General features: G+C 46.6%; 190 protein-coding genes, 6 tRNA genes, 6 rRNA genes, 2 other RNA genes, 2 pseudogenes and 1 other annotated feature (1 of these 207 running past the window's edge). Of the genes and pseudogenes, 120 read left to right on the top strand and 86 right to left on the bottom strand.

Annotated features, from left to right (window positions below):
- From mltC to mutY, 3 genes are all read right to left on the bottom strand, one after another.
- Positions 1–1,009: the 5' portion of a membrane-bound lytic murein transglycosylase MltC gene (gene mltC / locus QWZ05_RS11000; protein WP_264877690.1), read on the bottom strand. 131 nt of this gene lie to the left of the window's left edge; only the first 1,009 of its 1,140 coding nucleotides appear in the window; the start codon lies at positions 1,007–1,009; its stop codon lies off the left edge, out of view.
- 71 nt (positions 1,010–1,080) lie between these two features.
- Positions 1,081–1,353, bottom strand: coding sequence for an oxidative damage protection protein (locus QWZ05_RS10995; RefSeq protein WP_264877691.1), 273 nt, complete (start codon positions 1,351–1,353; stop codon positions 1,081–1,083).
- Complete coding sequence (mutY, locus tag QWZ05_RS10990; protein WP_264877692.1) at positions 1,350–2,417, bottom strand: A/G-specific adenine glycosylase; 1,068 nt, start codon at positions 2,415–2,417, stop codon at positions 1,350–1,352. Before mutY ends, QWZ05_RS10995 begins: the two co-directional genes overlap by 4 nt.
- Before the next feature lie 195 nt (positions 2,418–2,612).
- Between mutY and trmB the strand changes: the two genes are divergently transcribed.
- The 3 genes from trmB to glsB all read left to right on the top strand — a co-directional run bounded on the left by trmB (position 2,613) and on the right by glsB (position 5,359).
- On the top strand, positions 2,613–3,332 hold the full coding sequence (trmB, locus tag QWZ05_RS10985) for a tRNA (guanosine(46)-N7)-methyltransferase TrmB (protein WP_264877693.1): 720 nt from the start codon (positions 2,613–2,615) through the stop codon (positions 3,330–3,332).
- A gap of 11 nt (positions 3,333–3,343) precedes the next feature.
- The gene (locus QWZ05_RS10980; RefSeq protein WP_290298396.1) at positions 3,344–4,372 is read left to right on the top strand and encodes a TRM11 family SAM-dependent methyltransferase; all 1,029 of its coding nucleotides are present in this window, start codon (positions 3,344–3,346) and stop codon (positions 4,370–4,372) included.
- A gap of 66 nt (positions 4,373–4,438) precedes the next feature.
- Positions 4,439–5,359, top strand: a complete 921-nt coding sequence (gene glsB / locus QWZ05_RS10975) for a glutaminase B (protein WP_264877696.1) — start codon at positions 4,439–4,441, stop codon at positions 5,357–5,359.
- A gap of 198 nt (positions 5,360–5,557) precedes the next feature.
- On the opposite strand, the gene hemW is transcribed toward glsB, so the two are convergent.
- Genes hemW through QWZ05_RS10940 form a run of 7 tightly spaced genes read right to left on the bottom strand, consistent with a single transcriptional unit; the run spans position 5,558 to position 10,264 of the window.
- Positions 5,558–6,730 carry a radical SAM family heme chaperone HemW gene (gene hemW / locus QWZ05_RS10970; protein ID WP_290298393.1) on the bottom strand — a complete coding sequence of 391 codons (1,173 nt, stop codon included), beginning with the start codon at positions 6,728–6,730 and terminating at the stop codon, positions 5,558–5,560.
- 7 nt (positions 6,731–6,737) lie between these two features.
- Complete coding sequence (locus QWZ05_RS10965; protein WP_264877698.1) at positions 6,738–7,328, bottom strand: XTP/dITP diphosphatase; 591 nt, start codon at positions 7,326–7,328, stop codon at positions 6,738–6,740.
- Between the two features lie 12 nt (positions 7,329–7,340).
- Positions 7,341–7,772 (bottom strand): DUF4426 domain-containing protein, encoded by a 432-nt coding sequence (locus QWZ05_RS10960; RefSeq protein ID WP_264877699.1) that lies wholly within the window; start codon positions 7,770–7,772, stop codon positions 7,341–7,343.
- 50 nt (positions 7,773–7,822) lie between these two features.
- Entirely contained in the window at positions 7,823–8,113 is a 291-nt protein-coding gene (yggU, locus tag QWZ05_RS10955) for a DUF167 family protein YggU (protein WP_264877700.1), read from the bottom strand.
- Entirely contained in the window at positions 8,113–8,670 is a 558-nt protein-coding gene (locus QWZ05_RS10950; RefSeq protein WP_264877701.1) for a YggT family protein, read from the bottom strand. Before QWZ05_RS10950 ends, yggU begins: the two co-directional genes overlap by 1 nt.
- Before the next feature lie 56 nt (positions 8,671–8,726).
- A complete protein-coding gene (gene proC, locus QWZ05_RS10945) occupies positions 8,727–9,545 on the bottom strand; it encodes a pyrroline-5-carboxylate reductase (protein ID WP_264877702.1) in 819 nt (272 codons plus the stop codon).
- Positions 9,546–9,553: 8 nt separating this feature from the next.
- Positions 9,554–10,264, bottom strand: a complete 711-nt coding sequence (locus QWZ05_RS10940) for a YggS family pyridoxal phosphate-dependent enzyme (protein ID WP_264877703.1) — start codon at positions 10,262–10,264, stop codon at positions 9,554–9,556.
- A 24-nt stretch (positions 10,265–10,288) separates the two neighbouring features.
- Here QWZ05_RS10940 and QWZ05_RS10935 point away from each other — a divergent pair, with 24 nt between their 5' ends.
- Together QWZ05_RS10935 and QWZ05_RS10930 are read left to right on the top strand one after the other, a co-directional pair.
- On the top strand, positions 10,289–11,329 hold the full coding sequence (locus QWZ05_RS10935) for a type IV pilus twitching motility protein PilT (RefSeq protein ID WP_264877704.1): 1,041 nt from the start codon (positions 10,289–10,291) through the stop codon (positions 11,327–11,329).
- A 24-nt stretch (positions 11,330–11,353) separates the two neighbouring features.
- Complete coding sequence (locus QWZ05_RS10930) at positions 11,354–12,460, top strand: PilT/PilU family type 4a pilus ATPase (protein ID WP_264878212.1); 1,107 nt, start codon at positions 11,354–11,356, stop codon at positions 12,458–12,460.
- 64 nt (positions 12,461–12,524) lie between these two features.
- Here the strand turns inward: QWZ05_RS10930 and ruvX are convergent, their stop codons facing one another.
- The 7 genes from ruvX to metK all read right to left on the bottom strand — a co-directional run bounded on the left by ruvX (position 12,525) and on the right by metK (position 18,340).
- Entirely contained in the window at positions 12,525–12,947 is a 423-nt protein-coding gene (ruvX, locus tag QWZ05_RS10925; protein WP_264877705.1) for a Holliday junction resolvase RuvX, read from the bottom strand.
- A gap of 30 nt (positions 12,948–12,977) precedes the next feature.
- A complete protein-coding gene (locus QWZ05_RS10920) occupies positions 12,978–13,541 on the bottom strand; it encodes a YqgE/AlgH family protein (RefSeq protein ID WP_264877706.1) in 564 nt (187 codons plus the stop codon).
- A gap of 57 nt (positions 13,542–13,598) precedes the next feature.
- Complete coding sequence (gene gshB / locus QWZ05_RS10915) at positions 13,599–14,546, bottom strand: glutathione synthase (protein WP_264877707.1); 948 nt, start codon at positions 14,544–14,546, stop codon at positions 13,599–13,601.
- A gap of 12 nt (positions 14,547–14,558) precedes the next feature.
- Positions 14,559–15,290 (bottom strand): 16S rRNA (uracil(1498)-N(3))-methyltransferase, encoded by a 732-nt coding sequence (gene rsmE / locus QWZ05_RS10910; RefSeq protein WP_264877708.1) that lies wholly within the window; start codon positions 15,288–15,290, stop codon positions 14,559–14,561.
- A 133-nt stretch (positions 15,291–15,423) separates the two neighbouring features.
- Entirely contained in the window at positions 15,424–15,924 is a 501-nt protein-coding gene (locus QWZ05_RS10905) for a SprT family zinc-dependent metalloprotease (RefSeq protein ID WP_264877709.1), read from the bottom strand.
- Between the two features lie 66 nt (positions 15,925–15,990).
- Positions 15,991–16,785 (bottom strand): DUF2189 domain-containing protein, encoded by a 795-nt coding sequence (locus QWZ05_RS10900; protein ID WP_290298385.1) that lies wholly within the window; start codon positions 16,783–16,785, stop codon positions 15,991–15,993.
- 400 nt (positions 16,786–17,185) lie between these two features.
- A complete protein-coding gene (gene metK / locus QWZ05_RS10895; protein WP_164647300.1) occupies positions 17,186–18,340 on the bottom strand; it encodes a methionine adenosyltransferase in 1,155 nt (384 codons plus the stop codon).
- A gap of 308 nt (positions 18,341–18,648) precedes the next feature.
- On the opposite strand from metK, the gene tkt reads away from it, so the two are divergent.
- Positions 18,649–20,661, top strand: a complete 2,013-nt coding sequence (gene tkt / locus QWZ05_RS10890; RefSeq protein ID WP_264877711.1) for a transketolase — start codon at positions 18,649–18,651, stop codon at positions 20,659–20,661.
- Between the two features lie 132 nt (positions 20,662–20,793).
- The gene (locus tag QWZ05_RS10885; RefSeq protein ID WP_264877712.1) at positions 20,794–21,564 is read left to right on the top strand and encodes a glycosyl hydrolase 2 galactose-binding domain-containing protein; all 771 of its coding nucleotides are present in this window, start codon (positions 20,794–20,796) and stop codon (positions 21,562–21,564) included.
- 6 nt (positions 21,565–21,570) lie between these two features.
- Here QWZ05_RS10885 and QWZ05_RS10880 read toward each other — a convergent pair whose 3' ends face one another.
- From QWZ05_RS10880 to argR, 5 genes are all read right to left on the bottom strand, one after another.
- On the bottom strand, positions 21,571–21,942 hold the full coding sequence (locus QWZ05_RS10880) for a DUF2061 domain-containing protein (protein WP_264877713.1): 372 nt from the start codon (positions 21,940–21,942) through the stop codon (positions 21,571–21,573).
- Positions 21,943–22,069: 127 nt separating this feature from the next.
- Positions 22,070–22,507, bottom strand: a complete 438-nt coding sequence (locus QWZ05_RS10875; protein ID WP_264877715.1) for a universal stress protein — start codon at positions 22,505–22,507, stop codon at positions 22,070–22,072.
- Between the two features lie 50 nt (positions 22,508–22,557).
- Positions 22,558–25,137: a TRAP transporter permease gene (locus tag QWZ05_RS10870; RefSeq protein ID WP_290298380.1), complete on the bottom strand. Its 2,580-nt coding sequence runs from the start codon at positions 25,135–25,137 to the stop codon at positions 22,558–22,560.
- Between the two features lie 261 nt (positions 25,138–25,398).
- Complete coding sequence (locus QWZ05_RS10865) at positions 25,399–26,367, bottom strand: TAXI family TRAP transporter solute-binding subunit (RefSeq protein ID WP_290298378.1); 969 nt, start codon at positions 26,365–26,367, stop codon at positions 25,399–25,401.
- Between the two features lie 377 nt (positions 26,368–26,744).
- Positions 26,745–27,215: a transcriptional regulator ArgR gene (argR, locus tag QWZ05_RS10860; protein WP_264877718.1), complete on the bottom strand. Its 471-nt coding sequence runs from the start codon at positions 27,213–27,215 to the stop codon at positions 26,745–26,747.
- 312 nt (positions 27,216–27,527) lie between these two features.
- Here argR and mdh point away from each other — a divergent pair, with 312 nt between their 5' ends.
- Complete coding sequence (gene mdh, locus QWZ05_RS10855; RefSeq protein WP_264877719.1) at positions 27,528–28,463, top strand: malate dehydrogenase; 936 nt, start codon at positions 27,528–27,530, stop codon at positions 28,461–28,463.
- Between the two features lie 177 nt (positions 28,464–28,640).
- Positions 28,641–28,832: a hypothetical protein gene (locus tag QWZ05_RS10850; RefSeq protein WP_264877720.1), complete on the top strand. Its 192-nt coding sequence runs from the start codon at positions 28,641–28,643 to the stop codon at positions 28,830–28,832.
- 136 nt (positions 28,833–28,968) lie between these two features.
- Here the strand turns inward: QWZ05_RS10850 and ispB are convergent, their stop codons facing one another.
- The gene (gene ispB, locus QWZ05_RS10845; RefSeq protein WP_264877722.1) at positions 28,969–29,940 is read right to left on the bottom strand and encodes an octaprenyl diphosphate synthase; all 972 of its coding nucleotides are present in this window, start codon (positions 29,938–29,940) and stop codon (positions 28,969–28,971) included.
- Between the two features lie 271 nt (positions 29,941–30,211).
- Between ispB and rplU the strand changes: the two genes are divergently transcribed.
- From rplU to folA, 6 genes are all read left to right on the top strand, one after another.
- On the top strand, positions 30,212–30,523 hold the full coding sequence (rplU, locus tag QWZ05_RS10840; RefSeq protein ID WP_047046372.1) for a 50S ribosomal protein L21: 312 nt from the start codon (positions 30,212–30,214) through the stop codon (positions 30,521–30,523).
- Positions 30,524–30,542: 19 nt separating this feature from the next.
- Positions 30,543–30,800, top strand: a complete 258-nt coding sequence (gene rpmA / locus QWZ05_RS10835; RefSeq protein ID WP_005383095.1) for a 50S ribosomal protein L27 — start codon at positions 30,543–30,545, stop codon at positions 30,798–30,800.
- 316 nt (positions 30,801–31,116) lie between these two features.
- On the top strand, positions 31,117–32,289 hold the full coding sequence (cgtA, locus tag QWZ05_RS10830) for an Obg family GTPase CgtA (protein ID WP_264877763.1): 1,173 nt from the start codon (positions 31,117–31,119) through the stop codon (positions 32,287–32,289).
- A 137-nt stretch (positions 32,290–32,426) separates the two neighbouring features.
- Positions 32,427–33,197, top strand: coding sequence for a threonine/serine exporter family protein (locus QWZ05_RS10825; RefSeq protein WP_264877764.1), 771 nt, complete (start codon positions 32,427–32,429; stop codon positions 33,195–33,197).
- On the top strand, positions 33,194–33,661 hold the full coding sequence (locus QWZ05_RS10820) for a threonine/serine exporter family protein (protein ID WP_390216849.1): 468 nt from the start codon (positions 33,194–33,196) through the stop codon (positions 33,659–33,661). Before QWZ05_RS10825 ends, QWZ05_RS10820 begins: the two co-directional genes overlap by 4 nt.
- 50 nt (positions 33,662–33,711) lie before the next feature.
- Positions 33,712–34,197: a type 3 dihydrofolate reductase gene (gene folA / locus QWZ05_RS10815; protein ID WP_290298370.1), complete on the top strand. Its 486-nt coding sequence runs from the start codon at positions 33,712–33,714 to the stop codon at positions 34,195–34,197.
- 58 nt (positions 34,198–34,255) lie between these two features.
- Here the strand turns inward: folA and QWZ05_RS10810 are convergent, their stop codons facing one another.
- From QWZ05_RS10810 to lptD, 7 genes are all read right to left on the bottom strand, one after another.
- Complete coding sequence (locus QWZ05_RS10810) at positions 34,256–34,561, bottom strand: hypothetical protein (RefSeq protein WP_264877767.1); 306 nt, start codon at positions 34,559–34,561, stop codon at positions 34,256–34,258.
- A 136-nt stretch (positions 34,562–34,697) separates the two neighbouring features.
- Positions 34,698–35,513, bottom strand: coding sequence for a symmetrical bis(5'-nucleosyl)-tetraphosphatase (locus tag QWZ05_RS10805; protein WP_290298367.1), 816 nt, complete (start codon positions 35,511–35,513; stop codon positions 34,698–34,700).
- Positions 35,514–35,521: 8 nt separating this feature from the next.
- Positions 35,522–35,902 (bottom strand): Co2+/Mg2+ efflux facilitator ApaG/CorD, encoded by a 381-nt coding sequence (gene apaG, locus QWZ05_RS10800; RefSeq protein WP_290298365.1) that lies wholly within the window; start codon positions 35,900–35,902, stop codon positions 35,522–35,524.
- A gap of 53 nt (positions 35,903–35,955) precedes the next feature.
- A complete protein-coding gene (gene rsmA, locus QWZ05_RS10795) occupies positions 35,956–36,759 on the bottom strand; it encodes a 16S rRNA (adenine(1518)-N(6)/adenine(1519)-N(6))-dimethyltransferase RsmA (protein WP_264877770.1) in 804 nt (267 codons plus the stop codon).
- The gene (pdxA, locus tag QWZ05_RS10790; protein WP_264878213.1) at positions 36,756–37,745 is read right to left on the bottom strand and encodes a 4-hydroxythreonine-4-phosphate dehydrogenase PdxA; all 990 of its coding nucleotides are present in this window, start codon (positions 37,743–37,745) and stop codon (positions 36,756–36,758) included. Before pdxA ends, rsmA begins: the two co-directional genes overlap by 4 nt.
- Positions 37,735–39,030 (bottom strand): peptidylprolyl isomerase SurA, encoded by a 1,296-nt coding sequence (gene surA, locus QWZ05_RS10785; protein ID WP_290298363.1) that lies wholly within the window; start codon positions 39,028–39,030, stop codon positions 37,735–37,737. Before surA ends, pdxA begins: the two co-directional genes overlap by 11 nt.
- 45 nt (positions 39,031–39,075) lie before the next feature.
- Positions 39,076–41,418, bottom strand: coding sequence for an LPS assembly protein LptD (gene lptD, locus QWZ05_RS10780; RefSeq protein WP_290298360.1), 2,343 nt, complete (start codon positions 41,416–41,418; stop codon positions 39,076–39,078).
- A 145-nt stretch (positions 41,419–41,563) separates the two neighbouring features.
- Between lptD and djlA the strand changes: the two genes are divergently transcribed.
- A complete protein-coding gene (djlA, locus tag QWZ05_RS10775; protein WP_290298357.1) occupies positions 41,564–42,427 on the top strand; it encodes a co-chaperone DjlA in 864 nt (287 codons plus the stop codon).
- 75 nt (positions 42,428–42,502) lie between these two features.
- Here djlA and QWZ05_RS10770 read toward each other — a convergent pair whose 3' ends face one another.
- From QWZ05_RS10770 to QWZ05_RS10750, 5 genes are all read right to left on the bottom strand, one after another.
- Positions 42,503–42,892, bottom strand: coding sequence for a RidA family protein (locus QWZ05_RS10770; protein ID WP_264877774.1), 390 nt, complete (start codon positions 42,890–42,892; stop codon positions 42,503–42,505).
- Between the two features lie 118 nt (positions 42,893–43,010).
- Positions 43,011–43,472, bottom strand: a complete 462-nt coding sequence (gene pyrI, locus QWZ05_RS10765; RefSeq protein ID WP_264877775.1) for an aspartate carbamoyltransferase regulatory subunit — start codon at positions 43,470–43,472, stop codon at positions 43,011–43,013.
- Between the two features lie 12 nt (positions 43,473–43,484).
- Complete coding sequence (pyrB, locus tag QWZ05_RS10760) at positions 43,485–44,414, bottom strand: aspartate carbamoyltransferase (protein ID WP_264877776.1); 930 nt, start codon at positions 44,412–44,414, stop codon at positions 43,485–43,487.
- Positions 44,415–44,625: 211 nt separating this feature from the next.
- Positions 44,626–45,018 (bottom strand): GlcG/HbpS family heme-binding protein, encoded by a 393-nt coding sequence (locus tag QWZ05_RS10755; protein ID WP_264877777.1) that lies wholly within the window; start codon positions 45,016–45,018, stop codon positions 44,626–44,628.
- Positions 45,019–45,039: 21 nt separating this feature from the next.
- A complete protein-coding gene (locus tag QWZ05_RS10750) occupies positions 45,040–45,996 on the bottom strand; it encodes an aldo/keto reductase (RefSeq protein WP_264877778.1) in 957 nt (318 codons plus the stop codon).
- A 103-nt stretch (positions 45,997–46,099) separates the two neighbouring features.
- Between QWZ05_RS10750 and QWZ05_RS10745 the strand changes: the two genes are divergently transcribed.
- On the top strand, positions 46,100–46,984 hold the full coding sequence (locus QWZ05_RS10745; RefSeq protein ID WP_264877779.1) for a LysR family transcriptional regulator: 885 nt from the start codon (positions 46,100–46,102) through the stop codon (positions 46,982–46,984).
- Positions 46,985–47,011: 27 nt separating this feature from the next.
- Here the strand turns inward: QWZ05_RS10745 and QWZ05_RS10740 are convergent, their stop codons facing one another.
- Together QWZ05_RS10740 and QWZ05_RS10735 are read right to left on the bottom strand one after the other, a co-directional pair.
- On the bottom strand, positions 47,012–48,016 hold the full coding sequence (locus QWZ05_RS10740) for an ornithine carbamoyltransferase (RefSeq protein ID WP_290298352.1): 1,005 nt from the start codon (positions 48,014–48,016) through the stop codon (positions 47,012–47,014).
- 125 nt (positions 48,017–48,141) lie between these two features.
- Positions 48,142–49,518 carry a PhoH family protein gene (locus tag QWZ05_RS10735; RefSeq protein ID WP_264877781.1) on the bottom strand — a complete coding sequence of 459 codons (1,377 nt, stop codon included), beginning with the start codon at positions 49,516–49,518 and terminating at the stop codon, positions 48,142–48,144.
- 396 nt (positions 49,519–49,914) lie between these two features.
- Here QWZ05_RS10735 and rapA point away from each other — a divergent pair, with 396 nt between their 5' ends.
- Complete coding sequence (gene rapA / locus QWZ05_RS10730; RefSeq protein ID WP_264877782.1) at positions 49,915–52,824, top strand: RNA polymerase-associated protein RapA; 2,910 nt, start codon at positions 49,915–49,917, stop codon at positions 52,822–52,824.
- An 82-nt stretch (positions 52,825–52,906) separates the two neighbouring features.
- On the opposite strand, the gene QWZ05_RS10725 is transcribed toward rapA, so the two are convergent.
- Positions 52,907–54,178, bottom strand: a complete 1,272-nt coding sequence (locus tag QWZ05_RS10725) for an NRAMP family divalent metal transporter (protein WP_290298350.1) — start codon at positions 54,176–54,178, stop codon at positions 52,907–52,909.
- Positions 54,179–54,345: 167 nt separating this feature from the next.
- Here QWZ05_RS10725 and rluA point away from each other — a divergent pair, with 167 nt between their 5' ends.
- Complete coding sequence (rluA, locus tag QWZ05_RS10720; RefSeq protein ID WP_290298348.1) at positions 54,346–55,083, top strand: bifunctional tRNA pseudouridine(32) synthase/23S rRNA pseudouridine(746) synthase RluA; 738 nt, start codon at positions 54,346–54,348, stop codon at positions 55,081–55,083.
- Between the two features lie 39 nt (positions 55,084–55,122).
- Positions 55,123–56,085, top strand: coding sequence for a D-2-hydroxyacid dehydrogenase (locus tag QWZ05_RS10715; RefSeq protein WP_290298346.1), 963 nt, complete (start codon positions 55,123–55,125; stop codon positions 56,083–56,085).
- Between the two features lie 52 nt (positions 56,086–56,137).
- Here the strand turns inward: QWZ05_RS10715 and QWZ05_RS10710 are convergent, their stop codons facing one another.
- Complete coding sequence (locus tag QWZ05_RS10710; RefSeq protein WP_264877786.1) at positions 56,138–56,614, bottom strand: RDD family protein; 477 nt, start codon at positions 56,612–56,614, stop codon at positions 56,138–56,140.
- 190 nt (positions 56,615–56,804) lie between these two features.
- On the opposite strand from QWZ05_RS10710, the gene QWZ05_RS10705 reads away from it, so the two are divergent.
- The 8 genes from QWZ05_RS10705 (at position 56,805) to rrf (QWZ05_RS10670) (ending at position 63,181) form a co-directional block, all read left to right on the top strand.
- Positions 56,805–56,889: transfer RNA gene (locus QWZ05_RS10705), tRNA-Leu, on the top strand.
- Positions 56,890–57,332: 443 nt separating this feature from the next.
- A 16S ribosomal RNA gene (locus QWZ05_RS10700) occupies positions 57,333–58,885 on the top strand.
- 182 nt (positions 58,886–59,067) lie between these two features.
- Positions 59,068–59,144, top strand: a tRNA-Ile gene (locus QWZ05_RS10695).
- 122 nt (positions 59,145–59,266) lie between these two features.
- A tRNA-Ala gene (locus QWZ05_RS10690) sits at positions 59,267–59,342 on the top strand.
- Positions 59,343–59,704: 362 nt separating this feature from the next.
- Positions 59,705–62,592, top strand: a 23S ribosomal RNA gene (locus QWZ05_RS10685).
- A gap of 128 nt (positions 62,593–62,720) precedes the next feature.
- Positions 62,721–62,837, top strand: a 5S ribosomal RNA gene (rrf, locus tag QWZ05_RS10680).
- A 96-nt stretch (positions 62,838–62,933) separates the two neighbouring features.
- Positions 62,934–63,009: transfer RNA gene (locus QWZ05_RS10675), tRNA-Thr, on the top strand.
- 55 nt (positions 63,010–63,064) lie between these two features.
- Positions 63,065–63,181: ribosomal RNA gene (rrf, locus tag QWZ05_RS10670) — 5S ribosomal RNA — on the top strand.
- Together the 16S, 23S and 5S rRNA genes with 4 tRNA genes alongside form the textbook arrangement of a ribosomal RNA operon.
- 54 nt (positions 63,182–63,235) lie before the next feature.
- Here rrf (QWZ05_RS10670) and QWZ05_RS10665 read toward each other — a convergent pair.
- From QWZ05_RS10665 to leuA, 5 genes are all read right to left on the bottom strand, one after another.
- On the bottom strand, positions 63,236–64,018 hold the full coding sequence (locus tag QWZ05_RS10665; protein ID WP_290298343.1) for a DUF547 domain-containing protein: 783 nt from the start codon (positions 64,016–64,018) through the stop codon (positions 63,236–63,238).
- Between the two features lie 117 nt (positions 64,019–64,135).
- On the bottom strand, positions 64,136–64,738 hold the full coding sequence (gene leuD / locus QWZ05_RS10660; RefSeq protein ID WP_290298341.1) for a 3-isopropylmalate dehydratase small subunit: 603 nt from the start codon (positions 64,736–64,738) through the stop codon (positions 64,136–64,138).
- An 11-nt stretch (positions 64,739–64,749) separates the two neighbouring features.
- A complete protein-coding gene (leuC, locus tag QWZ05_RS10655; RefSeq protein WP_264874707.1) occupies positions 64,750–66,150 on the bottom strand; it encodes a 3-isopropylmalate dehydratase large subunit in 1,401 nt (466 codons plus the stop codon).
- Positions 66,151–66,230: 80 nt separating this feature from the next.
- Positions 66,231–67,322: a 3-isopropylmalate dehydrogenase gene (gene leuB / locus QWZ05_RS10650; protein ID WP_290298338.1), complete on the bottom strand. Its 1,092-nt coding sequence runs from the start codon at positions 67,320–67,322 to the stop codon at positions 66,231–66,233.
- Positions 67,323–67,389: 67 nt separating this feature from the next.
- Positions 67,390–68,937, bottom strand: coding sequence for a 2-isopropylmalate synthase (leuA, locus tag QWZ05_RS10645; protein WP_264874709.1), 1,548 nt, complete (start codon positions 68,935–68,937; stop codon positions 67,390–67,392).
- Between the two features lie 437 nt (positions 68,938–69,374).
- Here leuA and QWZ05_RS10640 point away from each other — a divergent pair, with 437 nt between their 5' ends.
- The 9 genes from QWZ05_RS10640 to ilvN all read left to right on the top strand — a co-directional run bounded on the left by QWZ05_RS10640 (position 69,375) and on the right by ilvN (position 82,303).
- Positions 69,375–70,049, top strand: a complete 675-nt coding sequence (locus tag QWZ05_RS10640) for a TetR/AcrR family transcriptional regulator (RefSeq protein ID WP_264874710.1) — start codon at positions 69,375–69,377, stop codon at positions 70,047–70,049.
- The gene (locus QWZ05_RS10635) at positions 70,039–71,346 is read left to right on the top strand and encodes an efflux RND transporter periplasmic adaptor subunit (RefSeq protein ID WP_290298334.1); all 1,308 of its coding nucleotides are present in this window, start codon (positions 70,039–70,041) and stop codon (positions 71,344–71,346) included. Before QWZ05_RS10640 ends, QWZ05_RS10635 begins: the two co-directional genes overlap by 11 nt.
- Entirely contained in the window at positions 71,343–74,450 is a 3,108-nt protein-coding gene (locus tag QWZ05_RS10630; protein WP_290298331.1) for an efflux RND transporter permease subunit, read from the top strand. Before QWZ05_RS10635 ends, QWZ05_RS10630 begins: the two co-directional genes overlap by 4 nt.
- A gap of 142 nt (positions 74,451–74,592) precedes the next feature.
- Positions 74,593–75,120: a phosphatase PAP2 family protein gene (locus QWZ05_RS10625; protein ID WP_264874713.1), complete on the top strand. Its 528-nt coding sequence runs from the start codon at positions 74,593–74,595 to the stop codon at positions 75,118–75,120.
- A gap of 3 nt (positions 75,121–75,123) precedes the next feature.
- Complete coding sequence (locus tag QWZ05_RS10620; protein ID WP_290298328.1) at positions 75,124–76,167, top strand: MJ1255/VC2487 family glycosyltransferase; 1,044 nt, start codon at positions 75,124–75,126, stop codon at positions 76,165–76,167.
- Between the two features lie 363 nt (positions 76,168–76,530).
- Positions 76,531–77,490, top strand: coding sequence for a transcriptional regulator LeuO (leuO, locus tag QWZ05_RS10615; protein ID WP_264874715.1), 960 nt, complete (start codon positions 76,531–76,533; stop codon positions 77,488–77,490).
- Positions 77,491–77,755: 265 nt separating this feature from the next.
- The gene (locus QWZ05_RS10610; protein WP_290298326.1) at positions 77,756–79,558 is read left to right on the top strand and encodes an AMP-dependent synthetase/ligase; all 1,803 of its coding nucleotides are present in this window, start codon (positions 77,756–77,758) and stop codon (positions 79,556–79,558) included.
- 487 nt (positions 79,559–80,045) lie between these two features.
- Positions 80,046–81,806: an acetolactate synthase 3 large subunit gene (locus QWZ05_RS10605; RefSeq protein WP_264874718.1), complete on the top strand. Its 1,761-nt coding sequence runs from the start codon at positions 80,046–80,048 to the stop codon at positions 81,804–81,806.
- A gap of 2 nt (positions 81,807–81,808) precedes the next feature.
- The gene (ilvN, locus tag QWZ05_RS10600) at positions 81,809–82,303 is read left to right on the top strand and encodes an acetolactate synthase small subunit (protein ID WP_264874719.1); all 495 of its coding nucleotides are present in this window, start codon (positions 81,809–81,811) and stop codon (positions 82,301–82,303) included.
- Between the two features lie 86 nt (positions 82,304–82,389).
- Here ilvN and serA read toward each other — a convergent pair whose 3' ends face one another.
- The 5 genes from serA to QWZ05_RS10575 all read right to left on the bottom strand — a co-directional run bounded on the left by serA (position 82,390) and on the right by QWZ05_RS10575 (position 85,760).
- Entirely contained in the window at positions 82,390–83,619 is a 1,230-nt protein-coding gene (gene serA, locus QWZ05_RS10595) for a phosphoglycerate dehydrogenase (RefSeq protein WP_264875454.1), read from the bottom strand.
- 260 nt (positions 83,620–83,879) lie between these two features.
- Complete coding sequence (gene rpiA, locus QWZ05_RS10590; protein ID WP_264874720.1) at positions 83,880–84,536, bottom strand: ribose-5-phosphate isomerase RpiA; 657 nt, start codon at positions 84,534–84,536, stop codon at positions 83,880–83,882.
- A gap of 69 nt (positions 84,537–84,605) precedes the next feature.
- Positions 84,606–85,196, bottom strand: coding sequence for a 5-formyltetrahydrofolate cyclo-ligase (locus QWZ05_RS10585; RefSeq protein WP_290298323.1), 591 nt, complete (start codon positions 85,194–85,196; stop codon positions 84,606–84,608).
- A 33-nt stretch (positions 85,197–85,229) separates the two neighbouring features.
- Positions 85,230–85,413: non-coding RNA, 6S RNA (gene ssrS, locus QWZ05_RS10580), on the bottom strand.
- Between the two features lie 29 nt (positions 85,414–85,442).
- On the bottom strand, positions 85,443–85,760 hold the full coding sequence (locus tag QWZ05_RS10575; RefSeq protein ID WP_264874722.1) for a cell division protein ZapA: 318 nt from the start codon (positions 85,758–85,760) through the stop codon (positions 85,443–85,445).
- A 250-nt stretch (positions 85,761–86,010) separates the two neighbouring features.
- Here QWZ05_RS10575 and QWZ05_RS10570 point away from each other — a divergent pair, with 250 nt between their 5' ends.
- The 3 genes from QWZ05_RS10570 to QWZ05_RS10560 are packed head-to-tail and all read left to right on the top strand — an operon-like array spanning position 86,011 to position 89,035.
- The gene (locus QWZ05_RS10570; RefSeq protein ID WP_264874723.1) at positions 86,011–86,586 is read left to right on the top strand and encodes a YecA/YgfB family protein; all 576 of its coding nucleotides are present in this window, start codon (positions 86,011–86,013) and stop codon (positions 86,584–86,586) included.
- Between the two features lie 24 nt (positions 86,587–86,610).
- Positions 86,611–87,789, top strand: coding sequence for a 2-octaprenyl-6-methoxyphenyl hydroxylase (gene ubiH / locus QWZ05_RS10565; protein ID WP_290298320.1), 1,179 nt, complete (start codon positions 86,611–86,613; stop codon positions 87,787–87,789).
- Between the two features lie 13 nt (positions 87,790–87,802).
- Entirely contained in the window at positions 87,803–89,035 is a 1,233-nt protein-coding gene (locus QWZ05_RS10560; RefSeq protein WP_290298317.1) for an FAD-dependent 2-octaprenylphenol hydroxylase, read from the top strand.
- A 47-nt stretch (positions 89,036–89,082) separates the two neighbouring features.
- On the opposite strand, the gene QWZ05_RS10555 is transcribed toward QWZ05_RS10560, so the two are convergent.
- The 3 genes from QWZ05_RS10555 to ygfZ all read right to left on the bottom strand — a co-directional run bounded on the left by QWZ05_RS10555 (position 89,083) and on the right by ygfZ (position 91,410).
- The gene (locus tag QWZ05_RS10555) at positions 89,083–89,286 is read right to left on the bottom strand and encodes a DUF1107 domain-containing protein (protein WP_264874726.1); all 204 of its coding nucleotides are present in this window, start codon (positions 89,284–89,286) and stop codon (positions 89,083–89,085) included.
- Positions 89,287–89,957: 671 nt separating this feature from the next.
- On the bottom strand, positions 89,958–90,431 hold the full coding sequence (locus QWZ05_RS10550) for an aminoacyl-tRNA deacylase (RefSeq protein ID WP_264875455.1): 474 nt from the start codon (positions 90,429–90,431) through the stop codon (positions 89,958–89,960).
- Positions 90,421–91,410: a tRNA-modifying protein YgfZ gene (gene ygfZ / locus QWZ05_RS10545; RefSeq protein ID WP_290298315.1), complete on the bottom strand. Its 990-nt coding sequence runs from the start codon at positions 91,408–91,410 to the stop codon at positions 90,421–90,423. Before ygfZ ends, QWZ05_RS10550 begins: the two co-directional genes overlap by 11 nt.
- 178 nt (positions 91,411–91,588) lie before the next feature.
- On the opposite strand from ygfZ, the gene QWZ05_RS10540 reads away from it, so the two are divergent.
- Entirely contained in the window at positions 91,589–91,849 is a 261-nt protein-coding gene (locus QWZ05_RS10540) for an FAD assembly factor SdhE (RefSeq protein ID WP_264874728.1), read from the top strand.
- Between the two features lie 403 nt (positions 91,850–92,252).
- On the opposite strand, the gene nadB is transcribed toward QWZ05_RS10540, so the two are convergent.
- On the bottom strand, positions 92,253–93,863 hold the full coding sequence (gene nadB, locus QWZ05_RS10535; RefSeq protein ID WP_264874729.1) for an L-aspartate oxidase: 1,611 nt from the start codon (positions 93,861–93,863) through the stop codon (positions 92,253–92,255).
- A gap of 377 nt (positions 93,864–94,240) precedes the next feature.
- Between nadB and rpoE the strand changes: the two genes are divergently transcribed.
- From rpoE to acpS, 11 genes are all read left to right on the top strand, one after another.
- Positions 94,241–94,819: an RNA polymerase sigma factor RpoE gene (gene rpoE, locus QWZ05_RS10530; RefSeq protein ID WP_264874730.1), complete on the top strand. Its 579-nt coding sequence runs from the start codon at positions 94,241–94,243 to the stop codon at positions 94,817–94,819.
- A 47-nt stretch (positions 94,820–94,866) separates the two neighbouring features.
- Positions 94,867–95,478 carry an RseA family anti-sigma factor gene (locus tag QWZ05_RS10525; protein WP_264874731.1) on the top strand — a complete coding sequence of 204 codons (612 nt, stop codon included), beginning with the start codon at positions 94,867–94,869 and terminating at the stop codon, positions 95,476–95,478.
- Positions 95,475–96,437 carry a sigma-E factor regulatory protein RseB gene (gene rseB / locus QWZ05_RS10520; protein WP_264874732.1) on the top strand — a complete coding sequence of 321 codons (963 nt, stop codon included), beginning with the start codon at positions 95,475–95,477 and terminating at the stop codon, positions 96,435–96,437. The genes QWZ05_RS10525 and rseB overlap by 4 nt, the downstream gene beginning before the upstream one ends.
- Complete coding sequence (locus QWZ05_RS10515) at positions 96,434–96,910, top strand: SoxR reducing system RseC family protein (RefSeq protein WP_264874733.1); 477 nt, start codon at positions 96,434–96,436, stop codon at positions 96,908–96,910. Before rseB ends, QWZ05_RS10515 begins: the two co-directional genes overlap by 4 nt.
- A 113-nt stretch (positions 96,911–97,023) precedes the next feature.
- The gene (gene lepA / locus QWZ05_RS10510; RefSeq protein ID WP_264874734.1) at positions 97,024–98,817 is read left to right on the top strand and encodes a translation elongation factor 4; all 1,794 of its coding nucleotides are present in this window, start codon (positions 97,024–97,026) and stop codon (positions 98,815–98,817) included.
- A 97-nt stretch (positions 98,818–98,914) separates the two neighbouring features.
- Positions 98,915–99,811, top strand: a complete 897-nt coding sequence (gene lepB, locus QWZ05_RS10505) for a signal peptidase I (RefSeq protein WP_264874735.1) — start codon at positions 98,915–98,917, stop codon at positions 99,809–99,811.
- 31 nt (positions 99,812–99,842) lie between these two features.
- Positions 99,843–100,520 (top strand): ribonuclease III, encoded by a 678-nt coding sequence (gene rnc / locus QWZ05_RS10500; protein WP_264874736.1) that lies wholly within the window; start codon positions 99,843–99,845, stop codon positions 100,518–100,520.
- Positions 100,513–101,487 carry a GTPase Era gene (gene era, locus QWZ05_RS10495; protein WP_264874737.1) on the top strand — a complete coding sequence of 325 codons (975 nt, stop codon included), beginning with the start codon at positions 100,513–100,515 and terminating at the stop codon, positions 101,485–101,487. Before rnc ends, era begins: the two co-directional genes overlap by 8 nt.
- Positions 101,488–101,578: 91 nt before the next feature.
- The gene (recO, locus tag QWZ05_RS10490) at positions 101,579–102,301 is read left to right on the top strand and encodes a DNA repair protein RecO (RefSeq protein ID WP_290298310.1); all 723 of its coding nucleotides are present in this window, start codon (positions 101,579–101,581) and stop codon (positions 102,299–102,301) included.
- Positions 102,298–103,035: a pyridoxine 5'-phosphate synthase gene (pdxJ, locus tag QWZ05_RS10485; protein ID WP_264874739.1), complete on the top strand. Its 738-nt coding sequence runs from the start codon at positions 102,298–102,300 to the stop codon at positions 103,033–103,035. The genes recO and pdxJ overlap by 4 nt, the downstream gene beginning before the upstream one ends.
- 13 nt (positions 103,036–103,048) lie before the next feature.
- Positions 103,049–103,426: a holo-ACP synthase gene (acpS, locus tag QWZ05_RS10480; protein WP_290298308.1), complete on the top strand. Its 378-nt coding sequence runs from the start codon at positions 103,049–103,051 to the stop codon at positions 103,424–103,426.
- 85 nt (positions 103,427–103,511) lie between these two features.
- Here the strand turns inward: acpS and barA are convergent, their stop codons facing one another.
- Positions 103,512–106,301 (bottom strand): two-component sensor histidine kinase BarA, encoded by a 2,790-nt coding sequence (gene barA, locus QWZ05_RS10475; protein ID WP_290298306.1) that lies wholly within the window; start codon positions 106,299–106,301, stop codon positions 103,512–103,514.
- 184 nt (positions 106,302–106,485) lie between these two features.
- On the opposite strand from barA, the gene rlmD reads away from it, so the two are divergent.
- The 6 genes from rlmD (at position 106,486) to QWZ05_RS10445 (ending at position 116,899) form a co-directional block, all read left to right on the top strand.
- Positions 106,486–107,802, top strand: coding sequence for a 23S rRNA (uracil(1939)-C(5))-methyltransferase RlmD (gene rlmD, locus QWZ05_RS10470; protein WP_264874742.1), 1,317 nt, complete (start codon positions 106,486–106,488; stop codon positions 107,800–107,802).
- Positions 107,803–107,851: 49 nt separating this feature from the next.
- Positions 107,852–110,071, top strand: coding sequence for a GTP diphosphokinase (relA, locus tag QWZ05_RS10465; RefSeq protein WP_290298303.1), 2,220 nt, complete (start codon positions 107,852–107,854; stop codon positions 110,069–110,071).
- An 83-nt stretch (positions 110,072–110,154) separates the two neighbouring features.
- On the top strand, positions 110,155–110,952 hold the full coding sequence (gene mazG / locus QWZ05_RS10460; protein ID WP_290298301.1) for a nucleoside triphosphate pyrophosphohydrolase: 798 nt from the start codon (positions 110,155–110,157) through the stop codon (positions 110,950–110,952).
- A 172-nt stretch (positions 110,953–111,124) separates the two neighbouring features.
- Positions 111,125–112,765 (top strand): CTP synthase, encoded by a 1,641-nt coding sequence (gene pyrG / locus QWZ05_RS10455; protein ID WP_264874745.1) that lies wholly within the window; start codon positions 111,125–111,127, stop codon positions 112,763–112,765.
- A gap of 79 nt (positions 112,766–112,844) precedes the next feature.
- Positions 112,845–114,146, top strand: coding sequence for a phosphopyruvate hydratase (eno, locus tag QWZ05_RS10450; RefSeq protein WP_264874746.1), 1,302 nt, complete (start codon positions 112,845–112,847; stop codon positions 114,144–114,146).
- A gap of 1,379 nt (positions 114,147–115,525) precedes the next feature.
- On the top strand, positions 115,526–116,899 hold the full coding sequence (locus QWZ05_RS10445) for an L-cystine transporter (protein ID WP_290298298.1): 1,374 nt from the start codon (positions 115,526–115,528) through the stop codon (positions 116,897–116,899).
- Positions 116,900–116,934: 35 nt separating this feature from the next.
- Here the strand turns inward: QWZ05_RS10445 and QWZ05_RS10440 are convergent, their stop codons facing one another.
- Complete coding sequence (locus tag QWZ05_RS10440; RefSeq protein ID WP_264874748.1) at positions 116,935–118,158, bottom strand: multifunctional CCA addition/repair protein; 1,224 nt, start codon at positions 118,156–118,158, stop codon at positions 116,935–116,937.
- An 89-nt stretch (positions 118,159–118,247) separates the two neighbouring features.
- On the opposite strand from QWZ05_RS10440, the gene QWZ05_RS10435 reads away from it, so the two are divergent.
- Both QWZ05_RS10435 and QWZ05_RS10430 read left to right on the top strand, forming a co-directional pair.
- A complete protein-coding gene (locus QWZ05_RS10435; protein WP_290298295.1) occupies positions 118,248–119,855 on the top strand; it encodes an ExeA family protein in 1,608 nt (535 codons plus the stop codon).
- Positions 119,856–120,665 carry a general secretion pathway protein GspB gene (locus tag QWZ05_RS10430; protein WP_290298294.1) on the top strand — a complete coding sequence of 270 codons (810 nt, stop codon included), beginning with the start codon at positions 119,856–119,858 and terminating at the stop codon, positions 120,663–120,665.
- 141 nt (positions 120,666–120,806) lie between these two features.
- Here the strand turns inward: QWZ05_RS10430 and QWZ05_RS10425 are convergent, their stop codons facing one another.
- The 3 genes from QWZ05_RS10425 to QWZ05_RS10415 all read right to left on the bottom strand — a co-directional run bounded on the left by QWZ05_RS10425 (position 120,807) and on the right by QWZ05_RS10415 (position 123,707).
- On the bottom strand, positions 120,807–121,418 hold the full coding sequence (locus QWZ05_RS10425) for a TIGR04211 family SH3 domain-containing protein (RefSeq protein ID WP_264874751.1): 612 nt from the start codon (positions 121,416–121,418) through the stop codon (positions 120,807–120,809).
- 227 nt (positions 121,419–121,645) lie between these two features.
- Positions 121,646–122,905 (bottom strand): inorganic phosphate transporter, encoded by a 1,260-nt coding sequence (locus QWZ05_RS10420; RefSeq protein ID WP_264874752.1) that lies wholly within the window; start codon positions 122,903–122,905, stop codon positions 121,646–121,648.
- A gap of 121 nt (positions 122,906–123,026) precedes the next feature.
- Positions 123,027–123,707, bottom strand: coding sequence for a TIGR00153 family protein (locus tag QWZ05_RS10415; protein WP_290298293.1), 681 nt, complete (start codon positions 123,705–123,707; stop codon positions 123,027–123,029).
- A 206-nt stretch (positions 123,708–123,913) separates the two neighbouring features.
- Between QWZ05_RS10415 and QWZ05_RS10410 the strand changes: the two genes are divergently transcribed.
- The 4 genes from QWZ05_RS10410 to hldE all read left to right on the top strand — a co-directional run bounded on the left by QWZ05_RS10410 (position 123,914) and on the right by hldE (position 131,566).
- Positions 123,914–125,431 (top strand): CYTH and CHAD domain-containing protein, encoded by a 1,518-nt coding sequence (locus QWZ05_RS10410; RefSeq protein WP_264874754.1) that lies wholly within the window; start codon positions 123,914–123,916, stop codon positions 125,429–125,431.
- A 371-nt stretch (positions 125,432–125,802) separates the two neighbouring features.
- Positions 125,803–127,059 (top strand): methyl-accepting chemotaxis protein, encoded by a 1,257-nt coding sequence (locus QWZ05_RS10405; RefSeq protein ID WP_290298292.1) that lies wholly within the window; start codon positions 125,803–125,805, stop codon positions 127,057–127,059.
- A gap of 113 nt (positions 127,060–127,172) precedes the next feature.
- A complete protein-coding gene (gene glnE / locus QWZ05_RS10400) occupies positions 127,173–130,040 on the top strand; it encodes a bifunctional [glutamate--ammonia ligase]-adenylyl-L-tyrosine phosphorylase/[glutamate--ammonia-ligase] adenylyltransferase (RefSeq protein ID WP_290298291.1) in 2,868 nt (955 codons plus the stop codon).
- Between the two features lie 95 nt (positions 130,041–130,135).
- Positions 130,136–131,566: a bifunctional D-glycero-beta-D-manno-heptose-7-phosphate kinase/D-glycero-beta-D-manno-heptose 1-phosphate adenylyltransferase HldE gene (hldE, locus tag QWZ05_RS10395; RefSeq protein WP_264874757.1), complete on the top strand. Its 1,431-nt coding sequence runs from the start codon at positions 130,136–130,138 to the stop codon at positions 131,564–131,566.
- A 76-nt stretch (positions 131,567–131,642) separates the two neighbouring features.
- On the opposite strand, the gene tolC is transcribed toward hldE, so the two are convergent.
- Positions 131,643–132,953 (bottom strand): outer membrane channel protein TolC, encoded by a 1,311-nt coding sequence (gene tolC / locus QWZ05_RS10390; RefSeq protein WP_290298290.1) that lies wholly within the window; start codon positions 132,951–132,953, stop codon positions 131,643–131,645.
- A gap of 286 nt (positions 132,954–133,239) precedes the next feature.
- On the opposite strand from tolC, the gene nudF reads away from it, so the two are divergent.
- The 6 genes and pseudogenes from nudF (at position 133,240) to parC (ending at position 140,081) form a co-directional block, all read left to right on the top strand.
- Positions 133,240–133,848 (top strand): ADP-ribose diphosphatase, encoded by a 609-nt coding sequence (gene nudF, locus QWZ05_RS10385; RefSeq protein ID WP_373875497.1) that lies wholly within the window; start codon positions 133,240–133,242, stop codon positions 133,846–133,848.
- Positions 133,836–134,273: a DUF1249 family protein gene (locus QWZ05_RS10380; protein WP_264874759.1), complete on the top strand. Its 438-nt coding sequence runs from the start codon at positions 133,836–133,838 to the stop codon at positions 134,271–134,273. Before nudF ends, QWZ05_RS10380 begins: the two co-directional genes overlap by 13 nt.
- Before the next feature lie 25 nt (positions 134,274–134,298).
- A pseudogene (cpdA, locus tag QWZ05_RS10375) lies at positions 134,299–135,104 on the top strand (3',5'-cyclic-AMP phosphodiesterase).
- Positions 135,104–135,691: an esterase YqiA gene (yqiA, locus tag QWZ05_RS10370; protein WP_264874761.1), complete on the top strand. Its 588-nt coding sequence runs from the start codon at positions 135,104–135,106 to the stop codon at positions 135,689–135,691. Before cpdA ends, yqiA begins: the two are co-directional and overlap by 1 nt.
- Before the next feature lie 226 nt (positions 135,692–135,917).
- Complete coding sequence (gene parE / locus QWZ05_RS10365; protein WP_264874762.1) at positions 135,918–137,798, top strand: DNA topoisomerase IV subunit B; 1,881 nt, start codon at positions 135,918–135,920, stop codon at positions 137,796–137,798.
- Between the two features lie 3 nt (positions 137,799–137,801).
- Positions 137,802–140,081 (top strand): DNA topoisomerase IV subunit A, encoded by a 2,280-nt coding sequence (parC, locus tag QWZ05_RS10360; protein ID WP_264874763.1) that lies wholly within the window; start codon positions 137,802–137,804, stop codon positions 140,079–140,081.
- Positions 140,082–140,160: 79 nt separating this feature from the next.
- On the opposite strand, the gene degS is transcribed toward parC, so the two are convergent.
- The 3 genes from degS to zapG form a co-directional block, all read right to left on the bottom strand.
- Positions 140,161–141,237 carry an outer membrane-stress sensor serine endopeptidase DegS gene (degS, locus tag QWZ05_RS10355; RefSeq protein ID WP_264875457.1) on the bottom strand — a complete coding sequence of 359 codons (1,077 nt, stop codon included), beginning with the start codon at positions 141,235–141,237 and terminating at the stop codon, positions 140,161–140,163.
- A 156-nt stretch (positions 141,238–141,393) separates the two neighbouring features.
- Positions 141,394–142,761, bottom strand: a complete 1,368-nt coding sequence (locus tag QWZ05_RS10350; RefSeq protein WP_290298289.1) for a DegQ family serine endoprotease — start codon at positions 142,759–142,761, stop codon at positions 141,394–141,396.
- Between the two features lie 138 nt (positions 142,762–142,899).
- Complete coding sequence (gene zapG / locus QWZ05_RS10345; protein ID WP_264874766.1) at positions 142,900–143,373, bottom strand: Z-ring associated protein ZapG; 474 nt, start codon at positions 143,371–143,373, stop codon at positions 142,900–142,902.
- 120 nt (positions 143,374–143,493) lie between these two features.
- On the opposite strand from zapG, the gene zapE reads away from it, so the two are divergent.
- The 8 genes from zapE (at position 143,494) to sspB (ending at position 149,871) form a co-directional block, all read left to right on the top strand.
- Entirely contained in the window at positions 143,494–144,618 is a 1,125-nt protein-coding gene (gene zapE / locus QWZ05_RS10340; RefSeq protein WP_264874767.1) for a cell division protein ZapE, read from the top strand.
- A 256-nt stretch (positions 144,619–144,874) separates the two neighbouring features.
- Positions 144,875–145,303 (top strand): 50S ribosomal protein L13, encoded by a 429-nt coding sequence (rplM, locus tag QWZ05_RS10335; protein ID WP_164647397.1) that lies wholly within the window; start codon positions 144,875–144,877, stop codon positions 145,301–145,303.
- Positions 145,304–145,318: 15 nt separating this feature from the next.
- Positions 145,319–145,711: a 30S ribosomal protein S9 gene (rpsI, locus tag QWZ05_RS10330; protein WP_264874768.1), complete on the top strand. Its 393-nt coding sequence runs from the start codon at positions 145,319–145,321 to the stop codon at positions 145,709–145,711.
- A gap of 311 nt (positions 145,712–146,022) precedes the next feature.
- The gene (gene petA / locus QWZ05_RS10325; RefSeq protein WP_264874769.1) at positions 146,023–146,616 is read left to right on the top strand and encodes a ubiquinol-cytochrome c reductase iron-sulfur subunit; all 594 of its coding nucleotides are present in this window, start codon (positions 146,023–146,025) and stop codon (positions 146,614–146,616) included.
- The gene (locus tag QWZ05_RS10320) at positions 146,616–147,881 is read left to right on the top strand and encodes a cytochrome b (RefSeq protein WP_264874770.1); all 1,266 of its coding nucleotides are present in this window, start codon (positions 146,616–146,618) and stop codon (positions 147,879–147,881) included. Before petA ends, QWZ05_RS10320 begins: the two co-directional genes overlap by 1 nt.
- A complete protein-coding gene (locus tag QWZ05_RS10315) occupies positions 147,878–148,615 on the top strand; it encodes a cytochrome c1 (RefSeq protein WP_264874771.1) in 738 nt (245 codons plus the stop codon). The genes QWZ05_RS10320 and QWZ05_RS10315 overlap by 4 nt, the downstream gene beginning before the upstream one ends.
- Positions 148,616–148,720: 105 nt before the next feature.
- A complete protein-coding gene (gene sspA, locus QWZ05_RS10310) occupies positions 148,721–149,356 on the top strand; it encodes a stringent starvation protein SspA (RefSeq protein ID WP_264874772.1) in 636 nt (211 codons plus the stop codon).
- An 11-nt stretch (positions 149,357–149,367) separates the two neighbouring features.
- Positions 149,368–149,871 (top strand): ClpXP protease specificity-enhancing factor, encoded by a 504-nt coding sequence (sspB, locus tag QWZ05_RS10305; protein ID WP_264874773.1) that lies wholly within the window; start codon positions 149,368–149,370, stop codon positions 149,869–149,871.
- A gap of 79 nt (positions 149,872–149,950) precedes the next feature.
- On the opposite strand, the gene QWZ05_RS10300 is transcribed toward sspB, so the two are convergent.
- Genes QWZ05_RS10300 through QWZ05_RS10285 form a run of 4 tightly spaced genes read right to left on the bottom strand, consistent with a single transcriptional unit; the run spans position 149,951 to position 153,335 of the window.
- Complete coding sequence (locus QWZ05_RS10300) at positions 149,951–150,520, bottom strand: BON domain-containing protein (protein WP_290298287.1); 570 nt, start codon at positions 150,518–150,520, stop codon at positions 149,951–149,953.
- Between the two features lie 3 nt (positions 150,521–150,523).
- Entirely contained in the window at positions 150,524–151,114 is a 591-nt protein-coding gene (locus QWZ05_RS10295; protein ID WP_264874775.1) for a phosphoheptose isomerase, read from the bottom strand.
- Between the two features lie 9 nt (positions 151,115–151,123).
- A complete protein-coding gene (locus QWZ05_RS10290; protein WP_264874776.1) occupies positions 151,124–151,537 on the bottom strand; it encodes a YraN family protein in 414 nt (137 codons plus the stop codon).
- Entirely contained in the window at positions 151,524–153,335 is a 1,812-nt protein-coding gene (locus QWZ05_RS10285) for a penicillin-binding protein activator (RefSeq protein WP_264874777.1), read from the bottom strand. The genes QWZ05_RS10290 and QWZ05_RS10285 overlap by 14 nt, the downstream gene beginning before the upstream one ends.
- Before the next feature lie 182 nt (positions 153,336–153,517).
- Between QWZ05_RS10285 and rsmI the strand changes: the two genes are divergently transcribed.
- The 21 genes and pseudogenes from rsmI to carB all read left to right on the top strand — a co-directional run bounded on the left by rsmI (position 153,518) and on the right by carB (position 181,160).
- Positions 153,518–154,384 carry a 16S rRNA (cytidine(1402)-2'-O)-methyltransferase gene (gene rsmI / locus QWZ05_RS10280; RefSeq protein WP_290298284.1) on the top strand — a complete coding sequence of 289 codons (867 nt, stop codon included), beginning with the start codon at positions 153,518–153,520 and terminating at the stop codon, positions 154,382–154,384.
- Positions 154,385–154,448: 64 nt separating this feature from the next.
- An RNA gene (gene rnpB / locus QWZ05_RS10275) (RNase P RNA component class A) lies at positions 154,449–154,878 on the top strand.
- Between the two features lie 206 nt (positions 154,879–155,084).
- Positions 155,085–156,035 carry a 16S rRNA (cytosine(1402)-N(4))-methyltransferase RsmH gene (rsmH, locus tag QWZ05_RS10270; RefSeq protein ID WP_264874779.1) on the top strand — a complete coding sequence of 317 codons (951 nt, stop codon included), beginning with the start codon at positions 155,085–155,087 and terminating at the stop codon, positions 156,033–156,035.
- A 12-nt stretch (positions 156,036–156,047) separates the two neighbouring features.
- Positions 156,048–156,365, top strand: a complete 318-nt coding sequence (gene ftsL / locus QWZ05_RS10265; RefSeq protein WP_264874780.1) for a cell division protein FtsL — start codon at positions 156,048–156,050, stop codon at positions 156,363–156,365.
- Positions 156,362–158,101, top strand: coding sequence for a penicillin-binding transpeptidase domain-containing protein (locus tag QWZ05_RS10260; protein ID WP_264874781.1), 1,740 nt, complete (start codon positions 156,362–156,364; stop codon positions 158,099–158,101). Before ftsL ends, QWZ05_RS10260 begins: the two co-directional genes overlap by 4 nt.
- 12 nt (positions 158,102–158,113) lie before the next feature.
- On the top strand, positions 158,114–159,604 hold the full coding sequence (gene murE, locus QWZ05_RS10255; protein WP_264874782.1) for a UDP-N-acetylmuramoyl-L-alanyl-D-glutamate--2,6-diaminopimelate ligase: 1,491 nt from the start codon (positions 158,114–158,116) through the stop codon (positions 159,602–159,604).
- Entirely contained in the window at positions 159,601–160,971 is a 1,371-nt protein-coding gene (gene murF / locus QWZ05_RS10250; RefSeq protein WP_290298280.1) for a UDP-N-acetylmuramoyl-tripeptide--D-alanyl-D-alanine ligase, read from the top strand. The genes murE and murF overlap by 4 nt, the downstream gene beginning before the upstream one ends.
- A pseudogene (gene mraY / locus QWZ05_RS10245) lies at positions 160,968–162,049 on the top strand (phospho-N-acetylmuramoyl-pentapeptide-transferase). Before murF ends, mraY begins: the two are co-directional and overlap by 4 nt.
- Positions 162,049–163,368 carry a UDP-N-acetylmuramoyl-L-alanine--D-glutamate ligase gene (murD, locus tag QWZ05_RS10240; RefSeq protein WP_290298278.1) on the top strand — a complete coding sequence of 440 codons (1,320 nt, stop codon included), beginning with the start codon at positions 162,049–162,051 and terminating at the stop codon, positions 163,366–163,368. The pseudogene mraY and the gene murD overlap by 1 nt, the downstream one beginning before the upstream one ends.
- A gap of 17 nt (positions 163,369–163,385) precedes the next feature.
- Entirely contained in the window at positions 163,386–164,585 is a 1,200-nt protein-coding gene (gene ftsW / locus QWZ05_RS10235) for a cell division protein FtsW (protein WP_264874786.1), read from the top strand.
- Positions 164,572–165,645 carry an undecaprenyldiphospho-muramoylpentapeptide beta-N-acetylglucosaminyltransferase gene (gene murG / locus QWZ05_RS10230; RefSeq protein WP_264874787.1) on the top strand — a complete coding sequence of 358 codons (1,074 nt, stop codon included), beginning with the start codon at positions 164,572–164,574 and terminating at the stop codon, positions 165,643–165,645. Before ftsW ends, murG begins: the two co-directional genes overlap by 14 nt.
- Positions 165,646–167,109, top strand: a complete 1,464-nt coding sequence (murC, locus tag QWZ05_RS10225; RefSeq protein ID WP_264874788.1) for a UDP-N-acetylmuramate--L-alanine ligase — start codon at positions 165,646–165,648, stop codon at positions 167,107–167,109.
- Between the two features lie 161 nt (positions 167,110–167,270).
- The gene (locus tag QWZ05_RS10220) at positions 167,271–168,032 is read left to right on the top strand and encodes a cell division protein FtsQ/DivIB (protein WP_264875458.1); all 762 of its coding nucleotides are present in this window, start codon (positions 167,271–167,273) and stop codon (positions 168,030–168,032) included.
- Positions 168,025–169,287, top strand: a complete 1,263-nt coding sequence (gene ftsA / locus QWZ05_RS10215; protein WP_264874789.1) for a cell division protein FtsA — start codon at positions 168,025–168,027, stop codon at positions 169,285–169,287. The genes QWZ05_RS10220 and ftsA overlap by 8 nt, the downstream gene beginning before the upstream one ends.
- Positions 169,288–169,319: 32 nt before the next feature.
- A complete protein-coding gene (gene ftsZ, locus QWZ05_RS10210; protein ID WP_264874790.1) occupies positions 169,320–170,567 on the top strand; it encodes a cell division protein FtsZ in 1,248 nt (415 codons plus the stop codon).
- A 121-nt stretch (positions 170,568–170,688) separates the two neighbouring features.
- Positions 170,689–171,606 carry a UDP-3-O-acyl-N-acetylglucosamine deacetylase gene (lpxC, locus tag QWZ05_RS10205; RefSeq protein ID WP_264874791.1) on the top strand — a complete coding sequence of 306 codons (918 nt, stop codon included), beginning with the start codon at positions 170,689–170,691 and terminating at the stop codon, positions 171,604–171,606.
- Positions 171,607–172,080: 474 nt separating this feature from the next.
- Entirely contained in the window at positions 172,081–174,810 is a 2,730-nt protein-coding gene (gene secA / locus QWZ05_RS10200) for a preprotein translocase subunit SecA (protein WP_290298274.1), read from the top strand.
- A 64-nt stretch (positions 174,811–174,874) separates the two neighbouring features.
- Entirely contained in the window at positions 174,875–175,282 is a 408-nt protein-coding gene (gene mutT, locus QWZ05_RS10195; protein ID WP_264874793.1) for an 8-oxo-dGTP diphosphatase MutT, read from the top strand.
- A 207-nt stretch (positions 175,283–175,489) separates the two neighbouring features.
- Positions 175,490–176,299 carry a 4-hydroxy-tetrahydrodipicolinate reductase gene (gene dapB / locus QWZ05_RS10190; protein ID WP_264874794.1) on the top strand — a complete coding sequence of 270 codons (810 nt, stop codon included), beginning with the start codon at positions 175,490–175,492 and terminating at the stop codon, positions 176,297–176,299.
- A 480-nt stretch (positions 176,300–176,779) separates the two neighbouring features.
- Positions 176,780–177,919 carry a glutamine-hydrolyzing carbamoyl-phosphate synthase small subunit gene (gene carA / locus QWZ05_RS10185; protein ID WP_264874795.1) on the top strand — a complete coding sequence of 380 codons (1,140 nt, stop codon included), beginning with the start codon at positions 176,780–176,782 and terminating at the stop codon, positions 177,917–177,919.
- A gap of 16 nt (positions 177,920–177,935) precedes the next feature.
- On the top strand, positions 177,936–181,160 hold the full coding sequence (carB, locus tag QWZ05_RS10180; RefSeq protein ID WP_264874796.1) for a carbamoyl-phosphate synthase large subunit: 3,225 nt from the start codon (positions 177,936–177,938) through the stop codon (positions 181,158–181,160).
- Between the two features lie 70 nt (positions 181,161–181,230).
- On the opposite strand, the gene QWZ05_RS10175 is transcribed toward carB, so the two are convergent.
- From QWZ05_RS10175 to QWZ05_RS10165, 3 genes are all read right to left on the bottom strand, one after another.
- The gene (locus tag QWZ05_RS10175) at positions 181,231–182,229 is read right to left on the bottom strand and encodes an NADP-dependent oxidoreductase (protein WP_264874797.1); all 999 of its coding nucleotides are present in this window, start codon (positions 182,227–182,229) and stop codon (positions 181,231–181,233) included.
- 141 nt (positions 182,230–182,370) lie between these two features.
- Positions 182,371–183,519 carry a Na/Pi symporter gene (locus QWZ05_RS10170; protein ID WP_290298271.1) on the bottom strand — a complete coding sequence of 383 codons (1,149 nt, stop codon included), beginning with the start codon at positions 183,517–183,519 and terminating at the stop codon, positions 182,371–182,373.
- A gap of 402 nt (positions 183,520–183,921) precedes the next feature.
- On the bottom strand, positions 183,922–185,067 hold the full coding sequence (locus QWZ05_RS10165; protein ID WP_264875459.1) for a Na/Pi symporter: 1,146 nt from the start codon (positions 185,065–185,067) through the stop codon (positions 183,922–183,924).
- Positions 185,068–185,540: 473 nt separating this feature from the next.
- Between QWZ05_RS10165 and nhaR the strand changes: the two genes are divergently transcribed.
- Together nhaR and QWZ05_RS10155 are read left to right on the top strand one after the other, a co-directional pair.
- Positions 185,541–186,431 (top strand): transcriptional activator NhaR, encoded by an 891-nt coding sequence (gene nhaR, locus QWZ05_RS10160; protein WP_264874799.1) that lies wholly within the window; start codon positions 185,541–185,543, stop codon positions 186,429–186,431.
- Between the two features lie 12 nt (positions 186,432–186,443).
- Positions 186,444–186,743 (top strand): ArsR/SmtB family transcription factor, encoded by a 300-nt coding sequence (locus QWZ05_RS10155; RefSeq protein WP_264874800.1) that lies wholly within the window; start codon positions 186,444–186,446, stop codon positions 186,741–186,743.
- 104 nt (positions 186,744–186,847) lie between these two features.
- Here the strand turns inward: QWZ05_RS10155 and rpsT are convergent, their stop codons facing one another.
- Positions 186,848–187,108, bottom strand: a complete 261-nt coding sequence (gene rpsT / locus QWZ05_RS10150; protein ID WP_164647432.1) for a 30S ribosomal protein S20 — start codon at positions 187,106–187,108, stop codon at positions 186,848–186,850.
- Between the two features lie 260 nt (positions 187,109–187,368).
- Between rpsT and murJ the strand changes: the two genes are divergently transcribed.
- The 6 genes from murJ to ispH all read left to right on the top strand — a co-directional run bounded on the left by murJ (position 187,369) and on the right by ispH (position 194,940).
- Positions 187,369–188,931, top strand: a complete 1,563-nt coding sequence (gene murJ, locus QWZ05_RS10145) for a murein biosynthesis integral membrane protein MurJ (protein ID WP_264874801.1) — start codon at positions 187,369–187,371, stop codon at positions 188,929–188,931.
- Between the two features lie 78 nt (positions 188,932–189,009).
- Entirely contained in the window at positions 189,010–189,951 is a 942-nt protein-coding gene (ribF, locus tag QWZ05_RS10140; protein ID WP_264874802.1) for a bifunctional riboflavin kinase/FAD synthetase, read from the top strand.
- Positions 189,952–190,006: 55 nt separating this feature from the next.
- Positions 190,007–192,835, top strand: a complete 2,829-nt coding sequence (gene ileS / locus QWZ05_RS10135) for an isoleucine--tRNA ligase (protein ID WP_264874803.1) — start codon at positions 190,007–190,009, stop codon at positions 192,833–192,835.
- Positions 192,836–192,899: 64 nt separating this feature from the next.
- Positions 192,900–193,406, top strand: a complete 507-nt coding sequence (lspA, locus tag QWZ05_RS10130) for a signal peptidase II (RefSeq protein ID WP_264874804.1) — start codon at positions 192,900–192,902, stop codon at positions 193,404–193,406.
- A gap of 115 nt (positions 193,407–193,521) precedes the next feature.
- Entirely contained in the window at positions 193,522–193,953 is a 432-nt protein-coding gene (gene fkpB, locus QWZ05_RS10125; RefSeq protein WP_264874805.1) for an FKBP-type peptidyl-prolyl cis-trans isomerase, read from the top strand.
- Between the two features lie 24 nt (positions 193,954–193,977).
- Complete coding sequence (gene ispH / locus QWZ05_RS10120; RefSeq protein WP_264874806.1) at positions 193,978–194,940, top strand: 4-hydroxy-3-methylbut-2-enyl diphosphate reductase; 963 nt, start codon at positions 193,978–193,980, stop codon at positions 194,938–194,940.
- 52 nt (positions 194,941–194,992) lie between these two features.
- Here ispH and QWZ05_RS10115 read toward each other — a convergent pair whose 3' ends face one another.
- Together QWZ05_RS10115 and QWZ05_RS10110 are read right to left on the bottom strand one after the other, a co-directional pair.
- Entirely contained in the window at positions 194,993–195,469 is a 477-nt protein-coding gene (locus QWZ05_RS10115) for an arsenate reductase/protein-tyrosine-phosphatase family protein (RefSeq protein WP_264874807.1), read from the bottom strand.
- 129 nt (positions 195,470–195,598) lie between these two features.
- Positions 195,599–197,083 carry a carbon starvation CstA family protein gene (locus tag QWZ05_RS10110; protein WP_290298269.1) on the bottom strand — a complete coding sequence of 495 codons (1,485 nt, stop codon included), beginning with the start codon at positions 197,081–197,083 and terminating at the stop codon, positions 195,599–195,601.
- Between the two features lie 233 nt (positions 197,084–197,316).
- Between QWZ05_RS10110 and QWZ05_RS10105 the strand changes: the two genes are divergently transcribed.
- Positions 197,317–197,658 (top strand): DUF2799 domain-containing protein, encoded by a 342-nt coding sequence (locus QWZ05_RS10105; protein ID WP_290298267.1) that lies wholly within the window; start codon positions 197,317–197,319, stop codon positions 197,656–197,658.
- A gap of 123 nt (positions 197,659–197,781) precedes the next feature.
- On the opposite strand, the gene murQ is transcribed toward QWZ05_RS10105, so the two are convergent.
- Entirely contained in the window at positions 197,782–198,699 is a 918-nt protein-coding gene (gene murQ / locus QWZ05_RS10100) for an N-acetylmuramic acid 6-phosphate etherase (RefSeq protein WP_290298265.1), read from the bottom strand.
- Positions 198,696–199,817 (bottom strand): anhydro-N-acetylmuramic acid kinase, encoded by a 1,122-nt coding sequence (locus QWZ05_RS10095; RefSeq protein ID WP_290298263.1) that lies wholly within the window; start codon positions 199,815–199,817, stop codon positions 198,696–198,698. Before QWZ05_RS10095 ends, murQ begins: the two co-directional genes overlap by 4 nt.
- Positions 199,818–199,920: 103 nt before the next feature.
- Between QWZ05_RS10095 and nagZ the strand changes: the two genes are divergently transcribed.
- Entirely contained in the window at positions 199,921–200,907 is a 987-nt protein-coding gene (nagZ, locus tag QWZ05_RS10090) for a beta-N-acetylhexosaminidase (protein WP_290298262.1), read from the top strand.
- 17 nt (positions 200,908–200,924) lie between these two features.
- On the opposite strand, the gene btsR is transcribed toward nagZ, so the two are convergent.
- Complete coding sequence (gene btsR / locus QWZ05_RS10085; RefSeq protein WP_290298260.1) at positions 200,925–201,641, bottom strand: two-component system response regulator BtsR; 717 nt, start codon at positions 201,639–201,641, stop codon at positions 200,925–200,927.
- A gap of 8 nt (positions 201,642–201,649) precedes the next feature.
- Positions 201,650–203,326: a sensor histidine kinase gene (locus QWZ05_RS10080; RefSeq protein WP_264874814.1), complete on the bottom strand. Its 1,677-nt coding sequence runs from the start codon at positions 203,324–203,326 to the stop codon at positions 201,650–201,652.
- A 231-nt stretch (positions 203,327–203,557) separates the two neighbouring features.
- Here QWZ05_RS10080 and QWZ05_RS10075 point away from each other — a divergent pair, with 231 nt between their 5' ends.
- Positions 203,558–204,631, top strand: coding sequence for a 3-deoxy-7-phosphoheptulonate synthase (locus tag QWZ05_RS10075; protein ID WP_289962053.1), 1,074 nt, complete (start codon positions 203,558–203,560; stop codon positions 204,629–204,631).
- A gap of 20 nt (positions 204,632–204,651) precedes the next feature.
- Complete coding sequence (tyrA, locus tag QWZ05_RS10070) at positions 204,652–205,779, top strand: bifunctional chorismate mutase/prephenate dehydrogenase (protein WP_290298256.1); 1,128 nt, start codon at positions 204,652–204,654, stop codon at positions 205,777–205,779.
- Positions 205,780–205,870: 91 nt separating this feature from the next.
- Here the strand turns inward: tyrA and QWZ05_RS10065 are convergent, their stop codons facing one another.
- From QWZ05_RS10065 to ettA, 3 genes are all read right to left on the bottom strand, one after another.
- Positions 205,871–206,905 (bottom strand): peptidoglycan DD-metalloendopeptidase family protein, encoded by a 1,035-nt coding sequence (locus QWZ05_RS10065; RefSeq protein WP_290298255.1) that lies wholly within the window; start codon positions 206,903–206,905, stop codon positions 205,871–205,873.
- Positions 206,906–206,922: 17 nt separating this feature from the next.
- Positions 206,923–207,228, bottom strand: a complete 306-nt coding sequence (locus QWZ05_RS10060) for a PilZ domain-containing protein (RefSeq protein ID WP_264874819.1) — start codon at positions 207,226–207,228, stop codon at positions 206,923–206,925.
- Positions 207,229–207,326: 98 nt separating this feature from the next.
- On the bottom strand, positions 207,327–208,994 hold the full coding sequence (gene ettA, locus QWZ05_RS10055; protein ID WP_164647448.1) for an energy-dependent translational throttle protein EttA: 1,668 nt from the start codon (positions 208,992–208,994) through the stop codon (positions 207,327–207,329).
- 255 nt (positions 208,995–209,249) lie between these two features.
- Between ettA and sltY the strand changes: the two genes are divergently transcribed.
- Together sltY and trpR are read left to right on the top strand one after the other, a co-directional pair.
- Entirely contained in the window at positions 209,250–211,172 is a 1,923-nt protein-coding gene (sltY, locus tag QWZ05_RS10050; RefSeq protein ID WP_264874820.1) for a murein transglycosylase, read from the top strand.
- Positions 211,173–211,245: 73 nt separating this feature from the next.
- Positions 211,246–211,539 carry a trp operon repressor gene (gene trpR / locus QWZ05_RS10045; RefSeq protein ID WP_264874821.1) on the top strand — a complete coding sequence of 98 codons (294 nt, stop codon included), beginning with the start codon at positions 211,246–211,248 and terminating at the stop codon, positions 211,537–211,539.
- Positions 211,540–211,605: 66 nt separating this feature from the next.
- Here the strand turns inward: trpR and yjjX are convergent, their stop codons facing one another.
- The 7 genes from yjjX to bamD all read right to left on the bottom strand — a co-directional run bounded on the left by yjjX (position 211,606) and on the right by bamD (position 220,058).
- On the bottom strand, positions 211,606–212,121 hold the full coding sequence (gene yjjX, locus QWZ05_RS10040; protein WP_290298253.1) for an inosine/xanthosine triphosphatase: 516 nt from the start codon (positions 212,119–212,121) through the stop codon (positions 211,606–211,608).
- Complete coding sequence (locus QWZ05_RS10035) at positions 212,093–214,447, bottom strand: putative bifunctional diguanylate cyclase/phosphodiesterase (RefSeq protein WP_264874825.1); 2,355 nt, start codon at positions 214,445–214,447, stop codon at positions 212,093–212,095. The genes yjjX and QWZ05_RS10035 overlap by 29 nt, the downstream gene beginning before the upstream one ends.
- A complete protein-coding gene (locus tag QWZ05_RS10030) occupies positions 214,431–215,480 on the bottom strand; it encodes a polyamine ABC transporter substrate-binding protein (RefSeq protein ID WP_264874827.1) in 1,050 nt (349 codons plus the stop codon). Before QWZ05_RS10030 ends, QWZ05_RS10035 begins: the two co-directional genes overlap by 17 nt.
- Before the next feature lie 222 nt (positions 215,481–215,702).
- Positions 215,703–216,878 carry a prephenate dehydratase gene (pheA, locus tag QWZ05_RS10025; RefSeq protein ID WP_264874828.1) on the bottom strand — a complete coding sequence of 392 codons (1,176 nt, stop codon included), beginning with the start codon at positions 216,876–216,878 and terminating at the stop codon, positions 215,703–215,705.
- Between the two features lie 236 nt (positions 216,879–217,114).
- On the bottom strand, positions 217,115–217,438 hold the full coding sequence (gene hpf, locus QWZ05_RS10020) for a ribosome hibernation-promoting factor, HPF/YfiA family (protein WP_264874829.1): 324 nt from the start codon (positions 217,436–217,438) through the stop codon (positions 217,115–217,117).
- 309 nt (positions 217,439–217,747) lie between these two features.
- On the bottom strand, positions 217,748–219,199 hold the full coding sequence (locus QWZ05_RS10015) for an MltF family protein (RefSeq protein ID WP_290298249.1): 1,452 nt from the start codon (positions 219,197–219,199) through the stop codon (positions 217,748–217,750).
- Positions 219,200–219,332: 133 nt separating this feature from the next.
- Positions 219,333–220,058: an outer membrane protein assembly factor BamD gene (gene bamD, locus QWZ05_RS10010; RefSeq protein WP_289962042.1), complete on the bottom strand. Its 726-nt coding sequence runs from the start codon at positions 220,056–220,058 to the stop codon at positions 219,333–219,335.
- Positions 220,059–220,187: 129 nt separating this feature from the next.
- Between bamD and rluD the strand changes: the two genes are divergently transcribed.
- The 7 genes from rluD (at position 220,188) to QWZ05_RS09975 (ending at position 230,481) form a co-directional block, all read left to right on the top strand.
- Positions 220,188–221,165: a 23S rRNA pseudouridine(1911/1915/1917) synthase RluD gene (gene rluD / locus QWZ05_RS10005; protein WP_290298247.1), complete on the top strand. Its 978-nt coding sequence runs from the start codon at positions 220,188–220,190 to the stop codon at positions 221,163–221,165.
- A complete protein-coding gene (gene pgeF / locus QWZ05_RS10000; protein ID WP_290298244.1) occupies positions 221,166–221,903 on the top strand; it encodes a peptidoglycan editing factor PgeF in 738 nt (245 codons plus the stop codon). It abuts the gene before it with no gap.
- A gap of 137 nt (positions 221,904–222,040) precedes the next feature.
- On the top strand, positions 222,041–224,614 hold the full coding sequence (clpB, locus tag QWZ05_RS09995) for an ATP-dependent chaperone ClpB (RefSeq protein WP_264874836.1): 2,574 nt from the start codon (positions 222,041–222,043) through the stop codon (positions 224,612–224,614).
- Between the two features lie 606 nt (positions 224,615–225,220).
- Positions 225,221–226,773: ribosomal RNA gene (locus tag QWZ05_RS09990) — 16S ribosomal RNA — on the top strand.
- 182 nt (positions 226,774–226,955) lie between these two features.
- Positions 226,956–227,032: transfer RNA gene (locus QWZ05_RS09985), tRNA-Ile, on the top strand.
- 122 nt (positions 227,033–227,154) lie between these two features.
- Positions 227,155–227,230: transfer RNA gene (locus QWZ05_RS09980), tRNA-Ala, on the top strand.
- A gap of 363 nt (positions 227,231–227,593) precedes the next feature.
- Positions 227,594–230,481 (top strand): 23S ribosomal RNA (locus QWZ05_RS09975).
- A gap of 128 nt (positions 230,482–230,609) precedes the next feature.
- Positions 230,610–230,686, top strand: a sequence feature (5S ribosomal RNA rRNA prediction is too short).

The following is a 230,686-nucleotide window of genomic DNA, read 5'->3' as shown; positions in this document are numbered from 1 at the left end:
GAGTCATCGCGTTTGAGCGGCTATTTTTGTCAAATGTATTGAGCACGCCACCCGTGCCACCGTTGTAAGCCGAGATCATGCTGTACTCAAGAGAGAGTGGATGATTGACCGACTTTAGGTAACGATTTTTCAAGATATAAAAGTAAGCGGTACCGGTATCAATGTTCTTCACAGGGTCGAATAGGTATTCAGGTGACGGCTCACCCGGCTTATTCTTTACTAGCTTAAATACATCACGGCCTGCGGTTTTTGGCACAACTTGCATCAAGCCATAGGCATTTGCCCAGCTTACTGCATAAGGGTTAAAGCTACTTTCTGTCTTGATGATGGCGTAGATTAGATCTTCAGGGATATCGTATTTTTTCGATGCTTGACGCACGATGTCGGCGTATTTGTAGCTGCGGATCTCTACCTGGTTCTCCACCATCGGAATTTCTACATAGTGGGCTTTCTTGTAATCAACACTCTTGGTCTTCATTTTGTTGGCGACAAGGTAGTCGGCAAAACGGTTGGCTCGCCAAGACCATTGAATGGATTTTCCATCTTGGTCAACAACCTGCTGGTATAGGAATGGTTGTCCTTCGAGTCGAATGTCACGTGATGAGAAAAGGTCGACATTGGCTGGATCGTCCGGGGTCAAAAGCGTCGTGACAATGGCATTTTTCAGATGTGCTTCCGGATCTGTTGGAGATACTGTCTCAATGATTATCGTGCCACGATCAAAGTTAACTTCGGCGCGACTCAAGTAGTTATCGATATATTTGACGTAGTTACTTTTGCCTGCAACCTTAATTTCATTACTGCCCCAGCGCTTTTCAATATTGCCGGAAAAGCTACTGATTAGGGCGTCCAGTGCGCGAGTATCCTTCTCGAACTGCCCAGGCAACTCAGCTAGATTGTTAGCAAAGCGGTTAGTCGGCTCATAATTGACATCATATAAGCTCTCGACAAACTCACGACTGCAACCAACAGAGAGCGCTGCGAGCAAAAAAATGGCGATTTTTTTCATATTTCCCTAAAAACAACAATGACACCAGTCGAGCGACATGATGTCATTGGAAAAAGTAATTTTGAACCTAATTATTCAGAAGGTGGGGTGTAGCCCTCGATGTGAACATCTTTGCCTTCAAACAAGAAGTTAACCATTTCGGTTTCCAGCAGTTTACGATGCTCTGGGTCCATCATATTGAGTTTCTTTTCGTTAATAAGCATGGTTTGCTTATTTTGCCACTCACCCCAAGCCTGCTTTGAAATGTTGTCGAAGATACGTTTTCCAAGCTCTCCTGGATACAGTTGGAAATCCATCCCTTCTAACTCTTGTTTTAGTCGAGCACATAAAACGGTGCGGCTCATAGTGACTCCTTGTGTTTTAATTCAAACGGTAGGCTTTCCAATAACAGCTTTACTGGAGCGGCTAATCCGATTTCTTTTGGTTGAGATAAGTTATACCAGAGACCTTGGTTAGCTTCCATGATCACATTGGGTTGTTGCTTCAACTCGATGAGCACAGGAGTGATATCTAAGTGGTAATGGCTGAACGTATGACGAAAAGCGACCAGAGTGCTCTGTGTTGAAATGTCGTTATCTGTGATGCCAAGACGCTCCGCCACGCTTGAAGTCTCTGGTTGCTCAGATTGCGGGAAACAAAACAACCCACCCCAAATGCCTGTTTGGGGGCGCTGCTCAAGCCAAACTTCACCTTGGTGATAAACCATAACAAACCATGTTTCTTTAATCGGCTTGTCTTTTTTTGGTTTTTTTCCGGGGTAGTCCTGTGGGTTCCCTTGCGCTTTTGCTTGGCATAGGTCTGTAACAGGACACAAGCTGCATTTAGGTTTTGAGCGAGTGCAAACCATCGCCCCCATATCCATCATTGCTTGGTTATATTTATCGACATTGTGTGCTGGAGTGTGCCGTTCGGCATATTGCCACAGTTGATTCTCGACACTTTTCTTTCCGGGCCACCCCTCTATTGCAAATGCGCGAGCAAGTGTGCGCTTCACGTTGCCATCTAAGATGGCATGCGGTTGTTGATAAACCGATGACAATATAGCGGCGGCAGTGGAGCGGCCTATACCCGGTAGGGAATTAAGTTGCTCTATATCGAGTGGAAATTCGCCATTATGTTCCCTGACAACAAGCTGTGCGGCTTTGTGGAGGTTTCTTGCACGTGCGTAATAACCCAGCCCAGTCCATAGGTGAAGCACCTCATCTTGTGGGGCTTTGGCAAGGTCAACCACGGTTGGAAACTTTTCAAGGAATCGATGGTAATAGGGTATGACAGTGGCTACTTGGGTCTGTTGTAGCATGATTTCAGACAGCCAAACGCTATAAGCCGTTTTGTTTTGCTGCCAAGGCAGCTCTTTACGGCCATAAAGTTCATACCACTCTAAAATGGCTTGGGCAAAAGGAGTCACAACATCAAGCTCTGTAATTTCAGTCTATAATTAGCGCAAAATTGAATCACGTCAGGCGAGAGATGTAAATCGGACTTTTTTTGTGGTTATTTGGAGGATAACCGCGTTGTAAGGTCGATAATACTTGCACCTGTAGCGATTCTTTGGATAATCACAATCCCTTTGATTTGAGCGCATTTTGAACAGGCATAAACCATGAGTGAAGTGACCACTAACGAATACAATGAAGATGGCAAGTTGATCCGCAAAGTACGTAGCTTTGTGCGTCGCGAAGGTCGTCTAACCAAAGGCCAAGAAAACGCAATGAATGAGTGTTGGCCAACAATGGGTATTGATTACCAAGAAAAGCTTCTCGATTGGAAAGAAGTATTTGGTAACGACAACCCTGTTGTTCTGGAAATCGGCTTTGGTATGGGTGCGTCACTGGTTGAAATGGCTAAGAATGCGCCAGAGAAAAACTTCATCGGTATCGAAGTTCATAGCCCAGGTGTTGGTGCGTGTCTTGCTGATGCGCGTGATGCAGGTGTAACTAACTTGCGCGTTATGTGTCATGACGCGGTTGAAGTGTTTGCTAACATGATTCCAGAAAGCAGCCTAAGCACGCTGCAACTGTTCTTCCCAGACCCGTGGCACAAAAAGCGTCACCACAAGCGTCGTATCGTTCAGTTAGACTTTGCTGAAATGGTACGCACCAAGCTGATCCCTGAGCAGGGTATTTTTCACATGGCAACAGACTGGGAAAACTATGGCGAGCATATGATTGAAGTTATGAATGAAGCTCCAGGCTTTGCCAACACTGCGACTGACGGTGACTTTGTTCCGCGTCCAGATGATCGTCCGTTGACTAAGTTTGAGGCACGTGGCCATCGTTTAGGCCATGGCGTGTGGGATATTAAGTTCAAGCGTACTGCATAATAGGGGGAGACATGTCGTTGTATGCGATTCTGGCAAATCCAGGTCACAACCGTATCTATTTCGACAGCGCGCTTGAAATTGCTCGCTCAGAGCTACACGCAATGCTGTTGGCAGAGGGTGTAGAGCTATTTCGTATTGAAGATCAGCAAGTCGGTTTGCCTGCGGCAATTGTTTTTTCTTGCAAAGAGGCGTTAACGCCTGAGCAGATGAAAAAGATCGCGGCATCATCAATCTACTATGCGCTGTTTGAAGTGGTTGATGGTGGCTTGTTAAAGCCGCTGACGCCACCTGCTTACAATACGTTCCCTGAAAGCATGAGTCAGATTTTGCGTTACACAGGCAAAACCAATGAGCAGTTTACTCGCTTGATGGTCAACCTTGGGGCTAGCGCCGCTCAAACTGATAGCAGTACAATCACTTTGATGGATCCAATGTGTGGTAAAGGCACCACCCTATATGAAGGTTTGATCCAAGGGATGAATGTTGTTGGTGTAGAGATCAATGCCAAATGGGTTCAAGAGATCCAAACCTTCATTGTGAAGTTTATGAAAAATGGCCGCTTTAAGCACAAGGCGGGTAAAGATAAACGCACGGTAGAAGGCAAAAAGGTTGCTGATGGCTTTGTGCTTGATGCGGCAGCGAGTAAAGAAGCCTTTGCAGTAGGGGAAAGTCAGTCGATGAAGCTTTATTCCGCAGATACGCGCAAAGCGGATCTAGTGGTTAAGAAGAACTCTGTAGACGTGATGGTTTCGGATCTTCCTTATGGTGTTCAGCACGGTAGTAAGAACGCCAAAGACAATAAGCTCAATCGAAGCCCGAATGAGTTGTTAGCTGAGGCTTTACCCGCTTGGAAAAAGGTGTTGAAGAAAAATGGTGCGGTAGTGCTATCTTTTAATGAGTTTACTCTTAAATGGAAAGACCTCGCGCAACTGTTTGAATCACAAGGCTGGAAGGTGATGGACGAAGCGCCATTTACCGGTTATTTACACCGAGTTGACCAGTCGATTAATCGCAATATTATTGTTGCTGTAAAAGCGTAAATCGCGAGCATTCGTGTTTACTAGAGCCAGCAATATGCTGGCTCTTTTTTGTTTGGATGGAAAGTAATGATGCCCACTCAAGAGATTCTTGACTCTGTCTTAGATGAAGTTCGCCCATTAATCGGTAATGGAAAAGTCGCTGACTATATACCCGCTTTGGCACGCATCCCAGCGACTAAGTTGGGTATTGCTGTGTTCACTAATCAAGGTGAGTTGATTACAGCAGGCGATGCAGACGAAGGCTTTTCTATTCAATCTATCTCAAAGGCGTTGAGTTTGACTCTGGCCATGGTGTTGTACCAGCCAGAAGAGATCTGGTCTCGCGTGGGTAAAGAGCCTTCCGGTCAAGCGTTTAACTCGATGATCCAGCTAGAAATGGAGCAGGGGATCCCTCGTAACCCATTTATCAATGCTGGCGCCATTGTGGTTGCTGATCTGTTGCAGTCACGCTTATCTGCGCCTCGCCAGCACCTACTCGAGTTTGTGCGTCAGCTATCGGGAGATAGCCATATTGTCTACGACAAAGTGGTTGCAGCCTCCGAAATGCTACACAGTGACCGCAATGCTGCGATTGCTTATTTGATGCGTTCATTTGGTAACTTTAGCAATGAAGTGATTCCGGTGTTGAACAACTACTTCCACGCTTGTGCGTTAAAAATGAGTTGTGCTGATCTGGCTAAAACATTCAGCTATTTGGCGAATAAAGGGGTATCAGTACAGACCCAAAAGCAGATCATTACACCAACTCAAACCAAGCAGCTTAATGCTTTGTTGGCAACTTGTGGTTTGTACGATGGGGCGGGTGATTTTGCTTACCGTGTCGGTATGCCGGGTAAATCAGGTGTCGGCGGTGGGATTATTGCCGTTGTACCGGGGGAGATGACAATTGCAGTCTGGTCTCCAGAGCTAGATGCGTCAGGCAACTCGTTAGCGGGCACGAAAGCGCTGGAGCTGTTGTCTGAGCGTATTGGGCGTTCGATTTTTTAGAAGAAGAAAAGGGACGGGCGTTGCCCAGAGGTAGAAGGAAAAAGGAAAAGAAGAGTACAGATTTCAGAATACAGAAGCTTAAATGCGAGCACCTCTGTACTCTGAATTCTGTACTCCAAAATTAAAACCAAAGCCGATAATCTGCTTCAACCTTCAACCTTCAACCTTCAACCTTCAACCTTCAACCTTCAACTCCCCTCACTCAGTCATAAACGCTTCCAACAAATCATTCAAAAACAACTTCCCTTTCTCCGTGATCTGCCAGTGTGTATCGGTCTCTGAGAGGTAGCCCATCTCTATTGCCCAGTTAATGGTGTCTTGAATAGCCTCAAACCCTAACCCTGTTGTATCGATAAAATCGTGCTTGGGACAGGATTCCATCAAGCGAAAGCGGTTCATAAAGAACTCAAACGGGCGATCTTCATTAGCAACGAGTTGTTCGTCTGATAAATAGGGCTTGGTGAGATTCTGGTAGGCACTCAGGTATCCACGCGGGTGCTTAATCTTGGTGGTGCGGACAATTCGCCCGTCAGCGAAACTGATTTTTCCGGCAGCGCCGCAACCGATCCCCAGATAGTCACCAAAGCGCCAATAGTTAAGGTTATGTTGGCATTGATAGCCAGGCTTACTGTAACCCGAAATCTCGTATTGTACGTAGCCCGCTTGTCTTAGCTTCTCATGGCCTAACTCAAAAATATCCCACAAATCATCGTCATCAGGCAGTGCTGGTGTTTTGTAGTAGAACATGGTGTTCGGCTCAATTGTCAGCTGATACCAAGAAAGATGTGGCGGTGCTAACTCAATCGCCTTATCGAGATCAGCTAACGCTTGCTCGACTGATTGGTCAGGTAGGCCATGCATGAGATCTAGGTTAAAACTGTTGAGCCCAATATTATGTGCCAAGTGTGCCGCGTTAACTGCCTCTTGCTGGCCATGTATTCGCCCTAGACGCTCCAACTTATCTTGCTCAAAGCTCTGCACTCCGATAGAGATGCGGGTGATGCCAGCACGCTGATAGCCAGCAAATCGCTCTGCCTCAACGGTGCCAGGGTTAGCTTCCATGGTGATCTCGATATCCGATTTAAACGGGATGCGTTTTTCGATTCCCTGGAGTAAAGATTGGATACCTTGGGGTGAAATCAGGCTCGGCGTGCCGCCACCGATAAAGATCGAATGTAAGGGCCTTGGCGTTGCATGTAGGGCATACTTATCAATATCGGTGTCTAAGTCTTCCAGTAGAGCTTGAATGTACTCTTGCTCTGGAATATCGGCTTTTTGGGCATGTGAGTTGAAATCACAATAGGGGCACTTTTGTACACACCATGGGATGTGTACATATAGGCTGAGTGCTGGTGGAATGAGTTGAGTCATAAGTAAGTTACTTTGACAGTTCAGCAAACAGGGCTTTCAGTGCCTTTCCGCGGTGTGATAACTGCTTTTTACGTGCTGGTTCAAGCAGAGCAGACGAGCAGTTGTCTTCAGGAACAAAGAAAATAGGGTCATAGCCAAAGCCATTTTCACCCTCAGCTTGCTCTAGAATTCGACCTTCCCATTTACCGTGACAAACAACGGGTGTCGGGTCATTTTCATGCTTCATTAGAACCAATACACAGTGGAAGCGAGCAGTACGCTCAGCTTCTGGTACCCCTTTCATGGCTTCAAGTAGTTTTTCTAAGTTCTCTTGGTCTGAAGCACCTTCACCCGCGTAGCGAGCCGAGTAAATACCCGGTGCACCTTTGAGGAAATCCACCTCTAAACCTGAGTCATCGGCAATAGCAGCTAAACCGGTCTCTTTGGCGGCATGACGCGCCTTAATAATCGCATTCTCAATGAAGGTTGTGCCAGTTTCGGCCACGTCAGAGACGTTAAATTCATTTTGTGAGTGCACCTCAAAACCAAAGTCAGACAGAAGGTCTGCCATTTCACGAACCTTACCTTGGTTGCCCGTTGCTAATACGATTTTTTTCATGATCTACTCAAACTACTCTTCTACATAAAATTTCTGGGTAAAGGTCAGCTTTCCAGTGCCTTTATTGCCACTGTCTACATCAATGGTAAACGTGAGTGTCTCTTCATTGCTGATGGAGAACTCTGCTAGATAGTATATCGCATCTCCCTCTTTCACTTCTCGAAAAGTCAGATTTTTACTGTGCCCGATAAGATTCTTCGCGCTGCCTGATAGTTTGGCCGTGGTAGCCGGTTTTCCAAGAGAGGCGTTGTCCAACACACTAATATTGAGTATCGCGGAATAACCATTGCGTTTTAGGTCATAGCTGCGAGCGACTTTGGGTGTGAGGAAGGTCGAGTTAAAGGCAGCGTAGTGCACTTCAACGTCTTTAAAGGTCTTGAATTGCCCCGCCACTGCTGAGCTGGTAAATAGTGCGCAGAGAAGGAGTCCTATCCAGCGTTTCATCTTATCTCTCCTAGATTAGCGTTGATTGGATTTATATATGAAAAAAGCCATCATAGGATGGCTTTAATCTCTTTGGGTAGTTGGCTCGGAGAGCTAATTCGCACTTGCTTGTGCCGACCTAACTCACCTTTCTCAATACTGATTGAGCCTTTAGATACCTTGCACTGTTTAGCAAGGTATTTGGTCAAATGTGCATTCGCTTTGCCATCGACGGGTGGGGCGGTGATAGCTATTTTTAACTCTTCACCATGTAACCCGACAATGGCGTCTCGGCTTGCTTTTGGCTGAATATACAACCGGAGAAGAAGGTCTTCGCCATCAAGCCATGCCGCTTGCGTCATTATAGTCTGAACCAGATTGGCCCGATTAAATCACCCATTAAGAAGTTGGCAAACTGCAAGACGATAAATAGCACTAATACACTGAAATCAAAGCCACCCATCGCCGGGATGATACGACGGATAGGAGCCAGCATTGGCTCAGTCAGTTGATGGAAAACATACTCGATAGGGCTACGGCCTTGGCTTACCCAGCTCAAAATGGCGCGCAATAGTAGAACCCAGAACAGTAGGCCACCTGCTGCTTTGACCAGAGACAGGAATCCTAGGTAAAGGTAATCAAGGCTGAATGCCATCGCGCCTTTCGAGGCAAGCATAACAAGTGCGACAAATTTGATGACACAAAGAACATAGGCAAAGATTAGGGTGGCTAAATCTAGGCTACCAATGGATGGAATCACTCGACGCAGCGGACCAACGACCGGTTGTGTCGCTTTAACGATAAATTGTGAAAATGGATTGTAGAAATCCGCACGAGTGGCTTGTAACCAAATGCGCAGAATAACGACCATGATATAAAGGTCGAAGAGTGTAGAAATTAGAAAACTCATTGAGTTCATAGTTAGCCCTTACAGCAATAACAGTCTCGTCCTAAAGCAGCAGAGAGTGTTGAGTTTTAAAATAATGATTCCATTTCTTCTGCGCGAGCAACGGCTGCACGCATCGCTTTCGATACAATATCTGAAAGCTGAGATTGGTTAAAGGTGCGCAGCGCTTCTGCGGTAGTACCGCCTTTGGATGTCACTTGTTCACGCAGGGTCGCGAGCTCTAGCTCCGGTTTTGCCGCCACAAGCTTGGCCGCCCCCAGTGCTGACTGCTGCACAAGTAAACGCGCGGTCTCTGGCGTAAAGCCTTGAGCAATCGCCTCTTTCTGCATCGCTTCCATAAAGAGGAAGAAATAGGCAGGTGAGCTCCCAGCTGCTGCAATGATATTGTTGATTCCTGATTCTTGTTCGACCCAGCATACTTCGCCAACCGCTTGCATTAGTTGGTGGGCAAAGTCGCGCTGTTCCTGTGATACCGTTTGTGGAGCGTATAGGCCACTCATGCCTTCACCAACAAGAGAAGGGGTGTTTGGCATAACACGAACCAGGGTAAGTTTACTGCCTAACATCTCTTCTAATCGTTGACAGTTGATACCAGCTGCAATCGAAATCACCAGCTTGTTGGTGAAATCAACTTCGCGTAGGCCCTCGCCAACCAGAGACATCATCTGAGGCTTAACCGCAAGGACAACCACTTCAGCTTGCTTTGCTGCTTGCTCGTTATCGGTTGTGGTATTAACCGCAAACTCCCTTGTTAATGCATCACGAGTCGATTGGCTGGGCGCCGTTGCTGTGATGAGCTGTGTTGGGTATCCACTAGCTTTAAGGCCTGCGATGATGGAGCGAGCCATGTTACCTGCGCCAATAAAGGCAATTTTCTTGTGTTCCATTATTCTCTCTAGCTCTTATTTGCGTAATCACGCGCACCAAAAATAGCAGTGCCAATGCGAACAATCGTGCTACCTGCTTCAATCGCTGCCTCCATATCCCCACTCATTCCCATCGAGAGGGTATCAACACTTGGATACAAAGCGTGGAGCTTGTCTTTTAGTGCTGCAAGCTCGGTGAAGGCTGCCAGTTGTGAGTCATAGTCAGTCACATTGGCTGGTATTGACATCAATCCTCTTAATTTGAGGTTTGGCAGGCGAGAAATCAACTCAGCGAGCTCAAATACTTGCTCTGCATCGAGGCCTGATTTTGAGGATTCGCCACTGGTGTTGACTTGCAATAGCACTTGCAAAGGGGGCATACCTTCTGGGCGCTGATCGTTCAAGCGCTGTGCGGTCTTTGCGCGGTCAATGGTATGAACCCAAGCAAAGTGCTCTGCCACATGGCGTGTTTTATTTGATTGAATAGGACCGATAAAGTGCCATTCAATCGCTAATTCAGGGTGGTTCTGGTTGAAGAACTGGACTTTATCCACCCCTTCTTGGACATAGTTTTCGCCGAACAGTTGATGGCCTGCTTGCGCAGCTTCTAGAATTGCCTGATTAGGTTTTGTTTTACTTACCGCCAGCAATTGCACAGAGTCACGAGCACGCCCACACTTTTGCTCTGCACTTTTAATTTGTGAAGTGATAAGTTCGATGTTTTGTTGAATACTACTCATAGTCTATGAAACCAAGGAAATTATATGGATATCGCTGAGTTACTGGATTTTAGTGTAAAGCATAATGCGTCAGATCTACACCTTTCTGCTGGAGTTCCGCCAATGGTCCGTATTGATGGAGAAGTGAGAAAGCTGGGTGTTCCTGCTTTTAGCCATGCAGATGTACACCGTTTGGTGTTTGAGATTATGAATGATGCACAGCGCAGCGAGTTCGAAGAAAGGTTAGAGGTAGACTTCTCTTTTGAGCTACCTGATGTGGGGCGCTTTCGTGTTAACGCCTTCAATCAGGCGCGTGGCTGCTCAGCGGTATTTCGTACCATACCCACGGTTATACCGACACTTGAGCAGCTAGAAGCCCCTCAAGTGTTCGAAAAAATTGCTAATTATGAGAAAGGTCTCGTCTTGGTGACTGGCCCAACGGGCTCTGGTAAGTCGACGACACTTGCTGCGATGGTGGACTATGTTAACCGCAATCACAACAAGCATATTTTGACGATTGAAGATCCGATCGAGTTTGTGCATACCAACAACAAATGTTTGATCAACCAACGTGAAGTGCATCGAGATACGCACAGCTTTAAGAATGCGCTGCGTAGTGCTTTGCGTGAAGATCCAGACGTTATTCTAGTCGGAGAGTTGCGCGATCAAGAGACGATCAGTCTAGCGCTAACAGCAGCAGAAACCGGGCACTTAGTGTTTGGTACTCTGCACACCAGTTCAGCAGCCAAGACGATTGACCGAATTATTGATGTGTTCCCTGGTAGTGATAAAGACATGGTACGTTCGATGCTTTCGGAGTCTTTACGTGCCGTTATTGCGCAAAAACTTCTTAAACGAGTTGGAGGCGGACGTGTGGCTTGTCATGAGATCATGATGGCAACACCGGCAATTCGTAACTTGATCCGTGAAGATAAGGTCGCGCAGATGTACTCGATCATTCAGACAGGCGCAGCACACGGCATGCAAACGATGGAGCAGAACTCTAAACAGCTATTAGCACAGGGTGTGGTGGATCCTGATGAAGTCGCACGCAAAATTGAAACCGATTCAGCACCGATTTTTTAAGGAGTTGCTATGTCGTCTGCAGAAATGAATATCGATACCTTCCTGCAAGGGATGCTGGAGAATAAAGCTTCGGATCTCTACATCACCGTGGGAGCTCCTGTGCTATTTCGAGTCGATGGGGAGCTAAAAGCACAAGGTGAGAAACTGAGTGAGCAAGATGTGCTGGCTTTGTTAGAGTCGATGATGGATGAGTCTCGACGTAGTGATTATCATCAACAGCGTGAAGCCAACTTTGCCATTGTGCGTGATATCGGCCGTTTTCGTGTCAGTGCGTTCTATCAAAGAGAACTGCCTGGCGCGGTGATTCGCCGAATTGAAACCAATATCCCCACTTTTGATGAGCTGAAGCTACCCGAGGTGTTGCAAGATCTTTCCATTGCTAAACGAGGTTTGGTATTGGTGGTTGGTGCAACGGGATCGGGTAAGTCTACTACGATGGCAGCAATGACAGGTTATCGAAATAGTCATCGAACAGGGCATATTCTGACGGTAGAGGATCCTATCGAGTTTGTGCATGAGCATAAACGTTGTATTGTGACTCAGCGTGAAGTGGGTTTGGATACTGAGAGCTTTGAAGTCGCACTCAAAAACTCTCTGCGTCAGGCGCCAGATATGATCTTGATCGGTGAGATCCGCAGCCGTGAGACGATGGAGTACGCCATGACTTTTGCTGAAACAGGGCACTTGTGTATGGCTACCTTGCATGCGAATAATGCCAACCAAGCTCTTGAGCGAATTCTACATTTGATACCGAAAGAGCAACGAGAGCAGTTCTTGTTTGATCTTTCAATGAACCTAAAAGGTGTGATTGGCCAGCAGTTGATCCGTGATAAAAACGGTCAGGGGCGTCATGGTGTGTTTGAAGTGTTGCTCAACAGCCCACGTGTATCCGATCTGATCCGTCGTGGCGATCTGCATGAACTTAAAGCTACGATGGCGCGTTCAAAAGAGGTTGGAATGCAGACCTTTGATCAGGCGCTCTATCAATTGGTGGTGGAGGATAAGATCAATGAAGAGGATGCGCTGCACAGTGCAGACTCCCCCAACGATCTGCGTTTAATGCTGAAAACACAGCGTGGAGAGGGGTTCTCTGGAGGTGCGCTGTCTAATGTGAAGATAGATATGGAATAACATGGAATAGCGAGCTAATAGCCGCCAGTTTATCTGGCGGCTATTACGGTGGTTATCAGACTCACTAACCCCATTGCGCCTCAAACCAGCTTTCTAAGATGACCACGGCTGACTGACAGTCAATATTGCCTTTCTCAAGAGCTTTGTAGCCTCCCATACTGAAAAGATCAGCACGAGCTTCGGCAGTTGATAGGCGTTCATCGTGCAGCTCGACAGGCAAACCAAAGCGGCCATGCAAGCGGTTAGCAAATTTCTTCGCTCTAGGGGTAATCGTTTCTAAGTCACGTCCATGCAAATCGGTTGGTAATCCGACGACAAGCAGATCCGGCTGCCACTCTTTGATCAACTTTTCAATGTCATCCCAGTTTGGGATACCATCATTAGCCTTAAAGGCGCGAAGCGGCGAGGCGGTACCAGTGATCTCCTGACCAATGGCACTGCCAATGCTCTTGGTGCCAAAATCAAAGCCCATAATTGTACGAGACATAACGAATCGGGTTTCCTATATTGATGAGGTTTAAGCGTGGCCAGCAAGACTTGAGAGTTGCGCTGGATCGATTCCAAGCTTTTCAACGGCTTTGCGCCACTTGTCATTGTTTGGTGTGTCGAAGATGAGTACGGAGTCGGCCTCAATTGTTAGCCATGAGTTGTCGGCAAGCTCGACCTCGAGTTGTCCTGCTGTCCAACCGGAATAGCCTAGGGTGACTAGATAATCACTGGGCTCAGCCTCAGTGCCGAGAACCGTCAAAATATCTCGAGAGGTCGTAACAGTGAGGTCATCAGTCATCTGAATGCTCGATTCGTAATAGTCTTTAGGTTTGTGTAAGACAAAACCACGATCTTCCGCCACAGGCCCGCCATTGAGTACGGGTCGCTCAAGGCTTTCAGTCAGGAGTTGCGGATGGACTGGATCGATCTCGGCTTGCTCAAGAATATTGCCTACCGTTACATCAATTGGGGCATTAATAATGAGACCCATCGCCCCATCTTCATTATGCTCACAGATGTAGACCACACTGTTCTTGAAGTAGGGATCTTGCATCCCGGGCATAGCAACTAAAAAGTGGTTGGTTAAATTCATAGCGACTCCAATAGGTTGGGGCTAATCAATGGCGGCCTATTATGCCGCCATGCGTGCTTATGCCTTAACGCGACGCTCAATAGCATCCATTAGCTTGCCAGTGATAGAGATATCAAAGGCAGCTTCAATCTCACGGATGCAGGTAGGGCTCGTTACGTTAATCTCTGTCAACTTGTCGCCGATGACATCAAGGCCAACAAAGATTAACCCTTTCTCTTTTAGCGTAGGTGCGACTGCTTGAGCGATCTTAAGGTCGGTCTCACTCAGAGGGCGAGCTTCTCCCGTACCGCCAGCGGCTAGGTTGCCACGCGTCTCACCTTTTGCTGGAATACGAGCAAGGCAGTATGGCATCGGCTCACCATCAACCACCAGAATACGCTTATCACCATTGCTGATATCAGGCACGAAGGTTTGCGCCATTGCGTAGTTTTGACCGTGGTTGGTCAGTGTCTCGATGATCACAGAGACGTTTGGATCGTTTTCTTTCACGCGGAAGATCGAAGCGCCGCCCATACCGTCAAGAGGCTTGAGAATGACATCGCCATGCTCTTCACGGAATGCTTTGATCTTCTCTGCTTTACGCGTCACGATGGTGGTCGGTGTCAGTTCAGGGAACCACGCCGTAAAGAGTTTTTCATTACAGTCACGCAGGCTTTGTGGCTTATTGACGATCAGTGCGCCATTTTCTTCTGCGCGCTCGAGAATGTAGGTCGCGTAGATGTACTCGGTGTCAAAAGGTGGATCTTTACGCATTAATACTGCATCAAGATCCGCAAGCTTAATCGTTTGTTCAGACTTAAACTCGTACCAGCCGTTCGGGTCTTCTTTTAGCTCAAGCACTTTTGTATCAGCAATCGCGACACCTTGATCAAGGTGAAGATCGTTCATTTCCATGTAGTGAATTTCGTAACCGCGACGCTGCGCTTCTAGCATCATGGCAAAACTTGAATCTTTCTTAATATTGATGGACGAAATTGGGTCCATCACAATGCCGAGCTTGATCATTCTTTTCTCCATTTAGCCAAGATCGCCAAAGCGAACTTGTAGGGCTGTAATTGCAGTTAGGGCGGCAGTTTCGGTTCTTAATACTCTTGGCCCTAGCAGCGTTTCTTCAAAATTATAGTGACGTGTTTTCTCAATCTCATCGCTAGATAGCCCGCCTTCTGGGCCAATCAACAGGCGAACTTTTTCAACGGGTGTCGGTAGCGTATTGATTGAGTATTTAGCGCGAGGGTGCAAGTTTAATTTAAGACCATCAAACTCTTCATTACACCACTCTTCGAGTTGCATTATCGGGCGAATCTCAGGAACGCGATTCCTACCGCACTGTTCACATGCCGCGATTGCCACTTTTTGCCATTGTACTAGCTTCTTCTCAAAACGCTTTTGGTCTAGTTTGACTCCGCAGCGCTCAGAAATAAGGGGAGTAATACTGTTTACGCCAAGCTCCACAGACTTTTGAATGGTGAACTCCATTTTGTCACCTCGAGAGATCACCTGACCAAGATGCAGGTCGAGTGGTGATTCAATGCTGTTCTCAACACGCTCTAGTACCTTTACCGCGACGTTTTTCTTACTGACAGCAGCGATCTCTGCTGGAAACTCGGCGCCACTGTTATCAAACAACAGAACCTGTTGTCCCTCTTTCATGCGTAGCACGCGGCCAACGTGGCCACTAGCATCTTCACTTAAGTTAAGTTCACCAAGAGTGAGGATAGGTTCCGGGTGGAAAATTCGAGGTACGCGCATAGTGCAGTATCCAAAAGTTAGCTTATTGATATTGAGTTAAGTCTAACATGGTTGCGCAGCGACGAAAAAACAAGGGGTTGAAATGTGATGGATTATCTTCAGGCTCAAATGTTCGGAGAGTTCTCGAAGAGTACTAGGAGAGTTGCTTACCAGTAAACTGCAACTGCTCATGACAAAGGCTACAACGATAAGCAGCTTGCTGACGCTGCACTTTGTTATGACGGCGAATAGTGAGCGCATAGTCGTTACAAGAGCAGCAATATTGGAAGGTTTTCCCTTGAACTGAAGCAACATCAAATGAGTGCGTCGTATTTGGGTTTACACCAAACACTTTAAGCATGATAGCTTGCCACTCTTTACCGTGTGGTCGCACACGACCAAACAGTTTGTAACAGAGCAAGTGAGCGATTTCATGAGGAATCACCTCGTTGATAAAGGCGTCTGGGTTTTCGCTAAATAGAACTGGGTTGAGACGGATTTCCCACAACTGAAGGTAGGCCTTGCCTGCGGCTTTGCCACGTAACTGATAGCTTATCTTTGGCTGTGGTAGAGAGACATCAAAATAGCGCTCAGCTTGCTGAATGCAGTGCGCAACCTGTTTGATGGTTTGGTGTTGTAGTTCACGATCTAGCAAAACAAAAGCCCCGAAGAAATTCGGGGCTAGAATACCTAAAGTTGGGCGAAAGCCCAATCTGTATATCTAGGGTTGATGTTTCTTTTTGATTGTTGAGTGGTAGGCATGCCATGTTCCGTAGCCGAGAATTGGCATAGTAAACAGCATACCAATACCGTAGGTTGCAAAGCCGAGAAGGATACCGCCGCCAATAATACCCGCCCAAACAATCATTGCACCAATATTGCTGCGTACGGCGTTCACACTGGTGAACACGGCTGTCATCATATCGACACGTCGCTCCATCATTAGTGGAATCGAAAAGGCTGAGATACTAAACACTACAGCTGCGAGCACAGCACCAACCACTGAACCGATCACCAAAAAGGGGAGAAAATCACTGAGGGGAGCCCCTTGCACAGAAGGGTAGATAGCGTGAAGCAGAGCGGCTATGCGCATCCAAAAAATCATAGCGACAGCCAACAATACCGCGAATGCCCATTGAGAAGATGAGTTGCGACCAATCGCCTTCATAGAGTGGGGTAGGCTAGCTTTGTGGCCTTTTTCTCGCTGCCAGCTCGCATCGTACAATCCAAGAGCGAGAAACGGGCCGATGAGCATATAGACAATCAAACTGGGCATAATGACCAGATGAGTACCTTGCCACTGAACCAGCAGCACAATACCAATGGCGGCCGCCATAAAGCACAATCCATAGAAGGCACTAATGATAGGCATACGAACAAAATCGTTCAGCCCGAGCGCTAACCAGTGAAAGGGAGCAGAGATACTGAGCGTGTTGCACGGTATGGTGCGAGCGTACTCATGGTCAGATTGCTTCTGCTTAGTGTCGAAATCTGACGAGTTGTAGGTGCGAGGCATGCGTCCTCCTTGATGCGTTCTAGTTACCTATCAGGAAAAAGCTTATCGCCGTAAGCAGACACATTCACGCAATCACCTGATAACAGTCGGTGCAGGGTCGAATGAAACACGACCTAATGCTACCGTTCTATCTATACGGTGCATGGCGGCATAAGGGACAGCAAACCATCATGTCGATGCAGAGACTATGTTCTCTCTAAGCACAAATCATAAGAAATAATCATGGGCTAAAAGGTTGTTATGGCGATACCGATGTAGTCAATAATGCATGACGACATTGGTATCGATTTGTTTGCATAGTGTTATAACTATCGACACGGATTGGCCAAAATTCAAATCTTTGTCGCACAAAAAAGCCCCAGCATGGCTGAGGCTTCGAATTCTTTGTGGTGATGTAGGCTTATTTGATGCCTGCAAACTCACGTAGAAGTGCTGCTTTGTCTGTCGCTTCCCATGGGAACTCTTCGCGACCAAAGTGACCGTATGCTGCTGTCTTCTTGTAGATAGGCTGAAGAAGGTTCAGCATCTCTTGTAGGCCGTATGGGCGTAGATCGAAGTTTTGGCGAACCGCTTCAACGATGATGTCGTGTGATACTTTTTCAGTACCAAACGTCTCAACCATGATAGACGTTGGATCAGCAACGCCGATAGCGTATGAAAGTTGGATTTCACAACGGTCAGCCATGCCTGCTGCAACGATGTTCTTCGCTACGTAACGTGCAGCGTAAGCTGCAGAGCGGTCAACCTTCGATGGATCTTTACCAGAGAATGCACCACCGCCGTGACGAGCTGCGCCGCCGTAGGTATCAACGATGATCTTACGACCCGTTAGACCACAGTCACCCATTGGGCCACCGATTACGAAACGACCAGTTGGGTTAATGAAGAAGTTAGTCTCTTTGTTGATCCACTCAGAAGGCAGTACTGGCTTGATGATCTCTTCCATTACTGCTTCACGTAGGTCAGGTGTTGAGATTGAATCACAGTGTTGAGTAGAAAGAACAACTGCGTCGATACCAACAATCTTACCTTGGTCGTATTGGAACGTTACCTGTGATTTTGCATCAGGACGCAACCAAGGTAGTGTGCCGTTCTTACGTACTTCCGCTTGTTTTTGCACAAGACGGTGAGAGTATGTGATCGGCGCTGGCATCAGAATGTCAGTTTCGTTTGTTGCGTAGCCGAACATGATACCTTGGTCACCAGCACCTTGCTCTTTAGGATCCGCTTTATCAACACCTTGGTTGATGTCTGGAGATTGCTTACCGATAGTGTTCAGAACAGCACAAGAGTCAGCATCAAAGCCCATGTCAGAGTGAACGTAACCAATTTCACGAACGGTTTCGCGAGTTAGCTCTTCGATATCAACCCATGCAGACGTTGTGATCTCACCACCAACCATTACCATGCCGGTCTTTACGTAAGTTTCACAAGCAACGCGAGCTTTAGGATCTTGCTCAAGAATTGCGTCTAGAACTGCATCAGAGATTTGGTCTGCAATTTTATCTGGGTGACCTTCTGAAACCGACTCAGAAGTGAATAGGTGCTTAGCCATGTGAGCTCCACTTTATTAACTATCTACATAGCCGTGTTTCACTGCACAAGGTTGGCAAAACGGCTATTAACAAAAATTTTCTGTAGGTGTTTCTACATCTAGACGTCTATTCTAGTTTTCAACAAATGAATTACAAGTGATTTTTAGTATTAATTAGAACCAAACGTTTGCGTAAACCACTACGGTTTTTAGGCTTATTTGCTTGGATAGAGCTCAAATTACTCAAGTAAACGTTTGCAGAGTGTGAATCGCTCTGCGACAATACCCGCGCTGCGAAGCAGCTTCATTTATCTTTTCTCATTCGCTTAATGCATTCAGGAGCAGACATGTCTTCTCGTAAACATCTAGCTAATGCAATCCGTGCTCTTAGCATGGACGGTGTTCAGCAAGCTAACTCTGGCCACCCAGGCGCACCAATGGGTATGGCTGATATCGCTGAAGTTCTTTGGCGTTCTCACCTAAATCACAACCCAACTAACCCTGAGTGGGCAAACCGCGACCGCTTTGTTCTTTCGAACGGTCATGGCTCAATGCTGATTTACTCACTACTGCATTTGTCTGGTTACGAACTATCAATTGACGATCTTAAGAACTTCCGTCAATTGCACTCAAAAACACCTGGCCACCCAGAGTACGGTTACGCTCCAGGTATTGAGACGACAACAGGTCCTCTAGGTCAAGGTATTACTAACGCAGTGGGTATGGCTATCGCTGAAAAAGCGTTGGCTGCTCAGTTCAACAAAGAAGGTCACGATATTGTTGACCACTTCACGTATGTCTTCATGGGTGACGGCTGTCTAATGGAAGGTATTTCGCATGAGGCATGTTCTCTAGCGGGTACTCTAGGCCTAGGCAAGCTGATTGCATTTTGGGATGACAACGGTATCTCAATTGACGGTGAAGTTGAAGGCTGGTTCTCTGACGATACACCTAAGCGTTTTGAAGCTTACGGTTGGCACGTTATCCCAGCAGTTGATGGTCACGATAGTGATGCAATTAATGCAGCGATTGAAGCGGCGAAGAATGATCCACGTCCAACGCTAATCTGTACTAAAACCATCATTGGCTTTGGTTCACCAAACAAGTCAGGTTCTCATGACTGTCACGGTGCACCACTTGGCCACGAAGAAATTGCAGCGGCTCGTGAGTTCCTTGGTTGGGAACACGGTCCGTTCGAAATCCCAGCAGACGTATACTCTGAGTGGGATGCGAAAGAAGCAGGTAATGCAAAAGAATCAGCTTGGGAAGAGAAGCTAGCAGCTTATGAAGCGGCTTACCCAGAGCTTGCAGCTGAGTTCAAGCGTCGTACTAACGGTGAGTTGCCAGCGCAATGGGAAGAGAAAGCAAACCAAATCATTGCTGATCTTCAAGCAAACCCTGCAAACATTGCTTCGCGTAAAGCATCTCAAAATGCGCTAGAAGCGTTTGGTCAAATGCTACCAGAATTCATGGGCGGCTCTGCTGACCTTGCACCATCAAACCTAACCATGTGGTCTGGCTCTAAATCACTAGAAGCGGATAAGTTTGACGGCAACTACATTCACTACGGTGTACGTGAGTTTGGTATGACGGCAATCATGAATGGTATTGCACTACACGGTGGTTTCGTACCATACGGTGCAACATTCCTAATGTTCATGGAATACGCGCGTAATGCAATGCGTATGGCTGCACTGATGAAGGTTCAAAACATTCAGGTTTACACGCATGACTCTATCGGTCTAGGCGAAGATGGCCCAACGCACCAGCCAGTTGAGCAAATTGCTTCTCTACGTGTAACACCAAACATGAGCACATGGCGTCCATGTGACCAAGTTGAATCAGCAGTAGCTTGGAAACTGGCAATTGAGCGTAAAGATGGCCCTACATCACTGATCTTCTCTCGCCAAAACCTGGCTCAACAAGAGCGTGATGCACAGCAAGTGGCTAACATCGCTAAGGGTGCATACATCCTTAAAGATTGTGCAGATAAGCCGGAGCTTATCATCATCGCAACTGGTTCTGAGGTTGAACTAGCAGTTGAAGCAGCGGCTCAATTGACGGCGGAAGGTAAGCAAGTTCGCGTAGTATCAATGCCATCAACGGATGCATTTGATAAGCAAGACGCAGCTTACCGTGAAGCGGTTCTACCATCAGATGTAACAGCGCGTATTGCAGTAGAAGCAGGCATTGCTGATTACTGGTACAAGTATGTTGGTTTTGATGGCCGCATTATCGGTATGACAACATTCGGTGAATCAGCACCTGCTGGTGAGCTGTTCAAGATGTTCGGTTTCACAACAGAGAATGTTGTAGAAACAGCTAAGGAACTGTTGGCATAAGCTTCACTTTGGCATAATCTCGCCTAAGCGCTAATAAAGCCTATAATTATAAATAGAAGGCCAGAGTCAGTGACTCTGGCTTTTTTTGTTGGTCAACGCTCACTGACCAGCATAGACGAGAGAAAGTAAAGCATGAAGCTATCATTAGCAGGCTGGTGGCAAGTCTCACCCCTGACCGATTTATCGATCCCGCAGGACGATATCACCTTTCCCGCACGACTGAGTTCGGTGCTGCCTTCCCATCTCACCGAGGCGCAGATTAGCGCTCAAGAGTGGCACTTAATGCATGACATCGAGCTTGATGAAGAACTCTTTGCGCCCGCTGTAGATTTAGTAATGAGTGAGGTCTCTCATTATGCAGAGGTTCGTGTGAATGGTGTTGCCGTATTCGATTGTCTTGGCGATCGACAAACGATGCGAAAGGATATTCGACCTTATCTACAAAAGGGACGTAATCGCCTTGAGTTACTGTTTTTGGAGCAGGAAGATGACTGGTTGCTCGAAGAGGAGCAAAGCCTAGGAGAGCATGTTGGTCATTCGCAACAGCCGATAGAGATTCTATCTGAGCCTTACTTGCAATTCATGCGTCACATTCGCTTAGAGAGGGTGGAAGTTGAACAGGTATGGCATCACGGTGGAGGTTGTGAGGTGCTTGTGAAACTGAATTATGATGTTCATCAATTTGGCTTAGCCTCGGCTTGCGTGCAGTTTAATGGGGTTAGTCTGCAACTGCCTATTGATTTGCGCCATCAATCTTTAACGGCATTGTTTCAGGTAGAGGCGCCTAAGGTGACGCAAGCGGATGAGAGAGGAGAAAAACTCAGTATAACCATAGAACAACACCAATATGAGTTTTTCATCCCACTTAACCCAGCAAACACATTGTCTAAGTTTGCTCTGTAGCTTGTTTTAAGCGGCAACAGGGTGGTTGCGCGTCCATACCTTTTCATGGAAGTAGTAAGCGATGGTGTTACACGCTGGCTCTATTGTCGCCATGATGCTACCAACCAATACGTCTCCAGTGAGTAAGTAGGCGACACCGAAGGCAACACTGAAGTGGACGGTGGCAAAGCTAGCGGTTTTGATAGTGGTTGAATTTGCAATCTTTCTCAATGAAGGCACTTTTAACCACGCTTTTTCGTGAAAGTAGAATGCAACAGTATTGACCATGGGTTCAATCATCGCGATTAAGCTACCGATAAGGATATCGCCAGTTAAAATGTAGCCAACGCTAAATGCGATGAAGAAATGAATCATTGCGAAGTTAAGAGTCTTTTTCATGAGAGTATCCTTATTGGTGTTTCGTTCTTTGCTATAATTAGTATTGATAATTATTCTCATTTAGTAAAGAAAAAAATACCTATCGCAGTGATAGGTATTTTTCTTAATGCTTAACTCTTTGTTTTACTTAGCCTTGAGGCTTAACGACTAAGACATTGATCGGTGAGTTTTGTACGACTTTGCTGGCAACAGAGCCGAGTACAACCTTATCGAGCTTCGAGCGCTTATGGCTTGGCATCACGATTAAATCAGCCCCAAGCTTCTCTGCGTATTCCAAGATAGTGGAGTACGCTTTGCCTTCCGCCACATGCGTTTTGTAGACGAGTTCTTCAGGTACATGCAGGTCTGCGAACTGTTTTAATTGCTGCTTCACGTCAGCCTTCATTTGTGCGGCAGCATCTTTCGGGAAGTATGTTGCAACCATAGACATATGAATGCCTGGCAGCACGTTTAAAAGATGAATTTGCGCCCCAGACTGCTTAGCATGCCACACTGCGAGGTTTAGAGCTTTGTCACTGAATCCTTTGTCATTAAGGTCTACAGGTACAAGAATTTGCTTAAACATTCTTTATCTCTTTTTGTATCGGCTCAGCGTTTCCTGCTGAGCCATATTTGTTAGGCGCTAACTTGCTCCTTGCGAGCGCGACGTAATTGATTCCAGCCCATCAAGCAAACGATCAATAGTGTCGGTACGAAGACCCACTCTTTCATTGGTCGTTCGGCTTTTTGGACGATAGATTTAATTTCCCAATCGAAGTCGATACCCGATGCTTCGGCTGGGCTGCCGAATTCAACCATATCAACCAGCATTTTGCCCTCGTCTTCGATAAGCATTAGTCCCATAGAAGAGATACGATCTTCTGCACCGACAGCTTTATCATCGAAGGGTAACTTAACCGTTTTTTCTACGTATCGACCGTCAAGTGTTTCCCCGGCAACTTCAAGGCGCACAGCCTCACCGACGGGCAGAGCTTCGACAACTTCACTTAACTCGATACCCGGCTTTATCTCTTGTGCAGGATAGACCATGTCCCACCAAAAGCCAGGACGGAAGAAGGTAAAGGTTAGAACGAGCAGTAAGAGCGTCTCCCACCACTTATTGCGAGTAAACCACCAACCTTGAGTCGCTGCCGAAAACAGCAGCATTGCAATGATTGACGAGATTACTGTGAGCGCTAAGTGCCACCATGTATCAACTCCCATCATGAGTAGCTGCGTGTTGAATACAAACATGAAGGGTAGAATGGCAGTACGGATATCATAGGTAAAGCCCTGAATACCGGTACGAATAGGATCCGATTTCGCTATTGCAGCCGCGGCAAACGCAGCTAAACCCACTGGTGGTGTATCATCGGCTAAGATCCCGAAATAGAACACAAACAGGTGTACTGCGATGAGCGGGATGATCAATCCGTGGGCTGCACCAAGGGTAACAATCACCGGAGCCATTAGCGTTGATACAACGATGTAGTTTGCTGTAGTGGGCAGACCCATACCTAAAATCAAACTAATAATCGCGGTAAAGATCAGCACCAGGATAATGCTTCCGCCAGAGATATACTCTACAAAGTCAGTCATTACTAAGCCGATACCAGTGAGCGTAACAACCCCAACGACTGTACCAGCAGCAGCAGTTGCCACACCGATACCGATCATATTGCGCGCACCATTGACGAGGCTCTCTACCAAATCAACGCCACCGGCTTTTGCTTGTTCAGCCACATCGTTGGTCTTTGCCATGATAGCCATGATTGGGCGTTGAGTGATCAGGATGAAGATCATGAACACAGTTGCCCAAAATGCAGAGAGTCCTGGTGAGAAACGCTCTACTGTCAAACACCAGACTAAAACTACGATCGGTAGTAGGAAGTGGAGACCAGATTTAATCGTTGGGCCAGGTTCGGGAACTTCTGTCAACTCTGCATCAATTTCAATCTGGCCGTCTTTCATATGATTAGCTGAAATTTTAAGTAAGCCAATGTATGCCAATAACAGCGCGACGGTGACGATCGGTGTTGCAGCGGCGCCGAAAACATCTTTTGTCCAACCGACACCATAGTAGACGGCAGCACTGATAACGCATAGACCGAGAATCGTTCCTGTAAACGAAAGAAGGCTTTGAACTAGTGTCGGAGTATGACGGCGAGGTAGCCCTGTCATACCGGCCTTGCATGCTTCCAAGTGGACAATATAAATGAGTGCGATGTAGGAAATAAGTGCCGGCAGTAGAGCCGCTTTAATGACTTCTACATACGATATGCCGACATATTCCACCATTAAGAATGCTGCTGCACCCATAATTGGTGGGGTAAGTTGACCATTGGTGGAAGCGGCAACTTCTACCGCTCCAGCTTTTGTGCCAGGGAAGCCAACGCGCTTCATCAGTGGGATAGTGAACGTTCCCGTTGTCACCACGTTTGCAATTGAAGAGCCAGACACCAAGCCCGAAAGGCCAGAGGCAACTACAGCTGCTTTTGCTGGTCCACCTTTCATGTGACCGAGCAACGAAAAGGCAACTTTAATAAAGTATGCACCAGCGCCTGCACGCTCAAGCATGGCACCAAAAAGCACAAATAAGAAAACAAATGAGGTAGACACCCCTAATGCAACACCAAATACCCCTTCTGTTGTCAGCCAAAGATGGGACATGGCTTTATTTAAGCTCGCCCCTTTGTGCGCGATAACATCTGGCATATGTGGGCCAGCGAAGGTATAGGTGAGAAAGACCGCTGCAACCACCATTAATGGCGGGCCTAAAGCACGGCGTGTAGCTTCAAGGAGCAGCACCATACCTGTGACGGCAAAAATAATATCTGGCGTTGTTGGTGCACCAGAGCGCCCCGCTAGCTCTGCGTAGAAAATGTAGATGTAAGCCGCGGAGAAGCTACCAGCGAGTGCCAACAACCAGTCTATCGCTGGGATGTGGTCGCGTGGTGAGTTCTTCATTGCAGGGTAAGCTGTGAAGGCTAGGAAAATAGCGAATGTAAGGTGGATAGCCCGAGCTTGGGTATCATTGAGCACACCAAAATCAAAAATGAACGGTAGCGGAGAGGCGTACCAAAGCTGGAATAGTGACCAGCACAAAGGTACAAACCATAAAATACGTCCTTGAATGCCAGCAGGGCTTCGAGCGCCGGTGTCGGCTTGCGCCACCATATCTTGCACATCTTGAGACGGAGTGTTATTCGTCGTCATGTACTCTTCCTTATTATTGTCTGCTCTGTAAGTTATAGTTCTGATCAGAGCATCTATACGCCCTTTTCAGTGTAGTGAAAGGCGTTAGCTTTGCTTTCTTAAACTAGTGTGATCTTTTGGGAGTGATCGAGCATTTAGTTTGATCACGCATGAGCGGATACAGCACTAGATGGGCAGAAAGGCATTAAAACGAGAAACCCCACAAAAAGTGGGGAAAAGATCAAAGGCGAGAATACGCGCTCGCCTTTAGATTTGAAGTGGTTACTTAAGTAGGCCGACTTCTTTGTAGTATTTCTCTGCACCTGGGTGTAGAGGAATCGAAAGACCCGCTTGTACCATATCTTCTTTCTTCAGGTTAGCGAACGCTGGGTGAAGACGCTTGAAGGTATCAAAGTTTTCGAATACTGCTTTGGCAACGTTGTAGGCAACTTCGTCAGAAACGTCAGAGGTTGTGACCATAGTAGCCGCTACACCGAAGCTGTTAACATCAACATCAGTACCACGGTACATGCCTGCTGGCACTGTACTGTAAGCATAGTATGGGTTGTCAGCGACGATCTTATCGATCTCTGTACCTGTTGCAGATACTAGCTTCGCATCACAGGATGTTGTGGCTTCTTTGATAGATCCGTTCGGGTGACCCACCATGTAAATGAACGCGTCAATCTTGTTATCACACAGTGCTTGTGAGCGTTCAGAGCCTTTAAGCTCAGAAGCGAGTTTGAAACTATCGTTAGTCCAACCCATTGAATCCATCACCACGCCCATAGTCGCGCGGTCACCAGAGCCAGGGTTACCGATATTGACGCGCTTGCCTTTTAGGTCAGTCACGTTTTCAATGCCAGCGTCTGAACGAGCGATAATGTTGAAAGGTTCAGTGTGAAGAGAGAACATCGCTCTAAGCTTTTTGTATGGACCTTGCTGTTCGAACTTGCTGGTACCATTGTAGCCGTGATATTGCCAGTCAGACTGCACAACACCGAAGTCCAGTTCACCAGAGCGAATAGTGTTCACGTTGTAGATCGAGCCACCAGTTGACTCTACAGAACAGCGAATGTTGTGTTCTTTACGTCCCTTGTTTACTAGTTTACAAATTGCACCACCAGTAGGGTAGTAAACACCAGTTACAGAGCCAGTACCAATCGTAATAAACTCTTGCGCATTGACCGCACCTGCACCCATAACTGCAGCAGCAATTGCCCCTACTTTAATCAGCTTTGTAAATGCCATGAATTTTCCTTCCTTTAATTCATTATTAGACCCAGATTAAGTGTAGTAAGTCTGGGAGTTTCCTCACTGGAAACGGCATCTTTTTCACATCAATTGATGAAAAAGTGACTGGAATGATAGCAAAAAAAACAACAGATAATTACATTAATGTTAAAAAGGGCAGGGTAAAGTTCGGTATTGTAGCCAAACTGTTGCGCTGTTATCGTGGTTATTATTTATTAAAAAACAATAACTTGAACAACCCTCTGGCTTTGAGATAATGATTTTGTGAGATGTGATGTTTATCACACAAATGATTAGGTTGATTGCGTTGACGAGGGGTGAGGGCACTGTTCGAGAAAAGATGTTAAACAGTGCCTTTGTTAAAGAGGCGTTTTTTATCCAGTATATTCAAAGAGTTCACACACGGATTTAAACAGTTGTTCAGTCGTTACAGAGAGCGTTGGTGTAATGAAGATGGTGTCATCACCAGCGACAACCCCAAGGATACCCTCAGACTTGCCAAGGGAGTCAAGCAGTCGAGCAATCAGCTGTGCAGCGCCTGGGCCAGTATGGATAACGACTAACGCATTGTTGTGGTCAATATCGAGTACCAACTCTCTCAGTGAGCTTGATACTGTCGGCACACCTAACTCAGCAGGAAGGCAATATACCATTTCCATTTTGGCGTTACGCGTACGCACTGCGCCAAACTTAGTCAGCATTCGTGACACTTTGGATTGGTTGATGTTTTCGAAGCCTTCGTGTTTCAGAGCATCAACGATATCGCCCTGTGAACCGAATCTTTCTTCTTTCAAGAGTGCTTTAAACGCACGGACTAAATGGTCTTGTTTGTCTGAATTTCGCATGGTCATATCTTTATAATTGTTAGTACCTGCATATTTTCGCATAGATATGCAGGTTGAAACAATTTGTTTAACAAATTCTGTCTATGGGGTCACTGTAAAGATTGTCATTACAAGGCAATATGATTGAAAAATAATCGAGAAAGAATAGAAATCCCCACAAGTTAACGACGTAGTTTCGCCAATAAGGTGCTGCGTGAGGTCGCAAACAAGAGGTTAATTAATTGTAAATTTCTTGTGTTTTCGATAGCTTGGGGAGACAAAAGAATACCCTACAAACCTTAGATAAAGAGTGATTCTCAAGGAGAAACTACGATGAAAGTAGCCGTTATTGGTGCCGCTGGTGGCATCGGTCAAGCCCTAGCCCTATTACTAAAAAATCGTCTACCTGCAGGTTCTGATCTTGCTTTGTATGATATCGCCCCTGTAACTCCTGGTGTTGCAGCTGATCTTAGTCATATCCCAACTCCAGTTTCGATCAAAGGTTATGGGGGTGAAGATCCTACGCCTGCGCTAGAAGGTGCTGATGTTGTCTTGATCTCTGCCGGTGTTGCTCGTAAGCCAGGGATGGATCGTGCGGATCTATTTAACGTTAATGCAGGTATCGTTAAATCGCTCGCTGAGAAAATTGCAGTTGTGTGTCCAACAGCGTGTGTGGGTATCATTACTAACCCTGTCAACACAACAGTACCAATAGCCGCGGAAGTACTTAAAAAAGCAGGTGTGTATGACAAGCGTAAATTGTTTGGGGTGACAACGCTTGATGTGATCCGTTCAGAAACCTTCGTTGCCAATCTAAAAGACAAAGATCCAGGTGATATTCGTGTACCTGTGATTGGTGGCCACTCAGGTGTGACTATTCTGCCGCTACTTTCTCAGGTTGAAGGTGTAGAGTTTACGGCTGATGAAGTCGCGGCACTGACAAAACGTATCCAAAATGCCGGTACAGAAGTTGTGGAAGCGAAAGCCGGTGGTGGCTCAGCAACACTGTCTATGGGTCAAGCGGCATGTCGCTTTGGTCTCGCGCTGGTGAAAGCTCTGCAAGGTGAAGAAGGCGTTGTTGAGTGTGCTTATGTTGAGGGTGCTGGAGAACATGCTCCTTACTTCGCACAACCAGTGAAGCTTGGTAAAGAAGGGGTTGAAGAAGTGTTGAGCTATGGTGCGCTAAGTGATTATGAGGCCGCAGCGCTAGATGGCATGCTTGAAACGCTAAACGGTGACATTCAAGTGGGTGTAGACTTCGTCAAATAGCTAATGATTTTTAGGTCACAAGAGTGGCCTTAAAGACAAAAATTGCCTAGAAAACAAATGAAAGCCGAATAGCACTGTTATTCGGCTTTTTTGATCGGCCTGCAATATCAGTCCAAGATGATCGCTTTACTGCTAAGCTCGTAGGTAACACTAGATGTTTTTCATGGAGATTAGGATATGGATAGCGAACGAGTTCATAGTGGTATGATGGTTGAGTGCCAACAAGGTATTGCTCGCGTCTTAGTTAAAGACAAAAAAAACAACATGGTCCTTATTGAGACACAAGATACAAATGAGCAGCTCGCCGTGCACTGTGATGACTTGCAAGAAAATCTGCAGCTCCACTCTGGGTGCGATAGGTACTATTAGCCTATCGCCTTCGATAACCAGTGATCTAAAAAAGAGAGCGTAGGCTCTCTTTTTATTTGTTTCGTGGCTCGTGTCATGCTCGCCTGAGCTCTGATGCGCTAGCTCATTTCAATGAGCTGAGTGCGGTGACCCGCCGCTATGCGTTACGGTGAACGGCTAGGTGGGCAATGTGAACCAGTGCTTCTTTATATTGTGATTCGGGAAGGATAGCGAGCTCGGCGATGGCTTTGTCGGCTTCAGCGAGTGCTTTTTGACGGGTGTACTCTAAAGATCCAGTCTCTTCCATAGCAGCTAAGATCTCAGTGAGGCGCTCCATACCGTTTGATTGTTCAATGGCTCCACGAATCATCTCAGCTTGTTGTGCGTTACCGTGCTTCATAGCGTAAAGGAGCGGTAGAGTGGGTTTGCCTTCAGCTAGGTCATCGCCAACGTTTTTGCCCATCGCATCACCATCTGAGGTGTAGTCCATGACATCGTCAATCAGTTGGAATGCTGTACCGAGGTATTTACCATAGTTTTGCAATGCCACCTCAATCTCTTCAGGCGAGTCATTTAAGATCGCTCCGATTTGAGTAGCGGCTTCAAATAGACGAGCGGTTTTTGAGTAGATCACCTGCATATAGCTTTCTTCTGTGGTGTCAGGATCATTACAGTTCATTAGCTGCTGAACTTCACCTTCGGCGATCACATTCACTGCATCACTCATTAGCTTAAGGATCTTCATTGATCCTAGCTCAGTCATCATTTGAAATGAGCGTGTATAGATGTAATCACCGACTAACACGCTTGCAGCGTTTCCAAAAGCGGCATTGGCGGTTTCTTTACCACGGCGCATATCGGACTCGTCAACCACATCATCATGAAGCAGGGTGGCAGTGTGAATGAATTCAACGAAAGCGGCCGAAAGCGTATGACCCGTTCCTTGGTATCCAAGAGCACGTGCTGACAAAACAGCAAGAAGGGGGCGAATTCGCTTACCACCACTGCTCACGATGTAGAAACCCAGTTGGTTTATGAGCGATACATCTGAATTGAGTTGAGCTTGGATAGTTTCGTTCACTTTTGCCATATCATCGGCAGTAAGGGCTTGGATGGCTTTAAAATCCATTATAATTCCGGCTAAAGGTTGAACCTACAAGGCTTGTCTATTTGAGTTATCGCTGAATAATACACTAAAAAACGTTGATTAATACATGGGTAAAGGGCATCATCTCGGCACTTTATTTTGGCGATTAGGTTTTCGCCAATTTTTTTAAAATATGGCTTGTCATGGGGACGTCCTTTCTGTAGAATCTGCGCCCTATTGATGATTAGTTTAGCGCACACCCATATTGCTCAAATAAAAAGCAAAAGGCTGTGCGGAAAAAGCGGAGTAAAATATGTACGCTGTTTTCCAATCTGGTGGTAAACAACACCGTGTAAGCGAAGGTCAAACTCTTCGTTTAGAGAAATTAGACGTTGAAACTGGTGCAACTGTTGAATTTGATAAAGTTCTACTTGTTGCTAACGGTGAAGACATTCAAGTTGGTGCTCCTCTAGTAGAGGGTGGCAAGGTTGTAGCAGAAGTTGTACAACACGGTCGTGGCGATAAAGTTAAAATCGTTAAGTTCCGTCGTCGTAAGCATTCTCGTAAGCAAGCTGGTCACCGTCAGTGGTTCACTGAAGTGAAAATCACTGGCATCAACGCTTAATTTTTAGGAGAGTTTAACAATGGCACACAAAAAAGCTGGTGGTTCTACTCGTAACGGCCGCGATTCAGAAAGCAAACGCCTTGGTGTTAAGCGTTTCGGTGGTGAATCTGTTCTTGCAGGTAACATCATCGTACGTCAACGTGGTACTAAGTTCCACGCTGGTAACAACGTAGGTATCGGTAAAGACCACACTCTTTTCGCTCTTACTGAAGGTAAAGTGAAATTTGAAGTGAAAGGTCCTAAAAACCGTAAATTTGTTAGCATCGAAGCTGAGTAATTTTAGTCCTAGACTAAATTACTAATTAAGCTTTCAAGCTGAATTCAAAAGCCCTGCCGATTCGGCGGGGTTTTTTATTTTTGGCTTTTGATGTGAGAACACAAGCAGCAAAGTTCAAATACTAAGGCACTCTGAAAAGAGTCCCTCATTATTTGTTCCTGAGTGGCAGAGCGATCTGGATCTAAGGTGATCGATCTGATTTTAGGATCTGCTAGAATTTATATCATTCAATGATGACGGCTGTAATACAGTGAGGACTCATTGAGATGATATTTGCAACGCAGCTACGTGTCGTAGCAATAGAGCGGAGTAAGAGATGAAATTCGTTGATGAAGCGGTAGTAAAAATCCAAGCCGGTGACGGTGGTAATGGTGTAGTGAGTTTCTGGCGTGAGAAATTCGTTGCGAAAGGTGGTCCTGATGGTGGTGACGGCGGTGATGGTGGTGATATTTACATCCAAGCTGACGAGAACCTAAATACCCTTATTGATTACCGCTTCCAGCGCTTCTATGAAGCGGAACGTGGTGAAAATGGTCGTGGTGGTAACTGTACAGGTAAGCGTGGTAAAGACAAAGTTCTACGCGTACCAGTCGGTACTCGCGCTGTTGATATCCATACAAATGAAATTGTGGGTGAGGTTGCTGAGCACGGCAAGAAAGTGATGGTCGGCAAAGGCGGTTGGCACGGTCTGGGTAACACGCGCTTTAAGTCTTCGGTAAACCGCGCACCTCGTCAAAAGACGCTAGGTACAAAAGGTGAGGTTCGTGAGCTTCGCCTTGAGCTTCTTCTTCTGGCCGATGTAGGTATGCTGGGCTTGCCTAACGCAGGTAAATCAACCTTTATCCGCGCGGTATCGGCGGCAAAACCTAAGGTAGCGGATTACCCGTTTACCACACTTATTCCAAGCTTAGGCGTGGTTAGTGTCGTTCCTGAGAAGAGCTTCGTTGTAGCCGATATTCCTGGTCTAATTGAAGGTGCTGCAGATGGCGCTGGTCTAGGTATCCGTTTCTTGAAACACCTAGAGCGCTGTCGTGTACTGCTGCATGTGATTGATATCATGCCAATCGATCAGTCTGATCCAGTGCAAAATGCGTTGACGATCATTGATGAGCTAGAGCAGTACAGTGAAAAACTGGCAGGCAAGCCTCGCTGGTTAGTGTTCAACAAAGTTGATCTAATGCCTGAAGATGAAGCGAATGAGAAGATCCAAGAGATCCTCGATGCGCTAGGCTGGGAAGAGCAATACTTCAAAGTTTCGGCGATCAATAAGCTAGGCACTAAAGAGCTATGTTACAAACTGGCTGACTTTATGGAAGCTCTGCCGCGTGAAGAAGAAGAGATCTCAGAAGAAGAAAAAGTCAACTTCATGTGGGACGACTACCACAAAGATGCGATGGCAGGCAGCGATGTTGTCTCTGAGGATGATGACGACTGGGATGAATGGGACGACGATGAAGATGACGGTCACGTTATCTGGGTTCGTGAGTAATTCTCTTTTCCCATACTCGATCGCGAGTGATGAATGAAAAAACCGCTTAATTGCGGTTTTTTTGTATCTATATCAAGATACATTCAAATTTTTGGAGTATAAATTAAACTCTAGTTGAATGGAGTCAGGAGCCTGAAATGGATAGCAAGCAGCGAGAGGTATCTCGTTTAATTGCACAAGCTGGTCAAATGTTACTTGCTCATGGAGCGGAAAGCACTTTGGTGAGTACCGTGATGCGCCGTATCGGTATCGCCGCAGGCATCGAAGAGGTCGAAGTTGCCTTATCGGCAGATGCACTTGTTGTGACGACCGTATTTAATGAGCACTGTGTTACCACTACCCGTAGCTGCGCAGATCGCGGTATCAATATGCGCGTGATAACCCAGATCCAACGCATCTGTATCATGATGGAAAAGGGGATTCTCGATTACCACATGGCGCAGGAGCAACTTAATCGGATTAGTCCTGAGCGTTATAACCGTTGGCTTGTTGTACTCATGATCGGCTTGTCTTGTGCCTGCTTTAGCCGTTTAGCCGGAGGTGATTTGGGTGTGTTCATCATGACCTTTATCTCATCAGCGTTGGGTATGATCGTTCGCCAAGAGCTTGGGCATCGCCATTTCAATCCTTTAGTTAACTTTGCTGCTACAGCGTTTGTCACTTCGACCATTTCAGCTCAAGCCGTTATCTACTCTATCGGTAATCAACCTACGATAGTAATGGCATCGTCAGTGTTGATGCTGGTGCCAGGTCTTCCTTTAATTAATGCCGTCGCAGACATGCTTAAAGGTCACATTAACATGGGCATAGCACGCTTTATGATGGCTAGTCTGCTCACACTTGCCACTAGTGTTGGCATAGTCGCTTCGATGAGTTTAACCGGAATTTGGGGATGGATGGGGTCATGATGTCTCTATTGATGGGCTTATTAGAAGATATGTTGCTAGCTTCAGTTCCTGCCGTTGGGTTTGCGATGGTGTTTAACGTACCGCAAAAAGCGTTGTTCTATTGTGGTATTGGCGGTGCGATCGGCCATGGTTCACGTTACTTGATGATGCATTTTGGCTTACCGATTGAATGGGCGACCTTCTTTGCTGCAGCATTGGTGAGTATGATTGGTATTCATTGGTCACAGCGATTTCTTGCCCACCCGAAGGTGTTTACAGTGGCAGCGATGATTCCGATGGTGCCGGGTGTCTTTGCTTATAAAGCGATGATCTCTTTGATCGAGTTGCACTCGTTAGGTTACTCCGAGTCATTAATGGCAACGTTAACAGAGAACTTCCTCACCGCTATCTTTATTATTGCTGCGCTTGCCGTTGGCTTAGCCGTTCCTGGGCTGCTATTCTATCGCCGCAAACCTATCATCTAACCGTGTTTAGATGAGGCGACTTATCCCCAGACTCGATATTAGGAAGATTGATGATCATTAGTATGATTGCCGCGATGGCAGACGATCGAATTATTGGTAAAGACAACCAAATGCCTTGGCACCTCCCTGCCGATTTCGCTTGGTTTAAGCGTTGTACGCTAGGTAAACCGATTGTAATGGGGAGAAAAACCTATGACTCGATTGGTCGCCCGTTGCCAGGTCGCCTAAATATTGTCATTACTCGAGATACTCAATTGCAGATTGAAGGCGTGACAGTTGTGCAGTCTATTGAGCAAGCGATTGAAGCGGCGGGTGAGGTAGAAGAGTTAATGATTATTGGCGGTGGCAGTATTTATGAGGCGTGTTTAGACCGCTGCGAGCGATTATACCTGACGTTTATCAAAGCGAATGTTGACGGTGACACTCGATTCCCACAGTGGGATGACGCATTTAAAACGGTAGCGACAGAATCTTTTTCTGCTGATGAGAAAAACGTTTACGACATGGATTTTGTGGTCTTAGAGCGAAATCGTTAATCGGTTTTGTGGGCGCTTGTAGGGTGATAAATGATCCCACCCTACAAGTTATTATCGTTCAAACAAGATCCCTCAATAGAATTTCCATCTCATCATTCGCTTCTTCTATCGCAAAGTTGAGGTCTAGGGCATCTCTTGATGCGAGCGTGAGCTGCCATCTGCTTTTTTTAACACCATCGTCATGGAAGCCAACGACCTTAACCTTGTCACCTTGATGCTCGAATCGCACTTTGTCTAAATTTGCATGATAGTGCTTACGGCTTTCAACAATATCGATATCAACTTCGCCGACTGGATTAATTTCCACATGGGCATGATCGCGATTGGCGTTTGGTATTAGGTAGTCTCGTTGCTTTTTGATCATCCTTTCCATCCTCCACCTGATAAAACTCATTACAAAGTTTAGGCGAAGGATTGGCCGGTATTGTTAAGTTGAGATGAAGGCTGATCTTGGTCAATAAATAGACGATTTAATATAGACATAAAAAGCATTGCGCGTCTTAGCACAATGCTGACTGAGTGTAGGTTTTTTGCGTTTCCCAGTGCAGCAAGGTCAGTTCTCCGCCCCAAACGCATCCCGTATCTAGACCGTAGACGCCATTTTTTTGGTAGCCTTGCAGAGCTGCCCAGTGACCAAAGATCACGCCTTTATTGATTGGCTCTCTGTTTGGCCAATCGAACCAAGGCATCAGTGACGACTCTGCGAGCTCTTGTGGGGGAAGTTTACAGTCCATATCAAGTCTGCCATCTGATGTGACAAAGCGCATACGTGTAAGGCCGTTAATGGTGTAGATGATGCGATCTAGGCCATCCAGATCGGTTTGCCACTGGTCGGGCTGATTTTGGTACATATTTTCCATCAACCAAGCAAAGCGATCGCTTTGTAATATGCTTTCGACATGCCTAGCTTGAGATCGAGCGGTGTCTAAGTCCCAGCATGGTGGAATGCCAGCATGACTCATCACAAACTCTGGGTGTTCGGCTAGCAGTGGCTGACAGCGTAGCCATTGCAGTAGCTCATCTCGGTCAGGGGCATCAAATATCGGTGCGGTGCGGTCTTTGTCTTTGAGCTTTTTAACCCCTAAAGATACGGCCAGTAGGTGCAGATCGTGATTGCCTAAGACTATTTGCACAGACTCTCTTTGCTGGTAGGCAAAGCGAAGCGTGTCGAGCGACTTAGGCCCACGAGCAACAAGGTCGCCAGCAATCCAGAGCTTATCAGTAGTTGGGTTGAAGTTTACTTTATCAAGCAGAAGTAATAGCTCGTCATGGCAACCTTGAATGTCGCCGACGATGTAATTGGCAGTGTGCTTCACCGAGTCTCCTAGTTAAGAATATTAGGTACCGCGAGTCGGAATGGATCTATTTCAGCAATAAAGGGCTGCTTGCTGGCGTCGTGCATGATGTATTGGCCTTGCATCACACCCACAGGTGTTTCAATGGCAGTACCGCTAGAGTAGGTGTACTCGTCGTGAGCGTCTATGATGGGCTGTTTGCCCACAACGCCTTCACCCTCAATGGTCAACTGCTTACCGTTTGCATCAGTGATGAGCCAGCGACGACTAATCAGTTGTACGGGTTGCGCACTGAGGTTTTTTATCGTGATGAGATAGGCAAACACATAGCGCCCTTTGTCTGGCTCTGACTGAGTTTCGATGTATTTGCTGTGTACTTGAACTTTAATACAAGGTGTTGGTGTATTCATGTTCTTTCCTTATGCACGATAAAACAAAAGCAGGCCGAAGCCTGCTTTTTTGATTAGTGGCGAGCCTCTAGAAGGTTCGCCATCGCAACAAATTGCTCTAATGTTAGGTTTTCTGGTCGCATGCTTGGGTTAATACCCAGCTCGGCTAAATCGTCATCGTTCAGCAGCGCCTTGTAGCAGTTACGAACCGTTTTACGACGTTGGTTGAAGCCTTCACGACACACACGGTCTAGCCACTTGATGTCCTTTACTGGATGTGGGATCTCTTCGTAAGGGACAAGACGCACAACGGCAGAGTCCACTTTCGGTGGCGGAACAAAGGCCGTTGGTGGTACTTCAAGCACAGGAACGACTTTACAGTAGTATTGAGCCATCACGGTTAGGCGGCCGTAAGCTTTAGTGCCAGGGCCAGCAGCTAGACGGTTTACCACCTCTTTTTGCAGCATGAAGTGCATATCCTGAACGTCTTTATGAAACTCGAACAGGTGGAACATCAGTGGCGTTGAGATGTTGTATGGTAGGTTACCGAAAATACGCAGCTTGTTGTTTGGTTTAACAAGTTGCGTGAAGTCGAAGCGCATCGCATCGCCTTCATGAATAGTCAGCTTGTCGCCCAGCTCAGGGTGGTTACGCAGACGCTCGGCCAAGTCACGGTCAAGCTCGATAACCGTAAATTTGTCGACTTGTTTGCCTACAGGCTCAGTGATTGCACCAAGACCTGGGCCGATTTCGACAAGGTTTTCACCTGATTTTGGGTTAATCGAAGAAACGATCCCATCAATAATGTATGGGTCGTTCAAGAAGTTTTGACCAAAACGTTTACGCGCTTTGTGTCCTAAGTGGACATCATTTCTCATTGTTTTTTCTCAACTAATTCTATTGCATGCGCTAGGGCCGTTCGGAAGCTCCCTGTGTCCGCTTGGCCAGTTCCCGCAAGATCTAATGCGGTACCATGATCGACTGAGGTTCTTATAAAGGGTAGTCCAAGTGTGATGTTCACTGAACGCCCAAAGCCTTTATATTTTAATACCGGCAGAACTTGATCATGGTACATACCAAGAATAGCATCTGCTTCATCAAGGTACTTTTGATTGAAAATTGTGTCTGCTGGCAGTGGGCCGATAAGGTCCATTGCTTTGTCATTACGCAGACGCTCTAACGTAGGAGTGATGGTCTCTATTTCTTCTCTTCCGAGACAGCCATCTTCTCCCGCGTGAGGATTAAGCCCGCAAACATAGATCTTTGGTCGCGGAATAGCAAATTTTTCTACCAGATCACGGTTTAGAATATCGATAATTTGCTCTAAACGATCTTCAGTGACTGCTTTTGATACATAAGCAAGAGGGATATGAGTCGTGACAAGCGCGACACGCATCCCTTCAGTCGCGAGCATCATTACAACGAGCGGCGTATTCGACTTTTCTGCGAAAAACTCTGTATGGCCGCTAAATGCAACGCCAGCTCGGTTGATCACACCTTTGTGGACAGGGCCGGTAACAACAGCGGCAAATTCACCACTCATACACCCTAACGCTGCACGTTCGAGGGTTTGCAGAACATAGTGCCCGTTGCGCTCGTTCAACTCTCCAATTTGCGCTGGTTCGGCCATTGGGATGTGGTCGACGACAAGCTTGCCCGCGGGAGAGGGGGTAATGTCAGCATCGACGTCGTAGTCAACAAGAGAGACGTCTAAACCAAGTTGCTGCGCACGCGCATTGAGCATCTCTTTATCTGCACAGACTACGAGCTGATGATCCCAAGATTGCTGTGCCAGTGCCAGCGTTAAGTCTGGACCAATACCCGCGGGCTCGCCAGCAGTAATAACGATACGCTTAGCTGTCATCATCATCACCCGTTACTTCTTCAACAAAGGCACTGGCACGAATTTCTTGTACCCATGCACTCGCTTCTTCATTGAACTTACGATTGAACAGGATGCGATACGCGCGGTTTTTTAACGCAGAATCTGTGCGGTCAACTTCACGACGCTCCATGACTTCTACAATGTGCCAACCATGAACCGTCTTGAATGGTTCACTGATTTGACCTGTAGGTAGCGTTTCAACTTGGTGTTTAAATTCTGGCACGTAAAGGTCAGGCGTTTGGAATCCTAGTTCACCATCTTTGGCCGCAGAGCCAGGGTCTTGGCTATATTGCTGAGCCATTTCACCAAATGTTGCATCGCCAGATTCGATGCGCTGAGTGATCTCATTTAACTCACGCAGTACGCCATCATCACTGAGAATCACGGTCGGTTTAATTAGGATATGACGAGCATTTACTTCGGTAACCGCGACAGTCTCAAGGCCTTTTACGTCATCAATCTTTAGGATATGGAAGCCAACGCCACTGCGGAATGGGCCGATAATGCTGCCTTTGTTTTCTAGCTTTATTTGGTCGGCAAAAATGGTAGGCATCTCTTCTTTGCGCATCCAACCCCAGTCACCACCTTCCAGCGCCTTCGGACCTTTGGAGTAGGTGTAGGCCATGTTGGCAAAGTCAGCACCCGCTTTGAGTTCAGCAACCAGTTCGTTGGCCTGCTTTTCAAGTTCAGCCTTGTCTTCGTTGTCACTAAAGCGCAGTTGAATGTGGCTAATGTTGTATTGAACTGTGGCGTTGGTTTCTTCAGCAAGTAACTCTGCTAGGTTATCCAATTCTGCTGGAAGGATATTGATGCGGCTGCGTACTAACGCGTTACGCGCTTCACTAGCGGCGATCTCTTTACGCACTTGTTCACGGAAAGCGGCGTAAGTTAAGCCCTCTTTGGCGACTGATTGTGTAAGCTGCTCAACGGTTTGGTTGTTGCTCGCGGCAATCTCTCCAATCGCTTCGTTGAGGCGGTTATCATCAATTCGCACACCGATACGTTCTGCTTCTTGTTGCTGTAGCGTATCAATGACTAGCTTTTCAATTACTTGTTCACGCAAGATATCAGCACTTGGCAAAGCTTGTGGGTTATCTGCATTGTTGGCACGCAGCGTTTTCATCGCAGTGTCGATATCGCTTTGCAAGATCACGCCTTCGTTGACGATCACCGCAACTTTGTCCATTTCCGCAGGCTGAGCTTGTACTGCAGCTGTCGCCAAGCTACAAGCTGCTGCTAGGCTGAGTAGAGTTTTGTTCCACATAAAATGTTGTTCCTTTTGATGCCCAACGGTTTGAGCACCATTACATTAATCGTTCAAGATAAATGGGCGACCATAGCCCAAAGAGTTCTTTGAGCCTGAGATATCGTATTCATCAGTGCGTACCGTTGTACCAAAGCCGATGATACCGAAGTTAATACTCAAGTTGTTTTCGTAGACTGGATTGGTGTCGTAGAAGTTCTCTCCTGAACCTGACCAGTTTCTCAGTTGGTTACTGTAAGTAAATCCAACATACCAGCAGTCTGACGTGTAATTAACGTTCGCTAACCACTCTAAATCTTCTTTAATAGTTAAATCATAGAAGTAGTGCACTTGTGCGTTCCAGTTACGGTTAATCTGGTAACCGGTGAGTAAACCAATCTGTGATATTCCATCTTTCGTAATACTGTCAATTCCAGAGCCGATATCGGACAAATCTTTGATACTGTCGCCTAATGTTTCTTCAATATACTCTTTTGAAACATAACGATAGTTGCCCTGAACATAGCCCCCAGAGTGACGATACTCTAGTGTTGTATTTGCGTGCTGAACGGCACTCGTTTCGATGTCATATTGAATTCCACCATGATAGAAGAGGTAGTCATCGTAATTAAAGTCGGCTTCAATGGCCCAAGCTGAGTAGTTTGAGCTTTCGTCATCATCTTTGACGTTGTTGTTTCTGTCAATGTAGAGAATTTGACCAAAGGAAATAGCCAAGCGTTCTTTGTACTCATCATCGTAGAAGCGAGTTGATGCACCATAACTTAACTGATTTGCTGCTTCAATTCGGTCTACACCACTGTATTGACGACTTCTGAACAGGCCGTAGTAGTCTGATTGCAAAAGCGTTGAGTCATAAGTAGCAATGTTGTTTTGGTCCTCAAATGGCACGTATACATATTGCACCTGTGGCTCTAAGGTTTGGGTGTAGCCAGTATAAAATGCAGTATCTCTTTCCAATACCATACCAGCATGGGTTCTAAATTCAGGCAAAACGCGTGTAACAGACTCTTCTAAGTCTGTATCTTCAGAAACATTATCGAGGTTTTGTTCATAGTGTGTAGCTAACAGTCGAGCCTCAGTGGTCCAAGAGCCCCAAGAGTTGCCAAAAGGGAGTGTAATTCCTGGCTCAATGTGGACACGAGTAGCTGTAGGCATATCAGTTGCGTCAGTATCAAATACCGAGATATGACTAATCATATCAAAATCGAGATTACGGTAAATTTCTGGCGCGTAGTAGTTGGCTTTCAACTGAGGTAATAGTCTATACGGCTTATTATCTGTTGATGTCAAAACCTGAAAGTCTCGAACCAAGAGAGTTGCGTCCCAATTAGCTGAGCGATATGAAATTGTACCCTCTTGCACCAGCTGGCCATCTTCACGATTACCAATACGAGAGTCAACTTCTTGGAAGTATTCAGTGTCACTTACTTTTGAATAATCAGCGGTGACTTTCCAGTGGCTGTTGATTATTCCTTCATGTTCAAATTGAAAGCCCCAGCGATCTTGGTCATCATACTTTTTATCTTTTCCTAAGTACTCACCATCAAGGGTCGTGAGGCCAAAAGTTGATAGATAACGAAACTCACCGTCTAATTGTAAGCCGCGTTTTTCCATATAACGGAATGTTGTAGTCAGGTCGTAGTTCGGTGCTAAATTCCAGTAAACAGGAATATCAAACTCGTAACCATCACTGGAACCATATGAAATGGTTGGATAAAGGAAGCCTGTTTTACGAGCGTCACTTAGAGGAAGAGTCATGTAAGGCATGTAGAAGATTGGCACTTCAAGTACCTCAAAGCGTGGACTGTATAGTGTTGCTTTTTCTTCTTCTTGGTCTACTTCAATACTCGAAGCCCTCATTCGCCACGAGTGATCGCCTTCTGGACAAGAGGTGATGGTACCATCACTCATCTCATACACACCGCGGCCATCTTTGGTGATGTAGACCGCTTCACCACGCCCTTGCTCACACAGCATCTCATACTTGGTATTCTCAAGAGAGATTTCACTGGTAGCCAGGTTATTGGTGGCTTTGTCTGACGTAGATTTAAATTGCCCATCGCTGAAGGAGACATTGCCGCTTGCTACCACAATGTTATCTTCTTGATGAAGCGTAACGTTGTCAGCAGTCATCTTGCGATTTCCTTGCGTAACTACAACGTTGCCTTGATAAACCGCTTTCTCACCATTTATTGCTTCAAGAGAGTCGGCTTCAACGTTAATTGGTAATTCATTAACGTCTTCTACCTCTTGATCACTGACTAAACATTGATCTTTGGTAGGAAGTTCTTGCACACTAGAGCTAGAGTCGTCAGCTGCAATGGCCTGTGGAATATACAGAGCCGCGCTTATAGACGTAGCCAGTAAGGTGAGAGGGAAACGTGACATCGAGTTTTACTATCCTGTTGAACTAGATCTTTCCGGTGATAGAGACCGAATGTAATGAAATCATCCTTTATAATAAAGGAATTTCAATCATCCAGCACTATCAGACCACACTCACACAATAAAATTCAGAGACTGAGACCACACAATGCATATTTTTGGCAAATTGTTAGGTGCTTTTTTTGGCATGCTGTTCGGAGGCCCGTTTGGCCTCATCCTAGGATTATTTATCGGTCACCAGTTTGACAAGGCGCGTCGTCTTGCGAGTACTGGGTACCGTAGTGGCGGTTTTGGTGGCTTTTCAGGGCCAAAACAAGACCAAAAGATGCAAGAAGAGTTTTTCCGCGCGGCCTTCTCTGTGATGGGGCATGTTGCAAAGGCGAAAGGCCAAGTCAACCAAGCGGAAATTGAGCTTGCTTCTACCATGATGGATCGCATGAACTTACACGGAGAGCAGCGCCGCGCCGCGCAAGATGCCTTTCGTGAAGGCAAAGAGAGTGATTTTCCGCTAGAGATAGTATTAGAGCGCGTGCAAGTGGCGGCGCACAATCGCTTTGACTTAAAGCAGTTTTTCCTTGAACTGCAGATCTCAGCCGCTTTTGCCGATGGTGACATTCATCCTAGTGAGCGCCAAGTGTTGCATCGTGTTGCACAAGGGCTTGGCTTTTCATCGGGTCAACTAGAGCAGCGCCTACGAATGCAAGAAGCGGCATTTCGTTTTCAACAAGGTGGCTTTGGTGGCCATCAACAGGGCTCACATCAAGGTCAAGGGAGTTGGCAGCAAGCGCCGAGTCGTGATCAGTTGGCGGATGCTTATAAGGTGCTTGGAGTTGAGGAAAGCGCCGATGCAAAAACGGTTAAACGCGCTCACCGTAAGCTGATGAATGAACATCACCCAGATAAATTGATGGCAAAAGGTTTGCCACCAGAGATGATGAGTATGGCGAAAGAGAAGGCACAAGAGATTCAAAATGCCTACGACTTAATTAAGAAAGAGAAGGGCTTTAAATAGTCTTCAAATAAAAAACAATAAGGGCGAGTCAGTGACTCGCCCTTATTGTTTTTAAATCATGATTTAAAATCGTGACTATTTGCGAACAGCGATCGCTTCAATCTCGATACCCACATCTTTTGGTAGGCGAGCCACCTCAACACATGAACGTGCAGGGTAGTTTGCTACGTTGTGCTCGTCAAAGAAGCTGCCGTACACTTCATTGACAGTGCCAAAGTCGTTTAGGTCTTTTACAAATACCGTCATTTTTACGATGTCAGAAACCGAGAGACCTGAAGATTCAACAACCGCTTTTACGTTTTCTAGAGATTGACGAGCTTGCTCTGCGATATCTGTTGATACTTCACCTGTTGCTGGGTTTACAGGGATCTGGCCTGAAGTCAGAACCATGTTACCTAGGTCAACACCTTGAATGTATGGGCCGATAGCCGCTGGAGCAGAGTCTGTGTGAAGTACTTTAGTCATTGTAATCTTCCGAATTGTAGATAGGTAAATGAGAAATCAGTTTGCCGTCAATTTTCGCTGGCGTAAAGAAAAATACCCCGCATCGCGAGGTATTTATTACTTTGCAAAAATCCGCAGATTATCTTTCAGTCACGATCTCGCGCGAGAACACTTTTTCACAGTATTTGCACTTGAGGCGAATATCGTCATTCTTTTCGATAACGTTGAAGCTGCTTTCAACTGGCTCATTGTGCGTGATGCAGTTGGTGTTCGGACACTCAAAGACATTGGTCACCTGCTTTGGCAGTACCAGTGGCAACTTACGTGACACTTCGTAGTTTTCAATCTGGTTAACGGTGGCATGAGGGGCGTAAAGTGCCAGCTTGTTCGCTTGCTCTTCATTGATATACACATTCTCAATCTTCAATAGGTCTTTTGCACCTAACGCAGACGAAGGCAAGTTAAGACCGATCGTCACGCGCTGATTAGACTTATCCATATCAAAAAGGCGCAACACCTTAATGCCTACTTGTGCTGGAATATGGTCGATAACCGTACCGTTTTTGATTGCTTCTACTTGCAACTGGGTTTCTTTAGCCATCATTTTACTCCATTACAGGGTTTCGTTAAGAACAAGAGCGAGCAAAGCTTGGCGAGCGTAAACACCATTCTCAGCTTGTTCAAAGTAATAAGCGTGTGGGGTCTTATCCACATCCACGGTGATCTCATCAACGCGTGGCAGTGGGTGTAACACTTTAAGGTTGCTCTTCGCCTCTTTCAAAATATCGGCGGTAAGAATGTAAGCCGACTTGATGTGGGCATACTCTGACTCGTCAAAGCGCTCTTTTTGCACACGAGTCATATAGAGAATATCCAGTTCAGGCACGACACTCTCCATATCATTGTGCAAGCTGTACTTAATCCCTGCTTCGTCGAGCTCTTCACAGATGTAATCAGGCATGGCGAGTGCATCAGGCGCAATGAAGTAGAAACGAACATTGTTGAACTTCGCCAAAGCTTGAGTCAGAGAGTGTACTGTGCGGCCATATTTTAGGTCGCCAACAAAAGCCACATTGAGGTTATCTAGGCGGCCTTGAGTTTCAGCGATACTGAAAAGATCCAGCAGGGTTTGTGTTGGGTGTTGGTTTGCTCCGTCACCACCGTTGATCACGGGTACGCCATTAGAAAACTCTGAAGCAAGGCGCGCAGCCCCTTCTTGTGGGTGGCGCATAACAAACGCATCGACATAAGAAGAGATCACCTGAACTGAGTCTGCCAGTGTTTCCCCTTTCTTTGCCAGTGAGGTGTTACCACCGCTGTCAAAACCGATGACATCACCACCAATACGCTGAATAGCCGTTTCAAACGACAAACGCGTTCGAGTTGAAGGCTCAAAGAAGCAGCTCGCGACCACTTTGTTTTTAATCAGCTCTGGGCGAGGATTTGCTTTTAGCTGGCCTGCCGTATCAACAATTAGCTCAAGTTCTTGGCGAGATAGCTCAGGAATCGAGATAATGTGCTTTTTGTATAGAGAGTTAGTCATGGTGATATTCCCTGGTTAAAAGCCATAAAAAAGCCCCCCAAATGGGAGGCTTAGAATATGAATAGTGAGGATCGAAAATAACGCGCTTTCATTGCGAAGCAATTAACATTAAGTAAACGTTTGCGTAGCATGAAAGACCTCCTCGAAACTGGCGCAGATTATAGCGCTAAATCAGAGGTTTTGACTAGTTTTGTTGTCGCTAAATGGTGAGTTAATCACCAATTGTTTCAATTGCCCATTTAGCCAGTGCTTCATCATCTTCTTCGCTAAGGCCACTGATACCAATCGCACCGATGATTGCTCCCTTTTCGGCAATCGTTATCCCGCCTTTAAATCCGGTAATTTTTGCGTCATTCCAGTAACTCAAATCTTTTCCTGTGTCTCTTGCCCACTGGCCAAGATCGCCTGATGGCTGGCGGTCTCTTGCAGAAGTGTAGGCCTTATTTTGTGCAAGTAGTGCTGCTTGTGGGCTGCAATCGTCCATTTTGAGGAACGCGATCAGCTCACCGTGGGAGTCGACAATGGCGGCTGCGATAGATTGGTTATTGTTTGTCGCCTGCTGCTCAACACGCGACAAGATCTGTTGGGCTTTTGTTAGTTTCATATTCGGCTCCGAAAGTTTGATTTATGGGAGTTCATTACCACGTGCACTTTCATACAAGCGATACCACTCTTCATGAGTCAATGTAAGGTTGCTGGCGAGTGCACACGCTCGGATCCGTTCGAGATTGGTTGTCCCAATCACTGGCTGAATATGCGCTGGATGGCGCATTATCCAAGCAAGAACGATTGCCTCTTTTGAAGTCTGATAGTGTTCGGCCAGACTCTGGACAAGATTGGCGGTACGTACAATATGTTCTGGTTGTCCTGAAAGATCGCGACCGGTAAATAACCCTTGGCTTAAACAGCCCCAAGCTTGCAGCTGAATACCATGGGCGCGGCAATACTCAATCGTACCTAGAAATGAAGAGCTGTTGTGAGTCACACCCTCTTCTAACCATTGCAAGTTTGACAGGCTAAGTTCGAGTTGATTGCACACAATGGGGGTATTCAGTGCTGACTGCAGTAAGCTCATCTGGGGCACATTCATGTTTGACACACCCAAGTGACCAATTTTTCCAGTGCGTTGGAGCTTCTCAACAATGCTGGCTACTTCTTCTGTCACCATGAGAGGGTCTGGACGATGTAAGAGTAAAACATCGAGCTGCTCAATGTGCAGGCGACGCAAGATATGCTCAACAGAGTGTTCAATCCACTCTGCCGAGAAGTCATAACGCTTTGGCCCTTTTTCATCGGCAAAACGAATCGCACACTTAGATTGAATATTGATCTGCTCACGCAGCTCAGGACGCACCTTCATGACTTGGCCGAAAGCTTGCTCTGCTTTGGTGAAGGTGTAGATGTCCGCATGGTCGAATAGGTTGATGCCCTCTTCCAGAGCACAGTCGACCACTTGATGAGTTTGTTGAATATCTTGCTCAGTGACTGGGTTATCGTTCCAGCCTCCACCTAAGCCCATACAGCCATAGACGAGCTGAGATGCTTGCGGTAATCGGCGGTGAATAGGTAGTGACTGCATCATAAATCTCCTTACAAAACGTTGAGGAGATTGTTGCCTATTGATTAATAGAGAAAAACAGACAAAATAGAAATAATTGTTTGATATATAAAACAGTGAGCAAAGCATGCATAAAAAATTAGAGAAACTAATGTTGTTTCATTCGGTGGCCAAAACCCTCAGTTTTACTAAAGCGGCCGATGAGTTGAACATCTCTAAAGGGCACCTTTCTTTACAGGTAAAACATCTTGAAAAGGAGATGGGTGTGGCTCTGCTCATTCGCTCGACTCGCAGTGTACGTCTTACTCCAGAAGGTGAGCGTATCTATGCGGGGATGCAAAGCATTGAATCAACGCTGGTGGAGATGGAGCGAAATGTCGAATACGAGAATGACAGTCTAGATGGGGTGATCCGTATCACCGCTCCAATGCAATTTGTCGAAGGCGTTCTTATCGAGCTGTGTCAGCAGTTTCGAGAGAGTTACCCACATATCACGTTTGAGATCGACTCAAGCTATACCAGTCATGATCTGATTAAAGACAATTTTGATCTCGCTTTTCGCGCCACAACTCAGCCTCCAGAGTCTTTAATTGCTCGCAAACTCTTCTCCTACAAACATTGCGTTGTTGCCAGTCAACAATACTTTTTAGATCATGGTTACCCAAAAGATCCTAATGATCTAAAAGCTCATCAATGCTTGATGGGACGGGGCTATTCAAGTTGGTCCTTTGTGTCGGGTAACGTGGATTGCAATGGTTGGATGAGTATTAGTGATAACACGCAATTGAAGAAACTGGCCCTTGCTGGACAAGGACTTATTCGTGTACCGCAGTATTTTGTTCATCGAGAGTTAGAGCAGGGAAGGCTAGAGACAATTTTTAGTGGTGAAATCAATACCGGCAGTGATTTTTACTTGGTGTATCCACCAATCGTGCAGCGCTCTGAGCGAATCACACGCTTTATCGAGTTTGCAGTAGAGCAGTTACGAGCGTTAGAGAAAGGTGGGCAGTGAGCACTACCCACGATAATATTTGAGATTTTATTGACCGAGTGTGGCTACCATAACTGCTTTGATGGTGTGCATGCGGTTCTCTGCTTGGTCAAAGACAATTGAGGCTTCAGACTCAAAGACTTCTTCTGTGACTTCTAAACCATTCATACCGTACTTGTCTGCAACCTCTTTACCCACGGTGGTTTCATCGTTGTGGAACGCGGGTAAGCAGTGCATGAATTTGACCTTTGGATTGCCTGTCGCCTCAAGCACTGCTTGATTGACCTGATAGGGTATCATCATTGCTACGCGCTCATCCCAAGCCTGGGTAGATTCGCCCATTGATACCCAAACATCGGTGTAGAGGAAGTCACAGCCTTTCACGCCAGAGGCCACATCTTCAGTAAAGGTGATTGTCGCTCCTGTATGTTCGGCAATGGTTAAGCAAGTATCAATCAGAGACTGCTCTGGCCAAAAAGCCTTCGGTGCGACTAGACGAATGTCCATCCCCATTTTTGCTGCGCCAACCATTAGTGAGTTACCCATGTTATTACGCGCATCGCCAAGATAAGCAAAAGAGATCTGCTCTAATTGCTTGTCACGAGCGTGCTCTTGCATGGTGAGGAAGTCGGCTAGGATTTGTGTCGGGTGAAACTCATTTGTTAATCCGTTCCAAACAGGAACACCAGCGTGGGCTGCTAACTCTTCAACAATCTCTTGCCCAAAACCACGATACTCAATACCGTCATACATACGTCCGAGCACGCGTGCTGTGTCTTTCATCGACTCTTTATGGCCAATCTGTGAGCCTGAAGGTCCAATGTATGAAACCTGAGCGCCTTGATCAAAAGCCGCGACTTCAAAAGCACAACGAGTACGAGTGGAAGACTTTTCAAAGATCAGGGCAATATTTTTACCAACGAGTTTCTTTTGTTCGCTACCTGCATACTTTGCTTTTTTAAGGTCTAGTGACAGGTCGAGCAAAAACTGAATTTCTTTGGGCGTAAAATCGAGAAGTTTAACGAAATTACGGTTGCGTAGATTGAAAGCCATACTCTTATTCCTTGAAAAGTGGGGTAGCAGTAGTAAAACATACAAATGCATTATTTGTGAATAATTATTTTATAAAAATTTGGCATTCCAAGGGAATGCCAAATCAAAATAAGTAGTAGGCTAGGTTATAGGTTCTCTTCCGCGAACTCTGCTAGTCGACTACGAACCACGCCGTTGAGGTGAATGTTGGCGCTGCCTTCAAAATTTTTGAAGCGTTCCACCATATAAGTGAGACCTGAGGTCACAGGTGTGAGGTAGGGAGAGTCAATCTGAGCTAAGTTTCCAGAGCAGACAATTTTCGTCCCTTCGCCACAGCGAGTAATGATGGTCTTTATTTGTGATGCCGTTAAGTTCTGGCACTCGTCAAGAAGAACAAAGGCATTTTGTATTGAGCGTCCACGCATAAAGTTAATTGATTTAAATTGAATATTCGCTTTATCACAGATGTACTTGAGCGATCCTTCCGTGCAGTGGTCATTCTTGTGCAGAGCTTCCAGTGTGTCGGTCACCGCAGCAAGCCACGGCATCATCTTTTCCTCTTCAGTGCCGGGTAGGAAGCCTATCGATTCCCCAATATCTGGTGTGTTGCGGGTGACGATTATCTTATCGAACATGCCCCGCTCAATCGTTTGTTCAAGAGCGCTTGCCATCGCGAGTAGTGTCTTACCGCTACCTGCGGCGCCTGTCAGAATCACAAGATCAATATCAGGATCAAGCAGGGCATCCATCGCCATAGCTTGGTAGATATTTTTTGGGGTGATATCCCAAGCTCGTCGCGACATCATACGCTCACGACTGAGATCTTTAATGGTAACTGTTTCAGGGCAAATTTCTTCGACACGCCCTGCAAAGTCACTTTCTTCATCAATCACATACTGATTGATGAAGGTGGGCTCAAATGGCGCGCGCGAAAGGGTGTGAAGTGTGCGTCCTCCGAGCGTGCGACTCTCTACTTGCTCGATATTTTGCCAAAAATCCCCCTCACATTGCTGAAAGCCTTTCGTCAGATACTGAACATCATCAATCAGTTGGTCGGTACGGTAATCTTCAACAAAACGAACCCCAGCGCCTTTGGCTCGCAGTCGCATGTTGATATCTTTCGTCACCAACACCACTTCTCTCGGCGCTCGCTTATTTTGCAGGTATAAGGTTGCGTTGAGAATGCGATTGTCTCCCGCTTTGTCGGCAAAGGCTTTCACTGTCTCTTGAAGTTGGTAATCCGCCAAAATGGCGATAGTTCCGGATTGCTCTTGTTCGCGAATGATGGGAATACCGGCTGAGATTTGGTCGGGTGTGGTATCGCGGAAAAGATCTTCAAGCGCACGAATAGCAACCCGAGCATCGCGCGCGACATCGCGTTTACTGTCTTTAATTCGGTCGAGCTCTTCGAGGACAGTCATTGGAATAACGACGTCGTGTTCTTGAAATGAAAAAATAGCGTGAGGTTCGTGAAGTAGGATATTGGTATCGAGAATAAACAGTTTGCGATCGGTATCGCCCATAAGCATCTCCTTGCCTGATGGCAGCGCTGTTTTAGTGTCAGTAAGCGAATCACTGACTCATAACAGTAAAGCGGCGATGTATGGCTTGGTAACGCTCGGCCACAACTTCGCCGATTTACTCAATGCTCATCTTCTCAAAAATGAGCTTCCCACACCTCTAATTATAGCGGGGTTTTGTTTACCATAGCGTTGCGGATTTTACACTTTGATTACAAGCTGGTTTTCATAAAAAAAACCGTGTTGATCGCGTGACCTCTATCACAGGTTGCAGTAACATTAGCCCCCTTTTTCTCCGCCATAACTGGCCTATATTTATAGAGGTCGGTTGCATTCGTTTTGGGCGAGAGACAACACCAAGCTCCATATTCATCATTCTTCATACGAGGTAGTGTATTCATGACATTTGCTATTGGGCAGCGTTGGATTAGCGATACGGAAAGCGATTTAGGGTTAGGGACAGTAGTAGCACTTGATGCACGTACAGTAACAATTATGTTTGCTGCATCAGAAGATAATCGCGTATACGCACGCAACGATGCGCCAGTGACACGAGTGGTATTCAATGTGGGTGACACCGTTGAATCCCAACAAGGTTGGACACTGAAAGTTGATGAAGTGATTGAGGAAGATGCACTGATTAGTTACGTCGGTACACGTGAAGACACTCAAGAGTCTGGCGTGATGCTACGTGAAATCTTACTGAGCAATCAGATCCGATTTAATAAACCTCAAGATAAGTTGTATGCAGGCCAAGTTGACCGCATGGATAACTTTGTCTTGCGTTACCGCGCATTGCAAAACCAGTATCAACAGCACAAAAGCCCGATGCGTGGTTTGTGCGGTATGCGTGCTGGCCTTATCCCACACCAGCTTTATATTGCGCATGAAGTCGGTCGCCGCCATGCACCGCGTGTATTGCTCGCAGATGAAGTGGGCTTAGGTAAAACTATTGAAGCCGGTATGATCATGCACCAACAGGTGTTGGCGGGTCGTGCTGAGCGTATTCTTATCGTCGTTCCTGAAACGCTGCAGCACCAGTGGTTGGTTGAGATGCTGCGCCGTTTCAATATGCATTTCTCGGTATTTGATGAAGAGCGCTGCATTGAAGCGTTTGCTGAGGCAGATAACCCGTTTGATACACAGCAATTGGTATTGTGTTCACTGGATTTCTTGCGTAAAAGCCGTAAACGCTTTGAGCAAGCTCTGGAAGGTGATTGGGACTTACTGGTTGTCGATGAAGCTCATCACCTGGAGTGGAGCGAAGATAAACCTAGCCGTGAATATCAAGTCATTGAAGGGTTGGCAGAGCGCACGCCTGGCGTATTGTTGTTGACAGCAACGCCAGAGCAGCTAGGTCGTGAAAGTCACTTTGCACGTTTACGTCTGCTTGATGCAGACCGCTTCTTTGATTACCAAGCCTTTGTCGAAGAAGAAGAGCAATATGCGCCAGTCGCCGATGCTGTTGCAGCCCTGTTTACTGGTGAACTGCTCTCGAACGATGCAAAAAATCAGATTACCGAACTGTTGTCTGAGCAAGACGTAGAGCCGCTATTCCGCATTATCGAAAATGACAGTGATGAAGAATCTCGCGCAAATGCTCGCCAAGAGCTGATTGATAATTTGATGGATCGTCATGGTACTGGTCGTGTTCTATTCCGCAACACTCGTGCTGCGATCAAAGGTTTCCCAAAACGTATGGTCAACCTGATGCCGATGGCTATTCCATCTCAATACAATACATCGATGCGTGTAGCAGGTATGCTCGGTGGCAAGATAAGTGATGAAGCTCGCGCACTGAAGAACCTGTATCCAGAAGAGATCTTCCAAGAGTTTGAAGGTGATGAGTCGAGCTGGTGGCAGTTTGACCCACGCGTCGATTGGTTGATCGAAAAAGTGAAGGACAAGCGCAGCGATAAGATTCTGGTTATCGCTTCTCGCGCAACGACTGCACTGCAGCTGGAACAAGCGTTGCGTGAGCGTGAAGGCATTCGTGCAACGGTATTCCATGAGGGGATGTCAATCTTAGAGCGCGATAAAGCGGCGGCATACTTCGCTCAAGAAGAGGGCGGGGCACAGGTGCTCATTTGTAGTGAAATTGGTTCTGAAGGCCGTAACTTCCAGTTTGCCAATCAGCTAGTGATGTTTGACTTGCCGTTTAACCCAGACCTGCTTGAGCAGCGAATTGGCCGTCTCGATCGTATCGGTCAGCAAAACGATATCGATGTGCATGTGCCATACCTTGAAGGGACTTCTCAAGGCATCTTAGCGCGTTGGTTCAATGAAGGTCTTAATGCTTTTGCTGAAACCTGCCCAACCGGGCGTACTGTCTATGAGCAGCACTCTGATGTTTTGATCAAGATGCTAGCCTCAGGTGATACTGCAGAGCTTGATGATGTGATTGAACAATCACATAAGATGAATCAAGCGTTGAAGTCGCAGCTAGAGCAGGGCCGTGACCGCCTATTAGAGATGCACTCGAATGGGGGCGAAAAAGCGCAGAAGATCGTCGATCAGATCTCGGCAACGGATGGTGATACTAACCTAGTCACTTTTGCGTTAAGCCTGTTTGACACTATCGGCTTAAATCAAGACGATAAGGGCGAAAATGCACTGGTTGTGACGCCATCGGAACACATGTTAGTACCGAGCTATCCGGGGCTACCTTATGAAGGAGCTACCATCACATTTGATCGCGATACAGCGCTTTCTCGTGAAGACATGAACTTCATTAGTTGGGAGCACCCGATGATTCAGGGTGGTATTGACCTAATCATGAGTGAAGGTGTCGGCACTTCAGCGGTTTCTTTACTGAAAAACAAAGCGCTACCTGTTGGTACTATCTTGGTGGAGTTGGTTTATTGTGTCGATGCGCAAGCGCCTAAACGCTCGGGTATCAGCCGATTCCTGCCTAAAACACCTATTCGCCTTATGATGGATCAGCGTGGCAATGATCTTTCAGCGCAAGTTGAGTTTGATAGCTTTAACCGTCAATTAAGCCCTGTGAATCGCCATTTAGCGAGCAAGTTGGTTAACTCTGTTCAATCACAAATTCATACGATGATTGAAGCTGGTGATAATGCCGTCATGCCATCAGTCGAAAATATTCGCCAGCAAGCGAAACAAGATATGCATGCTAGCCTCAATGGTGAGTTAGAGCGGCTGCAAGCACTGAAAGCGGTTAATCCGAATATTCGTGATGAAGAGATTGAAGCGATTGAAGTGCAGATTAATGAGTTGGACGGTTACATTGAGAAGGCTCAGTATCAGTTAGATTCGCTCCGTCTAATCGTAGTTTCACATAACTAATCAGCCACAAATATAAACTGAAAAGGGCTTGCTACATTAACGTAGCAAGCCCTTTTTTCGTTCTGTCTATGTAGATGGCAAATTACATTAACCACTTCCACCAAATAAAGACGGCAAGAAAGCCGAATAAGTAGAGAAGTCCTATTTGCGAAAGGCGTTTTAAGCCCGCCGTCATTGCAAGCTCTTTTGGTAATTCAGTACGCGAAACCAGAATGTAGTTTAGGAGCGCAAAGACAGGCGTAGTCATAAAGGCCATTACCATGGCGAAATCAAGCATCGGCATCAGTGCAGACATTAAAAATAGGATAATCGATAGCGCGCACGCAGAGACAATGACCATCCATACCTGAGTGACTTTTGGGGTTGCCGCAGGCTGCTTTAGCAATAGACGTTGTGACTCCGAGATGACGCGAGAGTAGCCATCAATGACAGTTATCGTACTACCAAAAATACAGAAGAAGGCAATTACGGCAATCAGCATGCGAGACCATTCACCGATAGTTGAAGCGTACATACCGACGAGTTGGTGCGTAAAACCAACACCCGATGCAGAGAGTTCGGCGCCACTACCATGAATAACTAATGCTCCTAAAGCAACAAAGATCAGAGCGAGCAAAGCGGTACCAATATAGCCAACATTGAAATCGAAGAGTGCCGATTTCGCGGTTACATCGACTTGACGTTGCTGACTCTTGAGCCACATCGAGGTGATACTAGAGATCTCTATCGGTGCAGGCATCCATCCCATTGTGACCACCAAGAAACCGATAGCGGCAATAGACCAAGGTGAAGGCGCTTCAAATTGTGCGACAGGCTCTACAGGGTTACCGACCGCGATACTAACTGCGATGACGGTAGCTACTGTTAAGGTCGCCATGATCGCTTTGGATAAAGTATCGAGCGCTTTATAGTGACCGGCAAACAGAATCGCTAAACAAGTGGCTAAAACAATGCCACATAGTACTGGGAGTGGAAGCTCGAAGGGCACGAAATAGCTCAGCAAGCTAGCACTGAAAAGTAACAGAGCTGCTGTGTTTATAATCGCCGATACCACACTGAGCAACGCAAATACCCAGAGGTAAGGCTTACCTAGACTAGCATAACCCTCAACTAGACTTTTCCCAGTGCCAACAGTGAACTGCACGCCAGCTTTGAAAAAAGGGTACTTAAAAAGGTTTACCAGCAATATCAGACCCGCGAGTTGCCAGCCATAGATCGCACCGGCTTTCGTTGAAGCGACTAAGTGAGAGCCACCGACAGCGGCTGCGGCCATCATGACTCCCGGACCTAGCGAACGCACAAAGCTGAAGGCACTGTCTTTAGGTGGGGACGTTGTTTTTGAGACACTTTCCATATCGTTCTTATTCCATTTTATTATTGTCAATCGCTAAAATAAATATCACACCAGATCTCACTGTCAACTTTTAATTACACTTAAGTTTACAGGGTGTGGTTTGAGATTTGTTGTCAGCGACACCATTGCTATAATCCGCCTCCTCTTTATCTCGTGAGAAACCGACTATGGCCATGCTTGAATACCATCCACCAAAAGATCCTTGGATCGATATCGTTTATGAAGATGAGTATATTCTTGTAGCCAATAAGCCTTCAGGCCTATTGTCTGTTCCAGGGCGTTTAGAAGAGCACTTTGACAGTATGTGGAGTCGACTAAATGCAGAGTTTCCGGGCATTCAGGTGATCCATCGACTAGATATGTCGACGTCTGGCTTGATGTTATTTGCAAAAGATAAAGCGTCAGAGAGTGCGCTTAAAAAGCAGTTTCAATACCGTTTAACGCACAAAGTGTATTACGCCAGAGTGTGGGGGCATCCGGAGCACAATGAAGGAAAGGTCGATCTGCCTTTAATATGTGATTGGCCGAATAGACCAAGACAGATGGTATGTCACACCAATGGCAAGGAGTCTCAAACATTATATCAAGTGGTAAAACGAGAAGAAAAAACCTCAGTAGTGCGTCTATTACCAATCACTGGGCGCTCACATCAGTTGCGTGTGCACATGCAGGCGCTCGGCCATCCGATTGTTGGGGATGAGTTTTACTCACAAGGAGAGGCTCTGTTGCACTCTAAGCGTTTAGAGTTGCATGCTGCAGAACTCAGTTTCTATCACCCAGACAGTCAATCTTTGCAAAGTGTGTTTGTTCCTTGTGACTTCTATCCGCAAGCCGAATCGATGATCTTTACCTTTTTCTCTCCTGTGACAGAATTACCAGACTATAAAACACTGCCAAAATACTAAATATCATTGGAACACGACTGGCAGTGAACAGGAGCCCAAATGTCATTGCCTAAAGTTGTATTTCTCGACCGAGCGACTATTCCAAGTCATATTGTTATCCCAAAGATTGAGTATAACCACCAGTGGGTAGAATACGATTTTACCCAGCCAGAGCTGGTTTTAGAGCGTATTCAAGACGCAGATATTGTCATTTCAAATAAAGTTTACCTCGGCGAGAAGCAGTTAAAGCTCTGCTCAAAACTTGCTTTAATTGCTGTCGCTGCTACGGGTTATAACAATGTGGATATTCATTACTGCCAAGCACGCAATATTGCTGTCACCAATGTAAGGGGCTATGCCCAGCAGTCAGTTCCCGAACATGTGATTGCAATGATGTTCTCTTTGCGCCGCAATTTGGTTGGTTATCACAATGATATCGTGAAAGGTGAGTGGCAGCGAAACAAGCAGTTTTGTTTCTTCACCCACGCTATTGGCGATATTGCAGGAAGCACTCTAGGTATTGTAGGCAGTGGTGCTCTAGGTCAAGCGACGGCAAGTCTCGCTAGGGCGATAGGTATGCAGGTTGTATTCGCTGAAAGAAAAGGGGCAGAGAAGTGTCGAGAGGGCTATCTTCCATTTGAAACTGTGCTATCGATGAGTGATGTCCTTTCACTGCATTGCCCTTTATCACAAGAGACACGTAACCTTATTGGTGAGCCAGAGCTTCAACTAATGAAGTCCAATGCAATATTAATCAATACAGGACGAGGTGGTTTAGTTGATGAACACGCACTCGTTAATGCTTTAGAGCATAGCACCATCGCGGCTGCTGGGGTTGACGTCTTTACGCAAGAGCCAGCAGACATCAACAACCCATTGCTCGATAATGCACATCTACCTAATCTGCTGCTCACACCTCACGTGGCCTGGGGTAGTGACAGTGCGATTCAAAGCTTAGCCAACATATTGATTGATAATATTGATGCGTTCTTGCGAACAGAAGAACAAAACCGAGTGGTATAGATAGCAGCAGAATGATTAAAGAGTAGAGGGAGCGAAAGCTCCCTCTTGAGAATTAATTTGCTTTAGGCAGCACAATCACACGAGTTTTTGCCCACATATCGTGAAAGCCTCGCTTTTCGGGATCAATAGGCACGGTGAAGTTGGCCAAGCCGAAACCAGAGGTCGCAACTCGAATCAGAGCTTGAGTAATCGTGATGTTGCCACCGCTCTCATTAACGACTCTTAATTTCCAGGCACGCATGCCAAGTGTCTGTCCTGCTCTCGTCCAGAAAAAGACTAAAAAGCCAATCCAAACGAACGCCAAATAAAAGGTATATAGAGGGCTCCAGATGGGGTGGTTTGAGAGAAAATCTCCAACGTCTGCAAATTGACCGTAATTCACAATGCCTATAGCAACCCCCGCTTCCAATATGGCCACAACAGTTCCAGCCGCAAGCATTTCGATAGCGAGAATAATCAATGCATCATAGAAAAGAGAGGCTAAGCGGCGAAAGAGGCCGGCTGTAGGGTAGTCCTTTAATGTATTCATCTTCTTATCGTTAATTCATTAACAAGGATAAAGAGAATACAAAATCCGAGACTAAGCATAAAGAGATTGTCGATTTAAACTGCTTTGCGCGCAAATAAACAGCAGTCGAGCAAAAGTATAGATTTTTTGTGTTGCGTTCATTTGGGCTATACGTATAATGCACAACACAAAGACGGGGTAACCTGTTGATGCCGGTGTGGTGAAATTGGTATACACGACGGATTCAAAATCCGTTGCCTTCGGGCGTGGCGGTTCAAGTCCGCCCACCGGTACCATATTTCGATAAAGAGGACATGAAAATGTCCTCTTTATTTTTCTCTGAAAGATACTGAAAAGTACTTCAGAAAAAATTGAAAAAAAAGAGTTGACTCTGATTTTTCAAGGCGTATTATACGCATCCCCAACGACGAGACGCCAAGCGGAACGTTAATGGGAAAGCTCTTTAAAAATATAAACCTATCAATCTGTGTGGGCACTCGTTGATGATAATCCACTTTTGGTTTTCACTTTTTTATAAAAGTAAAATCAAAAACTGATTCTTCGGAATCAATGACTATCAATGAACTGAGTGACCAATTGATACTTCGGTATCAGCACAGTCAATTCATTATCGTTCTGTTGGAACGATAATAGCTTTAAAATTACTTCTTACTTTCGAGTGAGAATGAGTTTTGAAGTCAGTATTCATTGAGTCAGTCCTTATGGACATCAAAATCTTAAATTGAAGAGTTTGATCATGGCTCAGATTGAACGCTGGCGGCAGGCCTAACACATGCAAGTCGAGCGGAAACGACTTAACTGAACCTTCGGGGGACGTTAAGGGCGTCGAGCGGCGGACGGGTGAGTAATGCCTGGGAATATGCCTTGATGTGGGGGATAACTATTGGAAACGATAGCTAATACCGCATAATGCCTTCGGGCCAAAGAGGGGGACCTTCGGGCCTCTCGCGTCAAGATTAGCCCAGGTGGGATTAGCTAGTTGGTGAGGTAAAGGCTCACCAAGGCGACGATCCCTAGCTGGTCTGAGAGGATGATCAGCCACACTGGAACTGAGACACGGTCCAGACTCCTACGGGAGGCAGCAGTGGGGAATATTGCACAATGGGCGCAAGCCTGATGCAGCCATGCCGCGTGTGTGAAGAAGGCCTTCGGGTTGTAAAGCACTTTCAGTCGTGAGGAAGGTAGTGTAGTTAATAGCTGCATTATTTGACGTTAGCGACAGAAGAAGCACCGGCTAACTCCGTGCCAGCAGCCGCGGTAATACGGAGGGTGCGAGCGTTAATCGGAATTACTGGGCGTAAAGCGCATGCAGGTGGGTGATTAAGTCAGATGTGAAAGCCCGGGGCTCAACCTCGGAACAGCATTTGAAACTGGTCACCTAGAGTACTGTAGAGGGGGGTAGAATTTCAGGTGTAGCGGTGAAATGCGTAGAGATCTGAAGGAATACCAGTGGCGAAGGCGGCCCCCTGGACAGATACTGACACTCAGATGCGAAAGCGTGGGGAGCAAACAGGATTAGATACCCTGGTAGTCCACGCCGTAAACGATGTCTACTTGGAGGTTGTGGCCTTGAGCCGTGGCTTTCGGAGCTAACGCGTTAAGTAGACCGCCTGGGGAGTACGGTCGCAAGATTAAAACTCAAATGAATTGACGGGGGCCCGCACAAGCGGTGGAGCATGTGGTTTAATTCGATGCAACGCGAAGAACCTTACCTACTCTTGACATCCAGAGAACTTAGCAGAGATGCTTTGGTGCCTTCGGGAACTCTGAGACAGGTGCTGCATGGCTGTCGTCAGCTCGTGTTGTGAAATGTTGGGTTAAGTCCCGCAACGAGCGCAACCCTTATCCTTGTTTGCCAGCGAGTAATGTCGGGAACTCCAGGGAGACTGCCGGTGATAAACCGGAGGAAGGTGGGGACGACGTCAAGTCATCATGGCCCTTACGAGTAGGGCTACACACGTGCTACAATGGCGCATACAGAGGGCAGCAAGCTAGCGATAGTGAGCGAATCCCAAAAAGTGCGTCGTAGTCCGGATTGGAGTCTGCAACTCGACTCCATGAAGTCGGAATCGCTAGTAATCGTGGATCAGAATGCCACGGTGAATACGTTCCCGGGCCTTGTACACACCGCCCGTCACACCATGGGAGTGGGCTGCAAAAGAAGTGGGTAGTTTAACCTTCGGGAGGACGCTCACCACTTTGTGGTTCATGACTGGGGTGAAGTCGTAACAAGGTAGCCCTAGGGGAACCTGGGGCTGGATCACCTCCTTATACGATGATTATTGCGATGAGTGTTCACACAGATTGATTAGGTTTGTAAAAGAGATTATTGCAAAGTGATTTTTCTTAGTTCGAGGAAGGCAAGTGATGAGCGAAGGAGCATACATCAGTATGTGACTGAGTGAAGAGCGCAGCCTGACGAAGAAATAAGAGAAAGCACGACGCAAGAATGTGGGTCTGTAGCTCAGGTGGTTAGAGCGTTCGCCTGATAAGCGAGAGGTCGGTGGTTCAAGTCCACTCAGACCCACCAATTTTTCTTTATGCGGCGTTAGATTGCTCGTTGTGTACTGGTGTACACGGCCTCACAATCTGCCTTGCCTAAAGAAAAATTAATCCCAGTCATAATGACTGTTTATGGATTTATCCATTGATGGGGCTATAGCTCAGCTGGGAGAGCGCCTGCCTTGCACGCAGGAGGTCAGCAGTTCGATCCTGCTTAGCTCCACCATCTTTAAGCGCATTTCTTTTGAAATAGAAAGCCTTAAGTGCTCTTAAAAATGGTTACTTCTTTGGAAGTGATTTGCTCTTTAAAAATTTGGAAAGCTGACGAATAACAACAATCCCCATCTCTTTGAGATGCGTTGTTATTCAAATTAAAAGTTCTCAAATCCTAAAACTATGGTTTTAGGTACCAACACACATTCAAGTGTTCTTGGAAGTGACGAAAGTCCACTTTTTGCCTCTGCTTTTTTCTAAAAAGCGGAAACAAAGAGTTATTTGAGTCCGGCAAAATCGAGTCTGCATCATGTATAAAAATTGCAGACAACTTTGGTTGTTTAAACAACAACTCGAAACTCCTTCGGGTTGTATGGTTAAGTGACTAAGCGTACACGGTGGATGCCTTGGCAGTCAGAGGCGATGAAAGGCGTATTAACTTGCGATAAGCTCAGATTAGGTAGTAAAAACCTGTGAGTCTGAGATTCCTGAATGGGGAAACCCAACACCATAAGGTGTTATCACTAACTGAATACATAGGTTAGTGAGGCGAACCGGGGGAACTGAAACATCTAAGTACCCCGAGGAAAAGAAATCAACCGAGATTCCGAAAGTAGCGGCGAGCGAAATTGGATTAGCCCTTAAGCTTTTAGTGAGACAGGTGAAGCCTCTGGAAAGTGGCGCGATACAGGGTGATAGCCCCGTAACCGACATCTCATCATCAGTGAAATCGAGTAGGGCGGGACACGTGATATCCTGTCTGAATATGGGGGGACCATCCTCCAAGGCTAAATACTACTGACTGACCGATAGTGAACCAGTACCGTGAGGGAAAGGCGAAAAGAACCCCTGTGAGGGGAGTGAAATAGAACCTGAAACCGTGTACGTACAAGCAGTAGGAGCACCTTCGTGGTGTGACTGCGTACCTTTTGTATAATGGGTCAGCGACTTATATTCAGTAGCAAGGTTAACCATCTAGGGGAGCCGTAGAGAAATCGAGTCTTAACTGGGCGTCGAGTTGCTGGATATAGACCCGAAACCAGGTGATCTAGCCATGGGCAGGTTGAAGGTTGAGTAACATCAACTGGAGGACCGAACCGACTAATGTTGAAAAATTAGCGGATGACTTGTGGCTAGGGGTGAAAGGCCAATCAAACCTGGAGATAGCTGGTTCTCCCCGAAATCTATTTAGGTAGAGCCTCGGACGAATACCACTGGGGGTAGAGCACTGTTAAGGCTAGGGGGTCATCCCGACTTACCAACCCTTTGCAAACTCCGAATACCAGTGAGTACTATCCGGGAGACACACGGCGGGTGCTAACGTCCGTCGTGGAGAGGGAAACAACCCAGACCGCCAGCTAAGGTCCCAAAGTATAGCTAAGTGGGAAACGATGTGGGAAGGCTTAGACAGCTAGGATGTTGGCTTAGAAGCAGCCATCATTTAAAGAAAGCGTAATAGCTCACTAGTCGAGTCGGCCTGCGCGGAAGATGTAACGGGGCTAAGCTATACACCGAAGCTGCGGCAATGACTTTTAGTCATTGGGTAGGGGAGCGTTCTGTAAGCCGCTGAAGGTGGACTGTAAGGTCTGCTGGAGGTATCAGAAGTGCGAATGCTGACATGAGTAACGATAAAGGGGGTGAAAAACCTCCTCGCCGGAAGACCAAGGGTTCCTGTCCAACGTTAATCGGGGCAGGGTAAGTCGACCCCTAAGGCGAGGCCGAAAGGCGTAGTCGATGGGAAACGGGTTAATATTCCCGTACTTCTTACAATTGCGATGGGGGGACGGAGAAGGCTAGGTGGGCCTGGCGATGGTTGTCCAGGTTCAAGTGCGTAGGCTTAAGAGTTAGGTAAATCCGGCTCTTTTTAAGGCTGAGACACGATGTCGAGCTACTACGGTAGTGAAGTCATTGATGCCATGCTTCCAGGAAAAGCCTCTAAGCTTCAGATTGTAAGGAATCGTACCCCAAACCGACACAGGTGGTCGGGTAGAGAATACCAAGGCGCTTGAGAGAACTCGGGTGAAGGAACTAGGCAAAATGGTACCGTAACTTCGGGAGAAGGTACGCTCCTCGCGGTGAAGTCCCTTGCGGATGGAGCTATGGGGAGTCGCAGATACCAGGTGGCTGCAACTGTTTATTAAAAACACAGCACTGTGCAAAATCGTAAGATGACGTATACGGTGTGACGCCTGCCCGGTGCCGGAAGGTTAATTGATGGGGTTAGACTTAGGTCGAAGCTCTTGATCGAAGCCCCGGTAAACGGCGGCCGTAACTATAACGGTCCTAAGGTAGCGAAATTCCTTGTCGGGTAAGTTCCGACCTGCACGAATGGCGTAATGATGGCCACGCTGTCTCCACCCGAGACTCAGTGAAATTGAAATCGCTGTGAAGATGCAGTGTACCCGCGGCTAGACGGAAAGACCCCGTGAACCTTTACTACAGCTTGGCACTGAACATTGAGCCTACATGTGTAGGATAGGTGGGAGGCTTTGAAACTAGTACGCCAGTATTAGTGGAGCCGACCTTGAAATACCACCCTTGTATGTTTGATGTTCTAACTTAGCCCCATTATCTGGGGTGAGGACAGTGCCTGGTGGGTAGTTTGACTGGGGCGGTCTCCTCCCAAAGAGTAACGGAGGAGCACGAAGGTGGGCTAATCACGGTTGGACATCGTGAGGTTAGTGCAATGGCATAAGCCCGCTTGACTGCGAGAATGACAATTCGAGCAGGTGCGAAAGCAGGTCATAGTGATCCGGTGGTTCTGTATGGAAGGGCCATCGCTCAACGGATAAAAGGTACTCCGGGGATAACAGGCTGATACCGCCCAAGAGTTCATATCGACGGCGGTGTTTGGCACCTCGATGTCGGCTCATCACATCCTGGGGCTGAAGTCGGTCCCAAGGGTATGGCTGTTCGCCATTTAAAGTGGTACGCGAGCTGGGTTTAGAACGTCGTGAGACAGTTCGGTCCCTATCTGCCGTGGGCGTTGGAAGATTGAAGGGGGCTGCTCCTAGTACGAGAGGACCGGAGTGGACGAACCTCTGGTGTTCGGGTTGTCATGCCAATGGCATTGCCCGGTAGCTAAGTTCGGAATCGATAACCGCTGAAAGCATCTAAGCGGGAAGCGAGCCCTGAGATGAGTCTTCCCTGGCACTTTAAGTGTCCTAAAGGGTTGTTCGAGACTAGAACGTTGATAGGCAGGGTGTGTAAGCGTTGTGAGGCGTTGAGCTAACCTGTACTAATTGCCCGTGAGGCTTAACCATACAACACCCAAGGGGTTTTGATGGACTCAAAGCTAAGAACTTTGAATGTGTATTGATGACTTTTAGAAGCTTTCCAGACTTTTTGTTTTCACTTTTTTAGAAAAAGTGAAGACGAAAAACAGAATTTGCTTGGCGACCATAGCATTGTGGACCCACCTGATTTCCATGCCGAACTCAGAAGTGAAACGCAATAGCGCCGATGGTAGTGTGGGGCTTCCCCATGTGAGAGTAGGACATCGCCAGGCTTCAAATTTATTTTCACTTTCTTAAAAGTGAAGAAAAAGTATAAATGAGCCCGTTTGATTAAGCGGGCTTTTTTAGTCCTTAAGGACACTCTTGATGCTGATATAGCTCAGGTGGTAGAGCGCATCCTTGGTAAGGATGAGGTCCCCAGTTCGAGTCTGGGTATCAGCACCATTTAAAATAGAATTTCGCATCATCTCTGCTAAGAGTTGAGCAAGCAAAGATTTTGCTTGGCGACCATAGCATTGTGGACCCACCTGATTTCCATGCCGAACTCAGAAGTGAAACGCAATAGCGCCGATGGTAGTGTGGGGCTTCCCCATGTGAGAGTAGGACATCGCCAGGTTTATATTCCGAACCCCGATCGATATGATCGGGGTTTTTCCGTTTTAGAGCTAAATTATTTACTGTCGTTCAAGCTCCAGTCATATTCGTAATTTACCTTACCGCTGTATCCTTTTAGTTCACCTTTATATTGCGCCAAGTGCTCAAACAGTTGCTGTTTTGTGCCAAAGTCGACGGCAAACCAATCATAGATCTCTGATAGGGTAAGTTTACCTTCAATCAATGACACGCCTTTACTGCTAGTAATGAACTCTTTTGCTGCCTGATCAAGAAGAGCTTGGGTGTTGTCCGCAGTAAATGCGCTAGTTTGAAGATTTGGGCAACCTAAGCTAGCGCAATTCACGGCATAGTGAGTTCTTGGATCATTCCAGATCGGGCGTAGTATCCGGTGCTCGATGTCATTGAGAGTAAGTGCTTTGTCATTGATACGGATAACGTCATCTCCCCAAGGGCCAAAGCTAAACAGACCTCCTAGCTTAGTAATAGACTTGACTGGGTAGCTATCAAGGATTAAATCGACAGTGATAGCATTATATAGATTCACCCAATAAGCGTACTGTTCTGCCCTTGAGTAATTACGTGGGTCAATACTTGAAAGCGTTCGAATATACTGCTCTAGCGCCCGCTTATCTGCATGGGAGACTGCTTTGTAGTTAACGAGATGATGCTCTCCCTCAACGACAACATACTTATCGATAAACGTCTGCCAACTTTGATGAGCGATAGTTTGTGTGCTCTCCTCATTCGATCTATCCCAGTATTGCCAAAGTTCAGATTTTGGTGCGGAAAAGGTCGCGAAAGAGATCAGAGTAGTGAGTAGAGTCAATAGTCTTAGCATGATAAGCCCTAAACGAGGTTTTGATTAATAACATAGACCTACAAAGTATTCCTTGCCTTTCATTGGATACAAAAAAGGTTGGCAATTTGCCAACCTTTTGGTGTCCGTTCTTGATATTTAACTCAAGAAGCTTGGGATTTTTGATTCATACTCGGCAATTTTGGACTCGTGTTGTAGCGTTAAGCCAATATTGTCCAATCCATTTAACAGGCAGTGGCGACGGAACTCATCAATCTCGAAAGCGTACTCTTTGCCGTTGGCACGAACTCGATTAGCTTCTAAATCCACTTCAACCTCAGCACCTTCATTTGCTTCAATGAACTGGAAGATTTCGTCTACTTCTTGCTCAGTCAATCGAACAGGCACCATTTGGTTATTGATCGAATTACCGTAGAAGATATCCGCGAAGCTTGGCGCGATCATCGCTTTAATACCATAATCTGCTAGTGCCCAAGGTGCGTGTTCACGTGATGACCCACAGCCGAAGTTTTCACGTGCGAGCAGGATTGAAGCGCCTTGGTAGCGAGGAGCATTCATCACAAACTCAGGGTTTGGCTGCTCACCAGCATCGTCAAGGAAACGCCAATCATGGAATAGGTGTTTGCCGAAGCCTAGACGAGATACTTTTTGCAAGAATTGCTTAGGAATAATGGCATCTGTATCGACATTCGCGGCATCTAGAGGGACAACTAGACCTGTGTGTTGTTTAAAACCTGACATGTACTCTCTCCTTAAGCTAACTCACGAATATCTACAAAATGACCCGCAATAGCCGCTGCTGCAGCCATTGCTGGGCTAACTAAGTGGGTACGACCATCTCGACCTTGGCGGCCTTCAAAGTTGCGGTTTGAAGTTGAGGCGCAGCGCTCTTGTGGACCTAAACGATCGTTGTTCATCGCTAAACACATTGAACAGCCTGGAAGACGCCATTCAAAACCAGCTTCTTTGAAGATAACGTCTAGACCTTCGGCTTCGGCTTGGGCTTTCACTTGTTCCGAACCCGGAACAATAAGTGCTTGAACATTGTTCGCTACTTTACGTCCCTTTGCTACCTCGGCAGCTGCTCGCATATCTTCGATACGAGAGTTGGTACATGAACCGACAAATACTTTGTCGACCTTGTAGTCTGATAGTGCTTTACCTGCCTCAAGCCCCATGTAAGCGAGAGCTTTCTCTGCAGAGGCTTTTTCTACTGGATCAGCAAAACTCTCTGGTGCAGGAATAGGTTGGTCGACTGCGATAACTTGACCTGGGTTTGTACCCCAAGTGACTTGTGGCTTGATGTCGGCTGCATTTAGAGTCACAACGGCATCAAATTGAGCGTCATCATCCGATTTCAGCGTTTTCCAGTACTCGACAGCGGCATTAAAATCATCACCTTGCGGAGAAAACTTACGACCTTTGATGTAATCGAACGTGGTTTGATCAGGTGCAATAAGGCCTGCTTTCGCACCTAGTTCGATCGCCATGTTACATACCGTCATACGGCCTTCCATCGACAGGTCGGTAATGGCTTCGCCGCAGAACTCTACAACATAGCCAGTACCGCCAGCGGCAGTCGTTTCACCAATAATGGCTAACACGATATCTTTTGCCGTAATTCCCGGTGCGACTTTACCTTTTACCTCTATCTTCATTGTTTTCGTGCGAGCTTGCTTTAGCGTCTGTGTTGCTAACACATGCTCAACTTCAGAAGTCCCGATACCAAATGCTAGAGAGCCAAAAGCGCCGTGAGTAGCAGTGTGTGAGTCGCCACAAACGATAGTCATACCCGGTAGGGTAATGCCAAGCTCTGGGCCCATGACATGAACGATGCCTTGGTATTTGTGATTTAGGTCGTACAGAGTTACGCCGAACTCTTCACAGTTTTTAGACAGCGTTTCCATCTGGATACGTGCCATCTCACCAGAAGCATTGATGTCTTTAGTTGTCGTTGAGACGTTGTGATCCATCGTGGCAAAGGTCTTGCCTACTTGGCGAACTTTGCGGCCTTTTTCACGCAGACCATCAAAAGCTTGTGGAGAGGTCACTTCGTGGACTAAGTGACGGTCGATATAAAGGATAGGGTTTTCACCCTCTGCAGCAACCGCAACGTGTGCGTCGTAAACCTTTTCGTATAGTGTTTTGCCCATTGTTATGTCCTTGGGATAAATCCATTGCTCGGGAGACTAGAGGTAAGTGCCACGCACTTACGCTCCGAGTATTATTTTTATTAAGAGTTCAGAATGTAGCTTGCGATCTTGTCACCCATTTCAGAGGTCGACAGGGCAGGGTTGTCTCCTGCTAAATCGCCAGTAAGCTCACCTGCAGCTAGCGCTTTTGATACCGCTGTTTCGATATCTTGAGCCGCTGCTTCTTCACCTAGGCTATAACGAAGCATCAATGCTGCAGAAAGAATTTGCGCTACTGGGTTTGCGATGTTTTTACCTGCGATATCTGGTGCACTTCCCCCCGCTGGCTCATAAAGACCAAACTTGCTCTCATTTAGGCTTGCTGATGGGAGCATACCCATTGAGCCGGTGATCATTGCACATTCATCAGAGATGATATCGCCGAAGATATTTGAACAAAGCATCACGTCAAATTGTGAAGGGTCTTTAATTAGCTGCATGGTTGCGTTGTCGATATACATGTGTGACAACTCAACATCTGGGTAGTCTTTAGCAATCTCTTCAACCACTTCTCGCCACAAGATAGAGCTTTGTAGAACGTTCGCTTTATCGATAGAGCACACTTTTTTGCGACGTAGACGAGCAGACTCAAAAGCAATTTTCGCGATACGTTCAATTTCAAAGCGGTGGTATACCTCTGTATCGAATGCTTTCTCGTTTGGCCCTTCTCCTTCACGTCCTTTTGGCTGACCGAAGTAGATACCACCCGTTAGCTCACGTACTACGACAATGTCAAAGCCACGACCTGAGATGTCCGCGCGCAGAGGAGAAAAAGCCTCTAAACCTGAGTGAATCTGTGCTGGGCGTAGGTTACAAAACAGCTGGAAATGCTTACGTAGTGGCAGTAATGCACCGCGTTCTGGTTGATCGTTAGGCGGAAGGTGTTCCCACTTAGGGCCGCCGACAGAGCCGAATAGAACTGCATCTGACTCTTCACAAGCTTTTACTGTTGATTCAGGAAGAGGACAACCATGATTATCAATCGCGATACCACCCACATCGTGTTGTTCTCGCTGGAACGAGACTCCGTGTTTTGTTTCAATCGCGTCTAGTACCTTGTGTGCCTGTTCCATTACTTCTGGGCCAATGCCATCACCAGGTAATACAGCAATTTTGTAAGCTTTGTCAGTCATGTTAATCCTTTAATTCTTCTGGGTATTTGCTTGAAAGGGGAGGTCGAACCTCCCAATCGAATCTTTGTTAAACCGTTGCGACTTTCTTTTGTTTGATCGCTTCAATCTTATCTGCACGGTGGATGCTATTAATAACGTGCAACAGAGCTTGGCCAGAGGCTTCTACGATATCCGTTGAAACGCCTGTGCCGTGGTATTTGCGGCCCTTATAGTTTGCAATAATATCGGCTTGGCCTAAACCATCTTCACCTTCGCCTTTCGCGGTTAAATCAAACTTATCTAACACAATGTCGTAGCCTGTGACGCGGTAGATACATTGATATAGTGCGTCGACAGGACCGTTACCGACCGCCGCTTCTGATTTCTCTTCATCTCCGCAAAGCAGTTTGATACTGGTGGTAGCCATGACACTGCCCGATTGCACACTCAAGTAGTTCAATTTAAAGAAATCGTCTTCTTCACGTAGGTTCGAGAAGTGCATTAATGCTTCTAGATCATAGTCAAACACCTGACCTTTACGGTCAGCTAGCTTTAAGAAATCAGTGTAAAGTGCGTCTAGGTTGTACTCTTCATCTTTATAACCCATCGAGTCCATGTGACTCTTCACCGCGGCGCGACCAGAGCGACTAGTAAGGTTAAGCGCTTGGTTTTTAAGTCCGATAGACTCCGGCGTCATGATCTCGTAAGTATTCTTGTTCTTAAGCATGCCATCTTGGTGAATGCCTGATGAATGACTAAAGGCGTTGGCACCGACAATCGCTTTGTTGTCTTGGATCGGCATATTGCAAAGTTGACTTACTAGCTTACTGGTGCGATGGATCTCATCGTGTTTCAGGCCAGTGTGAACCCCCAATAACTCTTGGCGGGTTTTGATGATCATCGCGATCTCTTCAAGTGAACAGTTACCTGCTCGCTCACCGATACCATTGATCGTACCTTCAACTTGGCGAGCGCCGGCTTGAACTGCGGCGATGGAGTTCGCGACAGACATGCCTAAGTCGTCGTGGCAGTGCACAGAGATGATGGCTTTATCAATGTTTGGTACGCGATTGAATAAGGTTTGAATAATGCCTCCAAACTCATTCGGTACGGTGTAGCCAACCGTGTCGGGGATGTTAATGGTATTGGCTCCAGCATCGATGGCTGCTTCTACCATGCGACACAGATTATCAATCGGAGTTCGCCCGGCATCTTCACACGAAAATTCAACGTCGTCGGTGTACTTTCGTGCGTGTTTAACGGCATTGACCCCCATTTCGATGACATCTTCGTAGCTGCGACGCAGTTTGTCTTGTACGTGGATGGTAGAAGTGGAAATAAAGGTATGGATTCGGAAAGCCTCTGCGACTTTTAGTGCTTCTGCTGCTGCATCAATGTCTTTCGCTACTGCTCGAGATAATCCACACACTCGGCTGTTTTTGATATTTTTAGCGATGGTTTGCACTGACTCAAAGTCACCCGGTGAAGAGACTGGGAAGCCAGCCTCAATAACGTCAACGCCCAAACGCTCAAGTGCGTAGGCGATCTGCAGTTTTTCTTTTACGGTCAAACTTGCTGATAACGCTTGTTCGCCATCACGCAAGGTGGTGTCGAAGATAATCACTTGATCGTTCATGAGTGCTTCCTTTTCATTTGTGCCTTTTTGGCAGAGGTTAATCGTTTTCGTCCAGCCGATAATTACAAAAAAGCCCGCATCTTAGTGCGGGCTTTAGACAAATCTTTGTGTGGTTGTCTTTCTTACACTGCTTACCCGCGCGAGTTATTCACGATAAGGAGGAGTTTAAGCAGGAGAGAAAAGCGCATAGTCATTGTTAATAAAATCCAGAGACCGTTAGGTAAACCACAAAATTAAGTTAACAAATTAGTACCGCACTCGAGCAGGCACGTCAACCCTAAAGGCCTATTTTTATTCATGTCGGATCTGTTCTCATCTCCATGATAGGTTCAAAACAGTTAATTCATCATTTGATGAATATGTGAGGAATATAGTCTCTATGTATTCAGTAGTGGACTAAGATAAAATTCATCGATTGATGAATTTTGGGTGAAACCATGACTGCGAATCGTAAAGTTGGGAGACCAACGAGCAAAACAGATGTTCGTAATCAGCTGATTTTTCAGGCTAGAGAGCTTTTTAGCGTCATGCCTTACGAGAAGGTGTCGATCCGTTTGATTGCACAAAAGGCCGCAGTAGATAGCGCGATGGTGCGATACTATTTTGGTAACAAAGAAGGTTTGTTTGAAACCATGCTGCGGGAAAGCTTGCAGCCTATGCTCGATAAGATCAGTCATTTGCTGAAGCAGGCGTCGGATAAAACGTTATATGACCTGATGCGAGCGCATTATATGAGCATGCTAAATGCCCCACGCTTTTCGCGCTTGATTAGTCAGGTGATGCACATGCCTGCTAGCGATAAATCTCGGCAGTTGGTGGAGAAGGTCTTCACTGACTCTATTAAGCCGAGCAACGATCTACTTTTCGAGCGATTGGTAGAAGAGGGGATCATTCACCCTGATCTTGACCCTGATTTGTGCCGCTTTTCATTTATCAGTTTAATGGTCTTTCCATTTATTGCACCGCCCGCAATGATGGCTTTGCACGGTTTTACACTAAATCAATCATTTATTGAGTCTCTACTTGAGCACAATATTAGGCTGTTAAAAACGGGCATGATTGTCCCTACTCATACTCCACAACACTCACAAGGAACCTGTAATGAAATTTAACCGCAAATACCTGTTTTTCCCAGCTTTAGCGGTGGGTGTTGTCATTCTGTTTTTGGCAATAAAAATGCGACCAGATCTTCCCTCTACACCCGCAGGAGACCGGGCAAGGCTAGTGGAAACACAGCGAATGGAACTTAAGCCGATAGCGCCAGAAGTAATTGGCTTTGGTCATGTTTCACCTAAAGTTGAGTGGAAAGCGATAGCTGAAGTGACGGGGAAGGTGGTCTACCGTCATCCCGAGCTAGAGAAGGGACAAATCCTTGCGGCTGGTACGGAAGTATTACGTATTGATCCTTTGGATTATGAGCTCAAGTTAGCTCAAGCACAGGCTGATCTTGCATCGAGCCAGACCTCCTTGCAAAAGATCACTCAGCAAGAGGACAACCTAAAACAGTCTCTTGCGATTGAAAAGAACCGCTTGGATATAACGCAATTAGAGCTCGAGAGAAAGCGCAATTTGCAACAGCGTGGTCTTACCTCGCAGTCTGATGTCGATCAGCAGCAACAAAATGTATTGTCACAAAAGAAGCTACTGCAAGATATTGAGAACCAGATTGCTTTACTACCCGATGAAAAACGTGTCGCACAAGCGGTGGTGAGAGTTAGTGAGTCCAAGCTTGAAGAAGCGGAACGTTCGCTATCGCGCACCAAAATCACTTTGCCACAAGCACTGCGCGTTGCGGATGTGGAAATTGAAAAAGATCAGGTGGTGAACTTACAGCAAACCATGTTTACCGCGCACGGTATTGATGTCATGGAGGTGGAAGCGCAACTTTCAATTCATGATATGCAGATAGTGATCAACAGTTTAGAGCAGTTTGAACGAAGCGCGTCGGGCATCCCTCAGAGTGAGAGTACCAATGTGCGCGCTCAAATCAGTTTGAATAGTGGCAATCTGTCTGCTCAGTGGCCAGCAAAAGTGTCGCGAGTCTCCGAGAGTGTCGATTCGGCGCAGGCGACAGTAGGTGTGATCCTTGAAGTGGAACAAGATTACTCAGTGCTGCAGCCAGGCTCCTCTCCTGCACTCACAAATGGCATGTTTGTTAAAGCCACCATTGAAGGGCAAGCCACCCCGAACTGGGTGATCCCTGAACGTGCTCTGCATGGCGATCGTGCTTATTTGATGGATGAGGAAGACCGACTGAAATTTATGCCAGTCAAGGTGCTCTATCGTCGTAATAATCAGGTGGTAGTGAGTGGTGAGTTTGAAGTTGGAGATAAACTAGTTCTTAACGATGTACTTCCTGCTATTGAGGGAATGTTGCTGCGTGAAGAAGTTGAGGAGCAAGCGCAATGATTCGCTTTTTTGCCAAACACCCAACCGCCGCTAACCTACTGATGCTAGGCCTTTTAGTGCTTGGTATCTCCTCGTTATCGAACATCAAAAGGGAGACATTTCCCGAGTTTAGTCCTCCCTACATATTAGCTGGGGTGGTTTACCCTGGAGCCTCTCCACAGGAAGTGGAGGAGAGCATTTGTGTGCGTATGGAAGATGCGGTTGATGGGCTCGCTAATATCAAAGAGACACGCTGCGAGGCCATTGAGGGCTCTGCACGATTGGTATTGAAGCTTAATGAGAAAGCCGATATTGGCCGTATGCTGGTGGATGTTCAGACGCAGATTAACTCTATTAATGACTTTCCAGCAGAAATTGAATCTCCTATCGTTCAAGAGTTGGACTGGAATGAACCCGTGGTGGATGTTGCGATTACAGCTGACACTACTTGGCCACAGCTAAAAGCCTATGCTGAAGACCTCAAGCGTACTTTGAAACTGGATTACGGGGTATCTCTGGTAGAGGTGAGTGGTTTTTCCGATCACCAATATCGTGTCGAGATCAATATTGATGCGATTCGCCAGCTTGGGTTAAGTATCAACGATATCGCTAATCAAATCGGCAAGCAAAACATCAAGTTACCAAGTGGTAATGTGGAAACACCGGATAAAAACTTTTTGATTCGATTTGACGAGCGTCGTGTTACTCCACAAGAGCTTGAGAGTATTGTTGTAGGTTCTGGAGAAAACGGGTCATTGATCCGATTGCGCGATGTCGCAACGATTACGGATCGTTTTGAGCTGGATGAGCAAAAAGTGATCTTTGATGGAAAGCCATCCGCTTTACTTAAGATCAGCAAAAACAAAGAAGATGATGCGCTTCGCATTAAGGAGCAAGTCTCGGCCTTTGTTGACGCTCAACGTGTGGTCGCGCCAGAGGGCGTGACGCTGCAAATGACCAATGATCTCTCTTCCGTTCTTTGGGATCGATTGACCATGATGGTGCGTAACGGCTGGCAAGGGATTGTGTTGGTATTTGCGACCATGTGGCTGTTCTTTAGCTTGCGCTACTCATTTTGGGTGGCGGCAGGGCTTCCGGTTGCCTTCCTTGGTGGTCTCTTTTTGATGGCTAACCTCGGTCTTTCTATTAACATCATGTCGCTCGTCGGTTTGCTGATGGCGATTGGTATCATGATGGATGATGCAATCGTTATTGCAGAGTCGATTGCGGCACACCTCGATCGGGGACAAAGCATTGATGATGCGGTGATCAACGGTGTTAAGAAAGTGATGCCTGGTGTGGTTTCATCGTTTCTGACCACAGTATGTATCTTTGGAAGCTTGTTATTTTTGCAAGGTGAAATGGGCGCGGTGCTCCGGGCAGTACCCCAAGTTTTAATCTTGGTATTGAGCTTGAGTTTGATTGAAGCCTTTTTGATCCTGCCCAATCACTTATCTCACTCGCTACACAAAGAGAAACAAGAGCGAGAGCCGGTCAAGTTCAAACGCATCGTTTTGGAGAGGTTTGAGCGCTTTCGTAACAATCAGCTGATTGCAGCAGTTGAGAAGGTGGTGACCTATCGCTACGCCTTTATGGGCGGCGTTCTTTCAATGTTATTGATCTCTATTGCTTTAATTGCTGGTGGCGTAGTTAAGTTTGTTCCGTTCCCAGAGCTCGATGGGGATATCGCAGAAGCACGAGTGATCCTGCCTCCCGGCGCCTCCCTTGCTCAAACTGAACGTGTTGTTGGTGTGATTGAGTCGGCAGCGGAGCGATTGAACCAGCGCTGGAGTGAGGAAGTTGAACAGGGACGAAACCTTATTCTGCATACCACCAGTCACTATAACTTCAACAGTGATGCCAATGAGTCAGGCCCGCATATTGCTACGGTACGTTTAGACCTTTTAGGGGCTGAGCAGCGCAATACTGTCATTGATGACTTTATCGACGCTTGGCGAGAGGAAGTTGGGGAGCTTGCTGACCCAATCTCATTGGTCTTTAAGCAGCCAACTATGGGACCAGGTGGACGCGCAATAGAGATTAGAGCTAAGCATGATGACTTGGAAGAACTTAAAGCCGCATCGATTGATATTCAGCAATATCTCAACCAATTCGACGGCGTACATGGCGTACTCGATGACATGCGTATGGGTAAGGAAGAAGTGCTGGTGAAACTGCGCCCTGGAGCAGAAAGCTTTGGTGTTGACGGTCAAATGATTGCGAGCCAATTGCGCGCTGCATTCTTTGGTCAAACCGCTGATGAGATACAGCTCGGTGTGGAGAACATCAAGATTGAAGTACGCTTAGATAAGATTGAAGCGGGAGACTTACAGCAACTTGCTAACTTCCCAATCATCATGGCCAATGGGAGTCAAATTCCACTAGCTACAGTAGCAACACTTGATTTTCAACGTAATTACGTACGAATTCAACGTATTGATGGATTGCGAACCGTCAGTGTGTTCGGTGATATAGATAACTCAAAGGCCAGTTCATCGGAGATCATTCGCCAGTTCCAGCGTGATGAAGCGCCAATATTGTTGGCCAAGTATCCAGGCCTGCGTTTTGACTTCGAAGGTGAAGCGAAAGATGCTGCCGAAACAGGCGCATCCATGGGTAAAGGTTTTTTACTTGGGTTATTTGGCGTATTTACCATATTGAGCTTTCAGTTCCGCAGCTATTTAGAGCCTTTTGTGGTCATGCTCGCGATACCGTTAGCCTTTATCGGTGTTGTTACGGGCCACTGGTTGCTGGGGCACTCTTTGAGTATGCCAAGTATGATGGGCTTTGTTTCTTTGGCGGGGATTGTCGTCAATGACTCCATCTTGCTGGTGCAGTATATTCGTCATCACGTTAATGATGGGGATTCCGTTCATGATGCAGTTGTAAAGGCCAGTCGAGAGCGCTTTAGAGCAGTATTCATTACCTCAATGACAACCGCTGCAGGTCTGTTGCCTCTTCTCACAGAAACCAGCCTGCAGGCACAGGTAATTCAGCCACTGGTCATTTCGATTGTGTTTGGCATTTTTGCTTCTACGGTATTGGTTCTCTTTATGATACCGGCTGCCTACTCAATATTGGCTGACTTCGGCATGGTGCGAAAGCATGAAGAGCTTGAGCACTAGATAGCCAAAATCACAGCCTGTGAGCTTTCTTCACAGGCTGTTTAACTTTCACCCGTTATACAACAAAACTTAACGGTTTCGTCATCTTTGCTGATTAACGTATTCCTTGTTAGGGCTGTGCGCTCAATACAAGGAGTCTGTTATGCGCGTTATGAATCCCATTGCTAGATTTGATCTGGCTTTCTCTCTCTTCTGTTTACAGCACCGTTTCAATCACCAGGTCGCTTGCATGAGTAGAGCGGTTTCGCATACTGGCGATGGTCACTTATATGCTGTCATCGCTTTAGTTGCCTATTTGCTTGACGATACGCTGGGCAAAGCTTTCGTCCTGTGCGGGCTATTGGCTTTCCTTATTGAGCTACCTATTTACTGGACTTTAAAAAACAGTTTTAAGCGCAGGCGTCCTCAGGAGTTCTCTGAGCAGCTCGTCTCTTTTATCACACCCTCTGACCGTTATAGCTTGCCTTCTGGACATACTGCGGCGGGTTTCTTAATGGCGACGGTTATTAGCCACTATTACCCACCCCTCGCCCCCGTCGCTTTCGTTTGGGCTGGGCTTATTGGTTTATCAAGAATTCTATTGGGTGTGCACTTTGTTACTGATGTGGTGATAGGCGTGTTGCTGGGTGTCGGTTGCGCTGAAATAGCGATTAATGCAGTTGGAGTTTGATGGATGCGAATTCTATATGGTGTACAAGGAACGGGTAATGGCCATATTGCTCGTGCAAGAGCGATGTCTCGAGCATTGAAAAAGCAGAATGTCGATGTTGATTTCCTGTTTTCAGGTCGTGAGCAAGATAAGTATTTTTCGATGTCAGACTTTGGCGACTATCAAACACGCAAAGGCGTGAGCTTTGTGTCAAAGCAGGGGGCGGTTGACCACTTCGAAACAGTGAAACGCAACGATTTGAAGCAGCTTTGGGCCGATATTAATGAACTTAATGTTGAGCAGTACGATTTGGTGCTGAATGACTTTGAGCCCATCTCCGCTTGGGCGGCGAAAAAGGCCAAGATCCCTTGTTTAAGTATTAGTCACCAAAATGCGTTTCGTTACGAAGTGCCGGTGCGTGGGGCTAACTTGATTGATAAGTCGCTCATTCGCTATTTTGCACCTGCCGATCACCATCTAGCACTGCATTGGTATCACTTCGATCAGCCGATACTACCGCCTATTATTCAGTCAGAGAGCGATACGGTTGAGTCACAAGGCTACGTGCTGGTCTATCTGCCCTTTGAAGGTTTCGAAGAGATTGTCGACCTGCTTGTACGATTTAGTCACCAAGAGTTTGTTTGCTTTCACCCTGAGGTAAAAGAAGATATGGATATCGAAAACATCCGCTGTCGACCACTGAGCTTTGAAAATTTTCAGCAGTCACTGCATCGCTGTAATGGTGTTATCGCCAATGGTGGCTTTGAGCTTCCTTCTGAAGCGCTTTCCCTCGGAAAAAAACTGCTGCTTAAACCGTTGAATGGTCAGTTTGAACAGTTGAGTAATGTAGCAACCTTAGAAATGTTGGGGTTGGCAAGCAGCATGGAGCGATTGGACTCAATGATTGTTAGTCAATGGTTAGATGAACAAGCAGCAGAAAAGGTCTGTTATCCTGATGTTGCCGATGCCATCGCTGGTTGGATATGTGAGGGTAATCTAGCCGATCACTCCGCACTTCAAGATGGGCTCTGGTCACAAGTTGACTTCCCTGAATATGCAACAATATAACTACTCTTGATGGTGTTAAAGTCAATGCATTTATTAGGTGTATAGTTGAAAGAAAAATCGTGAAATGACACTTATATTAGTGAGGTTAATCACAGCGAGTAAGCTTCTTATACTGTAAAAAGACGTGAAAATTTATCTTTTATAGTTCTTTATGTGACAACTAAGATTATGAATTAAAAAAGCTTTCAATTGTAGTGGGTAAAATTAACTGATTAGTTATCAATCTTGTTTTACAGCGCAAATTGATTCGTAGATAGTACCAATCAGCCCAGAAATATCTGGGACATAAATATAACAACTACAGCTTATCTATCGCGAATAATTCAAATAATTAATGTTGTGTCATACAACAAGAGGCAGACAATGTTAGACAAACAAGAATCAGTTAGTGCGATCACTAGCTATCGCATGGAGAGCACTCTCAGAGGTGTGGATCTAAATCTTCTGACCGTATTCAACGCAGTTATGCAAGAACAGAACATCACCCGAGCGGCACACAATTTAGGCATGTCACAACCAGCGGTGAGTAACGCCGTAGCACGTCTAAAAGTGATGTTCAATGACGAGCTGTTTATCCGTCAAGGACGTGGTATTCAGCCAACTCAACGAGCACGCCAGCTTTTTGGCCCTATTCGTCAAGCATTACAGTTGATTCGTAATGAGTTGCCGAACTCAATATTCTCGCCAGAGACATCGACACGTTTATTTAAATTGGCCATCTGTAGCCCAAATGATATGCGTTTCGGACCGCACATCATGTCTCGCGTGACAGAGAAAGCGCCTTACGCTCATCTTCACATTGACGCTGAGTTTGATAGCCGTCTTGCAGAGCGCTTACGCCTACAAGAGCTTGATTTTGTCATTGATTACAATCGCCTTGATGGTGAAGGCTTTTCAAGCACAGAAGTTTTCCGTGATGAACTCGTGGTGGTAGCATCAAAGCAGCACTCTCGCATTAACGGCACGGTAACGCGTGAGCAATTGACAACTGAGCGCCATGCTAAGCTTTCTCAGTTACATGGCCACCAGAGCTTCTCTGCTCAGGCTTATCAGTCAATTGACGCAATGGCTTACTATGAAGGCACTAGTCTGAGCAATGTACTTTATGTTGTTGGTCAGTCAGAGTTGATTACCGTTGCTCCTCGTTGGTTGGTTGAGAACGCAGCCAATCGTGATCAGCTACAAATACTCAACTTCCCGTTTGAACACAAAGCGATTGCCGCTTACCTAAGCTGGCATGAGTCGAGTGAAAAAGACAAAGGTCACTTGTGGCTGCGTGACCAGTTGATGGTCGCGTGCGGTGATGTTGTTTCAATCCGCTGATTAATTCACCTCAGTTTTAGACAAAACCCGATCAAATGGTCGGTTTTTTTGTGTCTGTAGGAAAAAACAACACAAATTTAATCGCATGAGATGGACAAAAAATGCGCTTGTTAATCAAACTATTAATGGGTAAAAAAACATCAACCTTGTTGCGATCTCACAGAAAATTACAAATAACCCTGGGGTCGGAGTTGTCTTTTAATCGCGCAAATGTACACTTGTTCGCTGAATTATAGCTTACATGTGTAAGCCTAAGGTGAGCGCAATGGCCAATATTGATTTTCATATCGTAAAATGTATTCGTAACCGAATTGCTCAGGGTAGTGATAAAGCTGCTCTCAAGCATAAAGTAGGCACTGCTTGGAAAAGTATTTCATGGCAGCAATTTGGTGAGCAAGTAGATGCTATCTCTCTTGCTTTATTGGCTCAAGGACTGAGAATTCAGGATAAGATTGGTATCTTCTCCAACAATATGCCGCAATGGACGCTGGCAGACATAGCCGCACTGCAACTTCGTGCGGTGACGGTTCCTATTTATCCAACTAATACCGCGGCACAAGCGGCTTACATTATCGACAATGCAGATGTGCGTGTGCTGTTTGTTGGTGAGCAAGAGCAATATGACGCAGCGGTTAGCATCTTTGATGAGTGTGAGCAGCTAGAGCTTATTGTCGCGATGTCGGATGAGGTTGAGCTTGGTGAGTTCCCTCATGCTGTGCATTGGCAGGCTTTTGCTGCCGCTGATAATCAAGTGCACCAAGCAGAGTTTGAACAGCGCCTTGCCGATGCCAATATGGATGATCTATTGACGCTGATCTACACCTCTGGCACGACAGGCCAACCTAAAGGTGTGATGCTTGACTACAGCAACATCGGTTCTCAGCTTAAAGGCCACGATGAGCGTTTGAGCCTGTCATCAGATGATGTATCAATGGCATTCTTACCTTTGTCACACGTGTTTGAGCGCGCTTGGACTTTCTACGTGCTGTATAAAGGTGCGACCAACTGTTACCTAAAAGACACCATGCAGGTGCGTGAAGCTTTAGGTGAGGTTCGCCCAACAGTCATGTGTGCCGTGCCTCGTTTTTACGAGAAAATCTTCTCTGCCATTCATGAGAAGGTGTCTAAAGCGCCATTTATTCGCAAGGTTCTCTTTACTTGGGCTGTCAACATGGGCGCCAAGGTAGCAGCATGCCATCAAGAGGGGCGTAAGCCTTCAATCGTGCTTAAACGAGCTCATGCGCTTGCCGACAAATTGGTATTAAGCAAAATTCGTGAACTGCTGGGTGGCCGTATCAACTTTATGCCTTGTGGTGGCGCTAAGCTGGATGAAACCATTGGCCGCTTCTTCCACGCACTTGGCATCAACGTCAAGCTAGGCTACGGGATGACCGAGACTACGGCGACAGTTTCTTGTTGGGATGATCGTGCTTTTAATCCAGACTCTATTGGTATGTCTATGCCTGGTGCTCAGGTGAAGATTGGCGACAACAATGAAATTCTTGTTCGTGGTCCAATGGTGATGCGCGGTTACTACAAAATGCCTGAAGAGACAGCGAAAACATTTGATGAAAATGGTTTTCTAAAAACAGGCGATGCGGGTCATATTGATGAACATGGCAACGTATTCATTACTGACCGTATTAAAGAGTTAATGAAAACCTCAAACGGCAAGTATATTGCTCCTCAGGTTGTTGAGGGAGCGATTGGTAAGGATCACTTTATCGAACAGATCGCAGTTATCGCTGATACGCGTAAGTTTGTCTCTGCATTGATTGTTCCATGCTTTGATAGTTTGGAAGAGTACGCAAAAGAGTTAAACATTGCGTATAAAGACCGTGTTGAGCTAGTAAAGAACCATCAAGTGGTTGAAATGCTAGAAAAACGTGTAGAAGAACTGCAAAAAGAGCTCGCAAAGTTTGAACAAGTGAAGAAATTCAAACTACTGCCAAAAGCTTTCTCTATGGAGCATGGTGAGCTAACGCCAACGCAAAAACTTCGTCGCAAGGTGATTAATGACAAATACCAAGACGAAATTGAAGAAATGTACACAGATAAGCGCAACTAATGGCTTAAATTGAAAAGTTAATTTTCAAACTGTTTAAATTATCCCCAGAATGCAGACTGCTTTCTGGGGATTTTTTTGTCGTGATAGTTCTGCCTTACTCTTGTCCGGCGGAGGAGGTTATGGGTTTGCTGTTTAAAGTGCGCTTATTTTAGGTCTAAATAGGTTGTGTAAAAAGATGGATATGGAGTGATCTATCGGTTTTCGACTAATTTTGGTCGCACTCCCTGATATTTATCTTCAGTTGGGTGAATAATACCAGTTGCTATCAATTTTGCAGAGGAAGTGAATGGTTTGTGAGCAAGTTAGTGTTAGTAATATTGCAAAGAAAAGGTTACATTTGTTGGGTAACTTGAATGCTTGTTATGACAAGCTCAAGGCATAGCCAAACATCTGTTTTTAATAATTAGGCTACAAATAAGACCTAGACTATGTAAAACCAGACCAAATGTGCACCTACTCTATTTGGGATACTGGTAAGGAGACCTATATGACGGAGAAGTCAAACAGCGACATCGCATCTGCGGAACTACCGCAACTTTCCGGTGCGGAGATGGTCGTGCAATCACTCATCGAAGAGGGCGTACCACAAATTTTCGGATATCCTGGCGGTTCTGTTCTCGATATCTACGATGCCCTTCACGCCAAGACGGATCACATCAAACACGTATTAGTTCGCCACGAGCAAGCTGCAACTCATATGGCTGATGGTTATGCTCGCGCTACGGGTAAGCCAGGCGTCGTTCTTGTCTGCTCAGGACCGGGAGCAACCAATACCATTACAGGTATCGCTACGGCTTATATGGACTCAATTCCAATGATTGTCATTTCTGGCAATGTACCAAACAATCTGATTGGTAATGATGCGTTCCAAGAGTGTGACATTGTGGGTGTTTCACGACCAGTGGTGAAGCACAGCTTCTTAGTCAAGCGTGCTGAAGACATTCCTGAAACCATCAAGAAAGCGTTTTATATCGCGAACACAGGCCGACCTGGCCCGGTTGTGATTGATCTGCCTAAAGATGTGATGAATCCGCAGATCAAGTTTCCTTACCAATATCCAGAATCAATCAAAATGCGCTCTTATAACCCAACCACAGTGGGTCATAAGGGCCAGATTAAAAAAGCCCTCAAAGCACTTTTAGAGGCGAAGAAGCCGGTGCTATATGTCGGTGGTGGCGCGATTATCTCAGAGGCTCACGAGTACATTACCGAGCTTTCTAATGCGCTTAACTTACCCGTTGTCAGTACGTTGATGGGATTGGGCGCTTTCCCTGGGACACATAAAAATGCCCTTGGTATGCTGGGGATGCATGGTACCTACGAAGCCAATATGGCGATGCACAATGCAGATTTGATCTTTGGTATCGGTGTTCGATTTGACGATCGCACCACCAACAATCTCGAAAAATACTGCCCAGACGCCAAAATAATGCATATCGATATTGATCCATCATCGATCTCTAAGAACGTGAAAGTCGATTTGCCGATCGTAGGTTCAGCCGACAAGATCTTGTCGACGATGGTTAGCTTATTGAACGAAAAAGAGCAGTCGAACGATCAAGCTGCGATCGATAGCTGGTGGACGAATATCGCCAAGTGGCGTGAGCGTCAGTGTCTCTCGTATGATACGACCACTGAGCGCATTAAGCCGCAGCAAGTTATTGAGACTCTGCACAAGTTGACGAATGGTGATGCTTATGTGGCCTCAGATGTGGGTCAGCATCAGATGTTTGCCGCACTCTATTACCCATTTAACCAACCTCGCCGCTGGATCAACTCTGGGGGTCTTGGCACCATGGGCTTTGGCCTACCTGCTGGGATGGGGGTGAAGTTTGCTATGCCAGAAGAAGAAGTGGTTGTGGTCACTGGCGATGGCAGTATTCAGATGAATATTCAGGAACTATCGACGGCGATGCAGTACGACATTCCAGTAAAAATCATCAACCTTAACAACCGTTTCTTGGGAATGGTTAAGCAGTGGCAAGATATTATCTATCAAGGCCGTCACTCTAACTCTTACATGGACTCCGTGCCTGATTTTGCCGCGATTGCTGAAGCGTATGGTCACGTGGGTATCCGTATAGCCTCTCCTGATGAGCTTGAGTCGGGCTTGCAAAAAGCGCTCGATATGAAAGATCGTCTTGTGTTCGTAGACATCAATGTGGATGAAACTGAACACGTTTACCCAATGCAAATTAAGGGTGAAGGGATGAATAACATGTGGCTAAGCAAGACGGAGAGAACGTAATTATGAGACATATCATTTCACTACTACTGGAAAACCAGCCAGGGGCACTGTCTCGCGTTGTTGGTCTGTTCTCTCAGCGTGGCTATAACATCGAGTCTTTGACGGTATCGCCAACGGATGATGAGACATTATCGCGTTTAAACATTACCACACTCTCTAATGAGATGGAGCTTGAGCAGATCCAAAAGCAATTGCACAAGCTGATTGATGTATTGAAAGTACAAGAAGTGTCAGAGCTTGAGCATATTGAGCGTGAGTTGATGATGGTAAAAGTAAAAGCCTCTGGTTTTGCACGTGCTGAAGTGAAACGCACCGCTGATATTTTCCGAGGGCAAATTGTTGATGTGACGGCTGCGCAATACACCGTTCAGCTGACAGGCACGAGTGAAAAGCTAGATGCGTTTATCGATGCTATCTCTGAAGTCACAGAGGTGATTGAGGTTGCTCGAAGCGGTGTGGTCGGTATTGCACGAGGTGAGAGGGCACTCAAGGCGTAAACTCACTACGACATAGAAGAGATAAAGGACAAGAGGCCACTTCATTGAAGTGGCCTCTTAATTTGTCTAATTATAAGATAACGTGATTAGTGCAGGATACGTGCACGCAGCGTACCTTCGATACCTTTTAATTTGGCTAGAGCTTCTGCTGAACGGCTGGTTTCTACATCAATAACCACGTAACCGATATCTGCTGCAGTTTGTAGGTACTGTGCAGCGATATTGATGCCTTCTTCGGCAAAGATGGTATTAATTTGCGTCAAGATGCCAGGGCGGTTTTTGTGGATATGCAGCAGGCGAGAACACTCACGGTGCTCTGGCAGTGACACTTCAGGGAAGTTGACGCTTGAAAGCGTTGAGCCGTTGTCTGAGTATTTCGCGAGCTTGCCTGCGACTTCTACCCCGATGTTTTCTTGTGCTTCTTGTGTTGAGCCACCGACGTGAGGAGTCAGAATGACATTATCAAACTGCTGTAATGGTGACTCGAATGGATCAGCATTGGTTTTAGGCTCTGTTGGGAACACATCGACTGCAGCTCCGGCAAGATGACCAGACTCGAGTGAGGCACAAAGAGCAGGGATATCGACAACGGTTCCGCGTGCCGCGTTGATAAAGATAGCGCCTGGCTTCATCAATTCAAATTGCTCTGCGCCCATCATGTCTTTTGTTTCTGGCGTTTCAGGTACATGCAAAGAGATAACATCACACTTGTTGAGTAGCTCAGTCATGGTGTGGACTTGCGTGGCATTACCTAGAGAGAGCTTGTTTTCAATATCGTAGTAGTAAACACGCATTCCCAAGTTTTCAGCGATGATCCCCAGCTGTGTGCCGATATGTCCATAACCAATGATACCTAAGCGTTTACCACGAGCTTCAAATGAGTGATCAGCGCTCTTTTTCCAGATACCACGGTGGGCAAGCGCATTCTTTTCAGGAATGCCACGAAGTAGCAGTAGAATTTGACCTAGGACTAATTCAGCGACACTACGTGTGTTTGAGAACGGTGCATTGAATACTGGAATCCCGCGACTAGCTGCTGCATTTAAGTCAACTTGGTTAGTACCAATACAGAAACAACCAATGGCAACAAGCTTTTCTGCAGCGTTGATCACCTGCTCAGATAAGTTAGTGCGTGATCGAATACCGATAAAGTGAGCATCTTTCACTTTTTCGAGTAGTTCATCTTCTGGAAGTGAGCCCTTGTGGTATTCAATATTGCTATAGCCAGCGGCTTGAAGAACTTCTACTGAAGAAGGGTGCAATCCCTCAAGAAGTAGAATCTTGATCTTTTCTTTTTCCAGTGAAACTTTGGCCATCATTCTCGTCCTTAAAATGGTAAAGGTGGGGCGCACAGACAAAAAACTCATTAAAGGGGAGAAATAAGCTTTTTTGACGAACGCAAGCTCGTCCTTGTGCGTCATCTGGTTAATAAACTATCAGAAATTTTTCTCAAAGGGTAAGAAAATTACGGAATAAGGCATAATTATTCGCCTATAAAAAGCAAAAAACGGCGCCGTAGGGCACCGTTTGGTAATCAAGTAACAAAAACAGCGATTAGCTCGCCACTTTTCATAGTTTACTCTTCGATTTTTGCACCTTCAGGCGTGCCTGTGATAACCACATCGGCACCGCGCGCCGCGAATAGGCCGACAGTCACAACACCAACAATCGCATTGATGGTGATCTCAAGCGCTTTAGGATCTGTGATTTTTAGGTCATGGACATCAAGAATGTCACAGCCGTTGTCTGTCACAACACCTTCACGGTAAACCGGGTTGCCGCCGAGCTTTTTCAGTTCGCGAGCCACTTGCTCACGTGCCATTGGAATCACTTCTACTGGTAGCGGGAACTTACCTAGTACATCAACCGCCTTTGTATCATCAACGATACAAACGAACTTGTCAGAGATCGCAGCAACGATCTTTTCACGCGTTAGGGCTGCGCCACCACCTTTGATCATGTCACGTGATGCATTAATTTCATCAGCGCCGTCTACATAAACGTTGAGTTTCTCAACATCATTACAGTCGAACACTGGGATACCAAGTGCTTCAAGTTTCTCTGTTGAAGCAACAGAACTTGATACTGCACCTTTAATCTCATCCTTGATTGTGCCTAGAGCATCGATGAAGTGGTTAACGGTAGAGCCTGTACCAACACCAACAATTCCGCCTTTCTCTACGTAGTTCAATGCAGCCCAGCCAGCGGCTTTTTTCATTTCATCTTGAGTCATGCTCATCTCCAGGTTTGAGGGTAAAAATACGACACGCAATCGATTGGGTCGGATTATAACGAGATTAATTTAAGATTCCCATTGCCAAAGGCGACTTGGGGTCACGATTTTTTCCAGAGGAATATCCCAGCTTTCGCTGGGCAGTGAGTCGACCTTCTGGCAGTCATGAGCAAGGCCAATCGCTTTTGGTGCATTGACGCTGTTTTGGAAAGGAGCCAGTGTTCGGTCATAGTAGCCCCCACCCATGCCTAAACGTTGCCCATTTTGATCAAAAGCCACTAGGGGGGTGAAGATGATATCGAGATCAGCAACAGGGATAATCGCGTCTTTTTTGAGTCTAGGCTCAATGATGCCGTAGCGGTTATAACACAGCTCTGAATCGGGCTTGTAAGCTAGAAACAGCAGATGGCCTTTAGAAAATGGGTGAATCACGGGTAGATAGACGTGCTTACCGCAGTGCCAAAGCGCTTCGATGAGTGGTTGAGTATCGAGTTCGCCATCGGTCGCGAGGTACAGAGCAATATTTTGAGCACAAGGCGTGTCTTCTAAAGAATTGACCTGATTGATTAAATCAATACTGGCTTGGTATTGGGCATTGCTCGTGAGTGCATTGCGAGCTTGTCGAATGTACTGACGGATTAGCTGGCGACTTGAAGTCATAAACTACCCTTCAATTGAAGATGGGTATCGAGAGGATACCCCAGAGTGCCGTTGGGGAAGGGGGCCCTTAAACCAGCTGGTTTAAGGCGGATCAGCAATGTTAACCGTAGGCTTCTCGGTACGAGCCGAGCTTGCTCAATAGTTATCAAGTACTAACCCTTGGGTATTGCTTATCGGCTCAGGGACGTCAACCCGCTGACGCACACTCCAGGGTAAATTGTACGAACCTGCTAATGCAGCTTCGTTTTATTCGCCGTGTTGCGTTCCTTGCTTCACTTTATTTAACGCACTATCTATTGATCCGGTCAACTCTTCAAGCTTTTTCGTGACTGAATCGAGACTTTGTTTGGCTTCACCATCTTTGCTGTGCAGTTCATAGCAAATGTTAAGTGCCGTAAAAGTAAGAAGTTGTACTTCATTGGTAATCTTAGTCTTAGAGCTCATCTCTTTCAGACGCTCGTCCAAGTCTTGCGCTGCTTTCGCTAGAGACTCTTCTTCTCCAGCTGGGCAACTCACTCGGGTTCGTTTACCTAAAATCTCTACTTCTACCGCTTGGCTACTCATGATGACCTAACTCGTTTCGCGCTGTATGGCCCCCTACCTTGGGTGACCGAGGTGAAAACTATAGGAAAACCGATAGTAAGATTCAAGCTTTTCCGGCCCTTAGTATGTCAAAGCTTAAGCAAGTAAACACTTCTGGGATAGATCTTCATCATATTGCCTATCTACTAGCCAATATAAATTCTGCACCTTTTTGGTTTCTGGCGGAAATGGTAGGATTAAAGCTTCTATTCTTACGGCATTAGGTCTCACCATGACAACCAATTCACTTCCTTCTTATTTTGATGCAGCACAATCACTTCAACAATCTGCGCTAGCGGTATCACCTGCAGAGATGCATGGCTTACTTGTGGGAATGATCAGTGGTGGCATTAATGTGGATGATCAAAGCTGGCAGGGTGTACTGTATGACTACACCAATGAAGGCATGGGGTGGCCCCAGACTGCTATTGGTTTAGCGCAAGGTTGCTTTGATTTGAGCAAGCAAGAGCTGATGGGGAGCGGTATGGAGATGACTCTCTTTTTGCCGGAAGATGAGCAAGCGACACTGATGGAAGTGGCAGATTCTCTTGCAGAGTGGGTGAATCATTTTATCTCTGGCTTAGGTCTAGTGAGTGCAAACATTAAGAAGTTACCCAACGATGCCAAAGAAGCTTTAGGTGATCTTGAAGAGATTGCAAAGCTGGGTATCGATGAAGATGATGACCTAGAAGAGCAGGCACTTTTGCTCGAACAGGTGATTGAACACGTAAAAGCGTGTGTATTGACGATTCATGCCGAGCTTGGTCAAAAACCAAAAAGTGATGAACCAAAACCGACCATCCATTAATCGAGACTGACAGGGAAGAAGCGCGTGAAGCAGTACGATGTGATTATTTCTGGCGGGGCGATGGCAGGCGCAACGTTGGCTCTAGCATTAGATCAAAAAACATCTGGTGCACTGTCGATTGCCGTTGTTGAAGCTTATAAAACCGATCATGCCCAACACCCAGGCTTTGATGCCAGAGCCATCGCACTCTCTCACGGCACAGTAGAGATCCTCAAGCAGTTTGAGTTGTGGGAAGACATTCAAGGTGTAGCGACAGCGATTGAGCATATTCATGTTTCCGATCGTGGCCATGCTGGAATGACGGAGATCGCTTGTGACGATCTTGCGGTTAGTGCATTGGGTTATGTGGTTGAGCTCGCTGATGTGGGACGTATTTATGACCAGCGTATTCAAGCCAATGACAATATCGACCTGCTGTGTCCCGACTCTATCGTTGACCTACGACGATTTGAAGACCGTGTCGAAGTCAAACTCAACTCGCAAAAAGCGTTGTCGGCCAAGTTAATTGTGGCAGCGGATGGCGCATTTTCTCCATGTTGTGACGCAATAAACTTACCTCAAGAGCAGACAGACTTTGAGCAGGTGGCCGTTATTGCGAATGTGATATGCCAAGAAGCACATCAAGGGCGAGCATTTGAAAGATTTACCGCCACTGGGCCTGTCGCTTTGTTACCAATGAGTGATGATCGCATGTCTTTGGTGTGGTGTTTACCCCCCGATGAGGCTGATGAGGTGTTAAAGCTACCTGACAGTGAATTTCTCCATCGTCTACAATCGAGTTTTGGCTGGCGATTGGGGGCGATCACCGCAGCGGGTGAGCGTTCGAGTTATCCGCTTATTTTACGCTATCGTCCACAGATTATTTCACATCGCTTTGCGGTTGTCGGCAATGCAGCACAGGCGCTTCATCCGATTGCAGGTCAAGGCTTTAATCTAGGGATTCGTGACGTTGCAAGCTTGGTAGAAGAGCTCGCGCATCAGGTAGCCGACCTCGGTCAATATCGAGGGCTTTCACGCTATCAAGCTCGCAGACGTGAAGATCGAACAGCAACTATCGAGCTGACTTCTAGCTTAGTAAGACTATTTTCAAATGATTGGTGGCCGACACGGCTCGGGCGCAACGCAGGACTGTTTTGTGCTGATGTTTTGCCACCGCCAAAGCAGCCTCTATTGAATCGAACACTCGGTTTAGTTAAGCGCTAATTAAGGAATTATTATGATGCAAAGTGTTGATATCGCAATTATTGGCGGTGGAATGGTTGGCCTGACGCTTGCAGCCGCTTTAAAAAATACGGATCTACGTATCGCCATCATTGAAGGGCAGGAGCCTAGCAATAGTTTTGCCGAACTGCCTGACCTGCGTGTTTCAGCGTTGAGTCGCTCTAGTGAACATATTTTACAGCGTGTGGGTGCTTGGCAGGGCATTACCTCTCGTCGCCTTGCTCCTTATTCGGCAATGGAAGTGTGGGAGCGAGATAGCTTTGCGCGCATTGAGTTTAATGCGAAGCATCTAGCGCAGCCTGACCTCGGCCATATCGTAGAAAACCGTGTGGTGCAGTTGTCGTTATTGGAACAAGTGAAGCAACAAGCTAACGTTGTTCTATTCATGCCGAATCGCTGTCAAAACTTAGCGATGAGTGAGCGTGAAGCCTGGCTAACCCTTGATAGTGGAGAGTCGCTGACAGCTAAACTCGTTGTTGGCGCTGATGGTGCGAACTCATGGGTGCGAAAGCAGCTTGATATTCCTCTTACCAGTTGGGATTACGGACATAGCGCGATCGTTGCAAATATCCGAACGACAGAGCCGCATAATAAAGTCGCTCGACAAGTTTTTACTCCGCAAGGGCCTCTGGCGTTTTTACCTCTTGAAGACGACAACTTGTGTTCGATAGTGTGGTCTATTGACCCGAGTCGCGCGGAGCAGCTGGTGGCGATGAGCGATGATGAGTTCAATAAAGTGCTTACGGTGCAGTTTGATAACAAGCTTGGAGTCTGTAAAGTGGAAGGTGAGCGAGCTGCTTTTCCACTGAAGATGCGTTACGCGCGTGATTTTGTGCGTGAGCGAGTGGCGCTGGTGGGCGATGCGGCCCACACAATTCATCCTTTAGCAGGACAAGGCGTTAATCTAGGTTTATTAGATGCCGCTAGCTTAGCTCAAGAGATCACTCAGATCTGGCAACAGGGTAAAGATATTGGCAGTCAGCAGCAGTTGCGTGGTTATGAGCGCTGGCGTAAGGCTGAAGCCGCCAAGATGATTGCTGCCATGCAGGGCTTTAAGGATCTGTTTAGTGGTGATAGCCCAGCGAAAAAGCTTGTGCGTGGTTTAGGAATGCAGTTCATCGGTCATTTGCCTGGGGCAAAAGATGAAATAATGAAGCGAGCACTTGGATTAAAAGGCGAACTGCCTGATTTAGCACGTCCTCACTATCAGTCGACCCCGAGCAAGTAGTGAAGAATGAAAAAAGGAGACAACCCTGTCTCCTTTTTTATATTCGTTTAGTAAGCGAGTTTTAGTTTCATCACTTCGCTGTTGATCTCTTTTACCGCTCTATAATGTCTTTGCTCTGCATGTTCGGGAATAACCAGCTTTCCGTTATCGAACTCAAACTTGCCAATGCCGTTAATATAAATTCTTCCTTTGAATAATCGAGTTACATGTTTCGCTATTAAGCCTGGAATATAGCGTTTGAACAGTCTCATTTATGCACTTTCCTTCTTTGCGTTTACGGTGAGGATTATAATTAACTCCTCTCCAAAAAAGTGTGATTTGTTGGACGGATCGGTCATCAAAATTCACTAGTTTGGATAATTGTGCTTAGTCTGACAATTTTCAGGTCAAAAGTTCCAATTTGAGTGATCGGTTTCTCAAGTTTACGTTTGTAAGAGAACTTGTCATTTAATTGTCTTGAGACGCGATTTTAGCGTTAAGCCTAGAAATGATGTTAATGCCAAGTAAGGTAACTGTCTGATGTTGAACAGGAGTTGGTGCTAGTGTGGGGTGTTGATTAAAAAAAAGCCCGCACGAAAGTTGTGCGGGCGAATAGTCACAGATGCATTACACAAAAAGTGGATATTCTGAAAAAATCAGTGGATTCACTTTGTCGTTGGATTCCAAGCTCACCTTGGGTGGAGACCGCACACTTCCTAACCAACGCATTCACAGTATCGCATTGCGCCGTGAATGACTAGTTATGATTTTATAATGAATATTAATTCGGCCGTTAGGTTGATTTTATGCGATCTGGTTGGCAGATTCAGTTATGTAACAAGCTATGAGTTGCATAAAGTGCCACTTTTATTAAAGTGGCAAGCTTACAAATTTAGATATTTCACCAATGCTCTGCTCACAAATAGCCAGTTCATAGATGGAGCTAGCGGCAAATATCACCCATGGTCGGTTGGCAGAGTTTAAAGAGATCGCTCGGGGCCAATGCTAAACCCGCTAGCCGATCACCGCTGCTAATGGTGACTCTATCGAGCTCGATCAATCTTGTATCGATAACGATAGGCATAGCTCGCTTTAATAGCAGTGGAGTAACAGTACCAGCCTTGTAGCCGGTGATAGACTCTAGCTGATCAAGCTGGACACAAGTCATTCGTCGCCAGTTGAGAAGTGAGCGTACTTTTTTCGGATCGACACTCTGATCGCCAGGGATACAGGCGAGGGCATAGCGCTCACTCATATCTCTAAGCAGGATAGACTTTACCATCTGTTGAGGAGAGATACCGCGAGCGCTGGCGGTATCTTGGATTGAAACGGTCTCATACTCTTGGTGAAGGATTTCAAACGCGACGCCTTGCTGCTGTAAAAAGCAGGTAAGCGGCGTAGTGAAGTTATTCTTCATCATCAAGGGAGTAGGGTAGAGGGTTCATTTTCCAAATGCTGCCTTCAGTGCTAGCAAGGCGCAAAGTGGTATCGTCTTCGAGGTTATTTGGTGCGATAAGTTGCCCAATGACTTTACCGTCAGAGTATTGGAAGTAAGTTAGCAATGAGCCTACAGCACGCCAGTTGTCTCCCACCGAGCGCTCGATATTGACATTTTCATTAGGCTTCAATGATTCTGCCTTCTCACTCTCCACAATGATCATCTCACGTTTGTTCATGCCGCGGTATTTAGCACGTGCAACGGTTTCCTGACCGGTATAGCAGCCCTTACTAAAGCTGATGCCACCGATAGCTTGTAAGTTAACTGCTTGTGGAATGTGCTGATTTTGGGCGAAGTCTTCAATAACTGGGTTCGCTTCGAGGATGTCGAGTAAAGTCCATAGGCTGTTATCGCAAAGCGGTGCGCCACTGTATTGCTCGGATAGCCCCTCAACAAGTTGTTGCGCGGCAGATGAATCTAGGGCTAAAAGCCAACGCTGCTGACTGATTTTAACCGCTGTACCACCTGATAATTTTCGCACATCACCACGTTGCTCAGAGAGTGAGTCGATAAATGATTGTGCTTGATGGCCGATAACGCCGAGCAAAATATCTTGTGACTGCTCAATGGTTACTTTTGAAAAGATTGCGTATTTCTTTAACTCAACCAACTCTTGTGCAATGGCGGATTGAGGCTGGAACATGGCATAGCCGTCTCCATGATGAAACAGACGAAATGCCGACCAAGTTTTTCCTTTGGCATCACAGTGGGCCCCTAAGGTGGATTGCTCTTGGTTTAGAGATACGACATCACACGTCACTTGTCCTTGAAGATAAGACTTTTTGTCTTCACCTAGCATAGAGATCAAGCCCCATTGTGAAAGATGGCTAATCGCCAGTTCAGGGAGTGCTTCATTGGATGCTAAAGAAAAAGGTTTGAAGTGTGTATTCCAGTCCATAAGTCGTTGCCTTCATCGGAAATGTTTCAATCATGGTAAACCTGTATGTGAGGGCGCTTCAAGCGTCTTCAATAGATAGCGATAAAAAACTTTGCTGTAAACAGAACGTGATTTAGGTTGTGGCTTTTTTAAGATGGGTTGATACACTCAGCAGAGATTAATTGGTAGAGGATTATCGATGTATACTCAGGAAGAAAAAGCGCGTATCAAGTGGGCCTGTCGTCGAGGCATGCTAGAGCTTGATGTTGTCATTATGCCGTTTTTTGAAGAGTGCTTTAACACTTTGACTGAATCTGAACAGCAAGACTTTGTGTCGCTATTAGAGTGTGATGACCCAGATTTGTTTACATGGGTGATGGGACACGGTCGCAGTGAAAATCTTAGTCACGCCTCGATGGTGGATAAGATTGTTGCCCACAACCTCTCTAAAGTGCGTTAACACCACCTTAAAACCGCCCCTGACAGCTCAATTATGTGCGGCAGGCCTTCTTGCTGTGTGTATTTGGGCTGTTGCTATATCTGCAATTCCTCTGGTGACTAGCTGGGCTATTCTTACACCTCTCTGCTACTTAGCGTGCACGCAAACCCTATTTCCCCGCTCATTACACGGTAATATTACGCTAAAGTCTGATCGTCAGATGGTAGTGAGGCAGAACAACACTTGTGTGAATTATTATCGTGTGGCTAGTGTGCAGTTAGCACTTTCTGAATGGTTGCTTGTGGTAGAGTTTTATGGGGTAGGGCGCTGCTTAGTCTGGAGACAAAGTATGACCGACAGAGAGTATCGTCAATGGATTCGCTGGTTGCGACAAGGGCAAGAGCTCTTGTCGCAACACGATCAACTAAGCTGACTGGTTAGGATCTAGAATCGTTGGACCGCTGTTTTCAATCTGGTCAGGGTAGTCCAGTGTGTAGTGCAGGCCGCGACTCTCTTTTCGTTGCATCGCACAGCGAACCATCAACTCGGCAACTTGCAGCAAGTTACGCAGTTCAAGAAGGTTGTTTGATACACGGAAATTACTGTAGTAGTCGTGGGTCTCTTGTTGCAATAACTGAATACGACGCATAGCGCGCTCTAGGCGTTTGTCAGTGCGCACGATACCCATGTAATCCCACATAAATAGGCGTAGTTCATGCCAGTTATGCTGAATAATGACCTCTTCGTCAGAGTTCGTAACCTGACTTTCATCCCAAGCTGGAATCGCGTCGACGCTTTCAACACTATCAAGGTTTTTCAGCACGTCTTTTGCTGCCGACCATGCATAAACCACACACTCGAGCAGTGAGTTCGAGGCCATACGGTTTGCGCCGTGAAGACCGGTATAACTGACCTCGCCAATCGCATATAGGTTGGCGATATCGGTTGAGCCGTTCTTGTCGACAATCACACCACCACACGTATAGTGCGCAGCAGGCACTACAGGAATGGCCTCTTTGGTCATATCAATGCCCAAATCCATCAAGCGAGAGTATATCGTTGGGAAATGCTTCTCGATAAATTCGGTAGGCTTATGGCTTATATCTAGATACATACAATCCGCACCGAGACGTTTCATCTCGAAATCGATCGCGCGCGCGACAATATCACGTGGAGCGAGTTCTTCACGTTGGTCAAAATCAGGCATAAAGCGCGAGCCATCAGGTCTACGCAGGTATGCGCCTTCGCCGCGCAGTGCCTCGGTCAGCAGGAAGTTACGAGCTTCGGGGTGGAACAAACACGTTGGATGAAACTGGTTAAACTCAAGGTTAGCGACACGACAGCCGGCACGCCAAGCCATTGCTATACCGTCACCTGAAGAGACATCAGGGTTAGAAGTGTATTGATAGACTTTAGAAGCGCCGCCTGTGGCTAGAATAACAAACTTAGCGCGCACGGTTTCAACGCGCTCCAAGTTGCGGTTCCAGATGTAAGCGCCAACGACTTTCTTATCACCGTTCTCACTGTTGTCGGTTACTAAGTCGAGCGCATTGTAACGTTCAAAGATAGAGATATTAGGGTGGTTATGAGCGTTGTCCTGTAGTGAGGTCTGCATCGCCATGCCAGTGGCATCAGCTGCATGCAAAATACGGCGGTGACTGTGGCCTCCTTCACGAGTTAAGTGGTAACGAGGGGCTTCATCAGAGTCATCGTCTTCACGGTCAAAAGGTACGCCGCCATCGATGAGCCACTGCACACATTTTTTTCCGTTTTTTGCAATAAACTCAACGCTGTCTTGTTCACACAAGCCGGCACCCGCAATCAGTGTATCTTCGACATGTGACTCAACGCTGTCGCCTTCATCAAATACAGCGGCAATACCGCCTTGAGCGTAAAAAGTGGCGCCTTCACTGCGCGGCCCTTTGCTCAGTACGATGACTTTCGCATGATTCGCCACGCGCAGAGCCAAAGAGAGGCCAGCAGCCCCGCTACCCACGACTAACACATCACAACTATGTTCTCGGTTTTCACTCATAACTTTTTTATCCAATCCCCAAAAGTCATCCTAAATTTGGGCTAGTACGGTTCAATCCATCTTCTCTGCTAAGCAGAGTTTCACCGTGTTACGTATATTCACGACCCACTATATTAACAGCTTCAACCCCTTTGAGCAGTTGATTTCCGTTGCTTTTATCATCGAATCGACTCAATATTGATAATGAATAGTAATTTTTATCCAGTTCACACTATTTGCGCTAAAGCATTTTTTTCTCACTCGTTGTGGAACTTTTCCTAAACCCTTGAGTCACAATAAGTGCTCACATACGCGGTGGTATAGTGACTGCTAATGATCAATGAAAGCTCATATCTGTGAGGATAAGAGTCATAATAACAACGGGAGTAGCCGCTCGAATGAACGAGCAGACTGATCAAGTTCTCATTGAGCGAGTTCAGAACGGAGATAAGCAAGCATTCAATTTATTGGTAGTACGTTACCAAAACAAGGTTTGTAATCTTATCTCTCGGTATATCAACAATCCAGGTGATGTTGCGGATGTGGCCCAAGAGGCATTCATTAAAGCGTATCGTGCCATCCCATCTTTTCGAGGTGAAAGTGCCTTTTACACTTGGCTATACCGGATTGCTGTGAATACCGCGAAGAACCACATCGTAGCACAGAGCCGCAGACCGCCTGCTACTGATGTTGATGCCGAAGAAGCTGAATTTTATGAAACAGGTAACGCTTTAAAAGAAATATCGAACCCAGAGAACCTAACGTTGTCCAATGAATTGAAACGAACGGTTTTCGCTGCGATAGAAGCGCTACCAGAAGATTTGAAAACCGCAATGACACTTCGCGAGCTTGATGGCTTGAGCTACGAAGAGATTGCAGAAGTGATGGATTGCCCTGTTGGAACGGTACGTTCTCGTATCTTCCGAGCGCGTGAGTCCGTGGAGAAGAAAATTGCTCCATTGCTCAAAAAGCACTGATGGGCAGTTGTATTCAAGGTTTGAACCAATAGATGATGGTGAAAAGAATGGCTGACAAAGAGAAACTTTCAGCACTCATGGATGGTGAAGCGCTCGATGACGAACAACTGCTGGCATATGCAGAAAGTGATCAAGACGCGATTGAAAGTTGGAAACACTACCATTTAATTGGTGATGTGATGCGTGGTGAAGCGCCAGAGCAACCCAATTGGGATATTGCTGGCTCGGTAGCTGCAGCATTAGAGGCAGAGCCTGCGCATCAAGGTGCTGATGTATCGCCAATGATGGAAGCGCAACCGAAACCTGAAGTTGCCAAACGTCAGCTTCCTGCGTGGATAGCCCAGTTTGGTCAAGTGGCAGTCGCTGCTTGTGTCTCATTTGCGGTTATCCTAGGTGTGCAGCAGTACAGTGGTCAGGATAGCCAGATCTCTCCTGAAGCTGACCAGTTGCCAGTGCTACAAACTATCCCATTTGCTGGTAGTGCAGAGCCTGTAAGCTTGACGCGTGAGTCTGTACAAAAACCAGCAACCAACGAAGCGAATGTGCAAGAACAGCATCGTCGTATCAATGCTGTCCTGCAAGATTACGAACTTCAGCTGAGATTAAACAGCAGTTACGACGCAGCTTCAGATCTCAATGATGAACCGGTAGTTGAATGAAAAAAATTCTGATCAGCGCTCTGACGCTGTTCGGTCTGACTATACACAATGCCTCTGCAGAACAACCTGCAGAGGCTTTGTTACAAGATATGCATCAGGCCAGTGAGCAATTGAGTTATGAACTCTCTTATATCCTGATCAAAAAGAACAGCATCGAACCGCTTTTATATCGCCACGCCAGATCGGAAGATCAGCAGTTGGCACATCTTCTTTACCTCAGTGGCCCTGTTCGAGAGGTGATTCGTCGTGGTGGCGAAGTCAGTTATGTCGAACCGGGTGTCGAGCCTTTCACGGTTGAGTCCAATGACATGGTGGCTCCGACTATCCCACTGCTCCACAGTGACATCGAAAAGCTAAGTCAGAACTACGACTTTGTTAGTGTGGGTCGCGCTCGTGAAGCGGGCAGTGCGACACAAGTCGTACGCATCGTGCCTAAAGACGGTTTACGTTACTCCTACGTTTTGTGGGTGGATGAAAACTCTCACCTACCATTGCGCGCCGATCTTGTTGATCGTGATGGTGAAGTGCTCGAGCAGTTCCGTACCATTTCATTTGTGGTGAATGATCAAATCTCTGAGGTGATGTCGGGGCTCAAGGACGTTAATCTTCCTAATGTCTTGACCTTACCAAAAGGTAACGTGAGTGAGGCGGCTTGGAGTGTTGGTTGGGTACCTTCTGGGTTTGAACCAGCCGAGGTTAATCGCTACCGAATGGCAATGACCGATCGTTTGGTGGAAACACAGATGTACACTGATGGCCTGTTTAACTTCTCTATTTATATTGCTGAGCGTGATGAAAACTCACTGCAAGGACAGGTTATTCGCCAAGGACGCCGCACTTTACATACGTTTGTTAAAGGCACTGCTGAGATCTCGATAGTGGGAGACATTCCGCCATCAACGGCACAACGAATCGCTCAGTCAGTCGCTATTGAGCCTGTTAAGGCGTTAGAACAATGATGACCGCACTCGCGCAGGTTACGGCTGTGCAACCTGCTCTGGGGGGCTGGCAAGCAACCCTGAGCTGTGAGCAAAAGACCAGTTGTAGCAGTTGCGCGTCAAAAAGTTCGTGTGGTACAGGTCTCGTATCAAATGCGATTGGAAACAAAAGCCTAACTTGGCAGCTGGTTACTGAGCAGTCTATTCAAGTGGGTGATACGGTTGAAATCGGCTTACCTGAGCGCAAGTTACTCAGCTTCGCAGCTGCAACTTACCTTATGCCTCTCCTGTTTCTCGTTATAGGCGCGATAGCAGGGCAAACTTGGCTTCAGCCATTTCTTGGCGCCGGAGAGGGAGCCGTCATATTGCTTGGTATCGTTGGCGCAGCTATCGGCTTTATCGTCGCTCGACAATTTGTTCGCAAGCGTGAGAAAGAGACCTCTTCACAAGTCGTTCTGCTCAGAATACTGGGCAGTCAGATTCCTGTTGTCTAAAATGGATGCGAAGTCAGCAGAAATTGGGTAGAATCTGCCAACTTATTTGTCCGGTATGCCAGAGTGCGTGCCAGATGACGTCATTTTGATAACAGAGTTTAGTCACACCATCTATGAAGCACATTCGTAACTTTTCGATTATCGCACACATCGACCATGGTAAGTCGACCCTATCAGACCGTTTGATCCAAGTTTGTGGTGGATTGAGCGACCGTGAAATGGCCGCACAGGTTCTTGACTCAATGGACCTTGAGCGTGAGCGTGGTATCACCATCAAATCACAGAGTGTGACGCTTAACTACACTGCTAAAGATGGCGAAACATACCAACTTAACTTCATCGACACTCCAGGGCACGTAGACTTCGCATACGAAGTGTCTCGCTCGCTAGCCGCTTGTGAAGGTGCGCTGTTGGTTGTTGATGCTGGTCAGGGCGTTGAAGCTCAGACACTGGCTAACTGCTACACAGCCATTGAAATGGATCTTGAGGTAGTGCCAATCCTTAACAAGATTGACCTTCCAGCTGCTGATCCTGAGCGCGTTTCTGAAGAAATTGAAGAGATCGTCGGCATCGATGCAATGGAAGCAACCCGTTGTAGTGCGAAAACTGGTATTGGCGTAGGTGATGTTCTAGAAAACATCGTTTCTGCGATCCCAGCGCCAGAAGGCGATCCAGAAGCACCGCTACAAGCTTTGATCATTGACTCTTGGTTCGATAACTATCTTGGTGTTGTTTCACTTGTTCGTATTAAGAACGGTGAGCTGAAGAAGAACGACAAGATCAAGGTAATGAGCACGGGCCAAGTATGGGGTGTAGACCGTCTAGGTATCTTCACGCCAAAACAGGTTGATACTGATGTCCTACGCACTGGCGAAGTAGGCTGGGTTGTTTGTGGTATTAAAGACATTCTTGGTGCACCTGTTGGTGATACATTGACACTGGCTAAGAATGGCAGTGAAAAAGCCCTACCAGGCTTTAAGAAAGTAAAACCTCAGGTATATGCAGGTCTGTTCCCTGTCTCTTCTGATGACTACGAGAACTTCCGTGATGCACTAGGCAAACTTAGCCTAAATGATGCGTCTCTGTTCTACGAACCAGAAAACTCGGCAGCGCTAGGCTTTGGTTTCCGTTGTGGCTTCCTTGGCATGCTGCACATGGAGATCATCCAAGAGCGTCTAGAGCGTGAGTACGACCTAGACCTGATTACAACCGCACCAACGGTAGTTTACGAAGTTGAGCGCACTGATGGTACTCTTCTGTATGTGGATAGCCCAGCTAAGCTACCTGCAGTGAATGATATCGAAGAGATTCGTGAGCCAATCGCACGCTGTAACATCCTTGTGCCGTCAGAGTACTTAGGTAACGTTATCACACTGTGTGTTGAGAAACGTGGTACTCAGGTTGATATGGTTTACCACGGCAACCAAGTTGCGGTAACGTACGATATTCCGATGGCAGAAGTGGTTCTCGACTTCTTCGACCGTTTGAAGTCTACGTCACGTGGTTACGCATCACTTGATTACAACTTCCAGCGTTTTGAAGCCTCTAGCATGGTTCGTGTTGATGTTCTGCTTAACGGTGATACGGTTGATGCTCTAGCGATGATTACGCACAAAGATCAATCGCAAACGCGTGGTCGTCAGTTGGTAGAGAAGATGAAAGAGTTCATCCCTCGTCAAATGTTTGATATCGCGATTCAAGCGGCAATCGGTAACCACATTATTGCGCGCTCAACGGTGAAACAGCTGCGTAAGAACGTAATCGCTAAGTGTTACGGTGGTGACGTGAGTCGTAAGAAGAAGCTTCTGAAGAAACAGAAAGAAGGTAAGAAACGCATGAAGCAAATTGGTAACGTTGAGTTGCCACAAGAAGCGTTCCTTGCAATCCTACACGTAGGTAAAGATTAATCGCGCAGCTGATTATTTCAGAATGAGCAATTAAGGTTTGGATAAGTGAAAGGGTTTCGGCTCTTTCACTTTCGTATTTTTAAGATAAGGGAAGTCAATGGCGAATACATTTTCACTCATTCTTGTCATAGTGACACTAGTGACTGGTATTGTATGGGCACTCGAGAAGTGGGTTTGGGCGAAAAAGCGTGAAGAGAAATTGGAGCGTATTAAAGAGCAGACCAACGAATTGGATGCAAAAACGCTGGAAAAAGCAGCAGCACAACCGTGGTGGATTGAGAATAGTGTTTCTATCTTTCCAGTGATTGCGGTGGTGTTGGTATTGCGCTCCTTTATTTATGAACCTTTTCAGATTCCATCAGGCTCAATGATGCCAACCCTGCTCGTTGGGGATTTTATTCTGGTGGAGAAATACGCTTACGGGATCAAAGACCCGGTATGGCGTAAAGAGTTGGTGGAAACGGGTAAGCCTGAACACGGTGATATCGCTGTATTCAAGTACCCTCCGCAACCAAATATTGACTACATTAAACGTGTCATCGGTCTTCCTGGTGATACAGTGCGTTACTCAGCGAACAAAGAGCTGTGTATTCAAGCGCAAGGTGAGAGTACGTGTCGCGAGCTGCCTCTATCAAATGTGAGAGAGAGTGAGTTTAATCAAAACGGTATCCCACTTATTCAGATGAATGAGAAGTTGGCGGAAGTTGAGCACGAGGTGCTCGTACACCCGCTGCGTCGTGACCGAATTGATGCGTATCAGCCTCGACCTGGCGTTAATGAGTGGGTTGTTCCTCAAGGTCACTACTTTGTAATGGGTGACAACCGCGATAATAGTGCCGATAGTCGTTACTGGGGCTTTGTTCCAGAAGAGAACCTTGTAGGTAAAGCTGTCGCTATTTGGATCAGTTTCGAGTTTGAACGCGATCCGAGCAGCGTGTTGCCAGGTTGGATCCCAACTGGGGTTCGCTTTAACCGTATCGGCGGTATTCACTAGCCCATATTTGGGCACAACACAACGAGAGAGCATGAATTCTCAAATTGAAAAACTAGAAAGAAAGCTCGGCTATCAGTTTAACGATAGCGAGCTTTTGAGTTTGGCACTGACACACCGCAGTGCCAACAGTAAGCACAACGAGCGTCTTGAGTTTCTGGGCGATTCAATTTTAAGTTTTGTCATTGCAGACGACTTATACCACCGCTTCCCGAAAGTGACGGAAGGGGATATGAGCCGTATGCGTGCAACATTAGTACGTGGTAATACTCTGGCTGAACTTGGCCGTGAGTTTGAACTGGGTGACTACTTAAAATTAGGTCCAGGTGAACTAAAGAGTGGCGGTTTCCGTCGCGATTCGATCTTGGCAGATGCGGTAGAAGCTATCATTGGCGCGATTTATCTCGACAGTGATGTTGAAGTCGTGCGTAAGATCATCCTTGATTGGTACTTGTCTCGTCTTGAAGCGATCCAGCCGGGTGTATCCCAAAAAGATCCTAAAACACGCTTGCAAGAGTTTCTGCAAGGCAGAAGAAAACCGCTTCCTGTCTACACAGTGACTAATATTAAAGGTGAAGCACACAACCAAGAGTTTACGGTTTCGTGTGAAGTTGCAGGCATAGGACAGCCTGTTATCGGTAAAGGTACCAGTCGTCGCAAGGCTGAACAAGCGGCCGCTGAGACAGCATTAGGGCAATTGACCAATGGCTGATTCAACAGAAAACAACGAGTTCGACATTGATGCGTTTTTCTCATCAACGGGCGAAACTTCGACCCCAGAAAACCAGCACTGTGGTTTTATTGCGATTGTAGGCCGTCCGAATGTCGGTAAATCGACTCTTTTGAACAAGATTCTTGGTCAGAAGATTTCGATCACTTCGCGCAAGCCACAAACGACGCGTCACCGCATTATGGGTGTGGACACCGAAGGTGATTACCAAGCGATTTATGTCGACACTCCAGGGCTTCACATCGAAGAGAAGCGTGCTATTAACCGTTTGATGAACCGTGCTGCAAACTCATCACTCAGTGATGTGAACCTAGTATTCTTCCTTGTTGATGGTACGCATTGGACCAACGACGATGAGATGGTCTTGACCAAGCTGAAGAAGTCGAACTTCCCAGTCGTTCTTTGTGTGAACAAAGTCGACAACGTTGCCGATCGTAACGATGTCATGATGCACATGCACGAGATGGCGAAGAAGATGGACTTTGTTGATGTGGTGCCAATCTCTGCGAAGCACGGCAAGAACATCGATGTACTGCGCAAGCACGTACGCGATCATTTACCGCTGGCAACACACCACTTCCCTGAAGAGTATGTGACTGACCGTTCACAGCGTTTTATGGCTTCAGAGATCCTGCGTGAAAAACTGATGCGATTCACGGGTGATGAGCTGCCTTACTCAGTCACGGTTGAGATTGAGCGATTCGATTACAACCCAGACACTGATGGCTTCCATATCAATGGCCTGATTCTGGTTGAGCGTAATGGCCAAAAGAAAATGGTGATTGGCAAAGGCGGTGAAAAGATCAAAACCATTGGTCGTGAAGCTCGTCTTGATATGGAAGAGCTGTTTGGACGTAAGGTTTACCTAGAGACTTGGGTAAAAGTGAAGTCTGGTTGGGCTGATGATGAACGAGCGCTTCGTTCACTAGGTTACATCGACGATTTATAATCACAGTGAGGCGTATAGCTTCGCTCCGATGGTAAGATAAGAAGGAGCCTTTGGGCTCCTTTTTTTGTGCATGTTTTCAGTGGATTAATCAATGTTTGATGGTTTACAACGCTGTTTTGTTTTACACCGCCGCCCTTACAGCGAATCGAGCCTGATTCTCGATGTGTTTAGTGAGGAGCACGGGCGTATTACATTGATGTCGAAAGGTGCACGCAGCAAACGCTCTAACTTAAAAGGGGCGTTACAGCCATTTACACCGCTGCTACTAAAGTGGTCAGGCAAAGGCTCAATGAAGACACTGCGCCAAGCTGAGCCTATCAGCCTTGGCTTGCCGCTTTCCGGGATTAACCTCTATTCCGCCATGTACGTCAATGAGTTAGTTGGCAGAGTGCTAGCCGCAGAAGTGCCTATGCCAGCACTGTTTCATGACTACTTACACGCCCTAACGGAGTTGGCTCAGGCAACAAACCCAGAGCCAGCACTCAGACGTTTTGAGTTAGCCTTGCTATCTGCGATGGGGTATGGCGTTGATTTCATGCATTGTGCTGGCACAGGAGAGCCTGTTGAGCCAGAGATGGCCTATCGTTACCGAGAAGAGAAGGGCTTTATTGCCTCGGTTCGTCGTGACAATCTGACCTTTCTTGGTAATGAGCTAATTGCGATTAGTGAACGTAGATTTACGACAAAAGAACAACTTAAAGCCGCAAAGCGCTTTACACGTATAGCGTTAAAGCCGTATCTTGGCGGAAAACCATTAAAGAGCCGGGAGTTGTTTATCTCAACACTTCCCAAAGCACGGAGTATAGGAAAATGAGTTCGATTTATTTAGGCGTTAATATTGATCATATAGCGACCCTTCGTAATGCCCGCGGAACTAAGTACCCTGATCCTGTCCATGCCGCTGAAATTGCTGAGCGTGCTGGTGCCGATGGCATCACTATCCACCTACGTGAAGATCGTCGTCATATCCTAGACCGCGATGTGCGAATTCTGCGCGAAACGATTCAAACGCGCATGAACCTAGAGATGGCAGTGACAGACGAAATGGTTGAAATTGCCCTGCAAACACAACCTGAATACGTGTGCCTAGTTCCTGAGAAGCGTGAAGAGCTAACGACAGAAGGTGGTCTTGATGTGGTGGGTCAACTCGACAAAATCAAAGCTGCCACAGAGAAGTTGAGTGCCGCTGGTATTAAGGTTTCGCTATTTATCGATGCAGACCGCCAACAGATTGATGCTGCGAAAGCATGTGGTGCCCCATACATTGAGCTGCACACTGGTCACTATGCCGATGCGACGTCGGACGAAGATCAGCAAGATGAACTGAAGAAGATTGCGGCAGGCGCAAGCTACGCTCACGATCTGGGAATTACTGTTAATGCAGGCCATGGTCTGACGTATCACAACGTAGCACCTATTGCCGCACTGCCTGAAATCTACGAATTGAACATTGGCCATTCCATCATTGGTCGAGCGGTGTTTGATGGTCTTGATAAAGCTGTCGCGGACATGAAAGCCATCATGCTTGATGCGCGTAAGTCAGCTTAAATAAGGTTGTATTATGCCAGTTGTCGGCTTAGGAACGGATATCGTTGAGATTGAGCGTATTGAAACGGCGTTAGAGCGCAGCAATGCACTGGCTAAACGAGTCTTATCTGCGAGTGAATTCACCGTGTTTGAGGTTAGCAAGCAACCTGCGCGTTTCTTGGCTAAACGGTTTGCTGTTAAAGAAGCGGCTGCGAAAGCCCTAGGGACAGGTATTGCGCGCGGTGTCAGCTTTCAAGACTTTACCGTCAGTAATGATGAGTTAGGTAAACCAGAGCTGACATTAACCGGAGTGGCTCAACAGTTTGCCGATTCTCTCGGCGCTCATGCCGCGCTGGTGACTATCGCAGATGAAAAGCGCTATGCGGTCGCTACGGTGATCCTTGAGTCCTAGCCTTTTTGTTCACGAGTGATATAAAAAAACTCTGCCGAAATAAGCAGAGTTTTTTTGTTTTTATCTTCTTTTCGTTCGTTTTTCGTTAGGTGAGATAAGGTTGCGCTGCCGCAATCACTTTCTCCATCTCATCTTGCAGCTCAAATAACTCAGGTTCCAAATCTTCGATAGTCATTTCTAAGCGCAACCCTTTTTCTAGTTCAGCACACACCTTTTTCAAGCGTGGAACCCCACTGTATGAACAACTGCCATTGAGTTTATGTACGTAATGCAGCAGGTCATATTGCTGCTCTGTGTCTGGCTCCAATACACTATCAACCACGGTGATGACCTCAGGAATAAAGGCCACCAACATCTGCAGCATGTCTTTGGCGAGATCTTCCTTGTTGGCCGATTGTTTGAGGGCGAGCTGCCAGTCGATAATGAGATCCTGTCGGCTGGTCTGTGGCTTTGCAGGGGAGGCTTTGGTTTCGCTAGTCTCATGCTCGAGCGGCAGCATCATTACCTGACTCTCATCAGTGTTTGGATTCCAGCGAACGAGCACCTGTTGCAATATGTGTTCTTCAATCGGTTTGGTGAGGTAGTCATCCATACCTGCCTTGAGTAAGCGGTCGCGCTCGCCTTGCATGGCATGAGCAGTCACAGCCACGATAGGCGTATCCTTGTTGAGCTCTGAGGCTTTGATGGCATTACACGCTGTGACGCCATCCATTCTTGGCATCTGAATGTCCATCAAGATGATATCGAACTTCTCTTGTTGGGCATATTCGACAGCCTCAATGCCATCATTACAGGTGATGACGGTTTTCACACGCTCTTTGAGTAGAGCCGTAATCAATTTCAAGTTTGCAGGGTTGTCATCAACCGCCATAACCGTTAAAGGCATCAGTTGTTGTGGTTCGCGTATTATCGGTTGTGGCAGAGCTAACTCTGGCTGTTGCACAAGCAAGTTCTGTAGCAGTTTTCTGCGTGAGAGTGGCTTGGCGATGCACTGCACGTTGAGCTCAGAGGTGATTTGGTTAGCGAGTGCTAACTCCGTACTCGGCAGGCCAATAGTGACGTGTGTGGCGAGTGTTTTCGCGAGTTTTATTTGCTCACTGACTTCATCGAAGGTGTGCGAATGATCGGGTGCAAAGTTAATGATCGCATAGTCAAAAGTGCCACTTTCACTTGGCATCGTCGAGCGGTAGTTCACTTGCAAGCCTGCAGTGGAGAGCGTTTGCTGCAATACTGTTGCTGCCTGCATGTTTGGCTCAACCAATAATAAGCTACGACCTAAGAGGCTGTCAGTTTCAACCAGATCAGACACTGGCATATCTGTTGTTGCAAGACGAAGGGTATACCAGAAGGTTGAGCCTTGGTGCAGACGACTGGTTAAGCTGATTTCCCCTCCCATGTAACTCACGAGTTTTTGGGTGATAACCAAACCTAATCCTGTGCCACCATAGCGGCGAGATATACTGGCATCCGCCTGAGAGAAAGCTTGGAACAACTGCGCTTGTTGACGCTCAGAGATGCCGATACCTGTGTCACGCACCATAAATTGCAGCTCTATTGCATCTTCTTTTTGAGAGCGAAGCTCAACGCTGATATCGATGTTACCGCGCTCGGTAAACTTGATGGAGTTGCCGACCAAGTTCGTCAGCACTTGTTGAATACGTAGCGGGTCTCCGATCACCCCTACAGGGATTTTCGGGTCAATCTTCAGTGTCAGCTCAAGGCCTTTCTCATGGGCGGAGGTCGCTTGCAGACTAACGACTTCGTCGAGGCTCTCTTGGAAATCAAACGGAATGTTCTCAAGCGCCAGCTTACCGGCTTCGAGTTTAGAGAAGTCGAGAATATCGTTAATGATACTCAATAGGTTGTTGGCCGATTTTTCAATAGTTTGAAGGTAGTCAGTTTGGCTAGGTGTTAGCTGGGTTTTTAGCATTTGACGAGCAAAGCCGATCACACCATTGAGTGGTGTGCGTAGCTCGTGTGACATATTAGCCAAAAACTCTGATTTTACGCGGGCGGCTTCTTGGGCGCGTTTTTTCGCGATATCGAGTTCAACGTTCTGTATCTCAAGCTGCTCCAAGGTTTCGCGCAAATCGGAGGTGGCCTGATCGATACTGTGTTGCATCTCGGTATGGTAAGCAGACAAAGATTCCGCCATTGCGTTAATACCGTTTTTCAACGAGTCGAGTTCACCGTGCATCTTGCCATCAATTCGCACATCGACATGACCACGGCGAATACGATCCACCACGCGGCGCATGTGATCAATTGGTCGGGTCACGTCGTGCATCAAGCGAATCGCAAAGGCGGTCGATAGGGCTATACCAAGGATCATTACCGCTATCGCAATGATGATTTCACGATATTGCTGCAATCGTAGAGGCGAGAGATCGAGTTCCATCGAGACATAGCCCAGCGCTTGCGCATCGTGTTCGTTGAGGTCTGGTATCGCCACAAAACGGGTTTCGGGAATGATAGGGGCACGCAAGATGAGTGTGTTGTCGTCTATTTGAATCGAAGGCAATAGAGGGATTAACTCATTGCTATCATAGGTGAGAGACTGAAACTGCGGGTGAAAGTTTGAGGTCACAAAAAGCTCATGCCTCGAGTCAAACACCGCAATACTGCGGACAAACTTAGAATTTTTACGATGGGCATAACTGATAATACGTCTGACCGATTCACGGCTTTGCGTCACCATGCCATCTTCACTGGCAATAGCCAGAGGCTCAACGATACTTAAGCCAGAGTTGATTACCTGTCGTTCCAAATCGTGGTAACGAGTGAAGGAGAAAAAACCACACAGTAGAATACCTATGATAAGTGTGGGGGCTAGGGTGAGTGTTATTACCCGTGCACGTAAGCCATATCGCGTCATTATTCTCTAAACTTCACCGGTTGGATGTGGGACAATAGTATGGCATGTGGTTATTGCAATGGTAAAAACCGCCATCGAAACATTCACATGCCGTTAAGCATTTATATCACAGATATACGTAGAGCGGATCGATTTGCGCTTGCGTGTATGACACCAAACGCATCCTTACAATCAGGCAACACTTATGGCGCGTATTTTCCAAGCAAAGAAAAAGACTCCTCTTAACACCAAGCACTTTGAGGTCAAAGTAGACAAAATTGACCATCACGGCACCGGTATCGCTTTTCACAATCGTAAACCCGTATTTATCGATGGTGCGTTGCCAGACGAAAAAGTGTTGATTCAATTGGTAGAAGAGAAGAGTAAGTTTGCTAAAGCGAAGCTGATCAAAGTGCTCAAACCGAGTGATAAGCGTATTCAGCCATTCTGCCCGCATTATGCGCAATGTGGAGGGTGTAATATGCAGCACCTTTCAAGCGATGACCAACGTGACTACAAAGCTTTGGCCTTATCTGGTCTATTCAAAAAGCTTGCTAAGCAAGAGTTACCGTTGTCTGAAACGCTCTCTGACGAGACGCCAGATTACCGCCGTCGTGTACGCTTCAGTGTTTTCTGGGACAAAAAGCTAAAGCAACTGAGTTTTGGTTTTCGTAAAAAGCAGAGTAAGCAGATTGTCGATATTGATGCTTGCCCAATTCTAGCCAATGAGCTCAATGCACTTTTGCCGTCACTCCAAGCTTGTCTGAGTCAATTTCAACACCCGGAGCGCCTAGGGCACGTTGAGTTAGTGAAAGGTGATAATACCAATATTGTGTTGGTTAGAACGATCAAAGCGCTTGGTGAGAAAGACAGAGAGCAACTTGCAGCTTGCTGCCAGTCACTGAATGTCACGCTTTACCTTCATCAAGGCGATGAAGCCCTAGAGCGAGTGTTTGGAGAGGTAGGGCATTATTTAGAAGCGGGTGTTACGATTCCTTTTGAACCTGTGAACTTTATTCAGGTCAATAAGAAGGTCAATGAGAAAATGGTCGCTCAAGCCTTAGATTGGCTCTCCCTTAATTCGAATGATCGTGTGCTTGACCTGTTCTGTGGTTTGGGCAACTTCAGCTTACCAATCGCTAAAAAAGTGAAAAGTGTCATCGGAGTTGAAGGGGTGCAGTCGATGGTGGACAAAGCCACTGATAATGCCCAACTTAACCAGCTAGATAATGTGGCTTTCTATCAGGCGAACCTTGAACAGGATATTTCCCACAAAGCGTGGGCAGAGCAGCAGTTCGACAAAGTGCTGCTTGACCCAGCAAGGGCTGGCGCAACAGGTATCGTAGATCACATTGCGAAGCTTGGCGCTCAACGAGTGGTGTATGTTTCATGCAATCCTGCTACTCTTGCCAGGGACAGTCAGAGCTTGTTGGCTCAGGGCTTTACAATGACACGATTGGGGATGTTGGACATGTTCCCTCACACCAGTCACCTAGAGTCGATGGCATTGTTTGAGCGATAAAAAAATAACAGCGAATTGAACTCGCGTAGATACAAAATAGGAATTTGAAATGGTTGCGGTACGAAGTGCGCATTTAAACCAAGATACTGAGTTTGAGCTCGATACGTGGATCACGAGCTTAAAACAGCCCCCAAAAATAGCGAACGCGCTTAAGAGCACTTATCAGCTGTGTGAAACGCTGGTGGAAGGACATGAACAAGGTGCCTTGTTACTGTGGCGCGGGCGCGAAATGAATGAAATCTTGGTCACTTTGTCAATGGATAAAGCCACCCTGATAGCGGCGCAGTTGTTCCCTGTCGTTTCTAGTGGCTTGTTTGAGCAAGAGCAGCTGGAAGAAAAATACGGCAAAGAGATCGTTAAGATGATTGAGGGTGTCGATGAGATGGCAGCCCTTGGTCAATTAAACGTGACCTTGGAAGGCAGCGCGGCATCCTCACAAGTCGATAACGTTCGTCGTATGCTGCTAGCAATGGTGGATGACTTCCGAGCGGTGGTGATTAAGCTTGCGGAGCGCATCACCAACCTTATTGAAGTAAAGAAAGCGCCCGATGAAGTGCGTCGCGCGGCCGCAAAAGAGTGTGCCAACATTTACGCGCCGCTGGCAAACCGTTTAGGTATCGGTCAGCTCAAGTGGGAGATCGAAGATTACGCCTTCCGCTACCAACAACCTGACACCTATAAGCAGATAGCAAAACAGCTTTCTGAGCGCCGTATTGTGCGCGAGCAGTACATCAAAGACTTTGTTGACGACCTCACGTCAGAGATGAAAGTGTCTAATATCCAAGCTGAAGTCAGTGGCCGACCAAAACATATCTACAGCATTTGGCGCAAAATGCAGAAGAAAAGCCTTGCCTTTGATGAGCTTTTTGACGTGCGTGCCGTGCGTATTATCGCCGATAAACTGCAAGACTGTTACGCAGCGCTTGGCGTGGTGCATACCAAATATAAACATTTGCCAAGCGAGTTTGATGACTATGTCGCCAATCCCAAGCCAAATGGCTACCAGTCTATCCATACCGTAGTCTTAGGGCCGGAAGGCAAAACCATCGAGATTCAAATTCGCACCAAACAGATGCATGAAGACTCTGAGCTAGGTGTTGCTGCACACTGGAAATATAAAGAGGGTGGCAGTGGCCGCAGTGGTTATGATGAGAAGATCACTTGGCTACGCAAACTCCTCGATTGGCAAGAAGAGATGTCAGACTCGGGCGAGATGTTGGATGAGCTTCGCAGCCAGGTGTTTGATGATCGCGTTTATGCCTTTACGCCACGTGGGGATGTGGTTGACTTGCCAATGGGGGCGACGCCACTTGATTTTGCCTACCATATTCACTCTGAAGTGGGGCACCGTTGTATCGGCGCGAAAGTGGCAGGACGCATTGTTCCGTTTACGCATAAATTAGCGATGGGGGATCAGGTTGAGATCATCACCGCTAAAGAGCCAAACCCTTCACGCGATTGGCTAAACCCATCAATGGGCTTTGTCACATCAGGACGTGCACGTGCGAAGATCAATGCTTGGTTCCGCAAACAGAGTCGCGAGAAGAACCTTGAAGCAGGACGAGAGATCCTTGAAGTCGAGCTAGTTAAGATTGGTGCCACGCTTAAAGATGCCGAGCGATATGCTCTCAAGCGTTTTAACGTCAATACTCCAGATGAGCTCTATGTCGGTGTTGGCAGTGGTGACTTAAAGATCAATCAGATCATTAACCACATCAATGCCCTTGTGAACAAACCAACGGCAGAAGAAGAAGACAAACAAGCACTTGAGAAGCTGCAAGAGGCAGAAAACCGATCACCAGCCCAAAGCCAACCTAAAAAAGATGCGGTTGTAGTTGAGGGGGTGGATAACTTGATGACCCACCTGGCACGTTGCTGTCAGCCGATTCCTGGTGATGCGATTAAAGGATATATCACTCAAGGTCGCGGTATTTCGGTACACCGTGCAGATTGTGAGCAGCTCGAAGAGCTGAGTCATCACGCCCCAGAGCGCATTATCGATACGGTATGGGGTGGTGGCTTTATTGGCTCATATACCCTTACCGTTCGTGTTGAGGCGATGGAGCGCGGCGGCCTGCTAAAAGATATTACTTCTCTGTTTGCCAATGAGAAAATTAAGATCAATAGCATGAAGAGCCGGGTCGACTATCGCAGTCAAATGTCGATCATGGACTTTGATCTTGAAGTGACCAACGTTGAGGTACTGTCACGAGTAACAAAACGTGTCGAGCAGATTAAAGACGTCATGTCAGTAAAACGCTTAGGATAAGCCTGCTATTCTCATGAATAACAGAAGCAATCTAGAAGGTGAGTAGCAGCGCTGCTCACCTTTTTCTTTAGAGGAAAAGAACAATGAGTCACCCAATTGAACAGCTTGAAACCATCATGGCAACGTTGCGTCATCCACAAGATGGTTGCCCGTGGGACATTAAACAAACTTTTGACACCATTGTACCGCATACCATCGAAGAGACTTATGAAGTGGTGGATGCGATTCATAACCGTGATTGGTCAAACCTAAAAGAAGAGTTAGGGGATCTACTGTTTCAAGTGATCTTCTATAGCCAGATGGCAAAAGAGCAGGGACTTTTTGATTTCTCTGATGTAGTGGAGGGGGTGAATGAGAAACTCACACGACGCCACCCGCACGTTTTTTCTGATGCTGAATTTGTTTCAGATGAAGAAATTAATGCCAACTGGGAGGCCGAAAAGGCAAAAGAGAAAGCGCAAGTAGGCAAATCAGAACAAAGTATTCTAGACTCAATACCAGCTTCTCTACCGGCTCTTTTGTGTGCTACAAAGATTCAGAAGAAATGTGCGAAAGTTGGGTTTGATTGGAATTCGCTAGGGCCTGTTGTCGATAAGGTTCAGGAAGAGATTAACGAGGTGATGGAAGAGGCGCTGCAAGTTACCCCAGAGCCTGAAAAGATTGAGTTAGAGCTGGGTGATTTGATGTTTGCTGTTGTTAACTTAGCGCGCCATTTGGATACCAACCCAGAGGTGGCGTTAGGCAAGGCAAATCGTAAGTTCATCGAGCGATTTAAGGGCGTTGAAATAATGGCGAATAAACGGGGTAAGTCATTGCAAGACTACAACCTGGATGAACTTGAAGCGTTTTGGGTTGAGGTAAAGAATCAAAGTCGAGAATAAGACGCAATCAAGGCACTGTTAAAGCAGCTCGGTGCGCGAGTTTGATTTGAAGCAAAAAATTTAAAATTGCAGTGTGATAGATTTCACGTTGTGGCGGTTAGGGTCTTCTGGTATATTTTCGTCCCGTCCAGATGAATTCCATTTCCCTCATTCAACCAATTTCAGGTTAAACATGACGACAAATTACATTTTTGTTACTGGCGGGGTTGTATCCTCTCTAGGTAAAGGTATTGCAGCAGCATCGCTTGCGGCTATTTTAGAAGCTCGTGGTCTTAAAGTGACTATGATGAAGCTTGACCCTTACATCAACGTTGACCCAGGCACAATGAGCCCTACTCAACATGGTGAAGTGTTCGTTACGGAAGATGGCGCTGAAACTGACCTTGACCTTGGTCACTATGAGCGATTCATTCGCACCAAGATGACCAAGCGTAACAACTTCACTGCAGGTCGTGTTTACTCTGACGTTTTAGCGAAAGAACGTCGCGGTGATTACCTAGGTGCAACTATTCAGGTAATCCCTCACATCACTAACTCAATCAAAGACCGCGTAATCGCAGGCTCTGAAGGTCACGACGTGGCTATCGTTGAGGTTGGTGGTACTGTGGGCGATATCGAGTCACTGCCATTTATGGAAGCGATTCGTCAGCTTGCTGTAGAGCTAGGTCGTGAGCGTGCAATGTTTATGCACCTTACACTGGTTCCTTACCTAGCAGCAGCAGGTGAAGTTAAAACGAAACCGACACAGCACTCTGTAAAAGAGCTTCTGTCTATCGGTATCCAACCAGATATTCTAGTTTGCCGCTCTGATCGTATGATCCCTGCAAACGAGCGTAAGAAGATCGCTCTGTTCTGTAACGTGTCTGAGAAAGCGGTAATCTCAATGAAGGACGTAGATTCTATCTACAAGATCCCTCAACTAATTAAATCTCAAGGTCTAGACGACCTAGTTTGTACACGTTTTGGCATCACTGCACCAGAAGCAGATCTTTCTGAGTGGGAGCAAGTGATCTATGAAGAAGCGAACCCAACGGGTGAAGTAACGATTGGTATGGTCGGTAAGTACATTGAACTGCCAGATGCATACAAATCAGTCAACGAAGCTCTGAAGCACGCGGGTCTTAAGAACCGTTTAAGTGTGAATATCAAGTACGTTGATTCACAAGACGTAGAGAGCAAAGGTGATGAAGCGCTAGCTGGCCTAGACGCTATCCTTGTACCGGGTGGCTTTGGTGACCGTGGTGTTGAAGGTAAGATCCTTGCAGCGAAATACGCTCGTGAAAACAAAGTACCGTACCTTGGCATCTGTCTAGGTATGCAAGTTGCTCTTATCGAGTACGCACGCAATGTTGCGGGTCTTGAAGGCGCGCATTCAACAGAATTTAACAAAGAGACCAAGTACCCTGTGGTAGGCTTGATCACTGAGTGGGTCGACGGCGAAGGTAAAGTTGAAGAGCGTACAGAAACCTCTGATCTAGGTGGTACAATGCGTCTAGGTTCACAGCTTTGTCACCTAGAAAAAGGTACCAAAGCTCGTGAGCTTTACGGTAGCGCAACGATTCATGAGCGTCACCGTCACCGTTACGAAGTGAACAACCTACTTCGTCCACAGATTGAAAAAGCAGGTCTTAAAGTTTCTGGTCTGTCAGCAGACAAGAAACTAGTGGAAATGATTGAGAACCCAGATCACCCATGGTTTGTGGCAGCTCAGTTCCACCCAGAATTTACCTCGACGCCTCGCGATGGTCATCCGCTATTCGCTGGCTTCGTAAAAGCTGCTGGTCAAAACCAGCGCGGTGAATTTGAGAAGTAATTAAAAAGGACACAGGCGACAGCGGGATTTGCTGTTGCCTTTTAGTTTGACATTTAATTTAAAACGAGAGGAAACATTAATGTCTAAGATCGTTAAAGTTCTAGGTCGTGAAATCATCGACTCACGTGGTAACCCAACTGTAGAAGCTGAAGTACACCTAGAAGGCGGTTTCGTAGGTATGGCGGCAGCTCCATCTGGCGCATCTACTGGTTCTCGCGAAGCTCTTGAGCTACGTGACGGTGACAAAGCACGTTTCCTAGGTAAAGGTGTTCTTAAAGCAGTTGAAGCTGTAAACGGCGCAATCGCTGAAGCACTAGTTGGTAAAGACGCGAAAGCTCAAGCTGACATCGACCAAGTTATGATCGACCTAGACGGCACTGAGAACAAATCTAAGTTCGGTGCTAACGCAATCCTAGCTGTATCTCTAGCAAACGCGAAAGCAGCTGCTGCAGCTAAAGGCATGCCTCTATTCGAACACATCGCTGAACTAAACGGTACAGCTGGTCAGTTCTCTATGCCTCTACCAATGATGAACATCATCAACGGTGGTGAGCACGCAGACAACAACGTTGACATCCAAGAGTTCATGATCCAACCAGTTGGCGCTAAGACTCTTAAAGAAGCTCTACGTATCGGTGCAGAAGTATTCCACAACCTAGCTAAAGTTCTTAAGTCTAAAGGCTACAGCACTGCAGTTGGTGACGAAGGTGGTTTCGCTCCTAACCTTAAGTCTAACGCTGAAGCTCTAGAAGTTATCGCAGAAGCTGTTGCAGCTGCTGGTTACGAACTAGGTAAAGACGTTACTCTAGCTATGGACTGTGCTGCATCTGAGTTCTTCGACAAAGAAGCTGGCATCTACAACATGAAAGGCGAAGGTAAGACTTTCTCTTCTGAAGAGTTCAACCACTACCTAGCTGAGCTAGCTAACCAATTCCCAATCGTTTCTATCGAAGACGGTCTAGACGAGTCTGACTGGGATGGCTTCAAGCACCAAACTGAACTACTAGGTGACAAGCTTCAACTAGTAGGTGACGATCTATTCGTTACTAACACTAAGATCCTTGCTGAAGGTATCGAGAAAGGCGTAGCTAACTCTATCCTTATCAAGTTCAACCAAATCGGTTCTCTAACTGAGACTCTAGCTGCTATCAAGATGGCTAAAGACGCAGGTTACACAGCTGTAATCTCTCACCGTTCTGGCGAAACTGAAGATGCAACTATCGCTGATCTAGCGGTAGGTACTGCTGCAGGTCAAATCAAGACTGGTTCTATGAGCCGTTCTGACCGTGTTGCTAAGTACAACCAACTTATCCGTATCGAGGAAGCTCTAGGTGAGCGCGCTCCTTACAACGGTCTTAAAGAAGTTAAAGGCCAAGCTTAATTCTTAATTGAATTAGCCTAGCTAAATAACTTTTTAAACCCTCGCTTCGGCGAGGGTTTTTGTTTAATGGGGCCTCAAAAAGAACGATGAGCCGTTCTGACCGTGTTGCTGCTATACCTAAAAGAAAGCAACCAACTTATCCGTATCGAGGAAGCTCTAGGTGAGCGCGCTCCTTACAACGGTCTTAAAGAAGTTAAAGGCCAAGCTTAATTCTTAATTGAATTAGCCTAGCTAAATAACTTTTTAAACCCTCGCTTCGGCGAGTTTTTTTGTTTAATGGGGCCTCAAAAAGAACGATGAGCCGTTCTGACCGTGTTGCTGCTATACCTAAAAGAAAGCAACCAACTTATCCCTATCGAGGAAGCTCTAGGTGAGCGCGCTCCTTACAACGGTCTTAAAGAAGTTAAAGGTCAAGCTTAATTCTTCGTTGAATGAGCTTAGCTAAATAACTTTTTAAACCCTCGCTTCGGCGAGGGTTTTTGTTTAATGGGGCCTCAAAAAGAACGATGAGCCGTTCTGACCGTGTTGCTGCTATACCTAAAAGAAAGCAACCAACTTATCCGTATCGAGGAAGCTCTAGGTGAGCGCGCTCCTTACAACGGTCTTAAAGAAGTTAAAGGCCAAGCTTAATTCTTAATTGAATTAGCCTAGCTAAATAACTTTTTAAACCCTCGCTTCGGCGAGGGTTTTTGTTTAATGGGGCCTCAAAAAGAACGATGAGCCGTTCTGACCGTGTTGCTGCTATACCTAAAAGAAAGCAACCAACTTATCCGTATCGAGGAAGCTCTAGGTGAGCGCGCTCCTTACAACGGTCTTAAAGAAGTTAAAGGCCAAGCTTAATTCTTAATTGAATTAGCCTAGCTAAATAACTTTTTAAACCCTCGCTTCGGCGAGGTTTTTTGTTTAATGGGACCTCAAAAAGAACGATGAGCCGTTCTGACCGTGTTGCTGCTATACCTAAAAGAAAGCAACCAACTTATCCGTATCGAGGAAGCTCTAGGTGAGCGCGCTTCTTACAACGGTCTTAAAGAAGTTAAAGGTCAAGCTTAATTCTTCGTTGAATGAGCTTAGCTAAATAACTTTTAAAACCCTCGCTTCGGCGGGGTTTTTTGTTTATTGGGGTTTATAAAGAGAAGGTGAAAGGTCGCTTCGCTTGAAAGTGTGAGGATCTGTTGTTGATACTTCGGTTGCAGGATTTAGGCTGCTCCAACCTCCAACCTCCAACCTCCAACCTCCAACCTCCAACCTCCGCTATCTATAACCAAACCTTCTAACTAATCCCGTTTCCTTCTTTGTGAACTACCTCGTAGCCTGTAGGGTTATTCGTCTCAAATTTAATAATTAGACAAAATAATCGTCAGCGAATAAAAGGATTCACAATGTCTGTAGCAGTGGTGGCAAATTTAGCCGTATTTGCAGCGCTACTTTTCTTTCTTAGCGTTCAGCAAAGAAAAGGAGCAACGCTCTCTCGCCAAGTTTTGATTGGCCTAGTTTTTGGTAGTGCATTTGGTCTTGTTCTTCAGTTAGTTTACGGTGAAGGGCATGATGCTATTGGTGCAAGTCTAGATTGGATTAACGTGGTTGGACGTGGCTACGTTGGTCTTTTGCAGATGATCATCATGCCACTGGTCTTGGTGTCGATGTTTGCTGCCGTTGTGAAATTAGAGAATTCAGCCTCATTAGGTAAGATCAGCGGTTTGACCATCTCAGTGCTGCTGGTGACGACAATGATCTCTGCCTTGATTGGTATTGCAGTCACACAGGGCTTTGGCTTATCTGCTGAAGGTCTGACAGAAGGCGCACGTGAAACGGCGCGCTTGTCGGCATTGGAAGGACGTATGGATCGCGTCAGTGATCTGACGATTCCTCAAATGTTGATCAGCTTTATTCCAACTAACCCATTTGCCGATCTTACAGGGGCACGCTCAACGTCTATCATCGCAGTCGTGATCTTCGGTATTCTATCGGGTATTGCTGCACGCAAAGTTATGGTTGAAAAGCCAGAGCTAGAGTCGCCAATCCGTACTTTTGTTGAAGCGGTTCAATCGATCGTGATGCGCTTGGTTAAGATGATTATGGCGCTAACACCTTATGGTATCGCAGCGCTGATGGCGCGCGTTGTAGCGACATCAAGTGCTACAGACATCCTAAACTTACTTGGCTTTATCGTTGCCTCTTACGTGGCAATTGCATTGATGTTTGTTGTGCACGGCTTGTTGGTCTCTTTGGTGGGCGTTAGTCCGAAAGAGTACTTTAAGAAAATCTGGCCAGTGCTGACGTTTGCGTTTACATCTCGTAGCTCTGCGGCAACTATTCCTTTGAACGTGGAAGCGCAAATCACTAAGCTAAAGGTGCCGCCTGCAATTGCTAACCTATCAGCGTCGTTTGGTGCCACAATTGGCCAAAATGGCTGTGCAGGTATCTATCCAGCTATGCTCGCAGTGATGGTTGCGCCGACAGTGGGTATCAACCCAATGGACATTAACTTTATCTTGTCTTTGGTAGCGATCATCACAATCAGCTCATTTGGTATTGCGGGTGTCGGCGGCGGTGCAACGTTTGCCGCTCTGATAGTTCTTCCTGCAATGGGCTTGCCAGTCACGATTGCTGCGCTACTAATCTCAATTGAACCGCTGATTGATATGGCTCGTACTGCGTTGAACGTATCAGGCGCAATGACTGCCGGTACGATTACCAGTCGTTTGATTAAAGACAAACAGCCGGAAGAGTCACTAACCGAGCAAAATGCGTAAGTCGCATTAGGTGACATATGAACCAAGAGCCAGTATTAGACTGGCTCTTTTGCGTTTTTAATGGCTTCAATACGGCGTTGTTCTAGCTCGGCACGTATCTCAGCTCCCTGAAAACCATCGGCAATCACCGATTGCACATTCACGGCTAAAGCGGATTGGTAAGCGGCTTCGAATAATGCTTTTTGTGGGTACTCAATATCTTCAAACCCTGTCCTTCCGCGGCTGTCTGCCATGCAGCAAAGTAAAATGTCGTTTAAACGCTCCGGCTTACGCCAAACGTCAAACTTATTGAGGATCTTTAATATTGTGGCCGGCTTGAGTTCTGCGGCGCGATGGATATTGGAGTGCTGCTCACAAACCATGACTGCTAAATCGCGAAACTCATTGGGAACTCGAACGCGGTCGCATAATTTTTTAATCAGCTTAACGCCAGTGTGGCAGTGCATTTTGTGACTCGGCCACTCAGATTTTGGGGTGATCCCTTTTCCTAAGTCATGCACTTGTGAGGCGAAGCGCACAGGGAGAGAGTCACTTAGTAGTGCTGCTTGCTCTGCTACCATCAGCGTGTGAATACCCGTATCAATTTCGGGGTGCCACTGCTCTGGTTGAGGAACACCAAACAAGGCATTCAACTCGGGAAGAGCAACTGCAAGTGCGCCACATTCTCGCAGTACTGACAGGAAAATATGCGGGCTTTGTGTCGATAATGATTTATGCCACTCTTGCCATACGCGTTCTGGTGTTAGGTGCTCAAGCTCACCAGAAACGCTGATTTGCTGCATCAGAAGCATAGTTTCATCAGCAATGGTGAAGCCCAAATGTGCGAGCTTTGCGGCAAAGCGAGCTACACGCAGCACGCGCAAAGGGTCTTCGACAAAAGCGCCGGAGACATGGCGTAGTATTCGATTATCGATGTCTTGTTGACCGTTAAATGGGTCATATAAGTTGCCGGCTTCGTCTTGAGCTATGGCATTGATGGTTAGGTCACGGCGCAGTAAGTCTTCCTCAAGCGTGACGTTTTGATCAAAGAAGCATTCAAAGCCAGTGTATCCAGCGCCAGATTTACGTTCTGTTCGCGCTAGGGCGTGCTCTTGTTTGGTTTTAGGATGCAGGAACACGGGAAAGTCTTTACCAACGGCAGTAAAGCCCTGTGAGAGCATTTCTTCAGGGGTGCTTCCAACAACGACCCAATCTTTATCGTAAACAGAAAGGTCGAGGAGTTGGTCACGAACTGCCCCACCAACAAGATATATTTTCACAATGTCCCCTTATAATAAGCGCTTTGACGTTGGCGCTAACGACAACTAATGGTACTTTCCTTAGTTGAACAATGATAGGGAGTTAAGGGATGTATAAAGAATATTTTGGCTTTTCGGAGTGGCCGTTTTCCATCGTCCCCAATTCTCGCTATCTCTATCTTAGTCAACGACACCAAGAAGCGATTGCCTATCTGAAATCCGGCCTGACATCGGGCGGCGGTATGGCGATGCTGACCGGTGAGGTGGGTACAGGGAAAACAACCGTGGCTAAGTCCATGTTATCCAACCTCGATAGTGCCACCAAGGCGGGATTAATCCTTAACCCAACCTTCTCGTCGATTGAGCTATTGCAAGCTGTGTGTGATGAATACGCGATAGAGTACGCCGCGAATGCAAGCCTGAAAGACCTCTCGCAAGCCATTCATCACTACTTATTGGCTAACCATGCACAAGGGGTTCAAACACTGCTTGTGATTGATGAGGCGCAGCACCTCGCGCCAGATGTGCTCGAACAACTTCGACTAATTACCAATTTAGAAACAGAGAGTCAAAAACTGCTGAAAGTTCTGCTGGTAGGGCAACCTGAACTGCAGCAAAAACTGCAGTGGCCACAGCTGCGCCAGTTGGCGCAACGCATCACTGGCCGTTACCATTTATTGCCGCTAGATGCCGATGAAACGGACGCGTATATCCGTTTTCGTTTAGCGACAGCGGGCGGTTCAGTGACTCTATTCTCAAAGAAAATGGTGAGTGTGATAGCTCGTTACACGCAAGGAATACCAAGGCTCATCAACCTCGTATGTGATGAGAGCTTAAAAATGGCACATCATGCAGGAATGCCAGCGTTAACCGTCAATCTTGTTACACAGGCTTGTGAATCGGTTATGGCTTATCAGATGCCAAGCACGCATTTGCAACCAAGCAAAGCCGTTAATCATGGCTGGAAATATGCAGCAGCATTGGCTATCGGATGCAGTATCGCGTATGCCGCACTACCGAATATAGAGCGTTTTACTCAGCAGCAATTAGCACAAGTGATACCAGTCATAGACAGTGAGCCTCAGGTTGAAATCGTCGAGCAGATAGCGCTCGCAAGTGAAGCGAAGGCGACGATTAGTCAAGGGCTTACGGTAGAGGGCGCGCTTCGAGATCTTTATCAAACATGGGGCTATCGTGCGTCTATGTTTGATACCTTATGTTTAGAAGAGTCTGATTCAGTGATGAATTGCCGCATGGCCTTGGGCACAATCAAAGATGTGATTGATATCAACATGCCAGTGGTATTGACCTTGCGCCTTGATGGGCAAAAGCGTTTTGCTGTTCTCAATCAATTAACGACAGAGTCATTTGTATTGCTAATCGATGATAAAGAGCTGACATTGCCGCTAGAGTGGCTTGGGCAACTGTGGACGGGTGAATATCGTTATCTGTGGATGAGTCAGTTTGATGAGACGTTGCGCCAGGGTATGCAAGGTGAGTCGATCGAGGCTCTGAACAGTAAATTAGCGGCAGTGTTCGGTGAGCAAGTGGAAAGTAAGCGTGTTTTTGATGACAGCCTAAAACGTCGTGTGGAAGCGTTTCAACGCTGGCAGGGGATGGCAGTCGATGGTATTGCGGGTAAGCAAACACTCACTCGCTTGGATCTTATGACCCAGGCTCAAGCGCCAACACTGATTGTTGATCAGGAGGTGATGTAAATGTCGCAAGTATTAAACGCCTTACAGCGTTCAGAGCAAGAGCACTACACACAGGCATCAACCTCGTCTTATGCGCCTGTTCAAGCTCTGGCAACGGCTCCGCGCTTTTCTTGGCCTCTTGCAAGCTTCGCGTTGTTGCTCCCGAGCTTATGCTCGATCGCTTACTTTGGCGCTCAATACGTTCAAGACTACCGTGTTCATAGTAGTCTTCAATCTCAGCAAGAGGTTGAGGTTGTCCAGCAGATAGAGCGTATTGATGTGGCATATACTCTTTCTCAGGTAGCACCTCTGCAAGCGCTCGTCAGCGTGCCTAAAAAACCTGCTGTTGCTCATCATCAAAGTGATTCATACAGTTTATTGCCAGAAACTGAATCGAATATACCACCAGTGACCTCGCCGAGTGGGGCGGAGGTTATTGCTGATGATCCGTTAGCTAACCTTGATTTGAGTCAGCTATCCCCAGAGATAGCTCAGCGCCTGCAGTCAGTGATGTCGCAGCCGTCAACCACAAATGAACCCACGTCAAACACCTCTACTCAGATAGCGACAACACCATCACAACAGCGTGTTATCGCTTTGGCGCAAAACAGTAACGATTATTATGGGCGATTGCCTGCAATGAATTTTCAAACCCATGTCTATTCACGCGCAGAGGATAAGCGCTGGGTTAAGATTAATGATGTTGAATACATGCAAGGGGATGAGTTGAATGGGGGCGTGGTGCTGGAAAGTATAGAGCCACAATCATGTGTGATTCGCTTCGAAGGTGAGCGCTTACGTATACCAGCCCTGTATGACTGGAAAGGCTAACGTATTTTGCTGTCTGCGGACAACTCTCTGCGGACAAATAGATAAAAAAATGGTCGCATTTCGCGACCATTTTTTATTGAAGTACTGTTGTATAGCACCGTGGCAATTACCTAGTGTATTGATAATTGTCTAGCTAAATCACTATGCCCAGCCTGCAGGAGACTTTTTACGACGTGGCATGATGTGTGGAAGGAGCAAGCCAAACAACAGGCCAAGACCAGCAACACCGCCACCATACATGAAGTACTTAAGCAGTAGGTCTTCTTTTTGCGTATCTAAACGAGCGCGAAGCTCACGAATCTCTGTCTGTGATGTCGTTAGCTGCTTGTTCAGTTCTGTGTTGGTCTCTTCAAGCTCAGACAGTTGCTGATTGCGTGCCTCTAGTGAGTCAATTAACCCCGCTTTTTCACTGTCTGCCGATGAGCGAGCATTTGATAAGGCTTCGTTCGCCTGTGCAAGCTCTTTTTCTACTTTAGGTAGTCGGATCGCCATGCTCTGTTGAGTCGTAACAAACTTACTTTCGACCCAGCCTTTACGGCCTCGGCTATCTACAACTTCACTGTAGCCTGCTGCACGGTTAGTGTTTGTTAGTTGAACTTTATCACCGGCGTTAACGCTGCCAATAATTCTAAACTCGGTACCTGGGCCTGAGTGCATGTACGTAAACAGTTTATCTGCGATGTAGTGGTCTTGAGCGAAAGCTGTAGAAACAGACGTTACAGCTAGTAAAACCAGATAGATCAGCTTTTTCACGGGTAATCCTTCCAATAGGGGGTTTGTCTGTCTAACGGCTACGAGCTTTCTATAGCGGTTTCGAGTCTGAGTGAGACAGAACGATAAAACTGAAGAGATAGTAAGAATTTTCAAGCCTCGGTGCAACAAAGAAGGGAGGCAAAGCCTCCCTTAATGTGCGTTTGAGTCAATAATGACATTGTCTTAACTTGACTCTGACTTTTTACTGGACTTTACGTCAGTAAGCGTTAAACAAATGCTGCTTGAATTCCATAGAAGAAGACAACGGCAAGCAGGGCACCTGCAGGCAGTGTAACAATCCAAGACGCAACGATGTTACGAACAACGCCAAGGTTTAGCGCAGCGATGCCACGAGCAAAACCCACACCCAGAACCGCACCGACTAGTGTTTGAGTCGTCGAGATTGGAAGGCCAGTACCAGACGCTAGAACAACCGTTGATGCAGTAGCAAGCTGAGCGGCAAAACCACGGCTAGGTGTAAGTTCAGTAATACCAGTACCTACTGTCGCCATTACTTTGTGGCCTAGTGTCGCTAGACCCACAACGATACCGACACCACCCAGAGGAAGGATCCACCATGCAATACGGCTTTTAGCGGTAATTTCGCCCATGTGCTCTACGGTTGATACTACTGCCGACAGAGGGCCAATCGCGTTCGCTACGTCGTTTGAGCCGTGAGCAAATGCCATTGCACACGCAGTGATAACCATCAGTACAGAGAAGATGCCTTCAACACCAGCAAAGCTGTGGTCGTCTTCACGGTTGGCAAACTTCTTCTGAATGTAAACATAGCCACCGACCATCACGAGAGTTGAAACAGCAATCGCTGCAATCCAAGCTTCACCCGTTGATAGGTGCAGACCGATGTGTTTTAGGCCTTTTTTGATAGTAACAAGGGCAATCACGATCGTCGTGATGAACATGTACACAGGCACAAAACGCTTTGCATTCATCAGAGGGCGCTCAGTATCAAAAATCAGACGTTGTGCACTGACAAAGATAAGATAGGCAAAGAAGCCCGATATCAATGGGGTAACAATCCAGCTGCCAACGATGCCTTGAACACTACTCCAGTCAACCGCTTCTGTACCCACGGATACACAAGCAAAACCGATGATCGCACCGATGATTGAGTGAGTGGTTGAAACCGGCCAACCCATGTATGACGCAAGCAGCAGCCAAGTACCCGCAGCAAGAAGCGCAGACAGCATGCCGAACACAAGCACATCAGGCTTATCAGCAAATAGTGTGGTATCAATAACACCCTTACGGATGGTATCAGTTACTTCACCACCGGCAAGGTAAGCGCCGGCAAACTCGAAGATCATCGCGATGATGATCGCTTGTTTTACAGTCAGTGCTTTTGAACCAACTGAGGTGCCCATAGCGTTCGCTACGTCATTTGCACCGATACCCACAGCCATCATAAAACCAAAGAGAGCTGCGATCAGAATTAGGATAGTACCGTAGTTAGCGAGGATATCCATTGTATTACCTAGTTGTTTGTAACAAGCGGGACAGACAAAAAACGGGCGCAATAATCCGCGTCACTGCGATTGCATTGCCGATAATTTGAATGACCTTCGTTACTCAGTGTTAGTTTCTGAATTATGAACGAGAAAGCATAAGCTCTAGACGTGCTCCAACACGTTGAGCTTGGTCTGCGATTCCGCCCACCCATTCTAAAATCTTATAGAGGAACATAGCGTCGATTGGGCTGAGGCTATCTTCGAGAGCCATCAGTTGTTGACGCAACTCAATCTGCATTGAGTCAGTGTCATCTTCAATCACGTCTAATTGGTGAATCATCTCTGCAACGAGGGTGACTTCACGGCCTTTAAAACCGGTTTCTAGCAGTTCATCTAGCTCATTAATCACTTTTTGAGCTTGATCAGCAGCATCGAGACAGCGCTTAACATAAGCGATGAAGTTCTGTTGCATAGGTTCAGGAATGATGAGCTGGCGACCGTAAACTCGGCCAGCAATATCTTTGGCAAGGTTGGCTAGTTTGTCTTGCTGCGTGAGAAGCTCAAGCATGTCAGTACGATCGACTGGCAAGAACAATCCACGTGGTAGTTTCAAACGGATCTCACGCTTTAGTACATCCGCCTCTTTTTCAAGATGCGAGATTTGAGCACGAATTTCAGATGCTTTTTCCCAATCACCCTTTGAAGAAACCTCAAAGAAGTTGATTAAGTGAGAGCAGCATTCATTCACGCATACAACGTGACGTTGCAAAGGTTTAATAGGGGACTTTGCGAACAACCCCATAATGGTATTTACTGGCATGGTTTTAAAACCTAATTGCTATAACCCTAAAAAAAACATAGGCCATAATCTGGCGAAATGTTGAACGATGGCTATAAAGGCGCGAATGTTAACCCATAAAATGCCACATTAAAACTGTTTTAGATCATCATTCAGGTGTTATTTCCTTCTTGCTGATCCCTCAGTTAAGCAATATGCTTCACCTATCTGTTTTATAAGGTGGATATATGGAAACCGAGATAGAGTTGAAGTTTTTTGTTTCATCTGATTTTTCCGATACTTTGCGAGCAAAACTCGATGAAACCAAAGTACTTCAGCATAGCTGTCGAGAACTGGGAAATACCTACTTCGATACTGCGGATAACTGGCTACGTCGTCACGACATAGGCTTAAGAATTCGCTGCTTTGATGGTGTGTTCGTACAAACCGTCAAAACGTCAGGCCGTGTTGTTGCTGGCCTGCACCAGCGTCCTGAGTTCAACGCTGAACACACATCTAACAAACCTGAACTGACACTTCACCCTACAGAAATATGGCCAGAAGGCCGTACTGTAGAAGAGGTTCAAGCGCAGTTGATCCCGATTTTCTCAACCAATTTCACTCGTGAGCAGTGGCTTATTGGTATGCCAGATGGCAGCCAAGTGGAAGTGGCCTTTGACCAAGGTCTGGTTGAGTCTGGTGATAAACAAGAGCCGATTTGTGAGGTGGAGCTGGAGCTTAAGTCAGGCCAAACCGAAGCACTATTCACACTCGCTCGAGCATTCTCCGAAGATGGAGGTATGCGCCTTGGTAATATGAGCAAAGCAGCAAAAGGCTATCGCTTGGCGTATGGTCATGAAAGCGATGAGGTTGTACCACTGCCGCTCGTTAATACTCAATCGAGTGACAGTGTAGAAACCTGTTTAGTTAACGCGCTTGAGCATGCGCTATCTCATTGGCACTACCACGAGCAGATTTATATCGAGCGCCCTTCTATTGAAGCGCTGCATGAAATTCGTCATGCGATTAGCTACATTCGCCAAATCTTTACGGTGTACGGCGGTGTCGTACCACGTCGCGCAAGTGCACTGCTGCGCCAAGAGCTTAAGTGGCTTGAGCAAGAGCTTGAATGGCTAGATGACTATGACTGCCTTGAAGACCTGCTTGAAGACAAAGGCCATGTGCTGCGCAAACTCGATGCCCGCAAGTTTATTGTTGAAGAACTGAAACAGGTTGAAGCGCAATTGCCAGAGCGTGAAGAGAGTTTAACGTTACTCTCCTCTGCACGTTATACCGGTTTGTTGCTGGATTTGAGCCGCTGGATTTTGACCCGCGGTTGGCAGCCTTTCCTAGACGACAAAGCCCGCGAAAAAATGGCGAGTAATATTGTGGCCTTTTCGGGTAAACAACTCGATCGTACATGGGCTGAGCTGGTGGAAGCGTTCCCGCCGGAGAAAGAGCTATGTCGCCAAGAGTATATTGACCAACAGTATCGTTTGATGCGTAACCTTTATACCGGTGTCAGTTTTGCGAACTTATATGATGCAGAAGATCGTAACCGCTTCCGTCTTCCGTGGGCTGATTTGATGCAAGGTATCGTCGACTTACAAATGTTGAAACAACTCGAGACTTTCCTTGATAAGCTCGAGGGTGATGAACTGGATCAGTTAAAACGCTGGCTGCAGCGACAAGAGACCTCTATTTTGCACGCTATGGAGCAGACACGTCGCATCAGTGTCGACACGCAACCATATTGGCGTGATTAATGTCGCCTTTCATATGTAATGTGCAAAGTGCTTTACAATAAGTTGTGATAAACGGGACTTCGGAATGGAGTCCCGTTTGTTTTTTGACGCCGTGTTACTGGCACTTAATGTGCTCGCTCACAGAACCGATAACTCCTGTCATTTTGGAGTAATATCACACCCCTTTCGCTAATTGAATTTGATATGCTGTGACTAATTAAACAGCGCGAATTAAATCAGCAACGAACAGTCTTATCTGACGTCTCCCCCCATGTTCAGTCGACCAAAAATACTCAAGTTCTGTATAAATTTTCCGCTAACCCCAGTAATGATTACCGTAAATTAATCTGAGTGTGATCCTCAATATTGCACTCAATTCGTGGAGTAGTGTCATGAATAAACTCAGTTTCAAACCTTGGGAAAAGCTCATCACTGATGCGCGACTCGTGCCGAAAATGATCATGTTGATGGTGTTCAGCACTGTATTGCTTGTGGCAAAACAGCTGTGGGATGCGAGCACCTTCTATCAAGCCCTTCTATCGGCGACTCAAGATGCCAATCTCGCTCAGCACCATTACGAGCAGTATCTTGTACAAGTGGTTTGGCAAACGGGCGTCATGATCGTTATCTTCATTTCTCTATTGCTATTTGCCGCTCGCGTTATGCTGCGCCAGACTCAATATTTGAGTGAGTCGATTCAGACTATGGCGGGTAAAGATCTTTCGCAAAAAATCGATATGGAGTGCAAAGACGAGTACGGTGATGTGGCTCGTGAACTCGAAACCACTCGTTTCCAATTACAGGATGTAATCAAAACACAAATTAGTGCTTCACAAGAGTTGATCTCACTCACTGAAGTGATGACGCTGAGCATGGCTGAGACGAAGGAAGCGGCACAAGAAGAGTTTAATGAGATAGATCAACTGGCCACGGCGATGAGCGAGATGAGCTCGACCGTTCAAACTGTGGCAGATCATGCTCAGACAGCCTCATCGTTGACGGAAAGTGCTTCAGGGCAAGCGCAACGCGGTCAAGAGTTTGTAGGTGGCACGATTTCCAAGATCAGTGAACTATCTAATGACATCGCCCAGTCAGCTGGCGCTGTGAATAAGGTCGAAGAGCGAGTCGCCGCTATTAGCAGCGTTGTCGGCACGATTCAGGGTATTTCAGAGCAAACTAACCTTCTTGCATTGAATGCAGCGATAGAAGCGGCGCGTGCGGGTGAAGCGGGTCGTGGTTTTGCTGTGGTAGCGGATGAAGTGCGTAACCTGGCTCAAAGTACCCAAAAAGCGACGATTGAAATTCAAGACATGATCACGCAGCTACAAGACAGCGCTAACAGTGCAGTAGAGCTAATGGAAAAAAGCGTGGTGGAAGCGGCAGAGAGTGTCGATTTGGTCACCAATGCCGGCACTGAGCTTGATGGTATCGTTAACCAAGTTAGCGAAATCAATGATATGAACTTCCAGATAGCGACCGCTGCCGGTCAGCAAAGTGGTGTAGCAGAAGAGATGAATCAAAACCTAACCAATGTCCGAGAGTTGGTTGATGGCTCTGTCACCGTGATGGCTGAGTTGCTTGAAACTTCTGAGCTCATGCAGGCGAATGCCACAGAGCTAGATGCCAAAATTGCTTCTTTTAAAGTTTAATTATTGAATCTACCGCTCAGCCCACCGATTCCGGTGGGCTTTTTTATTGCTCAAGCCTCTGATTACGTTAAGCTATGAGTAATATCAACTCTTTTGGGTTACAAGGACTGCTCATGACGTTGCCAGCTATACCACAGCTCCCTTCAGCTTTACTTACGCACTCACAAAGCGCATTAGAAACACTTGTTGATAAAGCATGGTTTCAATCATGGTCTGAGCCGATGCGCAGCCAACTCGAGTATGTCGCAGGGTTAAGTCAGTTTATCGTTGATGCTTTAGTCCGCGATGATGAACTTGGTGCCTTGCTTCCAGATATGCTGCAAAGCCCAGAGCGAGCTTCGGGTTATCGTGAGCGACTGGCCAAGCTATTGGAAAACAGTGTCAATGAGATGGGCGGGCATCGTGTACTTCGTCAGTTTAGAAACCGTGAGATGGTTTACATCGCATGGCGTGATTTCACTCAGAGCTGGGCGCTAGAAGAGAGCTTGGAACATCTTTCCCAATTGGCAGAGTCGATGATCTTTGAGACTTATCGTTGGCAATACGATGCTTGCTGCAGTGAGTGGGGCACCCCGATGAACGCGCAAGGCGAAGCACAACCGATGCTCATTATTGGCATGGGTAAGCTGGGTGGTGGTGAGCTGAATTTCTCTTCCGATATTGACTTAATCTTCACTTATCCTGAAAACGGCGAAACCCAAGGTGCACGTCGCTCCATAGCCAATGCCCAGTTCTTTACCCGTTTAGGGCAACGGATTATTAAAGCGCTCGATCAGCAGACCTTCGATGGTTTCTGTTACCGCGTAGATATGCGTCTACGACCGTTTGGTGAAAGTGGTCCTCTAGTAATGAGTTATGCCGCGCTGGAAGATTATTACCAAGAGCAGGGGCGTGACTGGGAACGCTATGCGATGATCAAAGCGCGAGTGATGGGGCGTGAGATGTACCCAGAGTATCAAGAGCTGCGTAAAATGCTGCGCCCATTTGTTTTCCGCCGTTATATCGATTTTAGTGCGATCCAATCACTGCGTCGTATGAAGTCGATGATCAGCAGTGAAGTGCGTCGTCGCGGCCTATCTAATAACATCAAGCTCGGTGCCGGTGGTATCCGTGAAATTGAGTTTATTGCACAGGTTTTCCAGTTGATTCGAGGTGGGCGAGAGCCAAGTTTGCGCGGCCGTGGTTTACTAGAAACACTGCAAGCCATTGATGAGCTAGACCTATTACAGTGTGGTGAGGTGGCAGAGCTGCAGCAGGCCTACGCTTATTTACGTCGCCTAGAAAACTTATTGCAAGCGATGGCGGACAAGCAAACGCAAACCTTACCTGACGGTGATTTGGAGCAGTTAAAACTTGCTACAGCCATGGGGCATGAAAACTGGGATGTCTTGACGCAACACACACGTCAGCACATGGCGAATGTTCACAAAGTGTTTGAAGCCTTAATCGGTTATGACGAAGAGGAGTGTGGCGAGTCGATAGCCAAGCACTTCCATGAATTGTGGGATATGGCCGATAAAGATGATGTGATTGATCATATATTGCAGCAAGACCTTAACATTGAAGAGCCAGAGTCTCAGCGCAGCGTAATCACCCGATTTAAGCAGGACTTAGCCAAGAAAACACTCGGACCACGTGGGCGCGAGGTACTCAACCGCTTGATGCCAAAAGTATTTGAAGCGATTTATCAGCATCCTGATGCGCAATTTGGTCTGCCACGAGTGCTGCACTTGCTACACAATATTGTGACTCGAACCACTTATCTTGAGCTTCTTGATGAGCATCCTGCTGCGTTAGTTCAGTTAGTTCGTTTGTGTACCGCAAGCCCGATGATTTCAGAGCAGTTGAGTCGCTATCCAATCTTGTTGGATGAGCTAATTGACCCGCAGCATTTGTATCACCCGATTGAGCTTGATGCGTACCGCAGCGAATTGCGCGACTATTTGGCCCGTATACCTGAAGACGATATGGAGCAGCAGATGGAAGCGCTGCGCCAGTTCAAACAGATCTGTATTTTGAAGATTGCGGCGGCAGATATCGCGGGCGTGCTTCCGGTAATGAAAGTGAGTGATCACTTAACCTATCTTGCTGAAGCGATCGTCGAAGCTGTTGTGCATCAAGCATGGCAGCAAATGGCTGAAAAGTATGGTGAACCAACCCACGTTAAAGATCGTGAGGGCAAAGGTTTTGCCGTTGTCGGCTACGGAAAAGTGGGTGGTTGGGAGCTGGGTTATAACTCTGACCTTGATATTGTCTTCATGCATGATTGCCCAGTGAATGTCTACACTGACGGTAAGAAAGAGATCGATGGGCGTCAGTTTTATCTGCGTCTGGCACAGAGAATCATTCATATATTTTCAACTCGTACTGCTTCAGGAATTCTATACGAAGTGGATACGCGCTTAAGGCCATCGGGCGCATCGGGCTTGTTAGTTAGTCCAACAGACGCGTTTGACGAGTACCAACATCAAGATGCATGGACATGGGAGCATCAAGCTTTAGTCAGAGCCCGCATGATTTATGGCGACGCGCCACTACAACAGGCATTTGCGGCAACGCGCCACGATATATTAGGTCTTGATCGTGACCCTGCTAAATTGAGAGATGACGTTGTAAAGATGCGCATCAAGATGCGTGATCACCTAGGGGGCAAGAAAGCCGGGCGCTTTATGTTGAAGCAAGACCAAGGCGGGATCACCGACATTGAATTTTTGGCGCAATATCTAGTCTTAAAAGAGAGCCATGCCACGCCGAAACTGACTCGTTGGTCCGATAATGTGCGAATCTTTGAATCGCTGATGGCGCAAGGGGTCATGGAAGAAGTGGACGCAATGGCGATCACACAAGCCTACACAACGATGCGCGATCAAATCCATCATCGCAACCTATTGAACCTTGATGCCGATGTTGCCGATGACCGTTTTGTCGGTGAGCGCCAACAAGTGACACGATTGTGGAACCAATGGCTTGGTGAGCAGTAAATTAACCGAATTACCTGTGGTACAATCCGCGCGTTAAAAAATGATTCGCGCGACAGAGATAAAGCACAGCGTGTGAAAAGAATTGGAGAATAACAATGAAACCCATCCTACCTAACTATGGTGATGCAGGCGTACTGATTATCGGTGACGTAATGTTAGATCGTTATTGGTATGGTCCAACGGGACGTATTTCACCGGAAGCGCCGGTGCCTGTAGTGAAAGTAGAGAACAACGAAGAGCGCCCAGGTGGAGCGGCTAACGTTGCGATGAATATAGCGTCATTAGGTGGTCATGCTCATATTGTAGGTTTAACCGGTACGGATGAACCAGCTAAAGTGCTGAGTGACACGCTATCGTCATTGAATGTGAACTGTGACTTTGTCGCATTACCAGATTATCCAACCATTACGAAATTACGCGTGCTTAGCCGTGGTCAGCAATTAATTCGTCTTGATTTTGAAGACAAATTTGAGAATACAGATGTTGAGTTGATGACGACTCGCCTTGAGCAGAATCTACCGAACGTCTCAGCCGTGATTCTTTCTGACTACGCGAAAGGAGCGCTTGAGCATGCACAAACCCTGATTCAAATGGCTCGCAAAGCGGGTAAGCCAGTCTTCATTGACCCGAAAGGCGCCGACTTTGAGCGTTATCGTGGTGCAACACTTTTGACACCAAACATGGCTGAATTTGAGCTGGTGGTGGGCAAGGTAAAAGATGAACAAGAGCTCATCGAGAAGGGCCATGCTTTAATTGAAGAGTTTGACTTTGAAGCGCTACTTGTGACCCGCAGCGAGAATGGCATGACTCTGCTACGCCGAGGTCGAGAGCCGTTCCACTTGCCAACTCAAGCCAAAGAGGTTTATGACGTAACTGGTGCCGGTGATACCGTTATTTCAGTATTAGCTGCTTCTTATGCGGCAGGTAAATCATTTGAAGAATCATGTGCACTAGCGAATGCTGCTGCAGGTGTCGTTGTTGGTAAGCTGGGCACATCAACACTGTCAGAAGTGGAGTTGGCAGAAGCGGTTCACGGTAGTCAAGATACAGACTACGGTGTGATAGGTGAATCTGCACTGATCGCTGCTGTGAAAAAAGCTCAAGCGAAAGGTGAAACGGTAGTGATGACGAACGGTTGTTTCGATATCTTGCATGCTGGCCACGTATCGTACTTGAATCACGCTGCGACCTTGGGCGATCGTCTAATTGTGGCGGTGAATACCGATGAGTCTGTAAAACGCTTGAAAGGCCCTGGTCGACCTGTCAACCCAACTGATCGCCGTATGGCGGTATTGGCAGGTTTAGGCGCAGTAGATTGGGTTGTACCATTTGGTGAAGATACGCCGCAACGTTTGATCTCTGAAGTATTGCCTGATCTGCTGGTTAAGGGCGGAGACTACAAGCCAGAAGAGATCGCCGGTGGTAAAGAAGTGATTGCCAATGGTGGTGCAGTAAAAGTGCTTAACTTTGAAGATGGCTGTTCAACGACAGAGATCATTGATGCCATTAAAGGTGGTAAGGGTTAACCTCTTACTTCTTACCTGATGTTCAGGTGAAAAAAAAGCCGCGAAAGCGGCTTTTTTTGTGTCAAACAGACAAAGATTACTTCGCTGGTTTTAGACCAGCATTGATATCTAGGATGTCTTGCTCGCTCAGTGTACCCACAGCTTGACGAAGCTGAAGTTCACTCAAGATGTAGTTGTAGCGCGCATCAGAAAGGTTACGGTTCGCATCATATAGACGACGAGTTGAGTCAAGTACGTCAACGATAGTACGAGTACCCACATCAAAACCAGCTTCTGTTGCTTCAAGTGCTGATTGCGCAGAGATCACCGACTGTTCGTAAGCGCGCAGTGCACCAATCGAAGAGGTGATGTTGTTGTTAAATGCGCGAACATCTTTAACTACACTGCGGTAGGTCGCTTCAAGATCTTGGCTTGCTGCAACGTAGGCGTATTCTGCTTGCTTTGATAGTGAGGTGGTGTTACCACCGGTGTATAAAGGAACAACTAGGTTTACACCAATGTTGAAGTCGTTGTAAGCGTAGGTTGCATTACTGGCTACATCATTGAAATCGTCACCATAGTTGTAGCCTGCATCAAGAGAGATCGAAGGCAAATGGCCAGAATCTGCTAGCGAGATGTTATCACGCGCAACATCTTGTGAAATACGTGCTGCTAAGAGGCTTAAGTTTTTCTCTTCGGCTTGTTGAAGCATGACACCGACAGCATCATCAGGCTTGCTCGCAGCAAAGCGATTAGTATCAAGAATATTCAAATTTGAGTGCTCTTGACCAGTAATCTCACGCAGTGCTTCGTAGCTGTTTACTAGGTTGTTTCGTGCCAACACTTCATCAGCTAGCACGGTATCGTATTGCGCCTGGGCATCATGTACGTCGGTAATCGCTGACAGGCCTACCTCGAAACGCTGTTTGGTTTGCTCTAGCTGACGACCAACCGCCGCTTTTTCTGCCTGAACAAACTCAAGGCTATCTTGTGCACGAAGCACTTCAAAATAAGCAGTCGAAACACGCAGGATCAGCGCTTGTTGATTGGCCGCATAGATAGAGTCTTGCGCACGTGCGTTTTTCTCGGCGATATCTAGCGTGATCCAGCTTGAGCGCTTATAGAGCTCTTGCGAAAGCGCTACGCCTGCAGTTAACGCATCTGATTCACGGATATCTTTGTTACTGCGGTTGAGGTTGTAACCAGCAGTAAGATTAATTTGTGGCAATAGAGTAGCACGACTTGAAGTAATCGCTTCAAAGGCCGCGTCACGCGTTGCTGCAGAGCTTAGAAGCGTAGGGTCGTTGTCCTTCGCGAGGTTATAAATTTCAACTATGTCGTCTGCAACTGCTGACGTGCTTAGTGAACCGATTGCTGCACTAATGAAAAGTGGAAGCAGTTTCTTCATTGTTACTATTCCTGCCATAAAATGATTTGGGTACTCAAAGATTCTAACTCAAATTTTGCCCAATGCGTTTAAAACTTTACACTTTTTTGCACAGAGACAAAGAAAATTTGCTGTAAAAACAGTCAAATTTATGGAATTCTAAAACAATATTTGTACTTTTTATAAAATCAGTTGAGCACTTCATTGGTGAAATAAGCGCAAGCTGCGTACAATTACGAGTCACAACGAAGCGATATATGACTCAATTAAGTTGGGTTTGCTGTTCGGCGAAAAGGAAGAGATAAGATTGGAAGCGTTTAGCACTAAAGACATCGAAATCATTGAAAAGAGCACTCTCTACGCAGGGTTCTTCTCAATGGTGAAATACCAGTTCAAGCACCGTTTATTTGAGGGCGGTTGGAGCGATGTGGTCGTCCGTGAACTGATGGAGCGAGGTCATGCCGCGGCTATGCTGCCTTATGATCCTGTGCGTGATGAGGTTGTGCTAGTGGAGCAAATTCGCGTTGGCGCACTGGAACACGCCTCGCCGTGGCAGATTGAAATTGTGGCAGGCATCATTGAAAAGGGTGAACAGGCAGACGAAGTCGTTACTCGAGAAGCGCAAGAAGAGGCCGGTATTGCGGTCAGCAATGTGCAAAAACTGGTTTCTTACTACCCTTCTGCGGGTGGCTGCTCTGAAAAGCTCGATGTGTTCATCGGGCGGGTTGACGCCTCTACGGCGCACGGCGTTCATGGCCTTGATAGTGAAAGTGAAGATATTCGCGTTCGAGTGGTGCCGCGCAGCGAAGCCTATCAAATGGTGGTGGATGGCCAAATTGAGAATGGTGCGAGCATCATCGCGCTGCAATGGTTGGAGCTCAATCATCAGCAAATAAAGTTACAATGGCAGTCGTAGCAATGAATAAGCCGTATCATGTTGATTTAGCAGAACTGATGCGAGTTTATGAGACCAACTATGCCAAGTTGAACGCTTTGCTGCCCAATCAAGCGCAAGTGGATGATGTTCGCTGCTATCAAGTTCAAGAAATGTCTTACCAACTTCGTGTGGTCGAAGTCACAAAGTACACAACTTTAGTTGAGATTTGTCAGAGTGATGAGGTTCCGGTATTTCCATTGCCGTCAATGTCTGTCAGGCTATATCACGATGCCCGCGTTGCAGAAGTCTTCTCTTGTGACCCAATATCTCGCTTTCACGCCCGCTATGATTATCCGAATAAAAAAATGGTGCAGAAAGATGAGAAGGCGCAAATGAATCGCTTTCTGGGTGATTGGCTGACATTTTGTTTGAAACACGGCATCAGTCGCCGTCCATTATTTTAGTTAGAGTTTATTTAGGTTTCTGATTTTGAAAGTATCTTCCGTTATTAGTGACAGCTTAGATGTAGTAAAGCTTTTGCAAATTACTGATACTCACCTTTTCTCGGATGAGGAAGGGGCGCTGCTCAACGTCAATACTCGTGACAGCTTTGAGGCTGTTGTCGACATGGTAAAAACTGAAGGTGTTCAGTTCGATGCGATTGTGGCGACGGGTGACATATCACAGGATCACAGCGCACACTCATACCAACGCTTTCTGGATGGCATTGCACCGCTAGAAAAGCCATGCCTTTGTTCCAACCGAGTATGGGAGAAGTGTTACCTTCAGATCAGGTAAGGGCACTTGAACATGGGTTGCTGGGTAAGCACTGGCAAGTGGTGATTCTTGATTCTCAGGTTGTGGGCAAACCCCACGGTCGACTCAGTGACCAACAGTTGGAGTTGTTAGACAGCAAGCTCACCGAGCATGCAGAGCGCCATACTCTGGTGCTTTTGCACCACCACCCGCTACTGGTAGGCAGTGCTTGGCTTGACCAGCACACGCTGAAAGACAGTGAGGATTTTTGGTCAGTGGTCGATATGCATCAAAATGTTAAAGCAGTATTGTGTGGCCACGTGCACCAAGATTTTGATCAGACTCGTGGTGATGTTCGCGTGATGGCCACTCCATCGACTTGTGTTCAGTTCAAACCACGCTCAACAGATTTTGCTCTTGATAATCAGGCTCCAGGGTGGCGTGAGCTTTCACTGCATGCTTGCGGTAAAGTTGAAACGCGTGTTCAACGACTTAACAGCACCAAGTTTATGCCGGACTTCGCTTCTGGTGGCTATTAATGAGTGAAAAGCCTAGCTTACTGCTTTATATCCACGGCTTTAACAGCAGCCCACAGTCATTAAAAGCCAATCTTATGCGAGACTACTGCGCTGCGTATCGCCCTGACATCAAAGTTGTTATTCCACAGATGGCGTGCTTTCCACATCAAGCTGCTGCTCAACTGACAGAGATTGTTGAGAAGTATCAAGACGACTACCATATCGGCTTGGTGGGGAGCTCTCTAGGAGGGTATTTGTCTGTTTGGCTCAATGCTCGATATGGTTTCAAAGCTGCATTAGTCAACCCGGCAGTTAAACCCTATGAACTGTTGCAGGATTTTCTCGGTCAGCAAGAGAACCCTTATACTCAAGAGCGCTATGTTCTCAAGCCCAAACATATCCAAGAGCTGCGCGATCTCGATGTAGAGTCGTTACAGCACCCTCAAGACTTTTGGTTATTGCAACAAACTGAAGATGAAGTTCTCGATTATCGTCAAGCGGTAGCACGTTTCTCTGACTCCAAACAGGCCGTTGAGGAGGGAGGCGATCATAGTTTTATCGGTTTCGACCGCTATCCAGCGGCCATCATCGAATTTCTTAAACTTTGAGTAACTTCCGTACACTCATTGCGGGAACAATCATATTTTTACTTGATAGTCAGTCAACTCGCTTGACATAAAGCGGTTGGGGTCAGACTATGTTGCCCCTATACTTTTGCATTGCTTGGCGATATTAGCTCGCCCGTTTCTCTGCTTTTTGCTGACTTTTTATTAAAAGCATCATATAAAGCCTGCAAAGTACCCTTTTACTTATCTACGTTTATTATTCCGTACTATGACAGAACAATATAATGCTGGAGCCATTGAGGTTCTTAATGGTTTAGAACCAGTACGTCGCCGACCAGGGATGTATACGGATACAGCGCGCCCAAACCATTTGGGCCAAGAAGTTATCGACAACAGTGTCGATGAAGCGCTTGCTGGACATGCCTCGAAGGTGCAAGTCATTTTGCATCCAGACCAATCACTTGAAGTGATCGATGATGGTCGTGGTATGCCTGTCGATATTCACCCAGAAGAGAAGATCTCTGGCGTGGAATTGATTTTTTGTAAGCTGCATGCTGGTGGTAAGTTCTCAAACAAGAACTACCAATTCTCGGGTGGTCTACACGGTGTAGGTATCTCCGTCGTTAACGCCCTGTCTAAGCGCGTTGAAGTCACGGTCCGCCGTGAGGGCCAAGTCTATGAAATGGCCTTCGAGAATGGCAATAAAGTTGAAGAGCTCACCGTAACAGGCACATGTGGTCGCCGCAATAAAGGCACCAGTGTTCATTTCTGGCCAGATGGTAGTTACTTTGATTCAGCTAACTTCTCTGTTACTCGCTTGGTCAACAACCTCCGCGCGAAAGCGGTGTTGTGTCCGGGGCTAGAGATAACCTTCAGTGACAAAGTGAATGGCAACGAGCATCGCTGGCTGTATGAAGATGGTTTGACAGATTACCTCGCTGAAGGCGTTAAAGGTTATCCGGTTCTGCCAGAAAAACCATTTACTGGCGAGTTCAGCGCAGAAACAGAAGCCGCTAACTGGGCGGTGATTTGGCAGCCAGAAGGCGGTGAGATGATCACCGAGAGCTACGTAAACCTGATCCCTACGGCTCAAGGTGGTACACACGTGAATGGCCTTCGTCAGGGCCTTCTTGATGCAATGCGTGAGTTCTGTGAATTCCGCAACTTGCTGCCACGTGGTGTAAAGCTCACGGGTGATGATGTCTTTGACCGCTGTTCGTATGTCTTGTCGGTGAAGATGCAAGACCCTCAGTTTGCCGGTCAAACCAAAGAGCGTTTGTCATCTCGTCAAACGGCTGCGTTTGTTTCCGGTGTGGTGAAAGACGCATTCAGCCTGTGGTTGAATGAGAAGCCTCAGCTAGCAGAGTTGCTTGCTGAAGTGTGTATTGCTAATGCTCACCGCCGTATGCGAGCGAGCAAAAAAGTGGTGCGCAAAAAAGTTGCCTCAGGCCCTGCACTTCCTGGCAAGCTGACGGATTGTTCTGTTCAAGATTTAAATCGTACTGAGATCTTCTTTGTCGAGGGTGACTCTGCGGGGGGCTCAGCGAAACAAGCCCGTGACCGTGAGTTCCAAGCGGTGATGCCGCTGCGTGGTAAGATCCTAAATACTTGGGAAGTCTCTGCAGATCAGGTTCTCGCTTCTCAAGAGGTACACGATATCTCAGTCGCGCTGGGTATCGACCCTGATAGCGATAATTTAGACAGCTTACGTTACGGTAAGATCTGTATCTTAGCCGATGCGGACTCGGATGGTCTGCACATCGCGACTCTGTTGTGCGCACTCTTTACTCGTCACTTCCGCTCACTCGTTGAAGCGGGGCATATCTATGTTGCCATGCCTCCTCTGTACCGTATCGATTGCGGCAAAGAGGTATTTTATGCGCTGGATGATGATGAGAAAGAGGGCATACTTGAGCGCTTATCGAAAAAGAAAGCCAAGATCAACGTACAGCGATTCAAAGGTCTGGGTGAGATGAACCCACTCCAGTTGCGCGAAACCACCATGGATCCAAACACTCGCCGCCTAGTTCAACTAACTATTGATGACTCAGAGGCGACAATGGAGATGATGGATATGTTGTTAGGCAAGAAGCGTGCTGATGATCGCCGCTCTTGGCTGCAGAACAACGGTGATATGGCTGAGGTTTAATGAATGTCTAACGAAATTACATACGATGGCGTTGAACAGCTGCCAATGCGCAGGTTTACAGAAGACGCTTATCTGAACTACTCGATGTACGTCATCATGGACCGTGCCTTGCCATACATTGGCGATGGTTTGAAACCGGTTCAGCGTCGTATTATCTATGCAATGTCGGAGCTGGGCTTATCAGCGGCGGCGAAATACAAAAAATCGGCTCGTACCGTTGGTGATGTGTTGGGTAAATATCACCCTCACGGTGATTCTGCGTGTTATGAGGCGATGGTACTTATGGCTCAGCCGTTCTCATATCGTTACCCATTGGTTGATGGTCAGGGAAACTGGGGGGCGCCAGATGACCCGAAATCATTCGCTGCGATGCGTTATACCGAAGCGAAGCTGTCTAAGTTTGCCGAAGTTCTACTTGGTGAGTTAGGGCAGGGCACGGTCGAGTGGCAGCCGAACTTTGATGGCACAATGAAAGAGCCACAAATGTTGCCAGCGCGTTTACCGCATATTCTGCTCAATGGTGTTACGGGTATCGCGGTAGGTATGGCGACAGATATACCACCACATAACGTTCGCGAAGTCGCTGATGCTACTGTGCATCTGATCGACAATCCAAAAGCCGATTTGAATGATGTGATGCAGTTTGTAAAGGGCCCGGATTACCCGACAGAAGCTGAAATCATTTCACCGAAATCTGACCTTGAGAAAATCTATCGCACGGGTCGTGGCAGCATTAAGATGCGTGCCGTTTGGCATAAAGAGGGCTCTGATATTGTGGTAACTTCACTACCACACCAAGTATCGGGCTCTAAGCTGCTTGAGCAGATCGCCAATCAGATGCGAGCGAAAAAACTGCCAATGGTCGATGACCTGCGCGACGAATCGGATCATGAAAACCCTACACGTATCGTGATTGTGCCGCGTTCAAACCGTGTCGACAGTGAGCAGTTGATGAATCACCTGTTTGCTTCAACGGATCTTGAGCGTAATTATCGCGTGAACCTCAATATGATCGGCCTAGACAATCGCCCGCAGGTGAAAGGTTTAGTTCAGATCTTAGGTGAGTGGATTGAGTTCCGCCGCGAAACAGTGCGTCGCCGTTTACAATACCGCTTAGACAAGGTGCTTGCTCGCCTACACATCCTTGAAGGTTTGTTGGTGGCGTACCTCAACTTAGACGAAGTGATTGAAATCATTCGTACTGAAGATGAGCCTAAAGCGGTACTGATGGAGCGCTTTGGGATCACTGACATCCAAGCTGACGCGATCCTTGATACTAAACTTCGTCATCTTGCCAAACTTGAAGAGATGAAGATTCGTGGCGAACAAGACGAGCTTGAAAAAGAGCGTGAAAAGCTAGAGCAGTTATTAGGCTCTGAGCGTCGCATGAATACTCTTCTGAAGAAAGAGATCAAAGCTGACGCTGAGAAGTACGGTGATGATCGCCGCTCTCCATTAGTAGAGCGCGCAGAAGCGAAAGCGTTGACTGAGCGTGACTTAGTACCAAGTGAACCAATCACTGTCGTACTGTCTGATAAAGGTTGGATTCGTCACGCGAAAGGCCATGAAGTGGATGCGACAAGCCTGAACTACAAGTCTGGTGATAAATACTTGGCTCATGCAAGAGGTAAGAGCAATCAGCAAGCGGTGTTCTTGGGTAATGATGGTCGAAGCTACTCGCTAGAATCACACTCGCTGCCTTCGGCTCGTAGTCAAGGTGAGCCAATTACCGGTCGATTGAATGTCGCTGCAGGTACAAATATTACCCAAGTCGTGATGGGTGATGATGAAGCCTTGTGGTTGATTGGTTCTGATGCAGGTTATGGGTTTGTGTGTAAAGGTAGTGACATGCTGTCGAAGAATCGCAGCGGTAAAGCACTAGTCACCTTGCCACAAAACTCGCAAGTGATGACACCATTAGCGATTGCTGATTTGGATGCCGATGAGATATTGGCCATCACTAACCAAGGTCGCATGCTGATGTTCCCGATTAAAGACCTACCGCAACTAGGTAAAGGTAAGGGCAACAAGATCATTAATATTCCTGCGGCAAAAGCAAAAGAGCGCGAAGAGTTTGTGTCTCACCTTATGCCAATTCCGCAAGGGGCTTCATTGACGCTCTATGCGGGTAAGCGCAAGCTAGGCTTGAAACCGGCAGATTTAGAGAACTTCCGAGGTGAGCGTGGCCGCCGTGGTAGCTTGTTACCAAGAGGTCTTCAGCGTGTGACTCGTATAGAGATTGATGCTGATTCAGATAAGAGTGAACCAGCCGAAGAGTCTTGATACTCGAAGGAAAGCTGATTAATACAAAGCCCCATGATTGCTCATGGGGCTTTGTATTTATGCACAGTAATGAATGAGTTTACTGCGGAATAAATTCGCGCGAGTCTTCGGCTATCGTTACCTTGAGCGGAAGCTCTTCACCATCGCGCAGAACGAGGATATCAATGACGGTGCCTGGTCTAAGATCGGTCACTTGGTCCATCACGCTTTGTTTGCCATTCACCTTTTTACCATCGATTTTTAAGATGATGTCTTGGGTTTCAAAGCCAGCGGCGGCGGCAGGTCCGTTAGGGTCAATACCGAGAACAACGATACCGCCTAAATGATTATCTCCTAGTAAGCGAGCTGTCACTGAGTTGATGTCTTGTCCATCAATACCGATGTAGCCACGAATGACGCGACCATCAGCGATAATTTTCTCCATAATACGCTTGGCCAGCACGTAAGGAATAGCGAACGAGATACCATAGGTCTCAAGCTCTGTCGCTTGTTGGAATGACGCGGTGTTAATACCCACAAGCTCACCGCGAGTGTTAACCAATGCACCGCCCGAGTTACCCTCATTGATGGCTGCATCGGTTTGGATAAAAGATTGACGACCATCAGCACTGATGGATGAGCGTCCTGTTGCTGAAATAATGCCGAGTGTTGTGGTTTGACCTAGGTTGTATGGGTTACCAATCGCTAAAACAATATCTCCGACTTGTGCTTTATAATCCTCGCTTTGTGGAATGACAGGGAGGTTCTCACCCTCAACGCGAAGCACCGCGATGTCTGTACGCCTATCAACCCCGACGACCTGCGCTGCGGCAACTCGACCATCTTGCAATGCGACAATAATCTGGTCAGCTTGAGCCACTACGTGATAGTTGGTAATAATGTAGCCTTTGTCACTGACAATAACGCCAGAGCCTAGACCTTGTGTAGAGAGCTGAGTGCGTGAGCTTTCGGTGTATTTGCGACTATAAATATTGACAACTGCCGGCGCGGCCTCTCGAACCGCTTCTTTAAAAGATACCTGTAGCTGTTGAATACTGTCTGGCTGTGGAGTGACGTAATCGGGCAATACTTGCTGGCGTAAAGAGGGCATGGCGAGCAACAGCAAGGCTGCCGTAGCAAGGCCTAGACCGACAGAGCGCAGCAGAAAATGAACAATATGCACCGGTAATTCGCCTCTTCCAAAAATGAGTTAAATATTTACTAAGGATAGCATTCTGGTCAGTGACAAACCATATTATCAATTTGTTTTTGCTGTAAAAAAGGCACGCATGTCGCGTGCCTGTGTGTTGGTAATATATTTTAGGTTGATGTGTTAGCGAATGACTAAGTAGAGGGTTCTTTCGCCTCGCTGTACATTAAGGGCCAACACTCCTTCTGTTTTTTCTACAATAGCGCGCAGTTCAGCCAGGTTTTTCACTCGGTGACGATTGACGCCAATGATGATGTCGCCCTGTTGTAATTGATATGATTCAGCCGGTGAGCCTTTGGCAACACCAGAAACCTTGATGCCTGCAATCGCATCTTGATCGGTTGTGTTGGTGAGCTCTGCCCCAGTTAGGCCTGGGTGCAGCTTATCTGCAGAAGTCTTCATGTTGCTTTGCTCGCCAAGGGTAACGTCAAATTTCATCGACTTACCATCGCGAACAACGCCGAGTTCGATCTCTTTTCCTGCTCCCAGAGTGGCGACTTTCGCACGTAATTCACTGAAGGTGTTAATCTTACGCCCATTGATCGAGACAATAATATCGCCGGCTTCTAAGCCCGCTTTGTCAGCTGCGCTGTCTGGAACCACTTGACTGACAAAGGCACCTTTGCTTGATTCATACCCTAGCGCTTCAGCCAGTTCGGAAGTGACTTCACCACCTTGCACCCCTAGCATACCGCGTTTGACTTCGCCAAATTCAAGGATCTGAACGGTCAGGTTCTTCATCATGTTAGAAGGAATAGCAAAGCCAATACCGATGTTGCCACCGTTTGGTCCTAAGATTGCGGTATTGATACCAATCAACTCGCCATTAAGATTAACCAGTGCACCGCCAGAATTACCGCTGTTTATGGCTGCATCAGTTTGAATAAAGTTCTCAAAGTTTTCCAGGTTGAGGCCGCTGCGGCCAAGAGCAGAAACGATACCGGAGGTGACGGTTTGACCCAGACCAAACGGGTTACCAATGGCAACGGTAAAGTCACCAACGCGCAACTTGTCGGAATCCGCCACGGTTATTTGCGTGAGGTTTTTCGGCTTGTCGACTTTTAATAACGCAACATCTGACATTTCATCACCGCCGATGAGCTCGGCGTCATACTCTCTGCCATCATGCAGTTTGATACGAATCTTGTCTGCGCCATTGATGACGTGATAGTTGGTTACGATATGACCCTGTTTGGCGTCAATAATGACCCCCGAGCCTAAACCTCGGAAGGGGCGCTCTTGTACTTGTTCAGTGGGAAATTCAGGTCCAAAAAAGAACTGAAAGGGTTCAGGGATTTGCTGGCGTGCAACTTGTGTTCCTTCAACGGCAATACTGACAACCGCGGGTGTCACTTTCTCAAGCATCGGCGCAAGGCTAGGCAGTTGTTCACCTTGAACAGAGAGAGGTAGCGCTGCTTGAGCTGAGATTGGGGTAAGGGCTACCCCAAGACTAAGTGAGAGTGCGGTCAGGGCTAGCAAAGGTTTTTTCATCTAAAACTCCTATAAATGTACCCAAGAATCCAATCTAAATTTGGCTAAGGCATGAGCCCAAGGCAAGAATTCTTTGATGCTATGGAGATTTCGACTCAAAAACCTTAGCTAAGTTCCTAATTTTATGTCAGAAGAATGTTAAGACGCCTTTGCGGTAGCAACTTCAGGGGTATGAAGGATTTCTTTCTCTTCTTCTTTAAGTAGGCCAGTCGCACCATTAGCGTAATCACGTGGTGCTTGGTCGATATCGGTAACCTTGCTCTCTTCGACGGACTCTTGCGTCTCGGTCTCTTGAGGCTGGGTTTCTGGTTGAGCAACCAATTTAGTAAATGGATTATCCTGCTCTGGCTGATGAGGCAGTAGCTCGCGTGATGTCTCTGCCATATGCTGATAAAGCTTGGTGTAATCTTTGCCAATAGTGTCAAGTAGGGTTGCGGTTTGGGCAAAGTGATCTGACAGTTCTTGGCGTTGTTGCTCTAAAGTAAATTGTGCAGATTCTAAGTCTTTTTGTAGGTGTTTTTGTTTCTTTGCGTCAGGGGCTGTAAAGCGGGCAACAAAGTAACCAATAAGTGCACCAATTAGTAAGCCAACAATAGCGTAAATCCAAGGCATAGAAGTTCCTCTTTTTAGTTATTTAACCTTTGTGTAACTCACTGGTTACAATGGGGTTCAGTCCCATGTTACTATGAGACGCAGAGTCGATAAAGAAAAATAGCCATGTTGAGGATGGGAATGAGCAGTGAAGGACTAACACCAATTCAGCGCTATCACTATGATGTAGAGCACAATGGATTTGAGCATGACAGTGCACAAATGCAAGCGGTTACTGCGCTTGATAAGTTGTATCTGTCGTTTCAAGAGTACCTCGCTTTTAAGCCCAAGCCGTTATCAATGATGCAAAAGCTGATGGGTAAAAAGCCACAAATAGCTAAGCCGCCACAAGGGTTGTATATGTGGGGCGGGGTAGGTCGTGGTAAAACCTATTTAATGGATACGTTTTTTCATGCTTTGCCAGAAGAGGGAAAAATGCGGGTGCATTTTCACCGCTTTATGTATCAAGTGCACAATGAACTCAAGGAGCTCAAAGAGACCGTTAACCCACTTGAAGTGATCGCCGAGCGTCTAGCAAAAAATATCAAAGTGATCTGTTTTGATGAGTTTTATGTGTCTGATATTACCGATGCGATGATTCTCTCTACCTTATTCAATGCGCTATTTAATCGAGGGGTAGTGTTAGTCGCCACCTCAAACATCCCGCCAAGCAATTTGTATAGAAATGGTCTGCAACGTGCCCGCTTTTTACCCACAATCGCACTAATAGAAAAGCACTGTGATGTGCTGAATGTCGATAGCGGAATCGACTTTCGCCTTAGGACTCTGGAGCAGGCCGAGATCTATCACTCCCCGCTAGACAATCAAGCCACGGACAACCTTAAGCGCTATTTTTCCGAGTTAACCCAACATTGTGAGCCTTCTGAAATAACCCAAGAAGTAGACGTCAATCGGCGTTTACTTACCGTGGAGGGCTGCTGTGAGGGGGTATTGTATGCAAGCTTTGCCCAGCTTTGTGAATCTGCGCGAAGTCAAAATGACTACATTGAGCTGTCGCGCTTCTACCACACGGTGCTGCTGAGCAACGTAAAACAGATGAATCAGTCTAACGATGATGCAGCGCGACGCTTTATCGCACTCGTCGATGAGTTTTATGAGCGTAATGTGACGCTGATTATTTCAGCCGAGGTACCCATAGAACAGTTGTATCTCGATGGGCTACTCAGTTTCGAGTTTGAGCGTTGTAAATCTCGCCTGATTGAAATGCAAAGTCATGATTATCTTGCACGTGAGCACTTGGCCTAAAAGGAGAGGGCTAACTCCAAGGTGATTAATCAAGGGTAAGAAAAATTTAAATTAATACCGAAAAAGAGGTGATTTTTTCATCTGACTTCTCTATAATCCTGCGACCCACCGTTACTGCAGACCTGTTTGGCGGATTTTTCCAACGAACTTAAAGGTCGAGAGTGCCATCCACTCGAAGGGGTGATGACTGGGCTCTTAGTCAGTGGGAGCAAATGCTCCTTTAAGTGTAAATCAAAATTATCGGGTTATTATTAGCATGAAAACTTTCGTTGCTAAACCAGAAACTGTAAAACGCGACTGGTATGTTGTAGACGCTGAAGGTAAAACTCTTGGCCGTCTAGCAAGTGAAATTGCATCTCGCCTACGTGGCAAACATAAAGCTGAGTACACTCCACACGTTGACACTGGTGATTACATCATCGTTATCAACGCAGAGAAAGTTACTGTAACTGGTAACAAAGCTGCAGCTAAGACTTACTACCGTCACACTGAATTCCCAGGTGGCCTTAAGTCAATCACTTTTGACAAGCTGATCGACCGTAAGCCAGAAATGGCTATCGAACTAGCAGTTAAAGGTATGCTTCCACGTGGTCCTCTAGGCCGTGCTATGTACCGTAAGCTTAAAGTTTACGCTGGCACTGAGCACAACCACGCTGCTCAGCAACCAAAAGTACTAGACATCTAATCGGGGATTTAGGAAATGGCAGAGAATAAATACTACGGCACTGGCCGTCGCAAAAGCTCAGCTGCACGTGTGTTCATCACACCAGGCAGCGGTAACATCGTAATCAACAAGCGTAGCCTTGACGAGTACTTCGGTCGTCCAACTTCTCGTATGGTTGTTAAGCAACCTCTAGAGCTAGTTGAGATGGTTGAGAAACTTGACCTATACATCACTGTTAAAGGTGGTGGTATCTCTGGTCAAGCTGGTGCTATCCGTCACGGTATCACTCGTGCTCTTATGGAGTACGATGAGTCTCTACGTCCAACTCTACGTGCTGCGGGTTATGTTACTCGTGACGCTCGTTGCGTTGAGCGTAAGAAAGTTGGTCTACGTAAAGCACGTCGTCGTCCACAGTTCTCAAAGCGTTAATTTTTACGATTATCGTTTTGTTTGTTCGAAAGAGCAAAGTTGCAAAAGCCTGGTTTTTACCAGGCTTTTTTATTGCTTATAAAACCGACCCTCCTAAAGTCCTTTCCTCTTCCAAGCCGGATTTCTACTAAAATTCACCTTTTGTTCTAAAACCCTGACGTATGTTACAAAAAAGTAGCTTTATCTTGTCAAAAAGTGGGGTTTTCTTTATCATTTCTCATCAAATAAATACAATCAAAACCGGAATTGTTAGCCGTGCTCTGTAAAGGGAAATTAACAAACCCGAAAGGAGTCAATGGGAGAATGTTTGGATGAGCAATGCGCCATTAAATAACGGACGCAGACGTTTTTTAACTGCTACAACCGCGGTTGTGGGTGGTTTGGGAGCTGCTGCAGTCGCCGTACCTTTTATTAAGTCATGGAACCCGAGCGCCAAAGCCAAAGCGGCAGGTGCACCGGTTGAAGTTGACATCGGTAAACTAGAAGAAGGCCAGATGGTCCGCGTTGAGTGGCGCGGGAAACCGGTTTGGATTGTTCGCCGTGCTCAATCTGTTGTCGATGGCTTAACCGATCTCGATAGCCAGTTGCGTGACCCAAGCTCCGCTGAGGAGCAGCAACCGGCTTATGCCACCAACGCCTATCGCTCAATCAAGCCAGAGTATTTTGTTGCGGTGGGTATCTGTACCCACCTTGGGTGTTCTCCAACTTATCTGCCAGACACATTTAGCGAGCAAGTTCAGGGGGTAAAATCTGGCTTCTTCTGTCCGTGTCACGGCTCGAAGTTCGATATGGCTGGGCGCGTATTCCAAGGCGTACCTGCTCCTTTGAACCTTGTTGTTCCACCACATATGTATATCAGCGACACCAAGGTGATCGTTGGTGTCGATGAAGAAGGGGAAGCCTAATGCAAGCACTACTAGATTGGGTTGAGAAACGCTTACCCGCGATGAATGCGTACAAGAAGCACCTGTCAGAGTACCCGATGCCGAAGAACTTCAACTTCTGGTATCTGTTTGGTTCTCTGGCAATGTTAGTACTTGTTAACCAGATCCTTACCGGTATCTGGCTAACCATGAACTATGTACCGTCTGGCGAAGGGGCGTTTGCTTCTATTGAATACATCATGCGTGATGTAGAGTATGGATGGTTATTACGCTACATGCACTCAACAGGCGCATCCGCATTTTTTGTTGTTGTGTATCTGCACATGTTCCGTGGCTTAATTTACGGATCGTATCAGAAACCACGTGAGCTGTTATGGCTGTTTGGTATGCTGATTTTCCTCGTGCTGATGGCGGAAGCTTTCATGGGCTACTTGCTGCCTTGGGGGCAAATGTCTTACTGGGGTGCTCAGGTTATTATCTCGCTATTTGGCGCGATTCCGGTGATTGGTGATGACCTAACACTTTGGATTCGCGGAGATTATGTTATCTCTGGTGCTACGCTGAACCGATTCTTTGCTCTGCACGTGATAGCCTTGCCGATTGTATTGCTGCTACTGGTTGTATTGCACATTTTGGCGCTACATGAGGTGGGATCTAATAACCCAGATGGTATCGAAACCAAGTTGCCGAAAGGGTCGATGGGTTCGGATTATGAACCGCAGTTTAAGTTCCACGAGTCTTACACTAAAAAGTACGACATTATTGATTCGATTCCATTCCACCCTTACGGAACAGTGAAAGATCTTATTGGTGTCGCAGGCTTCTTGTTCTTCTTCTGTTATGTGTTGTTCTTTAACCCAGAGATGGGCGGCTTCTTCCTTGAACCACCTAACTTTGAGGCCGCTAACCCATTGAAAACACCTGAGCATATTGCACCTGTTTGGTACTTCACGCCGTTTTACGCGATTCTACGTGCGGTTCCCGATAAGTTGATTGGTGTTGTTGCGATGGGGGCTTCGATTGTGGTGTTGTTCCTACTCCCATGGTTGGATCGTTGTAAGGTTCGTTCATATCGTTACCGCAGCAAATTGCATCTGATTAACATTGTTCAGTTTACTATTTGTTTTATTGCCTTGGGTATCTTAGGTGCGTTACCAGCAACACCGCTGTACACCATTCTGGCTCGTATCTTCAGCTTGGGATACTTCATGTTCTTCGTGCTGCTGTTCTTCTACAGTAAAAACGAAGCGACCAAACCACTACCAGAAAGGGTAACATTCAAATGAAAAAATGGATTTTAGTTTTATTTGCAATGCTGCCTTCATTGGCGATGGCAGCGGCGGTGAGTGTTCCGTTAGACAAAGCCAACAATGACATGTCTGATCAAGCATCACTGCAAAATGGTGCCAAGTTGTTCATGAACTACTGTTTCGGATGTCATGCAGCTGAATATCAACGTTATGAGCGTGTGGCTGATGATTTAGGTATTCCTCATGACCTGATGAAAGAGAATTTGATGTTTGATCCAGAAGCCAAAATTGGCGACTTGATGACTAACGCGATTCCTCAAACATCCGCGGCTGCTTGGTTTGGTGCTCCACCACCAGACTTGACGTTAGTTGCTCGTGTACGTGGTACAGACTGGCTCTACACCTACTTGCGCGCGTTCTATAAAGATGATTCTCGTCCGTTTGGTGTCAACAACTATGTGTTCCCAAGCGTCGGTATGCCACATGTGCTTGAAGAGCTGCAAGGTATCCCAGAGCCTATTTACGCAACTAAAGTTGTTGATGGCGAAGAGAAACAAACGGTAGTGGGCGTGAAAGCCGATGGCACTGGTGAACTGAATCAAGAAGAGTATGACAATGCGGTTCGTGATTTGGTGAACTTCCTTGAATATTCCGGAGATCCAGTGAAACTAGAGCGTCATGCACTTGGTTGGTGGGTGATGGGTTTCCTTGTCATCTTCACTATCATTGTTGTGTTACTGAAGAAAGAATATTGGCGTGATGTGCACTAATTGTGCTATCATACTGTGCTAATTTCCAAATTTTATGAAGTAATGGAGGCTTAGCCTCCATTATTTTTTTATCTCAATTATTTTGTAAGTGTGCTGGAGGGCTCCATGGCTGTAGCTGCCAATAAACGTTCTGTGATGACGCTATTTTCAAGTGCATCTGATTTGTATAGCCATCAGGTTCGTATCGTTCTAGCTGAGAAAGGCGTTAGTGTAGAAGTCGAGCTGGTAGATGAAAACAACCTTCCTGCAGAGCTAGCTGAGCTAAACCCATACAAAACAGTCCCAACACTAGTGGACCGTGAACTGGCTCTGTACGATTCTAAAATTATTATGGAATACCTTGATGAGCGTTTCCCTCATCCGCCACTAATGCCTGTTTACCCTGTTGCTCGTGGTAGCAGCCGTCTAATGATCTACCGCATTGAGCGCAACTGGTACTCTCTCGCAGAGAAAGTGATCAAAGGTAATGCTGAAGAAGCAGAAGCAGCACGTAATAAACTGCGCAACGACCTACTAACTCTGGGTCCTATCTTTGCAGAATACGAGTACTTCATGAGTGAAGAGTTCAGCCTAATTGATTGCTACCTAGCACCACTATTGTGGCGTCTACCATCAATGGGTATCGAGCTTTCTGGCCCAGGTTCAAAAGAGATCAAGGTTTACATGAACCGCGTATTCGAGCGTGACTCATTCCTAGCATCTTTGACTGAAGCAGAGCGTGAAATGCGCCTGACTCGTTAATAGGCAGGTTGATGGACGTATCTAACATGACACCAAGACGCCCATACCTGTTAAGGGCGTTCTATGAGTGGCTGGTTGATAATGATTTAACGCCACACCTTGTTGTTGATGCAACGATGAGTGGTGTGCGTGTGCCGATGGAGTTTGTTCAGGATGGTCAGATTATCTTGAATGTAGCTCCTCGTGCGGTGGGTAACTTAGAGCTTGGCAACGAAGCGATCATGTTTAATGCTCGTTTTAGTGGCCGTCCTCACTCTGTGATTGTGCCACTTTATGCTGTTCAAGCGATCTATGCTCGTGAGAACGGTGCAGGCACCATGTTTGAGCCTGAAGAGGCCTACATGGGAAGCATTGAAGAAGAAGACTTTGAGTCAACTGAGGCTATCGCTGATGAATCGACTGAAGGTGGTGAGCACTTGTCAGTCGCTTCTGAAACGCAAGCTGAATCAGAGGCTTCAGATTCAGAACCAACACCCCGCCCGAAAGGCAAACCAAGTTTACGAGTGGTTAAGTAAATTAACCGCGATGAACAAAAAAAAGCAGCGATATTCGCTGCTTTTTTTATGCCTATTGTTTGTTGTAAGCCTTGGGTGACTAGTCACCGTATTGAAAAGCTCGCACAACCTTCTTTACGCCGGAGATATTTCTCGCCACGTCGGTCGCGATATCTGCATGGTGATGAGAGACGTAGCCAAGTAAAAAGACCTCTTCGTCTTCGGTGATGACTTTAACTTTGACGCCATTTAACTCTTTTTCTGTCAATAAGGCAGACTTTACCTTGGTGGTTATCCAACTATCACGGCTAATACCAGAAACTGAAAGGGGCTCACGTTGACGAACTTGGTCATAGACATCTGTCACGCCCTCAATCTCTTTCACGTCGTCGATAAGCTCTGCCATTAGGGTTTCATCGTTGGTTTGACCCATCAGCACAACAATGCCTTTATAAGCACTGCTTGTTACTCGTACATTATCCACATACGGTGTTTTGCTGGTGATTGACGCCACTTCAAACTCAATGTTGTTGTCACGCCACATTTCAGAAGTCGAGCGTGTGTCTGTCACAATTGTTGCAGTGGTTGCTGCGCCAGCGAGAAACAAACCTGCACATCCTGTTAGGCTGATGGTTAGCGCTGCGGTAGCTAAGAGTTTAAATAACTTCATTGTTTACTCTTCATGGGCTGGAAATAGAACTTGATCCACCAAGTCACATAAGCAGTGCAGCGTCACCATATGAACCTCATGGATGCGCGCTGTTCGGTGGGATGGAATACGGATTTCAACATCATTTTCGCCCAGTAAGCCAGCCATTTCACCGCCATCTTTGCCTGTAAAGGCGATGATAGTCATATCGCGAGTGACGGCTGCTTCCATCGCTTTGATGATATTTTTGCTGTTACCACTGGTTGAGATGGCTAGCAAGATATCGCCAGTTTGACCAAATGCACGAACCTGCTTTGAGAAAATCTCGTCGTAGTGGTAGTCGTTTGCTACCGCGGTTAAGGTCGTATTGTCTGCGGTTAATGCGATTGCAGGTAGGCTAGGACGTTCAGTTTCAAAGCGATTAACTAAACAAGAGGTGAACAGCTGGGCATTGGCGGATGATCCGCCATTACCACAACAAAGGATCTTGTTGCCGTTGAGTAGGCTAGTGACCACGGCCTGAGCGGCGTGCATTATCGCATCGGGTAGTGCTTCTGCTGCGGCGATTTGAATTTGAATACTCTCGGTGAAGCTGTCTTTAATGCTGTCTAGCATTGATTAATCCTAATATATTTCAGTTAGTGCACTCTTAATCCATTCAACCTGTTGGCCTTGTTTATGTAAGGCAACAACATCAAACCGCATATCGGTGTTGTGAACGGATAGGTTGTTCTTGGCAAGCCAAACTTGGGCTGTTTTCATGACGCGCCGAGCTTTTTTGGGCGTCACAGCTTCAGCGGCGTGACCGTATTGGGCATGTTGACGGTATTTTACCTCAATAAACACAATAGTTTCACTATCACGCATAATAAGGTCGATCTCGCCACATTTTGCACTAAAGTTGCGTGAGATGAGTGTCATCCCTTGGCGTTGCAGATGCTGCAACGCCAAGGTTTCGTAGTGGTGTCCGGATTGTTTGTTATTAGTGGCTGTTGATGCTGACCGAGAGGCCAGCTTCGTCCGACTAAAAAGTCCCATACTCCGCCCAGCTGATTTCACGTTCAACGACACATTGCTCATTGATGCTCAAGCGACCAGTATTGCCATCTATGCGCGTTTCAGGCACCACCTTCATTTGTGGTAAATCCAGCATCAACAGGTACGCGTCCATTCCCAATGCTTGTAAGCGACGTTGCGCTTTGGAACCGCTTGGCCAAAGGTTATCCATCTGAGCCTTGAGATCTTGATCAGGTTGAATCAGCAGAGGAATATCACTAAAGATCACGCCGGTAAGGTCTTCATACTGCTTCGAGCTACTATTACTGCGTGAGCTTGAAAACAGCTTAGGTGGTGTGGTGTCAGGGTTGATCGCAACCTCTATAAATGGCTTGATTAAGGTCAAATCAGAGCTATCAGCAACGATATAAACCGAGTCTATATCACGTCGGCTACGGGCTTGGGTCTCTAACTCGGTGCCTAGAATCGTCGACATTTGCGCGATACGCTGTTGGCTTTGCTGCAAACCAAACACATTATTGATATTACGTTGTAGCTGATTCTTATTGGCAAATAAATCGACTGCAGCGGGTGTTGTTGCCTGCTGCGCCCACTCCTCTTGGAAGGCTTTGGTCACACGTTTACCCAGATTGTTGTTTGGCGCCAAAATCAGCGGGAATTGATAGCCTTCCTCTGCTAGGTATTTTGCTGCCTGGGCAACCTCTTGCTCTGGTGATAGAGCTAAGTAACAAGTGCCGTACCCCGTCTCAATGTCTTCTGGGATGTTGAGCGCCAGCGTTGGAATTGGCGTAGGTAAGCTGCCTTGTATCTCTTGGAGCATCTCGACACTGCTTTTTTTCAGTGGGCCGACAATAAAATCAACTTGGTTGTCGATGATCTGGCTCTTGAGGTCTTGGCTTGAGATATCGGTCGTATCAATCACAATAAGGTGACTGTCAGGATCGCGATTGTCATCATTCATCATCGCAAGAATAAAACCTTCACGAATCAACTCTGACTGACCTTTGTATTTGCCACTAAGAGGCAGTAGCAAGGCTGTCTTCGATGGCAGGCTGATCTCTAAAGCTAATATCTCAGTAATCGCTTTGGGCGTATAAAAAGCGGCTGGGTGCTGAGAGTTGGCGTCCATCCAATTGTCTAAGGTGCTCTTCAAGCCGGCAATATTACCTTGCTGTGTTTTGAAGATTCTTGCGAGATCCAGCCAGCCAGCTAAAACAGCTTCATTCTGGTTGACGGCTAAACGGTTGAGCTGGTTGCCATCGTACTGCGCAAAGTTACTCCAAATTCGCTCACTGAGCAGTTGCTGGCTAGAAGCCGGAGCGTATTGCGCCATCGCAACGAGTTCACGATTGGCATTGAAGTAACTTGATTGCTGCTCAAACAGGTCTGCACGCAGTTCGTAATACTCTTCCCACTGCTCTGCTGGTAGATCCCAGTTAGGCTGGAAGTTCAAACCACTGATGGCGGTGGAATATTCGCCAAGTTGTCGGTATAAGTCGGCGCGGCTTAGTTGCCATTCAGCTTGCTGAATTGGCGACAACGAGAGGCGCTGAATACGCGTGATTAAGCGTGAGGCCAGGTCATCATCACCTTCTTTAATCGCAGCTTTGAGGGCCATGATCAACCAGTCGGCTTGAAGACTATCCTGCGTGCTATCGGCACGAATAAGGTAGGTTTGAGAATCTTGAACAGGATCTTGGGTAATGTCGACGCTATCAGGCACCTGAGGGGTCGATGAACAAGCCGCAATCGTCATTGCGAGTGCTACAGGAGTGAGTAAGCGTGGTACACTCCATTTTTTATGATTCTTTTTTGCCATGCGCTCTATTCTTGTGCGTGTTAAATTAAATCTACACCCTTCATGCTTGAAGACGTAGCACGGTTAATGAGTTATGACTCACTGAATTGCTTTAATAGGCTTAGCGGTGAGTGGTGCTTGTCGCTTTGCTGCATCAGTAAGTTATTAAGGTATATAGTAATCGTTGATGTGATGGTAAACAAATGACCAACAGTAAAACAATCCCTAACGACCTTCCTACGCTCTATATTGTACCAACTCCGATTGGTAATCTAGCGGATATCACACAACGAGCTATCGATGTGCTCTCTTCTGTGGATCTGATCGCGGCGGAAGATACACGCCACACAGGTAAATTATTGTCTCACTTTGGTATTAATACCAAAACTTATCCGCTCCATGATCACAATGAGCAGCAGAAAGCGCAAGCGCTTGTTGATAAGTTGCAACAAGGAAAGTCGATTGCGTTAGTGTCTGATGCAGGTACTCCGTTAATCAGTGATCCAGGATACCACTTAGTTAATCAGTGTCGTCAGGCCGATGTTAGAGTTGTGCCATTGCCAGGGGCTTGCGCGGTGATTACGGCATTGAGTGCATCGGGATTACCATCGGATCGGTTTAGCTTTGAAGGTTTTCTGCCAGCGAAAAGCAAAGGACGCAAAGATAAGTTCCTAGAAATTGCTAAAGCAGAGCGCACCTGTATTTTCTATGAATCGCCACATCGTATTCTCGACTCTTTAGATGACATGCTCGCTATCTTAGGGCCAGAGCGTGAAGTCGCTATTGCACGCGAGCTGACAAAAACGTTTGAGACGATTCGAAACATGCCACTAGGTGAGCTTGTTGAATGGGTACGCAGTGACGAAAACCAACAGCGTGGAGAAATGGTGTTGCTGGTGCACGGCTACCGCGAAGAAGCGAGCGATACCATTCCTGATGAAGTGACTCGAATGCTGACGATCTTGGTCAAAGAGTTGCCGCTTAAAAAAGCAGCAGCATTGTGCGCTGAAATCTATAACTTGAAGAAAAATGCTCTCTACAAGTGGGGCCTGGAAAACCTGAGTAATTAATCTTTTGGTTTGGATGTGAGTTTTACCTAGACACCCTAGTGAGAACTCTATACAATCCGCCACCGGAGTTGACTGGGTAGTCGCTGCTTTGTTGATGTCCTTCGGGAGACTGACGTTGAAGTCCTTTGGGAGACTGACGTTGACGTCCTTCGGGAGACTGACAAAGGGGAGGAAAGTCCGGGCTCCATAGAGCAGGGTGCCAGGTAACGCCTGGGAGGCGTAAGCCTACGACAAGTGCAGCAGAGAGAAAACCGCCGATGGCTCGCAAGAGTACAGGTAAGGGTGAAAGGGTGCGGTAAGAGCGCACCGGACGACTAGCAATAGTTCGTTGCAGGGTAAACTCCACCCGGAGCAAGACCAAATAGGCCTCCACATTGCGTTGCTCGCGTAAGGAGGCGGGTAGGTTGCTTGAGCCAGTGAGCGATTGCTGGCCTAGACGAATGGCTACCACCGCGCAAGCGGGACAGAACCCGGCTTACATGTCGGCTCCACCTATTCGAGACCCACCATGACATCTGTTGTGGTGGGTTTTTTGCTTTTTGCTGACGAAAATGCCTCTATAAACCGTAAACTTAGCGAGAAATCACAGCATGCGTGATGCTAACAGTGGCGATGTGGCGTTAAATCAGTACACTGAATACCATTAACGATTATTGCCGCCTACTCTTTACTGATGTATGCCGTAGCCGATGAGAACACCATGAGCGAATCATTCCAACACATTTCAGTTTTACTTAATGAGTCTATCGATGGCTTAGCCATCAAGCCGGATGGCGTATATATCGATGGCACATTTGGTCGAGGTGGGCATAGCCGCACAATTCTTTCAAAGTTGGGCGAAAATGGTCGTCTTTATAGTATTGACCGAGACCCTCAAGCCATCGCAGAGGCGGGTAAAATTGACGATCCTCGTTTTACTATTATTCACGGCCCATTCTCTGGCATGGCAGAGTATGCACAGCAATATGGCTTAGTGGGCAAGGTTGATGGTGTGTTACTTGATCTTGGTGTGTCTTCACCTCAGCTAGATGATGCAGAGCGTGGTTTCAGCTTTATGAAAGATGGCCCGCTTGATATGCGTATGGACCCTACATCGGGCATTTCAGTGGCTCAATGGCTGATGGAAGCTGATCTTGATGACATCACTTGGGTGATTCGTGAATTTGGTGAGGATAAGCACGCACGCCGCATTGCTAAGGCAATCGTCGCGTACCGTGAAAATGAAGAGAACGAACCGCTCACGAGAACTGGGCAGCTGGCAAAACTGATTTCGGATGCCGCTCCAAAGAGTTTTAAAGAGAAGAAGCACCCAGCAACACGTGCATTCCAAGCGTTCCGTATTTACATCAACAGTGAGCTGGAAGAGATCGATACCGCTCTGAAGGGGGCTGCGAGCATTTTGGCTCCACAAGGCCGCCTTTCGGTGATTAGCTTCCACTCGTTAGAAGATCGAATGGTTAAGCGTTTTATCCGTAAAGAGAGTCGTGGACCAGAGGTACCACACGGCATTCCAATGACAGAAGCACAAATCAGTGCTCTGGGTAGTGCCAACCTAAAAGCAGCAAGTAAAGCGATTAAACCATCCAAAGAAGAAGTGGAGATGAACCCACGCTCTCGTAGTTCGGTTCTTCGCTTAGCGGAAAAACTCTAAGAACATAGAAAAATGAGCAACAACGCGCCAAACCTCGCCAAAGTTATTGCCATGGATGTGCTCACTGCAGGGCGCGTTCCGTTGTTGCTTATGTTGACGCTACTCGTGAGTGCGATGGGGGTGGTATTTGTTACTCACCAATCTCGCACCGCAATTACTGATAAAGATGTCGCTCTGGTTGAGCGTGAGCGCCTAGGCAATGAATGGCGCAACTTACTGCTGGAGGAAACAGCCCTAGCAGAGCATAGCCGAGTTGAGCAACTCGCCATTCAAGAGCTAGAAATGAAGCGACCAGATGCAGATAAGGAAGTCTTGGTATCTCTAAAATGACCGCTAAGTCACGTACCAAAAAGAAAGCAGAGCCTGAAAAAGAGCCTACCCAAGCTGAATCGCCACTCATTAGATGGCGATTCTATCTTGTATTGGGTGCTATTTTCTGCGTTTTTACTGCGCTTGTCGGCCGAATCGGCTACATACAAATTGTTGAACCTGACAACTTGATTCGTCAGGGGGACATGCGCTCTGTTCGCGCTAAAACACTCCATTCTGCTCGAGGAATTATTTCTGACCGAAATGGTGAGCCACTCGCGGTGAGTGTGCCGGTTGAGGCAGTGTGGGCGGATCCTTACACCATTTTCAAAGAAGACGGCTTGAGCGATATTGAGCGTTGGTATGCCTTGGCAGATGTACTTGGTATCGAGCGTGAAGGAATGCTTGAGCGTATCTCCGCAAACCCTAGTCGCCGCTTTGTTTATCTTCAACGTCAAGTGAGCCCAGCCATGGCGAACTATATACGCGAGCTAAAGCTGGCCGGTGTTGGATTGAAAGCGGAGTCTAGACGCTATTACCCTTCAGGGGAGGTGAGTGCTCACCTTATTGGTGTGACAGGCATTGACGGCCATGGCCTCGAAGGTGTTGAGCGCAGTTACGACAAGTGGCTATCAGGCGAAGCGGGTAAACGCATTATCCGTAAAGATCGTTATGGTCGAGTGGTTGAAAATATTGCCCTTGAAGAGCGAGAAGAGGGTAAGTCTCTTGATCTTACGATTGATCAGCGCCTACAGGCGATTGCTTACCGAGCGATCAAACAATCGGTTGCCGATCACCGAGCGACGTCTGGCTCTGCCGTGCTCCTCGATGTAAAAACGGGCGCTGTGCTTGCGATGGTTAATGCCCCCTCGTATAACCCAAACAACCGTAACGACCTGCAAAGCTTTAAAATGCGTAACCGCGTTATCACTGATGCGTTTGAGCCGGGCTCAACAATCAAACCCTTTGTGGTTTTGGCTGCTTTGCAAAACGGCACGGTTGATTACGATACGGTGATTGATACAGGCAATGGCATCATGCCACTGGGTGGAAGCCGTGTGCGTGATACTTCCAAGGTGGGCAAGGCTGACCTCACGACGATTTTGAAAAAGTCGAGCAACATCGCAGTCGCGAAAATGGCTCTAGATATGCCGTTAGAAGACCTTCTCGATATGTACAGTAACGTTGGGTTTGGTCAAACGTCTGGCCTAAACTTGATCGGTGAGAGTACGGGTATTTTTCCCAACCGCCGCCGTTGGTCACAGTTTGAAATTGCGACACTTGCCTTTGGTTACGGACTCTCAATCACACCACTTCAATTGGCTCACGCATACGCGACCTTGGGCAACTATGGTGAGTATCAGCCGGTTCATATTATCGAGAACAATCAGCAAGACTTATCACGCCAAGTGATTGACCCAGAACATGCAAAGAATGTCTTAGCGATGCTAGAAACGGTCACTCAACCTGGTGGCACTGCCACTCGAGCAGCTGTACCTGGTTACCGTGTGGCGGCAAAAACGGGAACATCTCGAAAAGCCGCAGCGGGTGGCTATAGTGATGAATATTTTGCCTACACTGCCGGGGTGGCTCCTGCCAGTGACCCTCGCTTAGCGCTGGTGGTCGTGGTCAATGAACCACAAGGTGATAACTACTATGGTGGTTCCGTCGCAGGCCCTGTCTTTGCAGACATAATGAAAGGGGCGTTACAAATCTTGAATATAACGCCTGATGAAAATCGTTTTAAGAACGAGTAAAGGAAATCTCAGTTGCAAACTCAATCTGTAGATTTGGCGCATCTGCTCGCGCCATGGCTAGATTTATCTCATTCACCTTACGGCACACGTAAGGTTGGGGAGCTACACCTCGATAGCCGACAAATTAAGGCCAACGACACCTTTGTCGCCATTCAAGGCCATCAAGTGGATGGACGTACGTTTATTGCTAAAGCCATCGAGCTCGGGGCGACGACGGTTCTGTCGCAAGCGAGCGAACAACACCCGCACGGTGAGGTGGAAGAGCAGGGTGAAGCCATTGTTATCCATCTTGATAACCTACATTTGTCATTGTCACAACTCGCTGGCCGCAAATATTCGCATAATGATACTCAACTGATTGGGATTACAGGAACTAACGGAAAGACTACGATCAGCCAACTGATCGCACAATGGCTGACGCTTGTTGAGAAGAGAGCAGCGGTGATGGGCACAACCGGGAATGGCTTCTTAGAGAGCTTGCAACCCGCAGCCAACACCACTGGCAGTGCGATTGAAATTCAAAGAACCTTATCGGATTTACAACAGCAAGGCGCACAATACACGGCATTAGAAGTCTCTTCACACGGCTTGATTCAAGGGCGAGTGGCTGCACTGCAGTTTGACGTTGGTGTGTTTACCAATCTTAGCCGCGATCACCTCGACTATCACGGCACAATGGATGAGTATGCAGCGGCAAAAAAATTACTGTTTACTGAACACGCATGTAAAGCTGCTGTTATCAACGTTGATGATGCGGTTGGTCTGCAGTGGTGCTGCAGTATTGAAAACGATGTGGTTCCCGTATCGCTTGGGCAGCATCAAGATCCACAAGGCGTCTATGCCACGCAGGTTCGCTATGCAACAAGTGGGATTGGTATCGATTTTGCCGGTGTAGCGGGCTGCGGAACACTGAACGTTCCATTGATTGGTGAGTTCAATGCGAGCAATGTATTGCTCGCTTTCGCCACACTAATCAAGCTCGACATTCCCAAGCAAGCGCTTCTCACGACCAGTGAGCAGTTGAAGCCAGTTTTGGGCCGCATGGAGCTGTTTACTCAGCCAAGCAAAGCTAAAATTGTGGTCGATTATGCGCATACGCCAGATGCACTTGAAAAAGCACTGTCTGCATTGCGTGTTCATTGTGAAGGGAAGTTGTGGGTCGTTGTCGGTTGCGGTGGTGATAGAGACACAGGTAAGCGCCCTATGATGGCGGCTTCCGCTGAAAAGCTGGCTGACCGTGTTATTTTTGCCGATGACAATCCGCGCAGTGAGAGCCCGCAAGCGATCATTGCCGATATGGTTCAAGGCCTTAAGCATGCCGATAAAGTGGTTATCGAGCATGACCGATTCGCTGCGGCTCGTCACGCAGTAGAGCAGGCATCGGAGTATGACATTATTTTACTTGCAGGAAAGGGCCACGAAGACTACCAAGTTTTCGCTCAAGGGTCAGTGCATTACTCTGACCGAGAAACGGCTGCAAGATTGCTGGGAGCAACATTATGATTGAGGTTACTCTAGAGCAGGTTGCTGCAGTGACAGGTGGTGAGCTGTGTGGCGAGAACACAATAATTAAGGCAGTGTCGACTGATTCACGCCATATTGAGGCGTACTGCTTGTTCATCGCCCTTGTTGGAGAACGATTTGATGCCCATGATTTTGTGAATGCAGAACTTGCCCAACAAGCTAGCGCGGTATTAGTTGAGCGTAGATTGGCTCTTGATGTCCCGCAAATTGTGGTAGAAGACACTAAAGTGGCGATGGGGCAGTTAGCGGCGTGGGTACATCAACAGTGTGATACTCAAACACTAGCGATCACGGGTAGCTGTGGTAAAACTACGGTTAAAGAGATGTGTGCGGCAATTCTTGAGCAGAAAGGCAAGGTGCTGTTTACTGCCGGCAACTTCAATAATGATATTGGCGTACCCTTGACGCTGTTTCGTACCACCCCTGAACATGACTACTCGGTGATCGAACTAGGTGCTAATCATATCGGCGAAATTGCCTATACAACCCAGCTAGTCAAACCGAGCGTTGCTCTTGTCAACAATGTTGCTGCAGCGCATCTTGAAGGGTTTGGCTCTCTGGAGGGGGTCAAACAAGCCAAGGGCGAAATCTATCAAGGCTTGGTGGGTGATAAGGTTGCGATTGTCAATCTCGACAGTCAAGGTGAAGCTCAGTGGATAACGCTGCTCAGCGACAAAAAAGTCATCACATTCTCGATAAATAACCTAAAGGCAGACTTCTCTGCTGCAAACATTACGGTCAATAGTGACGGCTTTCCGAGTTTTCTGTTAATGACTCCATTAGGGGAGAAAAAGGTCACTTTAAACCTCATTGGGCAGCATAATGTTGCCAATGCGCTAGCGGCTGCTGCATTGACGATGCAGTTTGGTGCTACATTGGAAGAGGTTGTTCAGGGATTAAAGCGTCTTGCTCCAGTCAAAGGCCGTGTAGAGACGGTTGAACTGCATGAGCAGATTATGCTTATCGATGATAGTTACAACGCCAGTGTTCCAGCAGTACGAGCAGCGATAGACTTATTAGGTCAGTTCTCGGGTAAACGCTGGTTAATTTTGGGTAATATGGCGGAGTTAGGCCAACAAAGCCTTGAACTTCATCGCCAACTTGGCGAACATGCTGACCCATTCAATTTTGATTACGTTTTGACTTACGGTGAAGATGCTCGTGTGATCAGTGAGGAGTGCCAAGGCATTCACTTTGAGGATCACGATACCATGATCGACTACATTCGTTCTGAACTCGCACGCTCGCTTGAAGTTTCAAAACAAAAACAAACCTTACTTGTCAAAGGGGCCAATAGTGCTGGCATGTTTAAGGTTGCAAAAGCTCTTAAGGAGAGAGTTTTATGATTATTTGGCTTGCTGAACTACTCCAGCCATACTTTTCCTTTTTCGCCTGTTTGAATACCTATCTTTTCGAGCAATCGTTAGTATTCTTACCGCTTTGACGCTATCGCTATGGATGGGGCCAAGGCTTATCAAACGCTTACAGATGCTGCAGATTGGTCAAGTAGTGCGTGATGAAGGTCCTGAGTCTCATTTCAGTAAGCGCGGAACCCCAACCATGGGCGGGGTGATGATTCTTACCGCCATCTCGGTAACGATTTTGCTTTGGTCAGACTTATCAAACCCATACGTATGGGCGGTGCTGTTTGTTCTTGGTGGCTATGGCGCTGTGGGTTTTGTCGATGATTATCGTAAAGTGGTGCGCAAAAACACCGATGGCTTGATTGCCCGCTGGAAGTATTTCTGGCAATCAATGATTGCCTTGGTAGTGGCATTCGCGCTTTATGCGCACGGTAAAGATACCGCGGCGACTCAGTTGGTGGTGCCATTCTTTAAAGACATTATGCCGCAGCTTGGTTTGTTCTATATCGTCCTGACTTACTTTGTGATTGTGGGGACAAGTAACGCGGTTAACCTAACCGATGGCCTCGACGGCCTAGCTATCATGCCTACGGTTATGGTGGCATCAGGCTTTGGTATTATTGCTTGGGCAACGGGTAACGTAAACTTTGCGGCTTACTTGAATATTCCTTATATCCCTTACGCGTCAGAATTGGTCGTCGTCTGTACTGCAATTGTCGGTGCAGGTTTGGGCTTCTTATGGTTTAACACTTATCCAGCACAAGTTTTCATGGGCGATGTTGGCTCATTGGCGCTGGGTGGGGCACTTGGCACCATTGCTGTTTTAGTTCGCCAAGAGTTTGTACTGGTGATCATGGGGGGCGTATTTGTCATGGAAACCCTCTCCGTTATCTTGCAGGTTGGCTCATATAAGCTTCGTGGTCAGCGTATTTTCCGTATGGCACCGATTCACCACCACTACGAACTAAAAGGGTGGCCTGAGCCTCGCGTTATTGTGCGTTTCTGGATCATCTCTATCGTACTGGTTCTTATTGGCTTGGCGACATTGAAGGTACGTTAATGAATCATTGGCAAGGGATTTCCGACGTCGTCGTCGCAGGGCTCGGTATTACCGGGCTCTCTGTGGTTAATTACCTCGAGAAATATCACCCAAATATTACGGTCAAGGTGATTGATACTCGCCCTGTTGCGCCGAATGCACAGCAGTTGCCAGCTGATGTTGAATTACACACTGGTAGCTGGAATATCGCGTGGCTTGAGCAGGCGGATTTAATCATCGCCAACCCAGGTATCGCACTCGCAACGCCAGAGTTGCAGCGTGTAATGGCGATGGGTAAAACCGTAGTCGGAGATATTGAAATCTTCGCTTGGCATGTTAGCCAACCGACGCTGGCCATCACAGGCTCTAATGGCAAAAGTACCGTGACAGATTTAACGGGCGCATTAGCCAAAGCTGCGGGTGTAAAAGTTGCAGTGGGTGGCAATATTGGTGTTCCTGCGTTGGATTTAATCGCCGACGATGTTGAGCTCTACGTGTTGGAGCTCTCAAGCTTTCAGCTAGAAACTACCTCGAGTCTTAAACTTGCCGGCGCCGCCTTCCTCAACCTGTCAGAAGATCATATGGATCGTTATGAGGGAATGAGTGACTACAAGCTCGCCAAGTTACGTATTTTCGATCATGCGCAGCTTGCTATCGTCAATCGAGATGATGCAGAAACGTTGCCTGCCAATGACATCTCTATCAGCGATTTTTCCCTACAGTCAACGCAAGCGCAGTATCATGTTGTGACTATCGACGGTCGTGAGTGGCTGGTGGCCAAACAGCAACCCGTTATACCTGTCGAGCAGTTAACTCTAGTTGGACGTCATAATGTGGCAAATGCGTTGGCTGCAATTGCCTTGCTTGATAGTGTATCAGTGCCACGAGATGGATATATTGAGCAGCTACAAGCGTATAACGGATTGACTCATCGCTGTCAGATGGTGGCCGAGCACAATGGTGTGAGATGGGTAAATGACTCTAAGGCGACCAATGTTGCAAGCACGCTAGCTGCCTTATCTGGGCTGGACTGCCCGGGCCAGCTCTACTTGCTGGTGGGGGGGAATGGCAAGGGGGCTGATTTTTCGGAACTCAAACCGGTTCTCGCGCAGCTTAACGTGACCTTGTGCTGCTATGGGGCAGATGGCGATGAGTTTATGAACTTGAGTGAGAATGCCTTCCGTTTTGAAACGATGATGCAAGCTATTGAGCGATTCGCTCCTGAAGCCAAAGCAGGGGACATCATTATGCTCTCACCAGCTTGTGCAAGCTTCGATCAATTCCCGAACTTTATGGCTCGTGGTGATGCGTTTACTGACATCGCAAGAAACTGGCAGTAAGTAACATGGAGTGGGCAGTGAAGGAACGATTTGAACGTGTGACCTCTTGGTTGAGTCCAGCGCCGCAAGACGCAATGTATGATCGTCAGTTGGTGTGGATCGCCATCGGGCTGATGATTGTCGGTCTCGTGATGGTGACTTCTGCCTCGTTCCCTGTCAGCTACCGACTCACAGGTCAGCCATTCCACTTTATGGCGCGTCATGTTGTGTTTCTGGTGCTTGCCATGGGCGTTTCTACTGTGGCCTTACAAATTCCGATGCAAAAGTGGATGCAGTACAGTCATTGGTTATTATGGCTCTCCTTCTCTTTGCTGGTGGTGGTGCTATTGGTCGGTAAATCGGTCAACGGTGCCTCGCGCTGGATACCGCTGGGTTTATTTAACTTACAGCCTGCAGAGGTTGCCAAGCTGTCACTGTTTATCTACATGGCAGGCTACCTGGTTCGAAAGCACAGTGAAGTGAGGCAAACCTTCTTTGGTGGCTTTTTTAAGCCGATCGTGATTTTTGCTTTGCTCGCAGGGTTACTCTTGGGTCAGCCCGATCTTGGTACTGTCGTCGTGATGCTCGTGACGCTGTTCGGGATGCTGTTTATTGCTGGGGCCAAACTGATTCAGTTTATTGGACTAATGGTGGCAGGGATCGTAGCGGTAATTGGCCTAATCATTATTGAGCCTTATCGAATGCGTCGTGTCACATCATTTTTAGACCCTTGGCAAGACCCATTCGGTAGTGGCTACCAGCTAACCCAATCCCTTATGGCCTTTGGTCGTGGTGAATGGATGGGACAAGGGCTAGGCAACTCGATTCAAAAGCTCGAATACCTTCCTGAAGCTCACACCGATTTTGTTTTTGCGGTGTTAGCCGAAGAGCTCGGATTTGTTGGGGTGGTCTTGATCCTGCTGCTCATCTTTAGTTTGGTGGGTAAGGCTGTCTTTATCGGTAAGCGAGCCTTAGAGCAAGGCCATATGTTTGGCGGTTACCTTGGTTTTGGTATCGGTATTTGGTTTGCTTTTCAAACCTTAATTAATGTGGGCGCTGCCGCGGGAATGGTGCCTACCAAAGGTTTGACGCTGCCACTCATCAGTTATGGTGGTTCAAGTTTGATCATCATGGCGATCGCCGTGTCTATTTTATTAAGAATTGATTTTGAGTGTCGCTGGGCAAGTGAGCATGGCGATGACGACGCACAGATAGAAACAGAACATGAAGAAAAATAAACGTTTAATGGTAATGGCTGGAGGTACTGGGGGGCATGTATTCCCGGGGCTCGCGGTTGCCAAAAAACTCCAGCAACAAGGCTGGGAGATCCGCTGGCTGGGTACAGAGGATCGTATGGAAGCAGACCTAGTACCCAAGCATGGTATTGATATCGACTTTATCAAGGTTAAAGGGCTTCGCGGTCAGGGAGTATTGAAGCTGATTCAAGCACCTTGGCAGATCTTTAATGCCATTCTGCAAGCGCGTAAACACATGAAAGCTTGGCAACCGGATGCTGTGTTGGGTATGGGGGGCTATGTCAGTGGTCCTGGTGGTGTTGCTGCATGGCTATCTGGTATTCCTGTGATTTTGCATGAACAGAATGCGGTTGCTGGATTAACGAACCAATGGTTGTCAAAAATTGCGACGCGTGTTTTTCAGGCGTTCAAGGGCGCATTTCCACATGCTGACGTAGTGGGAAATCCCGTGCGTGAAGATGTGGTCAACATCGCAGAGCCACAAGATCGTTTAGCTAAGCGTGAGGGGGCGATTCGAATTCTCGTGATGGGAGGAAGCCAAGGGGCGCGAATCCTTAACCAGACGCTGCCTCAGGTTATGGCTGAGTTAGGCGATGGCTATGAGATTCATCATCAAGCTGGTAAAGGTAGCCAATCTGTAGTCGAGCAGGCATATCAAGACAACGGTGTTGCACAGTGTGTAGTGACTGAGTTTATTGATGACGTTGCAAACGCGTATCAGTGGGCGGATCTTGTTGTGTGTCGTTCAGGTGCTCTCACGGTATCAGAGGTGTCGGCAGCAGGTGTTGGCGCTGTGTTTGTGCCGTTTATGCACAAAGATCGTCAACAAGCGCTTAATGCTGATCATCTCATTGAAGCGGGCGCTGCCCACATGATTGAGCAACCAGATTTAACAGTAGCGAAAATGACTGATACTATTCGTCAACTTGACCGCCCAGCACTCTTATCCATGGCGCAGAATGCCCGTGCTGCGGCGCAGCTGCATGCCGATGAAGTCGTAGCGAACGCTATTATCGAGATAACTGAACAACGAGAAAAGTAGATGACCATCAAACATAAACAAGATTTAGCTCAGATTCGCGCCATGGTGCCAGAAATGCGCCGAGTGAAGTGTATCCATTTCATCGGTATTGGTGGTGCGGGTATGAGTGGAATCGCGGAAGTGCTACTCAATGAAGGTTATCAAATTACCGGCTCTGATATTGCTCGTAACGCCGTGACAGAGCGCTTAGAAGAGAAAGGCGCAACAGTCTTTATTGGCCATCAACAAGAAAATGTCGCACAAGCGAGTGTGGTGGTGGTCTCAACGGCCATCAACGAAGAAAACCCTGAAATTGTTGCTGCGCGAGAAGCACGTATTCCCGTTGTACGCCGAGCAGAGATGCTGGCCGAACTGATGCGCTTTAGGCACGGCATTGCCGTTGCAGGTACGCACGGTAAAACTACAACGACTGCACTCGTCACCCAGATCTACTCTGAGGCGGATCTTGATCCGACATTCGTTAATGGTGGCCTCGTTAAGAGCGCTGGCACGAATGCACGACTGGGCTCTAGTCGTATCCTGATCGCAGAAGCGGATGAGAGCGATGCCTCGTTCCTGCACTTACAACCTATGGTTAGTATAGTGACCAACATTGAAGCTGACCATATGGATACCTATGGCGGTGACTTTCAAACGTTGAAGCAGACCTTTATCGATTTCTTACACAACTTGCCATTTTATGGGCAAGCTATCATGTGTGTGGATGATGAGGTTGTTCGTGAGTTGATTCCTCAAATCAGTCGTCAAGTGATCACTTATGGTTTCTCAGACGATGCGGATGTGAAGATCACCAATTACCGTCAAGAGGGTCAGCAAGGTAAATTTGTCGTTACACGTAAAGACCGCGCTGATCTTGAGATTACTCTGAATATTCCAGGCCGACACAACGCACTGAATGCCGCGGCCGCGATTGCTGTTGCCACAGAGGATGATATTTCTGATGAGGCGATTCTTGCTGCAATGGTGGGCACGCAAGGCACTGGTCGTCGTTTTGAGCATCTGGGTACGTTTGAGTCTGGTAAGGGTAACGTCATGCTGGTGGATGACTATGGTCATCACCCAACAGAAGTGGATGTTACTATCAAAGCTGCGCGCAACGGTTGGTCAGATAAACGCTTGGTGATGGTTTTCCAGCCTCACCGCTATAGTCGTACGCGTGATCTTTACGATGATTTTGCCAATGTACTTGAGCAAGTCGATGTATTAGTGATGCTGGACGTTTACTCTGCGGGTGAACAGCCGATAGCTGGTGCTGATAGCCGTGCACTTTGTCGCACGATTCGCGCCCGCGGTGGAATAGACCCAGTCTTCGTTGCTGAACAAGATGCTCTGCCTGGCGTGTTAGCCAATATCCTGCAAGAAGGTGACTTGGTGTTGACACAAGGTGCAGGTGATGTCGGTAAAGTGGCAAAAACGCTCGCTAAATTAGAGTTAAATGTCAATAAAATGGCGAGTGGTAACTGAATCACGTTTTAAATCACATCCCATTGTGATTTATTGCTTTCTTTGTTTGCTACTTTTATTTGCCTTTGTATAATCGCAAGATTGAAGTAAGTGAAAATATTCCCTGTAGCAATAGGGGCGTCTTAGAAAGGATTGCCAGTGTGTTTTTAAACACCCTTCAAATGGACGAGAGTCGCACTTATAAATCACTAGCGAAGAAACACGCCGCAGGCTTGAGTTTCTTGCTGGTGATTTTGTTGTTACTAACCTTTCTAATACACTCCGTCATCACTTGGATGTGGGACGAAGATCGTCTACCACTATCAAAGCTCGTGCTACAAGGTGAACTTAATTACGTCACTGCAGCGAATGTGCAATCGGCTCTGTCTAACCTCGACCATATCGGAACGTTTATGTCCCAAGACGTCGATGTCATACAGCAGTCAGTACAATCACTGCCTTGGGTTGCACAGGCTTCAATTCGTAAACAATGGCCAGATACTATAAAAGTTTATCTAACAGAGCACACGGCTGAAGCGGTGTGGAATGGCCAAGCGTTGCTTAACCCTGAAGGTGAAATCTTTGTGGGCGACTTAGGTCTTCTTCAAGATGGGACGGTCAAACTATATGGCCCGATCAGCACTCAAGCCGAGGTAATGACAACGTGGCGACATCTGATGCCGACTTTTGCCAAGTTAGGTTTGGAGATCACGTCACTGGTGCTTAATGAGCGCCGCGCTTGGCAGATAATACTGGATAATGGCATGAGACTAGAGCTTGGGAAAGGTGCTCTAGATGAACGCATTGATCGTTTTGTTTCACTCTATAACCAACTGGGTGAGAAAGCGCAGCGTGTCAGCTACATTGATCTAAGATACGATACAGGGGCCGCTATAGGCTGGTTCCCAGAACAGGACATAGAACAAGAGATTACGAATGACTAAGGCCAGTGACGACAACATTATTGTTGGATTGGATATCGGTACCGCCACAGTGTCCGCATTGGTTGGTGAAGTACTTCCCGATGGACAAATAAACATCATCGGTGCAGGCTCTAGTCCTTCTCGAGGCATGGATAAAGGTGGTGTAAACGACCTTGAGTCTGTGGTGAAGTCTGTCCAAAGGGCAATTGATCAAGCTGAACTGATGTCTGAATATCAGATCAGCTCGGTTTACCTCTCTTTATCTGGCCGCCATATCGCGAGCCGTATAGAGAAGGGGATGGGAACCATCTCGGAAGAGGAGGTGTCTCAAGATGATATGGATCGTGCTATCCACACTGCCAAGTCAATTAAAATTGGTGAAGAGCAGCGAATTCTGCATGTGATTCCGCAAGAATTCACTATCGACTACCAAGAAGGCATTAAAAACCCGCTTGGTTTGTCTGGCGTTCGTATGGAAGTCAGTGTGCATCTGATCAGTTGTCACAACGACATGGCACGAAATATCATCAAAGCAGTAGAGCGCTGCGGACTGAAAGTAGAGCAGCTTGTGTATTCTGGCCTTGCCGCAAGTAACGCTGTTATCACTGAAGATGAGCGTGAATTGGGGGTATGTGTCGTTGATATCGGTGCTGGCACCATGGATATCTCGATATGGACAGGCGGAGCACTGCGTCACACTGAAGTCTTTACCTATGCGGGTAACGCAGTGACGAGTGATATTGCATTTGCATTTGGTACGCCCGTGGGCGATGCCGAAGAGATTAAAGTTAAGTATGGTTGCGCTCTCAGTGAACTGGTGAGTAAAGACGATACAGTTAACGTTCCTAGCGTTGGCGGGCGTCCATCACGTAGTCTTCAACGACAAACGTTGTCGGAAGTGATAGAGCCGCGCTACACTGAGTTAATGGGATTGGTTAATCAAACCATCGATTCAGTTCAAGCTAACTTGCGTGATGATGGGATAAAGCATCATTTGGCAGCGGGTGTTGTTCTCACTGGCGGTGCCGCGCAAATTGAGGGATTAGTTGAATGTGCGGAGCGTGTGTTCCGCAATCAAGTACGAGTGGGCAAGCCCTTAGAGGTAAGCGGCCTTACAGATTATGTAAAAGAGCCGTACCACTCCACGGCAGTTGGATTACTTCATTATGCGAAGGATAGTCAGGTAGGGGATGAAATTGAGTACACTGAGCCGAAGCGCCAGTCAGTCTCTAACCTATTTGGTCGCTTGCGTAATTGGATACAAAAAGAGTTTTAAACCTGAACAACAGGGAAAAACGGAGATAACAAATGTTTGAACCGATGAATGAAATGTCAGATGAAGCAGTAATTAAAGTCGTTGGTGTTGGCGGCGGCGGTGGCAATGCTGTTGAACACATGGTTAGAGAGTCTATTGAAGGCGTAGAGTTTGTTAGTGTTAACACTGACGCTCAGGCACTTCGCAAATCGACAGTAAATAGCGTCATCCAGATCGGTGGCGATATGACTAAAGGTTTGGGTGCTGGTGCGAACCCTCAAGTTGGCCGTGACGCAGCTCTCGAAGACAAAGAAAGAATTAAAGAAGAACTAGTGGGCGCCGATATGGTGTTTATAGCCGCTGGTATGGGTGGTGGTACCGGAACCGGTGCTGCACCAGTTATTGCTGAAGTTGCTAAAGAGCTGGGTATTCTTACCGTAGCGGTAGTAACAAAACCATTCAGTTTTGAAGGTAAAAAGCGTTTGGCGTTTGCTGAGCAAGGTATCGATGAGCTTTCTAAGCACGTTGACTCTTTAATCACAATTCCCAATGAAAAGCTGCTAAAAGTACTTGGCCGTGGTATTACACTGCTTGAAGCATTTGCAAGTGCGAATGACGTATTGAAGAACGCAGTGCAAGGTATTGCTGAGTTGATTACTCGCCCAGGTATGATCAACGTCGACTTTGCCGACGTCCGTACAGTGATGTCAGAAATGGGTCACGCAATGATGGGTAGTGGTATCGCTAAAGGTGAAGACCGTGCTGAAGAAGCGGCAGAGATGGCAATCTCGAGCCCACTTCTGGAAGATATCGATCTTGCCGGTGCTCGCGGTGTTCTAGTGAACATTACTGCTGGCCTAGACATGCGTCTAGATGAGTTTGAGATTGTGGGTAACACAGTTAAAGCATTCGCATCGGATAACGCTACGGTTGTTATCGGTACATCTCTAGACCCAGATATGGCCGATGAGATTCGTGTAACGGTTGTTGCAACAGGTATTGGTAATGAGCGTAAGCCAGACATCACGCTCGTTGCGGGTGGCAAGGCGAAGCCAGCACAAGCACCTCAAGCAGCGCCGGTAGCAACACAACAGCCAGTGGCAGCTAAAGAAGACAAAGTGGCACCAACTTTGCAAAATCCAAGTGTTCAGCAAAGTGCGGCAGAAACTAGCCCAGCCGTTACGCAACCAGCATCGCCTTCTGTCGGCTCTGCAGGTAGCCAAACAGCTGCTGCTCCGAAGCAAGAAAAAGAGAGTGGATACCTTGATATTCCAGCTTTCTTGCGTCGTCAAGCAGACTAATTCAGTTAACGCTGACATCTCCGACCACGGTTAAAATTTGACTTTGGTCAAAAAGCTGGTAGCATTTGCGGTCGCTGGTAATGTCGACCGCAGTTTGTAACATTGTTGTAGAGGCAAGCAGATGATTAGACAACGTACATTGAAAGAAATAGTGAAAACAACTGGTGTGGGTCTCCACTCTGGTCGTAAAGTCACGCTTACGCTACGTCCAGCTGCTGCTAACACGGGTGTTGTTTACCGTCGTACAGACTTGAACCCGCCTGTTGATTTCCCAGCAGATGCAGAGTCAGTACGCGATACAATGCTGTGTACTGCGCTTGTTAATGATCAAGGCGTGCGCATTTCAACGGTAGAGCACTTAAATGCAGCTCTAGCGGGAATGGGTATCGACAATGTTATTATCGAAGTAGATGCACCTGAAATTCCAATCATGGATGGCAGTGCAAGTCCGTTTGTTTATCTTATTCAACAAGCAGGCATTGAAACACTGAATGCACCAAAACGATACATTCGTATCAAGAAACCAGTGCGTATTGAAGATGGTGATAAATGGGCAGAACTGGTTCCATTTAACGGCTTCCGTATGGATTTCGAGATCGAGTTTGAGCACCCAGCGATTGATGCAGATGAGCAGCACCTTGTATTCGACTTCTCTTCACAAGGCTTTGTGAAAGACATCTCAAGAGCACGTACATTCGGCTTCATGCGCGATATCGAATACTTACAGTCACAGAACTTGGTTCTAGGCGGTAGCTTTGACAACGCGATTGTACTGGATGAGTATCGTATTCTTAACGAAGAAGGCCTTCGTTTTGATAACGAATTCGTGACTCACAAAGTGCTAGATGCGATTGGTGACTTGTACATGTGTGGCCATGCGATCGTTGGTGAGCTTCGCGCATTCAAATCAGGCCACGGCTTGAACAACCAGCTTCTACGTGCAGTGCTTGCTGACCAAGAGGCATGGGAGTGGGCAACCTTCGAAGAAGAAGTGGGTTCACCGGTTGCGTTTGCCGAACCAAATATGGTACTAGCATAAACTAAAGCAAGAATTTCATAAGAACCAGGCGATGAGCCTGGTTTTTTTATGTCCTGAAAATAGTGTCATCTAAATCAGGATCATTGAAATCATTGAGATCCTTGATTCATGTTTATGATCTTCAGGTTAGGGAAGATCAAAGCGGGGACTGTCTATCATTTTCGCCTTAACAAACATTCAATGACCAACAACTAGCACACAATCAACCCACGTCATGGCATGAATTTGCTTAGATTGACAGCAATTGCCAGACGAAAACTAAGTATGCTTCAAACAAATGCACTCTCAATTGGTCGTTGAGTGAAAAATTCCTTAAACTGTTTGCACTTTTTTGTTTGACGCCTTGAAAATACAGACGTTTGCCTCCATATCTTCGATACATGATATATCTCAGTATCCTTAGTTTTTTGAACGGGTAGAGACACAAGGCTTAAGAGTGATCCGAAAGGATTGGACAACGAGAGATTCACAGAAATGATAACTAAGTTACTGACCAAAGTTATTGGTAGCCGTAATGATCGAACATTGCGACGTTTAAGAAAAATTGTAAAAGAAATCAATAACTACGAGCCAACGTTCGAGGCGCTTAGTGATGATGAACTAAAAGCGAAAACGGTTGAGTTTCGCGAGCGTATTGAGAAGGGCGAGTCACTAGACAAACTTCTACCAGAAGCTTTTGCAACCGTTCGTGAAGCGTCTAAGCGTGTTTACGGCATGCGCCATTTTGATGTACAGCTGATTGGCGGCATGGTACTTAACTCAGGCCAAATTGCTGAGATGCGTACTGGTGAAGGTAAAACCCTAACCGCTACACTGCCAGCTTACCTTAACGCACTAGCGGGTAAGGGCGTTCACATTGTTACGGTGAACGACTACCTAGCATCGCGCGACGCGGAAACTAACCGCCCACTATTTGAATTCTTGGGTATGACTGTCGGTATCAACGTGCCGAACATGCCTCCTCAAGCGAAAAAAGAAGCTTATCAAGCTGATATCCTTTACGGTACAAACAACGAGTTTGGCTTTGACTACCTGCGCGACAACATGGCATTCCGTAGCGAAGACCGAGTTCAGCGCGAGCGCTTCTTTGCGGTTGTCGATGAGGTTGACTCAATCCTAATCGATGAAGCTCGTACGCCTTTGATTATCTCTGGTCCTGCAGAAGACAGTTCAGAGCTTTATACTCGTATCAACACGCTTATCCCATCTCTTGAGAGACAAGAGCAAGAAGACTCAGAAGAGTACCGTGGCGATGGTCACTACACGCTAGATGAGAAATCTAAACAGGTTCACCTGACTGAAAACGGGCAAGAGTTTGTTGAAGAGCTTTTGCTTAAGAATGGTCTTATGGAAGAGGGTGATACACTGTACTCACCAACCAACATTAGCCTACTTCATCACGTCAATGCAGCACTTCGTGCACACGTTCTATTTGAGCGTAACGTTGACTACATCGTCAATGATGAAGGCGAAGTGGTGATTGTTGATGAGCACACGGGTCGTACTATGCCAGGCCGTCGTTGGTCAGAAGGTCTTCATCAAGCTGTTGAAGCAAAAGAAGGCGTTAAGATCCAGAACGAAAACCAAACGTTGGCATCGATTACCTTCCAGAATTACTTCCGTCTCTACGAGAAGCTATCCGGTATGACAGGTACTGCAGATACTGAAGCCTTTGAGTTCCAGTCTATCTACGGTCTTGAAACGGTGGTTATCCCAACGAATAAACCGATGATCCGTGATGATATGGCGGATATGGTTTACCGTACAGAAGCCGAGAAATTTAATGCCATTATTGAAGACATTAAAGCTCGCGTAGAGAAAGGTCAGCCTTCATTGGTTGGTACGGTTTCTATCGAGAAATCAGAGCTGCTATCTAACGCGCTGAAGAAAGCGGGTATCAAGCACAACGTATTGAACGCGAAATTCCACGAGAAAGAAGCTGAAATCGTTGCTGAAGCAGGTATGCCGGGTGCAGTAACGATCGCAACCAACATGGCGGGTCGTGGTACGGATATCGTACTAGGCGGTAGCTGGGCGGCAAAAGTTGAACAACTTGAAAACCCAACTAAAGAACAGATTGACGCGATCAAAGCCGAGTGGAAAGTAGTTCACGATCAAGTGCTTGATGCAGGTGGTCTACACATCATTGGTACTGAGCGTCATGAATCACGCCGTATCGATAACCAGCTTCGTGGTCGTTCTGGTCGTCAAGGTGATGCGGGTTCTTCACGTTTCTACTTATCGATGGAAGACTCGCTACTGCGTATCTTCACTTCAGAGCGTATGGCGAGCCTAATCCAAAGTGGTATGGATGAAGGTGAAGCGATTGAAAGTAAGATGCTGTCTCGTTCAATTGAGAAAGCCCAACGTAAAGTAGAAGGTCGCAACTTCGATATCCGTAAGCAACTTCTTGAGTTCGATGACGTCGCGAACGACCAACGTAAAGTGGTCTATGAGTTACGTGATGAGCTAATGAGTGTCGATGACATCAGTGAGATGATCGAACACAACCGTCAAGACGTGATCACTGCGATTGTTGATGAGTACATTCCACCACAATCTCTTGAAGATATGTGGGATGTATCAGGTTTAGAGGAGCGCTTGAAGGGCGACTTTGATCTACACCTAGAGATCCAAACGTGGCTAGATGAAGATGATAAACTGTATGAAGAGGCACTTCGCGAGAAGATCCTAGAAGCATCTGTTGAAGCATACAAGCAGAAAGAAGAAGTGGTAGGTGCTCAGGTACTTCGCAACTTTGAAAAGTCTGTGATGCTACAAACGCTAGATACACTCTGGAAAGAGCACTTGGCAGCGATGGATCATCTACGTCAAGGTATCCACCTGCGTGGCTACGCACAGAAAAACCCGAAACAAGAGTACAAACGTGAATCGTTTGAACTGTTTGAAGGCTTGTTAGAGTCACTTAAGTTTGATGTGATTCAAGTACTTTCACGCGTTCGAGTTCAGCAGCAAGAAGAGGTTGAGCGTATGGAAGCTCAACGTCGTGCACAAGCTGAAGAAGCAGCACGTCGTGCTCAAGCGCAACATGCAACAGCTGAAAACCAACTTGCAGATGGTGAAGAAGCGGTTCAAGAAGGCAGTCAACCTATGGTGCGTGAGGAGCGCAAAGTAGGTCGTAATGAGCCATGCCCTTGTGGAAGCGGTAAAAAATACAAACAGTGTCACGGCAAGATTGCTTAATGTGATGATGTTATAGAACTAAAAAGAGTCGCCTAGGCGGCTCTTTTTGTATCAGGAGATAAGTGTGAAACGTATTCATATTGTGGCAGGAATAATCTTCAATCAAGATAAGAGTCAGGTGTATATCACCAAGCGACCTGATGATAAGCACAAGGGGGGCTTTTGGGAGTTTCCAGGTGGCAAAGTCGAGTTAGGAGAAGCGGTTGATTGTGCTATGGCCCGAGAGCTGTTTGAAGAAATCGGGATTGAAGTGACTCAACAGACACACTTTCAACACTTAGAGTTTGACTATAGCGACAAGTCACTCAAGTTCGATTTTATCTGCGTTAATGAGTTTACTCATCAACCTTATGGGAAAGAGGGGCAAGAAGGGCGATGGGTAGCCATCAAGGATCTGTCATCGTTTGCCTTCCCTGAAGCAAATATCCCAATTCTTGAGCGAGTAATTGAGGAATTCGGTGGCGAAAGCTAACGTCGCCCTAGTCACACACGGTATTTATTGGTAGGTTAAATAGCTCAGTTAGAATCCCCCAAGAATAAGACTTGCTGATCAAAGTAAATACTGCTTGCGATAAGCGGTGTTCACGAATGTGTCCACGAAAGAGTTCACGTAGTGTCCACAATAAGATATGCGGGGAATGGGAACATCACCGTACAAGATAAGAATGGAGAAAAAGCAATGGTTAAAATTGCAGTGGCAGGTGCCGCTGGTCGAATGGGCCGCAACCTTGTTAAAGCAACACTAAGCAATCAACAAGCCCGTTTAGGCTCAGGCTCTGAGCGTCCAGAATCATCGTTGGTTGGCGTCGATGTCGGTGAACTTTGTGGTGAAGGACGCCTTGATATCGCTCTAGTGGATAGCCTAGAAAATAGCATTGATGAGTTTGATGTCATTATCGATTTTACTGCTCCAGCAAGTACGCTGGCGAATCTTGAACTGTGTAAAGCGCACGGCAAAAAAATTGTGATTGGTACTACCGGTTTTAGTGATGAAGAGCGCGCCCTTATTGACCAGTTTGCTCAAGACATTCCGGTGGTTATGGCTCCAAACTACAGCGTCGGTGTTAACCTTGTATTCAAACTGCTTGAGAAAGCGGCCAAAGTTATGGGTGACTATACTGATATTGAAATTGTAGAAGCGCACCATAGACACAAAGTCGATGCACCATCAGGAACGGCTATCGGTATGGGTGAAGCGATTGCCGGAGCGATGGGTAACAATCTTAACGATGTGGCAGTGTATGCTCGTGAAGGTATCACGGGAGAGCGCACAAAAGACGAGATCGGCTTTGCAACCATTCGAGCTGGTGACATCGTGGGTGAACATACCGCCATGTTTGCTGACATTGGTGAGCGCGTTGAGATCACACACAAGGCAACAGATCGCATGACGTTTGCAAACGGTGCCGTAAAAGCTGCAGTATGGTTAAACGAAAAGCCAGCGGGTTTCTACACCATGACGGATGTGTTAGACCTCAATAATCTATAATTACATAACTATGCGTTGGCGTTCGCTGGCGCATAGCTTTATCACAGGCAGCATTTCTTTAACTTTTATCATGAATCCCCCTCAAATTAACTAAGAATAGTCATTATTTTGCGCCATTTGTGCCGTTTTCTTTGTTAAGAGCTCAAAAATGCCACTTAAGATCTTTAGCCAACGTTTGCTTTTTTCTTTCGAGTAAAATTGCTTTCCAGTGAGTGTTAAATATCCAAGCACTTCATCAAACCTTCATGAATTTGTCTTTTTTACCGACTAAACATGATGTTTTAAGCGTGCAAAAGGAAATTGTGTCAATTAGCTTAGAAAGAGACAATTTAATTATGTCTTTTTCTTGACACTGTAATACACGATCAATAGAATACCGCCAATTTGTCTAATTTCCGTAAAAACGCAGTTTTACGCGTTAAAGGAAGGTAGATTTGCAAATTAAATCAATTTTAATGCATTTTTATTCTGGAGGTTGTCTTGAGTAAGTCAGCACTGCTAGTCCTAGAAGATGGGACAGTATTCCACGGTGAATCCATTGGCGCAGATGGTTCTGCTGTTGGTGAAGTCGTTTTTAATACCTCGATGACGGGGTACCAAGAAATCCTCACTGATCCTTCCTATTCTCAACAAATCGTTACCCTTACTTACCCTCACATTGGCAATACCGGAACCAATTCCGAAGATGAAGAGTCTTCTTCAATCCACGCACAAGGCCTTGTGATCCGCGATCTTCCTCTTATCGCTTCTAACTTCCGTAATGAACAGTCTCTTTCTGACTATCTTAAGTCGCAAAACATTGTAGGTATTGCTGACATTGATACTCGTAAACTGACGCGTATCTTACGTGAGAAAGGTGCACAGAATGGTTGTATCGTAGCAGGTAACAATATCGATGAAGCTTTAGCATTAGCAAAAGCGAAAGAGTTCCCAGGCCTTAAAGGCATGGATCTCGCGAAAGAAGTAACAACTCAAGAAGCATACGAGTGGAAACAGGGTTCTTGGACTCTTGAAGGTGGCCTGCCTGAAGCAAAAGCAGACAGTGAATTACCTTTCCACGTTGTCGCTTACGATTTTGGTGCAAAACGCAACATCCTTCGCATGCTGGTTGACCGCGGCTGCCGCCTAACAGTGGTTCCTGCGCAAACTCCTGCAGAAGAAGTGCTAGCGATGAACCCAGATGGCGTGTTCCTTTCAAACGGCCCTGGTGACCCAGCACCTTGTACTTACGCTATCGAAGCGACGAAAGTATTCCTAGATAAAGGTCTACCAATCTTCGGTATCTGTCTAGGCCACCAAATTCTTGCACTGGCGTCTGGTGCGCAAACAGTGAAGATGAAGTTTGGTCACCACGGTGCAAACCACCCGGTTAAAGACCTTGACCGTGATGTCGTGATGATTACCTCTCAAAACCACGGTTTTGCCGCAGACGAAGAGACGCTTCCAGAGAACCTACGTGCAACGCACAAATCTCTGTTTGATGGCACACTGCAAGGTATTCACCGCACAGATAAGCCAGCGTTCAGCTTCCAGGGTCACCCTGAAGCGAGCCCAGGTCCACACGATGCAGCGCCATTGTTTGACCACTTCATCGAATTAATCAAAGAACACAAAGCGTAAGTTGGAGTAGTAGAGAATGCCAAAACGTACTGACATTAAAAGTATTCTAATTCTTGGTGCTGGCCCGATCGTTATCGGTCAAGCATGTGAGTTTGACTACTCTGGTGCTCAAGCTTGTAAAGCACTGCGTGAAGAGGGTTACCGAGTTATCCTAGTGAACTCTAACCCAGCAACAATCATGACTGACCCAGAGATGGCGGATGCGACTTACATCGAGCCAATTCAATGGGAAGTTGTGCGTAACATCATCGCCAAAGAGAAGCCTGATGCTGTTCTACCGACTATGGGTGGTCAGACGGCTCTTAACTGTGCACTTGATCTTGAAAAGCACGGTGTGCTTGAAGAGTTTGGTGTAGAGATGATCGGCGCGACAGCTGATGCAATTGATAAAGCGGAAGACCGCTCTCGCTTCGATAAAGCGATGAAATCAATTGGTCTTGAGTGTCCGCGTGCTGATACTGCGAAGACAATGGAAGAGGCTTACAAAGTTCTCGATATGGTTGGCTTCCCTTGTATCATCCGTCCATCATTCACTATGGGTGGTACTGGTGGTGGTATCGCTTATAACAAAGAAGAGTTCGAAGAGATCTGTCGTCGCGGTTTAGATCTTTCTCCGACTAATGAACTTCTTATCGATGAATCACTTATCGGTTGGAAAGAGTACGAGATGGAAGTGGTTCGTGACAAAGCGGACAACTGTATCATCGTATGTGCGATTGAAAACTTTGACCCAATGGGTATCCACACAGGTGACTCAATCACAGTAGCACCAGCTCAAACGCTAACAGACAAAGAATACCAGCTGATGCGTAACGCATCTCTAGCGGTATTGCGTGAGATCGGTGTGGAAACAGGTGGTTCAAACGTACAGTTTGGTATCAACCCGAAAGATGGCCGTATGGTTATCATCGAGATGAACCCACGTGTATCTCGCTCTTCTGCTCTAGCGTCTAAAGCAACAGGTTTCCCAATCGCTAAGATTGCAGCGAAACTAGCTGTTGGCTTCACGCTAGATGAGCTAATGAATGACATCACAGGTGGCGCAACACCAGCATCATTCGAGCCAACAATCGACTACGTAGTAACTAAGATTCCTCGTTTCAACTTCGAGAAATTTGCAGGTGCTAACGACCGTCTAACCACACAGATGAAGTCAGTTGGTGAAGTTATGGCTATCGGCCGTAACCAGCAAGAATCTCTACAAAAAGCACTGCGTGGCCTAGAAGTTGGCGCGACTGGCTTTGATGAGATGGTTGACCTAGATGCACCTGATGCGCTAACTAAGATTCGTCACGAATTGAAAGAAACTGGCGCAGAGCGTATCTGGTACATCGCAGATGCATTCCGTGCAGGTATGTCTGTAGATGGCGTATTCAACCTAACGCAAATTGACCGCTGGTTCCTAGTTCAAATCGAAGACATCGTGAAACTAGAGCAAGAGCTGAAAGCGAAAGGCTTTGCTGGTCTCAACAAAGAAGCGTTGAACAAGCTTAAGCGTAAAGGTTTTGCTGACGCGCGCCTATCTAAGATTCTAGGTGTTTCTGAAAGTGAAATTCGTCGTCTACGCGACCAGTACGATATTCACCCAGTCTACAAACGTGTAGATACCTGTGCGGCTGAGTTCTCTTCTGATACTGCTTACATGTACTCATCTTACGATGACGAGTGTGAAGCGAACCCATCAGACAAGAAGAAGATCATGATCCTTGGTGGCGGTCCAAACCGTATCGGTCAAGGTATTGAATTTGACTACTGTTGTGTACACGCGTCTCTAGCACTGCGTGAAGACGGTTACGAAACCATCATGGTGAACTGTAACCCAGAGACAGTATCAACAGATTACGACACATCTGATCGTCTGTACTTCGAACCAGTAACACTGGAAGATGTTCTCGCTATCGCTCGCGTTGAGAAACCAACTGGCGTTATCGTTCAGTACGGTGGTCAAACACCACTGAAACTGGCTCGCGCACTTGAAGCGGCTGGCGTGCCAATCATCGGTACTAGCCCTGACGCAATCGACCGAGCAGAAGACCGTGAGCGTTTCCAAGTTGCGGTTGACCGTCTAGGTCTGCTTCAGCCAGAGAACGCGACAGTAACAACAATGGAGCAAGCGGTGGAGAAATCTCGCGAAATCGGCTTCCCACTGGTTGTGCGTCCTTCTTACGTACTTGGTGGTCGTGCGATGGAAATCGTATACGACGAGCAAGACCTACGTCGTTACTTCAACGAAGCAGTAAGCGTATCGAACGAATCTCCAGTTCTTCTTGATAGCTTCCTAGATGACGCAGTAGAAGTGGACATCGATGCTATCTGTGACGGTGAGCGTGTCGTAATCGGCGGTATCATGGAGCACATCGAGCAAGCAGGTGTTCACTCTGGTGACTCTGCATGTTCTCTTCCTGCGTACACGCTAAGCGCAGAAATCCAAGACGTAATGCGCGAGCAAGTTGAAAAGCTAGCGTTTGAGCTGGGTGTACGCGGTCTAATGAACACGCAGTTTGCTGTTAAGAACAACAAGGTTTACCTCATTGAAGTAAACCCACGTGCTGCACGTACAGTACCGTTCGTATCTAAAGCAACAGGTGCGCCAATCGCGAAGATTGCAGCACGTGTAATGGCGGGCCAGTCTCTAGAAGCTCAAGGCTTCACTAAAGAGATCATCCCACCTTACTACTCTGTTAAGGAAGTCGTACTGCCGTTCAACAAATTCCCAGGTGTTGACCCACTGTTAGGCCCAGAAATGCGCTCTACTGGTGAGGTTATGGGTGTTGGTGCGACGTTTGCTGAAGCTTACGCGAAAGCAGAACTAGGTTGTGGCAATGTTTACCCAGAAGGTGGTCGTGCACTACTGTCTGTTCGTGAAGGCGACAAGCAGCGCGTAGTAGACCTAGCGTCTAAGCTAACGAAGCTTGGCTACCAGCTAGATGCAACACACGGTACTGCGGTAATCCTTGGTGAGGCGGGTATCAACCCACGCCTAGTGAACAAGGTACACGAGGGTCGTCCACACATTCTTGACCGTATCAAGAACAATGAGTACACCTATATCGTGAACACGGCAGCAGGTCGTCAAGCGATTGAAGACTCTAAAGTACTGCGTCGTGGCGCTCTAGCAGAGAAAGTGAACTACACAACAACGCTAAATGCGGCGTTTGCAACATGTATGGCACACACTGCTGATGCGAAATCGACAGTAACTTCGGTACAAGAGCTACACGCTCAGATTAAGAACGCTTAATCCAACAATACCCTGTTAAATAACGAAGCCCGCTCAAATTGAGCGGGCTTTTTGTTGGGCTAAATGCGGTTTATAGCTCGACGATTAGTTTTCCTTTGTTCTCGCCACTGAAGAACAAATTGAGTCCTTCCATTGCACTTTCTAAGCCTTGCAGTGTGTGAGCGCGGTATTTCACTTTTCCTTGCATGACGTACGGCGTGAGTTTTTCTAATAGTTGTGGCACTTGATGGAAGTGATCAGGCATGGCAAACCCTTGCATAGTGAGACGCTTTTTGATCATCGGTATCCAATTGGGTGCAAGTGCAGGCTCATTCGTTGTGTAGTCAGCAATCATGCCACATACCACAATGCGACCATGGGTGTTCATGCGTTCAAAAATATGATGCTGGATTGGGCCGCCAGTATTCTCAAAGAACACATCGATGCCATCAGGTGTTAGCTCAGTGAGCTGTTGAGATAAGTGTTCGGACTTATAGTTGATCGCGCCATCAAACCCAAGTTCATTGACTATCCAGTCCGCCTTTTCTTCACTCCCAACGACACCAATCACTCGTAAGCCATCAGCTTTTGCAAGTTGTCCTACAATCGAACCGACTGAACCGGCTGCACCAGTAACAACCAATGTTTCGCCTGCTTGTGGTTTGCCGATATTGAACAAACCCTGTGTTGCGGTCAGTCCTGGAAGTGCAAATACCGAAAGAGCCATCTCAGCATTCATATCGGCTTGGAGCTTGTTAATGCCTTGGCCGTTTGAAACGAAGTATTCTCGCCATCCCATCATACCGAGAACTTTATCCCCCACAGAGAAATCAGGGTGCTGCGACTCAACCACCTCACCAAAACCACTTGATCGCATGACATCACCCAGAGCGACCGGGGGAATATAACTTTCAGTATCAGGGTGCATCCAGCCAATCATTGCAGGGTCGAGTGACATATGAGTTTGTTTGATGAGCACTTCACCTGCTTTCACGCTCGGAACAGGTGTCTGTGCAAGTTCAAATAAGTGTGCACCAATACCTCTTTCATCTGGGCGAGCAATTAGGCGAATTTCCTTTTGAGTTGACATAGGTATGGATCCTTTTTTCGTTGGTGACATTAGTTGTTGTCGTTGTTGATTTTATAAAACAGCACTTAGTCCCTTATCAATAAAAAGAGCCCGTCATTGTGACGAGCTCTTGTCGATATAAAGTGATGTCTTTGTCAGTGACTACGCGGTTAGTGCTAGAATCAAGCCCGGCATAACCACAAACACGGAGGCTAGGTAAGCGGCAACTACGGTTTTGTTCTTCACTGCCATATCTGAGATGAGGTCAGCGCCTTTCACAGGTAGCTCTCGCAGGAATGGGATGCCGTAGATAAACACTGTCGCTAGGATGTTGAATACGAGGTGCACTAAGGCAATCTGTAGAGCAAACACTGCAAACTCGCCTGATACTGCTGTTGCTGCAAGCAGTGCTGTAATACACGTGCCGATGTTCGCGCCTAAAGTGAATGGGTAAACCTCACGTACTTTCAATACACCTGAACCCACAAGTGGGACCATCAAGCTAGTTGTTGTTGAAGAAGACTGTACGAGAACAGTGACAATTGAACCCGATACGATTCCGTGTAGAGGACCACGACCAATTGCACCTTTTAGGATGTCACGAGCGCGACCAACCATTAGGCTCTTCATCAATTTACCCATAAATGTAATAGAGACAAAGACAACAGCAATACCGAGTGCAATAAGTGCTACACCACCGATTGTCGAGCCGAAAGATGATAGTGGCTCTTGAATCGCACTCACAACAGGTTTCGTAATTGGTTTGATGAAGTTTAAGCTCTTAATGCTCATATCACCCGTTGATAGGAACGGTGAGACCAACCAGTGTGAAATCTTGTCTAAGATGCCAAACATCATCTCGAGTGGTAGGAAGATCGCTACCGCAAGTAGGTTGAAGAAGTCATGAATTGTTGCACTCGCAAATGCACGCTTAAACTCCTCTTGGCAACGAACGTGACCAAGGCTAACCAAAGTGTTAGTGACGGTTGTACCGATGTTTGCGCCCATTACCATAGGGATTGCCGTTTCAACGGGTAAACCACCCGCTACAAGACCGACAATGATCGATGTGACAGTACTCGATGATTGAATTAGTGCAGTCGCTACCAAACCAATCATAAGTCCAGCAACAGGGTGTGATGCAAACTCAAATAGTACTTTGGCTTGGTCGCCAGTCGCCATCTTAAACCCACTACCTACCATCGATACAGCAAGTAGCAATAGATATAACATGAAAGCCAAGTTAGCCCAGCGTAGCCAGTTTTTGCTACTCGCTCCTGCTACTGCTGTCGAGGTCGCTTGGTTAATCATAAGTTTCTCCATCGTGGTCTTCATACTCAATAGACCGTTTTGTTTAATCTGAGCGAGATACTAGAGTTGTAATATTTCAGTAATATTACAATTTGAAACACTTGGAAGTGAATTGTTACTCATGTTTTTGAGTGATTGAATAATGGTAATTTCAACTAATGCATTGATAATAAGTGTATTTTTTATGAATTCAAAAAGAAAGCTGTCTGTAAGTGTTTGTTTTTTAAGGTGGATAAATATGACGCTATCTCTATTTAGTTTCGGTTTTAGTGTTGGTTATGACTAAATTGGCTCGGTTTATACATTAAAATAACTGTCATAAACTTAATGTTTGGTTGTGCGGAAACGAAAAAAAGCCTGCTCGAGAGCAGGCTTCTGTCACATTTGAAGAGTGGGAATGCGTTAAGCTGTCAATGCTAGGATTAACCCAGGCAGTAGAACAAAGATACTGAGTAGATAGGCCGCTACAATGAGTTTATTTTTAACCGCCAGTTCTGCGATGTAGTCGGCACCTTTCACTGGAATCTCACGCAACACAGGTACAACGAAGATAACTAATGTTGCCAATACATTAAACACAAGGTGAACCAGAGCGATTTGTAGAGCAAAGACCGCAAACTCTCCCGTTACTGCAGTTGCCGCAAGCAGTGCTGTGATACAAGTACCGATGTTTGCGCCCACAGTGAACGGATATACTTCGCGTACTTTTAACACGCCAGAGCCAACTAGCGGAACGATTAGGCTCGTTGTCGTAGAAGAAGATTGCACCAATACGGTGACAGCTGTACCAGAAGCGATACCGTGCATTGGACCACGGCCAATCGCGCTCTTCAAAATGTCACGAGCTCGACCTACCATCAGCTTCTTCATTAATTTACCCATTACAGTAATCGCGCTGATAATAGTGAAGATACCTAATGCAATAAGAAGAAGGCCGCCTGTCGTGTTGCCCATACCCTCAAGTGGTGTTTGGATTGCCGATACAATAGGTTTTGTCATTGGGCCGATAAAGTTAAGCCCTTTCATGCTGATGTCACCCGTAGACATGAACGGTGATACTAACCAGTGAGAGATCTTATCCAAAATACCGAACATGATTTCTAGTGGTAGGAAGATCAATACCGCCAGCAGGTTAAAGATGTCGTGGATGGTCGCGCTAGAGAACGCACGCTTAAATTCAGTGTTACAACGCACATGGCCAAGGCTAACCAGTGTGTTGGTCATTGTGGTACCAATGTTCGCACCCATAACCATAGGAATTGCTATCTGTACTGGTAGACCACCAGCCACAAGGCCAACAATGATTGAGCTTACTGTACTAGAAGACTGTGTAAGAGCGGTGGCGACTAAGCCAATCATTAGACCTGCAATCGGGTGTGATGCAAATTCAAACAGTGCTTTTGCTTGATCGCCTGTTGCGAGTTTGAAGCCACTTCCTACCATTGATACCGAAACAAGTAGCAAGTACAACATGAATGCCAAGTTTGCCCAGCGCAGTAAATTTGTCTTAGCTGACACAGGTGCTGCTGTCGTGTTCGCTTGGTTAATCATAATTATCTCCGTTTGGTCAGTTCGCTTTTTTTGACCATGTGTTTAATCTGTCGGCGATAGTAGGAATTGAATATTTCATTTATATGACACTTTTATTTAGACGAGCTCTGAGGGTGATCTATGTTGGGTTGTTTTGCTCAAGATGTTGATATAAAAGATTTTTGTTTGGTTGATTTAACCTGGTTCATATGAGGGTTGGACCTATATTTTATGTCAAGTAATCATTACTTATCGTAAATATGAGTGGTAGTGTGGCTTAGTGTATGGTTATTCCGAATTATTACTCCCTACCTCTCATGCTGATTAATATCTTGTTACATCTATTCGTGTGGAAAACGCGCTTTTTTGCGTGAATTGTGAAGAGTGGTGAATAGTTGAGCAGTGGTATTGATTGTGATCCTAGCTGACTATTTTTAGACGTTAGGTATAATGCAGGGTTCATTTATCAGGTTAGGGCTGTATCTCAGCGTATGTCTCATCTCAATTATAATCACCTCTATTACTTCTGGATGGTTTGCAAACAAGGATCCGTAACGAAAGCCGCTGATGCTTTGTTCCTGACGCCTCAGACAGTGACTGGGCAGATCAAGGCACTAGAAGAGCGAGTGGATGGCAAACTCACCAAGCGCAACGGCCGTAGCGTTGAGCCAACGGAGTTAGGTCAGCTGATATTTAAATATGCCGATCGGATGTTTGGTTTGAGCTATGAGATGTTGGATATCGTTAACTACAGTCAACGCTCCAACCTACTGTTTGATGTTGGTGTAGCCGATGCGCTTTCTAAGCGTTTAGTGAGTAAGATCTTGATGTCGACGGTACCACAAGACAACAGCATCCACTTACGCTGTTTTGAATCGACGCACGAGATGCTGCTTGAGCAGTTATCTCAGCATAAGCTAGACATCATTTTGTCTGACTGCCCGGTTGACTCAAGCCAGAGCCCTGGACTCTTTAGTAAGAAACTCGGTGAGTCTCATATGAGCTTCTTCTCAATCGGCCATGTGGGGGAGAAAGATTTCCCTGCTATTCTAGAGAAACGCAAATTGCTTATCCCAGGAAGTCGAACGGCGATGGGGCGCAAAGTACTGCAATGGTTTGATCGCCAGGGGCTAACGCCAAATATTTTAGGTGAGTTTGATGATGTTGCGCTGATGAAAGCCTTTGCAAGCTATCACAGTGATGCATTATTTCTGGCACCAACAGTCTATCAATCAGAGGTAGAGAAAGAGTTCCCACTTCAAATTGTGGGGCATCTGGATGAAATTCGAGAAGAGTACTATGTCATCTTTGCTGAGCGAATGATTCAACACCCTGCAGTGAAGAATATTTGTGACGCGGATTACTCAGAGTTGTTTAAATAGAAGGTAGCAAGCATGGATATGCAGCAGTTGGAGCAAAATTCAGCGCAAGCGGTCATTGTATTGAAGGCAATGGCAAACGAACGTCGTTTGCAGATATTATGCTTGCTTCTTGATACTGAACTGTCGGTAGGGCAAATCAGCGCACAGTTAGATTTAAGTCAGTCTGCTCTGTCTCAGCACCTAGCTTGGTTGCGTCGAGATGGTTTAGTCGAGACAAGAAAAGAGGCGCAAACGGTGTATTACTCACTCAAGAGCCGAGAGGTGAAGGCGCTGATTACGGTATTGCATCAACTGTATTGCGAACCACAGTAATTCTGTACTGTGTTGGGCAGAGGTTTCAGTGTTTTTAGCGAAATTTAGATATAAAAAAACCGGCAAAAGCCGGTTTTTTTGTCACTGATAAACCAAATGTTCTATTAAAGAGCTTTGATTTGTGCAGCGAAACGAGACTTGTGACGAGCTGCTTTATTCTTATGAATAAGGCCTTTAGTCGCCATGCGGTCTAGTAGTGGTGTAACTGCAGCAAATGCAGCAGTTGCAGCTTCTTTGTCGCCTGCTTCGATAGCAGCAACAGTTTTCTTCATGTAAGTGCGCATCATAGAACGACGGCTAGCATTGTGCTGGCGACGTTTCTCAGCTTGGATAGCGCGCTTCTTAGCAGATTTACTATTTGCCAAGGGTCTAACTCCCAAAAACTTAGTTCGGTGACAATTTAAGGGCTGGGACTATGCCTAATTCGCGCTTAAATGTCAAATGATTTGTGTAAAAACCACTCGATACCAAACAAATTTTGGTAAGAAAAGGTCTTCACGGTTAAGATGGCGGGGATTCTATCAGTATTTTTACACCAATGCTAATACTTATCTGCTCTTCGACCGATATTCGTGTCACTATAAATAGAGTAGTAAACGTTAGTGGCAATTAATCCGAGGTAAAAGTGAGTAAACGTCTTCTAAAGTCAGGCATGATAGTGAGTGCTATGACGCTGATATCACGAGTTTTAGGGCTAGTACGTGATGTGGTTGTTGCCAACTTGATGGGGGCAGGTGCCAGTGCTGACGTCTTCTTTTTCGCCAACAAGATTCCTAACTTTTTGCGTCGCCTTTTTGCTGAAGGGGCGTTTTCACAAGCTTTTGTTCCTGTTCTTACAGAATATCACGCCTCAGGTGACATGGATAAAACTCGCGCGCTAATTGCAAAAGCAGCGGGTACGCTCGGAGTCATTGTCTCTATTGTTACTTTGATTGGTGTCTTGGGCTCGGGCGTTGTCACTGCCCTGTTTGGTTTTGGCTGGTTCCTTGATTGGATGAATGGCGGGCCTTCGGCAGAGAAGTTTGAGCTTGCGAGCTTTATGCTAAAGATTACCTTTCCTTATTTGTGGTTCATTACTTTTGTCGCCCTGTCAGGAGCAATACTCAATACCTTAGGTAAGTTTGCGGTTTCCTCATTTACGCCTGTTTTCCTTAATGTCATGATCATCTTGTCTGCTTGGTTGATTGCACCGCAGTTGTCGCAACCAGAAGTAGGCTTAGCCATTGGGGTTTTCCTAGGTGGTTTGGCGCAGTTTCTATTTCAGATCCCATTTTTGATTAAAGCAGGAGTCATGGTTAAGCCGAAGTGGGGCTGGCGAGATCCAGGAGTGGTGAAAATCCGCACTCTAATGATCCCTGCTTTATTCGGTGTTTCTGTCAGTCAAATTAACTTGCTGTTCGATACTTTCATCGCCAGCTTTCTGCAAACGGGTTCAATCAGCTGGCTGTATTATTCCGATCGCTTATTGGAGTTTCCTTTAGGCCTGTTTGGTATCGCAATTGCTACCGTCATTTTACCCGCTCTATCACGCAAGCACGTCGATGCTCAGAGCGAAGGCTTTGCGCAAACCATGGACTGGGGCGTACGTATGGTATTGCTGCTCGGTATTCCTGCCATGTTAGGTTTAATCGTGCTCGCGAAACCGATGCTGATGGTCCTGTTTATGCGCGGTGAGTTTACGCCTCAAGATGTCCATCAAGCGTCATTGTCGCTGGTGGCTTACGCTTCTGGTTTGCTGAACTTTATGCTGATCAAAGTGCTTGCACCTGGCTATTACTCTCGTCAAGACACAAAGACACCGGTGAAATTTGGCATTATTGCCATGGTGGCTAACATGGTATTTAACGCTATCTTTGCGTGGTTCTTTAGTTATGTGGGGCTTGCAATTGCCACTGCACTCTCGGCGTTTGTCAATATGAGCCTACTGTATTGGGGATTGCATAAAGATGAGATCTATCGCCTGACGTCAACCACGCTCAAGTTTGTTGTTCGATTGGTCATTGCCGGTATTGCAATGGTTGCGTTACTGGTGTGGCTACTTGAAGATATGAGTGTTTGGTTGCAGTGGTCACTGGGCGAGAGAGTGATGTCACTAAGCTTACTCATCACCGCTGGTGGTGTAATTTATCTGGCTTGCTTGTTGGCACTTGGAATTCGATTGCATCATTTAAAAGCAATGACGGAATGAAACAAGACAGATTGACGCTGTTTAGTATATAATCCGGCAGTTTCACGCAATGAGATTAGCAGGTCAAAGACGATTCCGATGGAATTAATTCGTGGTATTCATAATATTTCCTCTCAGCATCACGGCTGTGTGCTGACGATCGGGAACTTTGATGGCGTTCATTTAGGGCACCAAGCGGTTCTTGAGCAGGTGACTGCTCAGGCTAAATTGTTGGGGTTGCCCTCAACAGTGATGACGTTTGAACCACAACCGTTAGAGTTATTTACTCGAGATAAAGCTCCGGCTCGCTTAACTCGCTTGCGTGACAAATATGTTCAACTGAGTAAGTTGGATATCGATAGATTGCTGTGTGTGAATTTTAATCGTCACTTTGCCAATCTATCCGCTGATGCGTTTATTAAAGAGCTACTTGTCAATAAACTTGGTGTGAAGTTCTTGGTTGTGGGTGATGACTTCTGTTTTGGTCAAGGCCGAACGGGTAACTTTACCATGCTGCAGCAGGCCGGACGAGACTACGGCTTTGAAGTCGTGAGTACCCAGAGTTTCTGCTTACAGCAGCAGAGAGTCAGCAGCACAGCAATACGTCAAGCACTGGCGACTAACGACTTAACTGTCGCAAAAACAATGCTAGGGCGTGATTACAGTATCAGTGGTCGTGTTTCTCACGGCCGTAAGTTAGGTCGAACCATAGGGTTCCCTACGGCGAACATTCCACTCAAGCGTTGCGTATCTCCAGTTTCTGGGGTTTACGTTGTTGAGGCGCATGGTATAGGGCAGTCACCGATTGGTGGTGTTGCTAATATCGGCCAACGCCCAACGGTGAATGGGGTTCGTCAGCAATTAGAAGTGCACTTATTTGATTTTCATGCCAATCTGTATGGTAAGCAATTAGAAGTGTCACTTTTACACAAATTAAGAGATGAAAAGAAGTTTGATTCTTTTGATCTCCTCAAGCAACAAATTGAATTGGATGCTGAAGCAGCAAGGGTGTGGCTGCGTCAGCAAGACCAAGTGGTTTAGTTCGCCACTTGGCATAATGTCTAACTGTCACCCAACACAACGGAATTAAGAATCGATGAGTGAGTATAAAGATACCCTGAACTTACCTGAAACAGGGTTTCCAATGCGCGGTAATCTGGCGAATCGTGAGCCAGAAATGCTTAAGCGTTGGTACAAAGAAGACCTTTACGGCGCAATCCGTGAAGCGAAGAAAGGCAAAAAATCTTTCGTTCTGCATGATGGCCCTCCATACGCGAATGGTGACATCCATATTGGTCACGCATTAAACAAGATTCTTAAAGACATTATTATTAAATCCAAAACACTTTCTGGTTTTGATGCACCGTACATTCCTGGTTGGGACTGTCACGGTCTACCAATCGAACTAATGGTAGAGAAGAAAAAAGGCAAACCAGGCCAAAAAATCTCTGCTGCTGAGTTCCGTGAAGAGTGTCGTAAGTACGCCGCGGGTCAGGTTGAAGGTCAAAAAGAGAGCTTTAAGCGTCTTGGTATCATGGGCGAGTGGGACAAACCATACCGCACGATGGACTTCGATACCGAAGCGAACATTATCCGCGCTTTGGGTAAGATCGCGTCTAACGGCCACCTATTAAAAGGCTTCAAGCCAGTACACTGGTGTACTGACTGTGGCTCTGCATTGGCAGAAGCGGAAGTAGAATATAAAGATAAAGTCTCGCCATCGATTGACGTTCGCTTTAAAGCGGCAGATGAAGCAGCGCTGATCTCGAAGTTTGATCTAGCGGGCGAGCATCAAGGTCAAGGTGACATCTCAATCGTTATCTGGACAACGACGCCATGGACACTTCCTGCAAACCGTGCAGTTTGTTTACGTGATGATCTTGAGTACGTGCTAATCCAGACTGAGGGTGACAATGCAGAGCGCATCATCGTCGCTTCTGAGCTTGCAAAAGACGTAATGGATCGCGCTGGTATTGAGCATTTCCACAACCTAGGTTTTGCTAAAGGTGCCGATCTTGAATTGTCTCAGTTCAATCATCCGTTCTATGACTTTACTGTTCCGGCGATCCTTGGCGATCACGTAACAACAGATTCTGGTACAGGCGTGGTTCACACAGCACCAGGTCACGGTCAAGAAGACTTCGCGGTAGGTCAAAAATACGACCTTGAAGTGGCAAACCCTGTTGGTTCAAACGGTGTTTATCTACCTGATACAGAATTATTTGCAGGCCAACACGTATTTAAAGCGAATGATGCTGTTGTTGAAGTACTGAAAGATAAAGGTGCTTTATTGCATCACCACGCTTATGAGCACAGCTACCCACACTGCTGGCGCCATAAGACGCCAATTATCTTCCGTGCAACGCCACAGTGGTTCGTTTCTATGGACCAAGCTGGCCTGCGAGCAAAAGCACTTGAATCAATCAAGAGTGTTGAGTGGATGCCTGAGTGGGGTGAAAGCCGCATTGAAGGCATGATTGAAGGTCGCCCTGAGTGGTGTATCTCTCGTCAACGTACTTGGGGTGTGCCAATTGCTCTGTTTGTACATAAAGAGACAGCGGAACTGCACCCTGACACGCTAGAGCTGATTGAAAAAGTAGCTAAGCTGGTTGAAGAGAAAGGCATTCAAGCATGGTGGGATGTAGACGCAGCAGAACTACTTGGTACAGATGCTGATAACTACGAGAAAGTGCTTGATACGCTGGACGTATGGTTCGATTCTGGTGTGACTCACTTCTCTGTGGTTGACTCTCGTGAAGAGTACAACGGTAACAGTGCAGACCTATACCTAGAGGGGTCTGACCAACACCGTGGTTGGTTCCAGTCTTCTCTGATTTCATCTATTGCGATGAAAGATGAAGCGCCATACAAGCAAGTGCTGACACACGGCTTTGTTGTTGATGGTCACGGCCGCAAGATGTCAAAATCTATCGGTAACGTGGTTGCACCTAAAGATGTGACTAACAAGCTAGGTGCAGACATTCTGCGTCTATGGGTAGCGTCAACAGACTACACTGGTGAAGTTGCGGTTTCAGATGAAATCCTAAAACGTTCTGCTGATGCATACCGTCGCATCCGTAACACTGCGCGTTTCTTCCTAGCGAACCTTAACGGCTTTAACCCAGAGACAGATATTGTCCCTGCAGAAGAAATGGTGGCACTTGATCGCTGGGCTGTAGGTCGTGCTCTAGCCGCTCAAGAAGAGATTGTTAAAGCTTACGGTGAGTACAACACTCATGCGGTAACGCAGCGCCTAATGCAGTTCTGTTCTATCGAAATGGGTTCATTCTACCTAGACGTAATCAAAGACCGTCAGTACACAGCGAAGAAGGGTGGTCACGCTCAACGCAGCTGCCAGACTGCACTTTACTACATCGTAGAAGCACTGGTTCGTTGGATGGCGCCAATCATGTCGTTTACTGCAGATGAGATCTGGAACGAGATGCCAGGCCAACGTGACAAGTTCGTCTTCACTGGCGAATGGTTCGAAGGTCTATTCGGCTTAGTTGAAGGCGAAGAGCTAAATAATGAGTTCTGGGCTGAGATCCAAGCGGTTCGTGGTGCAGTGAACAAGCTACTAGAAGCGGCTCGTGCCGACAAAACAATTGGTGGTTCACTGCAAGCTGAGGTGACTCTATTTGTCGAAGACGCACTCGCAGCGAAGATCAACAAGCTAGACGATGAGCTTCGTTTTGTTCTGTTGACGTCAGCGGCGACAGTTAAGCCTCTAAGTGAAAAAACAGACGCTGCTCAAGTGACTGATATCGAAGGTTTGCTGGTTGAAGTTAACGCAACGGAAAACGAGAAGTGTGACCGTTGTTGGCACCACACTCCAGACGTAGGTACTATCGAAGGTCACGAGAAAATCTGTGGTCGTTGTGTATCGAACGTTGATGGTGAAGGCGAAGTACGTAAGTTCGCTTAATTCAGTCAGTAACATAATGTAGTCACAACCCCAGTTTTTACTGGGGTTGTTTTTAGGAAGAGCTATGAGTGAAAAAGCGTTTACCTTAAAAGAGTCAGGGATTCGTTGGCTTTGGCTAGCGGTGGTTATCTTTATTGCTGACATCGCAATTAAACTCTTTGTGATGGATAACATGGGGTATGGTTGGTCAAACCGCATCGAGGTTTTGCCTTTCTTTAACCTACTTTATGTTCATAACTATGGCGCAGCGTTCAGCTTTCTAAGTGAGCAATCAGGTTGGCAGCGTTGGTTCTTTACTGCCATAGCATTTGTTGTCACAGGCATGCTTAGCTATTGGATGAGCAAACTGCCAGCGAAAGAGAAATGGAACAATATCGCTTACGCCATGATTATTGGTGGTGCGGTTGGTAATGTGTTTGATCGTGTCGTACACGGTTTTGTTGTCGATTACCTAGACTTTTTCTGGGGCACTTATCACTGGCCAGCATTTAACTTGGCAGACAGCGCCATATGCATAGGTGCTGCGATGATCATTATCGATAGCTTCCGCAGCGATAAGAAAAGTGATTAAACCTCAATTACCATAATATCCCCAAGCGCTGTCCGTTGATTCGGATGGCGCTTTTTTATATAACGGGGGACGTGTTTTCAATAACAGTACCAATCAGTCACAAGGAAGCAGTAACGTGAGTATCATTTCCCAAGATTCAGCGGTGACACTACATTTCACCATTAAATTGAAAGATGGCTCTGTCGCAGACAGTACTCAAAACATGGGTAAGCCAGCCAAGTGCATCATCGGTGATGGTAGCTTGAGTGAGAACTTTGAAAAGTGCCTGTTAGGACTTAAGCAAGGCGATAAAAAAGCGATTGTTCTAAAAGCTGATGATGCTTTTGGTCAACCGAACCCAGATCATATCCACTATATGGATCGCGCTAAATTTGTTGGCGATGCCGAAGTTGAGGTGGGCACCATTATGGCATTCTCTGGTCCAGAGGGAGCTGAAATTCCCGGAATCATTACTGATATCGCAGGTGATTCGGTGACGGTTGACTTTAATCACCCACTCGCAGGGCAAGATGTGACTTTTGAAGTTGAAATTTTGTCAGTAGAATAGCGGCCATTAAGAAGATAAAACTCCATGAGTAGTGAAATGAAAATCCTGTTAGCAAACCCGCGTGGTTTTTGTGCTGGTGTTGATCGAGCGATCAGTATTGTTGAGCGCGCCCTAGAGATGTATCAGCCACCAATCTACGTCCGTCATGAAGTGGTGCATAACCGCTTTGTGGTTGAAGGGCTAAAGCAGCGTGGAGCCATCTTTGTTGAAGAGTTGCATGAAGTACCTGATGACAACATCGTTATTTTTTCTGCTCATGGTGTATCACAAGCGGTTCGTAAAGAAGCCAAAGCACGCGACTTGACAGTCTTTGATGCGACCTGTCCATTGGTAACGAAAGTGCATATGGAAGTTGCTCGAGCGAGCCGCAAGAATATGGAAGTGGTGCTGATTGGTCACGCTGGACATCCAGAGGTGGAGGGTACGATGGGGCAGTACTACAGTGAAACGGGTGGGATGTATCTCGTCGAGACACCAAAAGATGTAGCTACGCTCAAAGACATCGTGAAAGACCCATCGAATTTACATTATGTCAGCCAAACAACGCTTTCAGTTGACGAAACAGCCGATGTAATTGAAGAGCTGCGCCGTGTCTTCCCAGAGATTCAAGGTCCACGCAAAGATGATATTTGTTACGCGACTCAAAACCGCCAAGATGCGGTTCGAGAGATGGCGGCTCAGGTGGATGTATTGGTCGTTGTGGGGTCAAAAAACTCATCAAACTCTACTCGCCTTAAAGAGCTAGGAGAAAAGCTGGGTACTGAAGGGTATCTCACCGACTGCCCAGAAGACGTGAAACCTGAGTGGTTTGAAGGTAAGAAAAAGGTGGGGGTGACAGCCGGTGCTTCTGCCCCAGAAGAGCTCGTCAATAAGATATTAAATCGTATTAAACAACTTGGTGCAGAAACGATTGAAGAGGTTCAGGGCCGCGAAGAGAACATGTTCTTTGAGGTGCCAAAAGAGCTACAGATTAAACAAGTTGACTGATCTCTCTGGGCGACCATCAATCTAAGGGCAGTGTTTCGCTGCCCTTATGCATTTAGTGGTTTAGATTTTTCATGTAATCACTGACGAGCACGCTAGGTAAACCATCCACCAACACTTCATTCATGCGTAAAATGCGCGGTTTGAGAGTCTCTGTGACCAACGCTGCATGATGATAGAGGCTGTTTTTATTGGCGTGATAACCTGTTGGAAAAGCATCAATTTGCCAGTTGATTCGAATCCCATTCGCCATCCATCTTGGCGTGGGCTCACCCTGCAAGCTATCACACAGAGTGACGACAATATCAGGCTCGAAACCTACACGCTCCTCCCAGGAGTGGGCATGGTTGTGAGGAATGGGAAGCTGGTTATCTTCAAGGTAGGATTTCACCAGTGGATTAATGTTCCCAGTCGGTTCAACACCACCACTCGCAATATGAAATCGTTCATTGGGCAGATAGTGTTGTGCGAGTGACTCTGCGATAACACTGCGCCCCGCATTATGCCGACAGATAAACAAGACCTTGTACATAGTGACCTCCATAGCCGATGTGTTCTTGGCTTGTTATCAAGTTTAGCTGCTATCCCCTCTTTTCGCTGAAACGCCCCATAACGAAAAAAGGCTTCCGAAGAAGCCTTTTGTGTTTAATCAATGGAGTATCTAAGCCGTTTTTGTGTCGGCTTGTACTTTCTCTTCATCAGCAAGGGCATCTTCCCCCTTGCCTTTCGAGCGTTTAATTACGAATGCGGTAACACCAAGTGAGAACAGCATGCCTGCAATGGTTGAGATGTTCATTGGCAGACCAAAGCCCAGTGTGCTGTTATTTAAGATAAAGGTCACAACAACCGTCGTCATAAAGATAGCGGGCACTGTGGTTACCCAGTGCAGCTTATTATGACGCAGTAGGTAAGCTGACGCAGTCCAAAGCATCATGACCGCTGTAGTTTGGTTAGCGAAACCGAAGTAGCGCCAGATAATGCCAAAATCAACTTGAGTGAGGACACCACCAATAACGAACAATGGGATTGCCATCATTAAGCGGTTACGCATTGAGCGCTGTTCCATGTTGAAGTATTCAGCCAAAATCAAACGGCTTGAGCGGAATGCAGTATCACCAGAAGTGATAGGCAGAATAACCACACCTAGGAAGGCGATGATGCCACCAAATACGCCAAGTAGACCAAAAGATGCGCTGTAAACCACGTTACCAGGGCCGCCATTCGCAACCGCTTCGCTTAGTAGCTCAATAGAACCGAAGAACGACAGAGCAAGTGCACACCAGATCAGGGCAATGATACCTTCACCGATCATGGCTCCATAAAAGACGAAACGACCGTTTTTCTCGTTCTCCATACAACGAGCCATTAGCGGCGACTGCGTTGCGTGGAAGCCAGAGATTGCACCACATGCGATAGTGATGAATAGTGCAGGCCAGATAGGCATGTCATTTGGGTTGAGGTTAGTGAACATGTCGCTGATCTGGAAGTCACCCATGACTGTGTGTTCGCTTGAGAGACCAACCGCAGTCATCAGGCCAACGGACATAAAGATCAGTAGTGCGCCAAATAGTGGGTAGAAGCGGCCAATGATTTTATCAACCGGAACAATTGTTGCGATGATGTAGTAACCGAAAATGATCGCAACCATAGTGCCCATAGAGACCGTAAGATCGGTTTGATCATTAATCAGGTTAGTGATCATGCCAGCTGGCGCTGAAACAAAAACCACGCCCACAAGCAGCAGCAGAACAATGGCAAAAATGTTCATGAAATGTTTGGCGCCATTGCCTAGGTAACGACCTGTGATAGTTGGAACAGAAGCACCGCCATTGCGAACCGACAGCATGCCAGAGAAATAGTCGTGCACGGCTCCAGCAAAAATACAGCCGATAACAATCCATAGCATTGCCGCTGGGCCATAGAGCGCACCCATGATTGGGCCAAAAATAGGGCCGACGCCAGCGATATTGAGTAGCTGTACTAAGTAAACCTTCTTGGTCGACATTGGTACATAGTCAACACCATCTGCTTTGGTATGAGCGGGAGTTTGACGCTTTTCGTTGATGCCAAAAATCTTCTCGATGAAGGCACCATAGATAAAGTAGCCAGCGAGAAGCAGGCCAACACAGGTGAGAAACCACAACATAGCTTGTATTCCTTAGTGTAGGGTCAGTGTAAATTTTGTTATGCCCCTATGTTACGCGCCTGAATGTTGACTATCTTGCACTGCTTAGGTCAGTGGTCGCATCAAAATTTAAGTGGCAGTAACAGAAATTAAGTGGTTTTTTATGGTTGCGAGTGGTTTTTATCTACAATGAGTGGTAGTTATTGAAAATATTAACAATATTGATGCGTGGGATACGCAAGGACAAAATAATAATGAATAAGCTGATGGTACTAGGTGTTGCGGCGTTAATGATAGGGTGCGCTTCCTCAACAGAAGATTTGATTGCAAAAGGGGATTGGTATCAAGTGGGCTACCAAGAGGGATTGCGCGGAAATACCTCTCGCTCAGCAGCCGACCTAAAACAGTACAGTAACGTTGAATTGTCTGAATATGATAAAGGCTATTTAACAGGCGTTGCCGAGTATTGTAATCCGAATTTTGCTTACCAAATTGGTTTATCTGGCCAATACTATGAAGGGGTATGTGAAGGCATGGAAGAGGGGCAAAAGTTTCGTATGGAGTGGCAGCGTGGATGGTCTGAGTACAATAAGTAATCGTGACCTAAGCTGTTATTGAACAAATCGCATTCAAATGGTTGCTGATATTGAAAGCACCCCGCCGCAAGAGGGTGGGTGCTGGTGGCACTGGTTAAAGAAGAGAGTAAGACACACAAAGACTCATGATTGCTCAATCGCTTGCCCGAGAAAGCCAGAGGTTTTAGCCATCTTCTCTCTGGCTTGTTGGCAAGATAATCCAGTGAGTTGCATTAGGATGGCGGTTTTGACCTCATACTCGCAGCCCTCTAGTGCTTTAGTGGCTTGCTCCTTATCGCACTCTGTTGCTTGCATCACAATGCGAACCGCTCGGGCGACCAGCTTTTCATTGGTCGCTTTGACGTCCACCATCAAGTTCTGATAACTCTTGCCTATCTTAACCATGCTCGCAGTCGTCAGTATGTTAAGGACGAGCTTCTGTGCCGTGCCAGATTTCATTCGTGTCGAACCCGTGAGAGCTTCTGGCCCCACAACGGGTGAGATGGCGATCTCTGCGCACTGAGCAATCGCAGACCCTGGGTTGCACGACAGCGCAACGGTCTTAGCTCCAATAGTATTGGCATACTCTAGTGCCCCAATGACGTAAGGTGTGCGACCGCTTGCCGCGATGCCAACCACGACGTCTTTGTTGGTGAGTTGGGTTTTGATGAGATCGTTTTTGCCGAGTTCAGGAGAATCTTCCGCACCTTCTTGCGCGCGAAAAATAGCTTCATGTCCACCGGCTATCAGGCCTATCACCATAGACTCTTCCACACCAAAAGTCGGTGGACATTCAGATGCATCCAAGATGCCGAGTCGGCCACTTGTTCCGGCGCCACAGTAGATTAAGCGCCCTCCGTTTTTAAACGCATCACTGATCACATCCACCGCTAGGGCAATATTGGGTAGCTCTTTCTCTACCGCGAGCGGGACGAGTTTGTCTTGGTGATTAATTTTACTCACCAGCTCAAGAGTACTGACGTTGTCGAGATCCATAGTGTCGGGATTTCGGCCTTCAGAGATGAGTTTTGATAAGGTATTGAGAAGTTGATTATCGCTCATGAAAATTCCTTAATTGCGGGATAGATAACCCCTAATGAGACCTGTTGGCTTGCTCCCGTGACAGCAGGTAGATTACTTGGCTGATTGTGGACTCGTTGTCTCGCTAACCAGGCAAAAGCCATCGCTTCCATTGAGTCTTCGGATATGCCTTTTTTAGACGTCGGCATGACCTGCCATTGCTTAAGTCGCTCTTTTATACTTTGCATCAATAGAGGGTTGTTTGCTCCCCCACCGCAAACCAGAAGTTCACAGTCATTACCATTCTGGTGACTATCGACCGCATTAGCGATCGATAGGGCGCTAAACTCACACAGGGTACGTTGAACATCTTGCTGCAGTTCGTCGCCAATAAGTTGTTTATTCAGCCATGCAAGATTGTAGTGCTCGCGCCCGGTACTTTTAGGAGCGGCTTGTTGAAGGTAAGGGTCTGCAAGGAGCTTATTAAGCAGTTCTGGAAGCACTTTGCCCGTCGCAGCCCATTGCCCATTTTGGTCAAACTTTTGTCCAATATGGGTTTCGCACCATGCGTCCATTAACATATTTCCGGGGCCTGTGTCATAGCCAATGACATGATCATCACTGGGTATCACTGAGATATTAGCAATGCCACCGATATTGAGAATGACAGTCGTGCTGTGGCGAGAGCGAAATAGATATTGATGAAAAGCAGGAACCAAAGGCGCACCTTGGCCACCAACGGCCATATCTAAGCGGCGAAAGTCGGCAATGGTATCGATGCCAGTCAAAGCAGAGATAAGGTTGGCGTCACCTAACTGGATGGTAAAGGCTTCTTCACCATGAGGTTGATGGAAAACCGTTTGCCCATGGTTGCCAATCGCAGTGATATTTGAGGCGCAAAGTTGAGCCTTGTTGAGCAGATGATTGACGGCATTTGCATACAGCTTTCCAAGCTGATGATCGAGTTGGCCTATCGTAGGCAAATCGGTCTTTTGCCCAGTACATATCGCCAATACTTGTTGTCTTAGGGCGTTGGGATACGGGTATTCATCACTCGCAATAAGCTCAATGTTGTGATCATCTATTGCTACCACAACCGCATCGACACCATCGAGGCTAGTTCCTGACATAAGACCGATATAGAGTTCGCGCATCATCATCCCTGCTGGAAAATTGTTTAACTAGAACGGAAACCCATTGTAATGCAATCACAAAGTGAATAGTCTCGATCGATAGAAAAATAATCATCGTTTGGAGTCAAAAATGGGACCGTTGTGGATTGATGTTGAAGGTTATGAACTGACGGCTGAAGACCGTGAGGTGATTGAGCACCCGAGTGTCGGCGGTATTATCTTGTTTGCTCGCAATTATCATGACAGTGAGCAATTGAGTGCGTTGACGGCATCAATGCGCCAAGCCGCTAAGCGACCAATTCTTATTGGCGTTGACCAAGAGGGAGGGCGAGTCCAGCGTTTTCGCGATGAGTTTTGTGTGATTCCTGCGGCGCAACATTATGCGCAGCAAACCAATGGAGAAGTGCTCGCTGAACAAGCTGGTTGGCTGATGGCTGCCGAGGTTATGGCGCATGATATTGATCTGAGTTTTGCTCCAGTGCTCGACCAAGGGCACCAAAGTAAAGCCATCGGAAATCGTGCTTTTGGTGAAGATATCGATACGATCCTGTGTCACAGCACCGCATTTATGCGCGGTATGAAAAGTATTGGTATGGCCACTACGGGTAAGCACTTTCCTGGCCATGGTGGCGTGATTTCCGACTCGCACATAGAGACACCGTTTAATCACAGTGACAACATTTTTGAAACCGATATGGCGATTTTCAGAGCGCAAATCGACACTGGTATATTGGACGCCATGATGCCTGCGCATGTGGTCTACCCACATTATGACGATCAGCCTGCAAGTGGTTCGAGTTTTTGGCTCAAAGAAGTCCTTAGAAGCCAATTAGGTTTTAAAGGCATTGTCTTCTCTGATGATCTGACTATGGAGGGGGCATCCATTATGGGTGGCCCTGCTGACAGAGCAATGCAAGCGCTAGAGGCCGGTTGCGATATGTTATTGATGTGCAATAAACGTGACGCGCAAGTTGCTGCATTAGATCGCTTACCTATTCAACAGGTGGAAGCTTCAGCATTACTAAAACGTAACAGCTTTACTTTAGCAGAGCTGAGACGTAGCCAAGAATGGAAAGACGCGTCTACTGCCATGGCACGTATGCTCGATAAGCTTTAAGTGAGCTCACTTTTTAATTAGTGGAAACCGAGCATCTCTTTTAGGGTTTTTAAATAGCGGCGGCTAACTGGCACCGTATGGCCGCTGCATGTAATGATTTCAGCCAACCCGTTCTCTAACAGCTTAATCTCTTTAATCGATTTGATGTTGATTAGATATTGGCGATGGCAGCGCAGCAGAGGGGTTTTCTCCTCTAGTACCTTAAGAGTCAGCTGAGTGGTCGCCGATTGCTCGCGGGTTTGCACTTGGACACCGGTAATGTCGCTGTGGGCGAACTGCACCTCTTCGGCTGGAATAATCATAATTCGGTTCAAGCCAATGCATGGCACGTGAACTAGCTGTTCAGGTGCGAGTTGGCGAATATCCGCTGGTTTCTTATGAACCTTGCCGAGGCGGCAAATGGTCTTGTCCAAACGTTGCGGGTCAACAGGCTTCAATAAGTAGTCGAACGCGTTGTCCTCAAACGCTTGAATGGCATATTGATCATAGGCGGTGACAAATACCACTTTCGGCATAGTGTCTGGGTCAAGCATACCGAGTAGTTCAATACCGGTAATTTGTGGCATTTGAATATCCAAAAACACCACATCGGGTTTGAGCTGATTGATTTTTTTTAGCCCTTCGATGGCATTGCTTGCAGTATCAATCACTTTAACCTTGTTTGACTCTTCAAGCAGTTCTGATAGTTCTTCGCGAGCCAATAGCTCATCATCAATCACTAAAGCAGATAGCATACTACACCCTATATTGTCATCGTGCCGGGAATGATAAAGCTCATTCGTGTGTATTGGTTAGGTTCGACATCTGTGGTTAATTTTGCCGCAGGACCAAATTGATTAACGAGACGTTTATCGACTATCTGCATACCCAAGCCTAAGTGTTTTTGGTCTGGTACTTGATAGCTGCCTGCGTTGTCTTGTACCACAATTCGATAGCCACAACTCATCGGCTCACTATAAATGTGCAGGTGGCCACTTTCTAGAAGGTTCGATACGCCGTGTTTAATGGCATTTTCAACCAGTGGCTGCAAGGTAAAGCTTGGTAGTTGGCGATCAAGTAGTTCATCAGCGATATCGATATCTACCGCGAGTCGATCAGCAAAGCGAGCTTGTTCGATAGTGAGGTAGGCATTGACGTGAGCAAGCTCTTCGCGCAGCGTCACGGTCTCAATATTCTGCTTTAGGTTGCTGCGGAAAAATTGCGACAGGTGCTGAATCAGGCTACGTGCTTTGGTCGGGTCTTTGCGGATCACGGCGCTGATGGTATTCAATGCATTAAATAGAAAATGCGGATTGATTTGGGCTTGCAACAGCTTGATCTCAGCTTGTGATAGCAGATTCTGCTTCTGTTGATATTCACCATATAGGATCTGACTTGAGAGCAGTTGAGCGATCCCCTGTGCCATCGTCATATTCACTGTTGAGAAAAGCTTTCGTTTAGGCTCATAGAGTTTGATAGTCCCAACCAAACGGTCGCCTGCTCTCAGAGGAATTATGAGTGCGGAGCCAAGTTTACAGTTCTCAGAGAGGGTACACTGATAAGGGTGGTCACGACCATTGAGATAGATTATACGATTTTGCGCCATCGCATCGAGCGTGCTTTGAGAAGAGATCGGCGTTCCAGGTACATGGTGATCTTTTCCCATGCCAACAAAAGCGAGTATTTTTTGGTTATCAGTGATTGATACGGCGCCTACGCTGGTTTCTTCAAAAATGATGTTGGCGATCTTTTCAGCATTATGGCTCTCGAAGCCAGACGCCATGATGCCCACTGAACGCTCTGCAATTCTCAAGGCGCGTCGAGAAAACATCGCAGAATATTCGTCAAAGATGGTTTTTCGGTCTTGGAGGATACTCATAAACAGCGCCGCGCCAATAGAGTTGGCTATGATCATCGATGCTGCGATATCTGAGACGAGCGAGTAAGCTTGAGTAAACGGCTTGGCGACGATGAGGATAATGATCATCTGGATGATTTCAGCCAACAGCGTGACGGAAAATACCATCAATGGGTTAAATATCTGTTCGGTTTGGTTTTTGCGTACAAAGTACAGGTGAACCAGACCTCCAATCAGCCCTTCCGCTGTCGTTGATATTGCACAGGCGAGATCGGTAAACCCACCAAGGGTATAGCGGTGAAGGCCACCCGTTAGGCCAACGAAAAATCCGACAACAGGGCCACCAAACAATCCCCCCATCACTGCACCTATTGCTCGAGTGTTTGCAATAGCGTCATTGATCTGTAAACCAAAATAGGTACCTAGAATACAAAATGATGAAAAGATGAAATAGACACTCACTCGGTGGCTCATGTGATCTGAGGCACTTAACAACGGTCTGAAAATAGGCGTCTTACTTAGCATATACGCCAGCATGAGGTAGACGCACATTTGCTGAAGCAAAGAGATAATTAAATCCATAAAATTGACCGTGAAATAAGGGAGTTGCTGCAAAGAGTAATGAAATTTTTATCACTTAGCAGAGAAAGCCGTCTCAAAAAGTAAATAAGCTGAAGGTGTAAATTTATTTTTACGTGGTGTTTTTTATTTTGTACGCTTGCAATAAATCTTTGAGATGATAATTTAAGAGCCAGTTAGAGTTTTTACCGTTAACAGGATTATCGGTGTAATTAAAAGTTTACAGGTGTGGTTATGCAGAGAAGTGAATTAAGCAATATTAATATTAGTGATGAGCAAGTGTTGATTACGCCAGAGGCGCTGAAAGCGAAGATCCCTCTGAGTGACAATGCCCGCCGCTTTATTCAAGAGTCACGTGAGACGATTGCAAACATTCTCCATAAGAAAGATCACCGTTTACTGATCGTTTGTGGTCCTTGTTCTATTCATGATATCGACGCTGCCAAAGACTATGCGAAACGCTTAAAGGCGCTTTCTGAAGAGCTGAGTGATCAACTTTACATTGTGATGCGTGTTTACTTTGAAAAGCCTCGCACTACTGTTGGCTGGAAAGGGTTGATCAACGATCCACATCTTGATGGCACGTTTGATATTGAGCATGGTCTGAATGTCGGGCGCCAGCTGCTTGTTGAGCTCGCTGAGATGGAAATCCCACTCGCCACAGAAGCGCTTGACCCAATCAGTCCACAATACTTAGCTGATACCTTTAGCTGGGCAGCGATTGGCGCTCGTACAACCGAGTCACAAACTCACCGTGAGATGGCAAGTGGTCTCTCTATGCCAATCGGCTTTAAAAATGGTACTGATGGCAGCTTATCTACCGCTATCAACGCAATGCAAGCGGCATCTTCAAGCCACCGCTTTATGGGGATCAACCGTGAAGGTCAAGTTGCTCTGTTAACGACGCAAGGCAATGCCAATGGTCATGTAATTTTACGTGGCGGTAAACAGACCAACTATGATTCTGTTTCTGTGGCCGAGTGTGAGCAAGAGATGGCAGGTGTCGGTCTAGATGCTGCTCTGATGGTGGACTGTAGCCATGCCAACTCACGCAAAGATTACCGTCGTCAGCCGCTGGTGGCTGAAGATGTGATTCATCAAATCCGTGAAGGAAACAAGTCCATCATCGGTGTAATGATTGAAAGCCACATCAACGAAGGTAATCAATCATCTGACCTACCGTTATCTGAAATGCAATACGGCGTTTCTATCACTGACGCCTGTATCAATTGGGACTCAACTGAGGCACTATTGCGTCATGCACACAAAGAGTTAGTGCCTTTCCTAGAGAATCGTTTGCAAGGATAAAGAAGGTAGCAAGGAACATCATGGCAGTTGAACTGAACGAGTTACGTGACCAAATTGACGTAGTAGATAAGCAAATGCTCGATCTTCTAGCGCAACGTTTGGCGTTGGTAGAGAAAGTGGGTGAAGTGAAAAGCGAGCATGGTTTGCCTATCTATGCCCCAGACCGTGAGGCAGCGATGCTTGCCTCACGACGCGCTGAAGCAGAGAAAAAAGGGGTTCCACCACAACTGATTGAGGACATTCTTCGTCGTACGATGCGCGAGTCGTATGCGAGTGAGAAGGACTCTGGCTTTAAGTGTTTGAACCCATCACTTCGTTCAGTGGTAATTGTGGGTGGTAAAGGCCAGCTTGGTGGCTTATTTGGACGTATGTTTGCCCTATCGGGGTATGACGTCAAAGTGCTTGGCAGTCAAGATTGGGACCGTGCTGATGCGATACTATGCGATGCAGGCCTGGTTGTGGTCACTGTGCCAATTCACCTAACGGAAGGGGTGATTGAAAAGCTGGGTAACTTGCCAAAAGATTGTATCTTGTGTGATTTAACCTCGATTAAGAGTAAGCCTTTGCAGGCGATGATGCAGGCGCATGAAGGTCCAGTTGTTGGCTTGCACCCGATGTTTGGTCCAGACGTACCAAGCCTTGCTAAACAGGTGATTGTGTACTGTGATGGCCGTGGCCAAGAGGCATATCAGTGGTTACTAGAGCAGTTCTCTATTTGGGGAGCGAGTTTGTGTCCGATTGAAGCGAGTGAACATGACCACGGAATGACGTTGATTCAGGCACTACGTCACTTTACGTCGTTTGCTTATGGTCTTCACTTGAGCCGAGAAAATCCAAACATCGATAAACTATTGCAGTTAAGTTCGCCGATTTACCGCTTGGAATTGGCCATGGTAGGGCGTCTGTTTGCGCAAGATCCCAACCTTTACGGTGATATCATTCTCTCATCGCAAGAGAATATCGATATGATCAAGCGCTTCCATCGCTGTTTCGGAGAAGCTCTCGATATTCTAGATGGTAAAGACAAGGCGCACTTTGTCGAAAGCTTTGAACAGGTAAGTGATTGGTTTGGCGATTATTCTCAGCAGTTTATGAACGAAAGTCAGAACTTGTTAAAACAAGCGAATGATAATATTCATCGCGGATAGCGCACTCACTATAGCGATAAGTGATCATGAAACATGAAAGGCGACCAGAGGTCGCCTTTCATGTTTTTGTATGCAGTTGAGCGAATAATCGCTACTGCATAGTGATGTCTTGAGTGTGCTCTTCACCACGACTTGCGGTATCAACCGATTCTTCAGTTGTCGGGGTGTTAGTCAGATTAACTTGCATGCGCACCGAGTTATCCACCAGTTCAACAAGAGGAGCCCAGTTTACTTTCTTCTCTTTTTCAAATAGGTAGTCGAAGTTATCAGGTGTCCAGTCCATTGTGTACTGTGGGTTTAACGAGCGTCCCAAAAAGCGTACTTCGTAGTGAAGGTGTGGTCCGGTTGAGTTGCCGGAGTTACCACAGGTAGCGATTTGTTGGCCTTTCGCGACAAATTCTCCACTGCGAACTTTGAAGCGGTGGAGGTGCGCGTAAGAACTCATGAAACCATAAGCGTGGCGAACGGTTAGGAAGTTACCAAAGCCTGATTTACTTGGTCGTACCGTTTCAATGACGCCATCTGCAGGTGCATAGATTGGTTCACCAACATTACAGGTAAGGTCGATGCCGGTATGTGTGTGTACTTTGCCAGTAATCGGGTTTGTGCGACGACCGTAAGAAGAAGAGATACGATTATAGTTTATAGGGCTGTCATTCGGGATTAGCCTGAACAGTGTTGCTCTCACGGCGGAGTCAAGTGCAGCAGCATCGATGCGCGCTTCTAACAGGTGTTCTGTTGGCTCATCGCTTTCATCAGTCAGTCCCAGAACCGACTCTACATCAAATACGCGCTGCCCAAGCACCTTTATTTCGTCTTGCTTACGAGCTAAATCTTGATTGAGTTGGTGAACTTCATCAGCTTGCTCTGACAATGCTGTTTCTAGCGTCTGGTTTTCAGTCAGTAGGGCAAGGTTTTGCTGCTGAGATAACTCTGTTTTGACACGATAAGCGGAAATGTCAGCACGTAACTGCTTTAAATGGTTTTGTGTTGAATAGACATAAACACCGGTGGCTGACAATAGAGCCGAGCCGATAATGATCGAGCTAACGAGACCGGTTTTTGAAAGATAAAATTGTTGGCTTCCCGTTTTGGTGGGAATAGAAATAGTTATTTTTTTAGACATAGCTTTTAGGTTTTGATTCAGCTGCCCCAATGCGCAAGATGTTCAATCTCACGATGGAGGAGTTGGTCATCACCGACGTTGAGTTGTACGATACGTTTTAAATGGCTAACACTTTCAATGTCAATCTCAGTGATACACCCACGCATCTGTTGTTCGAGTAAGTTAACGATATTTGCTGTTAGCGACACAACAATATCTGAGCCAGGAAGAGTAAACTCTATCTGCACGAGCATGTCGGTATTGAACCGACCTTGTGTATCGGTCAGCTGCAACAGCAACCCTTTGAGAGATAAATCTTGGCTCACTAAATGAGAAAGAAGCATCAAATGTAACACGCTAAATGTGCAAAAAATATGAACTAAGATCACAAAGGCCGCTAATAATAGCGGCCTTTGTCTAAAAATCAAACAGTAATGATAAATTACTTAGTCACACGCTTGTACTTGATACGATGTGGTTCAGCAGCCTCTGGGCCAAGTTCTTTCTTGAGCCATTCCATATACTCGTTGTAGTTACCTTCGTAGAAGTTAACCTGACCCTCATCACGGTAGTCGATGATGTGTGTCGCGATACGGTCTAGGAACCAACGGTCGTGCGAGATAACCATGGCACAACCTGGGAACTCGAGAAGCGCTTCTTCTAGTGCACGCAGCGTTTCAACGTCAAGGTCATTGGTAGGCTCATCGAGTAGCAGTACGTTGCCGCCCGCTTTAAGAAGCTTAGCAAGGTGAACACGGTTACGCTCACCACCAGACAACTCACCGATGATCTTCTGTTGATCAGAACCTTTGAAGTTGAAGCGAGAACAGTAAGCACGCGCTGGGATTTCAAAGTTGTTGATCTTGATGATATCAGCGCCTTCAGAAATCTCTTGGAATACTGTTTTAGTGTCATCCATTGCATCACGGAACTGATCAACAGACGCAAGCTTAACTGTTTCACCCATCTCGATTGTACCCGAGTCAGGTTGCTCTGTGCCGCTTAGCATCTTGAATAGTGTTGATTTACCCGCACCGTTGGCACCGATGATACCCACGATCGCACCCTTAGGCATGTTGAATGAGAGATCATCGATAAGAACGCGACCGTCAAATGACTTAGTCAGGTTGTTAACTTCAATAACCTTATCACCTAAACGCTCACCTGGTGGGATGAACAGTTCATTAGTCTCGTTACGCTTCTGACGATCGCCGCTTTGTAGTTCTTCAAAGCGAGCCATACGCGCCTTCGATTTTGACTGACGACCTTTAGGGTTTTGACGAACCCATTCAAGTTCTTTCTCAATAGTCTTCTGGCGAGCTTTCTCTTGAGAGGCTTCTTGTTGTAGACGCGCGTCTTTCTGCTCAAGCCAAGACGTGTAGTTACCTTCCCATGGAATACCTTCACCACGGTCAAGTTCAAGAATCCAACCAGCTGCGTTATCTAGGAAGTAACGGTCGTGGGTAATTGCCACAACGGTGCCAGTGTAATCTACAAGGAAGCGTTCTAGCCATGCGACAGATTCTGCATCCAAGTGGTTGGTAGGTTCGTCTAGGAGCAGCATATCTGGCTTCTCTAGAAGTAGACGACAGATAGCAACACGGCGGCGCTCACCACCTGATAGATGTGCAATCTTCTGGTCCCACTCAGGTAGACGAAGTGCATCTGCAGCACGCTCTAGAGAGTTCTCTAGGTTGTGGCCATCTTTCGCTTGGATAAGTGCTTCTAGCTCGCCTTGCTCTTTTGCAAGTGCGTCGAAGTCTGCATCAGGTTCTGCGTATGCTGCGTATACTTCATCCAGACGCTTCATTGCGCCAGCAACGTCTGATACCGCTTCTTCAACAATTTCACGAACTGTTTTTGATTCATCAAGCACGGGCTCCTGAGGTAGATAACCTACGTTCAGGCCAGGCTGTGGACGAGCTTCACCATCAATATCTGTATCGATGCCAGCCATGATGCGTAACAGGGTCGATTTACCCGCACCGTTCAGACCAAGAACACCGATTTTTGCACCAGGGAAGAAACTCAGAGAGATGTCTTTAAGAATTTGACGCTTAGGTGGCACAATTTTGCTCACCCGCGACATGGTATATACGTATTCAGCCATTGCCGATCGTTCCTAAAAATATGATTGCAAATTCAAACCTCTATTTTATACCAAAACAAGCCAAGATGTTACTAGAGGGGAGCTATCCGCTAATGATTTGCAAATAGTGGAGTGAGAGATAACTGGTGAAGCAAAACGATCATCTCTGAACGTTATTCTAAAATGAATAATGTTACACCTTGGCTCTTTACTTTTAATGCGCTTGGTTGCGTAATGGTGACCAGCAAAACTTTTTGTTGGGATAAGGAATTCAGGATGAAAAGATTACGTGCCGCAAGGTTGGCGCTGTATAGTCTGTTGAGCGTTTGTGCGTTAAGCACTGCCGCTGCAACATTGGATGAGCAGAGAGCGTTGTATGACGATGCTCAAGCGTTATTGGATATGCGTCAGGTGGAGCGATACCAGTCAATGCGCTCACAAATCGCCTCATACCCGCTGACCCCTTATGTGGATTATCGTAGTTTTCTTGTTGACCTAGCTGAACGCACCCCCGCTGAGGTGAAGCAGTTTGTATCCGACCACAATACCTTTCCTTTTTCTACCCGTATTCGTCCCACATACCTCGATGCTTTAGCCAAAAGGCAACGTTGGCAAGATTGGCTTACTTTTCAATCGACACTCCCCAACGGTGAACGCTATCAATGTCAGTTCTATGTGGCAAAGCTGAAAACGGGAGAAACAGGCAATGCATATTCAGGCGCAAGAACACTTTGGCAAAGTGGGAGTAGTGTCAATGAGGCTTGTGACCCACTTTTTAATGCGTGGGCTGATTCAGGGCAGCGCACAGAGCAAGATATTCTGCAGCGAATGCTATTGGCTTTTGAGGCACGCAACGGCAGTTTGATGAGTTACCTTGCAAGGCAATTAGAGACAAGCAAAGGTAAGCAACAAGCCCAAATCATGCTTGAGCTAAACAAGAAACCGCGATCGGTCACAACATTCACCCAGCAACAAGCATCGAATGAATTTACGCAACAACAAGCGGTGATCAGCCTGCAGAAACTGGCTCGAGCTGATGTTGCTCAAATGCCGTCAATAGTCGACAAGATTAAAAGCGGATTTCTTTCTCAATTACAGCTTCAAGACGTGAAAGACTACAGTGCTTTTCGTTTGATGAATACGACAGATAACGATCTGTTGCGATGGCGTGATAATGCCATTATGGCGTCGAGTAATGAAAAACTCATCGAGCGACGCGTTCGACTCGCGATAGGACAGGCTGATTGGCAAGGTGTACTTGATTGGAGTAATAAACTGACTGCTGACAATCAATCTTCACAGCGTTGGACATACTGGCAAGCTCGAGCAAACAAGGCATTAGGCAAAACTCAACAGGCCCAGTCACAATTAGAATCCTTGCTGGGTGAGCGCAATTTCTACAGCGTCGCGGCCGCAGTGGCATTGAACAGAGACTATCAATATCCCACCACAACTGTAACTCTCGATAATGCAGTTTTGACTCCATATAACGAGGCGTTGATACGGATAGAAGAGTTGATCAAGCGAGATAAAATCGCTGCGGCTAAGAGTGAATGGCGCTACTTACTGAACAGAGTAAGTCAGTCAGAAAAAGAGATGTTAGCGGCCTATGCTGGCTCTAAGCGTTGGCACCACTTAACAGTGACAGCGACAATCGCCGGAAAAATGTGGGATAACACGACGCTGCGCTTCCCTAGTGCACACAAGTGGTGGTTTAACTTTTATGCTCAGCGACATGAGCTCGATGTCGTGACTCTACTATCACTTGCTCGCCAAGAGAGCGCACTTGATGTTGATGCTCGCTCACCCGTTGGTGCTCGCGGCATTATGCAGATCATGCCTGCCACCGCCAAACACACGGCGAGAAAATATAAAATAAACTACAAAAACAGCGATGAGTTGTATCTAGTACAGAAGAACATAGAGATAGGCAGCCAGTATCTAAAAAGCCTTATGGAGCAGTATGACAATAACCGCATTTACTCGCTAGCGGCGTATAATGCCGGGCCTGGGCGTGTTAAGCAGTGGCGTGAACGTAGTAATAATCAGCTCGATGTCTTTGCTTTTATAGAGAGCATCCCATTTTATGAGACGAGAGGTTATGTGCAAAATATCTTGATGTTTGAAACTTACTATCGCGGCAATATGGGCAAGCCGAATGCCTTTCTGACTCAGCAGGAGCTTAACGCCCGCTATTAATTGTTTGGGTATAGGATTTTTTATTCTCTGGCGTTAAGATTGAGCTTTAGTAGTTATTACAAGGATCGCTTTCATGTCATCAAAACCTGATTATAGCCAGTGGGATGAGATTATTGCTCTGATTAAAGAGTCTGTAGATCAAGAGCAACATGAGTTGCTGCTAACACTATTGATGACACCAGATGAGCGCGAAGCGATGTTGACTCGAGTGAATATTGTCGCAGAGTTGTTAAAAGGCGACTTGTCACAGCGTCAAATCAGTCAGATGCTTGGGGTGGGTGTCGCGACCATCACTCGAGGCTCTACCGAACTTAAGTCCAAGACGGAAGAGCAGAAAGCGATTATTGAACAATTGGTTCTGAAATAGTGATAGCCGAGACATATTGATTGCACATGGAAGAGGGCTTTGGCTCTCTTTTTTATGTCATCAACACTAGAAGTGATCTGGGTTGGTAAAAGGGATCAGTGCCAGTATTAACGCCTGATGATAAACGCTACTTCTGGTGAGTTGATGGTTAGTTAATAGGCCAATCGCCCCACCTTTCTGCTTAATATTATCGGTCGCAAAGACCTCATCCATCACATCGCCAAGCTCTTTGCCCTTACGAACTTTCTCTATGACAACGGGAGGAAGTAGCAGGCTAGCAGAGCGAGACTCGCCACGTAATCCTTGTGATTCAATAATCATCCAGGCAAAGGTTGCGGTATCTTCAATTCCGGCTTCTAGCCCTACATAGTAGCCACCATCAGTGACGGCTCGTTGTGCATTATGCACACGATTAACAGCACCGAGCTTGGTTTCTTCGTTACTCATCGGTTGGTCTGCGACACCACTCGCCACAGACACACCTTGATATTCGAAGGCTTGATTTGGAAAAGCGGCGCCGAAAGCGCTCTGCACCGCATGGATCTTCGCAGGATTAAGCGAGGCGATAATGACTTTTTTCATGGTTATCTTTGAGTTTAATGACATTACTGGCTTTCATTTGTAACGCATCTAAGCTCAGTGGTCCAGAGAAGTAAAAGCCTTGAAAGTGGTCACACTTGTTATTCGCGAGCCAGGTAAACATCTCTTCTGATTCAATTCCTTCCGCAGTGACTAACATATTCTGCGCGTGACAGAGGTCGATAAGCGGTTTAACGACTTTTTCGTTGCTGGTCATCATCAAGGTCTCTAAGAAATAGCGGTCGAGCTTAATTTTCTGAACAGGGTACTGAACAAGTTGTGTAATCGATGTATAGCCTGAGCCGAAATCATCAATGGTTAATGAGAACCCTAATTGTGACAAGTGATGAAGCAGAGGGAAGCCTTGAGATTGACCTGCAAAGGTCTCTGTTATCTCAAAATCGATCATTCTCGGATTAACATCATAGACACTCAAACAGTCCTCAATAAAGTGTGCCAGATTGGTAGAGTCTAGCTCTGCAGAGGAGAGGTTAATTGAGAGGTGAACATCGTGTGAGAACGCACTTTGTATTTCACTGAAATTGTGGAATGCATTTTTTATCACCCAGCGATCAATAGAGCCAAATAGCCCTATTTGTTCTGCGATAGGAATGAACTCTTCAGGAGAGACGCTACCCAACTTGTCATTGTCCCAACGCAATAGAGCTTCGACCCCAACAATGTGTTTTCCTGTACGGTCATAGTAGGGTTGGTAAGTGAGTGAAAACTCCTCATCAAATTGTTTAGTTCTTAGTGCTCGTTCAATTTGTGTTCGTCGTTGCACCACACGATCGAGCTCTTTTGAATAGTAAGACACTTGGTTTTTTCCTGCTCGTTTAGCTTGGTACATAGCAGTATCTGCGCTTGAAATCAGGGTCGTGATCTCATGGCCATCATCCGGGTAGCTGGCAATGCCGATGGATGCGGTGATAGGGAAGTTGCCAATCATGGAAGAACGTTTGTTCTGAATTGGCGCTAGAAGCTTATCAGCAAAATCTCTAGCGACTGATTGGGTCGCGCTGTCGGTTACGATGAAGATTGCGAACTCGTCACCAGATAGGCGTGAAGGCAGGCCTGTTAATATGCCTTGTTGCTTAAAGTCGTCAACTAACTGATTGAGGTGAGTGGCAAATCTGGTCAATACACGATCGCCAATTTGATGACCATATTTGTCGTTGACGTATTTGAAGTTATCCAAATCAATGTACAGCAGATAGGCGTGTTGACCAGCACTAAGATTGGCGAGCGCACTGCGTACGTGCTGTTGAAAGACACGACGGTTAGCTAATCCAGTGAGCTGGTCATTTTCTGCTAATACTTTGGTTTTTTCATAGCTTCGAGCAAGTTTGTCATACATATCGTGAAAACTGATCGATAATCGGCCAACTTCATCGTCGCTATAGAGCACTTCGATATTGTCGCGCTGATTACTATCCACTTGCCTGAGTTGCTTATCTAAGCGGGCGATAGGGCGGATAACATGGCGGTACAATAGCGCGAGTAGAATCAAGATGCTGAATAGTGACGAGAGGCTAAAGGCCACCATCAAATTCCCCGCCATCTTTCTAAGCTTGTTGTCAAAAATGTACTGTGCGGGATCAAGAGTGGCATAAAAGCTATCCATGAGCGCAACGGTTTGGGCTAAGGGTTTATTGTGAATGTCTGGGGGGGTATCACTAAAAAAGATCGCACTGTCATTGTCAAATTCGATGAGTTTTCGCTCTTGATTGAACTCGTTGAGAGACACGACGACCACGATAAACATTAGTTGGTTATGGTTGTAGCTCAGAGGTGGAGATAGCGTGTTGGCATCGAGCGCATCATAGCGCACCAAGACACCTTCCCCCTGTAGGTTTTGTGTATAGCCAGTATGAGAATTCTGCTTAGTTTGTCGGTATATCGTGCGAGTGTACTGGAACAATAGTGGATCAAAAGTGGAAAAAGGCTCTTCGCTATTGTCTGAATAGTAGCGGATACGTTGCTTATCATCGAGCATCGCAATACCGACAAAACTGTCTGGTGTCGCTTTTAGTGACGAGATCGTCTGTTGGAGACGCTCCACTAATTGCAACTCGCGATAAGGGTCGGCGTAGTTGAGGTAATAGTCTCGAATGATGTCGCTTTTTGTTAGGGTAAGCGAGTAGCTATTGAGCATGGAGATCGCGTTATTAAAATGACTCGCCAACTTCCCCATACTCAGCTCGAGGTAGCTATCTTCACGCTTGGATAATGCATCTTTTTGATTGAGATAGATGGTATACCCTGATAAAGCAGCACTAAGAATGATCACTGGCGCGACCAAGATTAGGATTCTAGTTTGTAGCTTCATGACGTTTTACTATGCTGTCTATTATTCTGGCTCTTTGACGGATATTGATAATTGAAAGCTCTTCGTCAAAGTTGACCTGTTCAAAAAAGTGCTCTTCTGGATTTAGGTTTTTATCATTCAGGTAGCTTTGAGGCATCAGTTTTAATGCCTTTTTGTTAGGAGTCGCAGCCCTGATATCAATTGCATTCATTGCAGCAATTTCTGGCTTCATTAAAAAGGACAGAAATGCTCTTGCTTGCGCCTTGTTGTCAGAGTGTGCGTTTACCGCCAGACAGTCCGTCCAGATAAATCGTTCACCTTCAGGAACTTTAAACCGCCATTGAGAGTGCTGCTGAAAGCGGTTCATGGAATATTCATCACCCGCGTAAGCAAGAGCAATTTTCAAATCGTTAGATCGACTATTGCTTCGAATATAGCTCAGCGCATAATCAAAGGTGAGGATAGAGGGGGCAAGAGCGTTTAATGCCTGATAGGCCTGCTTTAGCTCATACTCATTATCGGTGGTGGGTGAGTAACCGAGCCCATAGAGAGCGGGCAACAGCGTTTCGGTACTGTCTTTTATCCACCCAATGTGACCTTTTAGCTCAGGTGAAGGGCTGATGAAGTCTGCCCATGTTTGTGGAGGGTTGTCTACTAAATCATGACGGTAGACATATCCGACAGGGCCCCAGAAATAAGGGACGGCATGAGTGCCGCACAGCTCATTCCATCGGGGGGCGTTGTGTTCACGATTCTCTAAAGCGGATAGATCTTCGAACATGTTATGACGGGCATAGATCTGTGCCGTGACATTATCGAGAACCACTATATCAAAAGGTAACGATTTGCTGTTTAACATCAGCAGGCTGCGCTCATCATCGTTGTCAAAGTGAATTTGATCAACCGGCTGCTGGTGGTGTTGATGCCACAAATCAGTGACGTTCTCAGAGAGTGTATCTTCCCAAAGGTAGATACGCAGAGGTGAATTGGTCGCATTGACTGAGGTGCTTGTTATTAAGGCAGAGAGAGCACAACAGAGCGTTTTGAGTTCCATGCAAATTCCTTTTGCTTGGTGAACTTTGAACGGGTTTTGAGCAGTTACACAATAAGTAACCACATGAGATAGAGATAGTTACATATTTGAGAGACCTAGGTCACGAAATAATAGTCAATAATATGACGAATTTATCGTTGTTAATTTCTAGTAGGTTTATTTCTAATAAGTAGCGGTGATAGGACCCCTGCGGCACAGTGAAATGCCACAGGGAGAAGAAACTTAGTTGAGTTTGACTTGGGTAGGCTTGATATTTTCAGTTGGGTAACAGCCAAGCACTTTTAAGTGTTTGGTAATCTTGGTGAGCTCAATTAAGCCTTGCTGCATCTCCTCTGAATCAAGATGAGCCTCTAGGTCAACGTAGAACATCTCTTCCCAAGGGTTCCCCATGATCGGGCGAGATTCAAGTTTTGTCATGTTGATGCCGTAGCGCTGTAAAACCAGTAGGCTCTCAACTAGAGAACCCGCTTGTTGAGAGGTCGACATAATCAGCGTAGTTTTAGCTGGGATCTGCGTCGATACTTCTACAGGTTTTCTTGCCACAACAATAAAACGAGTATGGTTTTCGGTTTGATTCGCGATGTTACCTTGAAGTGGCTGCAAGCCATAGAGCTTACCACTTGAGGCATTACCAATAGCAGCAACATCAGGTCGGTTGAGCTCTTGAACTTTTTTCATTGCATCAGCGGTGCTAGCACAGGTTTTGAGCTTGACGTTTTTAAGGCGTCCCAAGAACTCACTGCATTGCTGGTGCGGCTGAGGATGAGAATACAACGTTGAGATCTCTTCCAAACGAATATCACTGACGCCGACGAGGCAGTGTTCGATTGGCAAGGTGAGTTCTCCTACGATATACAGCGTCGTGTGCTGGAGAAGATCGTAAACTTCGTTAATCGATCCAGAGCTTGTGTTTTCAATCGGCAAAACACCGTAATCAGCGTGACCGCTTTCTACGGTTTTAGCGACTTCCTTGAATACCTCACAGTTGAGCTCAACCAATTCCATATTTTTACGAGAGAAAAACTCTCGGCTCGCAAGATGAGAATATGAGCCTTTAGAGCCTAAGAAGGCAACACGCGCGAGAGGCTTTTGATGATCTGGGTTTGCCAACTCTTGTAGATAGGCTTGCTGAAGTAGCACTGAGTCTTCAATGATAGTGTGAAATAGCTTGGTGATGTATTCCGCATCAAGCTGATACTTGGACTTACCATTGTTGATTAGCTTCACGAGTAACTCTTGCTCACGACTGGCATCGCGAACAGGCTTCGAGGTTTGAACTTTACTTTTTGCCACCTCGATGCTGAGCTTTCTTCGCTCTGAAAGCAGGCTGAGTAGTTGATCATCGAGTTCATTGAGTCGAAGTCGAATTTCATCCAAAGAATACTGAGAGTCACTCATAGTCTAGTCCTTACAAAAAAGCCTCCCGTTTGGGAGGCTTCTGTTCAAATGATGTTGCTACGCGAACGATTTAGCCTCCGGGATTACCAGATAAAAAAGAGGCTAAAGAAAAATCGTGAAGTTTGCATAACTATTTAAAATTGATTGATGTGTGTTAACAATAAGCAAGCAAGGGTGGGGCGTCAAGCAAAAAAATAGCGCCCTGGTGGGCGCTATCTTTCAAAAATTTGTTTCCTTTATTCAACAGGTTCAAGTTCCGGCTTGTCTGTTCGACGAGCTGCTGGCTTGTGGCGTAGTTTGTTGAGTTGTCGTTCAAGTTTTTGTTCGACTTCATTGATAGCTGCATACAAGTCTTCCTGACTTGCAGAAGCAATGAGCTGACCTTTTGGCACAGTAATCACAGCTTCAATCTTTTTCTGTTTATTCGGTTCCTCACTGATTGTCGCTTGGCAGCTGATGATGTCTACTTGCCACTTTTCTAGCTTTTTAAATTTGCTCTCGATATGGGCACGGATAGCAGAGGTTAGTTCGATGTTTTTGCCAGTCATGTTTACTTTCATATTGTATTTCCTCTGTGTCATCCCTCATGGGTTAACTCCAGATTACGATTTTGACTCCGAAATAATGTGATCTATATCACTTAAATGCAGGGTAAGTTTGGAGTGTTAGGCAAATGTGATCAAAACCGTAGTGTTAGCAAAAGAATTCTAGAAAAAGGTTGAGTTAAGGCTAAATATCATTAGATTGAGAAGAGTGCTTACTAAAATTCTCCCGTTTTTTAGGGGCTTTTTGCAGCCTAATCTTCTCTTCTGATGTTTTTTTGCTCAAGCAAGTTTTGTGATTCAGATCACTATCATATTTTGAACTTTTTAATCTTCTTTTTCATTCCTTTCAAACTGTCTCGGCACAGTGGTTAACGTCGCAGCATTGTTGGCTTTTTCATGCTCGTGAATCTCTTCAAGCTGCTTATAGATCACGTAGTATCGATTGATATTGGCAACGTAATCGACGGGTTCGCGGCTGATGTTACGTCGAGTAATAAGCTCAACGTTGTGGAACCACTGGTTGGGATCGTAACCGTGTTTTGCGGCAAGATTTCTCATGCGACGAATATTAGCCGGGCCAGCGTTATACGCAGCCAGCGAAAAGTAAACTTGGTTGTCGGGTGAAATAGTGTCGTCATCAAAATAACGATCTTTAATGAAGCGCATATACTTGATACCGGCATGAATGTTGTTTTCCACATTGTAGATATCAGGAATATTCACATTCGGATCTTTAGCGGTACTTGGCAGAACTTGCATGACGCCCACAGCACCTTTCGGTGACACTTTAGATTGATCCAAACCAGATTCTTGAAAGCCTTGTGCAGACATCATCAAGGAATCAAAGCCATACAGCTGTGAGTACTCTTCAAAGACATCGGATAGCGACTCTAGTTTTTCAATCTTATTCGGGTTAAGAATTCGCTTTAGCCACCCTGTATTCTCTATGTATTTCCCATAAAGTACGTTACCGAGCAAAGTGCCACTTTTCGCTGTCTTGATGAACTTATTTACCGAAGACTTCAGCTCTGGAGAGTTTTTACGCATTGCCCAAGCCACACTTGCGTCCTCTCTGATAGGAAAGTCTGTATGGAGCTGAATATTGTCTAACACGTCCTGCCACAGCCTTGCCTTGTGCCCATCTAAGACAGTCAGGGTAATGTAGTCTTGATTGATCATTTCGACTAGCTCGAAATCTTGCATCGTTTCTTCAATAAACTCGATCAGCATCGGAGGCAGATCTTGCTCATCGAGTTGTGCATTAATTTTTTGTAAGCTTTCGAAGTAACTTGAGCTGCTTCTCACCCATACTTTTACGCCACTGAGTTGTGCGATTTCAGTAATGGGTGAGTGTTTTTTGTTAGAGATAAACAGCTCTTGTACTTTATCGGACAGAGGAGCGCTGAAGTCGACTTGCAGCTCACGCTTGGGAGTAACGGTAAGGTTTGAAACAGCGAGATCGCCAAAGCCTTTTGTCAAGGATGGGATCAGTTCATCTCTTGCTACAGGGATGATCTGAACTTTTAACAAGGATGAGCGCTTTTTAAGTTGCAGTTCATAGTTATATAGAAGCTCAGCGATAATGCCTTTTGGGCGTCCGCCTTCAATGTAGTAGAAGCCTAAATCGGCCGCGACGAGCACTCTTACCACCCCTTTATCAACAAAGGTTTCCATATCACCTAGGTAAGGGTCTTTTTGCAGCGGAGAAAGTGATAATCCCCACGCACTCAGTGACAACAAGCCACAGCACAAGAACAAACTGAGTGAACGAATCACAATGACCTCGACTTTATTACGATGTTAACTAAAGGTTAATAATAAAGTTTGGTATCAGCAAGGTCATAAACGAGAATAAAAAACGGCGGCCATAGGCCACCGTTGAATTAGTAAGTAGAGTCACGCTCTATGATTAGATTGGGTTCAACTCGATAAGTTCGCGGGTACGTTGTGCTGGCTCTTCTAGCCCAAGCATTTCATAGGCTTTGAGTTGTAATCGCAATGACTTACGTGCTGCTTCTGTTTCAGGGAAGGTTCGTTGTAGCTCTTGAGCGCGATTGATAGCAGCAATCCATGCCTCACGGCGGATGTAGAAGTCTGCCGTTGCTAGGTCGTATTCCGCTAGACGGTTAGTCAGCGAAAGCATGCGTTTACGTGCGTCATTGGCATATTGACTATCAGGGTAACGTTCCAGCAAGCGTTTGAAGTCAGCAAAAGCAGCCTTAACAGGTTCAGGATCACGGTCACTACGATCAACGTTAAAGATGTCGTGCATGAAGTTACGATCTTGCGCCATGTGAGTTAGGCCTCGCATGTACAATACCCAGTCGATTTTTTCGTGTGTTGGGTTTAGGCGCATAAAGCGCTCGATGGTCGCCAAGCCAAGAGGCAAGTCATCGTTTTTGTAGTAGGCATAAATAAGGTCTAGCTGTACCTGCTCTGAATACGCACCGAATGGGTAGCGTGAGTCTAGCGCTTCTAGTTGTTCTATCGCTGTCAGCCAGTTGCCGCTTTGCAGCGCTACCTGTGCGTCAGCGTACAGCTCTGATGGTGGTACATCGGGAACAATTTCTTCGCTGCTCGAACAGCCAAAAAGAAGTGCAGTTGCTAATAAGCCTGATAAAGTGCGGTATTTCATGTCAGGTGTTCAATCCATAAATTAAATATTTTCTGCGCTTCCGTTACTTTCTACACTGTAACAGATACAATAGCGCCTATTCTTCCACAGTAGTGGTCATTAGTCTCACAGTTTTTAAAAAAGTTCGATATGGCACAACAGATTGAGTTAACACAAACCGTACAAGATAGCCAATTAGGTCAGCGTCTGGATCAGGCAATTGCAGAAATGTTCACTGATTTTTCTCGCTCACGCCTCAAGGAGTGGCTATTGGCTGGCAAGGTATCAATGGATGGTCAAGTCGTCACGAAACCACGCACCAAAGTGATGGGTGGCGAGGTGATTGTTTTACAGGCTGAGCTTGAAGATGAAGAACGCTGGGAAGCACAAGACATTCCACTGAATATCGTTTATGAAGATGACGATATTATGGTCATCAACAAACCACGCGATTTTGTTGTACACCCAGGAGCAGGTACACCTGATGGCACTGTGCTTAATGCACTGCTCCATCATTACCCCGATATTGCTGAAGTACCTCGTGCAGGTATCGTTCACCGTCTTGATAAAGATACAACAGGTCTGATGGTGGTTGCGAAAACTGTTCGCTCTCAAACGCGTTTGGTTCGTGCGTTACAGAAACGTAAGATCACGCGAGAATATGAAGCGATTGCGATTGGTCGTATGACGGCTGGTGGACGCGTTGAAGAGCCAATTGGTCGTCACTCTACCAAGCGCACGCTAATGGCCGTGACACCAACGGGCAAACCGGCGGTAACACACTATCGTGTTGCTGAGCATTTCCGTGAACATACGCGCATTCGCCTGCGTCTAGAAACGGGCCGTACCCACCAGATTCGTGTGCATATGGCCTATCTGCAGCATCCACTTCTAGGTGATATTGCCTATGGTGGTCGAGCACGAATCCCTCGCGAAGCTTCAGCTGAATTAACCGATATGATCCGTCAATTTGATCGCCAAGCACTTCACGCTGCGATGCTTCGATTTGAGCACCCTGTTACTGGAGAGGAAGTCGAATTCCACGCACCAATTCCAGACGACATGGTTGTAATGACCGAGGCATTGCGTGCAGATACAGAGTTGCACGGCCTAAACGACGAGTTTTAAATGATGTATATTGTCCCTGATTGGCCAGTTGCTAAGCGTGTTCGCGCTATCTCATCTTTGAGAGACGGGGGCGTGTCATCGTCTCCTTTCAGTTCTCTCAATGTCGGAATGCACGTTGGGGACAATGAACAAAGCGTGCTAGAAAATAGAAGTCGTTTAGCCATTGAAGCCGCTATGCCCTCTGCACCAGTATGGTTGAATCAAACACATTCAAGTGATGTGTTAGAGCTCTTTACGCCAACGGAGGATGTACTGGATGGCGATGCCTCTTTTACATCAGTAGCAGGAGTGGTGTGCGCAGCGATGACCGCAGATTGTCTACCGGTGCTACTAGCTGATGAAAATGGTGAACAGGTTGCGGCAGTGCATGCTGGTTGGCGTGGGCTTGCTGATGGTATTATTGAAAAAGCAGCAGCCAAGTTCTCAGGAAAAGTGATCGCTTGGCTTGGCCCTGCTATTGGTCCAGATGCATTTGAAGTTGGCCAAGATGTTTTTGATGAGTTTGTCTCTCAAAACAAGCAAGCTCAACAAGTATTTCGTCCAAGTGACACGGATGCCAATAAGTACTATGCCAACATGCACCTTCTCGCGACTCAAGCACTTAATCGAGTGGGTATCACCGATATCTACCGTGACAGCCGTTGTACTTATCTCAACCCTGAACAATTCTTCTCCTATCGTCGTGATGGAAAAACTGGTCGTCAAGTCACTTGCATTTGGATCGACGCAGAGAAGTAATCTCTGTCCCCCCTTGAAATTCCACCTATAAATATCCATTTATTGTTATATGACGCGCGACACATAGCGCTGGTTTTTTTGCCGCTACAGTAACCATAGTGACCACTGTAGTTGCTCGACAATTAATGGAGGCAGATATGCGTCTTGACCGTTTTACAAGTAAATTCCAAGTTGCTATCTCTGATGCGCAATCATTAGCGCTTGGCCGTGATCATCAATATATAGAGCCAGTTCACCTTATGGTGGCGTTGCTCGATCAGAATGGTAGCCCGATTCGTCCCTTGCTAACGATGCTCAATGTCGATGTTATGCAGCTTCGCTCAAAGCTCAGCGAGTTGCTCGATAAGCTGCCTAAAGTCAGCGGAATTGGTGGCGATGTCCAATTGTCTGGCAACATGGGGAACATGTTTAACCTATGTGACAAAGTGGCTCAAAAGCGACAAGACAGCTATATCTCATCAGAAGTTTTCTTGCTTGCAGCTCTAGAAGACAAAGGTCCCTTGGGCGCACTATTAAAAGAAGTGGGTCTTACCGAGAAAAAGGTCGCCGATGCGATTGAAAAAATCCGTGGCGGGCAAAAAGTGGATGATCCAAATGCTGAAGAGTTACGCCAAGCGCTAGAGAAGTTTACGATTGATCTTACAGAAAGAGCAGAGCAAGGTAAGCTCGATCCTGTTATCGGGCGTGACGATGAGATTCGTCGCACGATTCAAGTTTTACAAAGAAGAACCAAAAACAACCCTGTGATTATTGGTGAACCTGGGGTTGGTAAAACTGCGATTGTTGAAGGGCTCGCTCAACGAATTATCAATAATGAAGTGCCGGAAGGGTTGCGAGGTCGACGCGTGCTGTCCTTGGATATGGGAGCACTTGTCGCCGGGGCTAAATATCGTGGTGAGTTTGAAGAGCGCTTAAAATCGGTATTGAATGAACTATCAAAAGAAGAGGGCAACATCATTCTCTTTATTGATGAACTTCATACGATGGTAGGGGCTGGTAAAGGCGAAGGTTCGATGGATGCAGGTAACATGCTCAAGCCTGCACTTGCACGTGGTGAGCTTCATTGTGTAGGTGCAACGACCTTAGATGAATATCGCCAATACATTGAGAAAGACCCCGCGCTGGAACGTCGTTTCCAAAAAGTATTAGTCGATGAGCCAACGGTAGAAGATACAGTTGCGATCTTACGTGGTCTTAAAGAGCGTTATGAATTGCACCACCATGTAGAGATTACAGACCCTGCCATTGTGGCTGCTGCAAGCCTATCGCACCGATATGTTTCAGATAGACAGTTACCGGATAAAGCGATTGACTTAATTGATGAAGCCGCGTCGAGTATAAGAATGCAGATCGACTCGAAGCCAGAGTCATTAGATAAACTTGAGCGTAAAATCATACAGCTTAAAATCGAGCAGCAAGCACTTGTTAACGAACAAGATGATGCGAGTGAAAAACGTTTGAACTCACTGAATCTAGAGCTAACTGAAAAAGAGCGAGCATTTGCCGAGCTAGAAGAAGTATGGAATGCCGAAAAAGCGGCACTCTCAGGTACTCAGCATATCAAAGCGGAGCTAGAACAAGCACGCATGGATATGGACTTTGCACGACGTGCTGGCGATCTCAATCGTATGTCAGAGCTTCAGTACGGTAGAATTCCAGAGCTTGAGAAGCAACTCGATCTTGCCACACAAGCTGAAATGCAAGAAATGACCTTGCTGCGCAACAAAGTAACAGATAGTGAAATAGCAGAAGTCTTGTCAAAAGCGACAGGTATTCCAGTATCCAAAATGCTAGAAGCAGAAAAAGAGAAACTTCTGCGTATGGAAGAAGTGCTGCACAAACGTGTGATTGGACAAAAAGAGGCAGTAGACGTCGTGGCAAATGCCATTCGTCGCAGCCGGGCTGGTTTATCAGATCCGAATCGACCGATTGGCTCTTTTCTGTTTCTAGGACCAACAGGGGTCGGTAAGACCGAATTGTGTAAGACGCTCGCACATTTTATGTTTGATAGTGAAGATGCGATGGTTCGCATAGACATGTCTGAGTTTATGGAAAAGCACTCTGTGGCAAGACTTGTGGGTGCGCCTCCCGGTTACGTTGGTTATGAAGAGGGAGGGTATTTGACCGAGGCTGTTCGACGTAAGCCCTATTCTGTCATTTTGCTAGATGAAGTTGAAAAAGCACATCCAGATGTATTCAATATTCTGCTGCAAGTATTGGACGATGGTCGTTTGACTGATGGACAAGGAAGAACCGTAGATTTTCGTAACACAGTAGTGATTATGACCTCAAACCTAGGCTCTAACCGGATCCAAGAAAATTTTGCTCAGTTAGACTACGAAGGTATCAAGAGTGAGGTAATGGATGTAGTGAGTAAGCACTTCCGACCAGAATTCTTGAACCGAGTGGATGAGAGTGTGGTGTTCCATCCATTAGGAAAAGAACATATCAAATCTATTGCTTCAATTCAGCTTGCTCGATTAGCAAAACGAATGGAAGACAAAGGTTACTTACTGAATACTTCTGATGAAGCCTTGGACATGATCGCTCAGGTTGGATTTGATCCGGTTTATGGTGCGCGCCCACTAAAACGTGCGATTCAACAAACGGTAGAAAACCCACTTGCTAAAGCGATTCTTGGCGGTGAGATCTTACCTGATAAACCAATCAATCTTGTGGTGGAAGCAGGAAAAATAGCAGCCAAACAGTAATTACAACCTTTAGATTGGTTAACTTAGTGTATTGAAGGCCAGAATCTGACGATTCTGGCCTTATTTTGTTCGGTTTGTGTAATTTATGTCCTAACGGTTCGTTAGAGGCAAGTTTTTCATATTTTACTATTGCCAAGCGAATCCGAATCTCTATAATTCGCCTCCGTTGTCACGCAAAACCACGAGTTTTACGAAGTCGGCAAAAGGTCATGGAAGTTAGTAAGATAACTTCAAAAAATAATCTGGAAAAAGTGTTTGACACTATCAGTTATTTGGCTAGAATGACCGTCCGCTTTGAGATGAACTTCACAGTTACTCAAAGCCGCTCTTTAAAAATATAAACCTATCAATCTGTGTGGGCACTCGTTGATGATAATCCACTTTTGGTTTTCACTTTTTTATAAAAAGTAAAATCAAAAACTGATTCTTCGGAATCAATGACTATCAATGAACTGAGTGACCAATTGATACTTCGGTATCAGCACAGTCAATTCATTATCGTTCTGTTGGAACGATAATAGCTTTAAAATTACTTCTTACTTTCGAGTGAGAATGAGTTTTGAAGTCAGTATTCATTGAGTCAGTCCTTATGGACATCAAAATCTTAAATTGAAGAGTTTGATCATGGCTCAGATTGAACGCTGGCGGCAGGCCTAACACATGCAAGTCGAGCGGAAACGACTTAACTGAACCTTCGGGGAACGTTAAGGGCGTCGAGCGGCGGACGGGTGAGTAATGCCTGGGAATATGCCTTGATGTGGGGGATAACTATTGGAAACGATAGCTAATACCGCATAATGCCTTCGGGCCAAAGAGGGGGACCTTCGGGCCTCTCGCGTCAAGATTAGCCCAGGTGGGATTAGCTAGTTGGTGAGGTAAAGGCTCACCAAGGCGACGATCCCTAGCTGGTCTGAGAGGATGATCAGCCACACTGGAACTGAGACACGGTCCAGACTCCTACGGGAGGCAGCAGTGGGGAATATTGCACAATGGGCGCAAGCCTGATGCAGCCATGCCGCGTGTGTGAAGAAGGCCTTCGGGTTGTAAAGCACTTTCAGTCGTGAGGAAGGTAGTGTAGTTAATAGCTGCATTATTTGACGTTAGCGACAGAAGAAGCACCGGCTAACTCCGTGCCAGCAGCCGCGGTAATACGGAGGGTGCGAGCGTTAATCGGAATTACTGGGCGTAAAGCGCATGCAGGTGGGTGATTAAGTCAGATGTGAAAGCCCGGGGCTCAACCTCGGAACAGCATTTGAAACTGGTCACCTAGAGTACTGTAGAGGGGGGTAGAATTTCAGGTGTAGCGGTGAAATGCGTAGAGATCTGAAGGAATACCAGTGGCGAAGGCGGCCCCCTGGACAGATACTGACACTCAGATGCGAAAGCGTGGGGAGCAAACAGGATTAGATACCCTGGTAGTCCACGCCGTAAACGATGTCTACTTGGAGGTTGTGGCCTTGAGCCGTGGCTTTCGGAGCTAACGCGTTAAGTAGACCGCCTGGGGAGTACGGTCGCAAGATTAAAACTCAAATGAATTGACGGGGGCCCGCACAAGCGGTGGAGCATGTGGTTTAATTCGATGCAACGCGAAGAACCTTACCTACTCTTGACATCCAGAGAACTTAGCAGAGATGCTTTGGTGCCTTCGGGAACTCTGAGACAGGTGCTGCATGGCTGTCGTCAGCTCGTGTTGTGAAATGTTGGGTTAAGTCCCGCAACGAGCGCAACCCTTATCCTTGTTTGCCAGCGAGTAATGTCGGGAACTCCAGGGAGACTGCCGGTGATAAACCGGAGGAAGGTGGGGACGACGTCAAGTCATCATGGCCCTTACGAGTAGGGCTACACACGTGCTACAATGGCGCATACAGAGGGCAGCAAGCTAGCGATAGTGAGCGAATCCCAAAAAGTGCGTCGTAGTCCGGATTGGAGTCTGCAACTCGACTCCATGAAGTCGGAATCGCTAGTAATCGTGGATCAGAATGCCACGGTGAATACGTTCCCGGGCCTTGTACACACCGCCCGTCACACCATGGGAGTGGGCTGCAAAAGAAGTGGGTAGTTTAACCTTCGGGAGGACGCTCACCACTTTGTGGTTCATGACTGGGGTGAAGTCGTAACAAGGTAGCCCTAGGGGAACCTGGGGCTGGATCACCTCCTTATACGATGATTATTGCGATGAGTGTTCACACAGATTGATTAGGTTTGTAAAAGAGATTATTGCAAAGTGATTTTTCTTAGTTCGAGGAAGGCAAGTGATGAGCGAAGGAGCATACATCAGTATGTGACTGAGTGAAGAGCGCAGCCTGACGAAGAAATAAGAGAAAGCACGACGCAAGAATGTGGGTCTGTAGCTCAGGTGGTTAGAGCGTTCGCCTGATAAGCGAGAGGTCGGTGGTTCAAGTCCACTCAGACCCACCAATTTTTCTTTATGCGGCGTTAGATTGCTCGTTGTGTACTGGTGTACACGGCCTCACAATCTGCCTTGCCTAAAGAAAAATTAATCCCAGTCATAATGACTGTTTATGGATTTATCCATTGATGGGGCTATAGCTCAGCTGGGAGAGCGCCTGCCTTGCACGCAGGAGGTCAGCAGTTCGATCCTGCTTAGCTCCACCATCTTTAAGCGCATTTCTTTTTGAAATAGAAAGCCTTAAGTGCTCTTAAAAATGGTTACTTCTTTGGAAGTGATTTGCTCTTTAAAAATTTGGAAAGCTGACGAATAACAACAATCCCCATCTCTTTGAGATGCGTTGTTATTCAAATTAAAAGTTCTCAAATCCTAAAACTATGGTTTTAGGTACCAACACACATTCAAGTGTTCTTGGAAGTGACGAAAGTCCACTTTTTGCCTCTGCTTTTTTCTAAAAAGCGGAAACAAAGAGTTATTTGAGTCCGGCAAAATCGAGTCTGCATCATGTATAAAAATTGCAGACAACTTTGGTTGTTTAAACAACAACTCGAAACTCCTTCGGGTTGTATGGTTAAGTGACTAAGCGTACACGGTGGATGCCTTGGCAGTCAGAGGCGATGAAAGGCGTATTAACTTGCGATAAGCTCAGATTAGGTAGTAAAAACCTGTGAGTCTGAGATTCCTGAATGGGGAAACCCAACACCATAAGGTGTTATCACTAACTGAATACATAGGTTAGTGAGGCGAACCGGGGGAACTGAAACATCTAAGTACCCCGAGGAAAAGAAATCAACCGAGATTCCGAAAGTAGCGGCGAGCGAAATTGGATTAGCCCTTAAGCTTTTAGTGAGACAGGTGAAGCCTCTGGAAAGTGGCGCGATACAGGGTGATAGCCCCGTAACCGACATCTCATCATCAGTGAAATCGAGTAGGGCGGGACACGTGATATCCTGTCTGAATATGGGGGGACCATCCTCCAAGGCTAAATACTACTGACTGACCGATAGTGAACCAGTACCGTGAGGGAAAGGCGAAAAGAACCCCTGTGAGGGGAGTGAAATAGAACCTGAAACCGTGTACGTACAAGCAGTAGGAGCACCTTCGTGGTGTGACTGCGTACCTTTTGTATAATGGGTCAGCGACTTATATTCAGTAGCAAGGTTAACCATCTAGGGGAGCCGTAGAGAAATCGAGTCTTAACTGGGCGTCGAGTTGCTGGATATAGACCCGAAACCAGGTGATCTAGCCATGGGCAGGTTGAAGGTTGAGTAACATCAACTGGAGGACCGAACCGACTAATGTTGAAAAATTAGCGGATGACTTGTGGCTAGGGGTGAAAGGCCAATCAAACCTGGAGATAGCTGGTTCTCCCCGAAATCTATTTAGGTAGAGCCTCGGACGAATACCACTGGGGGTAGAGCACTGTTAAGGCTAGGGGGTCATCCCGACTTACCAACCCTTTGCAAACTCCGAATACCAGTGAGTACTATCCGGGAGACACACGGCGGGTGCTAACGTCCGTCGTGGAGAGGGAAACAACCCAGACCGCCAGCTAAGGTCCCAAAGTATAGCTAAGTGGGAAACGATGTGGGAAGGCTTAGACAGCTAGGATGTTGGCTTAGAAGCAGCCATCATTTAAAGAAAGCGTAATAGCTCACTAGTCGAGTCGGCCTGCGCGGAAGATGTAACGGGGCTAAGCTATACACCGAAGCTGCGGCAATGACTTTTAGTCATTGGGTAGGGGAGCGTTCTGTAAGCCGCTGAAGGTGGACTGTAAGGTCTGCTGGAGGTATCAGAAGTGCGAATGCTGACATGAGTAACGATAAAGGGGGTGAAAAACCTCCTCGCCGGAAGACCAAGGGTTCCTGTCCAACGTTAATCGGGGCAGGGTAAGTCGACCCCTAAGGCGAGGCCGAAAGGCGTAGTCGATGGGAAACGGGTTAATATTCCCGTACTTCTTACAATTGCGATGGGGGGACGGAGAAGGCTAGGTGGGCCTGGCGATGGTTGTCCAGGTTCAAGTGCGTAGGCTTAAGAGTTAGGTAAATCCGGCTCTTTTTAAGGCTGAGACACGATGTCGAGCTACTACGGTAGTGAAGTCATTGATGCCATGCTTCCAGGAAAAGCCTCTAAGCTTCAGATTGTAAGGAATCGTACCCCAAACCGACACAGGTGGTCGGGTAGAGAATACCAAGGCGCTTGAGAGAACTCGGGTGAAGGAACTAGGCAAAATGGTACCGTAACTTCGGGAGAAGGTACGCTCCTCGCGGTGAAGTCCCTTGCGGATGGAGCTATGGGGAGTCGCAGATACCAGGTGGCTGCAACTGTTTATTAAAAACACAGCACTGTGCAAAATCGTAAGATGACGTATACGGTGTGACGCCTGCCCGGTGCCGGAAGGTTAATTGATGGGGTTAGACTTAGGTCGAAGCTCTTGATCGAAGCCCCGGTAAACGGCGGCCGTAACTATAACGGTCCTAAGGTAGCGAAATTCCTTGTCGGGTAAGTTCCGACCTGCACGAATGGCGTAATGATGGCCACGCTGTCTCCACCCGAGACTCAGTGAAATTGAAATCGCTGTGAAGATGCAGTGTACCCGCGGCTAGACGGAAAGACCCCGTGAACCTTTACTACAGCTTGGCACTGAACATTGAGCCTACATGTGTAGGATAGGTGGGAGGCTTTGAAACTAGTACGCCAGTATTAGTGGAGCCGACCTTGAAATACCACCCTTGTATGTTTGATGTTCTAACTTAGCCCCATTATCTGGGGTGAGGACAGTGCCTGGTGGGTAGTTTGACTGGGGCGGTCTCCTCCCAAAGAGTAACGGAGGAGCACGAAGGTGGGCTAATCACGGTTGGACATCGTGAGGTTAGTGCAATGGCATAAGCCCGCTTGACTGCGAGAATGACAATTCGAGCAGGTGCGAAAGCAGGTCATAGTGATCCGGTGGTTCTGTATGGAAGGGCCATCGCTCAACGGATAAAAGGTACTCCGGGGATAACAGGCTGATACCGCCCAAGAGTTCATATCGACGGCGGTGTTTGGCACCTCGATGTCGGCTCATCACATCCTGGGGCTGAAGTCGGTCCCAAGGGTATGGCTGTTCGCCATTTAAAGTGGTACGCGAGCTGGGTTTAGAACGTCGTGAGACAGTTCGGTCCCTATCTGCCGTGGGCGTTGGAAGATTGAAGGGGGCTGCTCCTAGTACGAGAGGACCGGAGTGGACGAACCTCTGGTGTTCGGGTTGTCATGCCAATGGCATTGCCCGGTAGCTAAGTTCGGAATCGATAACCGCTGAAAGCATCTAAGCGGGAAGCGAGCCCTGAGATGAGTCTTCCCTGGCACTTTAAGTGTCCTAAAGGGTTGTTCGAGACTAGAACGTTGATAGGCAGGGTGTGTAAGCGTTGTGAGGCGTTGAGCTAACCTGTACTAATTGCCCGTGAGGCTTAACCATACAACACCCAAGGGGTTTTGATGGACTCAAAGCTAAGAACTTTGAATGTGTATTGATGACTTTTATAAGCTTTCCAGACTTTTTGTTTTCACTTTTTTAGAAAAAGTGAAGACGAAAAACAGAATTTGCTTGGCGACCATAGCATTGTGGACCCACCTGATTTCCATGCCGAACTCAGAAGTGAAACGCAATAGCGCCGATGGTA

The sequence above is a fragment of the Vibrio agarivorans genome (assembly GCF_030409635.1).
Lineage (GTDB): Bacteria > Pseudomonadota > Gammaproteobacteria > Enterobacterales > Vibrionaceae > Vibrio > Vibrio agarivorans.
This window is presented reverse-complemented; position numbering and strand designations above follow the sequence as displayed.

Bases quoted from the DNA above. Each gene is read 5' to 3' on its own strand.
- QWZ05_RS10995 (WP_264877691.1), bottom strand. From the start codon at position 1,353: ATGAGCCGCACCGTTTTATGTGCTCGACTAAAACAAGAGTTAGAAGGG.
- trmB (WP_264877693.1), top strand. From the start codon at position 2,613: ATGAGTGAAGTGACCACTAACGAATACAATGAAGATGGCAAGTTGATC.
- QWZ05_RS10980 (WP_290298396.1), top strand. From the start codon at position 3,344: ATGTCGTTGTATGCGATTCTGGCAAATCCAGGTCACAACCGTATCTAT.
- glsB (WP_264877696.1), top strand. From the start codon at position 4,439: ATGATGCCCACTCAAGAGATTCTTGACTCTGTCTTAGATGAAGTTCGC.
- hemW (WP_290298393.1), bottom strand. From the start codon at position 6,730: ATGACTCAACTCATTCCACCAGCACTCAGCCTATATGTACACATCCCA.
- QWZ05_RS10965 (WP_264877698.1), bottom strand. From the start codon at position 7,328: ATGAAAAAAATCGTATTAGCAACGGGCAACCAAGGTAAGGTTCGTGAA.
- QWZ05_RS10960 (WP_264877699.1), bottom strand. From the start codon at position 7,772: ATGAAACGCTGGATAGGACTCCTTCTCTGCGCACTATTTACCAGCTCA.
- yggU (WP_264877700.1), bottom strand. From the start codon at position 8,113: ATGACGCAAGCGGCATGGCTTGATGGCGAAGACCTTCTTCTCCGGTTG.
- QWZ05_RS10950 (WP_264877701.1), bottom strand. From the start codon at position 8,670: ATGAACTCAATGAGTTTTCTAATTTCTACACTCTTCGACCTTTATATC.
- proC (WP_264877702.1), bottom strand. From the start codon at position 9,545: ATGGAACACAAGAAAATTGCCTTTATTGGCGCAGGTAACATGGCTCGC.
- QWZ05_RS10940 (WP_264877703.1), bottom strand. From the start codon at position 10,264: ATGAGTAGTATTCAACAAAACATCGAACTTATCACTTCACAAATTAAA.
- QWZ05_RS10935 (WP_264877704.1), top strand. From the start codon at position 10,289: ATGGATATCGCTGAGTTACTGGATTTTAGTGTAAAGCATAATGCGTCA.
- QWZ05_RS10930 (WP_264878212.1), top strand. From the start codon at position 11,354: ATGAATATCGATACCTTCCTGCAAGGGATGCTGGAGAATAAAGCTTCG.
- ruvX (WP_264877705.1), bottom strand. From the start codon at position 12,947: ATGTCTCGTACAATTATGGGCTTTGATTTTGGCACCAAGAGCATTGGC.
- QWZ05_RS10920 (WP_264877706.1), bottom strand. From the start codon at position 13,541: ATGAATTTAACCAACCACTTTTTAGTTGCTATGCCCGGGATGCAAGAT.
- gshB (WP_264877707.1), bottom strand. From the start codon at position 14,546: ATGATCAAGCTCGGCATTGTGATGGACCCAATTTCGTCCATCAATATT.
- rsmE (WP_264877708.1), bottom strand. From the start codon at position 15,290: ATGCGCGTACCTCGAATTTTCCACCCGGAACCTATCCTCACTCTTGGT.
- QWZ05_RS10900 (WP_290298385.1), bottom strand. From the start codon at position 16,785: ATGCCTCGCACCTACAACTCGTCAGATTTCGACACTAAGCAGAAGCAA.
- metK (WP_164647300.1), bottom strand. From the start codon at position 18,340: ATGGCTAAGCACCTATTCACTTCTGAGTCGGTTTCAGAAGGTCACCCA.
- tkt (WP_264877711.1), top strand. From the start codon at position 18,649: ATGCATTCAGGAGCAGACATGTCTTCTCGTAAACATCTAGCTAATGCA.
- QWZ05_RS10885 (WP_264877712.1), top strand. From the start codon at position 20,794: ATGAAGCTATCATTAGCAGGCTGGTGGCAAGTCTCACCCCTGACCGAT.
- QWZ05_RS10880 (WP_264877713.1), bottom strand. From the start codon at position 21,942: ATGAAAAAGACTCTTAACTTCGCAATGATTCATTTCTTCATCGCATTT.
- QWZ05_RS10875 (WP_264877715.1), bottom strand. From the start codon at position 22,507: ATGTTTAAGCAAATTCTTGTACCTGTAGACCTTAATGACAAAGGATTC.
- QWZ05_RS10870 (WP_290298380.1), bottom strand. From the start codon at position 25,137: ATGACGACGAATAACACTCCGTCTCAAGATGTGCAAGATATGGTGGCG.
- QWZ05_RS10865 (WP_290298378.1), bottom strand. From the start codon at position 26,367: ATGGCATTTACAAAGCTGATTAAAGTAGGGGCAATTGCTGCTGCAGTT.
- argR (WP_264877718.1), bottom strand. From the start codon at position 27,215: ATGCGAAATTCAGACAAACAAGACCATTTAGTCCGTGCGTTTAAAGCA.
- mdh (WP_264877719.1), top strand. From the start codon at position 27,528: ATGAAAGTAGCCGTTATTGGTGCCGCTGGTGGCATCGGTCAAGCCCTA.
- QWZ05_RS10850 (WP_264877720.1), top strand. From the start codon at position 28,641: ATGGATAGCGAACGAGTTCATAGTGGTATGATGGTTGAGTGCCAACAA.
- ispB (WP_264877722.1), bottom strand. From the start codon at position 29,940: ATGGATTTTAAAGCCATCCAAGCCCTTACTGCCGATGATATGGCAAAA.
- rplU (WP_047046372.1), top strand. From the start codon at position 30,212: ATGTACGCTGTTTTCCAATCTGGTGGTAAACAACACCGTGTAAGCGAA.
- rpmA (WP_005383095.1), top strand. From the start codon at position 30,543: ATGGCACACAAAAAAGCTGGTGGTTCTACTCGTAACGGCCGCGATTCA.
- cgtA (WP_264877763.1), top strand. From the start codon at position 31,117: ATGAAATTCGTTGATGAAGCGGTAGTAAAAATCCAAGCCGGTGACGGT.
- QWZ05_RS10825 (WP_264877764.1), top strand. From the start codon at position 32,427: ATGGATAGCAAGCAGCGAGAGGTATCTCGTTTAATTGCACAAGCTGGT.
- QWZ05_RS10820 (WP_390216849.1), top strand. From the start codon at position 33,194: ATGATGTCTCTATTGATGGGCTTATTAGAAGATATGTTGCTAGCTTCA.
- folA (WP_290298370.1), top strand. From the start codon at position 33,712: ATGATCATTAGTATGATTGCCGCGATGGCAGACGATCGAATTATTGGT.
- QWZ05_RS10810 (WP_264877767.1), bottom strand. From the start codon at position 34,561: ATGATCAAAAAGCAACGAGACTACCTAATACCAAACGCCAATCGCGAT.
- apaG (WP_290298365.1), bottom strand. From the start codon at position 35,902: ATGAATACACCAACACCTTGTATTAAAGTTCAAGTACACAGCAAATAC.
- rsmA (WP_264877770.1), bottom strand. From the start codon at position 36,759: ATGAGAAATGATGTCCACTTAGGACACAAAGCGCGTAAACGTTTTGGT.
- pdxA (WP_264878213.1), bottom strand. From the start codon at position 37,745: ATGACAGCTAAGCGTATCGTTATTACTGCTGGCGAGCCCGCGGGTATT.
- surA (WP_290298363.1), bottom strand. From the start codon at position 39,030: ATGTGGAACAAAACTCTACTCAGCCTAGCAGCAGCTTGTAGCTTGGCG.
- lptD (WP_290298360.1), bottom strand. From the start codon at position 41,418: ATGTCACGTTTCCCTCTCACCTTACTGGCTACGTCTATAAGCGCGGCT.
- djlA (WP_290298357.1), top strand. From the start codon at position 41,564: ATGCATATTTTTGGCAAATTGTTAGGTGCTTTTTTTGGCATGCTGTTC.
- QWZ05_RS10770 (WP_264877774.1), bottom strand. From the start codon at position 42,892: ATGACTAAAGTACTTCACACAGACTCTGCTCCAGCGGCTATCGGCCCA.
- pyrI (WP_264877775.1), bottom strand. From the start codon at position 43,472: ATGGCTAAAGAAACCCAGTTGCAAGTAGAAGCAATCAAAAACGGTACG.
- pyrB (WP_264877776.1), bottom strand. From the start codon at position 44,414: ATGACTAACTCTCTATACAAAAAGCACATTATCTCGATTCCTGAGCTA.
- QWZ05_RS10755 (WP_264877777.1), bottom strand. From the start codon at position 45,018: ATGAAACTAACAAAAGCCCAACAGATCTTGTCGCGTGTTGAGCAGCAG.
- QWZ05_RS10750 (WP_264877778.1), bottom strand. From the start codon at position 45,996: ATGATGCAGTCACTACCTATTCACCGCCGATTACCGCAAGCATCTCAG.
- QWZ05_RS10745 (WP_264877779.1), top strand. From the start codon at position 46,100: ATGCATAAAAAATTAGAGAAACTAATGTTGTTTCATTCGGTGGCCAAA.
- QWZ05_RS10740 (WP_290298352.1), bottom strand. From the start codon at position 48,016: ATGGCTTTCAATCTACGCAACCGTAATTTCGTTAAACTTCTCGATTTT.
- QWZ05_RS10735 (WP_264877781.1), bottom strand. From the start codon at position 49,518: ATGGGCGATACCGATCGCAAACTGTTTATTCTCGATACCAATATCCTA.
- rapA (WP_264877782.1), top strand. From the start codon at position 49,915: ATGACATTTGCTATTGGGCAGCGTTGGATTAGCGATACGGAAAGCGAT.
- QWZ05_RS10725 (WP_290298350.1), bottom strand. From the start codon at position 54,178: ATGGAAAGTGTCTCAAAAACAACGTCCCCACCTAAAGACAGTGCCTTC.
- rluA (WP_290298348.1), top strand. From the start codon at position 54,346: ATGGCCATGCTTGAATACCATCCACCAAAAGATCCTTGGATCGATATC.
- QWZ05_RS10715 (WP_290298346.1), top strand. From the start codon at position 55,123: ATGTCATTGCCTAAAGTTGTATTTCTCGACCGAGCGACTATTCCAAGT.
- QWZ05_RS10710 (WP_264877786.1), bottom strand. From the start codon at position 56,614: ATGAATACATTAAAGGACTACCCTACAGCCGGCCTCTTTCGCCGCTTA.
- QWZ05_RS10665 (WP_290298343.1), bottom strand. From the start codon at position 64,018: ATGCTAAGACTATTGACTCTACTCACTACTCTGATCTCTTTCGCGACC.
- leuD (WP_290298341.1), bottom strand. From the start codon at position 64,738: ATGTCAGGTTTTAAACAACACACAGGTCTAGTTGTCCCTCTAGATGCC.
- leuC (WP_264874707.1), bottom strand. From the start codon at position 66,150: ATGGGCAAAACACTATACGAAAAGGTTTACGACGCACACGTTGCGGTT.
- leuB (WP_290298338.1), bottom strand. From the start codon at position 67,322: ATGACTGACAAAGCTTACAAAATTGCTGTATTACCTGGTGATGGCATT.
- leuA (WP_264874709.1), bottom strand. From the start codon at position 68,937: ATGAACGATCAAGTGATTATCTTCGACACCACCTTGCGTGATGGCGAA.
- QWZ05_RS10640 (WP_264874710.1), top strand. From the start codon at position 69,375: ATGACTGCGAATCGTAAAGTTGGGAGACCAACGAGCAAAACAGATGTT.
- QWZ05_RS10635 (WP_290298334.1), top strand. From the start codon at position 70,039: ATGAAATTTAACCGCAAATACCTGTTTTTCCCAGCTTTAGCGGTGGGT.
- QWZ05_RS10630 (WP_290298331.1), top strand. From the start codon at position 71,343: ATGATTCGCTTTTTTGCCAAACACCCAACCGCCGCTAACCTACTGATG.
- QWZ05_RS10625 (WP_264874713.1), top strand. From the start codon at position 74,593: ATGCGCGTTATGAATCCCATTGCTAGATTTGATCTGGCTTTCTCTCTC.
- QWZ05_RS10620 (WP_290298328.1), top strand. From the start codon at position 75,124: ATGCGAATTCTATATGGTGTACAAGGAACGGGTAATGGCCATATTGCT.
- leuO (WP_264874715.1), top strand. From the start codon at position 76,531: ATGTTAGACAAACAAGAATCAGTTAGTGCGATCACTAGCTATCGCATG.
- QWZ05_RS10610 (WP_290298326.1), top strand. From the start codon at position 77,756: ATGGCCAATATTGATTTTCATATCGTAAAATGTATTCGTAACCGAATT.
- QWZ05_RS10605 (WP_264874718.1), top strand. From the start codon at position 80,046: ATGACGGAGAAGTCAAACAGCGACATCGCATCTGCGGAACTACCGCAA.
- ilvN (WP_264874719.1), top strand. From the start codon at position 81,809: ATGAGACATATCATTTCACTACTACTGGAAAACCAGCCAGGGGCACTG.
- serA (WP_264875454.1), bottom strand. From the start codon at position 83,619: ATGGCCAAAGTTTCACTGGAAAAAGAAAAGATCAAGATTCTACTTCTT.
- rpiA (WP_264874720.1), bottom strand. From the start codon at position 84,536: ATGACTCAAGATGAAATGAAAAAAGCCGCTGGCTGGGCTGCATTGAAC.
- QWZ05_RS10585 (WP_290298323.1), bottom strand. From the start codon at position 85,196: ATGACTTCAAGTCGCCAGCTAATCCGTCAGTACATTCGACAAGCTCGC.
- QWZ05_RS10575 (WP_264874722.1), bottom strand. From the start codon at position 85,760: ATGAGTAGCCAAGCGGTAGAAGTAGAGATTTTAGGTAAACGAACCCGA.
- QWZ05_RS10570 (WP_264874723.1), top strand. From the start codon at position 86,011: ATGACAACCAATTCACTTCCTTCTTATTTTGATGCAGCACAATCACTT.
- QWZ05_RS10560 (WP_290298317.1), top strand. From the start codon at position 87,803: ATGATGCAAAGTGTTGATATCGCAATTATTGGCGGTGGAATGGTTGGC.
- QWZ05_RS10555 (WP_264874726.1), bottom strand. From the start codon at position 89,286: ATGAGACTGTTCAAACGCTATATTCCAGGCTTAATAGCGAAACATGTA.
- QWZ05_RS10550 (WP_264875455.1), bottom strand. From the start codon at position 90,431: ATGAAGAATAACTTCACTACGCCGCTTACCTGCTTTTTACAGCAGCAA.
- ygfZ (WP_290298315.1), bottom strand. From the start codon at position 91,410: ATGGACTGGAATACACACTTCAAACCTTTTTCTTTAGCATCCAATGAA.
- QWZ05_RS10540 (WP_264874728.1), top strand. From the start codon at position 91,589: ATGTATACTCAGGAAGAAAAAGCGCGTATCAAGTGGGCCTGTCGTCGA.
- nadB (WP_264874729.1), bottom strand. From the start codon at position 93,863: ATGAGTGAAAACCGAGAACATAGTTGTGATGTGTTAGTCGTGGGTAGC.
- rpoE (WP_264874730.1), top strand. From the start codon at position 94,241: ATGAACGAGCAGACTGATCAAGTTCTCATTGAGCGAGTTCAGAACGGA.
- QWZ05_RS10525 (WP_264874731.1), top strand. From the start codon at position 94,867: ATGGCTGACAAAGAGAAACTTTCAGCACTCATGGATGGTGAAGCGCTC.
- rseB (WP_264874732.1), top strand. From the start codon at position 95,475: ATGAAAAAAATTCTGATCAGCGCTCTGACGCTGTTCGGTCTGACTATA.
- QWZ05_RS10515 (WP_264874733.1), top strand. From the start codon at position 96,434: ATGATGACCGCACTCGCGCAGGTTACGGCTGTGCAACCTGCTCTGGGG.
- lepA (WP_264874734.1), top strand. From the start codon at position 97,024: ATGAAGCACATTCGTAACTTTTCGATTATCGCACACATCGACCATGGT.
- lepB (WP_264874735.1), top strand. From the start codon at position 98,915: ATGGCGAATACATTTTCACTCATTCTTGTCATAGTGACACTAGTGACT.
- rnc (WP_264874736.1), top strand. From the start codon at position 99,843: ATGAATTCTCAAATTGAAAAACTAGAAAGAAAGCTCGGCTATCAGTTT.
- era (WP_264874737.1), top strand. From the start codon at position 100,513: ATGGCTGATTCAACAGAAAACAACGAGTTCGACATTGATGCGTTTTTC.
- recO (WP_290298310.1), top strand. From the start codon at position 101,579: ATGTTTGATGGTTTACAACGCTGTTTTGTTTTACACCGCCGCCCTTAC.
- pdxJ (WP_264874739.1), top strand. From the start codon at position 102,298: ATGAGTTCGATTTATTTAGGCGTTAATATTGATCATATAGCGACCCTT.
- acpS (WP_290298308.1), top strand. From the start codon at position 103,049: ATGCCAGTTGTCGGCTTAGGAACGGATATCGTTGAGATTGAGCGTATT.
- barA (WP_290298306.1), bottom strand. From the start codon at position 106,301: ATGACGCGATATGGCTTACGTGCACGGGTAATAACACTCACCCTAGCC.
- rlmD (WP_264874742.1), top strand. From the start codon at position 106,486: ATGGCGCGTATTTTCCAAGCAAAGAAAAAGACTCCTCTTAACACCAAG.
- relA (WP_290298303.1), top strand. From the start codon at position 107,852: ATGGTTGCGGTACGAAGTGCGCATTTAAACCAAGATACTGAGTTTGAG.
- mazG (WP_290298301.1), top strand. From the start codon at position 110,155: ATGAGTCACCCAATTGAACAGCTTGAAACCATCATGGCAACGTTGCGT.
- pyrG (WP_264874745.1), top strand. From the start codon at position 111,125: ATGACGACAAATTACATTTTTGTTACTGGCGGGGTTGTATCCTCTCTA.
- eno (WP_264874746.1), top strand. From the start codon at position 112,845: ATGTCTAAGATCGTTAAAGTTCTAGGTCGTGAAATCATCGACTCACGT.
- QWZ05_RS10445 (WP_290298298.1), top strand. From the start codon at position 115,526: ATGTCTGTAGCAGTGGTGGCAAATTTAGCCGTATTTGCAGCGCTACTT.
- QWZ05_RS10435 (WP_290298295.1), top strand. From the start codon at position 118,248: ATGTATAAAGAATATTTTGGCTTTTCGGAGTGGCCGTTTTCCATCGTC.
- QWZ05_RS10430 (WP_290298294.1), top strand. From the start codon at position 119,856: ATGTCGCAAGTATTAAACGCCTTACAGCGTTCAGAGCAAGAGCACTAC.
- QWZ05_RS10420 (WP_264874752.1), bottom strand. From the start codon at position 122,905: ATGGATATCCTCGCTAACTACGGTACTATCCTAATTCTGATCGCAGCT.
- QWZ05_RS10415 (WP_290298293.1), bottom strand. From the start codon at position 123,707: ATGCCAGTAAATACCATTATGGGGTTGTTCGCAAAGTCCCCTATTAAA.
- QWZ05_RS10410 (WP_264874754.1), top strand. From the start codon at position 123,914: ATGGAAACCGAGATAGAGTTGAAGTTTTTTGTTTCATCTGATTTTTCC.
- QWZ05_RS10405 (WP_290298292.1), top strand. From the start codon at position 125,803: ATGAATAAACTCAGTTTCAAACCTTGGGAAAAGCTCATCACTGATGCG.
- glnE (WP_290298291.1), top strand. From the start codon at position 127,173: ATGACGTTGCCAGCTATACCACAGCTCCCTTCAGCTTTACTTACGCAC.
- hldE (WP_264874757.1), top strand. From the start codon at position 130,136: ATGAAACCCATCCTACCTAACTATGGTGATGCAGGCGTACTGATTATC.
- tolC (WP_290298290.1), bottom strand. From the start codon at position 132,953: ATGAAGAAACTGCTTCCACTTTTCATTAGTGCAGCAATCGGTTCACTA.
- QWZ05_RS10380 (WP_264874759.1), top strand. From the start codon at position 133,836: ATGGCAGTCGTAGCAATGAATAAGCCGTATCATGTTGATTTAGCAGAA.
- yqiA (WP_264874761.1), top strand. From the start codon at position 135,104: ATGAGTGAAAAGCCTAGCTTACTGCTTTATATCCACGGCTTTAACAGC.
- parE (WP_264874762.1), top strand. From the start codon at position 135,918: ATGACAGAACAATATAATGCTGGAGCCATTGAGGTTCTTAATGGTTTA.
- parC (WP_264874763.1), top strand. From the start codon at position 137,802: ATGTCTAACGAAATTACATACGATGGCGTTGAACAGCTGCCAATGCGC.
- QWZ05_RS10350 (WP_290298289.1), bottom strand. From the start codon at position 142,761: ATGAAAAAACCTTTGCTAGCCCTGACCGCACTCTCACTTAGTCTTGGG.
- zapG (WP_264874766.1), bottom strand. From the start codon at position 143,373: ATGCCTTGGATTTACGCTATTGTTGGCTTACTAATTGGTGCACTTATT.
- zapE (WP_264874767.1), top strand. From the start codon at position 143,494: ATGAGCAGTGAAGGACTAACACCAATTCAGCGCTATCACTATGATGTA.
- rplM (WP_164647397.1), top strand. From the start codon at position 144,875: ATGAAAACTTTCGTTGCTAAACCAGAAACTGTAAAACGCGACTGGTAT.
- rpsI (WP_264874768.1), top strand. From the start codon at position 145,319: ATGGCAGAGAATAAATACTACGGCACTGGCCGTCGCAAAAGCTCAGCT.
- petA (WP_264874769.1), top strand. From the start codon at position 146,023: ATGAGCAATGCGCCATTAAATAACGGACGCAGACGTTTTTTAACTGCT.
- QWZ05_RS10320 (WP_264874770.1), top strand. From the start codon at position 146,616: ATGCAAGCACTACTAGATTGGGTTGAGAAACGCTTACCCGCGATGAAT.
- QWZ05_RS10315 (WP_264874771.1), top strand. From the start codon at position 147,878: ATGAAAAAATGGATTTTAGTTTTATTTGCAATGCTGCCTTCATTGGCG.
- sspA (WP_264874772.1), top strand. From the start codon at position 148,721: ATGGCTGTAGCTGCCAATAAACGTTCTGTGATGACGCTATTTTCAAGT.
- sspB (WP_264874773.1), top strand. From the start codon at position 149,368: ATGGACGTATCTAACATGACACCAAGACGCCCATACCTGTTAAGGGCG.
- QWZ05_RS10300 (WP_290298287.1), bottom strand. From the start codon at position 150,520: ATGAAGTTATTTAAACTCTTAGCTACCGCAGCGCTAACCATCAGCCTA.
- QWZ05_RS10295 (WP_264874775.1), bottom strand. From the start codon at position 151,114: ATGCTAGACAGCATTAAAGACAGCTTCACCGAGAGTATTCAAATTCAA.
- QWZ05_RS10290 (WP_264874776.1), bottom strand. From the start codon at position 151,537: ATGGGACTTTTTAGTCGGACGAAGCTGGCCTCTCGGTCAGCATCAACA.
- QWZ05_RS10285 (WP_264874777.1), bottom strand. From the start codon at position 153,335: ATGGCAAAAAAGAATCATAAAAAATGGAGTGTACCACGCTTACTCACT.
- rsmI (WP_290298284.1), top strand. From the start codon at position 153,518: ATGACCAACAGTAAAACAATCCCTAACGACCTTCCTACGCTCTATATT.
- rsmH (WP_264874779.1), top strand. From the start codon at position 155,085: ATGAGCGAATCATTCCAACACATTTCAGTTTTACTTAATGAGTCTATC.
- ftsL (WP_264874780.1), top strand. From the start codon at position 156,048: ATGAGCAACAACGCGCCAAACCTCGCCAAAGTTATTGCCATGGATGTG.
- QWZ05_RS10260 (WP_264874781.1), top strand. From the start codon at position 156,362: ATGACCGCTAAGTCACGTACCAAAAAGAAAGCAGAGCCTGAAAAAGAG.
- murF (WP_290298280.1), top strand. From the start codon at position 159,601: ATGATTGAGGTTACTCTAGAGCAGGTTGCTGCAGTGACAGGTGGTGAG.
- murD (WP_290298278.1), top strand. From the start codon at position 162,049: ATGAATCATTGGCAAGGGATTTCCGACGTCGTCGTCGCAGGGCTCGGT.
- murG (WP_264874787.1), top strand. From the start codon at position 164,572: ATGAAGAAAAATAAACGTTTAATGGTAATGGCTGGAGGTACTGGGGGG.
- murC (WP_264874788.1), top strand. From the start codon at position 165,646: ATGACCATCAAACATAAACAAGATTTAGCTCAGATTCGCGCCATGGTG.
- QWZ05_RS10220 (WP_264875458.1), top strand. From the start codon at position 167,271: ATGGACGAGAGTCGCACTTATAAATCACTAGCGAAGAAACACGCCGCA.
- ftsA (WP_264874789.1), top strand. From the start codon at position 168,025: ATGACTAAGGCCAGTGACGACAACATTATTGTTGGATTGGATATCGGT.
- ftsZ (WP_264874790.1), top strand. From the start codon at position 169,320: ATGTTTGAACCGATGAATGAAATGTCAGATGAAGCAGTAATTAAAGTC.
- lpxC (WP_264874791.1), top strand. From the start codon at position 170,689: ATGATTAGACAACGTACATTGAAAGAAATAGTGAAAACAACTGGTGTG.
- secA (WP_290298274.1), top strand. From the start codon at position 172,081: ATGATAACTAAGTTACTGACCAAAGTTATTGGTAGCCGTAATGATCGA.
- dapB (WP_264874794.1), top strand. From the start codon at position 175,490: ATGGTTAAAATTGCAGTGGCAGGTGCCGCTGGTCGAATGGGCCGCAAC.
- carB (WP_264874796.1), top strand. From the start codon at position 177,936: ATGCCAAAACGTACTGACATTAAAAGTATTCTAATTCTTGGTGCTGGC.
- QWZ05_RS10175 (WP_264874797.1), bottom strand. From the start codon at position 182,229: ATGTCAACTCAAAAGGAAATTCGCCTAATTGCTCGCCCAGATGAAAGA.
- QWZ05_RS10170 (WP_290298271.1), bottom strand. From the start codon at position 183,519: ATGATTAACCAAGCGACCTCGACAGCAGTAGCAGGAGCGAGTAGCAAA.
- nhaR (WP_264874799.1), top strand. From the start codon at position 185,541: ATGTCTCATCTCAATTATAATCACCTCTATTACTTCTGGATGGTTTGC.
- QWZ05_RS10155 (WP_264874800.1), top strand. From the start codon at position 186,444: ATGGATATGCAGCAGTTGGAGCAAAATTCAGCGCAAGCGGTCATTGTA.
- ribF (WP_264874802.1), top strand. From the start codon at position 189,010: ATGGAATTAATTCGTGGTATTCATAATATTTCCTCTCAGCATCACGGC.
- ileS (WP_264874803.1), top strand. From the start codon at position 190,007: ATGAGTGAGTATAAAGATACCCTGAACTTACCTGAAACAGGGTTTCCA.
- lspA (WP_264874804.1), top strand. From the start codon at position 192,900: ATGAGTGAAAAAGCGTTTACCTTAAAAGAGTCAGGGATTCGTTGGCTT.
- ispH (WP_264874806.1), top strand. From the start codon at position 193,978: ATGAGTAGTGAAATGAAAATCCTGTTAGCAAACCCGCGTGGTTTTTGT.
- QWZ05_RS10115 (WP_264874807.1), bottom strand. From the start codon at position 195,469: ATGTACAAGGTCTTGTTTATCTGTCGGCATAATGCGGGGCGCAGTGTT.
- QWZ05_RS10110 (WP_290298269.1), bottom strand. From the start codon at position 197,083: ATGTTGTGGTTTCTCACCTGTGTTGGCCTGCTTCTCGCTGGCTACTTT.
- QWZ05_RS10105 (WP_290298267.1), top strand. From the start codon at position 197,317: ATGAATAAGCTGATGGTACTAGGTGTTGCGGCGTTAATGATAGGGTGC.
- murQ (WP_290298265.1), bottom strand. From the start codon at position 198,699: ATGAGCGATAATCAACTTCTCAATACCTTATCAAAACTCATCTCTGAA.
- QWZ05_RS10095 (WP_290298263.1), bottom strand. From the start codon at position 199,817: ATGATGATGCGCGAACTCTATATCGGTCTTATGTCAGGAACTAGCCTC.
- nagZ (WP_290298262.1), top strand. From the start codon at position 199,921: ATGGGACCGTTGTGGATTGATGTTGAAGGTTATGAACTGACGGCTGAA.
- btsR (WP_290298260.1), bottom strand. From the start codon at position 201,641: ATGCTATCTGCTTTAGTGATTGATGATGAGCTATTGGCTCGCGAAGAA.
- QWZ05_RS10080 (WP_264874814.1), bottom strand. From the start codon at position 203,326: ATGGATTTAATTATCTCTTTGCTTCAGCAAATGTGCGTCTACCTCATG.
- QWZ05_RS10075 (WP_289962053.1), top strand. From the start codon at position 203,558: ATGCAGAGAAGTGAATTAAGCAATATTAATATTAGTGATGAGCAAGTG.
- tyrA (WP_290298256.1), top strand. From the start codon at position 204,652: ATGGCAGTTGAACTGAACGAGTTACGTGACCAAATTGACGTAGTAGAT.
- QWZ05_RS10065 (WP_290298255.1), bottom strand. From the start codon at position 206,905: ATGTCTAAAAAAATAACTATTTCTATTCCCACCAAAACGGGAAGCCAA.
- QWZ05_RS10060 (WP_264874819.1), bottom strand. From the start codon at position 207,228: ATGCTTCTTTCTCATTTAGTGAGCCAAGATTTATCTCTCAAAGGGTTG.
- ettA (WP_164647448.1), bottom strand. From the start codon at position 208,994: ATGGCTGAATACGTATATACCATGTCGCGGGTGAGCAAAATTGTGCCA.
- sltY (WP_264874820.1), top strand. From the start codon at position 209,250: ATGAAAAGATTACGTGCCGCAAGGTTGGCGCTGTATAGTCTGTTGAGC.
- trpR (WP_264874821.1), top strand. From the start codon at position 211,246: ATGTCATCAAAACCTGATTATAGCCAGTGGGATGAGATTATTGCTCTG.
- yjjX (WP_290298253.1), bottom strand. From the start codon at position 212,121: ATGAAAAAAGTCATTATCGCCTCGCTTAATCCTGCGAAGATCCATGCG.
- QWZ05_RS10035 (WP_264874825.1), bottom strand. From the start codon at position 214,447: ATGAAGCTACAAACTAGAATCCTAATCTTGGTCGCGCCAGTGATCATT.
- QWZ05_RS10030 (WP_264874827.1), bottom strand. From the start codon at position 215,480: ATGGAACTCAAAACGCTCTGTTGTGCTCTCTCTGCCTTAATAACAAGC.
- pheA (WP_264874828.1), bottom strand. From the start codon at position 216,878: ATGAGTGACTCTCAGTATTCTTTGGATGAAATTCGACTTCGACTCAAT.
- hpf (WP_264874829.1), bottom strand. From the start codon at position 217,438: ATGAAAGTAAACATGACTGGCAAAAACATCGAACTAACCTCTGCTATC.
- bamD (WP_289962042.1), bottom strand. From the start codon at position 220,058: ATGAAATACCGCACTTTATCAGGCTTATTAGCAACTGCACTTCTTTTT.
- rluD (WP_290298247.1), top strand. From the start codon at position 220,188: ATGGCACAACAGATTGAGTTAACACAAACCGTACAAGATAGCCAATTA.
- pgeF (WP_290298244.1), top strand. From the start codon at position 221,166: ATGATGTATATTGTCCCTGATTGGCCAGTTGCTAAGCGTGTTCGCGCT.
- clpB (WP_264874836.1), top strand. From the start codon at position 222,041: ATGCGTCTTGACCGTTTTACAAGTAAATTCCAAGTTGCTATCTCTGAT.